The sequence below is a fragment of the Iodidimonas gelatinilytica genome (genome assembly GCF_008579125.1).
Lineage (GTDB): Bacteria > Pseudomonadota > Alphaproteobacteria > Sphingomonadales > Rhodothalassiaceae > Iodidimonas > Iodidimonas muriae.
This window is the reverse complement of record NZ_BKCL01000004.1, coordinates 1-226203: the sequence shown is the minus strand read 5'-3', so window position 1 is coordinate 226203 and position 226203 is coordinate 1. Positions and strand designations below refer to the sequence as shown.

The window sequence follows — 226203 nt, the reverse complement described above, 5'->3', positions numbered from 1 at the left end:
ATTCTTCACACAATGTGGCGGATGCGGTGTCGGCCACGGTGGAAGCATCGGATACGGTGCAAACGCTTGAGACATCGGTGCGCCAGATCGGGGAAATCGTGACCTTGATCAATGATATTGCCGACCAGACCAATCTTTTGGCCCTGAATGCCACCATCGAAGCCGCACGGGCCGGAGATGCCGGAAAAGGCTTTGCCGTGGTGGCCAGCGAGGTGAAATCTTTGGCCGCGCAAACAGCAAAGGCCACCAATGATATCGGTGACCGGATCGGTCAGGTGCAATCTTTGACGGGATCTGTGGTGTCGCGTATGGCGGCAACCAAAGACATGATCGGCAAGGCGGAAGAAAGCGCAACAGCCATCGCATCGGCGGTGGAAGAGCAAGCGGCCGCAACGCAGGAAATCGTCCGCACGGTGGAGCTGACCTCGCAAGAAACCGATCTGTTCGCTGAACGGGTCGAGCGGATGAATGCCGGGGCCGAGGAAAATGGCGAGGCTTCCCAATCCCTGTTGGATGTGATCACCGGCTTGGGGGATGGCTTCCAGACGCTGGGTAGCGCCGCAGATGATTTCGTGCGCCAGATCAGGGCCTGAAACCCCTGAAATATAGCGCCAATGAAAACAGGCCGCGTCGGAGACTGATCTCCGGCGCGGTTTTCTGTTACGTTTGGTTTAAGGGGGGGCGCCAACCCACCACTTCAGATGCTTGCCCACAAGGCGCGGCTCTTCTAAATAAAAGATCGTGTTTTTTTAAGGCTCGGATCGGGTCCGTGCCGCCAGATGTTTGGGAGACGGAGAAATGGCCATTCGCTTCGATGGACGGGTCGCAATTGTGACAGGAGCCGGAGGCGGCCTTGGCCGGAGCCATGCTTTGGAATTTGCACGGCGCGGCGCAAAAGTGGTGGTGAATGATCTGGGGGGCTCGGTGGACGGGTCTGGCGGCTCATCGGATGCCGCCAATGCCGTTGTGGAAGAAATCAAGGCGGCAGGCGGTGAAGCCATTGCCAACGGGTCGTCCGTTACCGATCGGGACGGGGTGGCGCGGTTGGTCGCCGAAGCCATGGATGCCTTTGGCCGTATCGATATTTTGGTGAACAATGCCGGAATCCTGCGGGACAAATCCTTTGCTAAAATGAGCATGGATGATTTCCAACTGGTGGTGGATGTGCATCTGATGGGCGCCGCCAATTGTGCCCATGCGGTTTGGCCGGTGATGAAGCAGCAAAAATATGGCCGCATCGTTATGACCGCCTCATCAAGCGGGCTTTACGGGAATTTCGGGCAAACCAATTATGGCGCGGCCAAGCTGGGGCAGGCGGGTTTGATGAACACGCTGAAGCTGGAAGGTGCGAAAGATAATATCCATACCAATGCCATTGTGCCTATCGCTGCCACACGCATGACCGAAGATCTGTTCCCGCCGCAACTGTTGGAACTGTTCCGGCCCGAACTTGTCAGCCCTGCGGTGATGTTGCTGGCCGGGGAAGATGCCCCCAATGGCGAAATCATCTGTGCCGGGGCCGGACATTTCGCAAAAGCGCAAATTGTGGAAAGCGAAGGCGCGTATCTGGGTGCGGAGGCCACAGCGGAAACTCTGGCCGCTCGCTGGGATGATATTGTGGATATGCGCGGCCAGCAGCCTTTTGAGATGGGGGCAAAACAGACCGAGAAATTCGCCATGAAAGCAATGGCCGCGCTGAAAAAGGGATAAGGGGCAAGGGCTTTTCAGTGGCGTGCGGGCGCGACCCTGTGCCGCATGCTTAAGGCCCGTTCAAAGGTACAAAGGCAGGGCTTTTATAGAGGCAGCCCTTGCTTTTTTGTGCCCAAGCGGCTATGCCCGCGCCGAAGCATTTAACCGGGGCATCCCTGGAGGCCCGGCATGTTTCGTTTGTTTAATGAATGGAGAATATGACGATGGCTCAGGCTTTGACCCTGAATGTGCTGCCTCGCGATAAGGCCGGAAAGGGATCCGCCCGCGCAGCGCGCCGTGACGGCCTTGTACCGGCTGTTATCTATGGTGCGAAGAAACCCCCGGTTATGGTGACGATCAAGCTCAATGAATTGATCGCCCTTTTGAACCGTGGCGGCTTTTTATCGCATCAGTATGAACTGTCGGTTGATGGCAAAAAAGAACGCGTTCTGCCGCGTGATATCCAGCTTCATCCGGTCACCGATACGCCGCTTCATGTGGATTTTCTGCGCCTTGCAAAAGGCTCGAAAGTCACCGTGGAAGTGCCTGTGCATTTCTTCAATGAAGAAAAATGTGCCGGCCTGAAACGTGGCGGCGTTCTGAATATCGTGCGGCATGAAGTGGAACTGAATGTTCCTGCCACGGATATTCCAGAATCGATCGATATTGATCTTGCCTCTTTCGATGTGGGCGATAGCATCAAGATTTCGACGGTGTCTTTGCCTGAAGGCTGTGAGCCAACCATTACCGATCGTGATTTCACAATTGCCACGATTGCAGCGCCGTCTTCCATGCGGTCCGAGGAGAGCGAAGAATCCGAGGAAGCTGAGACGGAAGAAAGCTCCGAGGACTGAGAGCCAGCCACATGCTGCTTTTTGCCGGTTTGGGCAATCCCGGAAATCGATATGCCGACAATCGGCATAATATCGGCTTTATGGCGGTGGATGAAATACTCCGCCGCCATTCCTTTGGGCCGGAGCGCACCCGCTTTTCCGCTTTATGCAGTGAAGGGATGATCGCCGGTGAAAAGGTGATCATTCTAAAGCCGCAGACCTATATGAACGAAAGTGGTCGTGCGGTTGGTGAAGCCATGCGCTTTTATAAGCTGACGGCGGCTGATCTTGTGGTCTTTCATGATGAGCTGGATCTGACACCGGGCAAGCTGCGGGTGAAAGTCGGCGGCGGTCATGCGGGCCATAATGGCTTGCGTTCGATCATGGCCCATTGCGGGGCCGATTTTGTCCGTGTGCGCATGGGCATCGGGCATCCCGGTGATCGGGATCTTGTCAGCCCTTATGTACTGTCTGATTTTTCCAAGGCGGACTGGCCTTGGGTTGATGGCTTATGCGATGCCATTGCGGGGAGCGCCCAATGGCTCGTCAAGCGCGATTGGCCGCGCTTTATGACCGATGTGGCGCAGTCCGTGTCGCACTCTCGCTAAAAACAATGGGCGCTTCAAGGGCGCCGCGATAAGGATCGGAAAATGGGTTTCAAATGCGGTATCGTCGGCTTGCCTAATGTTGGCAAGTCCACCTTGTTCAATGCGCTGACCAACACGGCCGCCGCCCAAGCGGCGAACTATCCTTTTTGCACCATTGATCCCAATGTGGGCGATGTCTCTGTGCCTGATCCGCGTCTTTCTGAAATAGCCAGCCTTGCCAAATCTCAGCAGACGATCCCCACCCGGTTATCTTTCGTGGATATTGCCGGATTGGTGCGCGGCGCCTCCAAGGGCGAAGGGCTTGGCAATCAGTTCCTTGCCAATATCCGCGAGGTTGATGCCATCGTGCATGTGTTGCGGTGCTTTGAAGATGACGACATCACCCATGTGGACGGCAAAGTGGACCCTGTGGCGGATGCGGAAACGGTGGAAACCGAGCTGATGCTGGCAGACCTTGAGTCGCTGACCAAGCGTATTCCCAATCTGGAGCGGCGCATCCGTGGTCAGGAAAAAGAAGCAAAAACCATTCTGGAATTGGTGAAGCGCTGCATTTCAGTGCTGGAAGATGGACGGCCAGCCCGCACGGTGGAGCGTGCCGATCCGGAAGAAGAACGCCTGTTTGAAGGGCTGCAATTGCTGACCGGGAAGCCGATTCTCTATGTTTGCAATGTGGATGAGGCAGCGGCCGCATCCGGCAATGCGTTTTCGGCAAAGGTGGAAGAAAAAGCCACGGCCGAAGGGGCGGCTTGCGTGATTATTTCTGCCGCCATTGAAGCGGAAATCGCGCAGATGGACAGCGACGAGGAAAAAGCGGAATTTCTGGCGGATATCGGGCTTTCGGAAACCGGGCTCGCCCGCATCATCCGCGCGGGCTATGATTTGCTGGGGTTGATTACCTATTTCACCGTTGGCCCCAAAGAGGCACGCGCCTGGACCATCACCCAAGGCACCAAAGCCCCGCAAGCGGCTGGCGTTATCCATACGGACTTTGAAAAGGGCTTCATTCGGGCCGAAACCACAGCATTTGATGATTATGTGCCTGTGGCGGCGAGCATGGCGCGAAGGACGCCGGGAAAATGCGTCTGGAAGGCAAGGAATATCTGGTCCAAGATGGGGACATTATGATGTTCCGCTTTGCCAATTAAAGCCTGCCGGATTGCTCTTCCGGGTTCGTGTGGCGCGATGGGATATCTCTGGACAGGTGAATAGCAAGGAGGTTTCCAAGGTGCAAAAACAGGCCATGTTTTTTGAAGATTTCCATGTGGGAGACGAGGCATCTTTCGGCCGTTACGAGGTGACAGAAGCCGAGGTTCTTGAATTCGCAAGGAAATATGACCCGCAAGCTTTCCATGTGGATAAGGAAGCAGCAAAAAAATCACTGTTCGGAGCTTTGTGCGCTTCGGGCTGGCACACATGCGCCATGACCATGCGCATGATGGTCGATCATATGGAAGAAACCGGCACAGCCACCCTTGGGTCGCCCGGTGTGGACGAGATCCGCTGGGTGAAACCCGTTTATCCGGGGGACGTGTTAAGCGTGCATATGAAAGTTACAGACACGCGTCGCTTGAAATCCAAGCCGGGAATAGGCAATATCAAGAGCGATTACACGGTGCTCAATCAGAAGGGTGATGTTGTCATGACCTTCAAGAGCAACGGGTTTTTCAAGGCTTGTGGGGAGGGCGATTGATCACCCGCTCCACAGTCATTGCATGTGTTTGTCGATCAGAAAACTCTTTTTAAGGGAAACCAATATGATCCGTTCTTCTCTTCTCGCGCTCGTTGTGTCGGGTTTTTGTTTTGGCGGTGTTGCGTCTGCACAGGTGCTGAGTGTGACGGAAGCTGAAGGCCGGATTACCGAGGCATGTAAAGCGGAGCCGGGAGCCGATCCAGAGGCTTGCGAATGTTATATCGTGGAGCTGAAAAAGGCGCTGCCCACGGATTCTTATGAAATCATGACCGTTCTTGCTGCGATTGCCGTTAGCGGTGATGACGAAGGCATGAAGGCCTTCGCGGAAGAAGAAGATCTGGCTTATGATGAAGTGAATGAACTTCTTGTGGAAACGCGTTTGACCTTGAACAAGGTGGAAGAGATTTGCGGCTATTGATTTCTGCTTGATGCCGTAACCGTCAAGAGCACGCAGGATAAGCCGTCGGTTCCAGCTTTTGTCTGGGACTGGCGGTTTTTTGTTTCCCGGCTGCGTTCGGCCTGTCCGCGTCAATCTGTTGATGCTGTCCATATGCCGCCTATCCGACGGCTATATAACCCCGGAGAACGCTATAGATGGGTCTGGAGCGCGCATATGGCGCGGGAGGCTGTTTGGGCCCAAGGAGAAGGGCGAAGTGGCATATGGGCTGCGCTATGGCGGTAATATGGGGGAGACTTAAAAGGGCGCTTGGCCCCGGTCCTGCGACGGGCATTTCGGATCGGCCCGGAGGAAAAGCACTTCCGCAGCCCGGTTCGACTGCGGAAGGCAAAGAAATTGGATCAGGCGTCCAGACCTTTGATGGTCGTGGCGATCAGGTCGGAGCCTTTTTTGCCCGATAATTTATCGGCGATCACCGTGCGAGCGGCTTTTACAGCGATATCGGTGGCTTCCGCACGAAGATTGCGCAGGGCATCTTGTTCTGCCTGCTTGATTTTCTGGCGGGCCACTTCTTCGCGGCGGGTGCTGACACGATTGATCTCGGCCATTGCTTCGCTGGTCATCAAGCGGGCATCGTCTTCGGCCTGAGCAATGATGGCGTCTGCTTCGCTGGCGGCTTCCCGCTGGCGACGTTGCCTTTGTGCCAGATCGGCCTGTGCTTCTTCCCGAAGCTGACGGGCTTCATCGATCTGTCCGGCGATTTTGGCAGAGCGGTCATCAAGTGCTTTGGCAATCATTTTGTGAATGCCAAAATACAGCAACAAAGCAACGAAGATTACGAATCCAAGGGCAACATAGAATTCTGCCGATTGGAATAGCCCTTCTTCACCGTGATGGGCATCTACTTCCACCAGTTCCTGATGGCCGTTATTTTGAGATGTCTGGGCCATTATGCCGCCTCCGACCGAATGGTGGTCACAGCCGCTTCAATCTCGGCGCTTTCCACCTCTTCACCTGTCAGGCGTGCGATCAGGGACGCAGCCACATCCGTGGCCATTTTATCCATCTCGCCCATAGCGGCCTTCACTTCCTGATCGATACCCTGTTGGGCCTTGGCAATTTCTGCATCGATTTTTGCTTGCGTCTCGCTCAGAAGCTTTTCGGAGCGTTCGCGGATGTCGGCCTTGGTGCGTTCGGAAATGGCCCCTGCTTTGGCCCGTGCCTGAGCCAGAGCCGCTTCATACTCTTCTGTGAGTTCGTCGGCCTTGGCTTTCATGGTGCGGGCGGCATCCAGATCGGCTTCGATCTGTTCAGAACGCTCGACCATGGCCCGCTCCACACGCGGAAGTCCCACGCGTGCCATAAGCAGCCAAAGTACGCCAAAGGCGATGATCAGCCAAATGATCTGTGGTGCAAAAAGCGCCGGATCAAACTGAGGCATTGTGCTTCCTCTTGCTCGGGTCGCGTGTCAGGTCGTTTTCAGCCTATCAATCCCATTATGGGACTGATCCGGCTGAAAATCCACCGCCGGACCCGATGAACGGACGATCCGGCGGCAGGCATTGATTGCTTGTGGCCGCCTATTAGGCGACGAACAGCAAGATCAGGGCAACCAGGAACGAGAAAATGCCCAGGGCTTCTGTCACGGCAAAGCCGAAAATCAGGGTCGGGCGCAGCTTGTCAGCGGCAGCCGGATTGCGAAGTGCGGCCTGAAGGAAATAGCCAAAGATCAAGCCAAGGCCGATACCGGCCCCACCCATGCCGAGTGTGGCGATCCCTGCACCGATGAGCTTTGCGGCTTCTGCGTCCATTAGTCAGTCCTTTCGTATAAGGTCAGATGGTCAAATGAGTTGTGGATGTGGCTTGGCCGATCAATGTTCAAGATTGACGGCGTCGTTCAGATAAACACAGGTCAAAAGCGCGAACACATAGGCCTGCACAACGGCGACCAGAAGTTCAAGCGCATTCAGAATGACAATCATCAAGGCCGGCAGCACCGAAATCCCTGACAATACACCGCCCGCCAATAACAGGCTGACAATGAAACCGGCAAACACCTTCAACAGGATATGCCCGGCGGTCATGTTGGCAAACAGACGCACCGAATGGGTGATCGGACGCGAGAGGAAGGAAATAACCTCGATCACGATGATCAACGGCATCAAAAGGATCGGCGTGTCCTTGGGGACGAACATCCCGAGGAAATGTGCGCCATGATTGATGAAGCCAATGACAATGGTTGCCAGAAAAATCAGTCCGGCAAAGGCGAATGTAACCGCCAGATGGCTGGTCACCGTAAAGGAATAGGGCAGCAAACCAATCAGGTTTCCGGCAAGAATGAACATGAACAGGGTAAAGACGAACGGCACATAGGCGCGTCCTTTCTGTCCGATATTCTCTTTCACCATACCGGCAATGAATTCATAGCAAAGTTCAACCATGGACTGCCAGCGGCCGGGCACCACATTGCTACGGCGCACGCCCATCAGCACGAACACAGCAACGCTGAGACTGCTGATCAGCATGAAAATGCCAGCATTGGTCAGGGATGCATCGACGCCCGCAATGGAAAGCGGGGCTGCGGGATGAATTTCGAATTGCTCGAGCGGGTTAGCCACGCCTTAAAGCTCCGCGATGAGAGTTGCCTATTCGTTTTCGCCAGTCTTGTCGTCAAGTCCGTCGCCAGTTTTGCCGCCAGCCTTGCCGTCAGTCTCGTCATTGGTGCTTTCAAGAAGCCGCATCAAATTGCGGAACCCTGTCAGCGTTCCGATTAGAAACATCCCGATCAAGAAAATCGGAGATGTTCCAAACCAGCGATCAAGCCAGTAGCCTATGAAAGCGCCGACTGCAACCGCCGACACGAACTCGAGCCCCATTCGATAGCCATGTGACAGGCTTTGGCCGTCGTCCGCATCTTTATTTTGCTGTCCATCGGCATCATCATGCTTCCCGATTTTTGCACGCGCTTCAGCCAACCTCTTGTCGAAGCTGCTTTTTTTATTTTCGCGTGTCTCAGGATCCACGATCACCTGCCATGATTGACAGCGCGCTTGTGAAAAATGCCGGATACACCCCTCTGCAAACGCGCGCGCACTATAGAGGCGGCCCCATATGCTGTCAAGAACGACAAATCTTGGCTTAAGATATTGAAAAATATAAGAAAAGTGTGATTCGCAAGGCTTATTGTGCGGCCGTTAGTGATTCGGCGCGTTCCAGATCCACAGAGACCAACTGCGAGATTCCGCGTTCGGCCATGGTTACGCCGAACAAACGGTGCATACGGGCCATGGTCACTTCATTATGGGTGACGATAAGAAACCGCGTGTCGGTGCGGGCATTCATACCGTCCAGCAAATCGCACAGCCGCTCCACATTGGCTTCATCCAACGGGGCATCCACTTCGTCCAGCACGCAGATAGGGGCGGGGTTGGTGATGAACACCGCAAAGATCAGGGATAGCGCGGTTAAGGCTTGTTCGCCCCCCGATAAAAGTGACAGGATCTGCAGCTTTTTACCCGGCGGGCTGGCCATGATCTCGATGCCCGCATCCAAAGGGTCATCCGATTCGACCAGTTCCAGACGCGCATATCCTCCGCCGAACAGGGTTTGAAACAGGTCGGAGAAATGGCGGCTTACCTCTTGAAAGGCGCTCAATAACCGTTCGCGGCCTTCGCGGTTGAGGCTGCCAATCGCCTGACGCAAACGCCCGATGGCCTGTTCCAGATCGTTGCGTTCTTCCAGCAGATGGGAAAGCTGGGTTTCAACCTCGCGCAATTCTTCGTCGGCTCTCAGATTCACAGCCCCTAAACGCTCCCGCTGGGCTTTGTGACGCGTCGATTGCTCCTCGAATGTTTCCATATCCGGCAGTTGGGCCGGATCGCCCAGATCCAGTTTCTTTAAAATATCAGGGGGCGGGCATTGAAACCGCTCGCCAGACATGCGGGCAATTTCTTGCCGCTGTGCTGTCATGGCGTCCAATGCTGCGGCGGTTCGCGCGCGGGATTCGCGGATATCGGCAAGCTGTTCTTGCACGGCCTTCAAGGCGCGATCTTTTTCCGCCAGCGCAGTTTCTGCGCTTGCCAATTGATCGGCTGCTTGCCGCCTTGTGGCCTCGGCTTGTTCAATCTGGTCGGCAAGGGATTGACGTTTTTGGGCAAATTCGTCGGGCGGGATTTTAATTTTTACCTGCTCGGCCTGTGCTGTTTGGCGGCGTTTATCCAGCTGCTCCAATTGATCGGCAGCCCGCTTGAGCCGTTGTTCCCAAGCGCGATGTTCCGTTTCGATGGCGGACAGGCGATCCCGGCGGCTCTGCGCCTCGCGGCTTAATGTGTCGTGGTTGGTGCGGGCCTGGGCCAGTGCATGGCGCGCGGTTTCAACCGCTTCCCGCGCGGTTCTGGATCGGGTTTCCAGATCGGTGGCAAGGGGGAGTTCGGCCAAAGCGGCTTGATGGTTTTGCAGCGGGCCTGTGCATCGTTCATTTCTTGTGTGAGACGGGCCAGCGTTTCGGTCAGCCCCGCAAGGCGCGAGGCGCGGCGATTGGCTTCCGCTTCTGCCTCGGCCAGCTTTTGCTTTGCAGCACGCACGGCGCTTTCCGCTTCATCAAGATGCGTGCGTTGCAATGCCTGTGCCTTTGTAGCGTTTTGAACCGCGCTTTGTGCCTGTTCATGGGCTGTGGCGGCGACGGCGACTTTGGCTTCCAGTTCAACGCTTTCTGCTTTTAAAACAGCCAAGCGGTTTTTCTGTTGCAGGCGAATGGTTGCGGCGCTTGGCGCATCGGCAGCCATGCGGTAACCATCCCAGCGCACAAGGCCGCCGCTTTTGGTCACCAGCCTTTGGCCGGGCAGCAAGGCGGGGACCAGATGCTGTAATTGGGCATCCGTTTCCACCACACCGATTTGCGATAGGCGGCGGGTCAGGGTGGCTGGCCCCTCCACATGATTGGATAAGGGGATCGCCGTATCGGGAAGCTGCGGCACTTGGGAAAGGGGCGGAAGGCTATGCCAAACGGTTGGCGCGTCGGCAGCATCAAGGGGGGCATTGAGATCTTCCCCCAGCGCGGCGCCCAAGGCTTGTTCAAAGCCGGCATGCACGGACAGTTGGTCGGCAATAGAGGCTTGCCCGTTCACATTGCGCGCCTGCAGCCGCTTTTCCAATGCGGCACGGTCTGCTTGATTGCTGGCCAGATTGCTGCGGCTTTGCGACAGGGCTGCGCGTTTTTGATCCGCTTCTTCGCGGGCTTGCGCGGTTTTTGCGGCAGCCTCTTCCAGTTTGAGGGCACGGTCCTCGATTTGTTTTTCTAAGGCGGCGACAGCGATTTCTGCGGTTTTTACCGCCTGCGCATCGGGATCGGCCTCTTCCATGGCGTGAATGGCGGCTTGTGTTTCCTGATGATCGCGGGCCATGCGGTCGCGCCGACGCTCAAGGGCGGTCAGGTCGCTGGAGAGGCTGGCGCGGCGGCCTCGCGCTTCGGCAAGGCGCTGGCCAATGGCATCATAGGCGGCTTCTGCCTCCTCCGCTTTGCGGGCGCAGGTATCAAGATGATCGCGGGCCGCCTGTTCCGCCGCAAGCTGGCCTTCTTGGGCCTGCTTATGGCGGGCCTGTTCCGCATCCAGCCGCGACAGGGCGGCTTTGGCATCCGCATGGGTTTCTTTTTCGCGCAGTTCATCCGCTTGAATCTGCTGGATCTGACGCTCCAGCGATGCCAGCATGTCGGCGCGCTGGCGCTCATCCGCTTCAAGCTGGCTGGCGGTCATTTGCAGCCGTTGCACGTGGGCTGCGGCATTTGTTTCGGCTTTGCGCAGATCGGGAAGCTGGGCCGCGAGTTGGGTTTGTTCCGCACTGAGCTTCGTTGCCGTGGCTGTCAGGGTGCCGACGTGCTGTTCGATCTCGTGTTGATTGCGTTCCAAGGCGCGCGCCTGATCCAAGGCATTGCGCCATTTGTGGTATAAAATGCCCGCATCTGCCTTGCGGATGTCGTTGGAAAGGGTGCGGTAGCGCTCTGCTTGTCGGGCTTGCCGCTTCAAAGCAGCGCTTTGTGTTTCCAATTGGGTCAGAACATCTTGCAGGCGCACAAGATTGTTTTCCGCCGCTTTCAGGCGTTGTTCCGCTTCCCGGCGGCGGCTGTGCAGGCCGGAAATGCCCGCGGCTTCTTCCAATATGGCGCGGCGATCTTTTGGCTTTGCCGCAATTAAAGCGCCGACGCGGCCTTGGCTGACCATGGCCGGGGAGTGGGCGCCGGTGGCTGCATCGGCAAATAAAAGCTGCACATCCTTGGCCCGAACATCGCGCCCATTGATGCGGTATGCGGAGCCGGATTCCCGTTCGATCCGGCGGACGATTTCAAGCTGGTCTTCTTCATTGAAAGCGGCAGGGGCGCGGCGGCGGCTGTTATCGATGGTCAGCGATACTTCTGCAAGATTGCGCGCCGGACGGCGGCTGGTTCCTGCGAAAATCACATCGTCCATGCCCGACCCACGCATGGATCGGGCAGAGTTTTCTCCCATCACCCAGCGCAGCGCCTCTACCAGATTGGATTTTCCGCAGCCATTGGGCCCGACGATTCCCGTGAGCCCAGCTTCGATCCGAAGCTCGGTCGGATCGACGAAGGACTTAAAGCCGGAAAGTCTGAGCTTTGAGAACTGCAAAGGCTGGCCTGTTCAGATTAAAGTTCGTCCTCGATGATCTCAGACAGGGTGTCGAATCTCTGGCTTCGGCGCCACGCTTTTTCCCGTTGATGATGATGGTGGGCGTTCCTGCGATTTGCCAGCGCTTCTGGCCTTCGCTGGTCATTTCCACCAGATGCTGCTGCAGATCACGTTCCGACAGACATTGATCGAAGCGAGTGCGGCTGACACCTGCCTTGCGCACCACATTGGCCATGTCATCAATCACCACTTTTGCATCTTGCTGGCTGGCATTGGCAAGCCATGTGGCCTGGGTGGAGAAAAACAGCTCGGCGATGGGGAAGAACCGGTCTGGTCCCATGCAACGGGCCACGGCAGAGGCGGCCAGATCATAGCGGTTCATCACATAATTATGGAATTCGTAACGCACCTTGCCGGTTTTGATATAGGTTTCTTTCAGATCGGGAAGCACATCGCGGTCAAAGGCGGCGCAGTGCGAACAGGTGAGCGAGGCATATTCGATGATGGTCACCGGTGCATCGGGATTGCCCATGCTGACCCCGCCCAGCGCAAAGCCTTTTTCCGATGCTGTTTCGGTGGTGATGACCTTGCTGTAATCGGTGGCACTTTCAGCGCTTGCGCTTTCCGCAGGGGCGCTGCTTTTGTCCATTGTTCCGCTACTGTCGTCATTGCCGCAAGCGGCCAACCCCAATGCCAGAAACGCAATGAGGGACGGGGTTGCCAACTGCTTTAATTTGTGTGTCATAAGCCTTGTACCTACCAGATATAGAAATTTTAATCGGCATGAAGCCGGATGGCCAGTGTCAAATGCCTGCATGAGCCTTTATGGACGCCCTTCATGCTCAGGAGCGTTTTTTTTGTAAAATAGCGGCTCCCCAGCGTTCCAGCAACTCGCGGAGTTTATCGTCTTTAATGGGTTTTACCAGCTTTCCCGATTGCGCCACCGCTTGGGGATCGGGTGGTGACGGCGGGGCAGGCGGTTTTGGTGGGGCTTGGCGCTGCACCGGGCCTTGTTGCAGCTTGATACGCGCCACCGCTCCATAGCCGAAAAAGCGGTTCACCCGTTCGATGATCCGTGGTTCGCTATGCTGGAGCATCGGTGCAAAAGCAGGGGTGACGCGAATCTCCAATGTGCCGCCCATGCGTTCGCCGCGCGGGAAGGAAAGCCGCAAAGGCACGGCGTTGCCAGCAATATCCTCGCCAACGATTTCAACCCAACGGGCGACGATTTCCTGATTGATAAAGCCACGCTACGCCAAGCCGTTCGGGCAATATCCGGCATCAGCCGGGCAAGCGGAACGGTTTTTCCGCGCCTTGAGAGGCGGACCTGATTGCTCCTGCTTGACTTGCCAGCATTCATCTTGCCTGCCACTGTCCTTTCACCGCGCCATGATGGTCATGATAAGCCAAAACCGTTTCCTATAAGAAAGCCGAACCTCTTGATGAGTAGCACCCTTCGTCCCGAAACGCAGCCCCGGATGGGAACCATATCCAAGAATCGGCCGGATGAATTGAGCGGGGCTTTGCTGGCATGGTATGACCGGCATCAACGGGTGTTGCCTTGGCGGGCACGGGGAGGGAAAGCGCCTGATCCCTATCATGTGTGGCTGTCGGAAATCATGTTACAACAGACAACGGTTCAGGCGGTAAAGCCGTATTTCGAAGGGTTTGTGGCGTGCTGGCCAACCGTTAAGGATTTGGCCAATGCCCCGTTGGAAGCCGTGCTCGATCGTTGGGCAGGGCTTGGCTATTATGCCCGGGCTCGCAATCTTCATGCCTGTGCTTGCAAGATCGTGGCGGATTTTGGCGGCTGTTTTCCACCAGATGAAAAAACGCTGAAAACCCTGCCCGGGATTGGCGATTATACCGCAGGGGCCATTGCCGCCATTGCGTTTGGCAAAGTCGCCGCCGCTGTGGACGGCAATGTGGAGCGGGTGATCTCTCGCTTGCGGTTCATCGACGAGCCCTTGCCCAAAGCCAAAAAAGCGATCCGGGCGGAAACGCTGGTCTTGGTGCCGGATCGGCGTGCGGGTGATTTTGCCCAAAGCCTGATGGATCTGGGGGCGACCATCTGCACAGTGCGTGCGCCCAAATGCGGGATTTGCCCGTGGGAAGGCGCTTGTATTGCCCATGCCAAGGGCCGGATGGAAGAACTGCCCATCAAGCCCGCCAAGAAAATCAAACCGGTGCGGCATGCTTTGGCCTTTTGGCTGGAAAGCGATGGGGATGTGTTGTTGCGCCGTCGTCCGGCCAAGGGGCTTCTGGGCGGGATGCTGGAAGTGCCGTCTTCACCGTGGGGGGATGTGCCCCTTGATGACGATGCGGCACTGGCCCATGCCCCGAATGCTGCGGACTGGACCATATTGGAAGGCGTGGTGCGCCATACCTTCACCCATTTTCATTTTCACATGAAGGTGGCGCGCGCCCATATCAGGGCCGATGCCCGCCCCGATGGCCTGTGGGTGCCTATGCACGATCTTGATGGGTTGCCAACGGTGATGCGCAAAGTGGCGCATATGGTGCAAAAGCAGAAAACCTAATGGCGTGTTGCGGTGTTGGAATTTTCTATCAGACGAACATAAAAGCGGATCATCTCCAGATAGTTTTCGGTGGACACACGTTCATTGGTGCCATGCAGGCGCTTTAGATCTTCGGAATTAAGGCGCATGGGGGCAAAGCGGTACACATCATCGGCTACTGCCGTGAAATGGCGGCTATCGGTTGCCGCCACCATCAGCCCCGGTGCGATCAGGGCCTTTGGGAAGGTTTCGGCAATGCTTTTTTCGATGACGTGGAAGGCGGCGCTATCGGTTGAAGATACTTTTGTGGCTTCCCGCGCCTGATCAGCCGTGCCGATGATGGTGATGGCCGGATCGTCGATGGTTGTGCGCACATGGTCGATCACGGTTTGGCCGGTATCATTGGGGCGAATACGAAAATTGATGGTGGCTTCGGCACTTTGGGCCAGCACATTGGATTTGAACCCGGCCTGAAGCATGGTGATGGCCGTGGTGGTGCGGATCATGGCATTGGTGGAGGGGGTTTTGGAAAACTGGTTCAAAACCACAGGGCCAGTGAGCCATAAATTGCCTGAAATCACATTCAACGGAAAGGCCATATGCGGGGCAAGACGGGTCAGCATTTTGCTGGGCACCCCTTCAAGGCTTGCGGGCATTTGGGTGCTTTCCAGACGAGCCAGGGCGCGGCTCAATCGGCCCGGTGCCGAAACCATCGGCGGCATGGAGCTGTGCCCGCCTTCGCTTTCGGCCCGCAAGCGAAGGGTGATCGAGCCTTTTTCCGCCAGCCCGACCATGGCCACCGGTTCAGCAATGCCCGGTGTGATGCCTTGCAAAACGGCCAGACCTTCATCCAGAACGAAGGCGATCTGTTCATTCTGGTTCGCAAGCCATTGGGCGATCAGCGCCGCCCCTTTGTCGCCGCCCAATTCTTCATCGGCCCCGAAAGCCAGCCACAAGCTGCGCTTGGGGGTAAAGCCCTGGGCAAGCAGATGCTCAAGGGCTTCCATGATGGCCATCAGGCTGCCTTTGTCGTCCAGCGTGCCGCGCCCCCAGATATAGCCATCGGCCACCACGCCGCCAAAGGGGGGATGGATCCAGTTGCCTTTGGTTCCCGGTTCCACGGGCACCACATCCTGATGGGCCATCAACACAATGGCCGGTGTCTCTACATCGCTGCCCCTGAGCCCGAACAAAAGGGCATCACGGCCAATTTCATGGCGTTCGGCTCGTTGGTGGATCAAGGGGAACTGGTCTTTCAAAAAGGCATGAAAGTCCGCAAAGGGAGCCGCATCATAATCGGCCGCATTTTCTGTGGAAACGGTTTCAAAGCGAATGGCTTGTGCCAACCGGTCAATGGCGGCTTTGCCATCAAGCTGATGGTCGGGCTGTCCACTTTATCGGGGCGTGCATCCGGCAGGAAAACCACACGCAGCCATAAGCCAATAAAGGCCAGCACCAGCAAAACGCCCAGTGCCGCCACGCCGCGCATTATGATCCGCATCATTTTCCCAAAGCCCTCGCAGGTTTTTCATCATGGCCATAACCGCCGATGATACTGTAACGCTGCTTTGAAACCGTGGGAACCTCTCTCGTTCGACAGGCGAAGCTGTGGTTCTAGGCGTGGGAAATGGCGCGGATTTCTTCACGCAGGCGGTCCAAAGGTACCAGATCGCCGCGATTTTCCACATGCCAGAAGGTCCAGCCATTGCAGGCGGGGGCCCCTTGCACATGGGCGCCGATTTGATGGATCGAGCCTGTCATGTCGCGGCTGACCAAGGTGCCGTCAGACCGCACCCGTGCCGTATGGCGGCGACGGCTGTCATAAAGGGTGGCCCCGGTTTTGATCAGCCCCGCTTCCACAAGCTGGCCAAAAGGAACGCGCGGAGCCTGACGTTTGGAAATGGTATAGCCCAGCGCTTCTTCATCCAGCTTTTCCGTGGCGGCAATGCGTTCGCGGGCAACGGCGATATAGCCTTCGTCCCGTTCGATCCCCACGAAATGGCGCCCCAGTTTCTTCGAGACAGCACCCGTGGTGCCAGATCCGAAAAAGGGGTCTAGGATCACATCCCCCGGTTTCGATGCGGCCATCAAGATGCGGTATAAAAGCGCTTCGGGCTTTTGCGTGGCATGGGCTTTTTTCCCGTTTTTCTTCAGGCGTTCTTTGCCGGAACAAATGGGGATCAGCCAATCGGAACGCATCTGAAGATCGTCGTTCATGGCCTTTAGCGCATTGTAATTGAATGTGTATTTGCGTTGATCGGCGCTTTTTGCAGCCCAGATAAGGGTTTCATGGGCATTGGTAAAACGGGTGCCGCGAAAATTGGGCATGGGATTGGTTTTGCGCCATATAATGTCGTTCAAAAGCCAAAAGCCATGATCCTGCATGGCGGCGCCAACGCGGAAAATATTGTGATAGGTGCCGATCACCCACAGCGTTCCGGTATTTTTCAAGATCCGCTGCGCCTGAGCCAGCCATTCGCGGGTGAAGCTGTCATAGCTGGCGAAATTGTCGAATTTATCCCAGGCATCATCAACGCCATCCACCTGCGAATTATCGGGACGTTGAAGCTGGTCCTTCAATTGCAGATTATAAGGCGGGTCCGCAAAAATCATGTCCACAGACGCATCGGGAAGGCCGCGCATTACTTCGATGCACTCGCCTTGCAAGATGGTATCCAGCGGCAAATTTGCAGAGCGTTGCGGCGTTGCTTTGGTGCTGGCTGTTCCGGCTTCTTTTTGGGTATTCGACATCGTTTTTTCCTCTCTGGACGGCCCTAGTGTGGAAAAAACGGCGACTCGGGTCAATCAGATTCTTCTATCTGAATCAATTATTTGCCTTATGAGTCTGGAGTAGAATCTTACGAACCGGGGCAAAGCTTTTGCGGTGATATGCGGTGGCACCCACAAGCTTTAGCGCCTCGAGGTGCTTGGGCACGCCATATCCTGCGTTTTGCTCCCATCCATAAGCGGGATGTTTTCGGGCCAGATCGGCATGATTTGATCGCGTTTTACTTTGGCCAAAATGCTGGCTGCGGCGATGGATGCGGACAATTGATCGCCCTTTACCACGCATTGGGCCGGACATTTGGTGCCGGGATGCTGATTGCCATCCACAAGGCAGGCATGGGGCGCGGGATCAAGGGCCTCGACCGCACGGCGCATGGCCAACAGGCTGGCCTGCAAGATATTGAGGCGATCGATTTCCTCTACACTGGCCTGCGTGATCGCCACAGCAATGGCCTGTTCATGGATATGGTCAAACAATCTTTGGCGCTTGGTTTTGCTCAGGCGCTTGCTGTCATCCAGGCCAAGGGGGATATGGTCCGGGTCCAGAATAACGGCGGCGGCGACCACGGGGCCTGCAAGGGGGCCGCGTCCGGCTTCATCCACGCCGGCCACCAGCCCGCCCATATGGAGTTCCATAGAAAAATCAGGCACCGCGCCCCCCCTTTGTTCTTGTGGCTTAGCGATAGTCGAATAACGCCACACCCTCTTTGGGATCAAGGAACCTTTCCCATGGCTTGTCTGATAAAGCGCGGTTTGCCGTTGCAAAGCCTGCCTCCATGCGCTCTTGCAGGCTGGCGGCGGTGAAGTCCGCATCGGCGAGCGGGTCTTCATAGCTATGGCGGGGAATGACCAGGCGGATGACGCGCATATCGGTTTGGCATCCCCAAGCGGCCAGTTCGGCGATTTCCAGCTTTTTCCGCTCTTCCTGGGGGATTTTCTCTGCCAAACCATTGATGATATGACGCAGATGGTGAAGCTGTGCCTGCCGCTTGATATGGCTATCGATGCGGCTGGCATACTGGATTTCTTTTTGCCGCGCCGATACTTCCCACAGGCTATTGGGATGCGGTCCTTCGCTGTTCCAAAGCTGCACGGAAAACACCACCGAATTGCGCCGAGGGGCATCGTCGAACACCGCTTCGATGGGGGAATTTGAATAAATCCCGCCATCCCAATAATGATCCCCGTCGATTTCAATGGCGGGGAAGGCGGGCGGCAAAGCCCCCGATGCCATGATATGATCGGCGGTCAGTTTTGTATCACGGCTGTCGAAATAGCGCATTTCGCCTTTGGTGATAGACACCGCCCCGACAGTTAAGCGCGTGGCACCCGCATTGAGCTGCTTGAAATCCACATGGGCTTCAAGCGTATCGCGCAAAGCATCGGTATCGTACCAGGAGGCATGATCCAGCCCTTGTGGCCACAATCCGCCTGTCATCATCGAAAGGGAAGGGCGGAAAAAACCGGGGATGCCACGCAGAAAAATATCCGCCATCGCCCCCATATGCGCCAGGGAGGACGGCATCATGGACGGGCTGTCGCGCTGGACGATACGCCAGAAACTTTCCAGCTTTTCCAGCCGCTTGTTTTGTTCGTTTCCTGCGATAATGGCAGCATTGATGGCACCGATGGAGGTGCCGATCACCCAATCGGGCTCCATCTTCGATTTGTTCAGTGCTTGATAAACGCCGGCTTGATAGGCCCCCAATGCACCGCCGCCCTGAAGCACCAGAACGCATTGTCCCGGCAGGTCTGCACCACAGACTTTATGGGTCATTGTGCTGTCCAGCCGCCCTCAATGGGAAGAGATGCGCCATTGAAAGATTCAGAATGGGGGCCGCATAGAAAGACGGCCAAGGCACCCAGATCTTCCACGTTTACGAATTTCTTGGTGGGCTGGGCCGCCAAAAGTACATCGCGCTTTACTTCATCTTCCGTCATGCCGCGGGCTTTTGCGGTGTCGGGGATCTGTTTTTCCACCAGGGGGGTAAGCACATAGCCGGGGCAGATGGCATTGGCGGTGATATTATGTTCGGCTACTTCCAGAGCCACGGTTTTGGTCAGCCCCAAAATACCGTGCTTGGCGGCCACATAAGCGGATTTGAACGGAGAGGCCACAAGGCCGTGGGCCGATGCCAGATTGATGACCCGGCCCCATCCGGCTGTCTTCATATGCGGAATGGCATGGTGGATCATGTGGAAGGCGGAAGAGAGATTGATGGCGATGATGGCATCCCATTTTTCGGGCGGGAAATCTTCAATGGGGGCCACATGCTGGATACCGGCATTGTTGACGATGATATCAACGCTGCCCAATTCTTTGGCGGTCTTTGCAACCAGATCGGCTATCTGGTCCGGCTTTGTCATGTCGGCACCATTATAAAGCACGGTCTGGCCTGTTTCGCTTTGTAGCGCGGCACGGGTTTTCTCGATCTCGGCCGCATCGCCAAATCCATTGAGAACGACCTGCGCGCCCGCATGGGCGAGCGCTTTTGCAATACCCAGTCCGATACCACTGGTGGACCCGGTAATGATCGCTGTTTTGCCGTGCAACATGGAAAGGCTCCTTAAATAATAAAATCGAATGTTTAGCCTATATGGGATATTGATCTTGCCATACAATTCACATGTTGCGGCGCAAAATAAAAAGGCATCAACCGGCGTGGAAATGGTCGTAGATCTGGCGCGCCATAGCCTTTGAAATGCCGTCCACCAATTCCAGATCCTTCAAGGCGGCATCGGCCACGCCGGAAGCCGATCCGAAATGATGCAACAAGGCGCGTTTGCGTTTGGGGCCGATACCGGCAAGTTCGTCCAGCGGGCTTTTGACAATGGCTTTGGACCGCTTGGCCCGATGACCGCCAATGGCAAAGCGATGGGCTTCATCGCGCAGGCGCTGCAGATAATAAAGGGCCGGATGGCCGGGGCGGATCATGAAGGCCTCATGGCCTGCCTTATGGAATTGTTCGCGGCCTGCATGGCGGTCGGGGCCTTTGGAAATCGCGACAATGTCAACATCTTCCGTTACCCCATAGTCTTGCGCCACTTCCAGAACGGCGGAAAGCTGCCCCTTGCCGCCATCGATCAGCATCAGGTCGGGCCACAAGCCGCGGCTGCGGTCCGGGTCTTCTTTCAGCAACCGGGAAAAGCGCCGGGTCATTACTTCGCGCATCATGGCAAAATCATCGCCGGGGGTCAGGCTGGTGCTTTTGATATTAAAGCGCCGATATTGGCTTTTATCGAAGCCTTCTGCGCCGGAGACAATCATCGCGCCTAAGGCGTGGCTGCCCTGAATATGGCTGTTGTCATACACCTCGATACGGTTCGGCACGCTGTCCAGATGTAAAATGTCCGCCAGTTCGGCAAGCAATTGGCTTTCATTGGCGGCGTCTGCCAATTTGCGGTCAAGCGCCAGAATGGCATTGCGTTCGGCTTCTATGACCAGATCGCGTTTTGCGCCCCGTTGCGGCAAATGAAGCGAGATCGTGCGCCCTGCTGCCACGCTCAGGGCTTGGGCCAGCAAGGGCATATTGGCCGGAGTTTCATTCAGCAGAATTTGGCGGGGCGGCGGTTTGTTGTCGTAAAACTGGGCCAGAAAGGCGCTCAGCACATCATCCAGTTGGTCGTCTTTGGCGTGGCGGGGGAAGAAGGCGCGATTGCCCCGGTTTTGCCCGGCCCGAAAGAAAAACACCTGAATACAGACCTGGCCGCCTTTCATCACCGCCGCGATCACATCCGCATCATCAAGGCGGCTGGTGGCGGTGCCTTGATGGCTTTGCACATGGGCAAGGGCCTTCAGGCGGTCGCGCAAAATGGCGGCGGTTTCAAAATCCAGTGCGTCCGATGCTTCCATCATATCGGCGGCCAAACGCTTTTGAATACCGGTGTCGCGGCCTTCCAGAAAGGCAAGGGCATCAGCCACCAACTGATCGTAATCGGCTTTTGAAATGCGGCCCACACATGGGGCAGAGCACCGCTTGATCTGGTAAAGCAGGCATGGCCGCGACCGGTTTTCCAAAACCGCATCCGAACAGGTGCGCAGCAAAAAAATGCGCTGCAAGGTGTTGAGCGTGCGATTGACCGATGACGCCGATGCAAAAGGCCCGAAATAAAGGCCGTCTTTTCCCCGCGCCCCCCGGTGCTTGGCAATTTGCGGCCAATGATGGGTGTTTTTCAAGACGATATAGGGAAAGGATTTATCGTCGCGCAAAAGCACATTGAACGGCGGTTTCAGCCGCTTGATCAGATTGGCTTCCAGCAATAAGGCATCGGCTTCTGTGTGGGTGGTCACAAACTCCATGGAGCGGGTTTGGCTGACCATGCGTCCGATGCGATTCCCAAGGCCATTGGGTCGGGTATAGTTGGACACCCGGCTGCGGATGTTTTTCGCCTTGCCAACATAAAGCACGTCCCCTTGCGCATTCATCATACGGTAAACGCCGGGGGCACGCGGAGCGGTTTTCAAAGCGTGGCGAATGGCATCGGCCCCGATGGGGGCATGATCCGCGCTTTTTTCGGGTGCGACCGCCTCTTTTGGCAGGCTGACAGTTTCGGGCGTGCCGGTTTTACGGTCGGTCATTTTTTTACGGTCGGTCATGGCGTCTATCAGCCGGAAATTTACATTATTTTCGATCAATTCTGTAATTTTTTGCCAAAAAGACCAAAAAATACCAATGACTCAAGGGGCTGCAGGATCGGCATCAGAGTCGGCGAAAACTTGTCCACGGCTCCTGTGGATAACCTTGTGGGAAAGCATTGTCATAATCACGTAACGTGGCTGTAACCTTTGGTTCATAGGTCTTTGCACAAAAAATAGGCAATTTTCCTAACTCGTTGAAATTACAGATAAAATACTAAGTCAACGAGGAAAAGAAGATTTATTGAAGGGATCGGGAAATTCTATTGAACTGACCTCTTGACCTTCATTACCCCTGTGTACAAGCCGTTTGCGATTCGCAAGCCAAAGGAGGCGCGTCGTGTTACGGAAAGCCTTTGAAACGCTCGATTTCGACGCCGACACTGGCTGCGGCAGCCACCACATCGAGTTTTTCCACCCGAACCCTGACAGACCGGACGCGGCTGTCTTTCAAGGACATGGCGGCGATGAGATCGGCCAGCGTTTCGGCCAGGTGAATATGGCCCTGGGCGAGGATGGCGTGGATGCCTTCAATAATCTCGTTGTAGCACACCACATTTTCCAGCTTGTCCAGATGGCCGGGATGGTCATCGACGGCTAAATCCACATTGATTCGCACCCGCTGGCCGCCGCCTTTTTCATGTTCCCACACCCCGATATGGGCATCCACCACAAGATCGCGGATAAACACATGCCGGATCCGCCGATAGCCATCGGCAATATGAGAGGGGCCTTGGGTGCGGTGAGTCTCGCTGCCATCCATGGCGTTATCCTTTGCTTGCATCCACATCCGCTGTACGCCATGCCAGATGCTGGCCGCCGTCTAAAGCGATCATTTGACCGGTGATCGAGGACGCATCCAAAAGAAATTGAACCGCTTTTACGAATTCATCAAGGGATGGACCATGCCCCAGAGGCACGCTGGCGGCTTCTTTTGCGAAATCTTCAGCGCTTTGGTGGGTGCTGGGCAGCACCGGTCCGGGGCCGACGGCATTGACCCGAATGCGTGGGGCCAAAGCCTGTGCGGCGGTTTGCGTGAATGTCCACAAAGCGGCTTTGGAAAGCGTATAGGTGGAAAATAACGGATTGAGCTTCCACACCCGATGATCGATCACATTGAGCACGGAGCCGGCCATAGCAGGCGGCAATTGGGCTGCAAATTTTTGCGTTAGCACGAAGGGTGCGCGTAAATTGACCTGCATATGCTGGTCCCAGCTTTCCCGGTTCGCCGACAACAGATCGTCATTCAAAAAGGTGGAGGCATTGTTGATCAGGCACGAAATCGGTCCGGCTTGCACTGCCGCATCGTCGATCAGGCGGTCGAGGGCTGTTTCGTCATAAAGATCGGCGCCAATGGCATGGGCCGTGCCGCCATGTGCACGGATTTCTTTCACAAGATGGTCCGCATCTGCCGCGGACCGGTGATAATGGACCACGATTTTGTGCCCGGCTTTGGCAAGGCCCAGAGCCATGGCGCGTCCGATACGCTTGCCCGCGCCGGTGATCAAAATGGTTTCTATCATAATCCCACCGCCGCCATACGCGCGATACTTATGCCATCATAAGCCAGCCAGCCGATATAGGCGGCATAGGCAAGCACAAGCCCAAGACCGGCAATTCGCCCCAAAGGCCGATGTTTTAATGTGAAAGGCAAAATGGCAAGGGAGGCTCCCAACATGACCCAAAGATCCACTTGGAAAAAGCTATCGGGGACCGGCACATTTCCCACCATGGCGGTGACGCCCATAATGCCCAGCAGATTGAAGATATTGCTGCCGATCACATTGCCCAGCGCCACATCGCATTGGCAGCGCAAGGCGGCGGCGATGGAAGTGGCCAGTTCGGGCAAGGACGTGCCAAGGGCAACGAGGGTGAGGCCGATTACCGCTTCGGGCACACCCAGCGTTGTGGCGATGAACACCGATCCATCCACCAAAAGATTGGCCCCGAGCACCAACCCCGCGCATCCACCAAGCACCATGATGCCTGAAAGCCATGGGCGGCGTTTTTCGGAAAGGTCTTCTTCAAATTCAAGGAATTCTTCTGCCACTTTTGGGTCGGCTTTGGCGCGTATACCGGAATAAACCAGAAAGGCAATCAGCCCGATGAACAGAACCATGCCTTCAAAAAAGCCGATCTGGCCGCCCATGGCGAGGGCGATGAACAACACCGTTGCTGCCAGCATCACCGCCATATTCCGGTTCAATTTTGGCGCGGAGCAGGTCAGGGGGGCCAATAAGGCCGGCAGACCGAGAACCAATAGGGCATTGGCTATATTGCTGCCCACCACATTGCCAAGGGCCAAGGTGGGTGCGCCGCGCAAGACAGCGTCCACGCCAACGAACAATTCAGGGGCCGACGTCCCGAACGCGACGATGGTCAGGCCGATCAACAAAGGCGGCAGGCCGAAATTTTCGGCCAAAGCCGCGGCACCGCGAACGAGAATGTCACCGGCTATGACAAGGAGCCCCAGACCGGCGATAGCTTGCAAGAGAGCGAGAAACATATGTTGGACTTTGCGTCCCTCATGCCGTGTGTAAAAAAAATATCGGCAATTAATCCAGCCGATGCACTTGCCCATATAAGGGCTCCCGCTTAGGAATAAAAGAACCTCTCTATTGTCAAAGGTATATCAGAACACATCATGACATCCGAAAGCACCCAGATCGCCTTTAGCGCAGAGGGCAGCGCCTTGATGGATGCGTTGGTGTTTTTATTGGCGGCTATTCTGGCGGCGCTCGGGGTTGCACGTCTGCGCTGGAGCCCGGTGGTCGGCTATATGGTTGCCGGTGCGGTGATCGGTCCTTTTGTGTTGGGGCTGGTGGACGACAGTCCGCAAATTCATATGCTGGCGGAATTCGGCGTGGTGTTCTTGATGTTTACCATCGGGCTTGAATTGTCGCCGCAACGGCTACGCGCCATGCGCGGGATGATTTTTGGTCTGGGCGGTCTTCAGGTTGTTCTCAGTGCCGCAGCCATTGGCCTTGCGGCATCGCTTTTTGGTTTGACGATGGAAGCGGCGGTGGTTGTGGGGCTGGCACTGGGCCTGTCGTCCACGGCTGTGGTAATGCGGTTGCTGTTGGATCAGGATGCCTTGGCCACAAAGGTGGGGCGGCGCACTTTTTCCGTGCTGTTGTTCCAAGATATTGCGGTTGTACCGATCTTGTTGTTGGTCAGCGCCCTTGCAGATGGTGCCCCGGCTTTTTCTTTGGTGGCCTTGAAAGCCATCGGGGAAGCGGTTGTCGCCCTTGTTGTTGTGTGGGCACTTGGGCGTTTTGCCGCCCAGCCTTTTTTCCGTCTTGTGGCGCGTACCAAAAACTCTGAATTGTTCGCCGCCACCACTTTGCTGGTGGTTCTGGGGGCTGCCTGGGCCATGGAACGGGTGGGCTTGTCTTTGGAACTGGGGGCATTTCTGGCAGGTTTGCTGCTGGCGGAAACCGAATACCGAACGCAGGTGGAACTGGATATCGAGCCTTATCGCAGTCTGCTTTTAGGGCTGTTTTTCCTGACTATCGGTATGGCCCTTGATCCCATGCTGATACTGGATGAAATCGGCTGGATTCTGGCATTGTTGGCAGCCATGCTGGCAATAAAGGCCATTGTTGCCTATGGCCTTGGCTGGATATTCGATCTGGAAAAAGGGGCGCGGGAACGCTTTGGACTTTTGGTGTCACAAGCCGGGGAATTTGCCTTCATTGTGTTTGCCGCCGCCTTGGCTCTTGGCCTTTTGGATAGCCGCGAGGTTCAAATTCTTAGCGTTGTGGTGGTGTTGTCCATCGCCTTGACACCGGCTTTGGATGCTTTGGGACGCTGGCTGGAACGCCGTGTGGCAATTGTTGATACGCCGGGAAATCAAACAAAGCTGGAGGACACCGGCGGGCATCTGGAAGGGCATGTGGTGATCGCCGGATTTGGCCGTGTCGGGCAAACGCTGGCGAAAATTCTGTGCAGTCAACGGATTGATTATGTGGCGCTGGATTTGAATGGCGATACCATCTTGCGCGCCACCCGGCGCGGCTGGTCGGTATTTTATGGCAATGCCGCATCCGCCGAGACGTTAAAGGCCGCAGGACTTTATAAAGCGTCAAGTCTTGTGGTGACATTGGACAATCCGGCGTCTGCGGCGCGCGCTGTGAAGGCGGCCCGGCGCATCAATCCCGATATTCCGATCATTGTGCGCTCTCGCGATCATGCCCATGGTGTGGAGCTTGAAACCCTGGGGGCATCGGCGTTTGTGCCGGAAACGCTGGAGGCCAGCTTGCAGCTTGGCGGGCAGGTTTTGCGGACTTTGGGCCTGCCACATAGTACGGCTGACCATATCATCGATGGCTTGCGCAGTGAGGATTATGCCAATATCCGGGATCTGGGGGGATGAGCGCCGTTCCTATCTGGCTTAATCATCTGATTTTTGCTTTCTTTCCCCTATAACGGCTAATGCGTGCAGCGCGAAGGAGACTTATGTTCGCTTTTCCCGTTCCAGAAATGGTTGAAACCAACGGCATTCGACTTGCCGTGCACCGCGCCGGGCCATCACCGGATCGGGCAAAGGCTGTGGTCTTGTTGCTGCATGGCTTCCCCGATCTTGCCTTTACATGGCGGCATCAGGTTCCTGTTCTTGCCGGGGCGGGCTATTGCGTTCTCGCGCCGGATTTGCGCGGCTTTGGGCGCTCGGATAAGCCACAAGACCGATCCGCTTACGGAATGGAGATTTTGGCCCGTGATCTGACAGGCTTGCTTGACCATTATCAGGTGCCTCGGGCTTTTGTGATCGGCCATGATTGGGGGGCGCTGATCAATTGGTCCTTGCCATTTTACTGTCCGGACCGCCTGCACGGCATTGCCAATCTCAATATTCCCTTCCTTCCGCGCGGCTCTATTGCGCCGATCGCGCTTTTTGAAGCGGCTTTCGGCAAGCAGATGTATATCGTGCGTTTTCAAGAGGAAGGACCATGCGAAGCGATTTTCGAGCAAGATATGGCTCGCACCATGGCGTTCTTCTTTCGCAAGCCCAAAATCCATGACGGCGCAGGAGACGGTGGTGGCGCGTTTTCGGTGCCGGATTTGGATCTGGTGTCCTGGCTGCAAGGGCCTTCTGACAAATGGCCGGGGGATGATTTTTTACCGGAGCGGGAACTGGCGGTCTATGTGGAGGCCTTCCGGGAAGGCGGCATGACGGCTCCTTTGCATTATTACCGCAATATGGATGCCAATTGGCGTGATATGGAGCGCTTTCAGCCCAAAGGGAAGACAGTGCTTGTTGATATTCCGGTGCTGATGATTACCGCTGATAAGGACGGGGTTTGCCCGCCGCATCTGGCGGATGGCAAGGATGTTTTTTTCACAGATTATCGCCGGGTCGACATCAAGGATTGCGGACATTGGACACAGCAGGAAAAACCCGACGAGGTGAACGCCATTTTGCTGGAATGGCTGGGGTAATCTCTGCCAAAGATTAAAAAATAACGCTGACATCGAGAGGATCGGGATGAAATGATGAAACTTTATGGTCGGCGGTTATCGCCATATTTTGAGCGTGTGGTTTTGGTTTTAAGCCTTAAGAACGCGCTGGACGATGTGGCCTTGACCCCGGTGCCGGGCGGGCTTGGGTCCGAAGACTATAAAGCGATCACCCCTATCGGAAAGATCCCGACGCTTGAAGTGCGCGAAGGATTTGTGATCCCGGAAGGTCAGGTGATCTGCACCTATCTGGAACGGCTTTATCCAAGCCCGGCGCTGATCCCCGACGCGGCGGCAGATGCGGCGCAGGTGGAGCTGTTGTGCCGGCTTGTGGATATTTATGTGTCGGCGGCTTTGGGGCCGGTATTCCGCGCGGTCCGGGAAGGTGAAGCTCAAAGCGATGCGGCAAAAGAGGCGGTGGTGAATTTGCAAAAGGCGCTGTCTTATCTTGAATATTATATCACGCCGGGCCAGCGGGCTGTTGGGGATCATTGGAGCCTTGCGGATTGTGCCATGATTCCGGTGTTCTTTTTTGTGCGTACATTGGCGCCGATTTTGGGTTTTGATCCCTTTGAAGAGACACCAAAGCTTAAACAATGGCATGATGTGGTGGCGCAAACGGATCTATGTAAGCAATCCAATGAAGAACAGGGGAAATCTCTGGCGGACTTTATGGCCCAATCCAAAAATTGAAGCCGATTGCGATAAGCTGACTGTATCCTGCTCCCCTATGGAGATCCGAGAATGGCCCTATCCATAAATCTGACTGTCAATGGCAAAGCCGTTACAAAAACCGTTGAGCCAACCTGTCTGCTGGTGGATTTCCTGCGGGATGATCTGCAATTAACGGGAACCCATGTGGGCTGTGACACCAGCCAGTGCGGTGCCTGCACCATTCATCTCGATGGCCAGCCGGTGAAAGCCTGCACCATCTTGGCCGTGCAGGCGGATGGGGCCGAAATTCTGACCATTGAAGGCTTGGCGCCGGAGGGGGAATTGCATCCCATGCAGGCGGCTTTTGCTCAGCATCACGGCCTGCAATGCGGCTTTTGTACGCCGGGGATGGTGATGACGGGCATTGGCATTGCACGGCAGCATCCCGATGCGGATGAAGCAACTATCCGACGCGAACTGGAAGGCAATCTGTGCCGTTGCACCGGCTATCAGAATATCATGAAAGCGGTTGTTGCCGGTACACGTCTTATGGCTGAAAGCGAAGGCTGAAGGGGGATCTCATATGTTTCGGTTCGATTATCATAGAGCAACCAGCCTTGAAGATGCCCGCGCCACTTTTGATGCGGCAGAAGACGGGGTGTTTCTTGCCGGGGGCATGACCTTGATCCCCACGCTGAAACAGCGTCTTGCCATGCCGTCGGACCTTGTGGATCTGGCGGGAGTAGAGGCTTTGCGCGGCATCACGCTGGAGGCCGATCATGTGGAGATCGGGGCGATGGTCCCGCATGGAGACGTGGCAAAGTCACAAGCCGTGCGTGATGCGATCCCGGCACTGGCCATTCTTGCTGGCGATATTGGCGATCCAATGGTGCGGGCACGGGGAACTTTGGGTGGCTCGGTGGCCAATAACGATCCGGCGGCGGATTATCCCGGTGCTGTGCTGGGCCTCGGGGCAACCATCCAGACAGATCGGCGCGAGATTTTGGCGGATGATTTCTTTACCGCCATGTTTGAAACGGCGCTGGAAGACGGGGAATTGATTACCTCTATCCGCTTTCCGCGCCCCGAACGGGCCGCTTATGTGAAATTTCACAATCCTGCCTCGCGCTATGCCATAGCCGGGGTATTCGTAGCGCAACTGGGCGAAAAGGTACGTGTTGCGGTAACCGGGGCCGGTCCCACGGTGTTTCGTCATCGGGAAATGGAGCAGGCGCTGGAACGCAGATTCGCACCCGATGCCTTGGAAGGCATTGCTGTGGATGCCGGGCCACTGAACTCCGATATGCACGCCAGTGCCGATTTTCGAGCCCATCTGGTGAAGGTGATGGCCGTAAGGGCGGTGGTGCAAGCGTTGAAGTAAAGCCTGCAGGCTGGCCCGCATTGGTTACCAAGGAGCCAGCATCCCCCGCTTGATGGCTTCCACCACGGTTTGGGTTTTGGTGTGGGTATTCAGCTTTTTGGCCACGCCGCTTAAATGGGCTTTGACCGTACTGTCGGAAATCGACAGAATGATGCCGATTTCTTCATTGGTTTTGCCGCGTGCCGCCCATAGCAGGCATTCCCGCTCCCGTTCGGTCAGGGGCGGCGGCGCGATTTTCCGTGTGTTTTCAGAATGCTGTTTTATAGCCTGATGAAATTGATGCCCAAGGCTTTCCAGAATTTCACGCTTTGATTGCAGGATTGCGTCGAATTGTGGTCCAGCTTTTCCAAGTATTCCGAAAACAGCAAAATCCAATGCACTTAGTGGAATGGGAATACAGAATCCGGCGGTGATCCCGAAATCTTTAGTATGTTGGAACAATTCCTGTTGACGGCGGGTCAATTTTATTCCCGCAATCGCTTCCGCCCATGTGAAAGGCTCTGTGCTTGTAAAACAGCGCAATGCGACGGGGTCGCATAATAAATAATCATTCTTTCTATAAATATTTATCCATCTTCGTGTCCGGCTGTCCACATGGCGGTAAGTTTTACCAGATGATATATTGTAGTAATAATAATCGGAAAATCCATAAGACGTTATGGTTTCATAAGTTTCATTTATTATTGGAAATAATTTATCTTTATCTATTCCAGAGTAACTAAATTCTTTTATCATAATTTATATAGGCCAATATGAAAATAATATTTCATAATTATGAGTCTGTGAAATAGGGCTGTCAATCGGGAATGGCATGGGAATTTGACGGTTTTGTCACGCATGCCCGTTTTGAAAGGCCGTTGTTATTGCAGCGCAAAATCATTTTCCAAGAAGGCTATGAAAAAATGATGGGTTTGAATTTCTCTAAAATCTTAATGCTTTTATTTGTTAACATATTGGTAACCATAAAAATGATAAATAGAGAGGCATTGTTATATTCTTTCGCATAATTTAATGTTGCATATGCGAAGGTGCCGTGCGGATATTTTTTGCACTGCGGCAGAATAGGTAACAAGGAGTGTCTCAAGCCTATGCTTTATTCCCTATATGAACTCCAGCACACCGCTGTTGCTCCTTTGCGATTTGCCGCCGACCATGGTCAGATTTTTTTCCGCAATCCTTATAATCCACTGAGCTACACCCCGGCGGGCCGCGTGACCTCTGCTGCGCTGGATTTGTTCGAGCATACAACGCGCCGTTATGGCAAACCGCGTTTCGATCTGGATTGGACCGAGATTGACGGCCGGAAGGTCAAGATATCGGAAGAAACCATGTTTCGCCGCCCGTTCGGGCAGCTGAGACGCTTCACCCGCGATGCGCGCCGCCCCGATGATCCGAAATTATTGCTTGTGGCCCCCATGTCCGGGCATTTTGCAACGCTGCTGCGGGGCACCGTGGAGGCGTTGTTGCCCGATCATGATGTGTATATCACCGATTGGCGCGATGCCCGGGATATTCCGGTGTTCGAGGGCCGGTTCGATCTGGATGATTATATTGATTATGTCATTGGCTGGCTGGAGGATCTTGGCTCGAACTGTCATGTGATGGCAGTCTGTCAGCCTGCGGTGCCGGTTTATGCGGCCATTGCGCGGATGGAAGCGGAAGGAAACCGCGCCGCGCCTTTGTCCATGACCTTGATGGGTGGCCCCATCGATACCCGCGCCAACCCGACGGCTGTGAATGATTTGGCCACCACCCGTCCTTTGAGCTGGTTTGAACGCAATGTGATCACCCATGTGCCGCCGCCCAATGCAGGCATGTGGCGCAAGGTTTATCCGGGATTTTTGCAGCTTGCCGGATTCATGAGCATGAATCTGGGCGACCATGTGATGAAGCACCATGAATTCTTCAATCATCTGGTGGAAGGCGACGGGGAAAGTGCTGAAGCAACCCGCGCGTTCTATGAGGAATACCGCTCGGTGATGGACATGACGGCGGAATTCTATCTCCAAACTATTGAAACCGTGTTTCAAACCCATGCGTTGCCCAAGGGTGCAATGATGCACCGGGACCAGCCGGTGGACCCGTCTGCCATCAAGAAAACCGCGATTTTGTGCGTGGAAGGCGAGCGTGACGATATTTCCGGCATCGGCCAGACCAAAGCCGCGCTCACCCTTGCCACCAATCTGGACCCGGCCAAGAAATCCTATTTCATGGCCCCCAAGGTTGGCCATTACGGTATTTTCAATGGCCGCCGCTGGCGTGAGGTAATCGCGCCCAAGGTGAGAGACTTCATCCGCCTGCATGATCGCTCGACCCGCTAAAAGCTGAAACACCCGCTTGCACCTGCCATGCTCTCGCCGCACTCTTGCCTATTCTGAGCGAAAAGAAGGCAGAGGATCATAAGATGCGGCAGTTTCTTGGTTTATTGGTTTGTCTGGTGGCTTTTGCTCCAGCTTTGCAGGCGGCAGAGCTGAAAGGCCGGTTGGCGCAAGGTGGGTTGGTCTTCGGTCTGGCTGCGCCGGGGTCTAGTGTGCGCCTGAATGATAAACCGGTGATGGTGGCCGCCGATGGCCGGTTCGTCATTGGATTTGGCCGGGATGCCCCCTTGGAGCAAAGGCTGGAAACCATCGCTCCTGATGGGACACCGCAGGTGCAAATGCTGCAGCTGGAAGACCGGACGTTCAAAATTGAACGGGTCGATGGCCTGCCGCCAAAAACCGTTACGCCGCCGCCTGAATATTATGACCGTCGCAAGCGCGAAACCGCCATGGTGCGCAAAGCCCGGGGCGAGATCAGCGAACAGTTGTTCTGGGAAGATGGCTTCCGGCTTCCCGCTGAGGGGCGTATTTCCGGCGTTTATGGATCGCAACGCATTTTGAACGGCAAGCCCCGCTCGCCCCATTACGGGCTGGATGTGGCCGCCCCCAAAGGGACGCCGGTTCTGGCTCCGGCTTCAGGCATTGTGCGCTTGGCAGAGCCGGATTTTTTATTGGAGGGCGGCATTTTGATCATCGATCATGGGTTCGGTGTCAGTTCGACCCTGATGCATCTGCAAAGCCTTGATGTGGCGGTGGGCGATCATGTGGAGCAGGGGCAGAAAGTGGCCAGCCTTGGCGCAACGGGGCGGGCCAGCGGCCCCCATGTGGATTGGCGCATCAATTGGTTCGATGTGCGTGTGGACCCCGCCTTGGTGTTGGAAGAGGCCGCTGATGTCGCAGGTGCGCCATGACCATGAAAGGCGCATGTTTCGGCGTTCTTCTGGGCTTTGTCCTTGCTCCGGTGGCCATGGCGCAGCAGATGCCGTCGGGATTGTCGGGCACTCTGGCAGGGATGAGCGATCTTGTGGATCGGGGCTTGTCTTTGTCGGATGAGGACCCAAGCGCTTCGGCGGCGCTGTTTCTGGATTTTGGCGAGAAATTCTATGCGGGAGCCAATGTGGCTCATGTGGATGCGTTTGGTGCGGATGTGCGTGCTGGCGGAATTCTGGGTATGGTCATGCCGCTGGATGCCTATGAGCTTGACCTTTCGGTTTCTGTTGACGGGTTTCTGGGCGGGGACGACTTTGTCTATCCGGAAATGCGGGCCCGGCTGTCGCGGGATTTGGGGCTGTTCTATGCCGCAGCGGGCCTGAGCTATGCCCCTGATGGCCGGTGGGCTGTGCGCAATGAACAAACGCTTTATGGCTATGTGGAAACCGAAGTGCCGATCCCTGGCCTGCCTTGGCTGACGGGCACGGCGCATGTGGCTATGAAGCCATTGATAATGCCAAAAACAAAACCGATTGGGGAATGGGTTTTGCAGCGGGGTATAAGGTCTTTGAACTGTCTATGGGCTATGAAGACAGTGATTCGGATGCCGATATCGGCAGCGCCCGGTTTGTGGGGGCGCTGCGGATTTATTTCTGACCCATGGATTTCAGAGAATTTCTGCCGTTATGTGCCGGCTACTGTCATCTGGTCGATCAGAAGGGTTGGGGCATTGATGGCATAGCGGAATGAAAGATCGTCTGCCGGTATGGCCCGCGCCAGCATATCGACCAGATTGCCCGCAATGGTCATTTCATTGACAGGATGGGTCAGGACACCATTTTCAATCAGGAAACCGGCAGCGCCCCGGCTGTAATCGCCGGTGACGGGATTGACCCCCATGCCGATCAGTTCCGTGACATAAAAGCCGCGCGAAACCGAACCGATCAGATCGGCCACCGGGGTGGTTCCCGCCGTCATATACAGATTGCTGGTGCCGGGCGAAGGGGCGCTGGAAAGCCCCCGCATGGCACTGCCGGTGGTTTGCAGGCCCAATTTGCGCGCCGTTGCGCAATCCAGCACCCAGCTTTGCAAGATGCCATCTTCAATCAGGGGCAGGTCGCGGACCATAACGCCTTCGGCATCGAAGGGCCGGGATCGCAGGCCGCGTTTGCGCGTGGGGGCGTCAATCACGGATATGCCGGGTGCAAATACCTGTTCTCCCATTTTATCACGCAAAAAGCTGCTTCCCCGCGCAATGGACGCGCCATTGACCCCTTGTGCAAAATGTCCAAGCAGGCTGTTGGAAACGCGTGGATCGAAGATCACCGGCAGCTTTGCCGTTGGCAGGCGTTCTGCCCCCAGCCTGCGCACGGCCCGTTCTCCGGCCCGTTTGCCAATGGTTTCAGCCGGGTCCAGATCCGCGAAATGGCGCGCGGCACTATAGTCGTAATCCCGTTCCATTTGGGTTCCGGTGCCCGCCAGAACAGAGGCCGATATGGAATAGCTGCTGCCTTCATAACCGCCGGAAAATCCGTTGCTGGTCATCAAATCCATACGCATATGGGCCGCATTGGCTCCGGCTCCGCCGCTATTGGTGACACCATCAACGGCGCGGGCGGCTTCTTCGGCTGTGCGGGCAAGATCGGTCAGTTCCGCTTCATCGAATACATGTCCGTCAAACAGATCCATGCCCCGTGCATCGCGGTTGGTGGCAAACAAAGAAGGGTCCGCAAGGCCGATAAAGGGGTCTTGAGGCGTTACCTTGGCCATGGCAATGGCACGCTCTACAAGGGTTTGCCGTGCATCTTTTCCCGGATCGGATGTGGAAACGGTGGCGCTGCTCTGGCCGATCATCACTCGCAGGCCATAAGCCATACTTTCCGATCGTTCCGCATCTTCCAACGTGCCCATGCGGTAGCTGATGGCGACAGATTTGCTGGAAAGCGCGAGAGCGTCCGCGGCATCGGCCCCCAAGGCTTTGGCACGGTGGATCAGGTCGGCAATAATATCGGCGGTCGGGGGTGTTTGGGCGGATATGGTGGTCATGACGTCTCGCTATGTTCCAGAAGGGATCAACTATATGACCTCCGACGGGGGCGATGACAAGCATAGCCATGTAGGAAAGGGCAGGAAAAGGAAAACCCCCGCAGAGGGTGCTGCGGGGGTGATCTTAGGGATCGCGAAGCCCAAGGCAAGTGGGTCGGAACAGGGGGAACGTCGTGCGCTCCGCGACCGCGTTGAACAAACATTACGCGTTCATTGCTCGCAAATAATACCAAATTTTTCATATATGTCTTGTCACAGCATGCTCGCTGCTGTTCACAAGAGCGTGAAATATATAGAAACAATGCTTAATGTAACGGCGAATTTTCTGTGTTGCTTTCAGCGGGGCTGTGCAAATGGTTTATTCTGTGGTTTTTTGAGTGCCACAAAGTTCTTTTGGATGATCCAGAAGATCATAATGACAAGGTTGCAGCACCCCAAAGCGCAGGCGTTTTGGGAAGTGGAGAATTGATACATGGCTGACAACAGACATGCGGCGCTTGCCGCAGGGGGATCTCAAGGGGAGTTCCTCGGTCATCCCAAGGGGCTTTACGTCCTGTTCATGACCGAAATGTGGGAGCGCTTTTCCTATTACGGGATGCGGGCGCTTTTGATTTTCTATCTGACCCAGCATTGGCTTTTTTCCGATGGCAAGGCGTCTATCATTTATGGGGCCTATACATCCCTTGTTTATATCACGCCGGTTTTGGGCGGGTATCTGGCCGATAAATATCTAGGCCAGCGAAAAGCGGTTTTGTTCGGCGCGATCCTATTGACATGCGGTCATGTTCTGATGGCCTTTGAAGGAACCGGCGGCCAAGGCGATCCGACCATCAATATCTTCTGGTTGGCTTTGTCCTTCATCATTGTTGGATCGGGCTTTTTGAAAGCCAATATTTCGGTGATCGTGGGGCAGCTTTATTCCCTTACCGATGTACGCCGCGACGGGGCCTATACGATCTTTTATATGGGCATCAATGTGGGCGCGGCCATCGGCACACTCGTCGCCGGTTATCTGGGCCAGACCTATGGCTGGAAATACGGCTTTGGTGCCGCCGGATTTGGCATGTTCCTTGGTTTGTTGGTGTTTATCTGGAAAACACCTTTGCTTATGGGTCGTGGCGAATCGCCCAATCCCGAAAAACTTGCGCAACGGATTGGCGGCGTGCTGAAGCTGGAATGGCTTCTTTATTTGCTTTCTGTGGCGTCTGTCGGCCTGATTTGGACCCTGATCCAATATCAAGCGTGGTCGGTTGGCTGTTGATGGGATCCGGCGTTGTATTGCTGGGCTATGTGCTTGTTGTGGCCATCACGAAATTGACACCGCAAGAACGCGATCGAATCTTTGCCGTGGTGTTCCTGATTGCTTTGCAGCCCTTGTTCTGGGGGTTGTTTGAACAGGCGGGATCGTCGCTCAATCTGTTTACAGATCGTTATGTGGACCGCGCCGGCGTGCCTGCTTCGATTTTCCAATCGCTCAACCCCATTTATATCGTGCTGTTTGGTCCGGTGTTCGCATGGCTTTGGGTGTTCCTTGGCAAGCGTGGGCTGGAGCCTTCCACACCAGCCAAATTCGGCCTTGGGATCGTGCAGCTTGGCCTGGGCTTTCTGGTTCTGGTGGGTGGCGCGCATATGGTGGGCCTCAATATGGCAACGCCGGTTGTGTTCATCTTCCTGATCTATCTGTTGCACACCACGGGCGAGTTGTGCCTGTCCCCGGTGGGACTTTCGGCGATGAACCGTTTGGCACCAAAGCATATGGCCAGCCTGATCATGGGCGCGTGGTTTTTTGCTACGGCGGGCGGTAATTTTGTTGGCGGTCTTATTGCGCAGGCCACCGGTGGCGGCCATGCGGGCGGCACGGATCTGGCCAAGGAAAGCGTTTTGCAGGTTTATACGACCATCGGGCTTGTGGCCATCGGGGTCGGGGTGGCTGTGATGGTTGTCGCGCCGCTTGTGAAACGCCTGATGCATCTTGATACGCTGAAAGATGATAGCGAACTGGCTGGCTATGAAGAAGTAGGAGAGGCGCAAAGCCCGGGGATGCACCCCGAGCTTGAAACAAAGCCTCGGCCATCGCAGGCATAAGATTTCGTTATAAGTAGAAGAAAAGAGCATCGTCCTGAGTGGGCGGTGCTCTTTTTTTTAAGGAAAAATGGGGGGCTATGTGGAGGAAGGGTACCATTGTTCTCTTCAAGGCATGACAAATGCGCCCATTGCCTGCTAGCGTTGCCACCATCGGGACAACAAGAATGCTCAAGGAGGCATCATGCTCATAATAAACAGGCCGTTTTTGCGGCGACAGCGGCGGCAGCCCTGTTCCTTGCCGGTTGCGCCAGTGCGGATGGGGCGGACCCCAAACGCGCCATAGCCAATGGGGACGCAGCAAGTGGGGTGGCGAAGGCCGAATCATCAAAATCCGGCCCTTATCCTTCGACCTATCATGCGTTACCGTCGCGCCCCACGCTGATCCGCAATGCGGTGGTGCTGGATGGCGCAGGAAAGCGCATTGATGATGGCGCGGTTCTTATGCAGGGCGGAAAAGTGGTCGCCATTGGCCGCAATTTGGACGCACCGGCAGATGCCGTGGTGATCGACGCCAAAGGCAAATGGGTGACACCGGGTATCATTGATGTGCACAGCCATTTGGGCGTCTATCCTTCTCCGGGCGTTCGGGCCCATTCCGATGGCAATGAAATCACGGCTCCGGTGACGGCAGAAGTGTGGGCGGAGCATTCCGTTTGGCCGCAAGACCCCGGCTTTGTACGCGCCCTTGCGGGCGGTGTTACGGCGCTTCAGGTGTTGCCCGGTTCTGCCAATCTTATTGGTGGCCGCGGTGTAACCTTGAAAAACGTGCCGTCGCGTACCGTGCAGGGCATGAAATTCCCCGACGCACCCTATGGCCTGAAAATGGCCTGTGGTGAAAATCCAAAGCGGGTTTATGGCGGAAAGGGCCGTGCGCCTTCCACACGGATGGGCAATTTTGCAGGCTATCGCGCCAGTTGGATCAAAGCGGCGGCCTATAAAGAAAAATGGGACGACTACGAATCGAAAAAAGCGTCTGGAAAAGAGGCAAAGGCCCCCAGCCGCGATCTTGAAATGGATACGCTAAAAGGTGTTCTGGATGGCGATATCCTTGTGCATATGCATTGCTACCGGGCCGATGAAATGGCTCAGGTCATTGATATGTCAAAGGAATTTGGTTATAAAGTGACAGCTTTTCATCATGCGGTGGAGGCTTATAAAATCGGTGATCTGCTGGCAGACAATGAAACCTGCGCTGCCATGTGGGCCGATTGGTGGGGCTTTAAAATGGAAGCCTATGACGGCATCCGCGAAAATATCCCCTTCGTTCACAAAGCCGGAGCCTGCGCCATCGTTCATTCCGATTCGGAGGTGGGTATTCAAAGGCTGAATCAGGAAGCGGCGAAATCCTTGGCCGATGCCAAAAAAGCCGGTGTCGATATCCCCAAGGAAGTGGCCTGGACATGGCTAAGCCTTAATCCGGCGCGTTCATTGGGCATTGCCGATCAGACCGGCAGCCTGGAAGCGGGCAAGAATGCCGATGTGGTTTTATGGTCGGGCGATCCCTTCTCCAGCTATAGCAAGGCAGAGAAAGTGTATGTGGATGGGGCGCTTGTCTGGGATATGACAGATCCGGCCCATCAGCCGGTGATGGATTTTGAACTGGGCCAACCCGGTGAAGGAGATGCGAAATGAAGGCTCTTGCAACCTCTTTCATCGCAGGCATGGCGATGCTCACAGGCTCGGCTTTGGCGCAAACGGTCGCCATCACCGGCGGAACCGTTCACAGCATGGGGCCTGCCGGCACCCTTGAAAATGCCACGGTTTTGATCCGCGACGGCAAAGTGGAAGCGGTGGGGCGCGGGCTTGATATCCCGTCCGGTTACCGCGAAATCGATGCCTCTGATAAGGTGGTCACGCCGGGTATCTTCGCCGCTTTCACCCAGCTTGGTGCTGTAGAAGTGAACGCCGTTGGTGGTACCCGCGATGGCTCCATTTCCGGGGATAGCCCGTTTCATGCGGCTTTCGATATCAGCTATGCCATCAACCCGCTGGCCACTACTATTCCTGTCAGCCGCATTGAAGGGATTACCCGCGCCGCTGTGACAGCATCGGGTGGCGACAGCATTTTTGCAGGGCAAGGGGCGTTGATCCATCTGGGTGAAGGCTTTGATCTGGTGACAACCCCGCGTGCTTTCATGACGGCCTCTTTGGGCGAGGCGGGAAGCAGCGATGCGGGCGGCTCGCGCGCGGGCGCTGTGATTACGCTGATCAATGCCTTAAAGGATGCGCAGCGTTATGCCAAATCTCCCAATCCGTCTGATTGGGATGGGGTGGTCAGCGCCATGGACGCCGAAGCGCTGGAACAGGTGGTGACCGGCAAGCAAAAATTGCTGGTCCATGCCCAACGGGCCAGCGACCTGTTACAGATCATCCGCTTGAAACAGGATATGCCAAAGCTGGATCTGGCCATTGTGGGCGCTGCTGAAGGCTGGATGGTGGCGGATAAATTGGCCGCCGCCAAGATTCCGGTGATTGTGCAGCCTTTCGATAATCTGCCCGGCGATTTCTCGATGCTGGCAGCCACACAACAGAATGCGGCCCGTTTGGCGGATGCCGGGGTTCTGGTGGTGATCGGCGATACGGGCGGTGATAGCCACAATGCGCGGCTGGTCTTGCAATATGCGGGCAATGCGGTGGCCAATGGCATGGCATGGGACAAGGCGCTGGCTGCCATCACCCTGAACCCGGCAAAGCTTTATGGCGTGGCCGGTGATCTTGGGTCTTTGGAGGCCGGAAAAGCCGCCGATCTGGTGGTTTGGGACGGCGATCCTTTGGAAGTGATGTCCAGCCCCGATGCTGTCTTTATCGCTGGTCAGGAAATGGAACTGGTTTCACGCCAGACCGAATTGCGTGACCGCTATCTGGATCTGGGCGGCGACCAACCCTTTGCCTATCGCCATTAAGGCCTAGATTTGCTTTGAAAATCAAAGGCCGGGGCGCTTGCGTCCCGACCTTTTTTATGGATGGTGTCGATCATGGACGCTCTTTATGACCAGATCGGGTCGGGCTATGATGCAACGCGTAAGCCAGACCCCTATATCCGCGACAAATTAAAGGCGCTTTTGCGCCCGGTTGAAGGGGAGCGCTATGTGGATGTGGCCTGCGGCACGGGCAATTATACTCTCAGCCTTGCTAAAGCTGGCGTGCGTATTGTGGGCTTTGATGCCTCTGCCCGAATGATCGCCACGGCTCGGAAAAAAGGCCGCCCTTCCTCGCATGAGGGGTTCGTGTTGGCGGATGTGGGGCAAACGCCGTTCAAAAGTGCCGCTTTCGATGGGGCTGTTTGTACACTTGCCATTCATCATTTCCCAGATCTGATGGCCGCGTTTTGTGAAATCGGTCGCCTTGTCCATCCTGTAAGCGGGCGGTTGGTGCTCCTTACCGCTTTGCCTTTGCAAATGAAACGCTATTGGCTTTGCCGCTATTTTCCAACCATGTTGCGTCGATCATGGGAACAGATGCCAGATATGGAAAAACTTGTCAAAGCCCTCTATGTGGCGGGCTTTCCGCATATTGATACCGAGCCCTATGAGGTGACCGAAACGCTTGAGGATCTGTTTTTATATAGCGGTAAACATCGTCCGCAGCTTTATCTGGATGCAGGGTTTCGCGCAGGCATTTCAAGCTTTGCCAATCTCGCCGATGCAGGAGAGGTGGCGCACGGACTTGACCAACTTGCCAAGGACATCAAGAGCGGTGCTATTTGTGACATCATCCGATCATACAGCCACAAGGGCGGTGATTATTTGTTCATCCGCGCTGATCGCTGATCGCTGATGTTACCCCGCTCCAGAGGATGAGCGTGAATAGAAGTCATTGTTTCCTTTTTTTGTGCCAGCTTTTGAGCATGTCTGCCAACAGCATATAGTCCGATTGTCTGGCTGAGTTTTTGCGCCAGACAAGGCCGATGGTGCGGGCAGGTGCATCGCCGGAAAGCGGGACGGTGCGCACATGGGTGCCATTCAGGATGCCGCCGTCCAGCGCCATTTGGGGGATCAGGGTCATGCCCATGCCGCTTTCCACCATTTGCACCAAGGTGTGCAGGCTGGTTCCCAATATGGAGCGCGAAGGATCAACCCCCGGCAAAGAACAGGCGGCGAGAGCGTGATCGCGCAGGCAATGGCCCTCTTCCAGTAATAACAGGGTTTCACCATCCAGATCCTCGGTGCTTACCATATCGGGCAAGGGCGCATGATCGGGGGGATAGGCGGCTAGAAAAGGGTCTTGGAACAATGGTTCTTCATGCACATCGCCGCACCGATAAGGCAACGCATAAAGGATGATATCCAGTTCGCCAGACAATAATTCATGGCACAAAATATCGGATAATTGTTCACGGAATTGCAGCTTTAGCTTGGGATAGGCGATGCGCAATTGCGGCATGGCCTGCGGCAAAAGAAAAGGCGCGATGGTGGGGATGATGCCAATGCGGATGGTGCCGCTCAGTGGCTCGGACGCCGCCTGGGTCAGATCCACCAGCTCGTCCACCTCTCGCAGAATCTTGCGGGCTTTTTTCACCACATTTTCCCCCAAGGGGGTGAACCACAAGGCCCGGCGGGTGCGCTCCACCAAATCCGCATCCAAAAGCGTTTCCAGTTCGGCAATGCCTGAAGACAGGGTGGATTGGGTCACATGGCAGCTTTCTGCGGCGCGACCAAAATGCATTTGATCGTGGAGAGCCACCAGATAACGAAGCTGTTTCAATGTGGGGGTGATCATGATCGCCTCTATCGATTAATGATATTTAAAATATCTGTTTGATCAATAAAAGCAACAATGTCACATAAGAGGCGTTCAAACAGTTTCCCCTAACCAAAAAGCGAGGACATCCTATGCTGACCATTGGTGATAAATTTCCTGCCTTCAATCTGAAGGCTGTGTCCAACACCGACCTGCCCGATGGCGATTTCGAGCGCCTGACCGACCAGAGCTTTTCCGGCAAATGGAAGCTGGTGTTCTTCTGGCCGAAAGATTTTACCTTCATCTGCCCCACGGAAATTCTGGCTTTCGATGCTTTGGCCGATGAATTTGCAGACCGCGATTGCGTTGTGCTCGGGGCCAGCACCGATACGGATTTCGTGCATTTCGCATGGCGCAACAGCCGTGAAGATCTGGGCGCGGTGAAATTCCCGTGGCTTGCCGATAACAAGAAAGAGCTGTCCAGCGCTTTGGGCATTCTGGAAAAAGACGAAGCCGTGGCCTTGCGGGCCAGCTTCCTTGTGGACCCGGACGGGGTCATCCGCATGGTGCAGGCAAACGATCTGAGCGTTGGCCGCAACCCTGAAGAGGTGCTGCGTATTCTTGATGCGCTGCAAACCGATGAACTGTGCCCGTGCAACTGGCATAGCGGCGAAGAAACCATCGACGTGGCCAAAGAAGTCGCCTAACGCTTCTTTGCGTTGAAAACAGGGGCTCGGCCATGGGGGTATCCTTTGGCCGGGCTTTTTTTTGCCACAACTTTTCCCTTTGTTCTAAACGGAGTGAACCAAGATGGCGCTTGAAGAGTTAAAGGGGCTGATCCCTGATTATGCCAAAGACCTGAAGCTGAATTTGTCCAGTCTTGCGCGCGAGACGCTTCTTAATGAACAGCAGCTTTATGGAACCATGCTGGCTTGCGCTTTGGCATCTTCCAACAAGACGGTGATTCGTCATGTACAGCAAGAAGTGGCCGGGAAACTAAGCGACGAGGCCCAGAATGCGGCGAAAGCGGCGGCCTCACTCATGGCCATGAACAATATCTATTACCGGTTCGTGCATCTGGCCTCCCATGCCGATTACAAAACCATGCCCGCCAAATTGCGGATGAATGTGATCAACAATCCGGGGATCGACAAGCTGGATTTCGAGCTGTTTTCTTTGGCTGTTTCAGCGATCAATGGCTGCGGCATGTGCATCGACAGCCATGACAAGGTGCTGCGTAAGGGGGGATTGAGCGCGGAAGCGGTGCAGGCGGCTGTGCGCATTGCTTCGGTCTTGCATGCGGTGGCGCGGACATTGGATGGAGAAGAAGCGCTGGCTTAAGGTAAGGGCAGCCCCCGCAACGCTTTTGCAATAAGGTTGGCGCTGCAATCTTGGGCCAGCAAACCATAAAAAGGCTGAATTGCCTTTTTTCTGACCATTTGTGGCCTTAAATTTCAGTGTTCCGGCCAAAGTCGTTTCGGGCATGCTTGATATGCGTGCGCTGGCGAAAAAAGAGGCCGGGTTCCAATGGTACCCGGCCCGAGTCACGACAGCGAGGATATGCGGCTATAAAATAGCCACACATGAACACCGGCACGCGCCAAAAGGCTTGGCCAAGTGTTCCCGACCATTCTTCCCCAAACGACCTTCAATATCAAGAGAAACGCAGGATCTATAATAATCTGCTTCTTAAAGTGCGGCATTTATGCACTTTTTGGGGACGGAGAGATCGTGGGGCTTCCCATTGCCATGGGCAGACATTCCAAGGAGGATGCCTTGTCGGCCGAGTCGCAAATAGACAGACAAGTGACCGAATTAGCCCTTTATGGATTGCCCGATGCCCTTAGCGGTTGATCAGTTCGTCGCTGATCTGGCACGCCGCCGGACCAAGCAGCACCACAAACAAAGTGGGCAGAATGAACAGAATCAGGGGCACCGTCATGGTGGCGGGTAGGCGGGCGGCTTTTTCTTCCGCTTTCATCATGCGCTCATTGCGAAATTCCGCCGATAAAACCCGCAAGGACATGGCAAGAGGCGTGCCGTATCGTTCGGTTTGCACCAATGTGGTCACAACGCCTCGCACCGAGGGCAAAGGCACGCGTTCCGCCAGATTGGCCAGCGCCTGACGGCGGTCGGGCAGAAAGCCAAGCTCAATGGAGGCAAGGCCGAATTCGTCGGCCAGTTCCGGGGCGCTTTTGCCCATTTCCTGTGTGACGCGGTTCAGCGCCGTATCAAGGGTTAGCCCCGCTTCTGCGCAAATAACCATAAGATCCAGCGCATCGGGCAAGCCTTTTCTGATGGCATCCATGCGCTTTTGAGTTTGGTTTTTCACCACCAGATCGGGGGCCATGAATGCCAGGAGAATGGCTCCGGGTGGCACCAGCATTTCCATCATGGGTTTGCCATTCAAAACCCCCAGGCCATAGACGAAAACAACCGCCGTCACGGCGATCAGAATGGGCAAGACCATCTTGAAAAACAGATAGATGACCACCGCATCCTTTTGCCGCCAACCGGCCTGCATCATTTTTTTCGAAACTTTTTGCGTGGTTTCATTTTGCGCCAGCTTCAGCTTTTTGACCACCTCGCGCATGACATTCACGCCTTGAGGCTGCTTTATGGGGCTGGCGCGGCGCTTTGGTTCGGTGATCAGTCCGGCACGCAGGGCCTGACGGCGGTCTTGCAAGGATTTGATCCGCCCTTTCATGGGATCGCGCGCCACAATGCCTGATTGCCACACGGCAATCACGACAATAAAGGCCGTCGCCCCCACAAGCAGGGTGATGAGATCAATCAGGCCAGGCCAAAGGGGAGAAAATTGCTCATATTTCAAAACTGATCATTTTGGAGATAATGAACCCGCCAAGGCCCATCCAGATCAAGGCCCCGAAAAGCACGATCATGGCCCGCGGGTCGGTAAAGAAGGTGGAGGCATATTCCGCATTCATAGCGTAGATGATGGCAAACATGATGAAAGGCAGGCAGCCGATGATCATGGCGCTGGCACGCCCTTCGGAGGACAGGGCTTTGATCTTGAGCTTCATTTGGTGGCGCGAGCGCAGGATATTGGATAAATTCCCCAAAGTTTCTGCCAGATTGCCACCGGTCTCGCGCTGAATGGCAAGGCTGATGACGAAGAATTTGAAATCGGGGAAATCCAGCCGATCGGCGGCTTGCCACATGGCATCTTCCAGCGTTTTCCCAAAGCGTACCTGATCGGCGATCTTGCGAAACTCCGTGCCCACAGGGTCTTCTACTTCCGAGCCGACAATGGTGATGGTTTCATTGATGGGCAGGCCCGATTTCAGACCGCGCACGATCAATTCAATGGCTTCAGGGAACAGGGCGAGAAATTGTTTTTCCCGTTTGGCGATCATGCGCGACACAATAAAATGCGGCAGGCCGATTCCTATCACCACCCCCAGCAGCAAAGACAAGGCAAAGGGCAAAGAGAAAAACAGCATCATCAAAAGGGATGAGACCAATAAGACCACTGCGCAAATAATCGCATAACGTCCAACGGGAACGTCTTTTCCTGTTTTTTGCAGGCGCTTGCGGAAGCTCTCGGGGCGTGGCACGAAACGCGCCAACATGGCTTCGAACGGGGAGGAGTTGTCCTGATCGGCAAGGATGGATCGGGCCCGGGCAACTCCGCCAGAGGGGCCGTATTTGGCGCGATAGCGGGTCAGACGCGCCCGCACCCGCTTATCCGATGTGCCGGAAAACAAGAAGGCCGCCGCCAATGTACCAAAAATCAGCAGGCTGGCTCCGAAGATAAGGGCGATAAGAAGCGTATCGTTTCCACTTGCCATAATTTTTACCCCATCGCCTGCATCAAGGCCCGACCCAGTCCGAAATATTCGGCGCGCGCCATGAAATGCGGGCGCACCCCGGAGGACACCCAGTCGCCAATAAGCTTGCCGCTTTCATCCTGTCCCTTCCATTCAAAGCGGAACAGGTCTTGCGTTGTTATCACATCGCCTTCCATGCCCACTACTTCGGTGACATAGACGGTGCGGCGCCCGCCATCGCGCATGCGGCTGACCTGAATGATCAGGTCAAGGGCTGCGGCGATCTGTTCGCGGATGGCTTTTGTTGGCAAGTTCAAGCCCGCCATATTCACCATATTTTCAAGCGGGTGAGCGCTTCACGTGGCCGGTTGGCGTGGATGGTTCCCATAGAACCATCATGGCCGGTGTTCATGGCTTGCAGCATGTCAATGGCCTCTCCGCCGCGGATTTCTCCCAGAATGATACGGTCGGGGCGCATACGCAGGGCATTTTTTACCAGATCGCGCATGGTGATTTCGCCCTTGCCTTCCAGATTGGCGGGGCGGGTTTCCAGGCGCACCACATGGGGTTGCTGCATCTGCAATTCGGCCGCATCTTCAATGGTGACCACCCGTTCGCCGCGATCAATCAAGCGGGACACGGCATTCAGCATGGTGGTTTTCCCCGACCCCGTCCCGCCGGAAATCAAGATATTCAGCCGACAGGCCCCGGCGATTTTCAGCACTTGCGCCACATTGGGCGACATGGAGCCGAAATCCAGCATTTTTTCCAGCGTGATCTTTTGCTTGGCGAATTTGCGGATGGAAATGGAGGCCCCATCAATGGCCAGCGGCGGGATGATCACATTGACGCGGCTGCCATCGGCCAAGCGCGCATCGCAAATGGGCGATGTTTCATCGACCCGGCGGCCCACGGCGGTCACGATCCGTTGGGCGATATTCAGAAGATGGCGATTGTCGCGGAAGGTGACATCGGTCAGGTCCAGCTTGCCGCCCCGTTCCACATAAACCTGATTGGGGCCATTGACCATAATATCGCTGATGGCATCATCGGCCAGCAATGGCTCCAAAGGCCCAAGGCCCAGCATGTCATTGAGCAGCAGCGTCACCAGATCGCGTTGTTCTTTCAGGTTCAGGTTGATCTTTTCCTGAACCAGCAATTCGCCCACCACATCGCCCACCTGTTCGGCCAGTTCCGACCGGGGCAGTTCGCTGGCGGCTTGTGGGTCGATATGCTCCATCAATAGCGGTTGCACCACTTCCTTGGCGTGCAAAACCGTATCGGTGCTGGCGGATTTGGGGGGTGTCAGGCTTGATAATGGGTCTTCAATGCCGCCTGCCCGTTCGATCAGATCGTTTAGAAGATAGGTGGCAAGGTCACGCACTTCCGCATCCGTGATCTCGATCCCGGTTTCGCCCGCGATTTGGCGCACATAATCTTCCACCGCCAAAGCCAGATCGGCGCGCGACGACATGCGCACCTCTTCCGGGGTGATATGTTTGCCGATTTTCGATTCGATCAGATCGCTGAGATCGTCGATATTTTGTGGGGAATTTGGCACCGCGTCTGCGGGCTTTGGCTCCGGTGCAGGGCCGGACGGTGCCATTGGTTTTTGAACCTCCAACACGTCATTGCCTGTAGAGGCACCAAGTGTTGCCCCATTGGCAGCCTCGCCGTTTGCACGGCCAAATCCTGCCAGGCTGCGACGCGCGGACGTGGATCGGCGGGAAAAGGGCGTGCTTTGCTTCATGACGGTTTACGCACCAGTTTGGACCAGAAGGACGATTTGGACGGCTTGGCATTGTCGCCAGCAAGGCGCTGCGCCAAGGCACGGATTTGCGCCACTGGCTTTGATGCGGGCAGGGCTTGCGGCAAGGGCTTGCCCTGTTTTGCAGCCAAAACGACGCTTTTCGGATCGGCAGGGATCAAAAAATCCACCGCGCGTTCGATGGATGCCTCAAAATCCTTTTGCGACACTTCCTGTTGGATAACCGGGGGGACTTTATTGGCCACCAGATGCACCGTAGCGGTGGGGGCATTGGCTTGATAAGGCTCAAAAGCCGGATGGTATCGCGGGTGGCAGCAAGAGACAGATCCGTCACCAGCACCACATCGGAGGCATTGGCAAGGGTCAAAGGATAATTGCTGGCCATGGAGCGCGGCAGATCTACCAGCACCACATCGAAATTCTCGGCCAGCTCTTCTTGTAAATTTTGCAAGGCCGCCGGATCTGGCGTCATGGGATCACCCAATGGCGCTTCAGAGCCAAGGATAGACAATTTGTCGGAGATCTTGAGCATGGCCCGTTCGATAAACAGCGAATCGACGCGATTGGGATTTTCCAAAGCATCGCTCAAGCCCCGGCCCGGCTCCAGATCAAAGGTCATGGCATCGGTGCCGAAATTCAGATCCAGATCCAGCAATCCCACATGGGTGTCGAACTCATCGGCCAAAATCCACGCAAGCCCGGAAGAAAGCCCGCTGGCGCCCACGCCACCGCGCGCCCCGATCACCGTAACCATGCGCTTGGTTGTTTCTTTTTTCGGGGTCTGGATCTCTGGCTCGACCATGGCAGAGAGGGCCAAAGCCACGGATTCGCGCAGATCGCCAAAATCCACGGGCTTCAAAAGATAATCATGGATGCCCGAAGCCAAAAGATCACGATAGAGATGCACATCGTTCATTATACCAATGGCCAGCACCAGCGTTCCCGGTTCACACACATCGGCCAAAGCGCCAATATCGGCGCGGGGATCGCCCGATTCCGATAAATCAACGATCAGAAATTCCGGCGAGCGCATCACCGATAAAGAGCGCACTGCATTGGCCACACCGCCTTTGTGGATGCGCTCGGGAAGCCAGCCATGCTCTTCGGCCAGCGGAGCCAGCAAAGCCACGGTTTCTTCGTCACAAATATAGCACCGAAGGCTTCGCGTTCTTCATTTGCCCGATCATGCATTGCAGCTGTAGACGCCATTCAACTTCTCCTAGAATCCACCACTGCCACCAAAGCCGCTAGCCCCGTTATCGGCCCCTTGCGGCACCAGAATAATCGGCACTTCTTCTCGCCATGCACGCAAGGATTGCACCGCTTTTCCGGTAGAGGTGCGGCCATTGCCATTGCCTGTCAGCAAATCGCGCGGATTGGCCACCATTTGGCCCAGATTGATCACATTGGCGCAGCCGAATTGCGGGGAGCTTGCATTGGTGTAATTCTTCGACATCTGCAGCACCGAATTGGGGCATTGCGGTGAGGTGACGATATAGCGATCCACAACCAATATGGCCCCATTGCTGTCGGGTTCTTCGCCAATGCTGGCGGCATCGGCCCCCAAGGCCAGCCCATGCGCCCTGATGATCCGGCCCAGATCGGCGAAAGCGGGTTCGGGGAACCGAGTGCCGGATACCAGCGTTACGCTATCGCCATAGCCCGCATCCAGTTCGGCCAGAAAGCGGATGATGTTTGTTTTCTGGCGATCGGCCAGCCCGTCATCGGCTGCCGCATCGATTTTATGGGCAAGGCGCACCATATGCACCTCATTGCGGGCCTCTTGCTCAATGCCGTCATAATGGGCCGGTAAAGAAGACTGACAGGCACCAAGAAGAGCAAGAGCGATGCTTGCCACCGAAACCCGTGCCAATTTCCGAACAGACTGTCTCATGCCTTAAGTCCTTCGTGTTATTTCAGCCGAAAACCGGCACGGCCAACAAGGCTGGGGCCAGAGCGACCCGCGCCCGGCGCATCAAGGGTGCGTGGGGCATAGCTGATCATTTCATTGTGCAGATAACGTTCCACATCATTGGGAATTTTCTCCCCATCCATGGGAAGCGCCAGATTGCGGGCATCGGTGGGCTTCACCAGATAAGGGGTAACAATCACCACCAGTTCCGTTTCGCGCTGCCGGAAGGCATCGGAGCGGAACAGTGCCCCAAGGATGGGGATATCGCCCAAGCCGGGGAATTTCCGCACATCTTGGTTGAGATTGCTTTGCATCAGGCCCGCCACGGCAAAACTTTGCCCCGATCCCAGCTCCACAGTGGTTTCTACCCGGCGCGTCGATAGGGCGGGGACGGCAATGCCGCTGATATTGATGGCTCCGGTATTGGTCAGTTCGCTTACTTCGGGAGCAACGCGTAATGTGATGCGGTCGCTGGATTCCACAAAAGGCGTAAAGGCAAGGCGCACCCCGAATTCGCGGAATTCAATGGCAATGCCATCTTCATCGGGAATGGGGACGGGGAATTCGCCTCCTGCAAGGAAGGTGGCCGTTTGCCCGGTGACGGCGGTGAGATTGGGTTCCGCCAACACAGAAATCAGCCTTCGGTTTCCAAGGCATCCAGCACTGCGTTCAGTTGTATATTGCCAGTGCTGACACTGCCCAGAATACTGTCGGCAGTGTCGTCGCCCAAAAAGACATTGGTGGGAAGCCCCGTGATTGGATCGGCAATGGTTTCCACAACATTACGACCGGTCAGCAGACCAATGGTGCCATCGCCGATATCGAACAGCGATTCCCAGTTGACCCCAAGCTGCTTCAAGGTGGACCGGCCCACTTCAGCGAATTTCACCCGCAGATTGACCTGTGTGGGCTGCACAACGTTGATATGATTGACCACATCCATTTTCAAAAAGGTGCGGGCATAGCGTTCCGCCGCTTCTGCCGAGGCCGCTGTGGGGGCAACGCCTTCCAGCAAGCCCGTGCCATTCACCATGCGTATCTGCACCGACGAATCGGGCAAAAGCTGTTCATAAAGCTCATCAAGGCGGGTGAGATTGGTGGTGACTTGCAAACTGGCGGAATAGATCGGCTGCTCATCGGCTCCCAGCGCATATAAAGTGGTTTCCCCCGGTGCCACCCCGAAGACATAGATCAGCCGGGGCGATTTTACCTGCACATCGGCAATTTCGGGATTGGCGATAAAGATATCGCTGGCCGGGCGATCAAGGCGCAACAACACGCCTTTATTGGTTTCAAGCGCCAGAATTTCGCCATTGGTATCAAGGCGTTGTGCATCATTTTGTGCATGGCTGGCGTCGAAGGGGACCGCAAGGCTTGCCGCAACAAGCGCGGATGCGATGGCAATGGACCGCAGACCGATCATTGGCCAGACTCCTTGGGAAAGGCGAGGACCGAGATCTCTTCGCCACGGCTGAGATGGACCATATTTTTGTCTTTGTTGGGATCAACGGTGGGTAGCAGATGGCTGACATCCGCATCCCATGTATGGGATTTCACCGCATCATTGGGCGCAAAAGAGGCCAAGGTGCCATCTTCCGAATCGCCAGCAAGACTGCGTAGGCTCAGGGTCAGGCTGCCAATGCTGGTGACGACGGTGATTTTTTCGGCGATTTTGGGCGTTACTTCCAAGGTGGCCGTGCTGCCCACTTGCGGGCTTGGGGCGGTGCCATCTTCGGAAGGGGCGTTGTTCGTGCGGGTATCAATGGCCAGAATACGCAGATTTTCCATCACCGTTTCGCTGGCCGTGCGGTTGTTGCCTTCCGAATCGGTGATTTCATGGTTCATGATCAAATCCACCCGATCACCGGGGAAGATAAAGCCCGCAACACCGCTGATATTATTGATGGGAACGGTGACAGCCCGCATACCCGGCGTTAACGCTGCGGCCAAAAATCCTTGCGCACCGGGGGCAACAAGCTGGGCGCGGGTGATCGGTTCACCGGCCCGCACAGCCGTGCGCACCACATGGCCGACAAATTCTTCCGCATTCACAAGGCCGTTCACCAAATAACTGTCGTGCAGCCGTTCATCGGGCCAGGATTGCCACTGGAAATCGTCGCGGGCGATGATCTTGCCGATGCCAAGCTGTGTGGCGGCCACCAGAACTTTTGTGGTTTCAACTGGTTTTTCGGTGGCGGTTTGTTGCTCGGTCCCATTGGAACTCAGCAAGCTGCGGGCCAGAAGCGCTGTGGCCCCGGCCAGAACAATCGCCACAATAACAAGAATGATGGATCGCATGGGCATTGGCTACACTCCGTTCCCGATGACTGGCCATAAGACTGCGCCAAAAGCGTTAAGAACTGGTTGGATAAGGAAAACGCCACCGCCAATGGCAATGGCCACGGCATAAGGCACGCTGGGCGTATATGCTGCGGCAGAGCCATCTTGAGCGGCGGCTGGGCTTTGGTTCTCGGAGGGACTAATGGAAGTATTTCGGGGTTTCTTGCGCAAGACCAGCAGGATTGCGGCAATCAGGCCGCCCGCCAATGTCATCGCCAGAAGAAAAAGGACCAGATGCTGTGGTCCGGCCCAAAGCGCGATCGCCGGGATCAGCTTGGCATCACCGCCGCCCATCCAGCCAAGGGCAAAGGCTGTGGCCGTGATGGCAAAGACACTGCCGAATACCAGCAGATGCGTGGGCCATTGGGCACATAACCCAAAAACGTTGCGGGCAGAAACAATAAGACAATCAGCGCAGGGATGCGATTGGGAATCAACCGCGTGCGCAGATCATGGACAGCAGCCCAGATCAGTAAAACGACTAAAATTATATTAAAGATAACCAACATTTTGCCTGACGTTTGTTTTCTTTATTCAATCCAGTCATAGAAAAAAGAAGTTAATGTTTTGTGAGTCTGTTGGTCTATTCAACACAGGGCATTTTCCCTTGGCTGGTCAAAGGTCCTGAATCATCCTTTTGCACGCGGCATTTTGAGCGTCTTTAATAAGTTTTGTCAGGGGGGCAGTCGCCCTTGCTGTCAGGCCAAGTAGGTTCAAACACAGCATATCCCGCCACCCCAAGCCGGATTTGGGGTTGATTGAAAGGTCTGGCTGGTCAGGAAAGGCTTTGGTGGTGATTGGCGCAGGCGCTTTATATTTGCGGAGCGCCACTATGTGCTGTCAGATATATGGGATAGCGGCGCTCCTTTATATCGGGAGGGCTACTTCTGTTCCACGCTGCGGAGTCGTTCAAGAATTTGCGCATGAAGGGTGCTATCGCCAGCCGCAATCACGCGCCCGCCTTGCTGGGCATCGCCACCACGCCATGTGGTGATATGCCCGCCTGCTCCTTCAATCAATGGAATCAGCGCTTGTATGTCATAAGGCTCCAGCCCGGCTTCTACCACCAGATCAATAGTGCCCGTGGCCAGAATCGCATAGGCATAGCAATCAAACCCATAGCGGGTGATGGGGGCTTCTTTTTCCAGCGCTAAAAATGCCTCTCGCTCGGGGTCGGTGAAAAAATTCAATCCGGTGGTGGACAGGGTGGCCCGGCCAAGCGCCGCACAGGGGCGGGTTTTGATGATCTGGCCATTCAGGCTGGAACGGCAAATCCCCGATCCATTTATGCCAAGGAACACTTCGCCAATATAGGGTTGCGCCACCACGCCGATAACGGGCCGCGTCCCGTCATTGAAAGCAATCAAGGTGCCCCAACTTGGCAAACCCGCCACAAAGGCCCGGGTGCCGTCGATAGGGTCCAGCACCCAATAAGGGCCGGAGCGGCTGGGCTTGGTGCCGAATTCCTCGCCAATGATGCCGTGATCCGGATAGTGTTCTTCAATCAGCGTCCGCATGGCTTGTTCCGCATTGCGGTCAGCGATTGTCACCGGATCGAAGCCGGCTTTTCCTTCTTTGTCCTCCACAGCCATGGGCTGGCGGAAATATGGTAAAGTGGCTTTGGCTGCCGCTTGCGCCAGTGTTTGGGCGAATTCAGCCAGCTCTTCCAGCCTATCGGCGGGCAGGGGGGGCGATGTATGCGGTGAGGTCATGGCTGATCCTTTGATTGTTTTTCTTGTGCCGAGCCGATGTTTTGACCACATTGCAGCGCATTATGCCAAGTCTTCATCCTGATTATCAATGCGATATCCTTGTGATCGGTGCCGGTATCGGCGGCGCTTCGGCGGCGGCGCAATTGGTGGACACCGCTGATATTCTGGTGATTGAAGCCGAAGAGATGCCCGGTTATCATACCACGGGCCGATCGGCGGCCTTTTATGCGCAAAGCTATGGCGGGCCCGCGATTTTGCCACTGACCAATGCGTCTCAGGCTTTCTATCTCCAGCCGCCGAAAGTCTTTTCCGATGCCCCGTTGATGACCGGTCGTGGCTGCTTGCATATCTATGGGGCCCATAACCGTGACAGGGCCCTGCGCCGCGCAGAGGAATTGGCAAAGACGGTGCCGTCTATCGGTCTGGTTTCCGCCGATGAGGCGCTTGCCCGCGTGCCGGTTCTAAGGCCGGAGGGTATAAGCGGGGCGATGGACGATCCGGATTGTTGTGATCTGGATGTGGGGGCAATCCATCAAGGATATCTGAAGCAACTGCGTCGCGGGGGCGGACGGTTGCTATGTGATGCCAGACTGCAAAAGCTGGAGCAGATATCTTCGGGTTTTATGGCCTATAGCTCAAAAGGAACCATCAAAGCGGCGATGGTGGTGAATGCGGCAGGTGCCTGGGCGGATGATGTGGCGCGGATGGCGGGGGTGGCTCCTGTCGGGCTGCAGCCCATGCGCCGTACGGCCATGGTATTCAAGCCGAAAACCGTTGCGATTTCACCGGATTGGCCTTTGGTGATCGATATTGATGAAACCCTTTATTTTAAGCCGGAAGCCGGACAGATGCTGGCGTCTCCCGCTGACGAAACACCCATGAATCCCTGCGATGTGCAGCCTGAAGATCTGGACATTGCCAAAACCATTGATCGGATCGAGCGGATCAGCACGTTGGATGTGCCTTCTGTGGGGCGTAAATGGGCGGGCTTGCGCAGCTTTGCGCCGGACCGTGTTCCGGTGGTGGGGCGCGATCCGGATTGTGCGGGGTTCATATGGTGTGCCGGGCAGGGGGGCTACGGTATTCAGACGGCTCCTGCTATGGCGGCGCTGACAAAAGCGGTGACCTTAAGCGAGGATTTGCCCGATTGGCTCGCAGCCCATGCCGTTGCGCCGGAGCGATATGCCCCGGCGCGGTTTAGATTGTGACGTTGAAACGTGCTTTTACTTTTTGGCTTTCGCGGCAATCCACAGCAAGATAATTGCCCCAAGAGTGGCCGTTACCAGATTGCCGATCAGGCCATAAGCATGCAGCCCCAGAAGGCCGAATAAAAACCCGCCAATCAGCGCACCGACGATGCCCACCAAAAGATTGCCTAAAAGGCCAAAGCCTGCACCACGCATCACCTTGCCGGCGATAAACCCTGCCGCAAGGCCGATAAGGAGGAAATAAAGTAGACTCATGCTAGGGGATCCTTATGCACTTTTGGTTTCTTTTTTCTGTTTTTGGTCAACAGAGACAACACCGCCTGCCACATGAAGCATGCGTTGGGGAAAGGGGATGTCGATCCCGGCCTTGTCAAAGGCTTGCTTGATGGCCTTTGTGCTGTCCCATTTCATCTGCCAGTAATCCGGCGCATTGCACCAGAAACGCGCCACCAGATTGACCGAATTGTCGCCAAGGCTATCCACAAAAACAGTCGGTGCCGGATCCCCCAGAACACGGCTGTCGGCCATGACAGTGCTTTTCATGATCTCCATCGCCTTATCCACATCATCGGAATAAGAGATGCCGCATGGCACATCCAGCCGCCGCGTTGCATGATGGCTGAAATTGCGGATGGACTGGCCCCAAATCTGCCCGTTTGGCACGGTGATACGCACATTATCCGGCGTATCCATTTCCGTTGAAAACAGGCTGATGCCCTGTACGGTGCCGGCAATGCCGCCCGCATCTACATATTGCCCCACCCGAAAAGGCCGGAACAGCAGCAGCATCACACCAGCGGCGAAATTGGCCAATGTGCCTTGCAAGGCCAGGCCAACGGCAAGACCCAAGGCACCAACGACCGCCACGAGACTGGTGGTTTGCACGCCGAATTTCTGCAGCACCGCGATGATGGTGAAAAGGATGATGGCATATTTTACCAAGCTGGCAAAAAAACCGGTCAATGTGGGATCGATCTTTTTCGATCGCCCCATCATCCGGGTTACCGCGCGGCTGGCAATGCCTGCTACCCACAAACCGATAACAAGAATGACAATGGCGCCGATAACCGAGATGCCATATGTGGTTATCAGCCCCAAAGCCGTTTCCCAAAGATGTTTGATTTGTTCCTGATCCACGAATTCGCTCCGTTCCTTGTCGTTAAAACCCAAACAAGGTTTATGGCATGTTGGTGTGTAAATTACGATAAATAATGTGAATATGACGTATCGAAGTTGTGGCCTTTAAGGACGGTGCCTTTTCTTCCCCTTTTCACTCAGGTGAGACCTCATGCCTTTCCTGATGGTGCGCAGCGGTAACGCCGGTGTGGACTCCCGGATCAAGTCCGGGAGTGACGAAAAGGGGTGTCCGGGAGAGACGGAAAAGAATATCCGGGATGACGAAAGAAGGAGGCGACGGATCTGGCGACCGGGTGGGCGCTGATGCAATAGAAAACGGGCACGGAAATTGATCCCGCGCCCGGTTTATTTATCGCTGCATTAGTTTGTTCAGCCGACGGCTTCGGCCTTGCGGGATTCGCGTTTGCGCTCATGGGGATCCAGGAAGCGCTTGCGCAAGCGAATGGCTTTGGGCGTGACTTCAACCAATTCATCATCACCGATATAAGCCAGCGCTTCTTCAAGGCTGAGACGGCGCGGTGTGGTCAGAACCACGGCTTCATCCTTGCCCGCTGCGCGGATATTGGTAAGCTTTTTGGCTTTCAGCGGGTTCACTTCCAAATCCTGACCGCGGCTGTGTTCGCCGATGATCATGCCCACATAGACCGGGTCGCCACCATCGATCATGATCACGCCGCGTTCTTCCAGATTCCACAGCGCATAGGTGACCGCTTTGCCGGTTTCCATGGAAATCAGCACGCCATTGCGGCGTCCGGCGATGGCTCCTTTATAGGGACCATAGCTGTCAAACAGCCGGTTCATGATGCCGGTGCCGCGGGTATCGGTAAGAAATTCGCCGTGATAGCCGATCAGCCCACGGGCCGGAGCCGTGAATGTCAGGCGAACCTTGCCGCCGCCCGAAGGCCGCATGTCAGTCAATTCCGCTTTGCGCAGGCTCATTTTCTCAACGACGGTGCCTGATAGGCTTCATCCACATCCACCATCACGGTTTCCATGGGTTCAAGGCGTTTGCCATTTTCATCGGTTTTATAAAGAACGCGGGGGCGCGAAACGGACAGTTCATAGCCTTCGCGGCGCATGGTTTCAATCAGCACGCCAAGCTGCAATTCGCCGCGACCGGCCACTTCAAAGGCATCGCGGTCGGCGCTTTGGGAAATGCGAATGGCCACATTGCCTTCCGCTTCCCGCATCAGGCGTTCTCCGATCACCCGGCTGGTCACCTTGTCGCCTTCACGGCCTGCAAGCGGGCTGTCATTGACCGAGAAGGTCATGGCAAGGGTGGGGGGATCAATGGGCAAGGATGGCAATGCGTCTTCTACGGTCGGATCGGCCAGCGTGTCGGACACGGTGGCGGTTTCCAGACCGGCAATGGCAACAATGTCACCCGCATGGGCTTCTGTTACCGCCACTCGCTCCAAACCCTGAAAGCTGAATACCTTGCTGATGCGGCCTTGCTCGACGAGCTTGCCATCACGGTTCATTGCTTTCACCGTTGTGCCTGCACGCACCGTGCCTTGCTCGATTCGGCCTGTCAGGATACGGCCCAGAAACTGATCGCGTTCCATCAGGCTTGCCAGCATGGCAAAGGGTTTGTCGGCGGTGTTGTCCCGCACGGGGGCTGGCGTGGGAATATGGCGCACGATCAGATCGAAGAGGGGGGACAGATCCTTGCGCTCGTCCTCCAGCGATTCAACGGCCCATCCGTCGCGGCCTGACGCATAAAGAGTGGGAAAGTCCAGTTGCTCGTCATTGGCATCAAGGGCGGCAAACAGATCGAACACCTCTTCATGGGCCCCATCGGGGCGGCCATCGGGTTTGTCCACTTTGTTCACCACAACAATGGGACGCAGGCCAAGGGCCAGTGCCTTTTGGGTAACGAATTTGGTTTGTGGCATCGGCCCTTCGGCCGCATCCACCAGCAGCACTACGCCATCCACCATCGACAGGATACGCTCCACCTCGCCGCCGAAATCGGCATGGCCCGGGGTGTCCACGATGTTGATGCGCGTGTCCTTCCAGACAACGGACGTGCATTTGGCAAGGATGGTGATCCCGCGTTCCCGTTCCAGAGCATTGGAATCCATGGCGCGCTCGGCAACACGTTGATTGTCGCGCACGGCGCCGGATTGACGGAACATCTGGTCAACGAGCGTGGTCTTGCCATGATCGACATGGGCGATGATGGCGATATTTCGCAGGGTCATGAACTTTCGACTCTCTTAAAGAACGGGCGCGCGGACTATAAGGAGAAAGCGCGCAATTACAAGCATTGCGGACGGCAATGGTGGGATCTTGCGCAAAAAATGTGAAATGCGCCGCATCTGGTATGTGGGATATCTATATTGCATTGCAATATTTTTGGGGAAGTTTCTGCATGTGGTTATGAGTCTTCTTGTTCTTGCGCCGTCTTGCCCTTGCGCCTAGCCTTGGCGGCGATGCATCGGTGCCACCCCGAATTTGATAAAGGATATAGCCAATGAAGGCGATCAGAGTTCATGAGCCGGGCGAACTGGACATGCTGAAGGTGGAAGAGGTGGCCAGCCCACAGATGAAATCGGGGCATATCCGCATCGGGGTGCGGGCCTGCGGGATCAATTTTGCCGATATTCTGATTGTTAAAGGGCTGTATCAGGAAAAACCGCCCTTGCCGTTCACGCCGGGCGGCGAAGTGGCGGGCGAGGTGCTGGAGGTTGCCCCGGATGTGAAAGGCATCAAGCCCGGCGATCGGGTGATGTCGATGATCGGCACCGGCGGCTTGGCGGAAGAAGCGCTGGTTGCGGCGGATATGGCGCTGCCCATTCCCAAATCCGTGTCTTTCGAAGCGGCGGCGGCTTTTTCCGTGGCTTATGGCACCAGCCATGTGGCTTTGGCCCATCGTGCGGGCCTGAAATCGGGAGAAACGCTTTTGGTGCATGGGGCTGCCGGTGGTGTGGGGCTGACCGCGGTGGAAATCGGCAAGCTGATGGGAGCGACGGTGATTGCTGTGGCATCCACTCGCGAAAAACTGGACGTGGCCAAAAGCAAAGGTGCAGATCATCTGATCAATTCAAAAACCGAGAATCTGCGCGAACGGGTGAAGGAAATCACCAATGGGCGCGGGGCCGATGTGATTTATGATCCGGTGGGCGGTGCCAGTTTTGACCAGTCTTTGCGCTGCATCGCGTTTGAAGGCCGGATTATTGTGATCGGGTTTGCATCGGGAACCATTCCGCAAATACCGGCCAATCTTTTATTGGTGAAAAATATATCGGTGGTGGGGCTTTATTGGGGATCCTATGCCAAAAAGCGGCCCGAGATTCTGATGGGCTCCATGCATCAATTGATGACATGGCTGGGCGAGGGCAAAATCACGCCCCATATTTCGCATGCAGAACCGCTTTCAAATGCGGTTGAAGCCTTGCGGGCCTTGGAAGAGCGCCGGTCCACCGGCAAGGTGGTTGTGACAATGGGTGCCGATTGAGCGCTTCGATAAAATCGCGGCGTCAAGGGGCGTAAAGATAGCTCAAGCCTGCAGCCAGCACGATGAGACTGCCCGCTGCCAATTCGAGCATCGACCGGTGGTTCTTGTGCTTCATGCCCAGGAACGGCCCCATGCCGGGGATGAAAAAGGCAAAGAAACTGATGGCCACAGGCAGAGCCAGCAAATCCCGCGACAGGATCAAGGTGGCGGCGATGGTGAAATAAAAGCTGCCGGCCGCAAAGCTGGCGGATAGCGGCCATTTCAGGCCCAGGCGGGGCAGCACCAGAAGGGCGCTTAGAATGACGGCGGCCAGACCCAGAGCATGAAGCTGATGCGTGACCCATAAAGCCATGCCACAACGCCCAGCGCCAAGCTGGCAAAAAACAGCGCCCGCCCGGCAGCCGGGCGCGATCCGGTGCCGATCAGGCGGCCAAAAACAATCATCCCGGCGATGATCAAAAGCGGATAGATCAGCCAGATAGTACCGCGAAGTCTTCCGCCATATTCCTGCGATCCCACAAGAATCGTGGCGAGAGCGGGAAGGCACAGCACGAACAACGCACAGGCGAAAAGGCGATAGCGTGGCCGGTCGGCGGCTAATCCAAAGCCCAGCCCCAAAAGGCCCAAAAAGGGTAGATAACCAATGCCCCCCACCGGTGGCCAGACGGGCAGGGGGCGCACCATCAAAAGCCCCATCAAAAAGGCAAGGCTAATGGCAAGCCCCGTTGGATGCGGCTTTTCGCGGGTAGGGGCAAAGGCAATGAATGCGGCGCAAATGGCTGCAGGCAAGTAAAGGGAATCAAGTGCCGTTCGGGAAAGCAGGAATTCGATCACTGTGGGGCTTTTCAGACTAATGGATCAAGAGAGTGTATGCCCGTTTTCTTTATGGTAGTTGATGGGCTTTGGCAAATTGTACATGCCCGCTTTTGAAACCATTTTTATTCGGCGCGCAAAAATATTTCTGGGAGTGCGGTAATGCTGCTTCGATTATTGGTGGTTCTGGCTCCAGCTTATATTCTGTCGCAGTTTTTGCGCAATTCCGTTGCCGTTCTGGCCCCTAATCTCTCGCAGGATCTGGGCATAGGATCGGCGGGGCTTGGCACATTGACGGGGGCCTTTTTTCTCAGCTTTGCCTTCATGCAATTGCCGGTGGGCATGGCCTTGGATCGCTTTGGCCCAAGGCGGGTGATGGCCAGTCTGTTGGCCGTGGTGGGGGCGGGCTGTGTGGTCTTTGCTTTTGCCGATAGTGCGCCTGTTTTGCTTTTGGGGCGGATTTTGATGGGAATGGGATGCGCCCCTTTATTGATGGGGGCGATGGTGGTGTTTGCGCGGGCCTTTGCACCAGAACGCTTTGCATCATTGACCGCCATGCATCTGGCCATCGGCAATACCGGGATTTTGCTGGCCACCAGCCCATTGGCCATGATGGCGGACCTGATCGATTGGCGGGGAACCTTTTTTGGAGCAGGACTGCTTGCGGGCCTTTTTGCGGTGCTGATGGTGGTGACTTTGCCTGAACAGATCAGGGGCAAGCCTTTGTCTTCGGGGCGCTCTGAAGGGATTACCCAAAGCCTTATGGGGGTGGGTCGTGTGATTGCCGACCGTCGCTTATGGCCCTTGATGCCCATGTTGTTCACGGGCTATGGCTCTGTTGCCGCCATGACGGCATTATGGGGCGGGCCGTATCTGGCCGATATCTACGGACTGAACCCCATTGATCGCGGCAATGTGCTGTTGCTGATGGCTGTTGGTTCTATCCTTGGTCCAATATGTTATGCGCCTTTGGATCGGCGGTTCAACACGCGGAAATGGGTTGTGGTGCCGGGCTGTGCATTGGTGATGGGCATCTTTGGCTTGCTGGCCATATGGGGGCGTCCGCCCTTTTGGCTGCTGCCGATCCTGTTGTTCCTGATCAGTGCAGGGAATGGCTATTTCAGTGTTTCCATGGCACATGCGCGATCGCTTTATCCAGACCATGCACTGGGGCGCGGGATGACGGTCAGCAATATGCTGGTGATGGGCGGCGTGGGGCTTTTGCAGCCCATGAGCGGGCTGGTGGCGGGTCTTTTTACCGATGGCGCAACCGGAGCGATGGGAGAGCCATCCTATCGGGCTGTGTTTGCGTTTTTAGGAGTGTCTCTTGGGCTTTCCTTGGCCTTTTATTTGAAAGCGCCCGATTGCCCGCCTTACAAGAAATCCCCGTCCGATAAGATAAAAGGCTTATAAGAATAGGCTCTAAAGGGGCCTGTGCTTGCAACTTTGTGTTCGCGTTATAAGAGCGAAAAAGCCAGTGGTTTCAGCATTTTTTCCAGATATGCGGGCAAGAAGCGGTCCAAATTGTCACAGGCGTTTAACTAGAAAGTGACGTCGCTATGCTTGAATTCTGGGAAATTGTGCTTAATTCTCAGGGTGTGGAATTGGTTTCCCCCCTTTCCACCGCCCCTCGTGGGCGTTTCCTCCCTGAACTTGGGCCGTGGCAGTTGTCATGGCCCTTTTTTTTGCCCGTGGCAAAATGATGGATACAGCCTGTCATTGGCTGCGCGTGCCACATCCAAAGGATGATTGGCGCAAATCTTTCCGGTTTTGATGTTATTCGGGCCTTTTATTTAAAAAAGGGGATTTGGCCTGCCAAATCCGGCCTTTTGATGGAGTTTTTATCTGTATTGAAAATTTGGGTTTGTATCCCACAAAAAATACTTAATAAGTTATTATCGTGAATATAAATGATCTATTCAAATATTTTTACTAGGAAAATAAATATCACTTAAATAATTATATAATATAAAAAAATACGTGCAATTACCCGATCATGTCGTTATATGTGCCATCAATAATTGAAAACCGGGGAAATTGCCGATGAGTCTTCGAGCCAGCAAATTGAATGTGGCGCTTCTGTCAACATTGACTGCAACTTTCGGAAGCCTGCATGCTTATGCGCAGACCGAAGAACGCGCTTATGCGCAGATCGAAGAAATCGTCGTTACTGCAACGAAACGAGCCCAGAGCAGCCAAGACATTCCGGTGGCTGTCAGTGCTTTGACCGGTGGTGAGCTGGACCGCTTGAATGTGGATGTGTTCACCGATTATCTGCAGGAACTGCCGGGTGTCACGGCGGGCGGCAGCGGGCCGGGGCAAAACACCATTTATATTCGTGGCCTTGCATCCACAACGCCGAACCTGACCACCGCAGGTGTTGCGGGGCTTGCCCCCAATGTAGCCTTTTATCTGGATGAACAGCCCTTGGCGCAGCCGGGCCGTAATCTGGATGTCTATGCAGTGGATCTGGAGCGGGTGGAAGTGCTGCCCGGGCCGCAAGGCACTCTGTTTGGTGCCAGTTCACAGGCCGGTACGGTGCGGATGATCACCAACAAGCCGGTTTTGAATGAGTTCGAGGCTTCGGCCAATATGGGCGTGTCTTTCACCAAAGGCGGTGAAATGAGCAACAAGGCGGAAGGGGTGATCAACATTCCGCTGATCGATGACACATTGGCCGTACGTGCGGTGTTTTATAACGACAATCGCGGCGGCTATATCGACAATGTTCTGGGTACGCGCGATGCTTCGGAATCGGCGCGGTTCCGCCCGGAAGGGACCGTGCGTGCCAATGGTGTGCCGGTATCGGCCAACCGTGCCGGATTCCAGTCGCAAGCGGATTTGTCAGGTGTGACTTTCCTTGAAGCCGATAATTCCGGCCTTGTGGAAGAAGATTTCAACGATACCTCTTATACCGGTTTCCGCACCAGCGCTTATTGGGCGATCAATGAAGACTGGTCTTTGACCGTGGCCCATGCTCGCCAAAGTCTTGAAAGCGATGGGGTGTTCTTTACCGATCCCGAATTGGGCGACATGGAAATCCAGCGCTTTGAAGAAGATGAGTTGGAAGACGATTTCCACAACACCTCTTGGACGATTGAAGGCCGCCTGGCCATGCTGGATGTGGTCTATACCGGGGCCTATACGGACCGCGATACTGAACAGCGCGTCGATTATTCCGACTATCTGTTCGCCGGCCAGTATCTGCCTTATTATATTTGCGATTCTTCCGTAACCTATCCGGGCAGTGCCGCACCGTCGGGAACCTGTCAGCCGCCCAATCTGTTTGTGGATTCCGAAACCGATACCACGGTTCAAACCCATGAACTGCGCTTCACCACCCCCGCAGACAAACGCATTTATGCCACGGTGGGTGGCTTCTACAGCGATCTGAGTTTGAAAGAACGCAATGATTTCACCTATGTGAATTCGGTAAACGCCGATATTTTCGGGTCGCCGGGCTTTTTCCCCAATTTCCCGTTCACCACGGGCTTTACCTCTGATCCCGGCCCATTCCCCGATGGGGTGATCTTCCGCAATGATGTGAAGCGCACCGATGAGCAATACGGGTTCTTTGGTGAAGCCACGTTCGTTGCCATTCCCGATACGCTGTCTGTTGTTTTGGGGGCGCGTTATTACGATATCGAAGTGGATCTGGAAGGCGGGGCCAATGGCTCGTTCTGTAACAGCTTCCAGCCCGATATCAACGCCTTTGGCACTGATATCAGCGATCAATTCAATGGTGATGGTCAGTTCACTTTTCGCGGCAGTTGCGACACAAGCCTGCATCAAACCTTCACCCAAGGCCAAACGCTGGATGAGATCATGGCGGCGGGTCTGAGCGAAGCACAAGCACAGCAGGTGTTGAATGCTTTGGGTGCGCCCGATAAAGCGGCCACAGATGGGGTGATCTTCAAGGCCACCCTGAATTGGACACCCACAGAGAACCTGTTGTTTTACGCCACCTATTCCGAAGGCTTCCGGCCGGGGCTTTTGAACCGACCCGGTGGGGCTGTCGGGCCGAACAATTTCACCGTGCCTTTTGCGCTGGATACCGATGATGTGGAGAATTACGAACTGGGTTGGAAAATGGACCTGTTCGATCGTTCTGTGCGGTTCAATGGCAACGCCTTCTATGTGAAGGTGGATCGTCTGCAAACCACCATTTTTGATCCCAGCATCACCAATCTGTTCTTCTCCGATAATGCCGCAAATGCCGAGATTTTCGGGGTTGAGGGCGATGTGACATGGTTCCCGGCAGCCATTCCGGGGCTGTCGCTCTATGGCGGCTTCTCGGTTCTGGATACGGAAATCACCGATGTTCTTACCCCCACCAATGATGTGGTGGAAGGGTCGGAACTGGCCTTTGCTCCCGGTTTCCAGGGGAATCTCCGGGCGCGTTATGAATGGACGGTGATGGACGATTACACCGCCCATGTGATGCCGAAACTGGTTTATTCTGGCGCATCATGGAGCGATATCATCGAGATCAACAAAGCCCGCATTGACAGCTATACCACGCTTGGTCTGTCGGCAGGGATTACGGCAGCCAACTGGTCTGTCGAGATTTACGGCGAAAATCTCAATGATACGGTCGGGCAATTGTCGAATAATTTTGTATTCGATCGGGAGCGCATTACACCCATTCGCCCGCGCACCATCGGCCTTCGGGTTGGCTTCCAGATCTGACGCTTTTTGACGGAGAGCCAAAACCAAGGATAAGCTGCCGCTCCCTTTTCGAAGGGGGCGGCCGTTTTATTGGACATATGATGCAGCAAGACCACGATCAGAAAACCGATGTGCAAGCGGCTCTGAAACAGGCGCGTGCCCAGATGATGAAGGGTGCCTTCGAGGATGCCTTATCGACATTGGGGGCGCTTTGGGAAGACGGGGGCACAACGCCGGAGCTTATCGACAAGCTGTATATGCGCGCCGTATGTTGCCGCTATCTGAAACGATATGACGAGGCGCAGGCCCATTTACGCGCCCTGAACGAGAGTGCGCCGGATTTTGGCCGGGGCTTTCAAGAAGAAGGGCATTTGCTGCGGGCCATGGGGCAAGTGGATGCGGCCCTTCATGCTTATGGGCGGGCGTGCCGGTTCAACCCCGCCTTATCCGCCAGCTGGACGGCACAGGCCGAGATACTGGCGGCAAAAGGCGATCTGGCGGCGGCCAAACATGCGCAGGCGCAGGCGGCATATCTGGCCAAGCTCCCGCCTGAGCTGTTGAGCGTTTCACATCTGATCTATGAAGGGAAAATACGAAAGGCGGAAACGCTGTGCCGCCATTTCTTGCAAAACAATCCCCATCATATCGAAGGAATGCGGTTGCTGGCCGAGGTCGGTGTGCGCATGGGCGTTCTGGAAGATGCGGATTTTTTGCTGGAAAGCGCCTTGGCACTGGACCCGGATAACAAGCAGGTGCGGCTGGATTATATTCAGGTGTTGCGCAAGCGGCAAAAATTCGCCGCGGCCCTTGCACAGGCCAAACAGCTTTATGAAGAAGACCCCGAAAATCCGGTGTTCTTGTCGAACTATGCCATCGAATCCTTGCAGGTGGGGGATTATGAACGGGCCTTGGCCCTATTCGATCAGGTGCTGGAGATTTTGCCCCATGATCCCGCAACCCTGACATCGCGCGGCCATGCGCTGAAAACCTATGGTCGTCAGGATGAAGCGGTGGCGTCATATCGCGCCGCTCTTGCGGCAAAGCCCGATCATGCCGATGCCTGGTATGCGCTGGCCAATCTTAAGACCTATGGGTTTAAGGACGACGATCTTGCGAAGATGGAGCGCCTCGAACAGTCGCCGTCCATGGGGCTTTATGAACGGGTGCATTTTTGTTTTTCCTTGGGCAAAGCCTATGAGGACCGCGAGGCCTATGATGCGGCCTTTGGATATTATGAACGGGGCAATGCACTAAAGCGCCGCCAAAGCACCTATCGGACGGATCAAATGCTGGAAGAGCTGCGCGCTCAGGCCGAAATTTGTTCCAAAGAGCTGTTTGAAAAACAGGGGGGCAAGGGCTGTCCGGCTCCCGATCCGATTTTCATTGTTGGGCTTCCGCGTGCCGGCTCCACATTATTAGAGCAGATTCTTGCGTCCCACAGCCAAGTGGACGGCACGTTGGAACTGCCCAATATTCTGGCTTTGTCGCATCGGCTGCGGGGGCGCAAACGTATCGGGAAATCTTCAGCCTATCCTTTGAATCTGCATGATTTGAGTGCCGAAAAGCTGAAAGAACTGGGGCAAACCTATCTGGATGATACCCGCATCCACCGGCAGGGTGCCCCGTTTTTCACCGATAAAATGCCCAATAATTTCCGCCATATCGGGCTGATTGCACTGATCTTGCCCAATGCCAGAATTATCGATGCGCGACGCCATCCCATGGCCTGCTGCTTTTCCGGCTTCAAGCAGTTGTTTGCGGAAGGTCAGGAATTCACCTATGGCCTGGAGGAAATCGGCCATTATTACCGCGGTTATGTGGATCTGATGGATCATTGGGACCGGGTATTGCCCGGCAAGATCTTGCGGGTGCAGCATGAAGATGTGGTGGAGGATCTGGACGGGCAAGTGCGCCGGATACTGGATTTTTGCGGATTGGATTTTGAGCCGGCCTGTGTGGAATTCCACAAGACCAACCGTTCCGTACGCACCGCCAGTTCCGAGCAGGTGCGCCGCCCCATCAGCACAAAAGGGCTAGAGCAATGGCGGCATTTTGAACCGCATCTGGGTGCTTTGAAAAAGGCATTGGGGCCGGTTCTGGAGCGTTATCCCATCGACTGAGATCAGCCCATCCACAATTTCAGGATCAGCATGTTGTTTTTGGTTGCCAGCGCCTTACGGGCTTTGCGTGCCACGGGAACGCCAATGGCTTTGGCATGTCGGATAAGGGCCGCCGTTACTTCCAGTGCGGAAAAGCGGTCTTCTTCTTGATCGCCAAAGCGAATGGCCACCACCAGTTCATCCTTGCCATTGATGCGGATGGAACTTGGGGGATCAAGGGTCAGTTCCGGGTTTTGGGTTGTGGCATGGCTATGGAGCGCTTTTGCCAATTCCGACATGGAAAAGCCGATTTCACGATATTCTGTTGGCATGGACCCCATCCTGCTATTTTGTTCCCTTCTTTGTCTTAGGTCCAAATATATTAAGGGGCGCTTACCGTTCGTTGATATTGTTCGATCATCGGGGGCTTTTCCCCCAGGCAAACACGGTTTTGATGACAGGCACCACATCGACTCACGCTTTTAAAGGAAAACACGATGATCCACAGAATTTGGCTTTTTACGATTTTTGCTTGATGATGGCTGCCGCACCTGCCTTTTCTCAACAGGGGACCAAAGGGGAGATCAAGGCGGAGATGATCGCCGAAGTGGCGCGCAGTGCCGAGGCTTGGAACAAGGGCGATATTCGCGGCTTCATGCACAGCTATTGGAACAACGATCGCTTGCGATTTGCTTCGGGAAATACGGTCACCCGCGGGTGGGACAGCACCTTGCAGCGGTATCTTGCCGCCTATGGTGAGACAAAAGACAGCATGGGAGTGCTGCGCTTCACCGATCTGGAAGCGACGGTATTATCCGACGAGGCAGGTATCGTGTTCGGGCGTTTTCATCTGGAGCGAAAGGGCGGCCGTTCTGAAGGGTTGTTCACCCTGACCATGAAGCGTTTTGGCAAGGATTGGCGTATTTTATCCGATCATACATCCGCCGCCCCTTAAGTCAGGGCTGCTGATCTCGTTCAATCGTCGAGAACGAAGCTCACCATCATATGCACTTTATATTCCGAGATTTTATCATTCTCGATGGTGGCAATCTGGTCCTTGATCCATGCGCTTTTCACATTGCGTAAAGAATTTACAGCGCGCGCAATCCCTTTCTGCGTGGCGTCCTCGAAGCTTTTTGGCGAGGTTGCTGAAATCTCGGTGATACGGGCTATAGACATGATGGCTATCCTTTCCTGAGCTTCATGATTTGGCGTTTTCCTGTGATGTTTCGTTCGGAGAGGGGGGCTTTCTTATGAAGAAACGCCCCCCTGATACGGATATCTACGCCTGAGAAGCCTTGTTGTTTTGCCAGGATGAAAATTTCACGCGCTCGTGTTGGTATTTTGATGGCATCCCTAGTGACGGGGCGATCATAATGCGGCATTATGACGCAGAGTGAGATGGTGATCTTTTGCAATCAGCGAAGGAGATAGAGATGGTTCACGCACAGACACAGCCAATTTTCCATGAAGGGAACGCAACGTCTGAAGGGAGGCAAATCAAAAAAATATCTGTCGGGGATGTAAAAGCCGCCTTGCAAGCCGGATATGATGATTTCAGCCAGCGCCCATCCCATGCGGTGTTTCTGGGGCTGCTTTATCCTTTGCTGTGCTTCATTTTGCTGGCGGCGGTCACCGGGCGGGATTTATTGCCGCTTATTTATCCCTTGATTGCAGGCTTTAGTCTTGTGGGGCCATTTGCAGCATTGGGGCTTTATGAAATGAGCCGCAAGCGCGAGGAAACGGGGGAAATGCATTGGCGTGATGCCTTCGGGGTGTTTCGCGCTGCAGCCTTCAGCCAAATTCTTGTTCTGGGCATGTTGCTGCTGCTTTTGTTCTCGCTTTGGATTTTGACGGCTTTGCTGCTTTACACCTACACATTGGGGACGATTGCCACCCCCGAAGCGCCGCTTGCGGCTTGTTCACAACGCCGGAAGGCTGGACAATGATTATGGCGGGAAATGCCTTGGGGGCCGTGTTCTCGGTTCTGGTGTTTGCCATTAGCGCCGTGTCTTTTCCCATGCTTTTGGATCGGCATGTGGATGCGCCAACGGCGGTGGCTCTTTCTTTGAAAGTGGTGGCGGCGAATCCGCGCGCCATGGCTTATTGGGGCTTTGTGATTACCGCCGGGCTGTTTTTGGGATTCTTGCCGCTGGCTGTGGGCTTGGCGGTGATCTTCCCCATTCTTGGTCATGCCACATGGCATATCTATCGCGCCACAGTGAAATAGGGTCAGCGCTCTGTTGCATCATTGAAGCACAGGGCAAAAAGCTGCGCCTGAGAGGAAATGCCCAAACGCTTATAAGCCCGCTTTTTATAGGTCCGAACGCTATTTTCGGTGATGGATAGCTCCAGACTGATGGCCTCGACCGATTGCCCCAGAAGGGTTGCGGTGCACACAGCGGTTTCACGGGGGGTCAGATTTCTGTCTTCGCGGGTCAGGCTGTCGGAAATCATGGTCCGGGCATTTTGTTTCAGCACCGCGCGGCGGCTGCGTTTGCGCAATTCCCCGTGTCGGATCATGGCCGACATCATCAGCCTCCCCATTGCGTCCAGCGCTTCTTGCTGCACGGGGGCAATGGGGTCCGCCGCATAAAAGCGCAGGATATAAAGCCCGCCATCCAGACGGCGGTAAAATGAAATCTGCACCCCCGCATCCAGAAAATCCAGAATACGCGGTCCCATGGGGTCGTGGGCCATGCTGGCGCGTGTGACAATCTGCAAGCGCGTTTGGCTTTCGGGTAAAAGCCGCAGGCCGCTTTGCAGGTAAGCATCTTCGTGCCAAAGCCGGGTGCCATAGCGCAAGGCCGCCAATGTGGCTGTTTCCTCGCAGCCCTGCCCACCTTTGGCGACAAGGGACACCACAGTTTTATGAAGGCGCAGAAAGCCAAGGACCACATGGCTTCCTGAAAGGGCGGCGGCACAGGCCAGCAAAGCCGTATCGAAACGCGGCAGGCCAATGGCTTCGATCAGGGATTCCATATGCATGTTTTGGGAATCGTCTGCCTGCTTTTTTGACATGCGCCTCCCCTGCAAAAAATGTGTGTCCCGGCAATTTTTGCGTCGCAACAAAACACCGGATTCCGGCCGCATCTGAAATTCACCATGAAAAACAGTTCTTTAGAAGATCTGCGGTTTGTCACCCGTTTGGGGACTATAAACCATAATTTTGCAGCGCACAATAATCAGATAATTCGTCCGGCCTTAACGACATAAAGACATGCAAAGGATGCGCCGATGAAAATGATTGTTGCTGTGCTGCGGCCCTCGCGCCTAGAGGCGGTCAAGGATGCCCTTTCCGCCATCGGGGTAGAGGGAATGACCGTCAGCGAAGTGCAGGGCTATGGCCGCCAGAAAGGCCATACAGAGATCTATCGCGGGGCGGAATATGCCATCAGCTTCGTGCCCAAGATCAAGATCGAAACCGTCGTTGCCTCGGATCAATGTGAGGCGGCGATCGAGGAAATCAAAAAAGCCGCGCAGACCGGAAGAATGGGAGACGGAAAGATTTTCGTCCTGCCCGTTGAATTTGCCCTGCGCATCAGAACAGAGGAAGCCGACGATGCCGCTTTATAAGTCCTTTTTTGGAAGAAAAACGCTACACCGGGCTGGCGGAGTGGCTTTGGCCGGTGCCGTGCTTATGGCTCCGGTGCCTGCCTTTGCCGCCGTAAGTGAAGAAACAGCCTTTGTTTTCAATACATTGCTGTTCCTGATCGGTGGATTTCTGGTGATGTGGATGGCCGCCGGCTTTTGTATGCTGGAAGCGGGCTTGGTGCGGTCGAAAAATGTGGCGGATATTTGCCTTAAGAATATCTCGCTCTATTCCGTTGCCGGGATCATGTATTTCCTCATCGGTTATCGTCTGATGTATGACGGTGTGGATGGCGGATTGCTGGGCAGCTTTGGTCTTTGGTCGCCTGATGATGGTGCAGCCTTGGCAGAGGACGGCGATTTTTCTGCCGGTTATGCAGCGGCATCGGACTGGTTTTTCCAGATGGTCTTTGTGGCAACCGCCGCCTCTATCGTGTCGGGAACAGTGGCCGAACGGGTGAAACTGGTGCCGTTTTTGGTGTTCACCGCCCTTTTGACCGGATTGGTCTATCCCATTCAGGGCTCGTGGCATTGGGGGGGCGGCTGGCTGGCCGAACGGGGCTTTGCCGATTTTGCAGGCTCTACCCTTGTGCATTCGACCGGCGGTTGGGCTGCGCTTACCGGGGCCATCATCTTGGGGCCGCGCCTTGGGAAATATGATGCGCAGGGCCGTCCGCGTGCCATTCCAGGCTCCAGCCTGCCTTTGGCAACCCTTGGCACATTCGTTTTGTGGTTCGGATGGTTCGGATTCAATGGTGCTTCGCAGCTTGCCTTGGGCTCGGCCGCGGATTCCATCGCCATCAGCCAGATTTTTGCCAATACCAATATGGCAGCCGCAGGCGGCGTGGTGACGGCGGTAACTTTGACCCGCTGGATATATGGCAAGGTGGATTTGACCATGAGCCTGAATGGCGCATTGGCCGGATTGGTGGCTATCACCGCCGAACCATTAACACCCACGGTGGGGCAGGCCATTCTGATCGGGGCGGTTGGGTCTGCGCTTGTGGTATTTGCCGTGCCGTTTATTGACCGGATGAAGATCGATGATGTGGTGGGGGCCATCTCCGTTCATCTGGTGGGCGGCATCTGGGGAACCTTGGCGGTGCCATTGACCAATGGGGACGCCAGCTTCATCACACAGATTGTGGGCGTGGTTTCCATCGGGGCTTTTGTCATCATAACCAGCACGGCTCTATGGTTTGCGCTGAAATACAGCATGGGCATCCGGCTGGATGCTGAATCCGAAACCATGGGGTCCGACATCGCAGAGCTTGGGCTTGAAGCTTATCCCGAGTTCGGAGGCGGTTCACAAAAGCTGCGCGGCGGCTGAACCGGCTTTGGGGGTGGGAACGGGGTTTTGAGCAGCCTTGACGTTCCCGCCCCACCGCTCCCCAGACGGGGCGGAATATCTGTCGGCCATAACAAAGACGCCGACATCCAGACTTGAACATTTCCCAACGATCTTAACCGTCCATGGAGAGCCTTATGGAACGCACAGCCCCCCTTTGCCTGAAGCCCGGCCTTCTGAACGATCATATCCTGCGCCGGTCCTGCCTTGCTTTTATCCCCATATCCTTTTTGTTTTCAGCACCGGCCAGTCTGGCGCAAAGCGAAGATGAAACGCCCTTTTTCATCTTTAGCGGCAATGCGGCACTGGTTTCGGATTACCGCTTCCGGGGCGTTTCTTTAAGCGATGAGGATATCGCCATTCAGGGCGGCTTCACCGTCGATACAGAGCCGGGATTTTATCTTGGCGTGTGGGGATCAAGCATCGAGAGCTTCAATGGCTCGGAAACCGAAGTGGATGTGAATTTCGGCTATGGAACCACATGGAAAGGCTTTGATCTTAGCGCCGGTGTGACCGCCTATCTGTTTCCCGGCGGAACGGATACCGATTATGTGGAGCTTATATCTCGGTGGGGCGCACTTTCGGCGCTTTCAGCACCAGTTTCGGAGCAGCCTATGCCCCCGATCAGGGCAATATCGGCAGCACCGACAATATCTATCTCTATAATTCCAGTGCTTTGGCCATTGGCGACACGCCTTTTTCCCTGATCGGTTCCATCGGGTGGGAGGACGGGGCTTTCGGCGATGATAAAGTGGACTGGAGCTTAGGGCTTAGCGCATCTTGGAAAAGCCTGGATTTCTCCGCAAGTTATATCGACACCAGCAAAACCGGCGATCTTCTGGATGCCACGGTGGTGTTTTCCGTTGGTGTGTCTTTCTAGGAAGGCGCGGACGGATGCTTAAAACAAAAGAGGCACCGCCTGTTTGCGGTGCCCCTTTTTTAGGCCATCTCTATATGGTGATGTTTCAGCCCTTGGCGCCCATGGGCATGGGCTGCGTTTGGGCTTTCAAAGCCACATCCCGCACGGTTTCCACCATAATCTGGCGGGCGCGGTCCAGAATGTCGTTCATTGATGGTGTGTGAACAAACATGGCGCTGGCCCGGCTGCGCAAGTCTACCCCCGTGGGCAAGGCAGGCAGATTGAAGATGGGTGCGATGCACCAGATCATCCAGTTCCTGCCGGGCATGTTCCATCTTGTAATCAAGCTGCTGATGCCAACGGTCGAGCAGAGCATTCATCTCGTGCTGCCAGTTTTCCACCTTATGGGAAAAATCTTCCATAGAGGCATCGAAGCTGGCCCGCTTATCCATGAATGCCTGACGCAATTCCTGAGCGATGCGATCCACCTGAAAGCTTTCCGCCAGTTCGGTAGCGGCTTTTTCCACCACGGCGCGGCCAAGGCGCTGTTCATTATGCACAACGGCTTTGGGGGGCGTTTTCAGTTCACGGACGATGCCGAAAGCCGCCAGGCCTTTCAGGATATAAAAGCTGATATCAATCTCGTACCAGCGAAAGCCCTGACAGGCGGCGCTTTGATAATGATGGTGATTATTGTGCCAGCCTTCGCCAAAGGTCAGCAGGGCCAGCCACCAGTTGTTGCGCGATTGATCGCCGGTCAGATAGCGGCGGCTGCCATGCACATGGGCGAGGGAATTGATGGAGAAGGTGGCGTGCCAAAGAGCAACGGTGCTCCAGAAAAACCCGACCACAAGGCCGGACCAGCCGGCAAGGAGCCACACAGCCACCCCAAGAGTGATGGGCGGCAGATAGCGGAAACGATCCAGCCATACCAATTCGGGGAATTTTGCCAGATCCGGCACGGCGGCAAGATCCGTATCGCGGTGTTTGCGGTCGAAAATCCAGCCCATATGGGAATAGAGAAAGCTGCGGCGCACCGGTGAATGTACATCGTTTTCGGTATCGGAAAAGCGATGATGGTGGCGGTGCGTTCCGGCCCACCACAAAGCGCCGCGTTGCGCCGAGCTTTGGGCGATGAAGGCCAGAATGAACTGGAACACCCGCCCTGTTTTATAGGTACGGTGTGAAAAATAGCGGTGATAGCCGCCGGTTACACCGAACATACGCACGGCATAAAGGCTGATGGCGATCAGAATATCGCCCAGATGAACGCCGGTCCAGATGGCGGCGAAACACGCAAGATGTGCCAGAATGAAAGGAACGGTTGACGCCCATTCAATTTCGGCCTGAGGCTTTTTAATGGAGCGCTCCGGTGCACCGGGATACTGGGAAACTGTCATTGATTATCGATACTCTCTCGAAGGGGCGGGCATCGGTTGCCACACCTTTTAGCGGCCCGAAGGAGAGTGATCATAAAACAGCCTCCGCACGGTTCATCTACTTTATATAAGATATGGTGGTAAAAAGACAGAGAGCAACCGCAAGGGCGCGACAATCCATCACGGCTGCCGCCATTATATAGCCATTGCCTTGGTCTTTGATCTATGGGGCGGGCAATTGGATTGGCCGGTGGACGAATTGGGCGTGTTGCGGTAAAGATTCTCAACTATGGAAATATGCTCTGCCTTTTTTATCCGGGCGTAAGAGACCTTTGTAAAAGTGGACGTGATGATGCGGTATGTGATGATGTTCGTGATGCTGGTTGCCATTGGTACAGGTGGCTGGGGACACACGGCCCGGGCGCAGGATTTGAACACAGATATGGTAGAGCGCTTTATTGAAAGCCTGCCCGGTATCATTGCCTTGGGGCAAAATCTGCAAGAGTCCGGTCAGGCAGCTGGCTTTCAGGATGCCTTGCGGCCCACACCGGAAAGCGGCTTTACCCCTTATAGTCGCGGGGCGGCGTGGCTGGAAAACAACAGCCCTGAAAATTTCAACGCCATGATGGATCTGGTGAAAACGAACGGCTTTTCCGATGTGCAAAGCTGGGCGCGGACCGGCGATCAGGTGATGGCGGCGTTCATGGCAACGGAAATTGAAACCATGTCCCCCGAAAGCCGCCGCATGGCCGAGCAGGTCTCGCCAGAGATGCTGGCGCAAATGCCCCATGGTGTGCGCGAGCAGATTGAAGGCATGCGGGTGGTGTTGGAAGCGGTCAAACAAGTGCCGCAAGCGCATATCGACATTGTTCGACCGCTGGTTCCCCTGTTGAAAGAGAAAATAGGGAACTGATTCTTGCTTTAGGGTATCAGTGGCCGGAAATGCTGTCCCTGACCACCCCATAACTGCCGCCCCAGCTATCGGTCATTTCATTGCGGATTTGCCATAGCTCGGGGAAAAAGCGGGTGCGTAATCCGTCTTTGAGCAGTTCCACCGATCGCCCTTTCAAGGATTTGGCATCCATACCGATGGACCGGTGGATCAATTGGATATGGTGATAGCGGAATTTCTGGAACAATTCGTCGAATTCGGTGAAGGCTTCCGCCACCATATAGGCATCCCCATGGTCGTAGCCGCTGTTATAAATGGCTTCCACGCTTAGACCTTTTTTATCCAGATAGGCGCTTTTGAAGCTGTTCCATAAATGCCGGGGCATTTTCAAAAGCATGCGGAAGCCCGGGGACTCCTGACCGGACCCATTGCCCAATTGCAGGCGGATTTCCTGATATTCCTTGGGCGACATGGTTTCCAAAAGCGTTAATTGATCGGTCATCATTTGCATCAACAGATGCACCCTGCGAAACAATGTAAGCACACGGTTGGTGTTGCATTCGGCCAGATAGTCATCAATGTCCAAAAGCGTGTAGGCCATCAGTTTCATCCACAGTTCTTCCACCTGATGAACGATCTGGAACTGCAATTCATCTTTGTTGCAAAAGTCGTTGAAGGGTTTTTGCGCCGTTAAAATGGTGGGGGTGTTGAGATATAATTCATAATCCAACGTTCCTGTTCCAGCCATTTGGTCATAGAATTCTTGCCGGTCCATGTTATCTGCTCCTTTTTCGCGCTGATGGCTCGGCTTGGAAAACGGGCTTTCCAGCGGGCCTGCGCGACAATACACCGCCTTAATACCGTGCGGTTTCCATGCCATGACCTTGCCTCTATGGCGCCTTAAGGACAAGGTGTGTCAGAACGCGTCAGGACGAAACGTCAAAGGAGAAGAACTCGTGTTTGAATGGAAGCGGACTGCAGCTCTGGCACCGATTGCTTTGTCTCTTGGGTTTTTAGGGGCTTTGCCCGGATCGGCTTTGGCCGATGGGGATGCTGATATTGGTGCCAAGATTTTTCGCCGCTGTCAGGCCTGTCATACGGTGAATGAAGGCCAGCATCGGGTTGGGCCATCGCTTTTTGGCGTGATCGGGCGCAAGGCAGGCAGTGTGGAAGGCTTTACGCGTTATTCCGATGCCATGACCTCATCGGGGATCACCTGGACGGAAGATACCCTGTCTGCTTATCTGGAAAATCCCAGAGAATATATTCCGGGAAACAAGATGGCCTTCCCCGGTTTGCGCAAGGAAGAAGACCGCGACAATGTGATCGCCTTTATCGAGCGCGCCTCGGATAAAGACGACGATTGAGAAGGCTTAACCGAAAAAGCGCGCCTGCATGATGGGGCGCGCTTTTGCGTGTTTATGGACCATAGCCATTTTTAAAAGCCCGTGAAAGGGCAAGGGGCCTGAAATTCGGGCGGCCTTATTGGAGGCTGTCTTTGCTGTGCTCGGGATCGGCCGAAGTGCTCTCACTGCCCTCGACAGATGCAAAAGAGGTCATGTCGCCTTTGGGGCGTGTGTCCTCCAAAGCTTTTCCTTCCACCGCGAAATAAATCACTTCTGCAATATTGGTGGCCTGATCGCCAATGCGTTCGATATTTTTGGCGATAAACAGCAGATGTGTGCTTTGGGTGATGGAGGATGGCGACTCCATCATATAGGTCAGCAGTTCGCGGAACAGGCTGTTATAAAGCGCATCCACCCGATCATCGGAGCGCCATACCTTCACGGCCTTTGCGGTGTCTTTTTCCACATAGGCTTCCAAAACCTCGCGCACCATGGTCTGGGCTTCTTGCGCCATGCGCGGGATTGTCAGGGCAGGCTTTACCGGCGCGGCTTCCGAAATCACCGTGACGCGTTTGGCGATGTTTTTGGCAAAATCGCCGATTCGTTCCAGCATGCTGGCAATTTTAAGCGCCGAGACAATATCGCGCAGATCATCGGCAACCGGGCTGCGTCGTGCGATCATTTGAATCACATGGTCATCGGCTTCCAGTTCCAAAGCATCAAGCTTTTTATCCATCGCGATCACCAGGGCCGCGGCCTCCGGGTCGCGGGCAGACAGGGCTTCGATGGCTTTGGCCAACTCCTGTTCGGCCAGCCCGCCCATCTGGGTGAGAATCGCCTGCAAATGATTGAGTTCCTGATCATATGCCTGAACGGTGTGCCGCATAGAATTTCCCTAGCCTTTCATAAAATGATCCGGTGAGCGACAGCGCATATGTCATCGCTATGGTCACGCTAAGTCACGAATATCAGTCTATCTTTACGCTATTGGGGCATGAAGTCCAATCGCACTGTCACAAATCTGAAATATAATCGTAAAGTTCATGACATATGCGACCGGCAACGTTCTTCCGATACGGAAAGGGATAGCGACATGCGGAAAATTGTCAGCGATTCCTGATCATATAAGGATTATGGCTATGAAATATGGTGCAATCGCTTTGGGTGCGGCTGTTCTTGCCACCATGTCCGGGGGCGCTTCGGCCCAGGATCTGGTAAAGGTGGACGGCTCCAGCACGGTCTTTCCCATCACGGAAGCGATGGCCGAAGAATTTCAGATCGAATATCGCGGCAAATACCGCGTGACGGTAGGGGTTTCGGGCAGCGGCGGGGGCTTCAAGAAATTTTGCCGCGGAGAAGTGGATGTAACCAATGCCTCGCGCCCTATCCGGCCATCTGAAGTCGAGCAATGCCGCGAAAACGGTATCGAATTCATGGAACTGCCGGTGGCGCTGGACGCTCTTGCCGTGGTGATCAACCCCAAAAACGATTGGGTGGATTATCTGACGGTGGATGAACTGAAAAAGATGTGGGAACCCGACGCACAGCGGAAAATCAATAATTGGTCGCAGATCCGCGAAGGCTTCCCCGATAAATCTTTGGATTTGTTCGGCGCCGGGGCCGATTCGGGCACCTATGATTATTTTACGCAGGCCATTGTCGGTAAAGAACATGCGAGCCGGGGCGATTATACCGCCAGCGAGGATGACAATGTTCTGGTGATGGGCGTTGCCAATACGCTTGGCGGCCTGGGTTTTTTCGGCTTCGCTTATCTGAGCGAGAATACCGACAAGCTGAAGCCCGTTCCCATCAAATATAAAGATGCCGATCCGGTTCTGCCGTCTATCGAGACGGCGAAAAATTCCACCTATCAGCCGTTGTCCCGCCCGCTTTTTGTCTATGTGAGCAAGGCAGCTGCGGATAACCGCGAAGTGGTGCAAAACTTCGTGGATTATTTCCTTGATCCTGAACTGGCTGCCGAGCTTGTGTCTGAAGTTGGCTATGTTCCGTTGCCCGCCGAAGCCTATGATCTGGCGCGAAAAGCCTTTGATGATCGTGTTACCGGAACAGTTTTCAAGAATGGATCGCAAATCGGTATTTCCATCGAAGACTTGCTTCAAAGCGAACGATCTCGCTAAGACAGTCTGCAATGAGAGTGTGAAGGGTGGAGGCGCCGAGCCTCGCCCTTTATCTGTTTGGTATGAGTGGGGGCAGGATCTTTTCAATGGCTGATCAAACTGTGGCGACAAACGGAGCGCTGGATGCGGGGGGCGTGCGCATCGACCCCGGCTTTTTGATGCGCCGCCGCGTCAAGGATTTGCTGGCGCGGTTCATTCTGTTTCTTTCCGCCAGTGTGTCGGTGTTCGTAAGTGCGGCGATCGTTTATATCCTGATCTCCGAATCTCTGAGCTTTTTTGAAGTCGTATCTCTCTGGGATTTTCTGACCGATACCCAATGGACGCCTTTGTTCACCGATGCCCATTACGGTATTTTGCCCTTGCTGTCGGCGACCCTGATCGTTTCGGGCATCGCATTGTTGGTGGCGGTGCCTGCGGGAACCGTTCTGGCGGTATATCTAAGTGAATATGCCCCCCCGAAATTGCGTGAAGGTCTGAAGCCGGTTCTGGAGCTTCTGGGTGGTGTCCCCACGGTGATTTACGGGTATTTCGCGCTGCTGTTCGTAACCCCCATGCTGCAAACATTCATGCCGGGACTGAACGGCTTCAATATGCTGGCGCCGGGGCTGGTGATGGGGGTGATGATCCTGCCCTATGTGGTGTCGGTGAGCGAAGATGCCATGCGTGCCGTGCCCGATACCTTGCGGGAAGGGGCTTATGCCTTGGGATTTTCCCGTTTTCATACGGCCATAAGGGTGGTAATCCCCGGGGCACTTTCCGGGATTACGGCGGCTTATATTCTGGGCATGTCGCGGGCCGTTGGGGAAACCATGGTGGTGGCCATTGCGGCCGGGCAGAACCCGAATTTCACCCTTGATCCCACCGAAGGGGCCGCCACCATGACCGCTTATATCGTGCAGGTAAGTTTGGGGGATTTGCCCCATGGTTCCATCGGCTATCAGACCATTTTTGCCGTTGGGCTGACCTTGTTCCTGATCACCTTGCTGTTCAATATCGCCGGTTTCTGGCTTCGTCGCCGCTTCCGTGAGGTTTACTGATCCATGCGGGTTCACCAAGAGATCGCCAGAGGATAATGGCCATGAAAAGCTATTCGCAGATTGTACAGGGCAACAAACGGACGGATGCGACCTTTGTGGCCGCTGGTCTGGTTCTGCTGTTGATTGCCATGCTGACGCTGTTGGCGCTGATTTTTGATCTGGCATCCCAAGGGATCCCCCGTCTTAGCTGGGATTTTATGACGAATTTCCCATCCCGCAGGGCCGCCCGGGCCGGTATCTTATCAGCATGGGTGGGCACCAGTTTGGTGATGATCGTGACCGCCGCCCTGGCCATTCCCCTCGGTGTGGCCGCCGGTGTGTATCTGGAAGAATATGCGCCCAAAAACTGGGTGACGGATGTCATCGAAATCAATGTCACCAATTTGGCCGGGGTGCCCTCGATCATCTATGGGCTTTTGGCGCTGGGGCTGTTTGTCTATGGTCTGAATATGGGGCAAACCATTCTGGTGGCAGGCATGGTATTGGCCTTGCTTATTCTGCCCATCGTGATTGTGGCCACCCGTGAAGGGATTCGCAGCCTGCCCCAATCCATGCGGGAAGGCTCTTATGCTTTGGGTGCGGATCAGTGGCAAACGGTGTCGCGCCATATTTTGCCAAGCGCCCGTCCGGCCATCCTGACAGGGGCCATTGTGGGCCTGTCGCGTGCCATCGGGGAAACGGCGCCGGTGATCACAATCGGGGCCTTGACCTTCATCGCCTTCTTGCCCCCTTCGCCGGTGCAAGACACGATCCCGTTCATCAATTTCGATTGGCTGGAAAGCCCGTTCTCCTTGTTGCCCATTCAGATGTTCAACTGGATTTCCCGGCCTCAGGCATCGTTCCATGTGAATGCGGCGGCGGCGGGTCTTGTGCTGCTGAGCATGACGTTGTTGATGAATTCCGTCGCCATTTATATCCGCTATCGCTTGCGTAAGGTGCTGTGATGACCGTAGATCCCAAGAGCCCCACAATGTCCGAAAGCCAGAGAGGCAGCATGAACGATTTGAATCTGAGCCAGCTTGTGGAAGGCCGTGGTGATGCGCAGGCCGAAACAGGAAACGCCTTGCGCGCCGATGTGCAGAATCTGAATTTCTGGTACGGCGATTTTCAGGCGTTGAAAGGCATCAATCTGCCGGTGCATGACAAAAAGGTCACCGCCCTGATTGGGGCGTCGGGCTGTGGCAAAAGCACGCTCTTGCGCTGCTTTAACCGGATGCACGATCTGTATCGCAACAACCGCTATGACGGGGCCATCAATCTGTATCCGGAAGGCGATAATATCGTTGGCCCGAAAACCGATCCCATGCTGATTCGCCTGCGGGTGGGGATGGTGTTCCAAAAGCCCAATCCTTTCCCCAAGTCCATTTACGAAAATGTTGCTGCCGGCTTGCGTATTCGCGGCATCAACAAGCGGTCTGTGCTGGATGACAAGGTGGAGGCTGCTCTTACCGGCGCGGCCTTGTGGACGGAAGTGAAAGACCGCTTGGGGGAAAGCGCCTATGGCTTGTCGGGTGGGCAGCAACAGCGTTTGTGCATCGCCCGCGCCCTGGCTCCTGAACCTGAATTGTTGCTTTTGGATGAGCCCACATCGGCGCTTGATCCCATCGCCACCGCCAAGGTGGAAGATCTGATCGAAAAACTGGCGGATAATATCACCATTTTGATCGTTACCCATAATATGCAGCAGGCAGCCCGGATTTCCGATCATGTGGGCTATATGCATCTGGGCGAAATGGTGGAATTCGATCTGGCCAGCCGTATTTTTGTGAAACCACAAAAAGAACAGACCCGGGCCTATGTCACCGGTCGATTTGGCTAGGAAATCGCGTTTTTTCCCGACAATTTCTGCATTGCGGCAATTTTCTTTGTCGAAGGTGGGGACAGAGCGCCTTGAACGCGCTATGGAAGTCTCAGCCCTGTGACAAATGCAGGGGGAAGTTTCGGTGCAGAACGGGAACGCGATTGCCATGACACAATGGGTTTATTCATTCGGGGATGGCGCGGCTGAAGGCACGCGCGATATGAAAAATCTTCTGGGGGGCAAGGGGGCCAATCTGGCCGAAATGTCATCCATAGGGTTGCCGGTACCGCCGGGATTTACCATCACCACCGAGATGTGTGGTTGGTATTATGACCATGGCGGGCGTATCCCGATACGCTTGACGAACAGATTTCAACGGCTCTTTCCCTGATTGAAAACAGCGTTGGCGCACGCTTTGGCGATGCGGAAAATCCTTTGCTGGTGTCGGTCCGGTCCGGTGCCCGGGTGTCTATGCCCGGCATGATGGATACGGTGCTCAATCTGGGCCTTAATGATAAAACGGTGGAGGGCTTGGCCAATCGCTCTGGCGATCCGCGCTTTGCGTGGGATAGCTATCGCCGCTTCATCCAGATGTATGGCGATGTGGTGCTGGGGGTGGCGCATCACCTGTTCGAAGAAGCCCTTGAAAATCTGAAGCTCGATAAAGGCGTGGATCTGGATACCGATCTGGATGCGGATGATTGGCGCGATCTGGTAGAGATTTACAAACAGGAAGTGAAAACCCATCTGGGCAGGCCCTTCCCGCAAGACCCGCAAGAGCAGCTTTGGGGCGCCATTTCCGCTGTATTCGGGTCGTGGAAAATCGACCGCGCCAAAGTATATCGCCGTTTGCACAATATCCCCGAAGATTGGGGCACCGCGGTGAATGTGCAGGCCATGGTGTTTGGCAATATGGGGGAAACATCGGCCACGGGTGTTGCTTTTACCCGCAATCCTTCCACCGGCGAGCAGATGATTTATGGCGAATTCCTGATCAATGCGCAGGGCGAAGATGTGGTGGCGGGTATCCGTACCCCGCAATATCTGACCCGCGAAGCCCGGAAAAACGGCAATAGCGCCAAACCCTCTATGGAAGAGGCCATGCCAGAGGTGTTTGCGCAATTGAAGGGCGTGTTTCAAACGCTGGAAACCCATTATCGGGATATGCAGGACATCGAATTTACCGTCCAGAACGGCAAATTGTGGATGCTGCAAACCCGGTCGGGCAAACGCACGGCCAATGCCGCTTTGAAAATCGCCGTGGATATGGTGGCGGAAGGGCTGATTACCGAAGAAGAAGCGGTGATGCGCGTTGATCCGGCGGCCCTCGATCAATTGTTGCACCCCACCTTGGACCCTAATGCCCAGCGCGATGTGATTGCCATTGGCTTGCCGGCGTCCCCGGGGGCGGCATCGGGCACGGTGGCTTTCACCGCCGATGAAGCGGAAGCCCGCGCCAAAGAAGGCGAGGCGGTGATTTTGGTGCGCGTGGAAACCAGCCCGGAAGATATTCATGGCATGCACGCCGCGCGCGGTATTCTGACCTCACGCGGGGGGATGACCAGTCATGCGGCCGTGGTGGCGCGTGGCATGGGGCGTCCCTGCGTTTCGGGTGCCGGTTCTTTGCGGATCGATGTGAAAGCCGGTGAAATGACCGTGGGTGGACGCACCATTTATCGCGGCGATACCATTACCATCGATGGTGGTACAGGCGAGGTGATGGCCGGGCATGTGCCCACCTTGAAGGCGGAACTGACCGGCGATTTCGCGTCTCTGATGGAATGGGCCGACCGCTATCGCACCATGGCGGTGCGCACCAATGCGGACACCCCCCATGATACGGAAACGGCGCGTAATTTCGGTGCGGAAGGCATTGGCCTGTGCCGGACCGAGCATATGTTCTTTGAAGGGGACCGCATCATTGCCGTGCGCCAGATGATTCTGGCCGAGGATGAAGAGGGTCGTCGCCGGGCGCTGGATAAATTGCTGCCCTATCAGCGGCAGGATTTCAGCGAGATTTTCCGCATCATGCGCGGCCTGCCGGTCACCATCCGCTTGCTGGACCCGCCCTTGCATGAATTCTTGCCGCGAGAGGAAAAAGAATTTTCCGAAGTGGCCATGGCCATGCATGTGAATGCGGAGCATCTGCGTCGCCGCGCGCTGGATCTGACGGAAGCCAATCCGATGCTGGGCCATCGCGGTTGCCGTTTGGGCATTGCCTATCCGGAAATCTATGAAATGCAGGCGCGGGCGATTTTCGAGGCGGCACTGGCCGTGGGCGAGGAATTCGGAGCACCATTACACCGGAAATCATGGTGCCGCTGGTGGCCACGGAATCCGAACTGGCTTTCCTGCGCGAGCGTATCGAAGCCGTTGCGGAAACCGTGTTTGAAGAAAAAGGCCAGCGCCTCACATATTTGGTGGGAAGCATGATCGAATTGCCGCGTGCGGCCCTGACCGCCAATGAAATTGCCCGCAAGGCAGATTTCTTCAGCTTTGGCACCAATGATCTGACCCAGACCACCTTTGGCATCAGCCGCGATGATGCGGGCGGATTCCTGCCGCTTTATGTGGAGCATGGGATCATCACCCGCGATCCGTTTGTATCCATCGACCAAAAAGGCGTTGGCGAATTGGTGCGGATCGGGGCCGAGCGCGGGCGTGAAACCACGCCGGACCTGAAATTGGGCATTTGCGGTGAACATGGTGGCGATCCCGATTCCATCACTTTTTGCCAAAGTGCAGGACTGGACTATGTATCCTGTTCGCCGTTCCGCGTGCCCATCGCCCGTTTGGCGGCAGCGCAGGCGGCCTTGAAGGCAGGGCGCTGATCCATGGCCGGGGCGGCGTCTCTTGATGCCGTGCGCCGGGGGGGTAAGGTGGCCTTGGCGCAGGCGCTTTCCGATTTGGAAAGGGCCCCGGATGCCCGTGCCACCTTATCGCTTTTGGATGCGGCCTATCATGCGCCGAAGGGCCATGTCATCGGGCTGACCGGCCCACCCGGTGTTGGAAAATCCACCTTGGCCGCAGCCCTTGTGCGCCATTGGCGTTCTATGGGCGAAAGCGTGGGGGTTGTCGCGGTTGATCCATCGTCGAAAATTGGTGGTGGATCGCTGTTGGGCGACCGGATGCGCATGGCCGCAGACCCCGAAGATCAAAATCTTTTCATCCGGTCCATGGCTGCCGGTGGGCAGTTGGGCGGATTATCGGAAAGTGCGTTTCCTGCCATTATCCTGATGCGCGCCTTGTTTGATCGGGTGCTGGTGGAAACGGTGGGGGTCGGGCAATCGGAAACCGATATATCCGGCGTGGCGGATAGCGTGGTGTTCTGCGTTCAGCGGTTCGGGGGATAGCCTGCAATTCATGAAATCCGGCATTATGGAGGTGCCGGATATGTTTGTGGTTACCAAGGCGGATTTGGGGGACATGGCGGCCAAGGCGGTGGCGGATCTGGAAGGGGCTTTATCCTTGCGGCTGCATCCCGGCGATTGGGATGCAAGGGTGTTGCAAGTCTCGACCCTTGATCCGCGTCTGGGTATTGGCCCCTTGATCGCCGCGCTTGATGCCCATGAACATTGGCTAAAGACGCAAGGGCTGCGTGATCTTAATCGCCGCGATCAAATGAAAAGCTGGGGCCGTACCAATTTGCTTTTGCATATTGGGCGCGATGGTCTGGCTGCTCTTTCGGAAAAATCGCTCCGGCATCTGGACAGCGAAACGCCGTTCCAAAGCTTTATCAATTGCGGGCTTCGGTGCAGTTTCAAAGCCGTGAAACGCCTTCTTCCCCAGATTAGGGGCTGGCCTTATGGCTGATTCACAGGCGGTGGCAAGCGGTCGCGGATTTCCGACAGCCGATCATGGATGCTGAAGAATACAATATAGATTTCCATGATAATGCGCCAAAAGAGCACCCCAAGAACAAAGCCGATCACGCTTAACAGCATTTGTCCAAAGCCGGCGCCCACATTGTGGCCCATGACCACAAAGCTGGTAAGGAAGGTGATCAGGGAGCCAAGGCTGATGAACGCCAGCCCGATCCAGTAAACCACCTTGATAACCGTTGGCGCGATCATCTGATCGAAAGACAGAAATGTTTTCAGATCGATATCATGAGACATGACCCACCTCTTTTCCCCATAAAGGCGAAGTGGATCATATTTTTATTTGAACGTCAATTTTACGTATAATGAAGGGTGTTCTTTTTGAGGCCGGTCAATCCATCAGCACATAAATGCTCAAGATTACCAGCACAGCAATGGCTGCCATGATAAGCAGCCGTTTATCGCCTTTTCGCATGGCGTCTTTGCGGGCTTTTTTGTTTGTCATGATGCCTCCCCAAAACAGATGCCAATTATAGAGCGAAGTTTAAGCGGTGTTTCAAAGCCCGTCCAGCCATGATGGGTGCCGCACCGTTACCGCCTTGCCATCGGCCATCAATGCGGGGCCTTCAAGCGCCTCCATGCGCAAGAGGGCAATGGCTGCATTTTTATGGCTGGACCGGATTTCTCCCACGGTTTTGCCATCCTGTTCGATGGCCGTGCCGCTTTGTGGTGCCGTGCCATCCACTTCGATGGGCACAAGGCGTTTGCGCACCTTGCCGCGGTGTTTGGTGCGGGCCGTCAGTTCTTGCCCCACATAACAGCCTTTGGAAAAATCAACGCCATTGAACACATCCAGATTGGCTTCCAAGGCCAGTGTTTTTTCCGGTACAAAGTCGCGGCTGCCATCGGTCATGCCCCGGCTCAGGCGCAGGCTTTCATATGGCTCCATGCTTGATCGGTGAAGATCGTTGCCTTTTGGGGAAGAATGGCGCGCCAGCCCATTTCCTGATCGCGCGGATCGCAATAAACAACCCCGCCTTCAAAGGCTTTCGCAGCGCCTGCCTTTGCCAAATCGCCAAAAACGGGATCGTTGTGCTCTGTGCGGGGGATGGCCCATAGGGAAAAATCGTCGGACCGGTCGGTGATTTCGGCTTTTGCCCGCAGCCGGTACATCATCAACCGCCTGATCAGGTTGGTTTTGCGGCTCGATTCACAATCGAACAACAGGGCCTCTTCATGGGCTGTGATGAAAAAATCGAACAGCATTTTGCCTTGCGGCGTTAAAAGAGCTGCATAAAGGGCGCGATCCGGCCCTGCGGCAATGATCGTATTGGTTAAAATGCCTTGCAGAAAATCCCGGCTATCGGGGCCTGTGATGCTCAAAACAGCGCGATTGTGCAATTTACAAGCGGCAATGGGCGTGGGCATAGGGGCTTCCTTGGGGTTTTTAGTTGCGGCTCACAGTTAAGCCTTCGTCGGGGCGATGTGAAGGGGCGAAAATATCCTTGCTTGAGGCAAAAGGGCGATCAGGCTAGACCCAAGGACAACCGCGTCGGAGATTAAGGGGACAGCCCATGAGCCAGACCGTCGATTTATGTATCCGCAATGCAACGCTTGTATCGCATAACGGGATCGGGAAGGCGGATGTGGCGGTGCGCGATGGCCGTATCGTCGCCATTGGTGACCTGAAGGGCACTTTGGCCGCGCAGGATATGGATGCAACCGGGCTTCATCTTCTGCCCGGTGTGATCGATACTCAGGTGCATTTCCGTGAACCGGGCAATGAACATAAAGAAGATCTGGAAAGTGGCAGCATCGCCGCGTGATGGGCGGGGTGACGGCAGTGTTTGAAATGCCCAATACCAAGCCGTCCACCTCTACGGCAGAGGCCTTGGCGGATAAGGTATCGCGCGCCCGTGACCGCATGTTTTGCGATTTCGCCTTTTATGTTGGGGCAACCGGCGACAATGCAGCGGCACTGGCCGCTTTGGAACAAGAAGAAGGCTGCTGCGGCGTCAAGGTGTTCATGGGCTCGTCCACCGGCGATCTTCTGGTCAGCGACGATGCGGCTTTGTTGCGGGTCCTGCAATCGGGGTGCCGGCGGGTGGCCATCCATGCAGAAGATGAAGAGCGGCTGAATGTGCGGAAATCCGTGTGTCGGGCCGGTGATCCTTCCAGCCATCCGGATTGGCGCGATGTGCAAACGGCACTCTTGGCGACAAAGCGTATTGTGGGCTTGGCGCGCCGGGCCGGGCGGCGCATCCATGTGCTGCATGTGACCACGGCAGAAGAAATGGCGTTTCTTGCTGAAAACAAGGACATCGCCAGCATCGAAGCCACGCCCCAGCATCTCACTTTGGCAGGGGAAGACTGTTATAAGCAGCTTGGGACCTATGCCCAGATGAACCCGCCCATTCGTGAGGCACGGCACCGCGATGCTTTATGGGCGGCTGTGGCCGATGGTCGGGTGGATGTGATCGGCTCGGACCACGCGCCTCATACGCGGGAAGAAAAGGCCAAAGCCTATCCGGCATCACCATCGGGCATGCCTGGCGTGCAAACGCTTTTGCCCTTGCTTCTGACCCATGCGGCGCAAGGCCGGTTAAGTTTGGAGCGGCTGGTGGATCTGACCAGCCACGGGGCCAACCGGTTGTTCAATCTGCGCGATAAAGGCCGCTTGGCAGTCGGTTTTGACGGAGATTTCACGCTGGTGGATCTCAAGAAAAGCTGGACGGTGGAAGAAACCTGGCTCGCCGCTCGGTGCGGGTGGAGCCCTTTCACCGGCATGCAGATGACCGGCAAGCCCAAGGCCACCATTGTGCGTGGCCGGATCGTGATGCGTGAAGACGAGCTTGTGGGGACAGCGGGCGGTCGTCCTGTCCGCTTTCAGGAAACGATCCGCCCGCAAGATGATGAAGCGCTTATGAAACGGGCTTGAAGCCTATAGGGCTTCGGGCCGGGTGTTTTTATCGCCCCAGGCCAGGAAGAAACCGTTTTTGAAGCCGGGCTTGTAATAGCCGAAATCGGCACCTTGTTCATCAACCATACGGCCACCTGCCGCCAAAAGCACGGCATGGCCCGCGGCGGTATCCCATTCCATGGTGGGGCCAAGGCGCGGATAAATATCCGCTTCTCCGGTGGCCACCAGACAGAATTTCAAGGAACTGCCGATGGAAACCAGCTCCGCATCGGGATATTTGGCCAGATAGGCATCGGTTTCGGCATTGCGGTGGGACTTGCTGGCGACGATTTTCGGTTGCGAAGGGCAGGGGCGGGTGCTGATGGCGCGTTTTTCGGTGATCCGGTCATCGCCGGATATGACCGCCTGCCATGCGCCTTTGTCTTGCTCGCCCACAAACAGCCGTCCATTGGCCGGGCAATAAACGATGCCAAAGGTGGGGGCGCCATTTTCAATCAGGGCGATATTGACCGTGAAATCCTGCCCGCCCTTCAAAAATTCTTTGGTGCCATCCAGCGGGTCCACCAGCCAGAAGGGGCCATCCACCTGATCGGGAAGCCCCCCAGCTGCGGCTTGTTCTTCGGCGACGATCATCACATCGGGTGTCAGCTCTTTAAGCACAGCCAGAATCACCCGTTCGGCGCGTTCATCCGCCAAGGTTACCGGAGATTTATCGTCTTTGGTGCGTACGGTGATCCCGGCACGGGCCACGGCCATGATTTCATGCCCGGCTTTGATGCACACATCAATGAGGGGATTTGTCAGGGCTGTTTTTTGCATGGCAAAGTCCTTGAAGGCTGTCGAATGATTGAAATTGGCTATGAAAGTGGATGGAGTGTTGTAGAATCTTGTTCCAAGATGCAACAACCAGATAATTTTACGCGATGCGTGCCAGTTTTTTCGGAGGAGAGTAGAATGTCGTCGGTCAGTTTTGCGGCATTGTTATGTTCACGTTTGTGCCATGATCTTGTCAGCCCTGTGGGGGCTTTGTCCAATGGTCTCGAGATTTTAGCCGACGAGCATGATGATACGATGCGTGATCAGGTGCTATCGCTTTTGGATCAGAGCGCCCGCCAAACGGCCAACCGACTGCAATTTTTCCGCCTTGCCTTTGGTGCAGGCGGCGGATTTGGCCAGACTGTGGACCCCAAAGAAGGGGAAAAGGCGTTGAATGCCTTTTTGCAGGATTCCAAAATCACATTGGAATGGAATCTCGGCCTTCAGACTATGCCGAAAAATGCGTTGAAGCTTCTTCTCAATTTGGCCCTTCTGGCCGGGGAAGGGCTTATTCGCGGCGGGGCGGTCCGGGTGGAAAGTTCGCCGCATGAAAACGGACAGTTGCTGGAAATTACCGCGTCTGGCCCACGTCTCATATTTTCCGATGCCTGTCGTGCCGCCTTGGAAGGGCGTCTTGATGAAGACGCGTTGGAGCCACGCACGGCACCGGCCTATTTGGCGGGAATTGTGGCAAAAGAGCTTTCTACAAAATTGGATGTTGAGATGCCCACATCGGAAAAGATCATTTTTCGCGCTTTTCTCACCTAAGAGACAAATTTCAAGGCTGTTTTTTTGTAAAACCAAGCAAGGCGCAAAGCAGGTGCTCCGGCTTGATGTGTCAGACGTCGTGTTTTCACGGATTCGTGATTTTTATCCGGTTTATGTCTAATATTTTACAGCTTTTTAATTGTTTGCGGCGATTTTGAAGAGCGCTGAAAATCGCTCCTTTCACCGTCATGGTTGGGGGAGCATCAAAGATCGCTCGTCTTCTCGTCGCAAGGATATGCCGTATGGATGATCTTCTTAATGAGTTCCTGACCGAAACCGCAGAAAGCATTGATGTTGTTGATGTGGAATTGGTGAAATTGGAGCAGGATCCAAATAACAAGGAGGTCTTGGATAATATCTTCCGTCTTGTGCACACCATCAAGGGGACCTGCGGTTTCCTGGGGTTGCCACGGCTTGAATCTGTTGCCCATGCATCGGAAAATGTTCTTGGGAAGTTCCGCGATGGCGAGCTGAGCGTTACCCCGTCTGCGGTGACGGTGGTTTTGGAAAGTCTGGACCGGATCAAGGAAATCCTCAGCGGGCTTGAAGCCACAGAGCAAGAACCGGAAGGCGATGATGGGCCGCTGATTGGCAAGCTGGATCAAATTGCCGAAGGGGGAGAGCCGGAAGCAGCGGCAAAGCCGGCACCCGAACCGGATCTGGAAGTCGTGCCAACCCTTGGTCGGGCCTTGAAACCGGGCGAAGTGGCGCTGGATGAATTGGAACGCGCCTTCATGGAGGCACCCGGCCCCGATGATGATGTGGCGGCCAATGATGACGGGCAGGCGGTTTCTGCGGGCAATGAAAGCGCTGGCGGTCGTCTTTATGAACGGGCAGGGGGCGATGATACCATTGCCGTTATGGCGCATCTTTTGGCCAAGCGCTTACCCCGCCATGCAAAGCTGGGCAGCTTTTTCGACGGCATCGATGACAATTTGCGCCAAGCGAAATTTTCCGGTCTTTTGACCTCTTTGTTCAAAGACGATGAAAGCGCGGCCAACAATGTGATGGCTTCGATCATATCGGTGCCGGGCTTCGGGCATGAAGAATTTGATCTGTTCGCTGCAGAGGCCAAGGCCGTTTTTGAAGAAGTGCGGCTGGCCGATGATGTGCGCGACGATGCAGCCATGTGTCTGGAATTGATCCGCGATGCCGCCCTTGAAGGGTCGCGTAAGAATGCGCCGCCCCAAAAAGAGACCAAGGCCGGTGCAGGGGCCGCGAATGAAGATGCGGCCCGTAGTGGTTCTGTGGAAAAACGCACGTCCCAATCTATTCGTGTGTCGGTGGATCTTTTGGAAGATCTGATGAATATGGTCAGCGAACTGGTGCTGACCCGCAATCAGCTTTTGCAGATGGTGCGCGAAAAGGAAGACAACGAATTTACCGTCCCCATTCAGCGTCTGTCGCAAACCACCACCGAATTGCAAGAAGGGGTGATGAAAACCCGCATGCAGCCCATTGGCAATGCCTGGGCAAAGCTGCCGCGTATCGTGCGCGATCTGGCGGTTGAACTGGACAAAAAGATCGAGCTGGATATGCGCGGTGCGGAAACCGAGCTTGACCGGCAAGTGCTGGAACTGATCAAGGATCCGCTTACCCATATGGTGCGCAATTCCGCCGATCATGGCATCGAAACCCCTGCCGAGCGCGTGGCGATGGGCAAGCCGGATCATGGCACCATTATTCTCAATGCATTCCATGAAGGCGGGCATATTATCATCGAAATTCGTGATGATGGCCGTGGCATTGCCGCCGACAAAATTCGCAAGAAAGCGTTGGAAAAAGGGCTGGCGACGGAAGCCGAGCTGGACGATATGTCCGAAGCGCAGATCCAGAAATTCGTGTTCCATGCGGGCTTTTCCACCGCTGCGGCTGTTACCAGTGTGTCGGGGCGTGGCGTTGGCATGGATGTGGTGCGAACCAATATCGAAAAAATTGGCGGCACCATTGATATGACCTCGGTAGAGGGCAAAGGAACCACGTTCCAGATCAAGATCCCGTTGACTTTGGCCATTGTGTCGGCCCTGATTGTTGAAGCCTCCAGCGAGCGTTTTGCCATTCCGCAAATCAGCGTTCTGGAGCTTGTGCGGGCCGCGGATGGCAGCGACCACAAGATCGAGCGGATCAAGGATACGCCGGTTCTGCGCTTGCGTAACCGGCTGTTGCCACTGGTCTATCTCAACAAAATCCTCGGCTTCGATTCATCGGAAGGGAAAGGCGAAGACGCCGCGTCCGATGATTTCATCATTGTCTCTCAGGTTGGCGCTTTCACCTTCGGGATCGTTGTCGATCAGGTGTTTGATACCGAAGAAATCGTGGTGAAGCCTGTTGCGCCCATCTTGAAGGATCTGTCGATCTATTCAGGGAATACCATTCTGGGCGATGGCTCTGTGATCATGATCCTGGATCCCAATGGTATTGCCGAAAACGCCAGCTCCAGTGTGGCTGGCGAAAACAATGCGGTCGAAGAAAAAACGATGGTGGAAAATCTGACCATCAACGACGAATCGGAATCCTTGCTGTTGTTCCGGGCTGGCGAAAATAGCCGCAAGGCTGTTCCTTTGCCGCTGGTGGCGCGCTTGGAAGACATCGAAGTGGACAAGATCGAAATGTCCGATGGCCGCCATGTGGTGCAATATCGCGGGGCCTTGATGCCGATCATTTTGGCCGATGGTTTGACCGGGCTTCGCACGGAAGGCCGTCAGGCGGTTCTGGTCTTTACCGATGGCGATTATACCATGGGTCTGGCGGTGGACGAGATCCTCGACATCGTGGAAGACCATGCGGAAATCAAAATCGTTTCGGGCAAGCCGGGCATGATCGGATCGGCGATCATTGGCGAAAAGGCCACAGAAGTGATCGATGTGGCCTATTATTTGGCGCAAGCTTTTGATGATTGGCTGAAATCGCGGGATCAGAATACCGATGTGGCCCCCACGCGCGGCACCCGTGTCTTGCTGATCGACGACAGCGCCTTCTTTAGAAATATGCTGAAGCCCTTGCTGAAGGTGGCGGGCTATAGCCTCGTTTGTGTGGATCATGCGCAAGCGGCTCTGGATTTGCGGGAAGAGGGCGAAACATTCGATCTGATCATTTCCGATATCGATATGCCGGGCATGGACGGGTTTGAACTGGCGCATATTTTGAAAAAGGATGGCCGTTGGGCCGATACCCCGTTGGTTGCCTTGTCCAGCTTCTCAAGCCCCAAACATCTGGAGCGCGGGCGAGCGGCGGGCTTCAACGATTATATTGCGAAATTCGACCGTAAGGCGCTTTTGGAAAGCCTGTCTCAGCAGATCAAGCTGCATGACGATGCGGCTTGAATTCAATTAGATTACAAGGAGGACTGAGAATGGCTTCTTCCCTTGGGCATGAATTTGTCACGATGCGCCTTGAAGGCCAGCTTTTGGGGATTCCCGTATTGGCTGTTCAGGATGTGTTGAGCGCGCAAAAGATTACGAGCATTCCTTTGGCTCCGGGCTGGGTGGCCGGTGTTTTGAACCTGCGCGGACGTATCGTCACGGCCATCAATATGCGGGAACGCATGGGCTTTGGGCCGCGTGCCAATGGTGGTAAGGATATGAGCATTGTTGTGGAATTCCACGGCGAGCCATATAGCTTGCAGATCGACAGAGTCGGTGATGTGCTGAATCTGGAAAATGAAACGATGGAAAAAAACCCGGTAACCATGGACCAGCGGTGGAGAGAGGTCAGCCGGGGAATTTATCGTCTTGATGGGGAATTGCTCGCAATCCTTGACGTTGAAAGGGTTTTGGGCAGCGCAGAAGGCGCGGTGGCGGCATGATTATGTCGGCATTTTATGGAAACGGAGCTGGTCTATGAAATCCTGCCTCGTGGTTGATGACTCGAAAGTCATTCGTCGAGTCGCACGGCGTATTCTTGAAGAACTGGATTTTTCCATTGAAGAGGCCGTGGATGGCAAGGATGCTTTGGGGGCCTGCGAACGGATGTCGCCCGATGTGGTTTTGCTGGATTGGAATATGCCGGTCATGGATGGCTTGGAATTCCTGAAGCAAATTCGGGGGCGGTCGGATCTTCGTCAGCCTGTGATTGTGTTTTGCACCACTGAAAACGATATGAACCATATTCGCCTAGCGATGGAAGCCGGGGCTGATGAATACATCATGAAGCCTTTCGATCGTGAAATTATCGAAGCCAAATTTGCTCAAGTCGGATTGATGTGAGCCAGCCGGATGTCTGCCTGTGTCAGTATCGTTGAATAGTTCTGTTCGTTCTTCGAAAGCCGGTGAAACGGCTGCGCCCTTTCGTGTTATGGTGGTGGACGACAGTGCCGTTATCCGCGGTTTTTTAACGCGGTATCTGGAAGAAGACGGCACGATTAAAGTGGTTGCAACCGCATCGAACGGTTTGATGGCGCTGCGCTCTTTGGAAACGGCGAAACCGGAAGTGGTCGTCCTTGATATTGAAATGCCGGTGATGGACGGCATGACGGCCTTGCCCAAAATTCTGGAAGCCGACCCACAAGTGAAAGTGGTGATGGCTTCCACGCTGACCCGCAAGAATGCGGAAGTGTCCCTGCGTGCCTTGCAGATGGGGGCCGCCGATTATGTGCCCAAGCCGGAAACCACACGGGCGGTGAATGCCAATATCGATTTCCGTCAGGAACTGGTGGAAAAAGTAAAGGTTTATGCGGCGGCACGGCGGCGGACGCGGCGCGAGGATATGCCCGGCGGCAAAGTTCCCGGCGGTGTTCCGTCTTTGCGGGAAGGGGCGACGAAAGCACCTGCACCGCGGGCGCGAGCCAATTATACGGTGGTTGCACGGCGCAGCGAGGAGGCCGCCCCAAAGCCCGTGCGGATGGCTGCCCCGAATGGGGAGCGGCAAATCGTTTTGCGGCCACCTTCCAAATCCAAACCCGATATTCTGGTGATCGGGTCGTCTACCGGTGGTCCGCAGGCCTTGATCAAGCTGATCGGCGGCATCAAGGATTCGGTCAAGCACACCCCGATTTTGGTGGTGCAGCATATGCCCGCCACCTTCACATCCATTCTGGCGGATCATTTAGGGCGGGCATCGAGCCTTCCATCCTCGGAGGCGCAAGATGGCGAACCTTTATTGCCGGGACATATTTATGTGGCGCCGGGCGATTATCATATGACAGTGCGGCGTGAGGGAGCGCGGACGGTTCTGGCGCTTGATCAAAACCCGCAAGAGAATTTCTGTCGGCCGGCAGTGGACCCCATGTTCCGCAGCGTGGCCGGTATATATGGGGCACGGGCATTGGCGGTGGTTCTGACAGGTATGGGGCATGACGGCTTGCGCGGAGCGCGTGATCTCGTTGGGTCTGGTGCCACGCTGGTCGCACAAGATGAGGCATCGAGTGTCGTATGGGGAATGCCGGGAGCCGTGGCAACGGCAGGATTGTGCAGCGCAGTGGTGCCGCTATCGGACATGGCGGGGGTCATCGTCAAAAGCCTCGGAGGCGGCCTATGAAACCGCAAGATTTCGATTTCCTGAGTAGTTTGTTGCGGCGGCGGTCCGGCCTGACCTTAAACCCGGACAAGGTGTATCTGCTGGAATCCCGTTTGACGCCTTTGGCGCGTCGTTCAGGCATGGAAAGCCTTGATGGTTTGATCGCAGAGCTGCGAAAATCTGCATCCGAACAGCTCATGCGCGATGTGACCGAAGCGATGACCACCAATGAGTCCTTCTTTTTTCGGGATCGCACGCCGTTTGATCTGTTTCGTGATCAGGTGCTTCCCATGTTGCGCCAGCGCCGTGCGGCAACAAAAAAGGTGCGGATCTGGTGTGCTGCTTGTTCAACGGGCCAGGAGCCTTATTCCCTTGCCTTTGTGTTGAAGCAGCAAGAGGCACAATGGCGCGATTGGAAATTCGAGATTATCGGCACCGATATCGCGCGTCCGGTTCTGCAAAAAGCCAAAGAGGGCATCTATTCCCAATTCGAGGTGCAAAGAGGGCTGCCGATCCAGCTTTTGATGAAGCATTTCAAGCAGGAAGGGGATGTGTGGCGCTTGTCGGAAGATATTCGCAAAATGGTCACCTTCCGCGAATTCAATCTTCTGGACAATTTCGCGCCCCTTGGGAAATTCGATGTGATCTATTGCCGGAATGTGCTGATTTATTTCGATCAGTCCACCAAATCCAATGTGCTGGAACGGATGCGGAAAATCCTGCCCGATGACGGGGCCTTGTTCCTTGGCGCTGCGGAAACGGTTTTGGGGATTACCGATAAATTCCGTCCGGTACGGGGGCAGCGCGGCATGTATCTGCCATCTGATGCCGACCAGAATCTGATGGCACCGGCCAGTTGAGGCCGTTGCTTCAAGCGGAACAGGCCGTACTTTGCGGCTTATTGTTTCCCTGTGGGAAATTGTTTGTGCGGATATTGGCTCTCCTAAGCCCTGATTGAACCGATTATATTATCTCTTGCTGTAAATGAAGCCCCGGCCGGAGATTGAAACATGGCTTACCGCACCGTTTTCAAACATATTCGCCCAAGACCTGTGAGCGATGGCGCAGGGGTGCGCATCAAACGCCTGATCGGTACGCCGGATCTGGATCATGTGGATCCGTTTTTGCTGGTGGATGAATTCGGGTCGGAAGACGGGGCCGATTATATCAAGGGCTTCCCCTCACACCCCCATCGCGGCATTGAAACCGTTACCTATATGCTGGCGGGCCATATGCAGCATCAAGACAATCAGGGCCGCTCTGGCGATTTGGGGCCGGGCGATGTGCAATGGATGACAGCCGGGCGGGGCATTATCCATTCGGAAATGCCGCAACAGGAAAATGGCCTGATGCGCGGCTTTCAGATTTGGGTCAATCTACCCGCCAAGGATAAAATGTGCGCGCCGCGCTATCAGGATATCAAAAGCGACGACATTCCGGTGACAGAGCCGGTGCCGGGCATAAAGGCGCAGGTGATTGCCGGGCAATTCAATGGCATTGTCGGTGCGGTTACGGGCATTGTCGCCAAACCTTTGTATCTGGATATATCCTGGGAGGCGAAAGGCGCATTGGAGATAGCTTTGCCCCATGATCACAGCGCCTTGTGCATTGTTTGTGAAGGCAGCCTGCTGGTGGCGGGCGATAGGGTGCCCAAGGGCGATCTTGCGGTTCTAAGCGTGGGCGACGGGGTGCATCTTGAGGCAGAGGCCGGAACGCAAGCCCTGCTTTTGGCCGCGCAGCCTTGGCATGAACCCATCGCACGGCATGGCCCCTTTGTGATGAACAGCCGCGCTGAATTGGTGCAGGCTGTGCAGGATTATCAGGCAGGCCGGTTCTAGGGCGTAAACCCATAATGGCGGCCATTATGGGTTTGCAGCCTCGCGCTTTGGAAAAACAATCGTACAACCACTCTCTTTATCTGTAGATTCGGGGTTGGCGATGATCTGAAGCAGGGGGGGGGCTTATGAAACTGACATTTCTTGGGGCGGTTGGTACGGTTACCGGGTCCAAATATCTTTTGGAGGCCGGTGGCAAGCGCATCCTGATCGATTGCGGGTTGTTCCAAGGCTATAAACAATTGCGCTTGCGTAACTGGGCCCGTTTGCCAGTGTCGCCCAAAAGCATTGATCTGGTGATCCTGACCCATGCCCATATCGATCATTCCGGCTATTTGCCCTTGCTGGTCAAAAACGGCTTCAAGGGGCGGGTTTATGCAACGCCGGGAACATGCGATCTGTGCAAGATATTGCTTCCGGATAGCGGGTTCTTGCAGGAAAAAGATGCGGAATTTGCTGCCCGTCATGGCTATTCAAAACACAAATCCGTCAAGCCTTTATATACCCAGATGGATGCGAGAAAGGCGCTCGATCATTTGCATCCGATCGCTTTTCATATGCCGCAATCGGTGGAAGACGATATATCCGTGGTGTTTTATCCTGCGGGGCATATTTTGGGCGCCGCCATTGTCGAACTGACCATAGCCGGTCGTGTTTTGGTATTTTCCGGAGATTTGGGGCGGCAGGAAAGCCCGACCATGCTTCCTCCCACCCCTATAAGCCGTGCGGATTATGTGTTGGTGGAATCCACCTATGGCGATCGCTTGCATGATGGCGGTGATGCGGAACAGAGCTTGGCCGATGTGATCGCACGCACTGCGGCCCGCGGCGGAACGGTTCTGGTGCCGTCATTCGCTGTGGGGCGGGCGCAGACATTGCTTTTTTATCTGGCGCGGCTCAAGAAACAAAAGCGTATTCCCGATTTGCCCATTTATCTTGATAGCCCCATGGCCATCAATGCCACAGAGCTGTTCTGTCGCCATATCGGGGATCACACATTGTCGGCCCAAGATTGCCAACGCATTTTTTCCAAAGCCCATTATGTGCGGGAAGCGGAGGAGTCGAAATCTTTAAACAAGGATAGCATGCCCAAGGTCATTTTGTCTGCCAGTGGCATGGCAACGGGTGGGCGGGTCTTGCACCATTTGAAGCATTATTTGCCCGATCCACGGAACAGCGTTTTGTTCACGGGCTTTCAGGCCGGGGGAACCCGGGGGGATTCCTTGATCTCCGGCGCGCGAAGCATCAAGATTCACGGGTCTTATATTCCGGTTAAAGCTGAAGTGGATGTTTTGTCCATGTTATCGGCCCATGCGGATGTCGATGAATTGATGGCATGGCTTGGGCATTTCAAAGCGCCGCCGCAATGTACGTTCATCACCCATGGAGAGCCGGCGGCGGCGGATGCCTTGCGTCACCGGATTGAAGAAACGCTGGGTTGGAAAACCCATGTTCCGATTATCGGGAAACGGTGGCCCTGCGCTAAAACGGCAAGGCCACCGGATGTTTTAAAAGGCGTTCAGCGGGCCGAGGCGGTTCTGCGCGGTGCACTGCGCCGATTGGCTGAACCGCCGGGTTTCGCACGGTTTTGCGAAGGGCCGGTATTGGGGCGCCAACCGGTTTTCTTGCGGCCGCCACCACCACGGGCTGATTTGGCTTTGCGCGGGATATCCGCCAAAGCGGGAGGCGTGCCACCGGCCAGTGTCAGCGGACGTTTGGTCAGATGCTCGATATCCTTGAGCAAGGGATATTCCGACGCATCGCAAAAACTGATGGCAATGCCTTGGGTTCCGGCGCGGGCCGTGCGCCCAATACGATGCACATAGCTTTCCGGTTCATGGGGCAGATCGAAATTTACCACATGGGTGATGTTGTCCACATCAATGCCGCGGGCGGCAATATCGGTGGCCACCAGAATACGGGCGCGACCATTGCGGAAGCTGGATAAAGCCCGTTGGCGTGCGCCTTGGGATTTATTGCCATGAATGGATTCAGCGGAAATGCCAGCGCGTTCAAGCTGTGTAGCGATTCTGTCGGCACCATGTTTGGTGCGGCTAAAGACGATCACCCGTTGCATGTCCGGATCTGCCAGCATCTTGGTGAGATAGGAGCGCTTTTCTTTCTGCGCCACATGATGGACCTGCTGATCGATGCGGTCCACCGTCACCGTTTCCGGGGTCACTTCCACGCGCGCCGGGTTTTTCAGGATTTCATCGGCAAAGCGCTGGATGGTGGTGGGCATGGTGGCGGAAAACAGCAAGGATTGCCGTTGCTTGGGCAAGAGGGCGACAATTTTGCGAATGTCGTTGATGAAGCCCATATCCAGCATGCGGTCCGCTTCATCCAGAACAAGGAAGTTGCACACATCAAGGCGCACATGCTTTTGATTGATCAGGTCAAGCAAGCGGCCCGGCGTTGCAATCAAAATATCCAGCCCGCGCGATACATCGCGCACCTGACGGCCAATGGGGACACCGCCCACCACTACGGCTTGGGAAATCCGACGGCCTTTGGAGAATTGCCGAATGGCTTCGGAAATCTGCTGGGCCAACTCGCGGGTCGGGGCCAGAACGAGCGCCCGTGTGCGGCCCGGTTTCAAGGCGGCGGGCTCTTCGGTCAGTAAATGCACAAGAGGCAGGGAAAAGGCGGCGGTTTTGCCGGTGCCTGTCTGGGCAATTCCCAAAACATCGCGCCGCTCCAGAAGCGGAGGAATGGCCTGGGCCTGAATGGGAGTGGGGGAGGTGATGTTAAGTTTTTCAAGATTGGTCGCGATACCTTTGGCAATGCCAAGGTCGAAAAAAGTCGTGTTCGTCACGTAGATATACTTTCTACACCAAACGCCCCGCCATCAATGGCGGACGTACGGCGCTCTGCCGTAGCCCACACGCATCCGGGCTATGGAAATTATTATGAAAAAATCTCGGGATGAATGGTCGCAAAACAAAGGCGACGGTTCGCGTGATCGCGAGAAATACGACCCCTATATGCAGGGCGGAGCCCCGAATGTCAATGCTCATGACAGTCGAGGCTCCGATTGTCCTTTTAAAAAGACGAGCGCGTGGGTGCGCTTAGGCCGCGCTTTTATTGCTATTCAGCGTATTGAGATAGCTTTCCACTTCGCCGCGCAAGCCCGAAGCAATAGAAATAAGCGCTTGCGACAGTTCCGATACATGCGAGGCACTGCTGCCCGATTGCTGGATTTCGCGCACCACACTGACGATCATTTCGGAAATGCCCGATGTACTGTCGGCGGCTTCCGCAATGGAGCGGCTGATTTCATCGGTAGAGGCTTGTTGCTCTTCGATGGCGGCGGCCACGGCCGTAGACACTTCGTCGATCCGCCCGATAGAGGATCCGATTTCATCCACCGCAGAGGCGGTTTCCCGGCTGGCGGAATGGATCTCGTCAATCTGGCGGGAGATGCTTTCCGTGGCTTTTTGCGTTTCACCGGCCAAAGTCCGCACTTCTGCCGCCACAACGGAGAAGCCGCGCCCTGCTTCGCCGGCACGGGCCGCTTCAATGGTGGCATTGAGCGCCAAAAGATTGGTCATATCGGCAATTTCGTCGATCAGACCCACAACGCGGGTCACTTCGCCAACCAGATCCACCATCCGCACAGCGGTCTGTTTGACGCGGCCTTGTTGGGCCACGGCTTCGCTGGTGACACGGGTTGCCGCAGCGATCTGGGAGGCGATTTCCTGAACCGAGGCCGCCATTTGCGCTGCAGCCGATGCAACGCTTTGGGCGTGGGACGAGGCGGTTTCCGAAGAGCTGGACACATCGGAAGCCGTGTTTTGCGACGTGGTGACCGCATTGTTCATGGTGGTGGAGGCATCTTCCAATTCATGGGCAGAGGCCACAACCTGATCCAAAGAGGAGAACACCCGGCCTTGCAACAGATCGATCACCGCTTCGGCCATTTGGCGTTGCTGTTCTGCCTGTTGGGCCAACTCGGCTTGTTGGCGTTCTTCTGCGGCCCGGCGTTCCGCTTCTGCCCGCCGACGTTCGGCTTCGCGGGCTTCGCGTTGGGCTTCACGCTCGGTGTTCATCTGCTCGATCTTGATGGCATTTTCTTTGAAAATCATCACGGTGCGGGCCATATCGCCCAGTTCGCCGGGATTGTTCCGATAAGGAACGTCACTGTCGTTATTGCCCTGGGCCAAGGCCATCATCGCTGTGGTGATGTTCCGGATGGGCGTAACGATCGCTTTCAAGGTGGTAACCAAAATCAGCCCGGCGCAGGACAAAACCACCGCCAAGGTGATCAAGCTCAGAACAGATGCCAGACGGCTATCCGCATCAACCTTCAAAGCGGCTTCGGCAGCAAAGGCCCGGCTGCTTTCCAGCACATCGCGGATGATTTGGTCATTTTCCGAAATCAGCGTGCGGGCCTGTGCCATCAAGCATCACCGGCCGCACGTTCTTCCGTCATATATTCCATCAAAGCATCAAGAGAGAGCTTTTCGATCTGCATGGCATTGGCGATCAGGGTGTCTCTGTCGTCGCCTTTCAAAGCATCGAGCGTTTGCACCCCCTCGCGGAAGGCTGCCAGACTGGTGCTGGCATTTTCTTCCGCTTCACTGGATAAGCTATTGGCCAGATCTGCGAACCAGTATTTCATGTCGCTGAAGGCTGATGCACGCGGTTTGTGCGATCCAGAATATCCAGATAGGACATTTGTTCGGTAATGGCTGTGCGGCTTGATGCAATTTGGAATTGCACCACCAACAAGCCGCCTGTGGACAATGCTGCCAAGACACCGACAAGGAGAAGGGTCTTCCCTTTGATGGAAAGGGAGAAAAAAGCACGAGATAGTTTGGTGAACATCTCAAATCTCCAAATCGGATTAGTCGCTGAAGGTCAGCAAAACTTTTACAGTATCAGGTGCCGAGGCCGCTTCTTCCGCGCTAACGACGGCAAAGCCCCCTTCGAATTTGCCGATCAGGCGAAACAGGATGCGTTCCGAGCCCACTTCCCGGGGCGGTGTTTCCCCTTTGGTTTGCTTGACACGGGTCCAATGGTCGGTCACCGCCGTCGGGCTCATTTTCAGAACGTTGTTTATAAAGGCCGTTTGCGCAGGCGATCCCCCTTCGCGGGCGAAGGGGTCCGCATGCAGCCCGTTGGGCCAGTTCGACAGCTCTTTCAGATAAAGCTGGCGAATGGTGTCCACCGCTGCATCACCGCTCAATTCCGTGGGGTTGGCCTTATTGATCAACACCACATAATCGGCCGCCCATCCCTTTGTTGCCATGGTGCCACCAAGGCCCAATGCGGCAACAAGGCTCAAAGAGCGAAGGATTTGAGAAGAAAGTCGTTTCATATCCTTGCCCCCTTAAAATGAGAATGTCGCGGAAAGCTGATAGTTTTCAGCATTGGCCTGTTCAAACCCTCCGCCGGCGTCAAAGCGATTGAGGCGAGCAATGGCGCGCAGATGCACTTGTGGAACGGGCTTGAAGGTAAGTCCCACGGCATGTTCTTTGCGATCCCCTTCATCGGTGCCATCATCCAGGAAATCAAAGCGATAAAACGCTGTCCAGCCTTCGGCGAAACGCCATGCGGGCTGGGAATAGAAAGCCAGTCGATCGCCGCCCAAATCTTCATCGGTGATGAAAAGCTCGTTTTTCCACTGGAAGGCCCCTTTGTCATAGAGCAGGTCGGCGCCATAGAGCACATAATCACTATCGGCCCCATCCCGGCGTCCGCCACCCAGATTGGCCCCTATGGTGACACCTGTGTCGCCGAAGCTCCAGAAGGCGCGGCCACCATAATTCACGCTATCGCTGTTTTCTGTGTAGGTGCCGGCATATACGGAATATCCCAATGTGCCGTTAATGCCGTTGGGCTTATACACTTGCCCGCTGACCTTTGCACCATTGATGAAATTGGAAAAAATCGTCTGGCCGCTGAAGGGGCGCAGGAATTGTGGCTGTTCAGGGTCCAGCAAAATAGCCGGGAAATGCTCGATATTGATAATGCCATGAGGTGTCAGGAAACGCCCGACATCCACAGTCAAGGCATCGCTATGTTCATAGGTGGCATAGGCCAGCATCAAAGGTGTTTTGTTGACGATGCTGAAATTCGGGTCCAGCCGGTTGCCGGGATCACCATAATTGACATCAGAGTCGCGCATGAAGGCCTGGCCTACGAACAAAGACCATTTGTCACTAAGCTGGGCGCTGGCCAGCAAACCGAAAAACAGCCGGTTCACGGCGAATTCGTCATTTTCCTGACCGTCTACAAAGGTAGCCGCCGTATGGATGAAGCCACCCAGATCGAAGCTTTTGGCATCGAAGGCGCGCACAAGGGCGCGGCTGCCCACACGCTCGTCAATATCGAAGGCAATATCTTCCACATCATCGATGCGGGTATTGGCTTCTTCGACAGATGCCGCAACGGCATCAAGGCGTTCTGACAAGTCGATGGGTGTTAATCCATCCGCCGTGGCAGGGCTGGGAGCCGGGGCGACAGCCTGAGTGCTGTTTTTCAATGATTTGATCTCGGCGCTCAGATCTTGTACCACGCCGAGAACGCGTTCGAGCTGTTGCTCCAAGGCATCGATTCGCGCTTGTGCATCATCGGGGCTCTCTTGTGCCCAAGCTGGCATCGCGTGAGTACAATGGATAATAAAGCGCTGGTTGTCAGTAGATGTCGTTTAAAGTAATCATTCTCTCCTTTAAATAAAGAGAATATGCCTGTTTTTGTCGTCACGTGGAGCCCCTCCAGTTGTCGTATTTATGTGCTCATAAAGGGCCCGTAAACGTTTAAAAAAAATTTAAATTAATTCGATAAAATTACAGATCACTAAAGTGTGACGGAACCTCACGAAAAGGATATTTGTAATAAAAGTACAACTTGAAATTGATATTTCAAACTTTTTGAATTTGAAATAAAAATATTATCCATATGAAAAATATGATATTTTTTAAAAAATTATTTCCAAAAAAAGTATGAAACGAAGCGGTTTGCGCAATTCTTGATGAGGAACGGATGTGTCGGGGAATTCGCCTATAAATATAGATGCTGACAGATTGTATCGCCTGAATAAGACATGTTCGAAAATCTCGCCGCTTATCAAAATCGCGCTGAGGGCGGTGCTCCTTACATTTTTTATTGCGATGTCCTGTGTTTCGGGGCGAGCGGGTGCCCAAGAGGCCCCGATTGAGCGCGAACAAGCGCGTTCGGTGATTTCCTTTCAAAGTGAAAACGACCTTTATGGTGACGGTGAAGACCGTTGGTATACCAACGGTTTCAGGCTGGCGGTGGCGCTGGCCCCGCAAGACCGCCCCAAATCCTTTTCTTTTGTATCCGGTCTTTTGCCTTCCGGGGCGAAAAGCGAGGATACGGACCTGTTCATGGCTGTGGGGCAAAGCATGTTTGCGCCTGCGGATATCACCATTAAGGAAAGAATTTTGGATGATCGGCCTTATGCGGGCTGGCTGTATTTCGAAGCCGGTGCGTCAGGACAGGTAGGCAATATGCAAGAAACCCTCACATTGTCCGTTGGGGTGACGGGGCCACCTGCTTTGGCGGAGCGCAGCCAGAAATTCGTGCATACGCTTACCGGCTCGCCTGAGCCTCAAGGCTGGGAGTTTCAGATTGATACGGAACCAACCTTGCAAATTTTCTATGAGCGGGCGTGGTTTTATGACGTGGCAAATCTGTTCGGCCCGGTTTCTATGGATGTTTCGCCGCGTTTTGGGGCCAATCTGGGATCGGTGTTTATTGATGCCAATGCGGGTGTTATCGGCAGGATTGGCAATTTTCTTCCCCATGCTTTTCCGCCGCGCATCAATCCCAGTGCCACCGGCACCGGTAAAATTCTAAGGGCCAAAAAAACAGGCGTTGGCTGGTATATTTTCGGCGGTTTTGAAACACGGGCGGTGGCCCGCAATATGTTTCTGGATGGTGGTATTTTCGATAATGGCCATACGGTTGCCAAAAGACAGTTCGTGAACGAGATCAGCGCCGGTATCGCGCTGAGTTATGACCGCTTTGCCCTGTCATACAGCTATGTGCACCGGTCCCGCGAATTCGAGCTTCAAAGCGAGGCCCAGGCCTTTGGATCGATCAATCTCTCTATTGCCTTTTAGGCGCTGTGGAATAGGCTGGCAATCAGGCGAGGTTTTTGCGGCAATGCCTTGCCATAAGCCCAAAAGAAATACCTGATGAAAGATCTGAAGAAAGCCCAGAAAAAGCAATGGCACAATCGGCACGAAAACGCATCTATCGGGCAGCCTTATGGGCGGTTGCTTGCTTGTGTCTGTTTTTGGTGGCGGGTTTTCTGGCCAGCTCTTTTTTGCTGCGCATGGGGCTGACACAGGCATTGCTGCGCGCAGGGTTTGAACAGGTTGATATCCAGCGGGTGCAGATCCAGTGGGGCGAAGGCGTGCGGATTGGCCGGATTGCTTTAGGCCGTGCGGATGAAGCGCTGCTTTTCGATAGTACGGCACGATTTGATCTGTCCGATATATTGGAGGGGCGCGTGCAATCCCTTGATATTAGGCGGATTCAGGCGGATGTGGCGGCCGATGCGGAAGGATCGCTCAATGTGGCGGGCTATCACCTTGCTATGCAGGGTCAATCGGACCAACCGTTTTTCTTGCCGCTGGATCGTCTGACCATCGGGACGGCGCATATTGCGTTGTCTCTCACCGGAACGGGGCCGGTGGAGGTGACGGTAGATGATGCGGCGCTGGAACAAACGGTCAAAGGAACGCATCTGACCGCCGCGATCCATGCCAAGCATGATTTGGCCGTGATAGAGGGCGGCCTTTTGGCGAACTTGTCGCCAACAGGGGCACTTCAAACCTTGCGCTTTGATCTGGCGCAAGGGGCAATGCAGGCGCAAGACGGCGTGGAAGGGCGTGTCGAGGGCTGGGCCATGCTGGATGTGCCGCACTCACGAATTGAGGCGGATCTTCGTCTTGATGCGCCATCGGCTCATGCCACGCTGCGGGTGTCCAATAAGGTGGGGGAACAGAAAGCCACCGGCCGATTGGAGGCCACCAGCACAGATCTGGCCCTTTTGTCACCGATGCTGGCGGGGGCCGGCGAGATGGCGGGGGAGTTCGTGCTGGATTGGGCGGAAGGGCCCCCGACAGCCAGCATGGACACGCTCTCTGCCCAATTACGTGATCTCGGCTTTGAAGGCATGCATATCCCGTTTTTATCCTATGAAGGCCGTATGGTGGGCAGCCAACAGGATCTGCGCCTTGACGGGGCGCTTATGCTGGACGCCGAAGCTGTATTACCGGATCTGCGCCTTGATGGCCTGCATCTGGATGCCCCGGCCATTGCCATAGAGGCAAACCGCCACTCCCTGCGTCTGTGGCATGAAGGATGTATGGTGGGCCGCATCACGCAGATGGATGTAAGCGGCTATAAAGCCGGCCCCTTGCAGGATATGTGTTTCAAAACACAGGGAAGCGACCCCCTATTGGTTTGGGATCTGGACGACCAGAGCGGCAGGCTGGACATGATCGTGCCGAGCCATGCGTTTGCACTGGATGTGCAGAATAAAGCGGGGAAAAGCCAGAGCTTGGAAGGCACGTTGCCGCAGATCATTGTCGCCGCCAATGGGAGCGTGAAAAACGGGCTGACGGCCTCTATCGATCTTTTTGATGGGCAGGTGATTTCCGATGATGTGGCGCTGGTGGCCAGCGGGTTATCGGGTCAGGTCGTGGTGACGGACAAGGGCCTGCAAAGTGCGGCTTTGACTTTGGAAAAACTGGCCAGCCTTGATCCCATGCCGGTCTGGGCACCGGTATCGCTGGAGGTCAAGGCAGAGAGCAAAGAGCCAGACGAATTTCTTGTGTTCGAAGCTTGGATCTCGGACATTTTGGGCTTGTTCGTTTTGGAAGCGAAGGGGCAAAGCGGTTCGGAAGGCGGGGCGGCCCACTTAACATTGTATCCTGTGAAGTTTCTGCCCGATGTGGCGGAAATTGGCGATATCGCTCCTGCCTATGCAGATGTTTTAACCAATGTCTCCGGTCAGTTTGAATTTGCAGGCGATGTGGTTTGGGGGAGAAAAGAAGCAGGGGGCGTGCGGTCGAATGGGCATGTCTCCTTGACGGATGTGGCTTTTGAAACATCGGGCATGGCGGTTTCGGGCCTGAATGGCGAGATCGCGCTCCGGTCTTTATGGCCGCTGGATACGGCACCGGATCAACGATTGACCATCGACCAATTGATGGCGGGTGTGCTGTTGCAAAAAGGGGAAGCGGTCTTTCAGTTAACGGATAATACGCAGCTTTCCATCTCTGATCTGCATTTTTCATTGGCCGGAGGGCGGCTCTATACGGACTCGTTCATCATGGATTTATCCCGGCCGGGTGATCTTGTGGTGGTCTTGAACGCCGAAGGGGTGCGGGTGACAGAGGTGATGATGATGGGTGGTGTGGATGGTTTGACAGGGGATGGTTTGCTCAATGGGCGCGTGCCGGTTACCCTTGCTGCGGGCGGGCTGAAGGTAGAAGATGCGCGGCTTGAAGCCACAGATAATGGCGTTTTGCGGTATAATCCCGGTGACGTTCCCGGCTTTTTACAAGGGGAGGATATGCGCTCTCAAATGTTGCGCCAGGCCTTGCAGAACTTTCACTATAATGTGCTGAGCTTAAGCTTTGCCGGGGATTTTGCAGGCAGCCAAAGCATGCAACTGGCGGCGCGCGGAGCCAATCCGGATTTTCTCGATGGCCATCCCATCGAATTGAACTTTAATTTACAAGGGGCGTTGGTGGGAGCTGTGGAAAGCGCCATGGGGGCAGGCCGTTCGCAAAGCCTTGAAAGCCTTTTCAAGCGTGCGCAAAAAGACAAACCTGCCGATAGTCCCCAATGAAGGGCCCTGAACATGAAGCCGTGGAGATGATGCCATGAGATCCAGATCGCGCAAATTTACTGCGTTGCCGCTTATTTGTGGGGCGGTGGCTTTGGCCGGGGCCTGTTCACCCACGGTGAAGCTGGAAGCCCCGGATGAACCGATCCGCTTTGATGTGAATATCAATATCACGGAACAAAAGCGGCTCGAAATTGACCGGGAATTGCTGGATCTGATCCGGCGTAATCCTGAATTATTCGGGGTGAAGGCGGAAGATCTGCCTGCCATACAGCCCCAAGAGCCACAAGGGAGTGATATGCAATGACCCTATTGAAAAAAGCCATTTTGGTTCTGGCCCTTGTGCTGATGGCCCCTCTGGCCCAAGCGCAACAGGGGTTGAGCCAGGCCAAGGCCAATGGATTGCTTGGCGAACGGCCTGACGGGTTGGTGGAAGCGGTGGCGGCCCCCGATGCGGCTTTGTCTGCTTGGTGCGAACGGTGAATGAGCAGCGCATGGCAGAATACCGCAAGATCGCGGCCGATACATCGGCACCCCTTGCTGCTGTGCAGGCCCGCGCCGGCCGGCAGATTATCCAGTCTTTGCCCAAAGGCCAGTATTTCAAGGATGCGGCAGGGCGCTGGCGAAAGAAATAATCAGACGCCTGTTTTTATAAGTCTTCTTGAAAGCGTCCGGTTTGCTCCGGGCGCTTTTTTGATTTGTATCAAAGATTGACCCCCTCTTGTCTTTATGTATGACTTTTAAATCAATGAGGGATGGAAACGTGCAGCCAAATGGTGTGCTCATCACGGCCCGACAACGCGGCGAAACATTGGCACTGCTTGTGGGTGGCCTGTTTTTGCTGGCAAGCCTTGCCGAAATCCTTGCACCCATTTCCCAATATACGGCCGATCTGATTTGTCGTGGTGTGACCGATGATGCACCGGTCAGCGGCTTTGCCCCATGCCATGCGGGGATCACCCGCGAGCAGGCATTTTCTTTGGCAGCCCCCGATCTGCGCGGCGAATTCGCGCCCGGATCTGTATCTGCATTTGCATGTGTGTCTGCGATCGGTGGGGTGGTGGGCTCTTTATGGCGCAAGGCTGCCACAGGCTTCGTCAAGGCTTGGGCTCCGCCATGAAAGAAGCAGAAACGGATCATGCGACAATCAGCATATCCAGCAATTTGATCTGGATCAAATTCGTGGGGCCCAAGGGGTGCCAGAAGAGCCTGAAGCGCCTGAAGCGCAAGGACCAAGGGAGAGACGACCATGGCCGGACATCAAACAGAGGCACAAACAAAGATGCCATTGAGCGCTTGGGGCATGATCGTAGCCCTTGGCGCAGGCAGCCTTTATTGGATTATCATCGCCATTTATGCGCTGGATACACCCATGCGCTTTCACGCCTTGTTGTTCGCCGCAGCCTTTATTGCGGGGATCGCTGTTTTAGGGGACACCGCATCCAACGGCAAAGCGGATAAACGCGGTTATAATAATCGCATCGTGAAATATGGCGTCGTGGCCTCGGTATTCTGGGGTGTTGTCGGGTTTCTTGTCGGCGTGGTGATTGCCTTCCAGCTTGCCTTCCCGCAACTGAATTTCGACACCAGCTTCCTCAATTTTGGCCGAATGCGGCCCTTGCACACATCGGCGGTGATTTTTGCCTTTGGCGGCAATGTGTTGATCGCCACCAGCTTTTGGGTGGTGCAACGCACCAGCCGGGCGCGTCTTGCGGGCGATATTGCCCCATGGTTCGTGTTCTGGGGCTATCAGCTGTTCATTGTCATTGCCGCCACCGGCTATCTGATGGGGGTGACGCAATCACGCGAATATGCCGAGCCGGAATGGTATGCGGATATTTGGCTGACCATTGTGTGGGTGACCTATCTTCTGGTGTTTCTTGGCACGCTGGCCAAGCGCCGCGAGCCGCATATCTATGTGGCCAACTGGTTCTATCTGGCCTTTATCGTGACCATCGCCATGCTGCATCTGGGCAATAATATGTCGGTGCCGGTGTCGATATTCTCGTCGAAATCCGTGGCGCTGTTTTCCGGTACGCAAGATGCCCTGATCCAATGGTGGTATGGCCATAATGCGGTGGGCTTTTTCCTGACCGCCGGCTTCCTTGGGATCATGTATTATTTCGTTCCCAAACGCGCCGAGCGGCCGGTTTATTCCTATCGCCTGTCGATCATCCATTTCTGGGCGCTGATCTTCCTTTATATCTGGGCCGGACCGCATCATCTCCACTATACGGCGCTGCCTTATGGGCGCAGACTTTGGGGGCCACCTTCTCCCTGATGCTGTGGATGCCAAGCTGGGGCGGCATGTTGAACGGCTTGCTGACCCTGAAAGGCGCATGGGACAAACTGCGCACCGATCCGGTGATTCGCATGCTGGTGGTGTCGGTGGCCTTCTATGGCATGAGCACCTTTGAAGGTCCGGTGATGTCGATGCACTGGGTGAATGGCTTGTCCCATTATACCGACTGGACCATCGGCCATGTGCATTCCGGGGCGCTGGGCTGGGTAGGCTTTGTGTCTTTTGGCGCGATCTATTGCATGGCACCGGCGGTCTTCAATGTGAAACGGCTGTATTCACTGGTTCTGGTGGAGTGGCATTTCTGGGTCGCCACCTTCGGCATCCTTTTGTACATCACCGCCATGTGGGTTTCGGGGATCATGCAAGGGCTGATGTGGCGGGCTTATGATGCCTTGGGCTTTCTGGAGTTTTCCTTCGCGGAAACGGTGGAAGCCATGCACCTTATTATGTGATCCGGGGCTTGGGCGGGGTGCTGTTCCTCGCGGGGGCTCTGATCATGGCCTATAATGTTTATATGACCGCCAAGGGTCGGGTGCGTGGGTCGGAGGATGTTCCTCTCGATACTCTTGCCCAACCGGCTGAGTGAGGGGGAGCGATCTGATGGCGAAATTTTCCCATAAAACCATCGAGAAGAACTCGATCCTTTTGTTGGTGTTGACCTTGATTGTGGTCTCTATCGGCGGGCTGGTAGAAATCGTGCCGCTGTTCTGGATCAAGAGCACCATCGAAGAGGTGGACGGCGTGCGTCCTTACACGCCTTTGGAACTGGCGGGCCGTAATATTTATGTGCGGGAAGGCTGTTATAATTGCCACAGCCAGATGGTTCGGTCCTTGCGGTCCGAAGTGGACCGCTATGGCCATTATTCACTGGCAGCGGAAAGCATGTACGACCATCCGTTCCAGTGGGGCTCCAAACGCACCGGCCCGGATCTTGCCCGGCTTGGCAATAAATATTCCGATGAATGGCACCGGCTGCATATGGCAGCTCCCCGGTCCGTGGTGCCGGAATCGGTTATGCCCGGCTATCCGTTCCTTGCAAAAACACCCTTGGACATGCGCACCATCAAAGAGGTGATCGCCGCCAATGCCACGGTGGGTGTGCCCTATGACGAGGCAATGATCGAAAATGCCGCGGCCGATCTTTTGGCGCAGCTTGATCCTTATGGCGATATCGACGGCTTGATGGAACGCTATGGCGACAATGTTGCCATCCGCGATTTCGATGGCAATCCGCGCATGGTATCGGAGCTGGATGCCCTGATTGCTTATTTGCAGGTGCTCGGCACGTTCGTGGATTTCAATGCCTATAACGAACAGGCCGCGGGCAATGAAAGATAAGCGCCATGTATGAAGCCATTTCAAAAATCGCCGGAACTTGGGGGCTTTTGTTCCTCTTGGTGCTGTTTGTGGCGGCTGTGGCCTATGCCTTGTGGCCGTCCAATAAAAAGACATTCGATCATGCGCGTAATTTACCGCTTGAGGATGACGGCCCGCTTGAGGACAGCCTTCACGAAAACAGCCCAGAGGATGAAAAAGGGGAGGGGCGGCCATGAGTGACGCACCAAAACACGATGAATTGACCGGGGTGGAAACCACGGGCCATGATTGGGACGGCATCACCGAGCTTGATAACCCCCTGCCCAAATGGTGGCTCTATATCTTTTATGCCTGCATCGGTTTGTCGGTTCTCGCTGGATCTGGTACCCAAGCTGGCCGGTATGGATGGGGGAATGGACCTATTTGAAGGGTGTGGCCGGATTCTCCAAACGCGCCGAAGTAAGCCGGGAACTGGCAGAGATCGAAGCCGGGCGCGAGGTGTATTTCAAGCAGATCCGCGCGCAAAGTCTGGAAGATATCCGCACCGATCCCGAACTTTTGCAGGTCAGTCTTGCAGGCGGTGCTGCAGCCTTTGGCGATAATTGTGCCCCGTGTCACGGCTCTGGCGCACAGGGCTTTGCGGGCTTTCCCAATCTGAATGACGATGCCTGGCTTTGGGGCGGTACATTGGATGATATCCACACCACCTTGCGCCACGGTATTCGCTGGGAAGCGGATATGGATACCCGCCTGTCCATGATGCAGGGCTATTTGAAGGACGGCATTTTGTCACGCGATGAAGTGAGCGATGTGGTGCAATATGTGCTGAGTTTTTCAGGACGCGAAGATGATAACGAGGCCGCCCGGCGTGGGGCCACCACCTTTGCGGAGATTTGCTCTGCCTGCCATATGGAAGACGGTACGGGCATGCATGAATTGGGTGCCCCCGATCTGACCGATGCCATTTGGCTTTATGGCGGCGACAAAGACACCATTTATGAAACCGTCGCCAATGGTCGGGGCGGTGTGATGCCCGCATGGGCGGGTCGGTTGGATGATGCCACCATCAAGCAGCTTGCCCTTTATGTGCACAGCCTTGGTGGCGGGGAAGAACTGCAGCCTTAAGCGGGCATATGCCCGAATGATGTGCGAGAAAAGCAGGATCTATGACAGCGTCAATCGCAAGCGGACATAATAAAGCCAAAGCCCCCGAGCCACCGCAACCCGGTGGCGAGAGGGGCCGCTTTATCAATCGCGCGTGAAAATTTATCCCAAGCGCGTTTCAGGCACCTTTCGTAATCTGAAATGGCTGGTGATGATCGTGACGCTGGGGGTGTATTATGTGACCCCGTGGCTGCGTTGGGATCGCGGGGCAACCGCCCCGGACCAAGCGGTGTTGCTGGATCTGCCCCATCGGCGGTTTTATTTCTTCTTTATCGAGATCTGGCCGCAAGAGGTTTATTATCTCACGGGCCTGTTGATCCTTGCCGCTTTGCTGTTGTTTTTGTTCACATCCCTTTTCGGGCGCGTCTGGTGCGGCTATGCCTGTCCGCAAACGGTATGGACAGACCTGTTCATCTGGGTTGAACGCCTTGTGCAGGGGGACCGCAACAAGCGCATGAAGCTGGATAAATCCCCTTGGACGGCGACGAAAATTGCCAAGAAGTCGCTGACCCATTTTATCTGGCTGGTGCTTTCTGTGGCCACAGGCGGCGCGTGGGTGTTTTATTTTGCCGATGCGCCAAGCCTGATGACCGGGCTTTTGACCGGCGAAGCTCCCTTGGCGGCCTATTTGGCAATCGCCGGATTGACCTTTACCACCTATAGCCTTGGCGGGCTGATGCGCGAACAGGTGTGCACCTATATGTGTCCATGGCCACGTATTCAGGGGGCCATGTTCGATGCGGATACGTTTCTGGTGTCTTATAAGCCTGATCGGGGCGAACCGCGCGGGCCGCACAAAAAAGGGGAAAGCTGGGTCGGGCGGGGCGATTGCATCGATTGTCAGGCCTGTGTTGCGGTATGTCCGGTGGGGATCGATATCCGCAATGGCCCGCAGCTTGAATGTATTCAGTGCGCTTTGTGCATCGATGCCTGCAATGAGATCATGGACAAGATCGACCGCCCGCGTGGATTGATCGATTATGAAACGCTGGCCATGCCGGATGCGCGCGCAAAGGGTGAAAAGCCCAAAATAAGATTGGTGCGCGGGCGCACCATTATCTACAGCCTGTCGATTCTGTTGACGGCGGCGGTGATGGGCTATGGCTTGTTGACGCGCGGCGATCTGGAGATGAGCGTGCTGCGGGATCGCAACCCGCTGTTCGTGCCTTTGTCCGATGGCTCGGTACGCAATGGCTATACGATAAAGATCCTTAATAAAGCCCATGAAACCCGCAATTTTTCCATCGAGCTTTCGGGGATAGAAGGATTGGCATTAAGCCGCCCCAATGCGGTGGATCGCCCGGATCGGGTGATGGTTGGCCCCGATGATGTGCAATCGGTCCGGCTTTATGTGACCGCCCCGGCCGATATCGTGCGGTCGCCGGTTTTGGCCAATGGGGAAAAGGCCATAAACATTGCCATCCGCGATATGGAAAGCGGGGCCGTTGCCTCTCGCAATACGGTGTTTCGCGGCCCCCAGAGTCGTTCGCAGGGCCGCCGCTGATGAATAAGGAAGTGCGGGCATGGCAAAAGAACTGACAGGGCGCAAAGTGGCCGCCATCTTTTTCGGGTTTTTCGGCCTGGTTTTCGGCGCAAATCTGATCATGATGACCTTCGCCGCCAAAACATATGACGGGGTGCAAGAAGAAGACGCCTATCGGAAAGGCCGCGATTATAATGATATTCTGGCACAGGCCCGGCAGCAGCATGATCTGGGCTGGCAGGTGGCGTTTGACCATGAACAGCTTGGATCGGCCCTTGAGCAGAAAGTCACGGCCCGCTTTGCGGATAAACAGGGAAATCCGCTGGATGGCTTGACGGTTTCGGCGCTGTTTTTCTCGCAGGTGGAAGCGGACCATGACGAGCGCATCGGGCTGGCCGGATTGGGCGACGGGCGCTATGAAGCGTGGCGCGATTGCCCCGTGCCGGACGGTGGGAATTGCGCTTGTTTGCCGATGGCGCCGGGGCCGAGAATTATTTCCTGCGCAAAAACATCTTCATCAAGCCATGACAAGCATGGCGTCTCATAGCCCCGCCCTTGATGCGTGGAGCGGTCAGGTCCGCAGCCTTGAGAACGGCTTGTCTGAAATGGATTTTCTGGTGCCGGGCATGCATTGCGCTGGCTGTATGCGCAAGATCGAGGGGGGCTTGTCGGCGCTTGATGCTGTAACCGATGCCCGGGCCAATCTGTCCACCCGTCGGGTGCGGGTGCGCTGGCAGACAGGCGCAAAAAATGTGGAAAATATCCGCGCCGCCATTGAATCCCTGGGTTTTGATGCTGCCCCTTTCGATGCCCGTTTGGCCGATCAGGGGGATAATGCCCGCTCCCGCAGCCTGTTGCGCGGCATTGCCATATCGGGCTTTGCTGCTGCCAATGTGATGCTGTTGTCCGTTTCGGTGTGGGCTGGCCTGTTTTCCGATATGGATGGGGTTACCCGCCAGTTATTCCATTGGATTTCCGCGCTGATTGCCTTGCCTGCCGTGGCTTATGCAGGCCAGCCGTTTTTTCGTTCCGCCGCCTCTGCCTTGAAGGTTGGGCAGATGAATATGGATGTGCCGATTTCGCTGGGGGTGATTTTGGCTTCGGGGGCAAGCCTTCTGGAAACCATGCGCGGGGCCGAGCATGTCTATTTCGATGCGGCCATCAGCCTGGTGTTTTTTCTTCTGATCGGCCGCTATCTGGAAAGTGCCATGCGTAGCCGCGCCGGAGAAGCGGCGCGGAATTTGCTGGCCATTCGTTCTGTTGCGGCAATCCGCATCGATGAAGACGGGGAACGGCGGTCCGTTCCCGTTGAAGCCTTGATGCCGGGGGATCGGGTGTTTGTGGCTCCGGGGATGCGGGTGCCTGCCGACGGGGCTGTGGCCGACGGGGCATCGGATGTGGATATGAGCCTGCTCAGCGGCGAAAGTGTGCCGGAACGGGCTTTGGCGGGCGATAATGTCTATGCCGGAACTCTCAATCTTTCCGGTCCTTTGCTGGTGGATATCAAGGCCGCCAGCGAGGATACCCTATTGGCGCAAATTGCCCGCCTGATGGAAGCCGCCGAGCAAGGCCGCGCCGGATTCGTGCGCCTGGCCGACCGCATTGCGCGGTTTTATGCACCAATGGTGCATCTTTTGGCCGCAGGCACATTTGTGGGCTGGATGTTGATCGGGGCGGGCTGGCATCCGGCTTTGATGACGGCGGTTTCGGTACTGATTATCACCTGCCCCTGTGCCTTGGCCTTGCTGTGCCGGTGGTGCAAGTGGTGGCATCGGGGGTGTTGTTGCGTCTTGGGGTTCTGGTGAAATCCGCCGATGGGCTGGAACGCTTGGGACAGATCGACGAGGTGGTGTTCGATAAAACGGGCACGCTTACATTGGGTGTGCCTGATCTTGTGAATGGTGATGCCATCCCGACTGTTGATCTGGCATTGGCGGCGGCGCTTGCCAGTCAATCGCGCCATCCCTTGTCGCAGGCGGTTGCGGCAGTGGGGGCAGGGCTGCCCATGCCGAAACTCGAGCAGATCCATGAGGTGCCGGGTTATGGGGTGGAAGGAATACTGGAAGGCCGTAAAGTGCGCCTTGGCCGTCGGGATTGGGTTGTGCAGGATCAATCGACAGCGGCGCAGGAGGATGACAACCATTCCGGTCCGGATTTGTGGCTTTCGGGCCTTGATGGCTCGGCTTGGCGCTTTTTGTTCCATGACCGGCTGCGCCCTGATGCGCAAGATGTGGTGGCAGCGCTTTTGGCATCAGGAAAAACCGTGCGGCTTTTATCCGGAGACCGTGAGGCGGTGGTGGCGCAAACCGCAGCACAGCTTGGCATAACGCATTGGCAAGCCCGATGCAGCCCGGCGGATAAAATTGCGGCGCTGAATGCCTTGTCCGAAAGCGGAAAGCGGGTGCTGATGGTGGGCGATGGCTTGAATGATGCCCCGGCCTTGCGCGCGGCCCATGTGTCCATGTCGCCGGCCAGTGCCGCAGATATTTCCCAAACGGCGGCAGATTTCGTGTTCCAAAGCGAAAGCCTGCGTCCGGTTTTGCATAGCATCACCATCGCCCATAAGGCGCGAAACAGGGTTCTGGAAAATTTCGGCCTGGCTTTTAGTTATAATCTTGTGGCGGTGCCTTTGGCAGTCTTGGGGTTTGTGACACCTTTGATCGCGGCGGTGGCCATGTCGTCTTCCTCTATCCTTGTGACGCTGAATGCCTTGCGGTTGCGCACAGGGTCCGGGGGGCGGCCATGACGGTGCTGCTGTTTTTGATCCCCATTGCATTGTTTTTGGGCGGGCTTGGCCTTTTGGCGTTTTTATGGGCGCTGAAAAGCGGGCAATATGACGATCTGGACGGGGCCGCCGAGCGCATCTTGCTCGATGATGATGGAGATGACGAAAACCAGAATGATGAAGGCGATGCCCCGCCTTCTGCGTGATGCGGACGATGATGCTTGCGCCTTTCCTCTCTCCTCTTTATGCTGCGCTGCGGTGGTGCCCGTGAGTGATCGCGGGCCAAAAGGGAACACGGTAAAAGCCGTGGCTGTGCCCGCAACTGTAAGCGGATAGGTTCGCGCAAAATATGCCACTGAAGCAGGTTTGTTTCGGGAAGGCTGCGCAAAGAACCGATCACCCGCAAGCCAGGAGACCTGCCACCCCGTCGTCTTCCTCCGGCCGGGATTAGCCATGAGGAGCGGACAACCGCCGCGGCGACATCATGGGTGACTGGCCGTGCGGGGAATGTTCACATAATCCATGCGCCGATCGCCCGTTTTGCAATGCCAAACGGGGAGCATGTCCGTGGCTGAAACTATCCTTGGCGTGAAAGCGCTTTTGGGCTGTGTATGTGGCTCGATCCTTTGTGCGGTGGCGGCAAGCGCCCAAAGCGCTCGCGAGGATCTTGAAGAAATGATCATCACCGGGGCGCGCGAGCCTTTGTCGGCCACGCAATTGGGGGCATCGGTATCGGTGATTGACCAAGCGCGGATCGAGGCCCGCCAAAGCCCGATTTTATCCGATTTGCTCCGCGATGTTGCGGGTTTGTCCGTTAGCCCCACGGGGCCTTTGGGCAATCAGGTCCAGATCCGTATTCGCGGTGCCGAAGGCAACCAGACGCTGGTGCTGATCGATGGCATTGAAGCCACCGATCCGGTGGGCAATTTCGAATTGAATTTCGCCGATGTTTTGAGCACCGGGATAGAGCGGGTCGAGGTGATCAAGGGAGCGCAAAGCGCGCTTTATGGATCGGAAGCCATTGGTGGCGTGATCAGTATTCTGACCCGTGATCCGGTAGAGGGTTTTGAATGGGAAGCCTTGGGCGAAGGCGGATCGTTCGAAACGGCCCGTTTTGGCACCACCGTTTCGGGCGGCACAAAGCGCATGGGCGGGACATTTTCTGCGGGCTATCTTGAAAGCGATGGTATTTCAGCAAGCCCGTCAGGTGATGAAAAAGACGGCTATGAAAATCTCACCTTGTCGGGAAAGCTGCGGGCCAATCCGTTCGATGCTTTGCGCTTGGGCGTAACGGCGCGTTATGTGTCGGCCACCAGTGAATTCGATGCGCAGGATTTTTTCACCGGACAAGTGGTGGATGCGGATCTGGAGCGCGAATTTGCGGCTTTTTATGGCCGGGCAGATGCGGCTTTAACTTTGTTTGATGATGATTGGCGGCAGCAAGTATGGGTCACGCTGACCGATACCGACAGCGATAATTTCGGTGCAGGTGGCAGCTTTACCAATTCCTTTGAAGGCGAGCGGCTGAAATTTGGCTATCAAAGCACCGTTCATTATGCCGCCAGTGATTTTACTTTGGCTGTCGAGCATGAAGAACTGGATTTCAAAGCCATCAATGCCGATGCACAAGACCCTTCCAATCAAAAGGCCAATGACGATCAAACCTCGTTCATCGGGGAAGTACGCAGCGATTTTGCACCGGGCTGGTTTCTGACTTTGGGCGTGCGCCATGATATGAATGACCGCTTCGACGATGCCACCACATGGCGCGCCACAGGGTCTATCATTCTATCGCAGGCGACACGGTTGCATGGCAGCTACGGCACCGGCGTTTCCGACCCCACATTCTTTGACCGGTTCGGGTTTTTCCCGGGCCAATTCATCGGCAATGACACACTGACCCCGGAAAAAGCGCGGGGCTGGGATTTGGGCGTTGAATATGCCTTCTGGATGGGGCGCTTGTGCTGGATGCCACATGGTTTTCGTCGCATCTGCGCGATGAAATTGTCGGCACCTTTGATGCCACCACTTTTTTGTCGTCGGTGGAAAATCAACTGGGGAAAAGCGACCGCAAAGGAGTGGAGCTGAGCCTTGATTACCGGCTGTCATCGGTGCTGGAATTGTTTGCATCCTATACATGGCTGGATGCGGATGAACCGGATGGCAGCACGGAAATCCGCCGCGCCCGCCATCAGGCCAGCCTGTCTGGCACATGGCACATGGCGCAAGATCGTGCGGATCTGACCTTTGCCGTGCAGTATAATGGCGATCAGGACGATCAGGATTTTTCCAGCTTCCCCGCCACCCGCGTAACCCTTCAATCCTATGTTCTGGTGTCGCTGGCCGGACGGGTGACCTTGTTTGAAGGGCTGGATGCGGTGGCACGGGTGGAAAATCTGCTGGATGACACATATCAAGCGGTTTTAGGGTTCAACACGCCGGGTATCGGGGCCTATGCGGGCCTAAGGGCACGGTTTTGATGCGGCCGCGCATGCATATAAGATCATGGGCATTGGGGGTCTGTGCGCTGTTTCTTGGGGGTGCCATACCGGCGGCTGCGGATCCGAACCGCATTGTCAGTCTTGATTATTGTGCCGATGCTTATGTTCTGGCTCTGGCTGAACGGGATCATATCCTTGCCTTATCCGCCGATGCCGCCCGCCCCTATGCTTGGGGGCGGGACCGGATGGCGGGGATCGCCCAGCATGATGGCAGTGCCGAAGCGATCCTTGATCTGAAACCGGATCTGGTGATCCATTCGGGGCTTGAGCATCTTAAATCTGTTCATATGCTGGATCGTTTCGGGATCGAAATTATTGATATCGGCTATTCCCAAAGTCTCGATCATGGCCGGAAAGCGCTTTTGAAAGTGGGCGCGGCCTTGGGGGAAGACAAAAAGGCCCGCCATATGCTGGCGTCCATCGATGGGCGTTTGATGGCGGCCCAAAAACAGGTGGCAATGCTGGAGAAAACCCATAAGCGGCCCAGCGCGCTTTATCTGACCCCATCGGGCATCACCACCGGCCGCGGCACCTATATTGATGAAGTGATGGCGTTGGCGGGGATCGACAATCAACTGGCAGAGAACGGGGTTGATGGCTGGTCTTCGGTGGGGCTGGAAGCCTTGGCCGCAAAACCGCCTGCATGGTGATTACCAGCTTTTTTCAGGGCCGTTCGGGCTGGAACAATACCTGGCGCTTTTCCCATCATCCGCTGGCGAAACGCATCATGGACCGGGCACACCGTGTTGAAGTGCCGGCAAATCAATGGGGCTGTGGCGGCTTTTTTCTGGTAGAGGCCGTGGAAACCCTGATCGCTGCCCGCATCCGCGATGAAGGACCGCGATTGGCCGAAACCGCTTTTATAAAAGGGGCCGGGAAATGACCGGATATGCCCGCTTGCTTTGGGTGTTGCTGGTGCTGGTTCTTGTGCTGTCTGGCGTCTCCTTGTCGCTTGGTCCGGCGAAGATCGGCTTTGCCGAGGCGTTTCATGCCTTGGGGGCCGGAGAGGGCAGCATGGAGGCGGCGATCCTGTGGCAGATCCGCCTGCCGCGCCTGTTATTGGGATTGCTTGTGGGGGGATCGCTGGGTTTGTCCGGTGCAGCGCTTCAAGGGCTGTTGCGCAATCCTTTGGCGGAGCCGGGGATCATTGGCGTATCGGCAAGTGCCGGATTTGGCGCGGTATTGGCGCTTTATTTTTCCGCTGCAGGCATGACCCTTTCGGTGCCGTTTTCCGCCATGGCCGGGGCGGGCGTGGCAACGGCCTTGCTGATCTTGTTGGCGAGCGCGATGCCAGTGTGCTGACATTGATTTTGGCAGGGGTGGCCATCAATTCCTTGGCCGGAGCCCTGACGGCTTTGGCGCTTAATCTGTCGCCCAATCCTTTTGCCTTGGCGGATATGGTGCATTGGCTGATGGGCAGCTTTGCCGATCGCAGCCTTGAGGATGTGGCTTTGGCGGCTCCTTTCGTTCTGTTGGGTATGGCTTTGCTGCTGGTTTCGGGGCCGGGGCTGCGGGCTTTGGTTTTGGGCGAGGAAACCGCCGCCTCTTTGGGCATCGGGCTGTTAAAACTGCGCTTGTTGGTAACAATCGGTGCGGCTTTGTGCGTGGGGGCAGGCGTTGCGGTTTCGGGGGCTATCGGTTTTGTGGGGCTGGTGGTGCCGCATTTATTGCGCCCGCTGGTGGGGTATGATCCGGCACGCCTGTTGCTGCCCAGCGCCTTGGCCGGAGCCGTTTTGCTTGTTGCCGCCGATAGCCTTGTAAGGATTTTGCCCGGTGTCACCGAACTGAAGCTGGGCGTGGTGACAGCCTTGATCGGTGCCCCGGCCTTTTTGCACTTGGTATGGACAACGCGGAGACAGATGCGATGACCCTGCGTGCCGACCATATAGACATTTCCTTGGGCGGGCGAAAAGTGGTGCATCAGGCATCCTTGCATGTGGCCCCCGGCGAACTGGTGGCGCTCATTGGTCCCAATGGGGCAGGGAAATCCACCCTATTGAAAGCCTTGGCCGGATTATTGCCGGTCGATGAAGGGCGTATCTTGCCGGATGTCTCTGTCAAGGAACGGGCGCGTTTGCGGGCATGGCTGGGGCAGGATGCGGCCATTCACTGGCCGGTGACGGTGGCGCGGCTGGTGTCTTTGGGGCGTTTGCCGCATCTGGATGCTTTCCACCGTGCCGCCCCCAGCGATAGAGAGGCCATCCAAAAAGCCATGGCCGCTACCGACTGTTTGGCCTTTGCCCGGCGCCCCGCAACGCATCTTTCGGCGGGGGAACGGGCGCGGGCGTTGCTGGCGCGGGCCTTTGCCACCCAGGCGCCGTTTATTCTGGCCGATGAACCGGCGGCAGCCCTTGATCCCTATCATGCCTTCCAGATGATGGAATTATTGCGCCATGAAGCACAGGCCGGTCGCGGCGTTCTGGTGGTGTTGCATGATCTTAATCTGGCTGCGCGCTTTGCCCATCGGGTGGTGCTGATGGCCGAAGGCGCGATCTTGGCCGATGGGGCTGCGCAAACGGTGTTGAGCGACGACCTGCTGGGGCGTGCCTATGGTATTCGGGTGGCCCGTGGCGATGGGTGGCTGGTGCCGATCAGTCGCTTGCAATCGCCGGATTGAAGCCGGATCATTTGCGTGGCACTGTGCCCTTCATGACAACAGACACACCCTTTCATCTGGCTTTTCCGGTGCATGATCTGGCAAAGGCCGAACAGTTTTATGGCCAGCTTTTGGGCTGTGCCATTGGGCGGCGCTCTCTGCGATGGATCGATTTTGATTTCTTCGGCCACCAGATCACCGCCCATTTACGCCCTGAAGACTGTCAAGCGGCTACCAGCAACAAGGTGGATGGTGATGCGGTGCCGGTCCGTCATTTCGGGGCGATCTTGCCTTGGGATCATTGGCAGGCTCTGGCTGATCGGCTTCAGGCCGAAGAGATAGACTTTTTGCTGGCCCCCAAGATCCGGTTCAAAGGCAAATCCGGAGAGCAGGGGACATTTTTTATCCGCGATCCATCGGGCAATGCGCTTGAGTTCAAAACCTTCAAAAACAAGGCGCAGATATTTGCGCGCGGGGGCGATGATGATCACATTTGAAGGCAAAAATTTTCTGGTTACCGGCGCATCAAAAGGCATCGGGGCCGCCACCGTCCATGTGCTTTTAAAGGCCGGTGCCAATGTGGCATTGCATTGGCACAATGATGAGGCGCAAGCCGCAATTCTGGCAGAGACATTCGGGCCGGACCGTACGCATTTATTCCGCGCCGATCTGGGGGATCAGCAGGCCGTGCGGGGGCTGTTTGTCGATGCGGTCAAATGGGCGCAATCGCTTCATGGGGCAGGCCGTCTGGATGGAATTGTCAATAATGCCGCCACCATGCCTTATAGCGGGCCGGAAGATGCGCGCGCCGACTGGGATGCGGATTGGGATCAGGTGTGGCGGGTGAATGTGCGCGCCGTGGCCGATTTGTGCCGTGAAGCCGTTTTGCATTTCAGGGAAAGCGGCCCGGATGGAAACCGTCCGGCGGGCGGCATGATCGTTAATATTGCCAGCCGGGCCGCCTTTCGGGGCGATATGCCCGATGCCATGCATTATGCCGCATCAAAAGGCGCGGTGGTGGCGCTTACACGGTCTTTGGCCAAGGGCTATGCGCAAGACGGTATCCGCGCTTATTGCGTGGCACCGGGCTGGGTGCGCACGGATCGGGTGGCCAACCGTATCGATGAAAGCCCCACGGCCTTGGCGGAAATCCCCATGGGTGCCGCCGCGCCGCCAGAGGAAGTGGGCAATCTGGTGGCATTTTTGCTGTCAGGTCTGGCCCATCATGCCACCGGGGCCACCATCGATATCAATGGCGCCAGCTATTTTCATTGAGCGGTGATAAAGGTGCTTTTCTTATAGCCCTGGGCGAATAAAAGGGCGGTGAGATCGGTATAGGAGACCACCATATCCGCCGCCAAAGCCGCTTTGGGCTTGGCGTGATAGGCAACGCCTAAGCCGCTGCCTTGAGCATCAATATATCATTGGCGCCATCCCCCACCGCCATGCTGTCGGCGCGTGCAATATCTTTGTCGCGCAGTAGGTCTTCCAATGTTTCGCGCTTGGTGGTGGCGTCAACGATGGGGCTTTCCACATCGCCGGTGAGCACGCCATTGATCATGGACAGGCGGTTGGCACGTTGTCCTTCAAAGCCCAGACGCTTGGCCACCCGCTGGGTGAAAAAGGTAAAACCGCCAGAGACAAGCATGGTAAATGCTCCAAAGGCTCCCATGGTGCGGATCAGGGTTTCCGCCCCTGCCATGGGGATGACCCGGTCTTGATAGCAGCGCAACAGCGTTGCCTCATCCAGCCCCTTCAAAAGCAAGACTCGTTCGCGCAAGGCGCGTTCAAAATCCAGTTCTCCGCGCATGGCCGCTTCGGTGATGGCCGCCACTTTGTCTTTCAGCCCGGCAAAGTCCGCCAGTTCATCCACACATTCTGCGGTGATCATGGTGGAATCCATATCCGCCACCAGCAGGCGTTTCTTGCGGTTTTTCGTGGGTTGCACCACAAAATCCGCTGCCATATCCGCCAAAGCCGTTTTCAGGGCATGCCGCGCTTTTGGAAGGAAGGAATTGAGGTCGGGTGCCGAGAAATAAAGGTCCATCGCCTCATTGGCGGCCAGCACCGTTTCCTTGATGATGGGGCAAAGAGGCGCCATAGCCTGTCGCGCCTGGTGCGAAACCCGGCCAAGATCCGTGTCCTGCGGCTTGACGATCAGGGTTGCAACGCTATTGATGGGGGCATCGCACATCGGTGTGGCCGAATGATTGGGCATGGCAAAAGGAATCCATCAGTGAGCACATCTGCGGTCCTTATTGCAGGGCCGACCGCCAGCGGCAAGTCATCACTGGCGGTGGCCATCGCACAGCGCCATAAGGGCGTGGTGATCAATGCGGATTCCATGCAGGTTTATAAGGACTTGCATTTGCTGAGTGCGCGCCCAAGCGAATCCGATCAAGGTGGCGTTCCCCACAAGCTGTTCGGGGTGCTGGATGGGGCAGAGCTTTGCTCTGCGGCCCGCTGGCATGATTTGGCCATGGCCGAAGTGTCCCGTGCATGGGAACAGGGATGCTTGCCCATTCTTGTTGGCGGCACCGGGCTTTATATCCGCACATTGCTGGAAGGCTTGGCCCCTGTGCCGGATATTCCCGATGCGGTGCGGGATGCCGTGCGGTCAGATATGGCCGCACGTGGGCCACAGGCCTTGCACGAAGATCTGGCCTCCCTTGATCCGGCGATGGCGCAAAAGCTGGAACCCGGCGATAGCCAAAGAATCGCCCGCGCTTTGGAGGTGGTCAGGGCCACCGGACAATCCCTTTCGGATTTTCAGAAAACCCGTATTCCCGGCGGCTTGAGCGAGGCGGATAAAGCCGGCCATGTCCTGAAGCTGGCTTTGATGCCGGAACGGGCGATGCTTTATGCCCGCACGGACCAACGGTTTATCGAGATGATGGCGCAAGGGGCTTTGGAGGAAGTGCGCCAGTTGGCGCAACGTGGGCTGGATCCGGCGCTTCCGGTGATGAAGGCGCTAGGGGTTCCGGCTCTGGTGGATTATCTTGCCGGAAGCATCGACAAAGCCACGGCCATTGATCTGGCGCAGCGGCAAACCCGCAATTACGCCAAACGGCAAATGACATGGCTACGCACCCAATGCGCCGGCTGGCAGCGCTTTGACGGGCAAGATCGGACGCATAGTCTGGCAACTGTGGATCACTGGATCGAACAAAGGGAAAAGGCCCGTGGCTCTGATAATTTACACCGATAAAGATGTGGATATGGGCGTTTTGAAGGAACGTCGGGTGGCTATTTTGGGCTATGGCAATCAGGGCCACGCCCATGCGCTTAATCTGCGGGACAGCGGGGTCGATGTGATCATCGGCGCACGGGACCAGATGTCTCCCAGCGGGGCGCGGGCCAAACAGGCGGGGTTTAAGGTACTGTCTTATGCCGAGGCCACGATGGCAGCGGATGTGGTGATGATGACCTTGCCCGATGAACATATCCCTTCGGTTTATGAAGATCATGTGGCGCCCCATTTGAAGCGCGGGGCAGCCCTTGGTTTTGCGCATGGTTTGGCGGTGCATTTCGGGCATATCACCCCGTCCGATGATGTGGATCTGTTCCTGATCGGACCAAAGGGGGCAGGGCGCTGGTTGCGCACGGAATATGAAGCCGGGCGCGGTCTTGCCTGCCTTGTGGCGGTGGAAAATGATGCCACGGGGCACGCCAAATCCATCGCCCTTGCTTATGCGTCCGGCCTTGGATGCGGACGTGCGGGGATGGTGGAAACCAGCTTCAGGGAAGAATGTGAAACCGATCTGTTTGGTGAACAGGCAGTGTTGTGCGGCGGTATTCCCGATTTGATCGAAGCGGGTTACGACACCTTGGTGGAGGCAGGATATACCCCTGAAGTGGCCTATTTCGAATGTTTGCATGAAGCCAAGCTGATTGTGGACCTGATGTTTGAAGCAGGGCCGAAAGCCATGCGAAAAGCCATCTCCAACACAGCGGAATATGGCGGTTATCTGGCCGGGGAAACATTGGTCACCAAAGATACCCGCGCCCGGATGAAGGATATTCTGGCCGATATTCAATCGGGAGCCTTTGCCCAAAAATTGATGGACGATACCGCCCGCAAAAGCCCGCATCTTGATCAATTGCGTGAGCGCCACCACAAGCCGGATCTGGAAGCTGTGGGGGCGCGGGTGCGCGGTTTGATGCCATGGCTTTCCCCCAAAAGATAAACAAGATGATCTTTTTTGGCGGGAAACCTGATAAATGCCAGCAAAATATTAAGGATTAACAGTCAGTTTTACTTGAGTTGAATGCGTGGGCCATTGGGGCCTTGCGGCCTTGCGTTAACTGTGCTCAAACGCTTGAGAGCGGTGCGCTTCAGGGTAGGGCCGCGCTATTAAAGCAGAGCCATCTATGGGCGAATAATCGAAAAGGTTCGGGCAGGAATGTTCTCAAAAATTCTCGGCATGTTTTCTTCGGATATGGCCATCGATCTGGGGACGGCCAACACCCTTGTTTATGTGAAGGGGCGTGGCATCGTTCTTAATGAACCCTCGGTGGTTGCGATGAAATCATCGTCTGGTCGTCGACAGGTTTTGGCTGTCGGGAATGAAGCCAAGATGATGTTGGGCCGCACGCCGGGGAATATTGAAGCCATTCGCCCTTTGCGTGACGGGGTGATCGCCGATTTTGAAATCGCCCAGCATATGATCCGGCATTTCATCAAAAAGGTGCATAACCGGTCTTTTGCCAGCCCGCAGGTGGTGATCTGCGTGCCTTCCGGCTCTACAGCGGTGGAACGTCGCGCCATTCGTGAAGCGGCGGAAGAAGCCGGGGCTTCGAAAGTGTATCTGATCGAAGAGCCGATGGCCGCAGCGATCGGCGCGGGCCTTCCCGTTACCGAACCGCAAGGCTCGATGGTGGTGGATATTGGCGGCGGTACAACGGAAGTGGCGGTGCTTTCGCTTGGCGGTATTGTGTTTTCCACCAGCGTGCGTGTGGGCGGCGATAAAATGGACGAGGCCATTATCGGTTATATCCGCCGCAACCATAATCTGTTGATCGGGGAAAGCACTGCAGAGCGCATCAAGAAAGAAATCGGTACGGCTCATGAACCACAAGACGGGGTTGGCCTGTCTTTGGAAATCAAGGGCCGCGATCTGATGAATGGGGTGCCCAAGGAAATCACCATCAACCAGCTTCAGATCGCCGAAGCACTGACAGAACCGGTTGGCGCCATTATCGAAGGAGTGAAGGTGGCCTTGGAACAAACCGCACCGGAACTGGCCGCCGATATTGTGGATCAGGGCATTGTGCTTACCGGCGGCGGGGCTTTGCTGGCGGATCTGGAAAAGGTTTTGCGGGAAGCCACAGGATTGCCTGTATCCGTTGCCGATGAGCCGCTAACCTGTGTTGCCTTGGGAACAGGCCGTTCTTTGGAAGAAGAAGTGCTCAAGCATGTTCTTTTGTCCGATGATTGATTGCCCCATTTTTTGATTTTGAAGTCCAGAGAGGCCCATCGCTTTGAAAGCTCCGATCGCCAAAACGTCAAAAGGGCTGTTGGCGAGCCGCGCAGGGCGGTGGGTTTTTGCGGGGCTGTTGTTTTTCGCGTTTATTCTCCTTGTTTTGGGGCGGGTAAACCATCCCGCCATTGATAAAATGCGGGCGGTTGCCAGCGATTTTTCCAGCCCTATTCTTGGCTTTTTATCCCGGCCTGTGGACCGCATGGATGCGGCCTTTGAATGGGCCGGATCGCTGACGTCTTTAGTGGCGGAAAACACCCGCCTGCGCGCGGAAAACGAACGCCTTTTGCAATGGCAGTCGGCGGCCCTTGCCTTGGAGAGGGAAAATCTGCGCCTGCGAGCCTTGCTGAATGCGCCGGAACTGACAAGCAAACGGGTGGCAACGCCGCGCGTGGTGGGGGTTTCGGGCGGGCCTTTCGTGCGCAGCGTGATGATCAATGCAGGGCGCGTGAATGGTGTGGCCCGCGATCAGGTGGTTGTGGATGAACTGGGGCTTGTGGGCCGGGTATTTGCGGCGGGGCGGGTGGCTGCCCGTGTGCTGCTTGTTACGGACCTTAATAGCCGTGTGCCGGTGCGGTTGCAAAGAACGGGCGATCCGGCGATTGCCCGTGGGCGCAATGACACAAGTCTGGAATTGGTGTTCTTGCCCCCCGGCGCGGAGCCGCGCTTGAATGATGCGGTGGTGACAACTGGCGAAGGCGGTATTTTTCCTCCCGATATTTTATTGGGCCATGTGGATCGGGTGGATGGACAAGGGGTTGGCGTACGCCCCATTGCCTTGCTGGACCGGCTGGAATTTGTGCAAGTGATCGAGCCGGTATCGTCTTTGTTGAAAATCCGGCCAGAGGAACAAGACGGCAATGCCCCTGCGGCTAACACGGACCCGCAGGCCAAAGATGCTGAGCCAGAAGACCCCGAGGCCGTACCGCAAAGCGGACCCCAGAGTGGTGCGCTATGAGCGAACGCAGCAGTCTGGTGATTACGCTGCTGAAAGGCTTTTGCCGTTTCTTCTGGCTTTGTTTTTGACGATGATGATGCAATTGCCCATTGGCGATGGCACAGGCAATGTGCCGGTGCCGCATCTGACCTTGATGCTGGTTTATTACTGGTCGATCCACCGGCCGGAACTGCTGCCCGTGCCCGCGGTGGCGGTGATCGGCTTGTTTCAGGATTTATTGTGGGGCGGTCCGCCGGGACTGAATATGATCGTGTTGCTGGTGGCGCGTGTTATTTTATCCAATCAGCAAGCCTTGTTCGTGCGCCAGTCCTTTGGCGTGGGCTGGGCGGGTTTTGTCCCGGTGGTGTTTCTGGCCATGGGGCTGACATGGCTGATTGTCTGCCTGTATTATGGGATGCTGGTGTCCATGTTGCCTTTGGTGGGGCATGGGCTTGTTACCTTGGCGGCCTATCCATTGCTGGGCTGGCTGTTCGGTCGTTTTGACCGGTTTTTGAAACCCGATTGATCGGAGCATATCATGGCATCCGACATGTCGCGCTTTAAGGTTTTTTCCCGCCGTGCCGCGCTTTTGGCTGGTGCGCAGGGATTGCTGTCGATGGCCTTGGCCGGACGGCTTTATTATCTTGGCGTGATTGAAGCCGATCAATATGAAATGCTGGCGGAAGACAACCGCATTTCGATCCGTTTGCTGGCGCCGCAACGGGGCGAGATCGTGGATCGCTTTGGCGAACAGATGGCCAGCAACCGGCAGGATTATCGGGTGTTCCTGATCCCCGAACAGGCCGAAGATATTCGCGCGACACTGACCCGGTTGGGCCGGATCATTTCATTGAACGAACGGGATCATCAACGGATCGAACGCCAGATTTCCCGCCAACGCAAATTCCTGCCGGTCACGGTGGCGCAAGGCCTGGCTTGGGAAGATTTTGCAAAGATCAATGTATCGGCATCGGATTTGGCGGGCATCCAGCCCGATAGCGGCCTGACCCGCTGGTATCCCGATGGCCCTGTGGCAAGCCAGGTGGTGGGCTATGTGGCACGGCCAATGAAGATGAACTGGATGGCGATCCGCTTTTGTCCTTGCCCGGTTTTAAATTGGGCAAGCGCGGGATCGAGCGCAGTTACGACCGGACATTGCGGGGGCGGGCCGGGTCCAGCCGGGTGGAAGTGAATGCCTATGGGCGCACCATCCGTGAACTGGCTCGCACCGAAGGGCAATCGGGGGACCGTATCGCCCTGACACTGGATATGGGCTTGCAACGGGCCATTTATCAAAGATTGGGAGAAGAAGCGGCCGGTGTTGTGGTGATGGATGTGGAGATGGGCGACATCTATGCCTATGTGTCCACGCCGGCCTATGATCCCAACAGCTTTAATTTGGGGATCAGCCGGGAAAACTGGCAGGCATTGCTGCATGACCCCCGCAAGCCGCTGGTGGATAAATGCACATCGGGACAATATCCGCCGGGATCGGTGTTCAAGATGGTGGTGGCGCTGGCGGCGCTTCATCATGGCATCATCACACCGGAGAAAACCATTTATTGTAACGGGCGCCATCGCTTGGGTGACAATGTGTGGCATTGCTGGCGGCGCGGCGGCCATGGGGCCATGAATATGGAAGATGCTCTGGCCCGGTCATGCGATGTGTATTTCTATCAGGTGGCTTATGAATTGGGGATCGAACGCATTGCCCAATGGGCCAAGAGCTTTGGATTGGGGCAAGTCTTCGATCTGGAAATAGGCGGTGAATCCAAAGGACTGGTGCCAACGCCGGGCTGGAAAATGGCCATGACAGGCAAGCCCTGGGTGGGCGGCGAAACCCTGAATGTGGGGATCGGCCAAGGGGCTTTGCTGGCCACGCCTTTGCAATTGGCGGTGATGACATCCCGCCTTGCCAATGGGGGCCATATGGTGCGGCCAAGGCTGGTGCGGACCGTGGGCGAAGGCGTGCGGGCACAGGCCACGGCTCCAGAAAATGGCTGGCCGCGTCTGGATTTCAGTGCCGACCATCTGGCGGTCATCAAGCGCGGCATGGAAAAAGTATTGGAATATCGCGGCACGGCTTATCTATCGCGCCTGGACCTTGATGGCGTAAAAATGGCCGGAAAAACCGGAACGGCACAGGTGCGCCGGATCACCCAGGAACAGCGCGATAATGAAACCAAGCAGGATGAGTTGCCGTGGCAGGCCCGCCATCATGCATGGTTCGTGGCTTATGCCCCTTTGGAAAAGCCCCGCTATGCCGCTTGCGTTTTGATTGAACATGGCGGTGGAGGGTCCAGCGCTGCGGCCCCCGTGGCGCGGGATGTGATGGCACAAACTGAAACGGGACCCGGCCAATCGCCCGGCGCTGGATCAGCTTATGGCGGCCAGTGATGGCTCGATTCACAATGGCGGGGGCGGATCATGAACGACACCAGCCTGTTTGCCCCGCGCCGTGTGAAAAAAACGCTGCCGCAAAAATTGATGGAATTGAACTGGCTGTTCGTTTTGTTGCTTGTGGCCATCGCCTGTGTGGGATTTGCCATGCTGTATTCGGTGGGCGGCGGCAGCTTTGATCCTTGGGCACGGCAACAGGCCATTCGGTTCGGGGCGATTTTCATCCTGATGCTGGTCATTGCGCTGGTGGATTTGCGCATCTGGTTCCAGCTTGCCTATCCGGCCTATATCGGCGCGCTGATCTTGCTTTTGGCCGTTGAATTCATTGGTGTTGTGGGCATGGGGGGGCAGCGCTGGCTTGATATCGGCTTCATGCGCTTGCAGCCTTCGGAGCTGATGAAAATTGCGTTGGTGATGGCCGTTGCCCGCTATTATCACGGGCTGAATGTGACGCAATCAAGCCAGATATTGCGTTTGATCCCCCCCTTCCTGATGGTTGCCATTCCGATGATCCTGATCATGCGGCAACCGGATTTGGGAACCTCTTTGCTTTTGGCGGCGGGCGGTGTGTCGGTGATCTTTCTCGCCGGAGCATCCAAATGGCTGTTTATTGGCGGGGCTGCGGCCACCGCCGGGGCCATCCCGCTGGCTTGGGGATTTTTACACGATTATCAAAAGCAGCGGGTGCTGACATTTTTCAATCCGGAAAGCGATCCTTTGGGGGCCGGTTACCAGATCATGCAGTCTAAAATTGCGTTGGGATCGGGCGGGATGACGGGCAAAGGCTTTTTGCTGGGAACCCAAAGCCATCTGAATTTTTTACCAGAGATGAAAACCGATTTTATCTTCACCGTTTTGGCGGAAGAATTTGGCCTTGTGGGGGGGCTGTCTGTGATCGGCCTTTATTTGCTGGTTTTATCTTATGGAATGTATGTTGCAGCCACCTGCCGCAATCAGTTCGGGCGGTTGTTGGCGGCGGGCCTGACCTTTAGCCTGTTTCTTTATGTGTTTATCAATGTGGGCATGGTGATGGGTCTGCTTCCCGTTGTGGGGGTGCCTTTGCCGATGATTTCTTATGGTGGGTCGGCCATGCTGACCATGCTTGTAGCCTTTGGGTTGATTTTCGCTGTATCTCTCAACCGGAAACTGGCAATTCCCCGTGGGATATAAATGAATATGGTGCTGAAAAACAACGTTTTTATCAACAATTCGTGAGCTGACGCCTCAAGGCCTTTATTGCCAAATTACGGTCTTAATTCATATCTATCGAGAAATTATGTGTGTCGTGCCGTTGGGTGCGTCGCACCCCTGTGAGATATGTGTGCGTAAAACAAGGCCCTCTTTCGATGAAGATAATGGCGCAAAAAATTGCTGCGATGGTGGGCCTGCTTGGCTTGGTGGCTCCTTTATTCGCTTCTCCGGTATTGGCTGGACCGGTCTTGGTGGGGCCTTCATTGGCCGGACCTATTCAGGGAATGGATTTGCAGTCCGATTTTGTGCCTGATCCTGTGAAGATCATGGGGGTCTGGAAAACCAAGGGCGGCAAATCCCATGTACTGATCCACCCTTGTGTGGATGAAACGCGCCTGTGCGGCAGCCTTGTCTGGACCGATAGTGGCAAGCGCTTGGGGGAAACCATTCTCCGCGATTTTGCATTCGATGGCGCGCGCTTGATGGCGGGCGTATCCGCGATCCGCGCTCCGGTAAGGAATATCGCGCCGAACTGGAATTGATAAGTTCCGACCAATTGCGTGTGAAGGGCTGCTGGCTTATTTTCTGCGGCGACCAAAGCTGGAGCCGCGCCTCGTCGCATTTGGTGGATGTGGCACCGAATCTGGAACAAGGCGAAGACAGCTAAAGGGTCGGGGCATATCCCCGACCCGGCTTGATTGCCCGAGTATCAGCCTAGCTGATCAACCGGAACAGATCCGTATTGCCGCCAATGGCGGCCGTGTTCACGGTGCGCACCCGTTCAATGGAAAAACGTAACAGATAGTGCGGGCCACCGGCCTTGAAGCCGGTGCCGGATAGGCCGCGCCCACCGAAAGGTTGCACGCCCACTACGGCGCCCACCATATTGCGGTTCACATACACATTTCCGGCCATGGATTTTTCAAACAAGCTGTTCCAGCGGCCTTCAAGGCGGGAATGAATACCGCAGGTCAGGCCATATCCGGTGGCGGCTAATTGATCCATCAAGCTGTCCAGCGCTTCGGCCTTATAACGCAGGATATGCAGAACCGGCCCGAAGATCTCGCGGTCAAGCTGGCTTATGCTGTTAATTTCATAAATACATGGCGCGAAATAGGTACCGTTTTGAAGATCAGATGGCAGATTGGCGCGGGCGATGAACCGGGCTTCCTTGTCCATGCGTGCTATATGTTTTTCCAATCCCGCGCGGGCCTGTTCATCAATGATGGGGCCAATATCGGTAACAGGATCGCCGGGATGGCCCACGGTGCGTTGGGCCAATGCCCCCTTCACCATATGGATCACATCATCGGCGACATCATCCTGAATACAAAGGATACGCAAGGCCGAACAGCGCTGTCCGGCGGAGCCGAAGGCGCTATCCATCACAGCATCGGTGACCTGTTCGGTAAGGGCGGTGGTATCGACGATCATGGCATTTTGCCCGCCGGTTTCGGCAATCAGCGGCACAATGGCTCCGTCGCGGGCGGCCAGACTGCGATTGATTATCTTGGCGGTTTCTGTCGAGCCGGTGAACACCACTCCGGCGATGCGTTCATCTTCTACCAGCGGGGCAGCCACCTCTGGTCCGGTGCCGACCAACAAATGCAGCACATCGCCGGGAACACCGGCCTGATGGAACAGCTCGGTGGCATAAGCGGCGATAAGAGAGGTTTGCTCTGCGGGTTTGGCGATCACCGCATTGCCAGCGGCAAGGGCGGCGGCCAATTGTCCGGTGAAGATCGCCAGCGGGAAATTCCACGGCGAGATGGAAAGAAAGACCCCGCGGCCTTCGAGCATCAGTTCATTGCGTTCGCCGGTGGGGCCGGGAAGCGGCGTGGGATCGGCAAATTGTGCGTCTGCCTGCATGGCGTAATAACGGCAGAAATCCACGGCTTCGCGGACTTCGGCGATGCCATCGGACAAGGTTTTCCCCGCTTCTCGCACCATCAGCCCGATCAGCACCTCCATTTTGTTTTCCAGCGCGGCCCCCATTTTGCGCAAAATATCGGCGCGCGCCTTGCCGCCAAGGCGGTTCCAGCTCTGCTGCGCTTTTAAAGCGGCCTTTAAGGCTGTTTCCCGGTCTGTCACAAGGGCCGGACGGATGGTGCCCACTGTTTCAGTGTGGTCTGTCGGTGATTTTACAGCCATAGGGTCGCCGCCAGTGCGGGCGCCACTGACAAGACAGGCGAGATCCCATATTTTGCTTTGTTGTTGCGCAAGGGCTTGGGTCAGTGCGTCCAGTTGTGGCCGGTCATCCAGATTGATCCCCTTGGAATTGGCCCGTGCCGTTCCATAAAGATCATGGGGAAGCGGGATATCCGGATGCCGTCCGTGAGAGTCTTCTTCCATGGCGCTGATGGGGTCGTGGGCCACATCCTCTACCGGTACTTTATTATCCATAAAACGATTGACGAAGCTGGAATTGGCACCGTTTTCCAGCAAACGTCGTACCAGATATGGCAGCAGATCCCGATGGGCACCAACGGGGGCATAGGTGCGGGCTTTGACCGGACGGCCGATCACCTGTCGCACAGCGCGATAAAGAAGGTCGCCCATGCCATGCAGGCGCTGGAATTCATAATCCGCATCCTGTCCCATTTCTTCGATAGCGGCGATGGTATGGGCGTTGTGGGTGGCGAACATGGGGTAAAAGGCATCGCCCCCTTCGATCAGCTTGCGCGCGCACAGCAGATAAGACATGTCGGTGGCCATTTTGCGGGTCCACACAGCATAATCGGGCATCCCCAGCTCCTGGGCATGCTTGATTTCCGTGTCCCAATAAGCCCCTTTTACCAATCGGACCGGAATCCGGCGGTGGGTTTCGCGGGCCAGAATTTCCAGCCAATCCACCACATAGCGGGCGCGTTTTTGATAAGCCTGAAGGGCAAGACCAAGGCCGGGCCAACCCAAAAGCTCTGGCGAACGGGCCAAGGCTTCGAACAGATCAAGAGACAGATCGAGCCTGTCGGCTTCCTCTGCATCAATGGTGAGCTGGATATCGAATTCTTTCGCCAAAAGCGCCAGATCATGCAGACGCGGCAGAATATCGCCGATCACGGCCTTGGCATTGGTTTGCTCATAGCGCGGATGCAGCGCCGAAATCTTGATGGACACCGATGATCGCGTATTGGGGCCGCCAAGCTTGGTACTTTCCTGCGTGCCCACAGCGGTGATGGCATCTTTATAAAGCTGGAAATAGCGATCCGCCGTTTCCGAGGTGCGGGCACCTTCGCCCAGCATGTCAAAGCTCATCAACTGCTTTTGCTCTGGCATTCTGGCCATGCGTTTGAGCGCTTCCTTGATGGAGCGCCCGAACACGAATTGCCGCCCCATGATTCGCATGGCCTGATTCACGGCTTGCCTGATAACCGGCTCCCCGGCGCGTTTCACCAGCTTATCGATAAAATCGCCCGGATCTTTGCGGATGACAGGGTCCACCTTGATCACCCGCCCGGTCAGCATCAAAGCCCAAACGCTGGCATTCACAAACGGGCTATTGGACTTTCCCAAATGGCTGGACCAATCGCCCGTGCGGATCTTTTCCGCGATCAGGGCATCTTGTGTATCCGGATCGGGGATGCGCAACAGCGCTTCCGCCAAACACATCAAGGCCACACCTTCCTGATTGGAAAGGCCAAATTCCTGCATGAAGGCATCAAGGGTGCCTTGTTCGGAGCTGAGATCGCGGGAGCGTTCGATCATTGCTTTTGCCCGTTCAAACACCCGCTTTCGTTCGTCATGGTTCAGCGGTGTGGCGGCCAAAAGAGCGCGGTTTTCTTCCACTTCGCTGGCATAGCCAGCCATACGCAGGGCAAGCCGCGCATCATGCAATGTGCGGGGAGCAGAATGTGTCGAACGAACGGCGTCGGTCATGCGGTCATCCTTTAGGCAGGAATGGTCTTGTTCCTTCCCGCATGTAGTCTCTTGTGACGCAGATGAAAAGCAAAGTGCGCATTGCGCAACACTTATGCGAATTTTTCTAAAAATATGCGTTTATAATCGCGTTATTTCACTGAAAGTATTAAGGTTATTGCGCGCTGTTGCGCGGGGAAAATTTTAAGAAATCTGGCGTGACAGGAAAAGAAAATAATCGGAGGAGCGAAAAGTGAAAAACATGCAACAGAAGAAGTTGCTATCTACTGCGGCTTTGGCCCCGTTTATCGCCCTGATGGCGAGCACTGCGGTGGCCCAAACCGATGATAGCACAGAGGCCGTTTCCGAACATATCGAGGAAATCGTAACACTGGGAACCCGTGTGAAAGGGCGCTCGGCGACCGATACGGCGGTTCCTGTGGATGTGATCAATGTGGAAAGCATCCGACAAAACGGCTTCACCGAATTCGGACCGATGCTGCAAGCCCTTGCCCCCTCGTTCAATTTTTCACGGACGCAGATTTCCGATGGCAGCGATCTGTTCCGTCCTGCCACCTTGCGCGGGCTTGGCCCCGATCAGGTGCTGGTTTTGGTGAATGGCAAGCGCCGTCATCAGCGGTCGCTTCTGGGCCTGTCGGGCACCGTGGGAGAGGGAGCCACCGGCACCGATTTTAATGCCATTCCCACGGCCGGTATCAAGCGTGTCGAAATTCTGCGCGATGGCGCGGCGGCGCAATATGGCTCTGATGCCATTGCCGGTGTGATCAATGTGGAATTGCAAGACAGTGTTGACGAATTTTTCCTGTCGGCGCAGGTGGGCCAAACCTATGCAGGTGACGGGGAAAGCTATCAATTCCAGGGCAATGGCGGCTTTTCTTTGGGCGATAGCGGTTTCATCAACTTCACGGCGGAATACCGCAATGGAGAGCCCACCAACCGTGCCGATATCAGCCCATTCTTCGGGGATCGCCGTTTCCAGATGGGGGAATCGGATACCGAAGGCTATATGCTGTGGTACAATATGGCAGCCCCCATCTCGGATAGTGTCGAGATTTATAGCTTTGGCGGCTATTCTTATAATGAAGCCTTGGGCGCAGGCTTTTATCGTTTCACCAACAATCCGGCGCGGGCCATTCCGCAAGCTTCCCTGAAGGATTTTTGCCGCGTGATTTGAACGAATCCGAAGATCTTTCAGCGGCAGGCGGCTTCAGGGGCGAACTGGCCGGTGGATGGTCGTGGGATGTGTCGGCCGTTTATGGCAAGAACAGTTATGATTTGCGGGTGGAAGATGCCCCCAATGTGTCTATCGCCGCAGACTTTTTTAATAACAATCCCGGCGCCACCGATGCGGAAATCATTGCCAATGTCGGCCCCACTTCGGGCTTTTCCGGTGGATTGGAGTTTGAGCAAGCCACCTTCAATGCGGATATTGCCGGTGAAATCAACGATTTGCTGCCCGATACGCTTTATGTGGCGGTTGGTGCGGAATATCGTGATGAAACCTTCCGTATCACAGAAGGGGAGCTGGATAGCTTTTCTTGCGGGCTTAGCCCGGAAAACCGCTTCATTCCCTCGATTGTTGATCCCAACACGGCGGCAACCTGCGGCTTCCAGGCCTTTCCCGGTTTCCGGCCCGAAACGGCAGGAACTTCCGGGCGAGACAATTATGCCATCTATGTTGATCTTGAAACGACCTTCGGTGATATCTGGACACTGGGGGCTGCCGCGCGGTTCGAGGATTATGGGGATGTGGGTGACAAGCTGACATGGAAGGTCAGTTCCCGCGTTGAAATCTCTGAAGACTTCGCTGTACGTGGCGCCATTGCCACCGGCTTCAGGGCACCCTCCTTGCAGCAAATTGGCTTTACGCAGGTGGCCACCAATGCCAGCGCTGCCGGTCTTACGGAAACCTTGCTGGCCGCTGTGGGAACGGATTTTCCGGGATTTTTCGGGATCGACAATCTGGGACTTGAAGAATCCGACAGCTATAGCGCCGGGTTCGTGTGGGAGCCCATGGATGATCTGACAGTGACCGTGGATGCTTTCCTGATCCAGATTGACGACCGGATCGTTTTGGGGAATCCTTTGCGTCCGGCCGATCTGGATGCGGTGCCTGATGCCCAGCAATTCTTGCTTGATCGCGGTATCGGACAGGCCAATTTCTTCTCTAATGCCATCGATACGGAAACCAAGGGCATTGATGTGGTGCTGAACCATACGGCGCAAATTGCCGGTGGATCTCTCGCTTCGACCTTTGCCTTTAACTATAATAAAACCACCGTGGAAAAGGTAACGGCTCCAACCGGTGTGGATCCGGCCTTCTTGTTGCCTGATCCTTCCGAAGTGTTCATCGAACGCGGGCAGCCCCGTGTGCGCGCCAACGCCAATTTCAACTATGAAAAAGATCGTTGGGGTGGTGTTTTGCGGTTCAACTATTTCGGTAGCACGGAAACCAGCTTCTTCACGGCAGCAGGATTGGGCTTCCCACCTGCGGCCATTGATGCGCTGGGACTTGCCGATGAAGATCGCTTGCGGCCCGGTTCTGCGGTGCTGGTTGATCTGGAACTGCGCTACAAGCTGACGGATTGGGCACAATTTGCTTTGGGTGCCAATAATCTGTTGGATGAAAAACCCAACAAGCTGGCGGATAATTCTCCCTTGCGGTTTATTGTCGGCGATCCAAGTGGTGAATTTGGCAATATCAAATTTCCGCTGCGTGGGCTGGCCTATGGCCTGAATGGTGGTTTTTATTATGCCCGTTTCGAATTCAATTTCTAAAATCGGGTATTAAACAATATGCAGAGCCGGGTTTGCGCCCGGCTTTGCTTTTTTTTGGGCGCGCCGGTTCTAGGCGGAGAGGCCAAACGGCTTTGGACAATCGTTTCAGGCGCTGATGCTATCACTGCTGTGATGTTGCAGATCGGAATCCGTGGCGATTTCAACTCGATTGCGGCCATCGCGCTTGGCGCGGTACAGGGCTTCATCGGCCCGTTGAACAAAATCTTCCAGAGATTCCCCAAGGGAGAAAACCGCGACACCAAAGGACGCGGTGATTTTCCCGTAATGTTCGCCAGTGATCCGGTTTTTAAGGTTGCTTCCCGACAGGGCCGTGCGGATATGCTCCGCCACGGTTCGGGCATCTTCCAAAGGGGTTTCAGGCAGAACGGCGATGAATTCCTCGCCGCCATAGCGCACGGGCAGGTCCTTGCCCTTTAAAACCAGCTTAAGCTTGGATGCGACGATTTTCAGTGCTTCATCACCAATGCGGTGGCCATATTGATCGTTGAAGTGTTTGAAATGGTCGATATCAAACATAATCAGCGACATGGGTGCACCGGTTTCGCCGGAAATCACTGCCGATGTTTTCAGGAAATTGTTGAATTCGCGTCGATTGGCAAGGCCGGTCAGTGGATCGGTGGTGGCCTCTTTCCGCATTCTGGTCAAAGAGCGCCGCAGAGCCGTGATCTCCCCCCCGGTGGTATTGAGGTTTTTTTCGATCGTGGCGCTCATTTCGGTGATGACATGCGCTTCTTTTATCAACCCCAATGCCAAGCGTTCGATCTCTTCGGTGGTTGATACATTCTTTGCATCCGATGAAATCGTGGCCACCTGCTTGCCAAAATGTGAGCTGCCTTTTTTCGCAGTGCTCACATGCTTGATGATGGTATTGGCTAGGTCGTGCAAGCGTTCCGTTGCTTCATGGACTTCTTTGCTGCCCCGGCCAATGCCAAAGAATTGTTCGGCAATTTCAGCGCAACGGGTTTCGGTAAAGTCCCGCTTGTTGCTGATGAGGATATTGATGGCGGAATTTAATTCCGGGTCGCGGCCGGCAGCATAGCTATACCAGATCTGATAATTTTGGGGCGTTGGCGGAATGTGGAAACGCTCCATGAGCTGAAGCGCACTTTGTGCGAATTCTCGTGCTGGATCCAGGCCGTCCGCAGTCATAAGGGGTCCTCGAAGCATTTCCTCTATATCTTTGTGACAGAGCAGGGTTAAAAAAAGATTGGCAGTATGACTTTTTACATTTCAATTTATGGCAATTTTTATCAAATTATAGCAAGTTATCATTTGTGGGTGCAGGTTTTCGCAATATTCCATCTGCCCTCTTGCATCATTGCCTAATTTTATGTCCATTATGCTGCCCATATTCTCATTGTATTCGAGCATTCATGGCTGTTTTCACCAAAGTTTCAGATCAGGACCTCACACAATTTCTCGCAGATTATGATCTGGGCGAGGCTGTGCACCTGTCTCCCATCGCTGAAGGTGTGGAAAATACCAATTACAAATTGGAAACCACGCAGGGGCTGTTTGTTTTGACATTGTTCGAGCGGCGCACCCCCGCTGATGCCTTGCCTTATGTGGTGGGCCTGATGCGACAGCTTGATGCGCGGGGTGTTGCTGTGCCCAGCCCTATCGCAGATTGCACGGGCGCATATTTGAAAGGTTTGTGCGACCGACCGGCATTGATTGTAAGCTTTTTGAAAGGGCGCTCTTTGACAGATCCCGGCGTGGATGCGTGCCGGGAAGCGGGAAAGGGGCTGGCCGGACTGCACAAGGGGGCGCAAGGCTATGGTGGCTTTCGGCCCAATCCTTATGGCTTGTCCAATTGGGGAAGTTTGGCGGAAAGCTGCGAACAGGCGGCGGATCAAGCGGCCCGAAAGCGCTTGGCGGATATTTTGCGCGCCCTTGATTGGTTGACCGAGTTCTGGCCTTATCATTTGCCCAAAGGCTCGTGCCACACCGATCTGTTCCCGGACAATGTGTTTTTTCATGAAGGAAAGCTCAGCGGGCTTATTGATTTCTATTTTTCCTGCGATGAACTGCGTGCCTATGATCTGGCGGTGTGCCTGACGTCTTGGTGTTTTGATCGGCAAAACCGCTTCATCCCCAAGCGCGCAGAGGCGATGATTGCCGGATATAGTGCCGTGCATCCGCTATCTGCCGATGAGCGGGCGGCTTTACCGCTTTTGTGTCTTGGCGCGTCTGTGCGCTTTACCCTGACCCGCCTTTATGACCGCCTTTACCCGCAGGAGGGGGCGATGGTGCTTGAGAAAGACCCGGAGGAATTCGCCTCCCGCATGGACCTGTTTTTTGAGATGACAACCGCTGGAAAAGGGATTTTCTGATGCGCTATACCAGCACCCGTGCCGATCTGGATTGTGGCTTTTCACAGGTGGTGGCCAGCGGGCTTGCCCCTGAAGGCGGGCTTTATCTGCCAAAAGAATGGCCGCGGCTTTCTTCCGCTGATCTGGCGGCGCTCGCTTCAGGCAGCTATGGCGACACGCTGCAGCATGTGGGCACACTTTTCGCCGATGGCGAGGTGAGCGCCGACAGTTGGGGCCGCATTGCCGAAAAGGCACTGGCGGGGTTTCGCCATCCGGCCATTGCCCCCCTTAATCAATTGGGGCCAAAGCAGTGGCTTTTAGAGCTGTATCACGGGCCAACGCTTTCTTTTAAAGATTATGGCCTGCAGCCTTATCGCAGCTTTTGGCAGAGTTATCGGCCCATAGCGGGAAAAAATTGTTCATTCTGGGGGCAACATCGGGCGATACCGGTTCCGCTGCCATTGCCGCTTTTAGTGGCAAGCCCAATACAAGAATTGTGATCTTGCATCCTGATGGCCGGGTGTCTCCTGTGCAACGCAGGCAGATGACTACAATCGACGATGAGGGGGTGCAAAATATCGCCTTGAAAGGCAGTTTTGACGATTGCCAACGGATCGCCAAGGCGCTTTTGGCAGAGCGATCGGCATGCAAGGATCAATCGGTCTTGTCGGTGAACTCCATCAATTGGGGGCGTTTGCTGTTTCAAACCGCTTATTATGTGCATATGGGGGCCAGAATGGGCCGCCCATTCGCGGTTTCTGTGCCCAGCGGCAATTTCGGGAATGCCCTGTCAGCGATTATTGCCGCCAAGATGGGGGTGCCGATCAAGCATTTGATTGTCGCCACCAATGCCAATGATGCCCTGAGCCGGATTTTCTCGACGGGTGAAACGGATCGCGGCGATGTGCGCCACACCTTGAGCCCGGCCATGGATATCCAGATTCCCAGCAATCTGGAGCGTTTGCTCTATCTGTTGAATGGGTGCGATGCTGCGCGAACAGCGCAACAAATGGAGGGTGTCGCGAAAAACGGGCATCTATCCTTGCCTGAAAAATGGCGGGAGGCTTTGCCTTTGACCTTGGAAGCCATGTCGGTGGATGACGAGACGATCCTGTCTACCATTGCCGAAACCTATGCCAAGACCGATCGTATCATTGATCCCCATACGGCGGTGGCGGTTCATGCCGCACAATATGCCAAACACGCAGGGGAGCTTGAGATTATATCCATCTCAACGGCGCATCCGGCGAAATTCCCCGAAGCGGTCGAGCGTGCTCTTGGCTTTGCGCCGCCTGTTCCTGCTTCCTTGCGGGATCTGTTTCAGCGTGAAGAGCGCTTTGACGTGGTTGATCCCACGCTGGATGCGGTGCGGACCGCCATCGGCTAAAGGCCTGAAAATTCTTTCAAACAGCAAAAAAGGGGCCAAAGCGGCCCCTTTTTCTATGACTCGTTACGCCGCTGGTGTTTACCAGATTCCGACGCGCTCTTCCGGTGGAAGATACAGATCGCCGATATTCTCGCCCATGGTCAAGGATCCATTGACGAACTGGCCTTCCAAAGGCTCATAGGAATCATATTGGCCGCCAAGCGATTTGGTGCGGGCATCGAAATTGGCGCGGTCTTCATCGGTCCACCAATTGCGTTGAACCCCTTTGGCATCGGATTTCGATCCCTGATCGTCAAAGCCATGGCCCATTTCATGGCCGATCACACCGCCAATGCCGCCATAATTCACCGCCAGATCCGCATTGGGATCAAAGAACGGAGGTTGCAAAATGGCTGCCGGGAACACGATCTCGTTCCAGGACGGATTATAATAGGCGTTGACCGTTTGCGGAGTCATGAACCAACGATCCTTGTCGGTGGGATCATTGAGACGGGCAATCTGGTCATCATAGAAGAAGTCGGAGACGGCTTTGGCGTTTTTGAACAGTTCGCCCGGGACAATATTGACATCCGAGAAATCGCGCCATTTGTCGGGATAACCGATTTTGGGATTGAAAGAGGCTAGCTTGTCAAAGGCTTCTTTCTTGGTGTCTTCGCCCATCCAGTCGATCTTTTCGATGCGGCGACGATAGGCTTCACGCAGATTTTCCACCAATTGGACCATTTGGGTCTTGGAATCTTCGGGGAAATAACGCTCCACATAAACTTGGCCGATGGCTTCGCCCAGACCTTGTCCGCCACCAACGAGATTGACGCCACGGCTCCAGCGCGGACGCTGTTCGGGTTGCCCGGAGAGCACTTTGCCGAAGAAGGCAAAATCGGCTTCGTCGATTTCTTTGGACAACAAATGAGCATGGCCGGTAACGGCTTTATAGGTGAGCCATGCTTTCCATGTGTCGATGGGGGTGTTGTCGATCACGTCAATCAGCGGTTGGATAGCGCTGGGGGTGGTAACATTCAGTTCTTCAAGGTCGGTGATACCGCCCGCTTCAAAAAAGGCTTTCCAATCCATGCCGGGATAGTCTTCATCCAGCTTGGCCAGCGTATAAACATTGTATGTCTTATCGCGGTTGCGCAATTCGGCGCGGGGCCAATGATGGGTGGCGATTTCGGTTTCCATTGCCAGAATGTTTTTGGCTTTTTCCTCTGTATCGTCTGTTCCTGTGAAGGCCAGCATCTCGGCGATATGGCTTTCATAGGCTGCACGAATGGTCTGGAAGCGCTCGTCATCGGCCAGATAATAATCACGATCAGGCAAGGTCAGGCCGCTTTGGCCGATATTGACCATATAGCGATCCGGGTTCACCCGGTCGATGCCGATCCCGCCATCAATGGGGGCGGCAAGGCCTTCACGGCCAGCGCGGCCGAACATCTTGATCAGATCGTCTTTGGTTTCGATGGCGGCAATCTCGTCCAGCAATGGCTGCAAGGGAGAGATGCCTTTGGCGTTCACCGTATCCTGATCCATGAAGCTGGCATAATAATCGGCAATTTTCTGCTCGATGGTGCCTTGTTCGAAGGTTTCCGATGCCAGCTTCTCGATAATGGTTTTGACACGCTCTTCAGAACGGTCGCGCAGGACGGTAAAGGCGCCATAGCTGGTTTTGTCAGCCGGAATTTCGAAATTATCGAGCCAGGTGCCATTGGCATAATGGAAGAAATCATCACCGGGATCGATCTCGGTGTTGCGGGCTTCCAGATCGACGCCCCATGTGCCCAGCTCTGCCGATGCGGTCGTGTGTTCAACGGCTGTGGTTTCCGTGTTCTCGCTGGCGGGCTTGTTATCGCAGGCGGCCAATGTTCCCAGACAGACCCCGGCGAGCAAGAGTGCTCTTATTGTCATTGCTTTATCCTCAGATTGCTATTTGCAGCTGCATCGTGGCGCAGATTTTAAAACACTACTGCCCCTGTGGCAATTTGCAAGCCATCCCGGTGCATGAGACCCGGCGAAGCGCTTTGTTTTTTTATAAGGCGCGAATTTTTATCTGATCCGGCCAAATTTAAGATTGACACTCACTCTTAGAAGGCATAGTTCTGCCTGCAGTTAATAATTATTCGCAAACAGGAGTCTTCCTTAATGCCTGTATATCGTCGTCTTGGGGGCGCCAGCCTTGCCGTGCTCATCTGTGCAAGCACAGCTTTGGCTGAAGAGGCCGAAACCAAAATCGAAGAGATTGTCGTCAATGGAAAATATCTCTCTTTGGACAAGCTCGATTCCGTCAAGACGCCGACCCCGATCATCGACATCCCCCAAAGTCTGTCGATCATTTCCGCCGATCAGATAGAGAAGCAGTCTTTCACCAATCTGGGCGATGTGCTGCGCTATACGCCGGGGTTGTCCATCAGCCAAGGCGAAGGGCATCGGGATGCGATCATTATTCGCGGTATTGAAACAACGGCGGACTTTTTCATCGACGGCTTGCGCGATGATGTCCAGTATTTCCGTCCGCTTTACAATCTGGAGCGTGTGGAGATCCTGCGGGGGTCCAATGCGCTTCTTTTCGGGCGCGGCGGCGGTGGCGGGGTGGTTAACCGTGTCACCAAAAGCCCGGAATTCGACGATCAGTTCGCCGGATTTTCCTCCAGCATCGACACTTTCGGGTCTTATAATATTTCCGGCGATGTTAATATGGCGGTCAGCGAAACCGCTGCCTTGCGCCTGAATGGCTTCTATGAAGAACTGGACAATCACCGGGATTTCTTTGGCGGCGAGCGCTTTGCCATCAATCCGACTTTCGCCTTCAAGGCTTCGTCTGACACCAATGTTTTGCTGTCTTATGAATATGTGGATGATGATCGGGTCGTTGATCGCGGTGTTCCGTCCCAAGTGGTGGAGAACGGTCCGAATGTGCCTTTGAAAGGCTTCAAGAAGACCTTTTTTGGGTCGCCGGACGGGAATCGTACAACGCTTCAGGCCCATATTGCGAAGGCACGGGTCGATCATACATTCACCGATTCCCTGCGCGGGAATCTGACCGTGCAATATGCCGATTATGACAAGCTCTATCAGAATCTGTTCGCCAATAGCGCCGTGTCGATCGGTACCGGTTTGCCGCTACAGGTTCAACTGGATGGCTATCAGGATTTCACCGACCGCCAGAATCTCATAATCCAGACGAACTTGGTCAGCGAATTCAAGACCGGACCATTCGGTCATACGGTTCTGTTCGGTGGGGAATTCGGTGATCAGGATACGGACAATGCGCGGAACGACAATGTGTTTGCCGCCAATGGCGATGACCAGATCACCATCGCTTTCACAGATCCGCTCGATATTCCGGAATTCTCTTTCTCCAATCTTGTACGGGATCGGGAATCGCAGGTTCAGTTCGCATCGGTTTATCTACAAGACCAGATCGATGTGACCGACTGGCTGATGCTGGTGGGCGGCGTTCGTTATGACCGTTTCGACATCGATGTGCTTGATATTATCGAGCAAAATGACGGTGATGGGGTGAATGGCGATTTTTCACGGGTGGACGAGAAATTCACGCCGCGCTTGGGGGCGATCTTGAAGCCTGCCGAAAATATCTCGGCCTATGCCAGTTATAGCGAAACATTTTTGCCGCGCTCGGGCGATCAATTCCTGACTCTTGATCTGGATACGGAAAGCACGCGTCCGCAATCCTTCAAGAACACGGAACTGGGCTTGAAGTGGGATATCCGGCCCGATCTGAGCATCACGGCGGCGCTGTTCGACCTTGACCGTTCCAGCTTTACCTCGGTCGATCCCGATGATCCGGGGCAGATTATCGTGGTCGAAGGATCCCAGACACAGGGCTTTGAATTTCAGCTCAACGGCAAACTTGCTGACTGGTGGACGATTGCGGCGGGCTATAGCTATCTTGATGGCAAGGTGCAGCAGGCAGATGGCGGGGGCAATGATGGCAACAAAACCCGGCAGACACCTGAAAACATGATTTCACTTTGGAATAATGTCTCTATCACGGACAAATTTGGCATTGGTTTTGGTGCAACCTATCAAGACAGCTATTTCGTGCGGGAGGACAATGCGGTGAAAGTGCCGGATTTCATCCGCGTTGATGCCGCTCTCTATTATGAATTGAGTGACAATCTTCGTCTTCAGGTGAATGTAGAGAACCTTCTGGACGAGACTTATTATCCGGACGCCCATAGCAACACCAATATTTCGACCGGCGAGCTATCAACGCACGCTTCACGATCGTTGGCCGCTTTTAAAGGCTGGGTACAGGCGCAGGATTCCCATGTTGGTGGCGATGTCTCTTGATCGCGCTGCCGGCATGGGATACTGACCGGCCATGACAAACGATACAGTATCCCCCCCTGCGATCCTGTTGCTTTCGGGCGGCCTGGATTCTGCAACCGTTGGTGCCATGGCGCGCGCCGATGGTTTTGCGCTTCATGCGCTGTCCTTCGATTATGGACAACGCCACAAAGCCGAGTTGCAAGCCGCTGACCGGGTGGCGAAAAGCCTTGATGTGGTGGAACATAAAGTCGCGCATATTGATCTGGCGCTGTTTGGCGGCAGTGCGCTGACAGCGGATATCGATGTTCCCAAAGGGCGCTCTACCAAGGAAATGGATACAGGCATCCCCATTACCTATGTGCCTGCCCGCAATACGATCTTCTTGTCTTATGCCCTTGCTTTTGCAGAGGTGCGCAAGGCCCGGCATATTTTCATCGGTGTGAATGCGGTGGATTTTTCCGGCTATCCCGATTGTCGGCCCGATTATATCAAGGCCTTTCAAGAGATGGCCAATCTGGCCACATCGCTTGGACGGTCCGGTGAGGGACGCATTGAAATCCGGACGCCGCTTCTTCATATGTCGAAAGCCGAGATTGTGTTGGCAGGCACAAGGCTGGATGTGGATTATGCACAAACCACAAGCTGCTATGATCCCGATGATCAAGGGCGGGCCTGTGGCGGCTGCGATGCGTGCCTGTTGCGGCGCGAAGGCTTCAAAGCCGCGGGGATCAGCGACCCCACACGCTACAGGGACATATGACCTACAGCGTCAAGGAAATTTTCTATACCTTGCAAGGCGAGGGGGCAAACTCTGGCCGCGCGGCAGTGTTCTGCCGTTTTTCCGGCTGCAATCTGTGGACCGGACGGGAAAAGGATCGCACAAACGCCATCTGCCAATTTTGCGATACGGATTTTGTAGGAACCGATGGTTCGGGAGGCGGCAAATTTAAAACGGCGCAAGATCTGGCGGATGCGGTTGCCAAAACATGGCCCCACCAAGAACAGCCCAATGCGCGGCCCTTGGTTGTTTGTACCGGTGGCGAGCCTTTGTTGCAGCTTGATGCGTCCCTGATCGACGCGCTGCACCAAGCCGGGTTCGAGATTGCGGTGGAAACCAATGGCACCCAAGCAGCACCCGAGGGGCTGGACTGGATCTGTGTCAGCCCCAAAGCAGGGGCAGAGCTGGTGCTGACAACCGGCGACGAATTAAAGCTGGTCTACCCGCAATCGGGTGCAGAACCGGAACGCTATGCAGGGCTTTCTTTTCAGCACTTCTTCCTGCAACCCATGGACAATCCGCAGCGTGAAGCCAATACAAGCGCAGCGGTGGATTATTGCATGCGCCATCCCCAATGGCGGCTATGTCTGCAAACCCATAAATATGTGGGCATTGACTGACCAATCCACATGGTCCGTTTCTGGTGTTTTATAGTGCAAAAGACACTGTCATTATGCTTGGATCGGAGATATTCCACCAATCTTGGCGATCTGCTCTAAAATCTCTGCAACGCCGTCGCCGGAGCGCAACGAACAGAAAACAAAAGGCTTTTCGCCGCGCATTTTCAGGCAATCGCGGCGCATGATTTCAAGCGATGCCCCCACATGCGGCGCAAGATCCGTTTTATTGATGACCAACAGGTCGGATTTTGTGATGGCCGGTCCACCCTTGCGCGGAATATCTTCGCCTGCCGCCACATCGATCACATAGAGGGTCACATCTGCCAATTCCGGGCTGAATGTAGCGGATAGATTGTCGCCACCGCTTTCGATCAGCACCAGATCCACATCGGGATGGCGGGCACGCATTTCAGCAATGGCGGCAAGATTGATCGAGGCATCCTCGCGGATTGCCGTATGGGGGCAACCGCCGGTTTCCACACCGATAATGCGATCTTGTGGCAAAATCTGCAACCGCATCAGCGCTTCAGCATCTTCTTGTGTGTAGATGTCATTGGTAATGACGCCCAGTGACAGGGCAGGGTGCAGGGCTTTTGCGATGGCGGCGGTCAAGGAGGTTTTTCCTGCGCCAACGGGGCCGCCAATCCCTAGGCGCAAAGGGCCATTCAATGCAGTCATGAGCGGAAAATCCTATGGGGCAGCGTTTCATGTGTCATCGCCGCAATGTCGGAAAGAAATGCCATGCTGTGCATGTCGTCTTGTGTTTTGCCTTCGGTTTGTGCGGCAATATCGCGGCATAAGGGGGTCAGGGCGGCCAGAATGGCCTGTCCATCGGTCTGGCCCAGGGGCACGAGGCGAATGGCGGCGGAAACGAGATTGCCGATAACGGCTTGCAGATAGAGCGCCGCCGTCAAGGACAGGTCGAGGCCCATGCGCCGCGCCGCATAGCCAATGGCGACGGGATAGCACAGATCGGGTTGTTCGCCCGGCCAGACCGCCCGCACGGTTTCGCTAAAGGCCGTTCCCTGTAAATGCGTTTCGCGCAGACGTTCGGCGCTGGGTGCAAAGGCCCGTGCGGTGGCATCCACATGCTCCAGATCCGCCGGATGGTCGCAGGCATAGGCCATGCGCAAAAGGATGCAGTCATTGCGTCCGCTGCCCTGAAGCAAAATATCCACAAGCCAGTCCTCAAGATCTTTGGGCGTGCGGATACGTTTATCCTGTATGGCCGTTTCCAGACCATGGGAATAAGCGAATGCGCCAACAGGAAAGCTGGGTGAAAACCACTGTGCCAATGTCAGGGCATCACAGATCATGGGCGGTGGCCCCATGGCTGTGGGAATGGGTGCGGCCATGTCCATAGGCGCCGCCTTCGGGGGTGAAGGGGGCAGTGACATGGCTGATCTCTGCGCCGAGATGTGTCAGCATATGGCCGATAACGGGATCATTCTGGATCAGCAGGTGGTCGTTATTGATCTGGCAGGGCGTATGGCGGTTGCCGATATGCCATGCAAGGCGCGGCAGATCTGGGCCGCGAACCTGTAACAAATCCTCCTGTGCGGCAATGATCTCGACAAGACGGCCATCTTCAAGCTCCAGCGCATCGCCATGATTGAGCGAGCTAGTGTGTGTCAGATCAATCAGAAACGACTGACCCTCTGTGGTGACCAGTTGTTTGCGCCGCACAAAACGGGCGGCATAATCCAGTTCGCACCGCGCCGCAGCGCCGGACCATTGGCCCGCACGGTGCAGCTTCTGGGCGAGTGCTCTCTTTGTCATTGGGGCCTCAAAACAGGAAATAACGTTGCGCCATGGGCAGGGTGTCAGCGGGTTGGCAGGTCAGCAATTCCCCATCGGCGCGCACCTCATAGGTTTCGGGGTGCACCTCTATATGCGGGGTGGCATCATTAAGGAGCATATCCTTTTTACCGATTGTGCGCGTGTTCATAACAGCGACGGTTTGCTTGGTTAATCCAAGGCGCTCACGAACGCCGCTTGCCTGCGCCGCTTCCGATACAAAGCTGATGCTGGATTGCTCCAAAGACCGTCCATAAGCCCCGAACATCGGCCGTGAATAAACCGGTTGCGGCGTTGGGATCGAAGCATTGGGATCGCCCATTTGCGCCACGGCAATCGTGCCTGCCAGCAAAACCATCTCCGGTTTTACACCGAAAAAGGCCGGGGACCATAAAGCCAGATCGGCGCGTTTGCCCACGGCAATACTGCCAAGCACATGTCCCACACCTTGGGCAATGGCGGGATTGATGGTGTATTTCGCAATATAGCGCCGGACGCGGAGATTGTCATTGTCACCGGTTTCGTCCGGCAAACGCCCACGCTGCTTTTTCATTTTGTCTGCCGTTTGCCATGTGCGGATCAGGACTTCCCCCACACGTCCCATGGCCTGACTGTCGGACGCGATGATCGAAAAGGCCCCCATATCATGCAAGATATCTTCGGCGGCGATGGTTTCGCGGCGAATGCGGCTTTCGGCGAAGGCCACATCTTCGGGGATCGATTTATCCAGATGATGGCACACCATCAGCATATCCAGATGTTCTTCCAGCGTGTTTACCGTGAAAGGACGGGTCGGATTGGTCGAGGATGGCAAGACATAGTCTTCACCGCAAATCTTGATGATGTCGGGCGCATGACCGCCGCCCGCCCCTTCGGTGTGGAAGGCATGGATTGTCCGCCCTTTCATGGCGGCGACAGTCTCTTCAACAAAGCCGCTTTCATTCAGCGTGTCCGTATGGATCATCACCTGCACATCCATTTGATCGGCCACAGACAGGCAACAATCGATGGCTTTGGGTGTGGTGCCCCAGTCTTCGTGCAGTTTCAATGCGCAGGCCCCGCCTTCTACCATTTCAACCAGCGCGGCGGGCTGGCTTGCATTGCCTTTGCCGGCCAGACCGACATTCATTGGAATGCCGTCCAACGCCTGCAACATCCGCCCGATATGCCATGGGCCGGGGGTGCAGGTGGTGGCCAGCGTGCCATGGGCCGGGCCGGTCCCGCCGCCGAAACAGGTGGTCACACCGGAATGCAGCGACTCTTCCATCTGTTGTGGGCAAATGAAATGGATATGGCTATCGATCCCGCCGGCGGTCACTATCCGGCCTTCTCCGGCAATGATCTCGGTGCCCGGGCCGATGATGATATCCACAGCCGATTGGGTGTCGGGATTGCCCGCCTTGCCGATGGCGTGGATCAGCCCGTCTTTCAGGGCAATATCGGCTTTGTAAATCCCCGAATGATCGACAATCAGCGCATTGGTGATGACCGTATCCACCGCACCATCGGCACGGCTGATCTGGGATTGCCCCATACCATCGCGGATCACCTTGCCGCCGCCGAATTTCACTTCTTCGCCATAAAGGGTCAGATCGCGTTCCACCTCGATGATCAGGTCGGTATCGGCAAGACGGACGCGGTCGCCGGTGGTGGGGCCATAAATGGCCGCATATTGCGCGCGTGGAATGGCCGTCGGCATCACAGATCTCCCATGATTTGACCATTGAAACCGAAAACCCGGCGCTTCCCGCCATAGGGGATCAGCTGCACCTCGCGGCGCTGCCCCGGTTCAAAGCGGATGGCGGTCCCCGCTGCAATATCAAGGCGCATGCCTTTGGCGGCAGACCGGTCGAAATCCAATGCCGGGTTTGTTTCGCTAAAATGATAATGGCTACCCACCTGAATGGGGCGGTCCCCTTTATTGGCGACCATCAAGGTGATGGCCGGGCGATCGGTATTCAGGATAATCTCTCCCGGGGCAGGAAAGATTTCACCGGGGATCATTTGCGCATCCTTTTATAGCCTGCTGCGGCAAGGAATGCACAGATCCCCGCACCCACCAGAATCCACAGCAGATCGATCCCGTGGGGGTGCATATGCGCACCATCATGGGCAAAGGCCGTGGATCCCCAAGCGATAAAAGGAAGAACGGCGCATGGATATATCAATCGGTGCTTCATCGAGAATCTCCTTTAATCAACTCAACGGATCGGATTGTGCACGGTGACCAGCTTGGTGCCATCGGGAAAAGTGGCTTCCACCTGCACATCCGGGATCATCTCGGCGACACCCTCCATGCATTGATCGCGGCGGACCACCTGCCCACCCGCTTCCATCATATCGGCAACAGAGCGCCCGTCGCGCGCCCCTTCCACAACGGCATCGGTGATCAGGGCAATGGCTTCGGGGTGGTTCAGTTTTACACCGCGAGCCAGACGTTTGCGGGCGACTTCTGCGGCCATGGCAATCAGCAATTTGTCTTTTTCACGGGGGGTCAATTGCATGTCTCATAGTCTCCATGACAAGGGCAGGGCGGATTGGGACAGATAGTCAAGGACCGGTATCAAAGATCTTCGCATTTCATAGCTGTCTGTCGCAAGCAGGCGCATCACCAAAATATCTTCGGCAATCATGCTGGCCCCTGCGGAATTGGGCAGCATTGCGCGTATCTGGCCCAGTTTAGCCGAAGCCTCGGGCGCAACAAACAACAGGCTGGCCATCGCCCCGGCCCCATTTGCCGTAGCCGGACGCGCAAGGCAGGCAGCGGCGTCACCGGAAAGATCCATCCCATCGAGATAGATCGGCCGATGATCGCGGGTAACGGTAATTCTGTCCCGGAAAATACAATCGGTCAATCGCTCCCCCATGGCCGTCCGTCCGAATACCAATGGTTCAACCATCAGCAACCGCGCCGATTGCGTCATGTTGATCATAAGCCGTCGGTGCAAGGCGCAATGATTGAACAGGATCATCTCTTGCGGTAGCCAGTTCAATCGGGCGTCTTTTTCTATGGTCAATGTCGTGGTGAGTTGGGCGATCTCGCCGATTTGGGCGCGATAGGCTTTTTCCGAAGCCTGCGTCGTCAGTGTCAGGCGTGCCCCCGCATCGGCCTGAGCGCTGATGTCGAACCGGTCTCCCCCGGTGATGCCGCCTGCCGTATTGATCAAAACAGCATCCATATGGCGGCGATGGGTGTTGGGAAAAACCATTTTCAATGACCCCGACTGGTGCAAGGTCATCAACCGCGTACGACCTTTGTCATCTGCCTTTACACGAACAACCCCCGTACCGATTGCGCGGGGCTGCGATGCATCCGGCGTGGCTTGCCCTCGCGTTGAATGGGGATGAACGGCGCTCATCTGTACGGTCTTTATTTTAGATAATTATAGGACGGAGCCAGATTGGTGCGCTATTGGGTTTAATGCAAGCTTTGAAGCGTAACCTCGTGGGCGTGTCGGCTTGGGGCATGCTCCATATGGATGCCCGGAGGCTGGGGCTGCTCCATGTTTAAGGGCGCGGGAGTGAGGGTCAGTTGAACCCGCGTTTGCTTTCCTTCCTGGCTGAATATCACAAGAGTGCCGCCCATATCGTTGGCGAGGCGTTTGCAAATGGCAAGGCCAAGGCCCAAACCGTTTTCATTGGCATGGTGGCTGTTTTTTTCAAGCCGTTGAAAGGGGCGGCCAAGCAGGGCAATTTTATGTTCCGGAATGCCGCAGCCCTGATCTTCCACACTGAGCGTGATGTGATTGGCGTCTTCGCGTTTGGCGCTCACCAGAATACGCTTGCCTTTGGCCGAGAATTTGATGGCATTGGACAACAGATTCAGCAAAATCTGGTGAATGGCACGGCGATTGCCCTGTATCGGTGCAAGGTCCCGGTCGATCTTGACCCGCAAGCGCAATTTTTTCTGGATGGCCAAGGGGCGCATCTGGATAAGCGCTTTGGCAATGGCGGGGCGCAGATCGACCGGCTCCATGGTCAGAGAGTCTTCTCCATGTTCGAGCCGGGACAGATCCAGAACATCATTGATCAAGGACAGCAGATGCTGGCCGCTTTTGTGGATGTCGCCTACATAGCCTTTGTATTTTTCGTGACCAACGGGGCCGAAGACCTCTTCTTCGATCATCTGTGAAAAGCCGATAATGGCATTCAAGGGTGTACGCAATTCATGGCTCATGGTGGCGAGAAATTGGGATTTCGCTTCATTGGCCTCTTCGGCTGCACGGGTTTGTTTTTGCAGGTCGCGCGAGAGTTCCAAAAGGCGGCTGTTCATTCTTTCGATTTCATAAACATCACGGATGATGGCCATAACAACCGGCCCGGTATCCAGAATGACCCGCGACAAGCTGATGCGGACTTTGAAAAGATGGCCATCCCGGTGGCGGGCTTCCACCGTGCGGTCCAGAACGAAACGATGGGTGCCGGTGTGGGTGTGCATGAAATTGCGCGCCACATCATCATGGTTGTCTTTGCTGTTGATTGGCAGCAGATCTTTCAAACGTAGGTCCAGAATTTCGCTGGCTTTCCAGCCAAACATCTCTTCGGCCGTCTTGTTGAATTCGATGATTTTCAACTGGCTGTCCACCGTGATGATGGCATCGGGCGCGGTGTCGTAAAGGGCCCGAAGGCGCGCCCCTAAAAGCCTGTTTTCTTCCCGCGCTTTTCTTTTTTGCTGCATTGCAAAGGCGCGAAAACGCATCATGGCAAACAGCAAAAGAGCAATCATCCCGATGACCATATAGCCGCTTGGCAATTTGAGAGCCGCAGCCTGCAGATAGGACTGTTCGGATAAATGCAGTTCGATGCTGAAATCCGTATAGAGAATGGGGATGTGCTGGCTGTCGAGATTATGTGGAAGATCCGCCAGACGCGCGATCCGATAAAAAAGCCCCTTTTGACGGGGCTGTACTTCTCTTCGAGAGTCAAAGCTGTAAAGGGTGCGTCCGTCCCGATACAAAATGCGGGCCTGATACAGTTTCCCTTGGCCGAATTGCCCGTGCCATTGCGAGAAGAAATGATCGTCGATGCTTGCGGCTATGACGGCCACCAAACGGCCATCGGCGGTGCGAGCCGCACGGGAAATGGTGATTTGTGTGAGACCATCCAGACGGCTGCGAATGGGGGGAGAGTAGAAATACGGGCCGTCAAACCCATTGAGATGCGCCTGAACATAATCGCGGTCCAGAACCATCATGCCCTTGGCGGGCTGGCCGGGCCTGAGATCTGTGTCGATCACCCCATCGGGACGGATGATGGCGATGGTGCGCATTTGCGGTAAACGCGCCACAACGGCTTGAAGATAGGGTTGCCGGTCCTGCGTTCTGCCCGAGGCTGCCACATGCTCGGCCACCGTGCTTATCACAAGTTCAAGAGCACGCAATCCATGGGTGATAGAGGATGCGGTTGCCGCCATATCATAGCGCATCCGGACATGCGCATCGCGGTAGGTGCTATGCACCGTCCAGACGGTAAAAATAACGGCACTTAGAACCACAAAGACAACAATCAGGCCATAGCGGAGATATGATATCCGCGTGTTCATCTGGCCGGAATGCAGTGCTTTTCCCATGCGACAGGCCGCCTTTTGTGGGGTGGTTCAACCTGCAGTATCCTCCCGACAAGAGATTAATAAAAAAATAACGCGCGAATATTTCTAAAATAAAACCCCAAAAGATTGTATTATCTGTCATTCTATATCGGAATAATTTGGCTTATTGCAAAGAGCCTGCCCATAGGCATGTCCTTCATAGGGAGAGCCGTGCTCCCCCCCATGAAAGGCCGTGCAGACTTTGGTTGTTCCGGCGTTGCCTTGGCGTTTAAAGCCGTGGGCCTTGATTGCGAAGAGCGTCTAGCGCGCCTTGCAAGATATAGGCGGCGGCCAGCTTATCCACCAGTTCGGCGCGGCGTTTGCGGCTTCTGTCCGCGTCGATCAGCATGCGTTCCACAGCCACAGTTGACAGGCGTTCGTCCCAAAAGGCCGCGGGGAGGGGGAGTTTTTCATCGAGATTCTTGGCAAATTGCCGCACCCCTTGGCAGCGTGGGCCTTCCGTCCCGTCCATATTCACCGGTAGGCCGATGATATAGCCGGCGATCTTGTGCTCGGCGATGATGGCGCGTAACCGTTCTACATCGGCGCTGAATTTGGTGCGCCGAATGGTTTCCAAAGGGCTGGCGATGGTCAGCGACCGGTCGGACAAGGCAAGGCCAATGGTTTTGGTGCCCACATCAAAGCCCAAAACCCGCTGCCCATGAGAGAGTGCCGCGGAAAGTTGGTGCAGTTCCCCGATCATCGAGCGGCATCCAGAGCGGCGCTTGGGTGGCTTTCATACCATGCGGCGATGCGGTCGCGCACATTGGCCCGCACATTCATGGAAAACAGGTGAATGTCGTATACATGATAATTCTGCCCCGGCAGCAAAAATCGCGTGAAAGGCTCGCCCGGTGCAGGGGTGATATAAAGGAACCCATCGTCGCCGCAGCGGCTTGCCAGCCCCGGATTTATCGGCGCGGGCAAGGCGGCGTCGGGCGTTGGGGCGGGGGGAACAGCCCCCATATGTTGAGAAGCCGGGGCCGCCCCATCCCGTTCCCAAGTGACGGGATTTTGGCATAGCATGGGCGTTCCGGCTTTCATCAAGCCGCTCAAACCGAATTGTTGGTTATAGGCATCAACCAGATAAGAGGGGTCGCCCTCTTCGCCAAAGGTCTGCCAGCTGATCATGCAACCTGTATCCAAGGCGGTTTCGCAGGCACCAATATCGGGGAGTGCACCCAGATCCTGCACGGAAGAAAATGTCCAGCCGGGCAAATAGGCGGCCACCATTCGGTCCGCCAGATCCGTCCCATTGATGCGGTTTTTGAGCAAAAAACTCCCCAAAAGGGCGCCTTGGCTGTGGCCGGCCAGAATGAAAGGCCGCCCTTTATTGTCTTCGCGCAGATAGTGGTCGAACGCGGCTTCCACATCGGAATAAGCCAGCATCAAAGCGGCAACCGTATCGCTATTGGCGGCCAGAAATGCTCCGAAAGAGGCTTGGCGGTAGCGCGGGGCAAAAATACGGGCCGATGCGGCAAAGGGGCTGGCTTGCGCCTTTAAAATCGACGGCAGACTGGCCGTGGCCTGCGGTTCGTCGATGGGAGCATTCCAATAGCTGGTGCCCAGATAGCTGGTGGGATGAATGAAAAACACATCCGCTTCCATAAGCGACAGCGGCTCTACGCCTTGTGGGGTAACGCGGGCATTGTCATCGGCACCGGGCCGCGCCGCCCAGCTTTCGGCCTTCGCATAATCGGGGGCGGGGGCTTTGGGGGCGTCTGCCAGCGATGTTTCCGGCTTCATTTGTGCCAAGGCCACCATTTGCGCCTCGTCCCAAAATACATAAAGCAGCGCTCCGCCTAGAATGGCGAGCCCCACAAGACCTGAAACGATATATAGAAATAGCCGCGCCATGAGTTTGCCTTTCTGATTCACCAGCCTGTTCGGTCGCTTGCCGCCCGCTTGTCCGGCGTTTTTGACGATTGTCTTATAGACGCCTGAGCCGTCGATACACGCATCTTCTTCTTTGTTGCGCTATCGCCACAATGACGCAAGCAGCAAAAGCCGTTCAGCTTGCCTTGCGTGGGGGGCTGTCAGCGTGTAGTTTTCGCCGCAATTGCGTGGGGCTGCCACGCGGTCATGAAAAAATGGGAAGACGATGTCGGTTGACAAAGCGACGGTAAAGCGGATCGCCAAACTTGCGCGCATTCGCATCGATGAAGACAGACTGGACCCAATGGCGGGCGAGTTGAACAATATTCTTGATTGGGTTGAACAATTGTCTGCGGTGGATACCGACGGCGTGAAACCCATGACCAGTGTGGTGGATCATTGTCTGCATTGGCGGGCCGATGAGGTGACCGATGGCAATAAGCGCGACGATGTGCTGTCCAATGCGCCCGATGCCGAATTCGGCTTTTTTGCAGTTCCAAAAGTGATTGAATAATATGTCCGATCTCAATGAATTGAGCATCGCAGAGGCCCGCGACCGGCTGGCGGCCCGCGATCTATCCGCCCGCGAGCTTGTGCAGGCTTCCATCGCAGCAATGGAAGCGGCAAAGCCGTTGAATGTTTTTGTCACCGAAACCCCTGAGCGGGCGTTGGAAATGGCCGATGCGGCCGATGCACGCCTCAAGGCCGGTGACGCAAAGCCCATGACCGGTATCCCCGTGGCGGTGAAAGACCTGTTTTGCACCAAGGATGTGCGCACCACCGCCGGTAGCCATATGCTCGAGCCGTTCACGCCGCCTTATGAAAGCACTGTGACCGCGAATTTGTGGGACAATGGCGCCGTGATGCTGGGCAAGGTGAATATGGATGAATTCGCCATGGGATCGTCCAATGAAACCAGTGCTTATGGTCCGGTGAAAAATCCGTGGCGGCTTGGGGAAACGGATACGGTTCCCGGTGGATCTTCAGGCGGGTCCGTGGCCGCTGTTGCGGGCCGCATCGCCCCTTGTGCCACCGGCAGTGATACCGGCGGCTCGATTCGTCAGCCGGCGGCCTTTACCGGCACGGTGGGTTTGAAGCCTACCTATGGGCGTTGTTCGCGCTATGGCATGGTGGCCTTTGCATCGTCTTTGGATCAAGCGGGGCCGATCACCCGATCGGTGCGCGATGCGGCGATTATGCTGGGGGCTATGGCCGGGCATGATGTGAAAGACAGCACATGCGTCGATGTGCCGGTGCCCGATTATGAAGCAGCCCTTACGGGGGATATTCGCGGCCTGAAAATCGGTATTCCCAAAGAGTATCATTCCGCAGATATGCCCCGCGAAATCGAAGATATGTGGCAGCAGGGCATGGCGTGGTTGCGCGATAGGGGGGCGCAGATCGTCGATATTTCCTTGCCGCACACCAAATATGCCTTGCCTACCTATTATATCGTGGCCCCGGCGGAAGCGTCGTCCAATCTGGCCCGCTATGATGGTGTGCGCTATGGCCATCGGGCGCCGCTCAAGTCCGGCGATGGCCTGACCGAGATGTATGGAGAAACCCGTGCCGAAGGTTTTGGTGACGAGGTGAAACGCCGTATCCTGATCGGCACCTATGTGCTGTCGGCGGGATATTATGATGCCTATTATCTGAAGGCGCAGAAAATCCGCACGCTGATCGCCGATGATTTCCGTCGCGCTTATGAAAAGGTAGATGCGATCCTCACCCCCACGGCCCCCAGTGCGGCTTTTGGCTTTGGGGCAAAGCAGGATCCTTTGGCCATGTATATGAACGATGTGTTCACGGTGCCCGCGTCCCTTGCAGGGCTGCCGGGTATTTCGATCCCGGCGGCTTTGTCGGCGGAAGGTTTGCCTTTGGGCTTGCAAATCCTTGGGCGAGCCTTTGATGAAGAGACGGTTCTGAAGGTGGCTGGCGTGATGGAAGATGCCGCTGCCTTTACGGCCAAGCCCAAGACATGGTGGAGCTGACCGCAATGAGCAAAGACGCAAAAAACTATATCGTGCAGGGGGCTACCGGCGATTGGGAAATCGTTGTCGGGCTTGAGGTTCATGCACAGGTGACCTCTCAGGCCAAGCTGTTCTCCGGGGCATCGACCCAGTTCGGATCGGAACCCAATAGCAATGTCAGCCTTGTGGATGCTGCCTTCCCCGGTATGTTGCCGGTGATCAATGGGGAATGTGTGCGTCAGGCCGTGCGCACCGGGTTGGCTCTGGACGCGCAGATCAACAAATTCTCGCGCTTTGATCGTAAAAACTATTTCTATGCCGATTTGCCGCAAGGCTATCAGATCAGCCAGTTCGCGCACCCCATTGTGGGCGAAGGCGAAATGCTGGTGGAACTTGAGGACGGAGCGACCAAAAGCATCGGTATCGAACGGCTGCATCTGGAACAGGATGCGGGGAAATCCATCCATGATCAGCATCCGCGCTATACGCTGGTCGATCTCAACCGCTCTGGCGTGGCTTTGATGGAGATCGTCTCGAAACCGGATATGCGGTCGCCGGAAGAGGCCGGGGCTTATGTGCGGAAATTGCGTACCATGCTGCGCTATATTGGCTCGTGCGATGGCAATATGGAACAGGGCTCCATGCGTGCCGATGTGAATGTGTCGGTGCGTCGCCCCGGTGAGCCTTTTGGCACGCGTTGCGAGATCAAGAATGTCAATTCCGTGCGCTTTGTGATGCAGGCCATCGAATATGAAGCCCGCCGTCAGGTGGATATTCTGGAAGCTGGCGGCAGCATCGATCAGGAAACCCGTCTGTTCGATCCCAATAAGGGGGAAACGCGGTCCATGCGCTCGAAGGAAGAAGCGCATGATTATCGCTATTTTCCTGATCCTGATTTGCTGCCGCTTGAATTCGACGATGCGTATATCGAAGAAGCCCGTGCCAGCTTGCCAGAACTGCCGGACGCCAAAAAGGCGCGCTTCGTCAAGGATTGGGGGCTGCCCGATTATAATGCCGCCACCCTTGTGGGGGAAAAGGAAAGCGCCGACTGGTTTGAAACCTTGCTGGATGCCCTGAGAAAAGGCGTGGATAGCCCGGTGGAAAAATTGGCGCCCAAGGCTTCCAACTGGATGTTGTCGGACCTTTATGGCCAGTTGAACAAGGCTGGAAAATCCTTGTCCGATTGCCCTATCACCCCCACTCAAGGGGCCGAGCTTTTGACGCTGGTTTTTGATGGCACCATTTCCGGATCGGCCTCGAAAGAGGTTTTGGAAGAGATGCTGCAAAGTGGCCGTAATCCGGCGGAAATCGTCGAGGAAAAAGGGCTCAAGCAGGTATCGGATACCGGTGCCCTGGAAGCCATGGTGGACAAGATTCTGGCTGCCAATCCGGCTCAGGTCGAGCAATTTAAAGCCGGGAAAACCAAGGTCGTGGGCTTTTTCGTCGGGCAAGTGATGAAGGAAAGCCGCGGACAGGCCAATCCTGCAGTGGTCAATGAAATTTTGATGCGCAAATTGACTGAGTGATTGGCGCTCTAACCGGTGATCACTGCATGGATCGCATATGAGATATTGATGTGACCGCGCCGGACTCATAATGTCAGGGTGCGGTCATTTCTTATGAGGTCCTTTTTTCTTAAGAAGGAGCAGAGAAAAATGGACGGGATTGAGGCATTGGCAACATCTGCGCCAACCGTGCAAGCGGATGTGGTGTGCGCCGACGTCTATGAAATATTTTCGTCCAATCCGGCTTTATTGGCCATTGCCGTGGTGGAAGATCATATCCCCATAGGCTTGGTGAACCGCCATACCCTGATCCTGAAACTGGCGGACCGTTTTGGCCGTCCCTTATTTGAAAACAAGCCTATCTCGCATTTGATGGACCTTGATCCGTTGATCGTCGAGGCGCGGGAAGACATAGAAGACTTTAGCGAATTTATCCTTACGCATCATCCTTCTGCCATGACAGACGGGTTTATTCTTGTCAAAGAAGGGCGCTATCTGGGCATTGGAACGCCGCTTTCCATGCTGAAAGTCGGCCTGGACCGGGCAAAGAAACGCACGGAAGAATTGGAGCGCGCACGGGCCATCGCAGAAAATGCCAATCAGGCAAAATCCATGTTTCTGGCCAATATGAGCCATGAATTGCGTACGCCCTTGAATGCTATCATTGGCTTTACCGATTTCATTCAGTCGGAAACGCTGGGCCGTATCGAACCGAAACAATATGCCGATTACATCAATGATGTGAACGAGAGCGGCAAGCATTTGCTGAATGTGATCAATGCCATTCTCGATATGTCGAAGGTGGAGGCAAAGCAGCTGGACCTCAAGGAAGATACGGTGGACCCTGAAGAGGTGGTGGCTGTGGTGGCGCGGATGATGGAGGACGCGGCCAAGCGATATGGCGTGTCTCTTGTGATCGAAGCCAAAGGGCATATCCCCGATATCTATGCCGATGGGCAGCTTTTGCGCCAGATTTTGCTTAATCTGGTGTCCAATGCCCTGAAATTTTCAGGCGGCTCGACCAAAGTTTATGTGCGTCTGGGTGTAAGCAGGATGGCCGCTTCTTCTTTGCGGTGGAAGATTTCGGTGTCGGGATTGCCCGGGCCGATTTGAACCGGGTGATGGAACCGTTCGGGCAGGTTGAGGGCTATCTCTCGCGGAAGGTTGAGGGCACAGGGCTTGGCCTTCCCCTGTGCAAAGCCCTGACCGAAGCCCATGGGGGCGAGTTCCGACTCAAAAGCACATTGGGGCAGGGCACCTGTGTCGAGGTGTTTTTGCCTGCCGAACGGGTGGTTGCTTTGGATGCCGCGGCGGTAAAGGGCTTTGACTGAGCCGAATCTTGTTAAGTGCTTTTTTTGTAAAGTGGGTCGCTCTTTTTGATGCCGGTGCACGGCCCGTCCTATACCGCAAAAATAGAGTGTGGTATGGATGGTGTTAACCATTTTTCAAGCCATTGGGGGAGACCCTTGTTTCACGGACGCGCGGACCATCCGGCACCGCGGACTATCCGATAGGGAGAGGATCAATGGGTGAGCTTGACAAAGATCGTTCAAAAGCCCTGAAAAGATATTTGGCGCGGGCGAAAACCGGGGATGCGCAGGCGCTTTATGCCTTGGGCCTTTCTTATGCCACCGGAGCCAGCGGGGCGCCGGATTATGTGGCGGCGCATAAATGGTTCAATCTGGCGGCGATGAACGGCGTTGGCCGGGCTGCAGATGACCGCGCTGAATTGGCCCGCGAGATGAGCGCGGCCCAGATTGCCGCCGCCCAAAAGGCCGCGCGGGAGTGGTTGGCCCACCATTAAGGGCCCGTTTCAATGGGCTGTTTTGGCAAAATTCACAGAAGTTTTGTTTAGGGCGTTGACAGAAATGGTCATGGCGATTAGACCCAGCGGCGGAGAGGTGGCCGAGTGGTCGAAGGCGCTCCCCTGCTAAGGGAGTATGGGTCAAAAGCTCATCGAGGGTTCGAATCCCTTCCTCTCCGCCAGTTACCCAATAAAATCAATAAATTATGGGTTGTGCGGCATAGTCCCGCGGCAATTTTTCCTATCTATGTGCTTTGCTTCACGCCAGCAAAGCTCATATGTCGGCTTTTGCAAGACGTTTTCTTGTTGCGGCGGCATAAAAATATGCCAAGGGCCTTGGGCAGCCCTTGGACGGACCCCGCTAATCCAAGGCTGATCAATATTCAGAATTTATATTTGGCGGATACCTGAATCTTTTGCAGATTGTCGGCCGCGCCATTTTCCAGTTCACGATTGGCGTACATATATTCTATTCCCAGATCCAGCGGCGGGACAGGCGAATAGATTATATTTCCAAAGATATTCCAGCTTTCATCCGTCACGCTTCCGGTCGTGAGTGTTACGGGGTTATCGGCTTTGAAATAGCTGCCGGAAAGTGTGGACCGTACAGTGTCTGTCCACATATGGCGATAGGCAAGGAAGCCGGAGTAGGTGGCGATCGGATCAAGCTGCCATCGGCGCGCAAAGCGGCATCATTGACGATATTGAGGCCGATATAGCGCCCCAATCCCTGACCGGCTGTTGCCATGAAGCGGATGTCATCACGGGCACCCAGATTCAACTTGCCCGACAGGCTAAGGCCATAGCCAATGGCATCATCGGAAATCCGGCCAAAATCATCGGGCTTCACGCGAAGCACCCGACCGATGGCGGCGGCTGTCAGATGACCCATATCGCTTTTAAGATTGTAGCGCAAAACCACATCCGGCAGGCTGTCATCCCCTGCCACAACGCGGCCACCCGTGGGGCTGGTAACGGTCGTTTCGGGCTGTTCAACAGCGATCTGAAGGCCGCCATAAGTGTACCGGATCATTGGTTGGCGGTTGAAAATGGTGCCGGGTGTCGGCCCAATAAAGTCGAGCGCTTCGGGCAATGCCCCTACATCTTGAAAGGTGGACCATGCCTGACCGAATAACCAATTGTCGAAGGTGATATAGGCTTGCCGCAAACGCGGTGTATAGCTATTGGAAACCCGCTCATCACCGCCGCTGGTAACCATGAAATCCATCTCGATTTTCGAGCCCAGCTTATGTCCGCTACCGACATTGGTTTTGGTTTCAAGAATGATACGGCTTTGGCGCGCACTGAAATCCGTATCGAACCCAGACGATGTTCCGCCAACAGGGATGGCACCGGGAATTAAAAAATCCCGCACGATGCTCCCCGTTTCAACCTGACCGCCGCTGCTTCGTTGTGAGATGGCATCTATTTTGACATAACCGCCGTAAGTCACACGCGTTTTTCCAACAGCGAAGCTATTATCATCAGCGGATTGTTCGGCCACTTTGGTTTCTACCGCTGCGGTTCTTTCGGCGAGGGCGCGTGTCTCTGAAATGGCTTGTTGGGCCTGTTGTGCAACGGCGATATCGCTTGCTGCTGGCGCCCCTTCTTTTGCATCCATGCGATTGATCAAACTGGTCACCAAAGCTTCCAACCGGTCCAGCCGGGCATCGACATCGCTATCTTGGGCCAGTGCTTGTGATGTGCTCAGCATCGTCGCGGATAGTAGAAATCCCTTGATTAGAAGTCTTGCTGCCTTGGCCATGCCTCATCCTCCCCTTCGCTTATATCCAGCAAGGGTGACAGGCGATCTGGCGCGGGGAAATTAGCCAATGGTCTATACGACCAATGTCGCATTCAAAGCGCATGGGCCTTTTGGATAGACTGGTTTTGAGCTTGAAAGAGATGGGGCGGCGATTCAGAGTCGGGTGAACGTACACTGATCTATAGTGAGCTTCTCGCTGAAGTTATCAAAATGGCTGGTACTCTTAAAAACTGGGTGCCGAAAAGGGTGACCGGTCCCGGTGTGGTTGATAGTCTGATCGAAGGAAGGTTGAGCAGGTAGCTATGGCCCGTATCATCATCGCTGATGACCATCCGCTCTTCAGGGGTGCATTATGTCAGGCGGTGCAGAAAGTCTGGCCGCAAGCTGATATTGTGGAGGCCGAGACTGTGGCGGAGGCGACGATCGCCGCCATAGCCGGCCCTGCCGATCTTTTGCTCCTTGATCTGCATATGAAGGACAGCGATGGGCTTACTGCGCTGCTTGATTTGCGCCATGAATTTCCCGCGCTTCCTGTTGTGGTTGTTTCTGCCAGTGAAGAAGGCCGGGTCGTGCGCGCATGTCAAAGCCTTGGCGCATCGGGTTTCATTCCAAAATCGGTCAATCTGGATGTGATGCGCGAAGCCCTTACCCAAATTCGTGATGGCGATCTATGGTTTGATACAGATGTTACCGAAAGTGAAGATGATACGGCATTGTTCGACAAGCTGGCCAGTTTGACACCGGCTCAACGGCGCATATTGAATCTGGTCAGCCAAGGGATGCTCAACAAACAGATTGCCTATCAAATGGAGATTAGCGAGGCGACCGTCAAAGCCCATATCACCGCTATTTTCCGCAAATTGGATGTCATCAGCCGCACGCAAGCGGTTTTAGTCGCAAAACAGCTGGATGTTGATATGCCAGAGGTTAAATCGGTCTGAGGTCAGGCTTTTCTGAATGTTTGGCTCACCAATGCACGAAGGGCTGCAGGCGGCACGGGCTTGAGCAAACGCTCCACGGATAACCGGATCGCCGCATCTTTTGTCCGGCCTGTATCCTCTGCGGTTACCAATATACCGGCCGGGTGCCGGCCCCAGTTTTTACAAAGTTTTTCAAAAAGCTGATCGCCGGTCCAGCCATCATCCAGTTGATAATCGAAAATCACCAATTCAGGTGGTGTTGGAAAAGCGCTGAAGGCTTGCTCGGGCGATAAGGCTGTCCGGATATCGCAGCCCCAGCCTTCCAAGAGCGCGGAAAGGCTATCCAAAGCACTTTGATCGTTATCGATATAGAGCACGGTTTTATCCACCAGATCGGACGTGCGTGATTGGCGTGTTTTGGGGGCTTCTCTGTTGTCTATTTTTGGTTGTCCCTGTTTGAGGGAGAGTGAGAAACGGCTCCCTTCCCCAAGTGCGGAAACCACCGTAATCTCGGTTTCGAGCAAGCGTGCAATCCGCTGGGATATGGACAAACCCAATCCCGCGCCTTCCCTTTTGGTCTGGGCGCCGACTTGCTGGAATTCTTCAAAAATACGGCGATGGTGCTTGGGATCGATGCCGGGCCCCGTGTCGTCGATCCGAATATGCGCTTTGCCGGACTCGTTTTCCACCCCAAGTGAAACCGATCCCGCTTCGGTATATCGCACGGCATTGGAAACCAGATTCTGGAGAACGCTAAGAAGCAGATTACGGTCCGTTTCAACCCAGATATCCGTTATTTGCACATTCAGAATGAGCCCCTTTTTCTGGGCGGCACGGCTAAATTCCGAACGCAGATCATCGAATATGGGGGCTAATGGGAATGTGGTAATTTCGGGCTGCAGACCGCCTCCATCCAGCTTGGATATGTCAAGCAAGGCGCGCAACAGGCGATCCGCCATTTCAATGGACCGGTCAATATCGTTCGCCAGCTTTTTCGCCTTGGGCAGTTTGTTCCCGATTTCTTCATGGAGAGCCGATGTGAAGAGTCTTGCGGCGTTCAGTGGTTGGACAAGATCATGGCTGGCGGCTGCCAGAAAACGGGTTTTCGAGCGCGTTGCCTTTTCCAGCGCACTATTCACTTCGGTCAGCTGTCGGGTACGTTCGGCAACCTTTGCCTCCAATGCCCGCCCGGAGCGCCGGTCTGCGGTGATATCGGTATAGCTGGTCACATAACCGCCGGTCGCGGTCGGGTTGCCCAATATGCGCAATATCCGGCCATCTGCCTGCTCGCGTTCCTGGCCATGTTTCCGGCCAGCCCGCATATGATTGAGCCGTTTCGAGACTTCCGCTTCTATTTGATTTTCGTCCAAACCGTTGCGGCGTAAATTATGGCCGATCAGATCGGCAATGGGGCGCCCGACAACGATCAGATTATCGCGCAGATCAAACATCTCCACATAGCGGCTGTTCCAAGCCACCAGTCGCATATCATTGTCGACAACGGCAACGCCCTGATCGATATTCTCGATCGCCGTTTGCAACAATTCTCCACTGAATTGCAAACGCTGCGACGTTTCATCAAACATTGCAACAACTTGTTCCAATGGTATGGGGTCACCCTCCATGGTGGACCCGATAATCGCTCTCGCCGACGATGCACCAAGCACGCCGGAAAGCTGCCGTTCAACCATTTCGATCAGGGCATCATCTGCAACATCCAAATCGGTGTAGGTGCGGCCATTAAGCTGCGTGCCAAGCTGCTTCATCGCGGCGCGACTGCGCTCGTCCCCTACAAATTGCCGCAACAGCAGACGATAATCCGCCACGCGCATTTTTTTCAGCGCCCGGTCGCCGCCAATCGTGCGATATTCCATGCTAACAAAGGCAGCCGACTGTGCCTTGTCGATGATATTTGCCTGTGTGTTTATGGAGACAATGATATATGCGGCGATATTGAGGAAAAGGCTGATAATCACAGCCGATACCAGCATATCATCGGCAATCTGGAAAACCGGATTTGTGTCCAGATAGGTTGGTATGATCAATAGGGACAACCAGGCAGCAAACCCCAATAAAAGCCCCGCATTGACCCCCTTTCGATTGCCCGTTTTCCAAAACAGTCCGCCGATAAGTGCTGGTGCGAATTGCGACACGGCAGCAAAAGAGATGATGCCCACGCCTGCCAGTGTTGTGGTGCTGTCGATCGTGCGGGAATAAAGATAGGCGAAGAAAAGCACACCGATGATGGTCAGACGCCGGATCCATAGCAGCGACTGGCTTAATATGGCGTGATTGATCCTGCGACGATAGAAGAGCGGGATAATCAGGTCATTGGCAATCATGCCGGAAAGCGCCACGGTGGTCACAATCACCATGCCGGTGGCCGCCGAAAATCCGCCAATGAAGACCAGTATGGCCAGCCAATCGGCTCCTGTGCTTAGCGGAAGGGCAAGCATCAGCATATCGGGGCTTGTCTGGCCCGCCGATAATATCGCTGTCCCGCCAATGGTTATCGGAAAAACAACAAGGGCAATGACAACAAGATAGGCTGGAAAGACAAAGCGCATCAGCCGATCAGGGTGATCTTTTTGTGCCTCGACGATTGTCATATGAAATTGTCGCGGCAAACATAAGGCCGCACAGGCAGATATGAACGTCAATACGACAAAGCGGGCATCAAACTGCTCCACTTTGAAAATCTCGCCAAAGCTGCGTGTATTATTGATTTGTGTGACATCTGTTCCCGCGAGCATAAGAACCGCGAACAAGGTGATGGCGAGCAGGGCGAACATTTTCACAATGGCCTCGACCGCAATGGTAAGCACCAATCCCCTGTTATGTTGGGTCAGATCAACCTGCCGGGCACCGAATAATATGGCGAACATGGCCATGACGACGGCCACGCCCAACACCACACCTTCGGAATTAATCACGCCGCCAATATTTGGTGAGAGCGCCGACAAGGTCTGACCGACGGATTTTAATTGCAGGGCGACATAGGGCAAAATTCCGATAGTGGCGATGATCGTAATCAGAGCGGCCACAGACCCGCTCTTGCCGTATCGGGTTGATAGAAAATCGGCGATCGAGGTGGTGTGTTGCGCTTTGCCCAACTGCAAGATGCGTGAAACCAGACCATAGCCGATGGTGAACAATAAGATCGGCCCCAGATAGATTGGCAGAAAATGCCAACCATTGGACACGGCCGTCCCCACGGCGCTGTAGAATGTCCAACTGGTGCAATAAACACCGAGAGAAAGCCCGTAAATGCACGATTGTGCACGCGGACCCAAAGGAAAGCGCCCACTATCTCCCTTTAGCGCGAGCCAGAAGAGGCCGGCAGCATAGAGCACCGAAGTGGTTAGCGCGATCCACAAGATCATTTTATTCTCCCCACTTCTTTTTAAGCAAAAAAAAAGGGCAACGCCAAGCGCTGCCCTTTTTCCCGAGATGTTAGAGCTCTAGTGCACAGACGCATCTCCGGCACCGCGTGGTACGCGGATCGAGTCGATCATCTTGAGCACTTCCAGTGGCGGTGAGGCTGTCATTTTCGATACACCAATTGCGACAGCGAAATTGATGATCATCCCAATGACCCCAATGCCCTCCGGAGAGATACCAAACAGCCAATTGGCGGCAATATTGGTTTCCGGAGAGATCAGCTTGAAATAGGCGATGTAGGAGAAGCTAAACACCAGCCCGCTGATCATGCCGGCAATCGCGCCTTCCTTGTTCATGGATTTCCAAAAGATCCCCATGAAGATGGCCGGGAAGAGCGATGCAGCCGCCAGACCAAAGGCAAAGGCCACCACCTGAGCCACCCAGCCCGGAGGATAGATGCCGAGATACCCCGCCACGACGATTGCTGCCGTTGCCGCAATACGCGCTGCCATCAACTCGCCTTTTTCCGTAATTTTCGGACGGAAGGTTTGCTTGAGCAAATCATGGCTGATCGAGGATGAAATCACCAACAACAAACCTGCTGCTGTCGATAGCGCTGCGGCCAGGCCACCGGCTGCCACCAAAGCGATCACCCAACCGGAAGATTCGCAATTTCCGGATTGGCGAGCACCATGATGTCCTTATCGACATAGACCTCATTCTCGCTTGCTGCATTGATCTCGTTGGCAATCAAGCGTTCTCCGCTTTTGCCGGTTTCACCGGTAAAGTCGGGGCTGCCGGTAAAGGCATCACCGGAACGATATTTCATCTTGCCATCGTCATTTTTATCGACCCAGGCAATCAGGTCATTGGTTTCCCAGTTTTTGAACCATTCCGGCGCTTCTGCATAATCGGTCTGATCAACCGTTTCGATGAAATTGATCCGCGCAAATGCGCCAATCGCAGGGGCCGTGGTATAAAGCAGCGCAATGAAGATCAGGGCCCAACCTGCCGATTTGCGGGCATCGGATGCCTTGGGCACAGTGAAAAACCGTACGATCACATGCGGCAATCCAGCGGTGCCGACCATCAACGCGGCGGTGATACAGAACACGTCGATCATTGATTTGGAGCCGTCGGTATAGGCGCCAAAGCCCATATCCTGGAGCACCAGATCAAGTTTTTGCAGCACGTATAATCCCGAGCCGTCATTGACCGTCGATCCCAGCCCCAATTGGGGGATCGGATTGCCGGTAATCAGAAAGCTGATGAAAAATGCGGGCACCATATAGGCAAAGATAAGCACGCAATATTGTGCAACCTGCGTATAGGTGACGCCCTTCATCCCGCCGAGCACAGCGTAAAAGAAGACAATACCCATTCCGATAATCACGCCAAGGGTAATCGGTACATCGAGAAAGCGGGAAAAGACGATCCCGACGCCGCGCATCTGCCCTGCGATATAGGTGAAACTGATAAAGATCAGGCAGATAACCGCAACCACACGTGCTGTTTTTGAATAATAGCGTGTGCCGATAAAATCGGGCACCGTAAATTGCCCGAATTTGCGCAGATAGGGCGCAAGCAAGAGCGCCAACACCACATAGCCACCGGTCCAGCCCATCAAATAGACCGAGCCATCAAAACCGGCGAAGGCGATGATCCCCGCCATCGAGATAAAGCTGGCCGCCGACATCCAGTCAGCCGCCGTTGCCATACCATTAAAGATCGGGTGCACCCCGCCGCCAGCAATATAAAATTCTTTGGTTGATCCGGCCCGCGTCCATATCGCAATGCCGATATAGAGGGAGAAAGAGAGGCCGACGAAAAGATAGATTAATGTTTGTGTGCTCATGTCAGCGTCCCTCAATCATCGAGATCATATTTGCGTTCGATCCTCTTCATTTTCCAAGTGTAGTAGAAAATGAGAAGGACGAAGACGTAGATGGATCCCTGTTGGGCAAACCAGAAGCCCAGAGGGTAACCGCCAAGCGAGAACTGATCGAGAAAGCTGCGGAACAAGATTCCAGCACCGAATGACACGACGAACCAGACCGCCATGAGTGTCCACAGCAGCCTGATATTTTCCGACCAATAGGCCTTTTCATTTGCATTGGTTTCATTGCCCGAGTCCGAATGACCATTCGGCTCCGGCATGGGTGTGTCATTGTCCGTCATGCTATCCTCCCCTATCTTGCTTCACATCATGGCCGGGTTCTGGCCAGTCTCCTATGAGGCTAAAGAGGATAGAGAAATTTCATAGAGCGACTTTCGTCTAATATGCGCGTGAAGAAGGCTTTAGCCCTTCATAAGAACGTCTTTGAGCAACAGATTTTCAACTTTGCGGCGCGCGCATTGGGCAAGAAACAATTCACCACAAGCAATGGCATCGGTCAGACCATCATGGGCGCGGTATGAAGGGAGGCCATATTGCGCGCGCAATTTGCCCAGACGCAGACCATCGGCTGTCCGCTGTTTCGGGACCCACCGTTTCTCAAGGTGCATGGTGCAAATAAACCGCCCGACAAAGGGAACGCCAAAATTGCGCAAACAGGCGGTATTTAAAAATGCATGCTCGACCGCCGCCCCATGAGCAACGATCGCAGATCCTTTTAGCGTTTCCAGCAGCAAGGCCAGAACATCTGCTTCCTGTTGTCCTTCTGCTGCGGCATCGTCGGTAATGCGGTGAATGATGACAGCGGCTTCCTGTAGCCGGCTTCCTGCCTGAATGCGAAGCTGTTGCGCCGTTTTCAGCTTTACCGCCCGATCAATGATGCGTACCCAGCCAGCCTCCAGCAACTGGGCGTCTTTTTTCAGCCCGTCACTTTCAAAATCAAGCGCCACCAGTGGCGTGTCATCAAGCAACATGTCCTCTGGCAACAGGGCATCATAATAATGTTCCATGGGCGTGGATTTTGCCGCCTTTTTTGCGCGCTCCCAATGCTGCGCAAAACGCTTTTTATAAAACCAGTTCTGCCAATCCAGCTTCACTGGATTCCACCCGCATAAGTGCGACTGATTCTGTCCATATGATTACGGATTATGTGGAATGCATCTTTCAGATGCTCCCGCTCGAACCGGGACAGTGACGTGGGGGAAAGGTTGTTTGTGAGGGGCTCGCCGCGTTTGATCTGATTGGATTGGTGCCGGAAGCGGACGCTGTGGATGAATTCAAAGCAATCAATGAGATTGGAGGCTTCTTCCTGACCCAGACTTCCCCGCTCGACCGCCATTTTCAGACGTTCTTTGCTGTTCACATTTGCCAGTCCAAGCGCGAGCGCATAAACGCGGGCAATGTCCACCACCGGTGCGATGGCCTGATGCTTCAGGTCAAGTACATGGCCTTCTTTTTCATCATGTTGCAAAAGGAAATTGCGGAAGAATCCCAAGGGAACTTTTGTGTTCGATGCGGCCCGCGCGATGAAAGACAGAAAAATCCTGTTTGCGCGGCTCCATTCAAAAATCCGGGCACGGAGGGTATCCACAAGCCCTTCTTCACCGGCCACACAGCGCATATCGAAGAAAATCGTGGTGTTGAGGACATTTTCGGGATCGGGTTTTTCGATCCAGTTGCGATAACGGTCTTTCCAGACGGCCAGCGGTTGCCGCCATTTCTCGTTGGTCGCCATAATATCGCCGGGGCAATAGATATAGCCCGCACTGTTCAGGCCATCGCACAAGAGGGTCGCAAGCTGCTCGAAATAGGGCGCGTGCTTGGCGGGGTTATAGCGGTCATCAAGAACAAAGCCGTTGTCCTGATCTGATCCGCCCGCTTGTTCTTGGCGGGCAAGCGATCCGAAAACAACAAGAGCATAAGGAACCGGCGGCGGCCCCAATTGTTCTTCCGCCAATATGAGTAATTGGCGATGGGTTGTCTCTCCGATATTGGAAACAAACCGCGCGATATGATCGGCATCAACGCCGGATTCGATCAAATTGGCCAAAACCGCCCCTACACGCTGCGCCGCCATGGCGACCGTGGCGGCATCGGGGGCTGCCTTGATCTCTGCCACCACCTGCAGGGCATTCATGCCAAAGCGATTGAGCAAATCGCTGGAACTGACGACGCCGACAATCTGGTTTGTACTGTCGACAATAGGAAAATGGTGGATATTTTTCTGGGACATAACGAGCATCGCAGACAGCAAGTCATCGTCCAATGTCATCGTGATCGGATCGGGTGTCATCACGCTGGACACCGGCTCGTCCAGAGGAATTTCCTGACCCAAGACCCGACGGCGCAGATCCTTGTCTGTCATTATCCCCACCAGCTTGCCCTGATGGGTTATCGGCAAAGTGGAAACATCCGCTTGCGCCATCCGCTTTGCCGCATCACGGATGGTGTCGTTCGGGCTTGCGGTCACCACGTCCTTGCGGCGCAGCAGGGTTTCAAGCTTCACCGAAATCATCCCCGCATCGCCATAGCCATTTTCAGTCCGGCGCAGACCTTCCACCGCCCGGTGCAGCCGTTCGGCTTCATTCTTGGCAAAAAATACCTTCAATGCCTCATGATGTTTCAGCCATTTCAGGAAATCTTCTTTGGGAAGCTGATAGATCAGGCAATCTTCCAGCGCGACCACCTTATTGCGGGTGAGTTCATGGTGCAGCAGCGATGGATACCCAAAGATGCCGCCTTCACCCAGCCGGTGATTGAGTTCCGTCCCACCCAATCGCAGCTCGACCGCGCCAGACCGCACGATACTCAATGCCCGGTTTTCTTTTCCGGCATCAATAATCACCGTTCCGCGCGGGAAATAGCGCACCTCGATTTTGCGGGCGAGGGAGGCAATTCTATCCGCCGACTGGGCATCAAATGGTGCATGTCGTTTTAGAAAAGAAATGACTTCATCAATTTCCACGGAAGCCTCCCTGGGGCGACAGTGTATAGTAAAGAGAAGCCCTTGGCCAAAGCTATGGCCAAACATCAAAAAAAATCAAAAGCCCATGCGCGTTTGTGCCCCGAACAGACATCACGCTATTCTGGTGGACCTGCTTTGAGGGGACCCCATATTTATAACGGGAGTATGCGGGGCAGCTTTGGCCTTGAGAAAAAACGATTTTATCGTCAGTCTGTGGGGCTGTTGGGGGCAAGAGGACATGGCCATCCCAGAAAACAACCGGAAGGGGTGAATGGATGAAACCGGCGGGCGCGATGGGCGGGGGCGTGGATCGCTTTAAACTGTTTCTGCCCGGTTTGGCTCTGTGTTTCACCATTGCGGCGGCGGCGACCTTTTTATCCGAGCATTATGGCGCGCCGGTGATGCTGTTTGCCTTGTTGTTGGGCATGGCCTTCCACTTTCTGGCAGAAGATGGAAAATGCGTTGCCGGAATTGATTTTACGGCCAAACGGCTGTTGCGTATCGGTGTGGCGCTTTTGGGCGCACGGGTAACGGCGGGGCAGATCACCAGCCTTGGCATTGCTCCGGTGATCACCGTGCCGGTTCTGGTGCTTGGCACCATTCTTTTTGGCCTGGTGTTTTCACGGCTGATGGGGCGCAGCCTGCGCTTGGGTATTCTCACCGGTGGGGCGGTGGCGATTTGCGGGGCGTCTGCAGCCTTGGCCATTGCCGCCGTGTTGCCCCCAAAAGACAGCGAGCAAGACACACTGTTTACAGTGATTGCAGTGACCACGCTCTCGACCACGGCGATGATCGTTTATCCGATCCTGTTTGCAGCATTGGGGCTGTCGGATACCGATATGGGGATTTTGCTGGGGGCGACCATCCATGATGTGGCCCAAGTGGTGGGGGCGGGCTATGCGGTTTCCGAAGAAGCCGGCGATGTGGCAACCTATGTGAAGATGTTGCGTGTCAGTCTGTTGCCGATTGTGGTTCTGGCCATTGCCTTTGCCTATCGCAATCAAGGTACCGGCCGCAGGGGACGCATGGCTATCCCGGGGTTCGCCATTGCCTTTGGCGTGATCTTAGCCTTGAACAGCCTTGGATTCGTGCCCGTTGTTCTGGCCGAAACCATGACAGAAGCATCGCGTTGGCTGCTTGTGGCCGCTATCGCAGCACTTGGGGTGAAAACCTCGATCAAGGCCATGACAGCATTGGGCGCGCGCCATCTTGCGTTGGTGGTGGGGGAAACGGTGTTCCTTATGGGATGTGCCATCGGAGCCGTTATCTGGATCTAGAATTGTTTCCAAGCGGCTGAATGAAGGGCGGAGAAGGATGAACAAATCCATGGAGACTGTTGACCTTCTTGTGGTGGGGGGCGGTGTCAATGGCGCGGGCATCGCTGCCGATGCTGCCCGGCGGGGGCTGTCGGTGCTGTTGTGCGAGCAAGACGACCTGGCCAGTGCCACATCATCTTCCAGTTCCAAGATGATCCATGGCGGCATCCGCTATCTGGAGCACTATGATTTCGGGCTTGTGGCCAAATCCCTGCGCGAGCGCGAAGTGCTTTTGAAGGCTGCCCCGCATATCATCTGGCCCATGCGCTTTCGCTTGCCACATCTGCCGTCTTTGCGTCCGGCATGGATGATCCGTATCGGCTTGTTTCTTTATGACCATCTGGCGCGGCGGGCGACACTTCCCGGTTCGAAAGGGCTGCGCTTCGGGCCTGATAGCCCCTTGAAGCCAGAGATCAAAAAGGGCTTTGAATATTCTGATTGCTGGGTGGATGATGCACGGCTTGTGGTGCTGAATGCGATGGCGGCCCGTGAACACGGGGCCACCATCCTGACCCGGACCCGTTGTGTGCGGGCCGTGCGGCAAGGCGATCTGTGGCAAGCGGTGCTGCATGATCAGGCGCATGACACCAAAACCGAGATTCAGGCACGGGCTATGGTCAATGCCGCCGGTCCTTGGGTGCAAAGTTTTATCGAAGACAGTTTGCACCAAACACCGCCCAAACATATCCGTCTGGTGAAGGGCAGCCATATTGTGGTGCCGCGCCTGTTTGAGGGGACGCAATGCTATATCCTGCAAAATGATGATGGACGGGTGATCTTCGCCATCCCCTATGAAGGGATGTTCACCTTGATTGGAACCACCGATCAGGAAATCTTTTGCTGCCCGGAAGACGCCGCCATCGACGATACGGAACGGAGCTATCTGATCGGGGTGGTCAACCGCTATTTTAAAAAGCAAGTGGCGGTTTCCGATATCGTGTGGAGCTATAGCGGCGTGCGGCCCTTGCTGGATGATGAGAGCGACAATCCATCGGCGGTGACGCGGGAATATTATCTGGCTTTTGAACATGACGATGGGGCGCCGGCCTTATTGTCGGTGTTTGGCGGCAAGATCACCACCTACCGCGAATTATCCAGAACGGCAGTGGATATGCTGGAGGCGCTGTTTCCCGATTTGCCAGAGTCTTCCACCGCTACTGCTTTGCTACCCGGTGGGGATTTTGAAACACAGGCCATATTGCGTGCCGAGATCGAAGAGCGCTGTCCGTGGCTGCCTTCGGATGTCGCGCAGCGCTATGTGCGCAGTTATGGCACTCTTGTCTGGCGGTTTCTGGGCGATAAATCTGCCTTGTCTGACATGGGCCGCGATTTTGGTGCCGGACTTTATGAGGCGGAAGTCGCTTATCTGCGATCAGAGGAATGGGCCGTTACGGCAGAAGACATCTTATGGCGCAGAACCAAGCGGGGCCTGTTTATGAGTGATGCGGAAAAAGCAGGGCTTGCGCAATGGCTGGCCAGCCAAGCGGCCATGTGACGCGGTCTTGGGGGGCGGTCCTTGGTAGATGAGAAATTCGCCCTTGCGTTTTTGCCCACAAGCGCCTAGGGAAGCGGGCTGCACGGGTTATGTTGCAGTGCAATATCTTTAACATGCCGCCCATATGACGCACCCCTTTCGGGGTGCTTTTTTCATAAAGCGCGCATGAACAGATCATCAGATGGAATAAGAGACGCTTATGCTGGATCGCCTGAAGGCAGATTGGTTCGATAATATTCGCGCAGATAGTCTTGCCGGGCTGGTGGTGGCTTTGGCCCTGATTCCTGAAGCCATTGCCTTTTCCATCATTGCCGGTGTGGATCCGAAGGTGGGGCTTTATGCCTCTTTCTGTATCGCCGTTGTGATCGCCTTTGCCGGCGGGCGTCCGGGGATGATCTCTGCCGCCACCGGGGCCATGGCTTTGGTGATGGTGGATCTGGTGGCGGATCACGGGCTGCAATATCTGCTGGCGGCAACGATTCTGACGGGCGTTATCCAGATTGTTTTCGGTGCCTTGAAGCTGGGCGGTTATATGAAATTCGTCTCCCGTTCGGTGATGACGGGCTTTGTGAATGCGCTGGCCATTCTGATTTTCATGGCGCAATTGCCCGAGCTGATCGACGTGCCGCCCATGACCTATATTTTATTGGCTGCCGGCTTGGGCATTATCTATCTGTTTCCTTATCTGACGCGGGCCGTGCCATCGCCCTTGGTGTGTATCATCGTCATCACCGGTTTTGTGGCGGTGATGGGCCTTGATGTGCGCACAGTGGGCGATATGGGGGAATTGCCCGATAGCTTGCCGGTCTTTTTGCTGCCCGATATTCCGCTTAATTGGGAAACCCTGCAGATCATTTTTCCCGTATCGCTGACATTGGCGGTGGTGGGCTTGCTGGAATCCTTGATGACCGCCAGCATTGTGGATGAATTCACCGACACCGGCAGCGATAAAAACCGTGAAGCGGCGGGGCAGGGCATTGCCAATATCGTTTCCGGATTTTTTGGCGGCATGGCAGGCTGTGCGATGATCGGCCAATCGGTGATCAATGTGAAATCCGGTGGGCGCGGGCGTCTTTCTACGCTTGTGGCCGGCGTGTTCTTGCTGATTTTGATCCTGCTTTTGGGGGATTGGGTACGCCGTATTCCCATGGCGGCCTTGGTTGCGGTGATGATCATGGTTTCTATCGGCACCTTTTCCTGGTCGTCATTCCGGAATTTGCGGGTGCATCCCAAAAGCTCCAGCCTTGTGATGTTGACAACGGTTGCGGTTGTGGTGGCGACCCATGATCTGGCAAAGGGTGTTTTGGCCGGGGTCTTGATGTCGGCGCTGTTTTTCGCCCGCAAGGTGTCGCGCCTGTTTCATGTCACTTCAACATTGGATACCGGTGGCCGCCATCGCCACTATAAGGTGACAGGGCAGGTGTTTTTCGCTTCTGCCCACAGCTTTCAGGCCGCTTTCGATTTTACCGAAGTGCTGGAACGGGTGACCATTGATCTGACCGGTGCCCATATGTGGGATTTGAGCGGCGTCGCCGCGCTTGATAAGGTGGTCTTGAAATTCCGCCGTGAAGGCACCGATGTGTCGGTTGTCGGACTGAATGAGGCCAGCACAACGCTGGTGGATAGTTTGGCGCTGCATGATAAGCCCGGTGCCGCCGACGACCTTTCTGCCCATTGAAGCCCATAAGCCGGTGAGATCCATCCTATGACAACCCAGACCCCTCATATCATCGCCTGCACCGACGGATCAGGCTATGCCACCAGCGTTTATGATCATGCCGCATGGGCATCAAGGCGGATCGAGGCGGGTGTCGAGGCGCTCCATGTTCTGGATCAAAAGCGTCCGGCATCGGGCAGCGTGGATTTCAGTGGTGCCATGCGGGTGGACGAGCGTGAAGACCTGCTCACCCATCTGGCGGATCTGGATGCGGCACAGGCAAAAGTGGCGCAAATTCAGGGCCGGGCCATTCTCGATCATGCGGTTCAGTACTTGCGTGACAAGGGTGTGGCGGATGTTCAAAGAACCCTGCGCCATGGCACCTTGGTGGAAGCCCTGCACGATCTGGAGGCGCATACGCGGTTGATTGTGATCGGCAAGCGCGGCCATTCTGCCGATTTCGATCATCTTCATCTGGGAGGGAAGCTGGAACGGGTCATTCGCGCCAGCGCCCGTCCGGTTCTGGTGGCCTCGCGCGCTTTCAAGCCCATCAAGCGGGCGCTGATTGCCTATGATGCAGCCCCAGCGCCGAAAAAGCCATCAGCCATGCCATTGAAAAACCCTTGCTGAAGGGATTGTCTGTGCATCTTTTGATGGTGGGCGCCAATACGGATGCGCACCGGTCTTCTTTGCACGCCGCACAGGAAAAGCTGAAGGCCGCCGAAGTGAATGTGACGGCCAGTCTTGAACCGGGTGATGCGGAAACGGTGATTTCCAGAACTGTGGCTCAGGATGGCATCGATCTTCTGGTGGTGGGGGCTTATGGCCACTCCCGCGTGCGTCAATTGATCGTCGGCTCGACCACCACAGCATTGATCCGCACCTGCCTGGTACCGCTTTTGATGTTCCGCTAAGGGAACGCGCCCTTCGATTGTCCCCTAAAAACAAGACGATCTTCTTATATTTCCAAAAGAGACGCATCGGGTCATCTTTGCGAAAAAAGCAAAGGCGCGATTATTTTTTGGCAGCCACCGGAACTTATCCTTCACGAAAACGTTAGTCGAGATATCCGCGTTCTCAGCAATGGAGGCTGTTATGGAAAAGAATATCTTTGAAGGAAAATGGAAACAGATCAAAGGTGATGTGCAGGCCAAATGGGGCCAGATCACCGACGATGAATTGGACCAGATTGAAGGCAATCGCCAAAAATTGGCCGGGAAAATTCAGGAAAAATATGGGCGTTCCAAACAACAGGCCGAGCATGAACTTGAAGAGTTCGAGCGGAAATACAAAGACCGCCACCGTTAAGAGTTGACCACAATCCCCTTACTTTGACCGCCCATGGGATGGGCGGTTTTTTTTAGGTCTTGGTTGTCTCACCGGGCCGGGCGGTATTTTCCAGAGAACCGCATAAGGGGCTGATATAGTGCCGTACTGTGCTTTCTTTTGCTGGCTTTGGGAGGGAGCAAAACCGGGACAAAAGAAAAGGCTCAGCCATATTTGGCTGAGCCTTTTCTTGTTTGGTCGGGGAGAGAGGATTCGAACCTCCGGCCCCTGCGTCCCGAACACAGTGCTCTACCAGGCTGAGCTACTCCCCGACAGAAACGCAGGATCGGCTATATAGCGGGGCTTTAAGGCCGATGCAAGCCCTCGCGTTTATTTGTTTTCAACCCGCGGTTCAAGCACTGGAGCTTAATAGGCACGCTCGACACAGAAGCGCACAATATCATTCAACAATTGCCGGGTTTTGCTATCCTGGAAAATGGCCAGAGCATCACGGGCAATGGCCCCATAATGCCGGGCACGCTCGATGGTGTCGGTGATGGCCCCGTGCTTGTCCATCAAGGCCAAGGCATGGCCCAGATCACCGTCTTTTTGATCCATATCCTCGATGGTGCGTTTCCAAAAGTCCCGTTCGTCTTCCGATCCCCGACGATATGCCAGAATCACCGGCAAGGTAATCTTTCCTTCTCGGAAATCGTCGCCCACAGATTTGCCAAGGGTTGCCTGATGGGCGGAATAATCAAGGGCGTCATCCACAAGCTGAAAGGCGATGCCGAAATTGCGGCCAAAGCTTGCCAGCGCCACTTCTTCATTTTCCGGGCGTTCCCCCACCACGGCGGCGATTTGGGTTGCCGCTTCAAACAGCGCTGCGGTTTTGGCTTCGATCACCTGAAGATAGGATTCTTCCGGTGTTTCCAAATCATTCGAGATGGACAATTGCAGCACTTCGCCTTCGGCAATCACCGAAGAGGCATGGCTAAGCAGGCGCAAGACCTTCAAGGAGCCATCTTCCACCATCAGTTCAAACGCGCGGGAGAACAAAAAGTCCCCCACCAAAACGCTGGGCTTGTTACCCCACAGCACATTGGCCGAATCCTTGCCGCGCCGCAGATCGCTGTCATCCACCACATCATCATGCAGCAAGGTGGCGGTATGAATGAACTCCACACAGGCGGCGAGTTTGGTGTGGCGAGTGCCTTCATAGCCAATAAGCCGTGCGCCTGCGAGGGTGAGCATGGGGCGCAGGCGTTTGCCGCCCGAAGCGATCAGATGTCCGGCCAATTGCGGGATCAGGGCAACGGGGCTGTGCATCCGTGCGAGGATGGTTTCATTGACCCGCGCCATATCTTCGGTGACCAGCGCTTGCAAGCTGTCGAGCGCCTCATCGACAGATGTGGCACCATGACCTTTTCTGTGCTTATCGATTGACGCAATATGAGCACGGTGTCTCCTTGGGCTGATCCGCTGATATTTTGGTGATGCTGGTTGCATCTTATGACAGTATGTGCAGGAAAGTCATAGCACGTGCAGGCAAAATAGGGGGGGGTGGCCGTGCAAAACAAGTGCTTTCCATTTCAATTTAGATCACAGCTTTGCCGGGGGCGGCGAATCTGGCTATAATGGAGGCTGTTCAAGCCCTTGTTTTTTGAACGAAACCGGCGGGCTATTCGTTTTTAATGCTTGTCTTTTGCCCATCAGGAGGTTCTGTGCGCACCTTGTTGACGACGACAAACCCCGTTCTTCTCTCTTATGCTCAATCTTTGTTGAAGGATGCCAAAATCGATTGTGATCTGTTCGATCGCAATGTCAGCATCATTGAAGGCAGTATCGGGGCGATTCCGCGTCGGCTGATGGTGATGGACGGGGATTACAAAAAAGCGCGCGCCTTGTTGGTGGATGCCGGTCTGGAAAAGGACTTGGCGAAGGATGGGGCATAAGATGTCTGGCATCCTGGCACCATGGATGATGCGGAGAACCCGGATCAAAGGGGGCAAACGGACCATATATGGCGCTCCATAAGGTCAATGCCGAAGGGCTGACGGAAGATCTTTTGCTTGGTGGGCGCGTGCGTCTGTTGCAGCCTCATCGCGGCGTTCGGGTTAGTATCGATACGGTTTTGCTGGCGTCCGTGATGGCCCCCCGGCCCGGGGAGCGGGTGATCGAAGCCGGGGCGGGAAGCGGCGGCGCGGCCCTTTGCGTGGCGGCACGCTGCCCCGATGTGGCGCTTACCGGCATAGACATCGATCCGGATATGGTGAATTTGGCAAAGCGCAATGCGGCGTTGAATGGCTTTGAAGATCGGGTGGCCTTTCTAAACGCCAATGTGACCGACCGGCCAGCCGTTCTTGGACGGGGACAATTCCACCATGCCATGGCCAATCCCCCGTATTTTGAAGAACGCACGTGTTTTGCGCCGCCCACAAAAACCCGCGCCCGCGCTTTTATCGACCAAGATGCGGTCTTGGGTGATTGGGTGCGCTTTTGCCTTGATATGGTGTGCGATAAAGGCACCGTCAGCTTTATTCATCGGGCGGATCGGCTGGATGAACTGATTGCGCTGCTTTATGGGCGGGCGGGGGAAATGGCTGTTTTCCCCTTATGGCCGAAAGCTGGATTGCCCGCCAAACGGGTGATTGTACAGGCCAGAAAAGCATGAAAGGCACGGCGATGCACATGCCGGGTCTGGTGTTGCATGATCCCGGCGGGGCGTTTTCAGAGCAGACAGAAGCAGTGTTGCGCGATGCCCGGAATATTGATTTGAGCCGGGCCGGTTGGTCGCGGTTGATGCACCCCCAGCGCTAGGACGCTCTCAATCCCTGCCGGATATATGCGATGCCCCTTTATTTGCATGTCCCGAACGGGCTATGACTGCCTTTGGGCACTGTTTTGGCCAATAGGGAGTGTAAAGGTGAGCTTTTTCGGCAGATTGATCGGGCGCGGGCGGCCCGTTGTCAGCGTTTTGCGCTTCACGGGGCCGATCGGCATGAGCAGCCGCTTCAAGCCCGGCGTTACATTTTCTTCTGCCGCTCCGCAGATTGACCAGGCCTTTTCCCAAAGCGGATTGAAAGCGGTGGCGTTGGTGATCAATTCGCCGGGCGGATCGCCGGTGCAATCGGCCCAGATTCTGCAACGAATCCGTGATCTGGCGCGGGAAAAAGATGTGCCCGTATTGGCCTTTACCGAAGATGTGGCGGCGTCGGGCGGGTATATGCTGGCCCTCGCCGGAGACGAGATTTTCGTAAATGAGGCATCCATCATCGGCTCGATCGGCGTGGTGGCTGCCGGGTTCGGCTTTACCGGCCTGATGGAAAAAGTGGGCATTGACCGGCGGCTTTATACTGCAGGGGAAAACAAGGCGCGGCTTGATTCCTTTTCTCCACAAAAGCCCGAAGATGTGACGTGGATCGAAAATCTGCAGGCGCAAATCCATGATTATTTCAAAGAGATCGTTATTGACAGGCGAGGGCGTCGCTTGAAAGCGGATGCGCCGGGGCTGTTTAGCGGCGATGTCTGGCTGGGCCGTCAGGCGGTGGCATTGGGGCTTGTGGATGCGGTGGCAGATATGCGCACATTATTGCGCCAGCGCTTTGGAAAGAAAGTGAAATTTCGTACCATCACGGCGCGTAAAGGCTTGTTGTCCGGGGTCTTTGGCGGTGGCGGAAGCCAGGCATCGGATGCGGATGCCGGAGGCTATGCCAATGATCTTTTAGCCGCCATCGAAGCGCGTTTGATGTGGAACCGCTTCGGCCTATAGACTGGCATGTTCGCGTTGACTTGACCCAAAGCGCAGCGCTGCCTACTGTCCGCGCGCCTTTAGACTATATCCGAGAACCATTTCATGACCTTAGATCCCACCGATCCGAAACGCAGCTTTCAGGGCCTTATCTTGACCTTGCACCGTTATTGGGCAGAGCATGGCTGTGTGATTTTGCAGCCTTATGATCTGGAAGTGGGGGCAGGCACCTTTCATCCGGCAACCACCTTGCGCAGCCTTGGCCCCAAGGCTTGGCGCGCCGCTTATGTGCAGCCGTGCCGCCGCCCGACCGATGGGCGCTATGGGGAAAACCCCAACCGACTACAGCATTATTATCAGTATCAGGTGATCTTGAAGCCCAATCCCGCAGATATGCAGGATCTTTATCTGGGGTCTTTGGCCGCCATCGGCATTGATATGGACCGCCATGATATCCGCTTTGTGGAAGATGATTGGGAAAGCCCGACATTGGGGGCATGGGGCCTGGGCTGGGAAGTGTGGTGCGATGGCATGGAAGTGACACAATACACCTATTTCCAGCAGGTAGGCGGGATCGATTGTCGCCCGGTTTCTGGCGAACTGACCTACGGGCTGGAGCGTTTGGCCATGTATGTGCAAGGCGTGGACAATGTCTATGACCTTGATTTCAACGGGCATGGCGTCAGCTATGGCGAGGTGTTCCTGGAAAACGAAAAGCAGTTTTCTGCTTATAATTTCGAGCATGCGTCCACCGATATTTTGTTGCAGCATTTCCGCGATGCAGAAGCGGAATGTGCGGCACTGGTTGCGCAGAATTTGGTGTTGCCTGCTTATGACCAGTGCATCAAGGCCAGCCACAGCTTCAATCTTCTCGATGCACGCGGGGTCATTTCGGTAACGGAACGACAGGCCTATATCGGGCGTGTGCGCGCATTGGCAAAAATGTGCGCCGAAGGCTGGGCCGCGCATGAGGAGGCCGCTCATGTCTGAGTTTTTGCTGGAACTGTTCTCGGAAGAAATTCCCGCGCGGATGCAGGCGCGGGCTGCCGGTGATCTTGAACGCTTGATGGCCGATGCCTTGAAGGCGGCGAATGTGCAGATTGTGGCGATGCACAGCCATGTGACGCCGCGCCGGTTGGTGCTGGTGGTGGATGGATTGCCCGAAACGCAGCCCGATATGCTTGAAGAGCGCCGCGGCCCTCGGGTCGATGCGCCGGAACGGGCCATTGCCGGATTCAAGGGCTCCTTGCCCGAAGGGGCGGTGATCGAAGAACGTGTCGAGAAAAAAGGCACATTCTTGTTCGCTAAAATCGAACAGAAAGGCCGGAAGACGGCGGATGTATTGGCCGATATTGTGCCCGATATCATTCGCAATTTCCCGTGGCCCAAATCCATGCGTGCCGGAACATCCGAGCTACGTTGGGTGCGCCCGCTTTTGTCCATATTGGCATTGCTGGACGGGCAGGTGGTGCCTGTGACCATGGAAAATATCAAAAGCGGTAAAGAAACCCGTGGCCATCGCTTCTTGTCCCAAGGCACTATTTCCGTTGAAAATTTTGCCGATTACCAAAGCAAATTGAAAGCCGCCCATGTGCTTTTGGATACGGCGGATCGCAGGAAGGTCATTCATGACCGGGCGCAGGCGCTGGCTTCACAATACGGGCTGGAACTGGTGGAAGATGCGGCGCTTCTGGATGAAAATGCAGGCTTGACCGAATGGCCGGTCCCTTATTTGGGGCGCTTTGATGCGGCCTTTTTATCTGTACCTGCCGAGGTGCTGATTACCTCTATGAAGGTGCATCAGAAGTTCTTTTCCTTGCGCGATCCGAAAAGCGGAAAACTGGCCCCTAATTTCATTTGTGTGGCCAATACCGAAGCCAGCGATGATGGCGCGATGATTGTGGCGGGCAATGAACGGGTTTTATCGGCCCGTTTGTCGGACGCGCGGTTTTTCTGGGAACAGGACCTGAAACGGCCACTGGAAGACCGTGTTGATGCCTTGTCCGACATTATTTTCCATGAAAAGCTGGGCACGCTGGCCGAACGGGTTGGGCGTATCGAGCTTTGGCCGTACGCTTGGCACAAAAGGCGGTGAAAGCCCCGGACGATCAGGTACGCCGCGCGGCTGTTCTTGCGAAAGCCGATCTCACCACGGGCATGGTGGGGGAATTCCCTGAATTGCAGGGCCTTGTGGGCCGCAGAATTGCCGAAGCGCAGGGGGAACATGCCGATGTCGCCTGCGCCATTGAAGAACATTATGCGCCCAGAGGGCCAGAGGACCGCTGCCCGCAGGATCCGGTTTCCATCTGCGTGGCACTGGCGGAAAAGCTCGACACCCTGACCGGGTTCTTCGCCATTGATGAAAAACCCACGGGGTCCAAAGACCCGTTTGCATTAAGACGGGCGGCCCTTGGTGTGATCCGCCTGATCGTGGAAAACGGGCTACGGTTGAAGCTGGGTGATTATCTGGATGCCTCGAACGGCTTGCTTGAATTTTTCGCGGATCGTTTGAAAGTGCAGCAGCGCGAAAAAGGCATGCGGCACGATTTGATCGATGCGGTGTTCTCGTTGGGCGGGGAAGATGATCTGGTGCGGCTTTTGGCGCGGGTTTCGGCGCTGGATGCGTTCTTGAAATCCGATGACGGAGCCAATTTGCTGGCCGGATATAAACGCGCCGCCAATATCCTTAAAATCGAAGGCAAGAAAGACAAAACCGCCGATTGGGGCACGGTAGACCCGGCATTGTTTGACGGCTTGGATGAAAAGACATTGTTCGAGAAACTGGGTGCTGCCGGCAAGGAAGCCGCCAAAGCGCTGGAATTGGAAGATTTCGCCGCAGCCATGCGGGCTTTGGCGTCTTTGCGCGCGCCCATTGATGCGTTTTTCGATCATGTAACGGTGAATGCCGACGATCCCGAGCTGCGTCGAAATCGCCTGGCTTTGCTGGCGCAAATCCGCACAGCGGTGGATCAGGTGGCGGACTTTTCGAAGATCGAGGGCTAAGGGACGCGGCCTGGGCACCGATCCCGCTTTTTATGCGCCATCCCCCGGACAAGATCCGAGGGATGGCCGCTTCTTTTTTAGTTCTGCCAATAAAACGGCTTTGTGTCATGGTCGCCGGTGATGGTTTCATCCAGCGTTTCGGCATCATAAAGCCGGCCATTGAGCATGATCATATTCAGATCGTCGGTGGCTTCGATGTCCTCTAAGGGGTTGTTGTCCAAAATAATCAGGTCCGCCAGCTTGTTGCTTTCCAGCGAACCGATATCCCCATCCATGCCCATATAACGCGCCGGGTTGATGGTTGCGGCCTTCAGCGCGTCCATATTGGTCATGCCGCCCTTCACGAAGGTCCAGATCTCCCAATGGGTGCCCATGCCTTCCCGTTGACCATGGGCGCCGGAATGGATGGAGACACCGCGATCCATCAGGCGTTTGGCATTGGCGACACTATCAAACAACGTTTGATAATCGCGCATGGGCGCTTTGGTGCGGCGAATGCTGCGCGGCTCCAAGATATGGGGCGGCACATATTTACTCAATAACGGGTGCGTCCATACATCGTCGCGCTGGTAGAACAGGGTTTCCGCCGATAAGCCACCATAGGTGACCACTAATGTGGGCGTGTTGCCCACTTCTGTCTGGCTCCAGAATTGCAAGACATCTTCATAAAAGCGCTCGCCGGGCACATTATGCTCAATGCCTGTATTGCCATCGGCAACCATGGACAGATCCATATGGTAAAGCGAGCCGCCTTCAGCGACCACCATCAGCCCTTCTTGACGGGCGGCATCCACCACCATCTGGCGTTGTTCACGGCGCGGCTGGTTATAGTTTTTAACGGAAATCGCCCCTTGCGCTTTCAGGCGCTTCACCGCATTGCGGGCATCTTCGGCGCTTTTGATGTCCACAAGATATTCGCTTTTGGCGCCATAAAGGATTTCCCCCGTTGAAAAGGTGCGGGGGCTAAGGATCAGGCCAGCCCTTTGATATTCGCTGGCTGCAAACACATGTTGGGCTGTGTTGGAGGGGTCGTGCACCGTGGTCACACCCAGGCCCAGATGGGCAAGCTGATCCCAATTCTGCTGCGGGATGATGCCATCCATGCCTTGGGAGCCATGGGCATGGATATCCACAAAACCGGGCAGAATGGTTTTGCCTGAAACATCGACGCGTTTGGCATCTGCGGGAATGTCTATATCGTCGTTCGGGCCAATGGCTTTGATGCGGTTTTCTTCAATCAGGATCGTGCCATTTTCGATCACCGCATCGTCCCCGTTCATGGTGATGATGCGCGCGCCGGTTAAGGCCACCATGCCTTGCGGCTTATCGGCAGGCTTTGTGATGCTGAGAGTTATCCCGTCGTCCGATGGTACAAAATCATCGGCAAACACATCGGTCATGGCAACAGATTGGAACTTTGGCCCGATGCTCCAGCCCAATTGATTGCCGGCCGACCATGTCATGAACGCCCCACCGGATTTGGTGACGCGGGTCATGGGGACCGCTTTTGCTTTCGGCGAAAGCGTCAATTTCCCCGAAGGCGGGAAGGGCATGGCATAAATCTGGTAGCCTTCGCTATAGGCCAGCCATTGGCCATCGGGCGATACTGCAAAGCCGGTTCCATATTTGGCGCTGGCATGGACGCGTTTGTCACGGCCATCCAATGTGGTGCTGACCAGTTCATGGTCTTTGCCGTCTGTGGTGAAGAACAAACGGTCGCCACTTTTTCCGAAATGGGCGTTGCGGCCTTTATCGGTGATTTTCACCATTTCGCCGCCCTTGATGGACAGGCGGTAAAGCCCCGGTTCCATCGACCATGTATCGGCGGTCAGATAACCGCCTTTGCCGCGTTCCACCACCAGCATGGACCCATCGGGTGAAAATACCGGACGGCGATAATGGCCCGGCTGGTCATTCAGGACTTTCGATTTTCCGCCCGATGCCTTCACCATGCGCACCCGGCCCAGTTCCGTATCATCCCATGTGACGAAGGCGATGTTTTTGCCATCGCGGGAAAAGGCGGGGAACAGCTCGAACTGCGCACCTTCATCGCGGGTCAGTCTTTGGGGTGGATTATCGCCGTTCTTGATCCACAGCTTGCCAAAGGCTTCATACACAACCTGCTTGCCATCTGGGGATTGGGCGGCAAACCGGACCATTTTTGCGGCCACCTGATCGGGGGCTACCTCGACCTTGAAGCGTGGCGGGGCGATCACCGACCGGCTGTCCGCCACATGGAAGGGAATCTGCGAAACAGTGCGGCTTCCCACATCGATGCGGTTGATCTTGCCACCGGCCCAAAACAGCAAGGACTGGCTGTCCGGCATCCAGTCCATATTGGGATAAACGCCTTGGGTGGCCCAGGTTTCCTGCATATCCTGATCCAGATCATCATGGATCGGATATTCTGCCCCGGATTGCAGATCCTTTAAGAACAAGGCCGAGCGTGTCCGGATGCGGCGCACAAAGGCCAGATATTTCCCATCCGGTGAAGGCGTGGGCCGCACAGCCCCGCCGGGGCCAGAAACGATGGTGTCCACCTCGCCGCTTTCCATATCATAGCGGCGGATTTCGAAAATGGCCGTGTTGCTGTCCTGGGCATAGATGAAGCGGTTGCCCGGCGACGCATTGCGGGTGAAATAAATATACCGGCCATCAGGCGAGAAAATCGGCTCGCCCTGTTCCTTTTGGAACTGATCATTGGGACGCTTCACCAGCTTGAGGCCCGTGCCGCCTGTCACATGATAAAGCCACACCTCGCCGGTGCCCAAGGACCGGCGTGTGGTGAAGTGCTTGCGGGCGGTGATATATTGGCCGTCCGGGCTCCAGGATGGATTGTTTAAAAGGTGGAAGCTTTCTTTGGTGAGTTGCCGGGGATTTTCGCCATCAATATCCATGATCCACACATTTTCACCGCCGGCGCGATCAGAAATGAAGGCGATCTTGCTGCCATCGGGAGAGAAGCGCGGCTGTATTTCCCACGCCAGACCCGAAGCAATGGCGGTGGCTTCGCCGCCGGTACTGGGCATGGTGTAGATATCGCCCAAAAGATCGAAAGCGATGGTTTTTCCATCGGGGCTGACATCCAGACTCATCCATGTGCCTTCCTGCACATCGATTTGCACGTCCTTATGGGTGCCGGGCGGGTTCTGCACATCCCACTTTTCGGATGCTTTATCTGTGTCTTTTTCCTGAGCAACGGCGCTTAAAGGGAGTGCCAAAAGGGCAATCAGGCTAACCAGTCTGCGCATGATACGGTCCTCTATTCTTATTGCGGTCTTTTTTGATTATGGCGGTGGGTTATTGCGGGCTATCCGGTTCTTTCACCAGATCCTTGTAGGCGTGCCATGTGGCAAGACCCACCAGCGGAAAGGTAAGGATCAGGCCAATGAAGCCGGTGGCCACGCCAAAGGCAATCAGCAACAAGATCAACCAGGCCCATAGCAGCATTGCCGCGAAATTTTCACGTACGGCTTCGATGCTGGCCAGAACGGCGGTGATCGCATCCAGATCGCGCTCCAGCAAAAGGGGGATGGAAATGGCGCTCATGGCAAAGATGATAAAGGCGATGATCCCGCCTGCGATGGTGCCGCTGGCCAAAAGCGCAATGCCATCAAAGGTGAAAAACAGATTGGAAATGAACACGTCAAGGGGTGGAAATTCGCCGCCAATGCCAGAGAAAAAGGCAAAGAGCAGCATGGCGATGCGGACCCACGCAAAATAGGCCAGAAGCAATAAAACGCCGATGAAGGCAAGTTGCGAGGGGGCAGCGGTTTTTACAAACAAAGCTTGCTTGAATGTAATAGGTTTGCCCGCCGATAATCGCCGCGCGGTTTCATAAAGGCCCACAGCCAGCATCGGCCCCAACAATAAAAACCCACCCACCAAAGGCAGGATCAAGACACCCAGATCCGCCAGCACAAGCAAGGCCGCCAAACCCATGGAAATAAGGGCAAAGCCCAATCCATAAGCAAGTGTGATGCCGGGGGCCTGCCGTATCTGTGTCCATGCCTTGGTTAGCCATGTCCACGGGGCTTCAGAGCTGATTTTAACAATCACGGGCCGTGGCGGACCGGATGAGGACTGTGCGCCAATCGCATTCATGACAAACCTCCCAAAAGATTCACGTCAAAAAGGGGGGCTTTGTCTTCATTTTATCCCGTCCCCCTGCTGTAAACAGTGTCCCTTAAAATGAGGCGCTTGCCAAGGTTTGTGCCACAAGCAGATCATCAGGCCTTCTGGAGCAGGGTACAGGCTGCTTTTTCGATGTCGCGAGAAGAGGGCAGCCATGCATCTTCCAGTTCCGGTGCAAAGGGGATAGGGGTTTGTGGCGGTGTCAGCATCTGCACCGGAGCCTTGAGACTATGAAAGCCTTTGCTGGCGGCAAGGCTTGCGATATCGGCAGCCATGCCGCAGCGGGCCGAGCCTTCATCCACCACAAGCAAATGCCCGGTTTTCTGCAAAGAGCCAAGGATCGCCGCTTCATCCAAAGGCTGGGTGGTGCGGGGGTCGATCAGATCGGCTGATATGCCTTTTTGCGCAAGCGCGTCGCAGGCTGTGCGTGCAAAGCCGACCATGCGTGAGAGCGCCACAATGGTCAGATCATCACCTTCGCGCAAAAGATGGGCCTTGCCGAAAGGAAGTGCGATGGCCGGATCAGAGACAGACATTTGGCTGTCATAGAGCATTTTGTTTTCAAAAAAGATCACGGGATCGGGGTCGCGGATGGCGGTGAGCAACAGTCCGGCGGCATCTTCTGCGGTGGCAGGCACCACGGTTTTCAAGCCGGGGATCGCGGTGAACAAATGGTGCAGGGATTGGCTATGTTGGGCGGCGGCGCGTTCGCCTGCGCCCATGGTGGTGCGGATTACCAAAGGCAGACTAATCTGCCCACCGGTCATATAGCGCAATTTTGCCGCCTGATTGAGAATTTGGTCGAAGCAAACGCCAGCGAAATCGCAAAACATCAATTCCACCACCGGGCGCAAGCCGGTCATGGCGGCCCCGATGGCGGCCCCGATGAAGGCGGTTTCGGAAATCGGCGTATCGATCACACGGGTGGGGCCATATGTATCATAAAGCCCTTGTGTCACGCCCATCACGCCGGGGCGCACATCTTCGCCCATAATGATCACGCGAGGATCGCGCGCCATTTCCTGATCCAAAGCATCGCGCAGGGCTTCGCTATAAGACTTGATCCGCATGTCACAAAGCTTTCGCATAAATATCGGTCAACAAGGTGGCTGGCGCGGGCGGGGCATCAGCACGGGCTTGTTGGGCGGCGTGTTCCATATCCGCATGGGCCGCATGAACGATCGCATCCAGATCACGCGCTTCCAACAGGCCCGCTTCCAGAATGCGGTTGCGATAAAGGGCCAGACAATCTTGTTGGTCGCGGGCTTTCTGCATGTCGGATACCGAGCGATATGCCTGATTGTCGCCTTCATAATGGCCGCCGAATCGCGGGGCTGTCGCCACCAAGGTGGTAGGGCCAAGGCCGGTGCGGGCATGATGGATGGCGCTTTGTGCGGCATCATAAACGGCAAATATATCGGTGCCATCGATCTTTTGGGCGGGCATCCCGAAGCTGGCGGCGCGTGCGGCCAGATCGGCCGTGCCGGTGACCGCATCGGTGCGGGTATATTCCCCATATCCATTCTGTTCGATCACGAACAGGACAGGCAGCGCCATGGCGGCGGCCATATTCATGGATTCAAACACGGCCCCTTGATTGGATGCGCCATCACCGATGAACGCCACGGATACCCCGTGGGTGCCAAGGGTTTTGGCGCTTAAGGCCGCCCCCAAGGCGAGGGGCGCATTGGCTCCCACAATGCCATTGGCTCCCAAATGGCCGCGTTTTGGATCGGCGATATGCATGGAGCCGCCTTTGCCTGCACAACTGCCCGTGGCGCGGCCAAAGATTTCCGCCATCATGCCGTTGGCATCGCATCCTTTGGCCAAGGCATGGCCGTGGCCGCGATGGGTGGAGGTGATGGCATCCTCATCGGTCAAATGCGCACAGACGCCGGTGGCGATGGCCTCTTGTCCGATATAGAGATGCAAATGCCCGGCAATGCCTCCTTTGCGGTTTTCAAGGATCAAGCGCTCTTCAAAGGCGCGGATACGCACCATGGTGCGCCATAAGCGAAGCAGGGTATCGCGGGGCAGTTGCATCTTAGAATTGAACCCTTTTGGTAAAGCCGCCATCCACGATCAGATTGGTGCCGGTGATCATGGCAGCCATGGGGCTTGCAAGAAAGGCCACGGCGCGGGCAACATCAACGGGCGATGCCATGCGGCCAAGCACACAATTGGCTTCCATTTGTTTGAAGAAATCAGGCATCTCGGTTTTGACGCGGTCCCAATCGCCGCCTTCAAAATAAACCGGGCCGGGCGAGACGGTGTTGATGCGCACCCCATGCGGGGCGACCGCTTGCCCAAGCTGCTTGGCATAGGTCATCAGCGCCGCCTTGATGGCCCCATAGGAGCTAGGTGCGACAAAGGTTTCTACGGCGGCAATGGTGCCCATCATCACGATGGCGGGGCTTTCGGATTTTACCAGATGCGGCATCAAAGCCTCACAGCCGCGCACCGTATGCATCAGATCCGCTTCGAAATTGGCGACCCAAGGCGCATCTCCGGTACCGCCAGCACCGCCAGCGGATACATTGGGGACGAAAATATCCAGCCCGCCCAAATCATTGACCGCTTCAGCCAGCCAGGCGCGATAGTGCGCGACATTGGAAATATCGACAGCCGTGCCATAAGCCCGCACGCCGTGGCTTTGAAGGGCCGAAACGGCTTCAGTCACCGCCTTCTGACTACGGGCGCAAAAGGCGATATGGCAGCCTTCCTGTGCCAAAAGCTCTGCCGTTGCCCGGCCAATGCCGCGCGTGGCTCCGGTGATCAGCGCGCGCTTGCCTTTCAAATGAAGATCCATGGATGCTGCCTTTTCTTTTCTGCCCCAATCTCTTAATTGGGCGATGAGTGCCCCTAGATAAACCGGAGACGCGTGTTTGTCAGCCTTCCCCTTCGATTTGGCGTCGCAGTTCAAGGGCCCCTAGCAGATCGCGCAGGGTGATGATTCCGGCCAACCGATCCCCGTCGAGGACGATCATTTGACCGCTATTGTGGCGTTGCATGGCTTGCAACACCTGTTCCGCATCACTTTCAAGCGGGGTGCTGTTCTTTTCCGTCAAGGGAAGCATGATGTCGGATAGCGGGGATGTGGCCCATTCGTCGCGGTGGATGGTTTGCACATCTCTGGTGCGGACGCAGCCCACGAGTTTGCCGTTTTTCATCACCGGATAAAGGCTGAAATGGTGGTGGTAGGCATAGTCTTTGACGAAATGGTCAATGGACAGGTCCGCCTCGACACAGACCGGAGCTTTGACCACAAATCCCTCCAACGGGACATGGTGAAACAAGGAGCGGGCCAATAATTGGTCATAAGACGCTTTGGCGGCGCTCATGATGAAAAAGCCGATCAGAATCCACCACATGCCGCCCAGCGCCCCCACGCTTAAAAAGCTCCAGATGCCCAGCAGGATCAAAAACAAACCAAAGCCCTTGCCAAAGCGGGAGGCGGTGCGGGTGGCGGAAAGCCGGTCACCGCGCCGGTGCCACAGCCAGGCGCGCAACAGTCTGCCGCCATCCAGAGGATAACCCGGCACCAGATTAAACACCGCCAAAACGATATTGATGGTTCCAAGATATCCCAAAAGCCCTGCCCAATAATCGGGGGCGCCCAGCCTGCCGCCATCAAAGACAAAAGGCCAAATATAAGGGCCAGAAACACGCTGGCGATCGGTCCTGCCGCCGCCACTTCAAATTCGATGCGCGGCGTGGGGGGCTCGTCGGTCAGTTCGGCCACACCGCCAAATAAGAACAGGGTGATGCCCCCGATTTTCATGCCCCGTCTGCGGGCCACAAGGGAATGGGAGAATTCATGGAACAGCAATGAAAAGAACAATCCGATCATTCCGACAACACCCAAAGACCAATGCAAAGTTGCGGGAAGGTCCGGAAATTGTTGTGGAAACAATCCTTCAGCCAAAGACCAGGTGATAAGGGCTGCCAATAAAAGCCAACTGGGATTGGCGCGCACGCGAAAGCCGAACAAGGTGAATAATGTGAGATTATGATCGATCATGCTGTGGTGCCTTTCCATTGATGGTCATGCACAGCTTTTTATATCATGTGCCGCTATGTATGCTTTGTCTCAACTTACTGTAACCCCGAATGTATTTTTGGCAAAGCCGGGGAAACGTTCCGGGCGTGTGGCGCGCATTTGTCCAACAGACAGGATTTGCGCACCATCGATGTCGGAACTCCATGTGCCGGTCATGGAACCATCGCGGCGGACATTCAAAAACAGCCGCCCATATCGGTCGCGCTTTGCGGCTTCGATGAAGCGCGCATGATATAAAAGATGGATGCGCTGCCCGTTGGTGTTGAGTTCTGCGGCCAAACTGATGGCATCGCCGATGGCATCTTCGCCGCCTTTGTCGCGGTACACATAATCGCACAGGGATTGAAAGCTGTTGAACAGATCGACGCAATAACGGATCTGGCCCGTTTCATCGGTGCTAAAACGCATATAGCCAAAACCGAGACTGTCCGGATCGATATTGGCTTTGGCCGGATCGCAATCTTCGCCTTCATCGGTGCGGTGGGGATAGGTGACATACATCCAGTCCCCCAAAATATGCTTCAAGGCCAGCTTCAATAACAGCCGCCGCACCAGTGCAAACACTGCATAAAACGAAATCAGCGACACAAGGCTTGCAAGAATTTTTCCCGTAACGCCGAGCGTTTCAAGGAGCGGGGCCACAAACATCAGCGTAACAGTGGCAACAAGCGACATGGCAAAGGCAGCAAATGTATCCACATGTTTCACTGCGATGGTCATGGCCCTTATCCCCGGATAGTCCCCAAGACACCAATGAACCAGCCATCGTTGCCATAATCAAGGGCGCTGGCACGGTCCGTGTTGATCGGGGCCATAAGATCCCATTCGCAGAAATAGGCATATCCCCCCAAACTATTTTCGGTTTTGATGGGCGTGCATTGAAAATTGCGCAGTGTCAGCCCGGCACGCATCAGCATTTGGGATTGGGAAACGGGATCAAGGCACAGGTGCATAAGCGCGTGCCGGAGAGGGGCGCGGAGGCGGCTGCCAAAGCCAAAAACCGTGTGCGATTGGCGGTTTTCCCTTCCAGATGTGCTTCAACTTCTTCCAGAGAAAACATCTCGCCCACATCCGGGGGGCCAAGTGCATAAAGTCCCGGTTCTCCTTTCGCTGCAATTTCAAGGCCCCGTGCGCTGGAACTGGCCTCCCGCGTCGGGACGGCCTTCGCCTCGATCCAGTGCGATACCTGCCGCAGGGCCATGGGATGGCCGGCGAGGCGGGTCATCTGGGTGTGATCCCCGATTTTGCGATAAAGCGAAAAGGTGACCGGGATCGACACATGATCCACCGCAAATATTTTCCCGCGCAAGCGCCATAATTGTGCAACCGAAGGCGGCACATAGCCCTCGGCACTGTTTTCGATGGGGGCAACAGCGCGGTCCACATGGCCGTTCATAACCGCATCATAAACCTTGTCGATGGGATCGAAGGGCAGCAAGTCGTCATCGGGATTGGCGCATAAAAGGGCGGCCTGGTGGGTAAAGGTGCCTGCAGGGCCAAAGAAACCGAGACGATTGGGGGCGCTGTTCATAAAATCCTCAAGGCTGGGGCAGGGTGCGCTTCGTGGGGCTGCTTGAGCAAAGATCGCTTTGCAATGATTGTTTATCGGGGTGCCAATTGGGGGCGAAAAAGTCAATCCATCAAGGTCAGATGATAAATAATTACCTTATGTTGATGCACAGCGCTATTGTGATCTTGTCAGCATATGACACACAGATTAGGTTGCCTGCGTCATTTATCGTGCCGGGTCGGCCCGGCTTAACCCCTCGAAATTACGAGCCAGTCATGGACTTACTTTCACGCGCCCTTCGTTCCGTCAAGCCGTCTCCCACTCTTGCGATTATTGCCAAAGCCGCCGAACTGCGGGCCGCAGGCCGCGATGTGATCGGTCTGGGGGCGGGCGAACCGGATTTCGATACGCCCGATCATATCAAGGAAGCGGCGATCGCCGCCATAAGACGCGGTGATACCAAATATACAAAGGCCGATGGCACGCCGGAACTGAAAGCGGCGGTGATCGAGAAGTTCAAACGTGAAAACGGGTTGGACTATACCCCGGATCAGGTGATCATTTCCAATGGCGGCAAGCATGTGATCATCAATGCCCTGATGTCCACCATCAATCCCGGCGACGAGGTTTTGATCCCGCGGCCTTATTGGGTGTCTTATCCCGATATGGTGATCATTGCTGGCGGTGTGCCGCGCTTTATCGACAGCACGCTGGAAAGCGGCCTGAAGGTAACGCCGCAGGCATTGGAAGCGGCGATCACGCCAAAAACCAAATGGCTGATCTTCAACAGCCCCTCCAATCCTTCGGGAGCCGCTTATAGCCGGGATGAAATCCGCGCTTTGGCCGATGTTCTGGTGCGCCATCCCCATGTTTATGTGATGTCCGATGATATGTATGAGCATATCACCTATGGTGGTTTTGAATTTACCACTTTGGCGCAGGTGGCACCCGAACTTTATGATCGGGTGCTGACTATGAACGGTGTGTCGAAAGCCTATGCCATGACCGGATGGCGCATCGGATATGCTGGTGGTCCCAAAACCATCGTGCGCACCATGGCCAAGCTGCAAAGCCAGACCACCTCCAACCCGTGTTCCATTAGTCAGGCGGCGGCTTTGGAAGCCCTGTCCGGCCCGCAGGATTTTATCGCCGAACGCGCCCGCGCCTTTGAAGAGCGCCGCGATCTGGTTGTGGGGATGCTCAATGAGGCGGATGGCATTACCTGTCCAATGCCTGACGGGGCGTTCTATGTTTATCCGTCCATTGCCGGCGTGATCGGAAAACGCACCCCTGAAGGGAAAGTGATCGAAAGCGATCTGGATTTTTCCACCTTCCTTCTGGAGCATCAATCGGTGGCCGCGGTGCATGGAGAAGCCTTTGGATTGTCGCCGCATTTTCGGGTGTCCTATGCCACCAGTGTGGCGATTTTGACCGAGGCTTGCACACGGATCCAAAAGGCCTGCGCTGCTCTTTCATAAAGGGGCCGGGCTTTGGTCGTACATAAAAAGGGTGATAGCCTCCGCAGGGTGGCGCGATCAGATGGGGCAAGGCGATGGATTGGGACAGATTGCGAATCTTTCATATCGTTGCCGAAGCAGGCAGTTTCACAACGGCAGCCAAAAAGCTCCATGTGAGCCAGTCTGCCGCCAGCCGGCAGGTGAGGGCGCTGGAAGAATCGCTGAATGTTGTTCTGTTCAATCGCCATGCGCGGGGCCTTGTGCTTACACAGGAAGGCGAGCAGCTTTTCCGCACCGCGCGGGAAGTGATGCAAAAGCTGGAAACAGCAGAGCAAAGTTTGCTGGAAGCCAAAGGCGCGCCGCGCGGCACATTGGTGGTCACCACAATGATCAGCTTTGGCGCCGTGTGGCTAACCCCGCATTTGACGGAATTCGTGCGGCGCTATCCTGAAATTGATCTGCAGCTTAATCTTGCCGATGAAGATCTGGATCTGGCCAAGCGCGATGCCGATGTGGCGATCCGCTTTCACGCCCCGCATCAGGCAGACCTGATCCAGCGTCCTTTTGTGAAGATCAATCATCATATTTATGCGTCTACCGACTATCTGAAGCGCAAAGGTGTGCCCAAAACGCCGGAAGATCTGGATCACCATGATATCATCACTTATGGCCCGACGCCGCCCGAAGCCATCAAGGATATCAACTGGACCTTGACCTTGGGCGCCCATGGGAGACAGCGCCGTCCGGTTTTGCAGGTGAACAACACCTATGCGGTGTTGCAAGCCATTGAGGCGGGCATTGGTATGGCGGCCATTCCCGATTATCTGGTCAGCCACAGAAAGGGTCTGGTGCGGCTGCTCCCCGATATCGATGGTCCTGCTTTTGAAACCTATTTCGTTTATCCTCAGGAACTAAGGGGATCGAAACGGGTGGGGCTGTTTCGGGATTTTATTTTCGAGCAGGTGCGCAAGGCCGGTAATATCATGTGAACCGGGCGCATGGGGATAGCTATGCGTTTTGTGCATAACTCCATTGCTGACTCTCTGTCTCGACGCGATGCCGGATATTTCCTAGTTTCCTCTCGAACGCTGCAGTGCAGCGCTTGACTGGCAACGGCGCTTTTTAGGGCCGTTGGTTCGGAATGTGTGTCCTCCCCTAGTCACCATTCTAAGATCTGTGCCTTTATTGTTGGCATTTGATACCTCCCTATAGCGACTTTAGCGGGCCCTTTCGGGTCCGCTTTTTTTTGTCTCTGCCCATCACAAGCCCTTTGGAACATGGTATGCGAAGAACGGAGGTATTTTATGGATTTATCGAAAACATTCGACCCTCAACACCCCCTTGTCCTTGTGGGCTGTGGCCGCATGGGTGGGGCAATGGCGCGAGGCTGGCTGGAACGCGGGCTTGCCCCAGAGGCATTTGTGGCTATTGATCCGGCGGGAGAGCCTGATTTTGCACCAGATGCGCGGCATTTTTCGTCCATAGATGAAATGCCGCGTGATCTTGCCCCGGCAGCGGTCATCTTGGCGGTCAAGCCTTATATGGTGGGGCAGGCGGTTGAGCAGCTTGCCCATCTGGCGGAAAAAGATCCGTTGGTCATTTCCGTGGCAGCGGGCATTCAACTGGCTTCTTTGGCGGCGGTCTTTGAAAGCAGCGTGCGGGTGATGCCCAATACCCCTGCTGCCATTGGCAAGGGCATGATGGTGGCGGTGGCGGCCAATGCTGTGAGCCAAGCCAAAAAGGCTTTGGCATCGGATTTGATGGCGGCGGCAGGCGATGTCTTGTGGGTGGATGATGAAAGCATGATGGATGCGGTGACCGGTGTTTCCGGTAGCGGCCCGGCTTATATTTTTGCCCTGACCGAAGCCATGGCAGCGGCAGGGGTGGTTCATGGCCTGCCCCATGATGTGGCATCGCAATTGGCGCGGCAAACGATCATTGGGGCGGCTCATTTGATGGAACAATCCCCCCATATGACCGCGTCTGAATTGCGCGAGCAGGTCACGAGTCCCGGCGGCACCACCGCTGCAGCTTTGGATATTTTGCGCGGAGAAGAAGGGTTTGGACCTTTGCTTGAAAAGGCAATCGGGGCTGCAACGCGCAGATCGCAGGATTTGGCAAAATAAAGCCGTATAATGGTGGTAGGATAAAACAGACAGGGCCAGACCTTTTCAAATTGTGAAAAGGATGGCCCATTTTCAGTGTTGTAAAATATGGGGTGAGGATATGGCAAAGCGCAGTTCATCCGGGAAGAAGAGCACGATTCGTGATCGTGTGATCGAATCCACCTTGTCCTTGATTGCCGAAAAAGGCTTTCGCGCCACCTCTGTAAAAGACGTGATCAAAGCCTGCGGCGTGACAGAGGCCGAGTTTTATCATGAATTCGATGGGTTGCTGTCTGTTCTGGTGGCGGCATCGCGGCATTTGAATGCCGCCATGATGGATGCCATTGCCGATTTTGAAGAGGATGACAGCACGCGCGAAAGGCTGTTTGCCTTGGTGATGGCCCGCTTTGATGCGGCCACACCGTGGCGCGCTGCCATTCGTGAACTGGCGCGCTCGGCCCCCACCAATCCTGTTCTGGCGGCAACGGCAGGGCAGGCTTTGATGACCATGTCGGCGCGGGCTTTGCGCCTTGCGGGGGTGCGTGTCTCCGGGCCTTTCGGCTTTGCGCGGGTCAATGGCTTCATGCTGACCGTGGTTTTGCCCACGGCACGCATTTGGCTTCAAGATGAAAGTGCCGATCTTTCCAAGACCATGGCGGCACTTAATGAGTCGCTTGATCGCGCTGAGCGGCTTATGGACTATTCGCGGCCGTTTTGTGGTCCCTTCGGGGGATCGGCGCCATCTGCAGAATCCGTACCTCCTGCCCCGTCAGACACAACTAATGGGAGTGGGAAGAGCCCAACTCTCAGCCAATAATGTCATAAAATAACCATGCGATGCCAGAGGCAGGGAGCATTTCTGCTCTCTGTTATGAGTGCACGTATTATATGTATTTTCAATCTGTGTATATTAATTACTACTTAATAATATCTCATTACCCTCCTTATGGTTGTAGAATATCTGGATGGGGAAACAGGTGCGACAAAGCGCGCTCTTTTTGTTTTGTGTTGGTGCATTTTTCGCACTGACCCTTTTCCCTGTTTTCGGGAAAGCTGAGGAGCCGTTGGCACCCGTTATCATTGGTTTTGATCGCAATTATGCACCTTTTGAATGGCAAGATGATAATGGGCAGCCGCAGGGGTTCTTTGTCGATTTAGGTCGGGCCGTGGTGAAAAATAGTGGGCGGGAAGCGCATTATGTCACCGATACATGGCCTGGATTGGTGGGCAGGCTCGAACGGGGAGATATTGATATTCTCCCCATGTTGGTATCGAAATACCGGACTGAAAGATTTCAATTTTCGCGCCCCTTCTACTATCTGACACATAGTCTTTTTGCCGCACCGGGCCAGCAGGGCTTAACGGGTATTCACGACATTGCGGGTCATGTGGTCGCTGTTGAAAAGCGCTCTTATGCCCATGATTTGCTGCTTGAGTCTGATTTCTCCATTACGATTTTTGAAACGGAAGGAACATTGGAAGCCTTGCAAGCAGTGTCGGATGGGCATGCTGATTTGGCTATGGTGACATCGGCCGTGGGCATGTTTTTACTGGCTAAATATGAGCTTGATTTGAAAAGCTATGGAACACCTTTCTGGCCTGTGGATTATGCCTTTGCCATGCGGAAGGATCGGGACGATCTGGCCCAATGGTTCAACTTGTCCTTTGCCGAAACCTTATCCGAAGGGCACTATAACGAGATTTATCTGAACTGGGGCACCTATCTCGATCCTTCCACAGCCTGGAGCAGCGGGAACCGTATTAGCGATCAAATGGCTTTCGCGGCGTTCTTAATCGGCGCAGCTTTGGCCTTTGCTATCGGGGCTTTTTTCTGGCGACATCAACGCAATTTCTTTTGGCAGACCGCGAATTTTGTTGCGTCGCAGAGGAGGGGAAAAATTGATGGAACCGACAAAATTGTCGACGCTGGGGAGACGACCGCCAAGCCCCAACCTGGGGACCTGATGGGGCGAAATTTACTTCCAGCTTCCCGCTACGGCCTGAATTCCTGATCAAGGCTGAACGTGCGTTGGCTGGTCGCGACCATTCTGAAGACTGTTGGGAATTCGCCCTTTTGAAGCTGGTTGACTATGAAGATGTGTCCCGACTTCATGGTGGCAAGATGGCAGAACGTCTGGTGCATAAATTGGCCAATCGGCTGCTTGCCGGATCATTTAAGGCCTATGGCTATTATGGGAGGGGGATTTTTTCCGTGCTGTCCGATCGACCGATCCTCCGCCTTGGGCGTCAGGCCCTTTTGGACCCTGTGGACCTTGATGAACATGATGTCGGGTCTTCAATTCAGTGCGGCCTTAGTATTGTTCCGGCGGCCTCTGTTAATCTGGACGGGATTGCCCAACAGGCGGAAACGGCTTTGGCCCAATGTCTGACGCGCCGCAGAACCTGGTTGATGTACCATGCCGACATGGTGCCAGATCCCATGGATGCGAAAATCGTGCGGGCCTTTCGCCGTGATGAGATTGAAGGTTTAAGGGCCGTTTATCAGCCGCAGATTGACCTGAAATCCGGATGTATTATAGGACTGGAAGAGTTGGCCCGCTGGGAACATCCCGAATTTGGTCAGGTGCCGCCAGCCAAATTTATCCCTCTATTGGAGCAAGCGGGCCTTAGCGACCGGGTGGCCGATAAAATGCTTGCCGAAATATGCGCAATGGTGGCGTCCTTGCCACCGCCTTGGGCGCATCTGACCGTTAGCATCAATTTTTCTGTTCAGGATTTGTCCGATCCTGATATGCCGTCAAAGTTCAGCCGATATTTTGCCCGTTATGGTGTAAAGCCGACACAAATCATTGCTGAACTGACGGAAACCGCTTTTGCCACTGATCCTGAGACATTGAAGACGGCGCTTACGCTTTTGCAGAAAAAAGGTATGCAGATTTCCATTGATGATTTTGGCACCGGCTTTTCCTCTCTGTCCTATCTCAGCAGCTTTCCTGCCGATGAAGTGAAGATCGACCGGCATTTTGTTTCACGTATGCTGGATAGTCAGAAAGATCGGGCAATCATTCGTTCTACGGTAAAGTTGGCCCATGATCTGGGGCTTTTTGTGGTGGCGGAGGGGGCAGAAGACGAAGCCACATTGGCGGCCTTGATTGAAGAAGGCTGTGATCGGGTGCAAGGTTATGTGATTGCAAAACCAATGAACCGACAGGACTTGGGCGTGTTTTTGTCTGATTACCAGCCAGCGGCTGTTCATCAGCCTTCATGATCATTGGGGTCTTCGCCGGCCAAAGCGGTTAAAACGTCCCAAAATCCACCAACCGCTTGCGGACCCGCATGGCGATAGGCATTGGCCATACGGTCGCGGATCGTTGCAAAGACCAGTTGTTCCAGATCGCGGCCCTTTTCGGTCAGGGTGGCAAGGCGCATGCGCCGGTCACGGCTGGCCGGACGCAGATCCAGCAATCCTTTTGCCACCAGATGGTCCGTTATCGGGGCAAGACTTTGTTTCCGCACCCTTAGCAAATGCTGTAAATCGGTTAGTGACAGGCCGGGATTGCGGGCAATCATGATCAAGCGCGGTGATGGGCCTTTCCCAATTCGTGCTGCGCCAAAAGATCGTTGGCGGCATCGCCCAATGCCGCTTGGGCACGCAAGATCAGCTCCACGCCGCGTTTTAGGGCATCCTCGCGCAGAAACAGGCTGGGGCTGGGCATGCCGGATGGTGAATGGGGGGGAGGTATAGGCATGGCCTAATGACCGTTCGGTTTTACGGTTGGGGCGGTCCATTTCTGGGCAGCAAGATCGTCACTTTCTTGCGCGGCGACCCATTGCGATCCATTGCTGCTTTCTTCTTTTTTCCAGAAAGGCGCTTTGGTTTTCAGCCAGTCCATCAAAAATTCCGCGCCCTCAAAGGCCGCTTTGCGGTGGCGGGCGGCGGTGATAACCAAAACGATTGGATCGCCGGGATGGAGGGGGCCAAAACGGTGTATCACCTGGCAGTGCACCAAAGAAAAGCGTGTCTCTGCCTCGGCCGCGATGGCGTGAAGCTGGCGCTCGGTCATGGCGGGATAATGCTCAAGTGTCAGCTTGGTGATGCGCCGATCATTATCAAATTCCCGCACCAGCCCGGTGAAGCTGACAAGAGCGCCGATATCTGCGCCCTTTTTTTGAAGGGCAGCCAGTTCCTGTGCCACATCGAACGGGGCTTTTTGTACGCGGATATGGGCCATTTCATCCACCGGTTACAGGTGGGAAAATCGCCACTTCATCGCCCTTTTTTATGGGGCTATCCATCGTGGCATAGTCTTGATTGATGGCAAAACGCAGGACTGTACGGTCTGACAAGGCATGGGCATGGGCGGCGCTTTTCCGGCTCAACCAATCCAGAAACTGATGCAAATTTCCAACATCTGAAGGGAGGCTGAGCGTTTCTTCATCGCAGCCGATACGCTCACGCACCCAGGCAAAATAAAGGCATGTGATCATTGCTCATGCTCCATCCGCGCCCGCATTGTCTTTGCGGATATGGGCAAGGCCGGCACGCAAATAATCATAACCTGTTATCATGGTCAGAATGGCGGCGATCCACAGACCCACCAAGCCCACTTCTTGTGCGGGCAGGCCAATTTCCGCGCCTCCGCTTGTCCAGGTTAAAGATCCCAATGCCACCATTTGAACGGTGGTTTTCCATTTCGCCAATTTGGTAACCGGCATGGAGACGCTGAGTTCGGCCAGATATTCACGCAGGCCGGAGACAAGAATTTCCCGCAGCAAAATAATCACGGCGGCAATCACATGTATGCCGTCCACCCATTGGATGGCCACCAGCATTACGATTGCGGCGCCGATCATTAGCTTATCGGCGATGGGGTCAAGGAAACGGCCAATGGGGCTGACCACATTCAGTTTGCGCGCCAGCATGCCATCGAAATAATCGGTGATGCCCGCAAGCGTGAAGACGATAAAGGCAACCCAACTTCCCAATGGCTGGTCCAGATAAAAAGCGGCCACGAGTATAGGGATGGCAACGATGCGCGACAGGGTTAAAAGATTGGGGATTTGAGACATCATGGCTTGGACTTGCGGCCTTTTTGGGAGGTGGACTAAGAGTCAAAGTGCAGATTTTAACAAGGGCGGTCAAGAAGAGCGGTTCTTGCCGTTCAGCGTTTTTGGCTTAGGCGTCTATAAAGTCGCCACAGCAAAAGTGCCGCTATAATGGCAGCATAGATCTTGGGTTCAAGTTGGTTTCCTTTTACCAGAAAAAGGAAGTGCAAGGCGGCTAGGAGTCCCGCCACATAAACCAGGCGGTGCAATGCCTTCCAGCCTGTGGCCCCCAAGCGTTTGATCCAGCCTTTTGTAGAGGTAACGGCAAGGGGAAGAAGGCACAAAAACGCGCCCACACCAAACAGGATATACACCCGTTCCACAATGTCGCGCCACAGGGCCGAAAAATCCAGTGCAAGATCAAGCCCTAAATAGCTGCCTAGATGCACGGTTACATAAAAAAAGGCGAAGAGCCCCACCATACGTCGAAACATCAAAGGCCACGGCTTGTTGATGAGGGCCGCAAACGGGCTGACCGCCAAAGCGAGAATCAGCATGCGCAAGGTCCAGCGCCCGCTGAAGCGGTTGGAGACTTCTTGCGGGTTGATGCCCAAGCCATTGGGTTCGCCAGAAAAATAAAGCGCCCATTGCACAGCCAGCCACAGGGCGGGAAGGCTTAACATGAAAAAGAGGATCGGCTTTCCAAAGATGCGGATCTGTGCCGTGGTCATGAACGAAAGGGCCTTGGAAAAAGGGCTCAAAAATATGTGCGCAGATCCATGCCGGAATAAAGCCCGGCCACCTCTTCGGCATATCCGTTGAACATCAAGCTATCGCGGCGGCGAAAGTCGCCGATGCGGCGTTCTGTGGCTTGGCTCCAGCGGGGGTGGCGCACCTTGGGGTTCACATTGGCATAAAAGCCATATTCCGAAGGCGCGGATTGGTTCCACGAGGTTATGGGCTGCTTTTCCGTAAAGCGGATGGCGACAATGGATTTGATGGACTTGAACCCATATTTCCACGGTATCACAAGGCGCAAGGGGGCGCCGTTCTGATTGGGAAGCGGGGCATCATACAGTCCTGTTGCCAGCAAGGTCAGCGGGTGCAAGGCTTCGTCCATCCGCAGCCCTTCTTTATAGGGCCAATCCAGAACCGGAAAACGCAGACCGCGCATCATTTTACGGTCGGCCAAGGTTTCAAACTGCACATAGCGTGCCTTTGATGTGGGCTGCAGGCGGCGGATGATCTTGTGCAGGGGAATACCGATCCAGGGCACCACCATGGACCATCCTTCCACACAGCGCAGTCTGTAGATACGGCTTTCCAGATCGCTTGGGGTAATCAAATCGTCAAAGCTGTAGGTGCCGGCCTTTTCCACCGCACCAGAGACTTTTACCGACCAGGGTTCTGTTTTCATGGCGCTGGCATAGCGCTTTGGATCGGACTTGTCGGTGCCGAATTCGTAGAAATTATTATAGGATGTGAGGGCCTTATAGTCTGTCAGGGATTCTTCGGTGGACAGGGCCTTGTTCAAGGGGGCCTGTGCATAGGGCGTGGCCACCGCTATTTGCGCTTTTGCGGGGGTGATGCTTGAGCGTGCCGCGCCGATACCGACAATTCCGGCCGCTGCCATGGTTTTCATGATGTGGCGTCGGCTGTAATACAGGGCTTTTGGCGTTACCCCGGACTCGGGGATGTGCCAGCTCTTGCGTATATTGATCAGCATGTGCCGCGCCTTTCCGTCCCAGATTAAGAGCGTCGCCATATTTTATCATAACAAAGTCGGTGCGGTCTTCCACCGACTGTTTTTCCGCATTTTCCTTCTGATCTGTTTTGTTGCACGAGAAAACAGCGGGTTGCCCTTGCCCACCAAGCCAAAAGCGCCCAAACTAGGCGGTAAACAGATCATGGATTGCCCGACGATCATGCCAGCCCGTTCGGCCATCTATCACTTCATATGACAAAGGATCTTTAGCGGTGTCGAGACAAAGCGGATATCTGGAAGGGCAATTGCTGCTTGCTATGCCGGGCATGTCGGACGCACGGTTCGATCGATCCGTTATATATTTGTGCTCCCATTCCGAAGAAGGGGCCATGGGGCTGGTACTTAATGAATATCTTACGGCCCTGACATTTTCCGAATTGCTGGATCAGCTTGATATTGAAACCGAAGGCACCGTTCAGGATGTGCCCATTTTCGCAGGGGGGCCGGTGGAAACGGGGCGGGGCTTTGTGCTGCACACCAATGATTTCATTCAGGACAGCACCCTTGTTGTCAGCGAAACCATCGCCCTGACGGCGACCGTGGATATTTTGAAGGCTATGGCCGAAGGGACGGGGCCGCGCCAACATATTCTGGCGTTGGGCTATGCGGCTGGTCGCCGGGCCAGTTGGAACAAGAGATCCAGTCCAATGGATGGCTGACATGTCCTGCGGATGAAGAACTGGTTTTTTGCACCGCTCCCGATGATATGTGGCCGCGCGCCATGGCCATGATGGGCGTCGATATATCCATGTTGTCATCGCTTTCAGGGCATGCCTGATCGGCTTTTCCCGCTGGCTTGCCGTTGCAATTTCTTTTGAATGACGTAGGAAAGGGGCTGGTGTGGCACGCTGGCCTTGGCGTGGCTATATATGCAGCTTCATGAAATGTCTGGCCGATGGTGGATCTTGCTCTTTTTCAACCGGATATTCCTCAAAATACCGGAACTATTTTGCGCATGGGTGCCTGTCTTGGCGCGGCGGTTCATGTGATCGAGCCTGCGGGCTTTCCCTTTTCAGAAAAGGCGCTGCGGCGGGCGGGCATGGATTATATCGACCATGTGCGCATTTTTCGTCATCTGGATTGGTGTGCTTTTGAAGCGTGGCGCAAGGAGGCCGGGCGGCGGGCCGTTTTGTTGACGACAAAAGCCGCTCGGCCTTATACGGATTTGACCTATCTCAAAGATGATGTCCTGATTTTGGGGCAGGAAAGTCAGGGCGTGCCGCAAAGGGTTCATGATGCGGCCGATGAACGGGTGACCATCCCCATGCATTTGGGCATGCGATCACTGAATATTGCAATGGCTGCGGCGATGGTGTTGGGCGAATCCTTGCGCCAGACCGGAGCTTCCCTGTGATCGAGCAGGCTGAGTGAAGGGGTGTCGATGATGGCGACGATTATGACCAATAATGAAGACCAAGGGGCGGTAATGGAAGACAGAAAAGCCCGCGCGGCCACATGGTTTGAAAGTTTGCGTGATCAGATATGCGGGGCTTTTGAAAAGCTGGAATCCGATTATCGCGGGCCGTTATCCGATCGCCCTGCCGGACGGTTCGAGCGCAAACGCTGGAAGCGTGATGCGGCAGCCCATGAAACGGGGGATACCGGCGGCGGTGAAATGTCGATCATGCGGGGGCGGGTGTTTGAAAAGGTCGGGGTGAATATCTCCACCGTCTATGGACAATTCGCAGAACCTTTCAACAAGCAGATCCCCGGTGCGGAAGAAGACCCACGCTTTTGGGCTTCGGGCATTTCTCTGGTGGCGCATATGCAATCGCCTTTGGTGCCTGCGGTGCATATGAACACCCGCATGATTGTCACCAGCAAATCATGGTTCGGGGGCGGCGCCGACCTTACTCCCACATTCCCCGATGAGGCAGATACCAAAACATTTCACAGCGCTTTGAAAGCCGCCTGTGATGCCCATGACGACAGCTATTATCCGCGCTTTAAAGAATGGTGCGACACATATTTTTTCTTGCCGCATCGCAATGAAATGCGCGGGGTTGGCGGTATTTTTTACGATCAGCTCAATAGCGGCGATTGGGAGGAAGATTTTTCCTTTACCCGCGATGTGGGACGGGCCTTCAATGATGTGTATCCCGCACTGGTGCGCAACCATATGGATAAAGAATGGACCGATGCGGAACGCGAAGCGCTTTTGGTGAAACGCGGACGCTATGCGGAATTCAATCTGGTCTATGATCGGGGCACCAAATTCGGCCTGCAAACCGGCGGCAATATCGACGCGATCTTGATGTCTTTGCCACCTGAAGCCAAATGGCCCTGAGTGGGGTTGGGGCTTAGCCCCGCTGCTTTTATCCTTGTTCTTCAAATAGATATCGGCTCCTCGGACATGGTCCGGGGGCCATATAGGCTTTCGTTTTCAACAAGAGACACCGCCTTGCATAAAGGCAGGCCATGGGCCTTGGTCGGCATTTTTCTTGACAACAATTAGACAATTAACTAATTGTCTATTCATGAGCACAGTTTTTAAAGCCTTATCCGACCCGACGCGCCGCCGCGTTCTGGAACTTTTGCGGGAAGGTCCGCAATCGGCAGGAGCACTTGCGGCGCATTTCAATGTCTCCAAACCCACCATGTCGGCGCATTTTTCGGTGTTGAAAGAAGCCGATCTGGTGGAAGCGGTCAGGCAAGGAAAAACCATCCTCTATCATTTGAAGCTATCGGTTCTGGAAGATGCGCTTTTGGGCTTTGCCCGTGTGTTCGGGCTGGGCGAAACGGCCCCGCCGCCAGCGATAAAAAAGAGCAGCGAAAACAAAAAAGAGGACCCCGTGTCATGACAGCACACACATATCTGAAAACAGCCGCATCGATTATCGTTCTTGCGGTGGCAGGGCTGGCCATTTGGCAAGGGATGCTTGATCCTTCCCGCATCCTGCCCATGGCAGTTGCCGCTCTCTTTCTGCCCATAGCCGGGGGCGGGGCTTTGTCGCTCGTCCATTTGAAATGCGTGGATGCAACACGCCGGTCGGCGGCTTTGGCCAGTCTTTATAAAGGCATTATTTTTGGTGGCATCATCCTTGCCGCGTCTTTGGCGGCGACTTTGGGCGGCCTTTTAGGTGTTTTTGACGGGACAGCCAATATTTCAAAGCGGATATCCGGGATCATCATCGGGGCGGTTTTCCTTTATTACGCCAATAGCCTCCCCAAACGGATCGCCTCGGCGAAAATGCAGAAAATCCTGCGTGGCAATGGCTGGATTTTTGTGATTGCGGGCCTGGGCTATTTTCTGAGTTGGCTGGCTTTGCCGATCCAGATGGCAGGCACCGTGGCCATCGGCATCATGGCTGTGGGCGTGGCGGTGGTTATCATCAGGACATTGGGATATCGCCGCGCCTGTCAGCCCTCGAACGAGGGGCCGTGAAATACGCTTTTGTTGCAAAGGGTGTGTAAAAATATAGGCTCCAATGATAGCTCTTATGACCAAATTCGAAGACTGGCAGGGAAAATTTTTATGAGCAGGATGATTATTTTATTGGCGCCTTTTATTCTTGCGGCTTGTTCCGCCGGTGGCTTTGGTAAGGTGAAGCACAGTGCGATGCGCAATGCGGTTTATGAAGCGGCGGCTAAGTGTGAACAGACAATGGCAGCTTTGCCGTCCAATGCTGACTCGGTGGAATTTGATATTGTCCTTTTGTGTGTCGAACGGATATTGTCGCGCGGGGACCTGCGTGTTTACGAGCGGGCGGTGGTGCAGAAACTTCGGGCATCGGCGCTTGGTCGGGCTGGAAAAGACAAACAAGCACAACGCATATTCGCACAATTGATGGAAACAAAGGGCTTGCCGTCTGGTTTCTATTCGCGTGCGCTCCAGGCGCAGGCGGCGGTTGGTAATGCAGAGGCGCAACGGATGTTGATGGCGAGCGAGGAATGGGCTGGTTCGCCGTTGAAATATGTTGCCCCCCGCTATCCCAAGGCTGCCGTTGATGAGGGCATCGAAGGATGTGTCATGGTCGAATTTACGGTGGAAGAAACAGGGCGGACGAGCAATGTGGATGTTGTCCGGTCCGAGCCGCCGCATGTGTTTGATCAAGAAGCCATAAGCGCGGCACAGCGCATCCGTTATGAGCCTCCGACCTATAAGGGGGAGCCGGTCAAGCAGTTCGGCGTTGCTTATCTATTCACATTCCAGATGGCGGAAGATATCAATCCACAGGATATGTCGCGGCAGTGCATTTGAGGGATCTGCGACCATGAAGACGGGGCGCTGATCCTAGGTCAAAGTGCGTGCTTCCCGGGCTGGCCACTAATCGTGCTTTTTCTGTGAAGTGATACCGTGACACAGGGCACGGGGCAGGGCACTATGAGGGAAATATCTTCAAGGAGACTGCCCGATATGGCTATGCCCGTTGCTTTGAAAGACCGCTTGCGGCTTCCCGCTATTGCCGCCCCGATGTTTTTGGTTTCCGGCCCCAAGCTTGTCGCGGCTTGCTGTAATGCCGGGGTGATCGGGACGTTCCCCAGCCTGAATGCCCGTCCGGTCGAGCAATTCGATGCGTGGCTTGATGATCTGGAGGCGGGGCTTGAGGCCAATGCCGCACCTTTTGGCGTGAATTTGATCGTGCATCGTTCCAACAGCAGGCTGGAAGAAGATACGGCGCTGGTGGTGAAGCACAAAGTACCGCTTGTTATCACATCGGTGGGGCATCCGGGCGATATTGTCGCTCAGGTTCATGCCTATGGTGGGCTGGTGTTTCACGATGTGATCAATATGCGCCATGCTGAAAAGGCCATCGAGGCGGGCGTGGATGGCATTATCGCCGTTTGTGCCGGAGCCGGTGGCCATGCGGGCACGCTGAACCCCTTTGCCTTTATTCCCAAGCTGCGCGAGCGTTTCGATGGCGCCATCATATTGGCCGGATCGTTGTCTGATGGCCGGTCTATCCGGGCGGCACAGGTTTTGGGTGCTGATTTTGCCTATATGGGCACACGCTTTATTGCCACCAAGGAAAGCGTGGCGGATCAGGCCTATAAAGACATGATCGTCCAGTCTGAAATGCACGATATTGTCTATACGGATCAGGTGTCGGGGATCTTGGGGAATTTCCTTGCCTCCAGCCTGAAGGCGGCAGGTATCGACCCAACGCCGGGAGCGGTTATGAAAGCCGTGAATATGGATCTATCCATGCGCGAAACGGGCGATAAGAAAAAAGGCAAGGCATGGAAAAGCATCTGGAGCGCCGGGCAAGGCGTGAGTGCGATTCATGAGGTGCCAAGCGTTGCGGATTTGGTGGCGCAATTAGAGGCGGATTATAAAGCCAGCGCCCGGATGGATTGATTTCTGCGGCGAGACAAGACACTTTGTTCTTGATTTGTTCTTGTAGGCGCGTAAACTGTGCCCATGAGAACACGTCCGGAAATCACAGAATCACCCACGGAAGAAACGGCCTTCGTTCGCGCTGAAAACAGGCGTGGGCGAGGGGCGCGCTCCAATGCTTCGGGGCGGCATGAAGCCTATGCGCGGGTGTCTTTCGATGATGGTTGGCACGATGGGGCGGCGGTTGAAGGAGCCGGGGGCGCGCAGACCGGGCACCATGAGGCGGATGAGGACGATATCCCGCCGCTAAGAACCACGGTCACGGACGAACATGCGAAAACCATCATCACCCGCAATATATCGCCCGATATTCCCTTTGATCGCTCGATCAATCCCTATCGTGGCTGTGAACATGGCTGCATTTACTGCTATGCGCGGCCCAGCCATGCCAATATGGGGCTATCGCCTGGTTTGGATTTTGAAACGCGGCTGTTTGCAAAGCCCAATGCTGCCGATTTGTTGCGTAAGGAACTGGCGCGCCCGCGGTATCGTTGTCGGCCCATTGCCATCGGTACCAATACGGACCCTTATCAACCGGTCGAGAAGGATCGGCAGATTATGCGCCGTCTTCTTGAGGTGCTTGATGAAGCGTCCCATCCTGTGACCATTATAACCAAGTCCGCTTTGATAGGGCGTGATCTGGATATTTTATCCGCTATGGCGCAGCGGAATTTGGTGAAGGTGGCGCTGTCTGTCACCACATTGGATCACCGCCTTTCCCGCCGTATGGAACCACGGGCCAGCACACCGGGGCGGCGCTTGCAGGCGATTTCGGAGCTGGCAAAGGCCGGCATAAGAACAGGGGTGATGGTGGCTCCGGTGATCCCGTCCTTGAACGACCATGAAATCGAAGGAATTTTGGCAAAAGCCTATGAAGCGGGGGCGCGGGAAGCGGGGTGGGTGATGTTGCGCCTGCCGCTTGAAATCAAGGATTTATTCGCCGAATGGCTGGCGGAAGAAGCCCCGGAGCGGGCGGATCGGGTGATGGGCTTGGTGAAAAATATGCGCAATGGCCGCCTTTATGACACGCGGTTCATGCACCGTATGCGCGGGCAGGGGGCTTATGCGGATATGATTTCCAAGCGCTTTCGTTTGGCGGTGAAAAAGCTGGGCTTCAATATGGGTGTTGAGCCTTTGGACTGCATGCGATTTGTTGCACCCCGGCAAGATAGCCAGCAGATGAGCCTGTTTTTATGAGTACCGGGCGGCAGGCTGTGCCCGCGCACCCGATAAAAACTGACTAGGTTGAGTGGGGCTTTGGTTCAAGCCTCGCCCATGGTTTCCAGCATGGCGGCATCCAATGCGTCTTTCGGGGTTTTTCCCGCCCAGACCACGAATTGGAACACCGGATAAAAGCGTTCACATTCGCTCAATGCGGTTTCCACCATGATCGCCAGATGGTTGCCGGAAAGACCGGTGCCTTCTTCATCGGCGATGGTGGCGTGGCGGTACATCAGCAAGCCTTCATCGCACCACATTTCAAAATGCCCAAGCCACAACCGTTCATTGATCAGGCCCAGCGTTTCATAAACATTTGCCCGCTTGGATTCGGGAACACGGCCATCGAACACGCTGGCAATTTGCAAAACGCGTTCTTCTTCGCGCCAGAAAAAGCGGAGTTGGTATTCGCAATATCCGCCGGTAACAGCAGCGGTGAGTTCATCTTCCTGACGGTCGAAGACCCAGTCATTGGCGTTGGCAAGCTCCTCAACCAGATCGAGGGGGTTGGAAACCGGAGCGGTGTCGTCGTCGGCGATGAGCGTGGTCATGCTCTGTCACTCCTTTGGCTGCTCCCCGGCCATGATCGCCGGGGATCTTCGCAGATCCGGGCGTTTTATGCGCAAGGTCTTGGGCAACACGCCAAGATACAAGCCTCCCATGGTTTTAAACCAACAGGGAAAGCCTGCCATTCAAGCCGTGTCTGCGCAAGAAATCTGTGGGGATCAGCCTCAATATCTTGTGGATAACTTCCCGCATTGCCCCACAATATGTGTCAGGCAGGATGCGGGGCGGGGGTCAGCTTTTATCCGGCGCGGCTTTTTTGGCCTTTGCCGAAGCGTCCGGGGAGGCCTTTTTTGCCGCTTTGGCCGGTGCCTTTGGCGCGGGCTTCTGGCCTGCTTCCAAGGCCTCGAGCCGGGCTTTCAGGCGTTCATTTTCCTCGCGGGCTTTTGCGGCCATGGCCTTTACCGCATCAAATTCATCGCGGGTTACCAGATCCAGTTCACCAAGGCGGCGATCCAGCCAGGCCCGCGCCGCCCCTTCTGCTTCAGAGCGCACAGAAGTCAGGGCACCGGCCGCGCCTGTGGCCAGTTTCGCCAGATCATCGAGGAATCGATTGTCTGTCTGCATGGGAGTTTCGTCTTTCCAGCAATCTCAATTACGGGCTGAATATGGGGCGAGGACGGGTGCATTGCAAAGATTGTTTTACGCTTCATCTGCAAGTCGCCAAAATTCAAGGCGGGGAACCACCTTGACAGGGCGTGTTTGTGCATGATGATGGCGGGCACAAATCGCATGTTTCCCGCCAATGAAAGGCACGAATTGATGCACGGAATATCCTTTCTGGGCGTATTGGCCTATCCGCAGATCGACCCGGTTCTGGTGACCATTTTCGGCCTGCCGATCCGTTGGTATTCATTGGCTTATCTTACAGGATTGATGGGCGGTTGGTGGTGGGTGCGGAAAGTGGCCCCCAAGCTTGGGGTTCCCATTACCCGCCAGCAGATCGACGATTTTCTGATGTGGGCCACCCTTGGGGTGATCTTGGGCGGCCGCCTTGGCTATGTGCTGTTTTATAAGCCCGCCGCCTATCTGGAAGATCCCGCGGCCATCTTGCGTTTGTGGGATGGCGGCATGTCTTTTCATGGTGGCCTGGTCGGGGTAACGCTGGCGATTATTCTTTATTCCCGGTCAAAGCAGATCCCGCTTTTGCGATTTTCCGATATGATCGCTGCGGCTGTCCCTATTGGCCTGTTTTTCGGGCGATTGGCCAATTTCATCAATGGGGAATTATGGGGCCGCTCCGCCAATGTCCCTTGGGCGATGGTGTTTCCAAGCGATCCCAGCCAATTGCCGCGCCACCCAAGCCAGCTTTACGAATCAGCACTTGAAGGGCTGGTTCTGTTTCTTGCCATCAATTGGCTGGTTTTTCGGTCGCAAACGGTCCGGCGCAAGCCCGGCCTCTTGGTGGGGCTGTTTTTCTTCGGCTATGGCCTGTCGCGCTATGTGGTGGAATTCGCCCGCGAGCCTGATGCCCATTTGGGGCTGTTGGCGGGGATCATATCCATGGGGCAGCTTCTCAGCCTGCCGATGATCCTGTTCGGGGGCTGGCTGATGTGGAGCGCCCAGACCGACCGGATGCCGCGTTTGCTGAAAGATGTGGGAGAGCGCAAACCCGCAAAAAGCGGAGGCAAAGGGTGACAACACCGCTGTCCAAACATCTGCACGCCCTGATCAATGCCACCGGGCCGATCAGCGTGCATCGCTATATGTCGGAAGCGTTGATGCACCCCGATCATGGCTATTACCGAAAGCGCGATCCTTTGGGCGCGAAAGGCGATTTTATCACCGCGCCGGAGATTTCGCAGATTTTTGGCGAATTATTGGGACTTTGGCTGGCGGATCGTTGGGAAGCCATGGGGCGGCCCGATCCGGTGCGGTTGGTGGAATTGGGGCCGGGGCGCGGCACGTTGATGGCCGATGCCGTGCGGGCCATGGCTGTGGTTCCCGGCTTGGCACAGGCCCTTGATATTCATCTGGTGGAATCCAACGAAGCATTGCGAAAGGCGCAAGGCAAGAAGGTAAAGGCCCAGTGGCATGACCGCTTTGCCGATGTGCCCGAAGGCCCGACGCTTTTGGTGGCCAATGAATTTTTCGATGCCTTGCCGATTTATCAGTTTGTCCGCACAGCATCAGGCTGGGCAGAACGCCATGTAACCAGCGATGGGAAGGGCTTTGACTGGTGCCTTGGCCCGGCTTCGGCACAGGCGGCTTTGATCCCCGAAACGTTGCAAACGGTGGAAGAAGGGGCGCTGGTGGAATTATGTCCGGCTGCGCTTTCCATCACCGATGAAATCGCCAAGCGTATCAACAGCCATGGCGGGGCAGCACTGATCATCGATTATGGATATGACCAGAGCGCGGCAGGGGAAACACTGCAAGCCATTCGCCGCCATCAGCGTGTTGATGTGTTCCATAAGCCCGGCGAAAGCGATCTGACCGCCCATGTGAATTTCGATCATTTGTCCCAAGTGGCACAGCAGGCCGGTGCGCAGGTGGAAGGGCCGGTGACCCAAGGTGATTTCCTGCGGGATCTGGGCATTGAAATCCGTGCGGCCTTGCTGTGCCGGCGTGCAACGGAAAAGCAGGCCTGCGATATCAAGGCCGCCGTGCGCCGCTTAACGGCACCGGACATGATGGGAATCTTGTTCAAGGCCATGGCCATCCAACCCGGCGATGGGCCAACGGTGGAGGCAGAGGCAGAAACATCTGGGGCAGAGCCCGTACAAGCAGACGCCAGCGAGTCGCCAGATGTCTGAACGTCGCCCCCCTTGCGCCATATCCTCTTTGCTTTCCGCCTGTGACGGGCTGGAGCATGGGTTTTTTGGCCGACGAGGCGGGGTTTCCCATGGTCCTTATGAAAGCCTGAATGCCGGGCGCGGCTCAGATGATGACGGGGCGGCGGTTTTGGAAAATCGTCGCCGGATTTGCGCGGCTGTGGGGGGCGGGGCGTTGGCCACGCCTTATCAGATCCACAGCGCCACCGCCTATTATGCAGGGGCGGATTTCGATTCGGCCAATCCGCCGCGCTGCGATGCTTTGGTAACCGATCAACCGGGCTTGGTTGTGGGGATCGTCACGGCGGATTGTGCGCCGGTTTTGTTGGTTGATCCAATGGCGGGCATTGTGGCTGCGTGCCATGCGGGTTGGCGCGGCGCGGTTTCGGGCATTGTTGCGGCCACCGTTTTGGAAATGGAAAAACGTGGTGCCCGTTCCGACCGGATAATCGCAGCCATCGGCCCCGCCATTGCCCAAGCCTCTTATGAGGTGGGGGACGAGGTGCGGCAGGCGTTTCAGGCGGTGGACCCGTTTTTTGCCAATTTCTTTGCCAAAGGCGTGCGTGCGGGGGCTTTCCAATTCGATCTGGAAGGGGCTGTGGCCGGGCAATTGGCACGTGCCGGGGTGTCGCAGGTGGAGCCATTGGGAGTAGACACCTATTGCGATAGAGATGCCTATTTTAGCTATCGTCGTTCAACCCATGAAGGTGCAACAGATTATGGCCGCCAGCTTTCGGTGATTACTCTCGCGCAGACTTGAGAGCAATTAGCAAAGCGGAGTGGTTTACAAGGGGGGGCACCGCTTGCTAAGAGCACGCCAACCCGGCGGAGAGGTCAGCCCCCTTGGGGCTTGGCCTGAAGGAACGTTCCGGCCGCTGTCATTGCAGGCACAAAAACGCTCAGACGGAGCCCAGAATGAAAATTCTTACTGGAAATTCCAACCCGCCCTTAGCTGAAGCCATCGCCACTTATCTCAACATCCCTTTGACGAAAGCCAGCGTGAAACGCTTTTCCGATCAGGAAATTTTCGTCGAAATTCACGAAAATGTACGCGGCGAGGATGTGTTCGTCGCCCAATCCACCAGCTACCCCGCCAATGACCATCTGATGGAACTACTGGTGTGCATCGATGCCCTGAAACGAGCCTCGGCGCGTCGAATCACCGCCGTTCTTCCTTATTTCGGCTATGCCCGACAAGATCGAAAACCGGGGCCGCGCACGCCCATTTCTGCGAAATTGGTGGCCAATTTGATCACCACCGCAGGGGCCGACCGGGTGCTGACCATGGATCTTCACGCCGGACAGATTCAGGGCTTTTTCGATATCCCCACCGATAATCTTTATGCGCTGCCGGTTCTGGGCCGCGATCTGAAAGAAAATTATCCCCCCGAAGATTTGATGATCGTATCGCCCGATGTGGGCGGTGTGGTACGGGCGCGCGCCTATGCCAAGCGGGTCGGAGCACCTTTGGCCATTGTGGATAAGCGCCGCGAACAGGCCGGTGTATCGGAAGTGATGAACATCATCGGCGATGTGGAAGGCCGGGTCTGTGTGTTGGTGGATGATATCGTCGACTCGGCAGGCACATTGTGTAATGCCGCCGATGCCTTGATGCAGGCGGGGGCGAAATCCGTATCGGCCTATGTGAGCCACGGGGTTCTGTCTGGCGGGGCTGTGGCCCGTATCGGTGCCTCTTCGCTGAAGGAATTGGTGATTACTGATTCGATTTTGGCAACGGAAGCGGTGCGCGTTTCAAAGAAAGTGCGGCGCATCACCATCGCGCCGCTGATTGCCGAAGCCATGAACCGCATCAGCCACGAAACGTCGGTGTCCAGCCTGTTTGATTGATCGTTTTGATCAAAGCCGGCGGTTTTTGGCCGCCGGTTCTTGATTTTTGCTGCGGTTGGACGGGTTTTATCCCTTTGCTTTCACCCCAAGCCGGGGAATTTCCTTTGCCGGACAGCGATCCATCACGACCATAAGGCCAGCCTTTTCGGCGCGCTGTGCCGCCGCTTCATCCCACACGCCTTCTTGCAGCCAGACGGCCTTTGCGCCAATACGGATGGCCTCATCCACCACGCTGCCCGCATCGGCTGACCGGCGAAAAATATCCACCATATCCACCGGTTGGTCAATGGCGTCCAGACTGTCCAGCACAGGCACGCCGGGGGCAAAATCCTGTCCTTCATAGGCGGGATTGACCGGAATGATCCGATAACCTTGATCCATCAGAAAACGGGCGACACCTCGGCTGGGGCGGCCATCCTTGAGACTGGCTCCTACAACGGCGATGGTTTTCACGCGCTCCAAAAGCGCATGAATGTGGTCGTCGGATGGATTTTTGAACATGGACGCCCTTTCTGGTTTTCAATCAATGCGGATGGTGGGGCCTTTTTTGTCGGCCTGCTGCAATCGCGCGGCGATGGCTTTGGCAATGTCCAGATAGGCTTGCGCCTGTGGGCTTTCGGGGGCGCTGGCGCTGATGGGGGTGCCTTGATCCGATGTTTCGCGGATGCGCATATGCAGTGGCACCTCGCCCAGGAAATCCGCCCCGAGATTGGCGGCCGTTTCCCGCGCTCCGCCATGGCCGAAAATGTCCGAACGCTCGCCGCAAGAAGGACATAGGAAATAGCTCATATTTTCGATGATGCCGAACACGGGCACATCCACCTTTTCAAACATGGCCAAACCCTTGCGGGCGTCGATCAGCGCAATGTCTTGTGGCGTTGAAACGATCACCGCGCCCTTCAAAGGAACCCGTTGCGACAAGGTGAGCTGTGCATCGCCGGTGCCGGGGGGCATGTCCACCACCAGTACATCCAAGGCACCCCAATTCACATCGCCCAAAAGCTGGGTGACAGCCGAGGCAACCATGGGGCCACGCCAGATCATGGCTTTTTCTTCTTCCACCAGATAGCCGATAGACATGGTTTTGATGCCAAAGGCTTCCATTGGTTCGATGGTTTTGCCCGACACATGCGGCCGTCCCGATAAACCCACAAGGCGCGGGATGGAGGGGCCGTAAATATCCGCATCCATCAGGCCCACGCTCAATCCCGTGCGGGCAAGGGAAATGGCCAGATTGACGGCGGTGGTGGATTTTCCAACGCCTCCCTTGCCGCTGGCCACAGCGATGATGGCTTTTACCTGTTTGATGCCTTCCAGAGCGGGTGGGCCAGCTTTGGCCGCGCCGTGCATGGATGGGGGCGTGGCGGGGCGTGGGCCGCTGGATTGCGGCGGGCGTTCGGCTGTAAGCGCCACCGTCGCCGATAAAACGCCGGGAAGGGCGCTGACCACCTTTTGGGCAGCCGCACGCACCGGCTCCATCTTTTGCGCCTTGTCCACCGTTCCCACATCCAGGGCGAAGCCGATATTCCCCTGTTTGATAACCAAGCCGCTGATATATCCAAGGCTGACGATATCTTTTCCCTGTTCGGGGTCGATGACGGTTTCAAGGGCGGTTAAAATCTGGTCTTTTGTTGGGGTCATTCATGGCCTGCAGTTTGACAAAAGGGGAAAAAGTGCCACCCAATTGTCGCAGTTTAATAAAAGGTGACATTGCGACACGGGGCTTGCTCCCATATATAGCGAGACAGAGTTTTTATGCAAAAGCGCATTATGGATGATCCTGTGATCTGTGCTTTGTGGGATATACGAAGGGGAGAGAGCGTTTATGCCGTGGCAAAATACCGGCGGTGGTGGGGGTAAAGGCCCGTGGGGGAATGGCCCCAGCGGCCCGCAAGGGCCACGCGGTCCTTATGGCCCCAAGGGTCCGCAAGGACCGCAACCCAATCTTGATGATCTGATGCGCAAAGGTCAGGAACGCTTGCAAAAAGCCTTGCCCGGTGGGGCGGGTGGAAAAAGCGGCATCGTGCTTTTGATCGTGATCGCTTTATTATTGTGGGCGGCCACCGGCGTGTATCGGGTTAATACCGATGAGCAGGGCATTGTTTTGCGCTTTGGTGAAGCCGCTGAACAACCTACCTTGCCGGGCCTTCATTGGCATTTGCCCTGGCCCATTGAAACCGTGATGACCCCGGCGGTGACGGTTGTGAACCGTGTGGATGTGGGGTTTCGCCAAGGCATGGCGCAACGCAGTCGTCCCACCAGCTTGCTGGATGAAAGCCTGATGCTTACCGGCGATGAAAATATCGTCGATGTGGCTTTTACGGTGTTTTGGCAGATCAGCAATGCCCGCGATTATCTGTTCAATATTCAAACGCCGCAGGAAGACACCGTGAAAGCGGTGGCGGAAAGCGTCATGCGTGAGATTGTCGGGCGGACCCAGATCCAGCGTGTTTTGACCGAAGGCCGTGGGGCCATCGAAGAAGAAGCTGGCCGGGAAATCCAAAGGGCGCTGGATGAATATGGCGCAGGTATTTTGATTGGCGAAGTGAAGCTGGAAAAAGTGGATCCGCCCTTAGAGGTGATCGACGCGTTCCGCGATGTGCAGGCCGCTGAGGCCGACCGCGAGCGTTATCGCAATGAAGCGGATCGTTATGCCAATCAGATTATTCCCGAAGCCCGTGGACGGGCCAATCAGCTTTTGCAAGAAGCCGAAGCCTATAAAGAGCAGGTGATTGCCCAAGCCCAAGGGGATGCTGCCCGATTCTTGTCGGTTTATGAAGAATATGTGCAGGCCAAGGATGTGACGAAGAAGCGCATTTATCTTGAAACGATGGAAAATATCTTTGCCGATATGGAAAAAGTGATCATGGACGACAAGTCCGGGACTGGAGTGGTTCCTTATATGGCCCTTCCCGAGATCAAGCGGCGCAGCAACACATCCTCGAATGGAGGCGGACAATGAGCGCACGCAGTATTATCCTCCTCGTTTTGGCCGCTGTGCTCATTCTTGTGGCCAGCACCGGTCTGTTTACGGTTCGGGAAACCCAGCAGGTTATCGTCATGCAGTTTGGCGATCCGCGCCGTGTTGTGAAAGAGCCGGGTTTGCATTGGAAAATTCCGTTCCTGCAGCAGGCAAATTATTTCGATTCCCGTATTCTGAATCTGGATATTCCTGCGCAGGAAGTGATTGCGTCTGACCAGAAGCGTTTGGAAGTGGATGCCTTTGCCCGTTTCCGCATTACCGATCCCTTGCTCACCTATCAAACGGTGCGCAATGAACTGGGGGCGAAAAGCCGGATCCAGACCATCATGGCGTCGAATTTGCGTCAGGTGTTGGCGTCCGAGCCTTTGCGGACCATCGTGTCCGGTGAGCGCAGCCGGTTGATGACCACCATCCGCGACAGTGTGAATGCCAATGCTAAGCGCTTTGGTATCGATGTGGTGGATATGCGCTTGCGTCGGGTGGATCTGCCGGAAGCCAATTCGAAAACCATCTTTGAACGGATGCGTACCGAGCGGGAACGGGAAGCGGAAGAAGCCCGCGCCGAAGGCCGTGAATTGGCGGCACGTATTCGCGCACAGGCGGATCGTGAACGCACGGTTTTGTTGGCGGAAGCCAGCCGTGATGCCCAGAAGCTGCGCGGTGAAGGCGATGGGTCTGCGGTGAAGATTTTTGCCGATGCTTTTGGCAAGGATGTGGATTTCTTTGAATTCTATCGCACCATGGAAGCCTATCGGAAGTCTCTGAAGGGCAACAGCACCACGGTGATCTTGTCACCGGATAGCGAATATCTGGGCTATCTGCGCGGGTCGGAGAAGAAGAACTGAGCCGAGGTTTAGCCCATGGGATTTGATTGGGGCGATTTTGGCGTGGCAGTGGGACTGGCGCTTGTTTTTGAAGGTTTGGGCTATGCCCTTGCACCGGATTTCATGCGCCGTCTTTATGCCATGATGTTGCTCGAACCTGTGCAACGTTTACGCCTGATGGGCGCCGTGGCTGTCTGTCTCGGCTTTGTCGCCATCTGGGCGATCCGGGGATGATCCCTTGCCGTTGTTTGTGCATATGCTCTGATATGCTCTGATATGCTCAGGCGGCGGCAGAAAATCAAATGATGCGACGCGTTATAAGAAATGAAGACCTGCGAAAGGAGTGGCCATGCGCCCAATAACAGCGACAGCAAAAGCACAAAGACCGTCTCAGGCCGGTAAGACGCAGACATTTCTCGCATTCAGCCTCGTGCTGATGTCTGCCCTTGTGATCTCAATGCTTTTGGCTTTCTCGGCGCACGCGCGTCAAATGCCTGAAAGTTTCGCTGATCTGGTGGAAAAATTGTCCCCGGCGGTGGTGAATATTTCCAGCGTGCAAACGGTTGAGGCCCGGTCCAGCCGGTCGCCTTTTCCTCCGGGCTCGCCCTTTGAAGACTTTTTCGAAGAGTTCTTGAACCGCGGTCAGCCCAATGGCAGCGATGAACCGCAAACCCGCAAGCTGCAAAGTCTTGGCTCTGGTTTTATCATTGATGCCAAAGGGCTGGTGGTTACCAATAATCATGTGATCGAGTCTGCTGATGAAGTGACAGTGCGCACGGTTGACGGTGAAGAATATGAAGCCGAAGTGATCGGCCGCGATGCAGAAGGCGATCTGGCCTTGTTGCGTATTCAATCGGACGAAGATTTCCCGTTTGTGCAATGGGGCAGTTCCAGTAAGGCCCGTGTCGGGGATTGGGTGCTGAGCATCGGCAATCCCTTTGGCCTTGGTGGCTCGGTAACGGCGGGGATCATATCGGCGCATCATCGCCAGATCAGCGGTGGTCCGTTCGATGACTTCATCCAGACGGATGCCTCGATCAACCGGGGGAATTCCGGCGGCCCGCTCTTTGATCTGGACGGTAATGTGATCGGCATTAACACGGCGATTTTCAGCCCCACCGGCGGCAATGTGGGGATCGCTTTTGCCATCCCGTCGGACCAGGCTCGCAAGGTGATCGCGCAGATTGAAGAATTTGGCTATGCCCGGCGCGGTTATCTGGGTGTCCAGATCCAGCCCGTGGACCGGATGACCGCCGATGCTTTGGGTCTTGATGATGCCAAGGGCGCTTTGGTGAATTCCGTAACCCCGGATAGCCCTGCGGAAAAAGCCGGTGTGGAAGATGGCGATATCATCATCGAATTCAATGGGGAAAAGGTAGAAGACAGCGCCGCTTTGGTAAAAGTGGTCAGTTCCCTTGGTGTTGAAGAAAAGGCCACATTGACCATTCTGCGCGGCGGGGATCGCAAAACCCTGTCCGTGGTCACAGGTGAGCGTCCGCGCCCTGAAGACAGTGAAGACCCGGCCCAACCGTCTGTGACGGAAGAATTGGGGATGGAACTGTCCGACCTTAATGGCGTGCTGCGCCAGCAGTTCAATGTTCCGGATGATGTCAATGGCGCCCTTGTGTTGCAAGTGGCTCCGGATCTGCGTCAACGGGTGGCGCGCGGTGATGTGATCGTCGAAGTAAACCGCAAGCCGGTGGAAACATCCGGCGATGTGAGTGCGGCGATTGCCGATATTCGCGCTGAAGGCCGGTCCGCGGCTTTGTTGCGGCTTTATCGTAATGGCGATTTCTACTTCATCCCGATCCCGCTTGGCGGCGATGAATAAGCGTCAAGCGTTTTAAGGATAAGCATCAAGAGAAAGGGCTGGATTTTCCGGCCCTTTCTTATGGGTCAAGAACCAGTTCCGCTTCGATTTGCAAGCGGACGGTTTTCCCCACCGCTGGCACCCATTTCCCCAGGCCCCAATCTGAACGATCAAGCTCTCCATGCGCGGAAAATCCCATGGTTGGCACGCCGGTCAATGGATTTTTGGCATAGCCGTTGAACACCACCTCTAAAAGGAGGGGGTGCGTTCGGCCATTCATTTCCAGCATCCCTTCGATTTGGCCGGTTTGGGCATCAAGAAGGGTGGTGGTGTTTGCAGTAAAGCGAATGGATGGATGGGCCTTTAAATCGAAGAATTCGGTCTTCAGCATGCCGTCGATAGCTGCGCTGCCGCTATTGAGAGACGCGACAGGGATGTCCACATCCAACTGGCTTTGAGTGGGGGCGGAAGGGTCGAAATGCAGCGCGATGGCAACATCGTCGAAACGTCCGGTGAATTGGCTATAATCCAGATGCCACAGGGAAAAATGCACAAAAACATGGTCGGGATCGCTATGATAAACACCTGCCGGTATCGGTGCGATGCGGGTGGATACATCATGGCTCAGCACGGCAAGGCCCTGTTCAATTTTGGTGCAAGCCGAAAGGGATACCACGGCCAGAAAGGCCACTATCAAAGCGAAGCGGGGCAGGCTTATTCCAGAAACTGGTGCACAGGGCGCAGACAAGTGGCTTTGCATAAGAAAATACTCTTTGGAGTACGGTAAAAACCCGGCACTCAGGCCATGACGGTTATATATTCAGACTTGGTTCAGCTTGGCTCTGGCATGCTTGTCTGTCAAAATCATGGGCATAGGAGATGCATATGCCGGAGTTTTCATTGAGGCGTTTGACGCTGGCTCTGTCTTTTGGGGCTGGCGCCATGGTGTTTGCCATAACCGCTGTGGCGCAAGATAAAGTGCCAGAGAGCTCTGGCGTGCAGGTCGAAGCCACCTTTTCCAAAGGCTTGGCGCGGCGGATGGACAGCATCAATTCTATCGAACAATCTCTGGAAGATCGTTTCCGGCGCACCGGTTCGGATGATCGTAGCGCGATTAGATCCTCCATACAGCGCTTTGCAAAAATACGCACCTATGGCACGGAATGGGCGGGGGAACGGCTGATCCCCGATGTGGAAGACTATACTGTCGCCAATCTGTTAGAAGCCTTGACGATGGATAATCTTCAGCGTGCTGCGCCTCAGTTCAAAGGCACGATCCATTATACCATCAAGACCATGCGTGTGTCATCGCATCCTGTCGCGTTTCTCACCGGAGCGAATTCCTATATCAGTGGCAAGGTGGAAATGCTGGCCCCTGATGGGCGCGTTTTGAAGAAGGAAAAACTGACCGCCAATCTGGTGGTGGATCCGTCTGTGGACCGGTCTTATGATGGCGATAAATATGCTTTCGTCGAAAATGATGAAGCCAATCGTGTGGGACCGACCCTTGCCTATTTTGTTGAACAGGCCCTTGAGGATTTGTGGCCCAACAAGAAAAAAGAGATTGAAGGGCCGATCATTATTCGCCTCAGTGGGCCTAATGAACAGATAAGGTTCAATCGCTGATCCCTATAAGGACGACTATATGCATCGCGCCACGTTGGTGATTTTGGCTCTTGTTATTGGTGCCTGTGGAGCTGTGGGGGCCGGGCGCTCCTATGCACAAAACACGTCAACAGAGGCCACTGCTCCTGCCTATAAGCTGGATATCGAATTTTCCGGTAAATTGCTCAAAAGGATGAAGGTGATCAACCGTGTGGAACGCATCCGCGAGGAACGCTTTCGCAAAAGCCTTGTGGATGAGCCGGGGATGCGTTCAAGCCTGCAAAGCCAGGGTGTGTCCTTGTTTCGGGATGTGGAATGGGCGGGCGAGCGGCTGATCCCCGATCTGCACGGCTATACGGTGGAAGCCCTTGTCCGGGGCATGATGGCCAGAAATCTGGCCCGTGCTGTGCCGGATTTCGCGGGAGAGATTCGTCTCAAGCTGGACCGGATCAAGGTAGATAACCATCCGGTGGCCTATCTGCGTGCGTCCCATAGCTATGTTGTGGGAAAACTGGAGGTGCGCGATGCCGATGGACACAAGATCTTTGAAGATAAAATGACCTTTCCGCTGGTGGCCGATTTTTCCCTCGATTCAAATTATGATGGCCCACGCTTTGCCTTTGCCCAAACGGATGAAAGCAACCGTGTGGGCCCCGTTCTGGCTCATTTCGTGGAAAAGGCGCTGGAGCGCGTTTGGCCGGATCAGGAAGAGGCCATTGTGGGGCCTGTAATCATCCGGTTGGCCGGCCCGGACGTTTCCACTATTCGCTAGCCTTGGCCGTGAAACGGTCGGAGAGGCATGGTGAAGGCGAGGGTGTGTTCAGTAAAGCAGGACGCGCTTTGCCTCGGCATAATCAAGACTGAAGCTGTCACAGCCCTGCTCAGGGCCTTCCGAACGGCCATAGGCGGCATGGGCATTGAATTCTACCCGGCTTCCCGCCAGCAGCACCTTGTCTTCGGATTCCTTGGCCAACCGCGCCATGGATTTGGCAATAAACTCTTCCACATTGTCAGGGTCGTACCCGCAAAATTCCGCATTTCCTGCGGTACGGCCCAAACGTTCAGCCAAAATCATCAAAGTGGTTTTCCCCGGATTGCGGGAAGGGCCTTGCATCTGGGCAAGAGCCGCCGTCGTGAGCGAACTGCCCAAAATCAGGGATATGACAAACAGACGGAGCATCATGCGGCTTTCCTTAACGCTTTCCCCCATATCTAAAGACTCACAGGGAGAGGGGCAAGATACGGATTAGGGAAAGTCCACAATTTTGTGCGTCTCCCCTTCGGAGAAGCGGGCTGCTCCGGTTTTTTCGCCGATAGTGGCCACCAGCGTGTTTATCTGTCCGGGGAGTTCATCAATGAAAATGCGGTTGGTGATGGCGATCTTTTGGGGCGCTGCTTTTAAGGGCCCTTCAAAATAGCCAATCAAATCTTCGCCGGAAAATTCAAGGCCGATGAATTGAAGCGGTATGGCCTTCCCATCTATATCCAATGTGAAATGGCGGATAAGATAATCGCCGGCCAATCCTTCAAGCTGCGCATCCTTTTCAAAGCTCATCACCTGCTTTTCCTGAAAGGATAAAACCGCTTCCATATCATGGGCGGCCAGGCGGTGGATGACCTCGATGGTCTGGGCTTCAGAATTGTAATTGAGCCGCGTCAATGCGGTGTAAAAGCTGTGTGCCATGGCCGGAATGGCCAGCATCAGGCACAACAGGCCGATAAGGGGCAGGGCAGATGCCCGACCCCAAACTGTTTTAATCCTGCTTGTCATCATCGCTCATCTTTTGCATCAGATTGGGCGTTGTTTTGCGCCGTTGCAATTCGATGCGCACATCATCGACTTTGCCGGGCCAATAGTTGTTGGACGTATCGGCGTCAGCGGTTTCCAAATGGGGATCAAGCACGATCTTCTTGATCACTTTATCGGTAACGATCAGCTTGGTCACACGGGATTGGTTGCGTTGCCATATCTGGGCAGGAATACGCTGCTCTTCATA

At 55.3% G+C, this 226203-nt stretch carries 223 protein-coding genes, 2 tRNA genes, 17 pseudogenes and 1 riboswitch (1 of these 243 only partly in view); of the genes and pseudogenes, 140 read left to right on the top strand and 102 right to left on the bottom strand.

What is annotated here, in order from left to right:
- From JCM17844_RS15950 to JCM17844_RS07500, 7 genes are all read left to right on the top strand, one after another.
- A protein-coding gene (locus JCM17844_RS15950; RefSeq protein WP_150000379.1) for a methyl-accepting chemotaxis protein crosses the window boundary here: on the top strand, window positions 1-593 show its end. It extends 706 nt beyond the left edge of the window; 593 of the gene's 1299 nt are visible here — the last part of the coding sequence; its start codon lies beyond the left edge, outside the window; its stop codon occupies window positions 591-593.
- 205 nt (window positions 594-798) lie between these two features.
- The gene (locus tag JCM17844_RS07525) at window positions 799-1710 is read left to right on the top strand and encodes an SDR family oxidoreductase (protein WP_150000378.1); all 912 of its coding nucleotides are present in this window, start codon (window positions 799-801) and stop codon (window positions 1708-1710) included.
- Between the two features lie 197 nt (window positions 1711-1907).
- Window positions 1908-2543, top strand: coding sequence for a 50S ribosomal protein L25/general stress protein Ctc (locus tag JCM17844_RS07520; protein ID WP_210431586.1), 636 nt, complete (start codon window positions 1908-1910; stop codon window positions 2541-2543).
- A gap of 11 nt (window positions 2544-2554) precedes the next feature.
- Window positions 2555-3130 carry an aminoacyl-tRNA hydrolase gene (pth, locus tag JCM17844_RS07515; protein ID WP_150000377.1) on the top strand — a complete coding sequence of 192 codons (576 nt, stop codon included), beginning with the start codon at window positions 2555-2557 and terminating at the stop codon, window positions 3128-3130.
- A 42-nt stretch (window positions 3131-3172) separates the two neighbouring features.
- A complete protein-coding gene (gene ychF, locus JCM17844_RS07510; protein WP_371864745.1) occupies window positions 3173-4255 on the top strand; it encodes a redox-regulated ATPase YchF in 1083 nt (360 codons plus the stop codon).
- A 100-nt stretch (window positions 4256-4355) separates the two neighbouring features.
- A complete protein-coding gene (locus JCM17844_RS07505) occupies window positions 4356-4820 on the top strand; it encodes a MaoC family dehydratase (protein WP_210431585.1) in 465 nt (154 codons plus the stop codon).
- Window positions 4821-4884: 64 nt separating this feature from the next.
- Window positions 4885-5238, top strand: a complete 354-nt coding sequence (locus tag JCM17844_RS07500; protein WP_150000376.1) for a hypothetical protein — start codon at window positions 4885-4887, stop codon at window positions 5236-5238.
- Window positions 5239-5618: 380 nt separating this feature from the next.
- Here the strand turns inward: JCM17844_RS07500 and atpF are convergent, their stop codons facing one another.
- The 9 genes and pseudogenes from atpF to JCM17844_RS07460 form a co-directional block, all read right to left on the bottom strand.
- Complete coding sequence (gene atpF, locus JCM17844_RS07495) at window positions 5619-6167, bottom strand: F0F1 ATP synthase subunit B (protein ID WP_150000375.1); 549 nt, start codon at window positions 6165-6167, stop codon at window positions 5619-5621.
- Window positions 6167-6658 (bottom strand): F0F1 ATP synthase subunit B family protein, encoded by a 492-nt coding sequence (locus JCM17844_RS07490; RefSeq protein ID WP_150000374.1) that lies wholly within the window; start codon window positions 6656-6658, stop codon window positions 6167-6169. Before JCM17844_RS07490 ends, atpF begins: the two co-directional genes overlap by 1 nt.
- Window positions 6659-6800: 142 nt before the next feature.
- Complete coding sequence (locus JCM17844_RS07485; RefSeq protein WP_042085892.1) at window positions 6801-7028, bottom strand: F0F1 ATP synthase subunit C; 228 nt, start codon at window positions 7026-7028, stop codon at window positions 6801-6803.
- A gap of 60 nt (window positions 7029-7088) precedes the next feature.
- Window positions 7089-7835, bottom strand: a complete 747-nt coding sequence (locus tag JCM17844_RS07480; RefSeq protein ID WP_150000373.1) for a F0F1 ATP synthase subunit A — start codon at window positions 7833-7835, stop codon at window positions 7089-7091.
- A 27-nt stretch (window positions 7836-7862) separates the two neighbouring features.
- Entirely contained in the window at window positions 7863-8246 is a 384-nt protein-coding gene (locus JCM17844_RS07475; RefSeq protein WP_210431584.1) for an AtpZ/AtpI family protein, read from the bottom strand.
- Between the two features lie 151 nt (window positions 8247-8397).
- On the bottom strand, window positions 8398-9447 hold the full coding sequence (locus JCM17844_RS14770) for a coiled-coil domain-containing protein (RefSeq protein WP_443093535.1): 1050 nt from the start codon (window positions 9445-9447) through the stop codon (window positions 8398-8400).
- Window positions 9448-11132: 1685 nt separating this feature from the next.
- Window positions 11133-11861 (bottom strand): annotated as a pseudogene (locus tag JCM17844_RS17465) (AAA family ATPase); the annotation flags it as partial.
- Window positions 11827-12606: a DsbA family protein gene (locus tag JCM17844_RS07465; RefSeq protein ID WP_210431581.1), complete on the bottom strand. Its 780-nt coding sequence runs from the start codon at window positions 12604-12606 to the stop codon at window positions 11827-11829. The pseudogene JCM17844_RS17465 and the gene JCM17844_RS07465, both read right to left, overlap by 35 nt.
- Window positions 12607-12703: 97 nt before the next feature.
- Complete coding sequence (locus JCM17844_RS07460) at window positions 12704-13102, bottom strand: DUF721 domain-containing protein (RefSeq protein WP_150000370.1); 399 nt, start codon at window positions 13100-13102, stop codon at window positions 12704-12706.
- Between the two features lie 201 nt (window positions 13103-13303).
- On the opposite strand from JCM17844_RS07460, the gene mutY reads away from it, so the two are divergent.
- Window positions 13304-14401, top strand: a complete 1098-nt coding sequence (gene mutY, locus JCM17844_RS07455) for an A/G-specific adenine glycosylase (RefSeq protein ID WP_210431580.1) — start codon at window positions 13304-13306, stop codon at window positions 14399-14401.
- Here mutY and JCM17844_RS07450 read toward each other — a convergent pair.
- Window positions 14398-15726 (bottom strand): M20 family peptidase, encoded by a 1329-nt coding sequence (locus JCM17844_RS07450; protein ID WP_210431579.1) that lies wholly within the window; start codon window positions 15724-15726, stop codon window positions 14398-14400. The genes mutY and JCM17844_RS07450 overlap by 4 nt on opposite strands.
- On the opposite strand from JCM17844_RS07450, the gene JCM17844_RS07445 reads away from it, so the two are divergent.
- Window positions 15718-15933 (top strand): hypothetical protein, encoded by a 216-nt coding sequence (locus JCM17844_RS07445; protein WP_150000368.1) that lies wholly within the window; start codon window positions 15718-15720, stop codon window positions 15931-15933. The genes JCM17844_RS07450 and JCM17844_RS07445 overlap by 9 nt on opposite strands.
- A gap of 61 nt (window positions 15934-15994) precedes the next feature.
- Here JCM17844_RS07445 and JCM17844_RS07440 read toward each other — a convergent pair whose 3' ends face one another.
- The 8 genes and pseudogenes from JCM17844_RS07440 to JCM17844_RS07405 form a co-directional block, all read right to left on the bottom strand.
- Window positions 15995-17131: a site-specific DNA-methyltransferase gene (locus JCM17844_RS07440; protein ID WP_150000367.1), complete on the bottom strand. Its 1137-nt coding sequence runs from the start codon at window positions 17129-17131 to the stop codon at window positions 15995-15997.
- 73 nt (window positions 17132-17204) lie between these two features.
- Window positions 17205-17818 (bottom strand): annotated as a pseudogene (gene rnhB / locus JCM17844_RS07435) (ribonuclease HII).
- Window positions 17819-17843: 25 nt separating this feature from the next.
- The gene (locus tag JCM17844_RS07430; protein WP_150000366.1) at window positions 17844-18944 is read right to left on the bottom strand and encodes a patatin-like phospholipase family protein; all 1101 of its coding nucleotides are present in this window, start codon (window positions 18942-18944) and stop codon (window positions 17844-17846) included.
- Window positions 18941-19723, bottom strand: a complete 783-nt coding sequence (locus JCM17844_RS07425; RefSeq protein ID WP_150000365.1) for a 3-hydroxybutyrate dehydrogenase — start codon at window positions 19721-19723, stop codon at window positions 18941-18943. Before JCM17844_RS07425 ends, JCM17844_RS07430 begins: the two co-directional genes overlap by 4 nt.
- Window positions 19724-19820: 97 nt before the next feature.
- Complete coding sequence (gene uvrC, locus JCM17844_RS07420; protein ID WP_150000452.1) at window positions 19821-21746, bottom strand: excinuclease ABC subunit UvrC; 1926 nt, start codon at window positions 21744-21746, stop codon at window positions 19821-19823.
- Window positions 21747-22146: 400 nt separating this feature from the next.
- Window positions 22147-22566 carry a dihydroneopterin aldolase gene (gene folB, locus JCM17844_RS07415; RefSeq protein ID WP_150000364.1) on the bottom strand — a complete coding sequence of 140 codons (420 nt, stop codon included), beginning with the start codon at window positions 22564-22566 and terminating at the stop codon, window positions 22147-22149.
- Window positions 22567-22570: 4 nt separating this feature from the next.
- Window positions 22571-23326 carry an SDR family oxidoreductase gene (locus JCM17844_RS07410; protein WP_150000363.1) on the bottom strand — a complete coding sequence of 252 codons (756 nt, stop codon included), beginning with the start codon at window positions 23324-23326 and terminating at the stop codon, window positions 22571-22573.
- On the bottom strand, window positions 23323-24309 hold the full coding sequence (locus tag JCM17844_RS07405; protein WP_150000362.1) for a calcium/sodium antiporter: 987 nt from the start codon (window positions 24307-24309) through the stop codon (window positions 23323-23325). Before JCM17844_RS07405 ends, JCM17844_RS07410 begins: the two co-directional genes overlap by 4 nt.
- 138 nt (window positions 24310-24447) lie before the next feature.
- Here JCM17844_RS07405 and JCM17844_RS07400 point away from each other — a divergent pair, with 138 nt between their 5' ends.
- From JCM17844_RS07400 to JCM17844_RS07380, 5 genes are all read left to right on the top strand, one after another.
- Window positions 24448-26178 (top strand): monovalent cation:proton antiporter-2 (CPA2) family protein, encoded by a 1731-nt coding sequence (locus JCM17844_RS07400; RefSeq protein ID WP_150000361.1) that lies wholly within the window; start codon window positions 24448-24450, stop codon window positions 26176-26178.
- An 83-nt stretch (window positions 26179-26261) separates the two neighbouring features.
- The gene (locus JCM17844_RS07395; protein ID WP_210431576.1) at window positions 26262-27242 is read left to right on the top strand and encodes an alpha/beta fold hydrolase; all 981 of its coding nucleotides are present in this window, start codon (window positions 26262-26264) and stop codon (window positions 27240-27242) included.
- A gap of 51 nt (window positions 27243-27293) precedes the next feature.
- The gene (locus JCM17844_RS07390; protein WP_150000359.1) at window positions 27294-27953 is read left to right on the top strand and encodes a glutathione S-transferase family protein; all 660 of its coding nucleotides are present in this window, start codon (window positions 27294-27296) and stop codon (window positions 27951-27953) included.
- A gap of 51 nt (window positions 27954-28004) precedes the next feature.
- Window positions 28005-28484 carry a (2Fe-2S)-binding protein gene (locus JCM17844_RS07385; protein ID WP_150000358.1) on the top strand — a complete coding sequence of 160 codons (480 nt, stop codon included), beginning with the start codon at window positions 28005-28007 and terminating at the stop codon, window positions 28482-28484.
- Window positions 28485-28497: 13 nt separating this feature from the next.
- Window positions 28498-29295: an FAD binding domain-containing protein gene (locus JCM17844_RS07380; protein WP_150000357.1), complete on the top strand. Its 798-nt coding sequence runs from the start codon at window positions 28498-28500 to the stop codon at window positions 29293-29295.
- Window positions 29296-29319: 24 nt separating this feature from the next.
- Here the strand turns inward: JCM17844_RS07380 and JCM17844_RS15945 are convergent, their stop codons facing one another.
- Window positions 29320-30030, bottom strand: coding sequence for a helix-turn-helix transcriptional regulator (locus JCM17844_RS15945; RefSeq protein WP_150000356.1), 711 nt, complete (start codon window positions 30028-30030; stop codon window positions 29320-29322).
- Window positions 30031-30383: 353 nt separating this feature from the next.
- Here JCM17844_RS15945 and JCM17844_RS07370 point away from each other — a divergent pair, with 353 nt between their 5' ends.
- The 3 genes from JCM17844_RS07370 (at window position 30384) to JCM17844_RS07360 (ending at window position 33285) form a co-directional block, all read left to right on the top strand.
- On the top strand, window positions 30384-31616 hold the full coding sequence (locus JCM17844_RS07370) for a polyhydroxyalkanoate depolymerase (RefSeq protein WP_150000355.1): 1233 nt from the start codon (window positions 30384-30386) through the stop codon (window positions 31614-31616).
- 83 nt (window positions 31617-31699) lie between these two features.
- Window positions 31700-32524 (top strand): M23 family metallopeptidase, encoded by an 825-nt coding sequence (locus JCM17844_RS07365; RefSeq protein WP_150000354.1) that lies wholly within the window; start codon window positions 31700-31702, stop codon window positions 32522-32524.
- Window positions 32521-33285, top strand: coding sequence for a TorF family putative porin (locus JCM17844_RS07360; RefSeq protein WP_150000353.1), 765 nt, complete (start codon window positions 32521-32523; stop codon window positions 33283-33285). The genes JCM17844_RS07365 and JCM17844_RS07360 overlap by 4 nt, the downstream gene beginning before the upstream one ends.
- On the opposite strand, the gene JCM17844_RS07355 is transcribed toward JCM17844_RS07360, so the two are convergent.
- Window positions 33228-34589: a TldD/PmbA family protein gene (locus JCM17844_RS07355; RefSeq protein ID WP_150000352.1), complete on the bottom strand. Its 1362-nt coding sequence runs from the start codon at window positions 34587-34589 to the stop codon at window positions 33228-33230. The genes JCM17844_RS07360 and JCM17844_RS07355 overlap by 58 nt on opposite strands.
- Window positions 34590-34623: 34 nt before the next feature.
- Between JCM17844_RS07355 and JCM17844_RS07350 the strand changes: the two genes are divergently transcribed.
- The 5 genes and pseudogenes from JCM17844_RS07350 to JCM17844_RS07330 all read left to right on the top strand — a co-directional run bounded on the left by JCM17844_RS07350 (window position 34624) and on the right by JCM17844_RS07330 (window position 40444).
- Window positions 34624-35058 (top strand): hypothetical protein, encoded by a 435-nt coding sequence (locus JCM17844_RS07350; protein WP_150000351.1) that lies wholly within the window; start codon window positions 34624-34626, stop codon window positions 35056-35058.
- Window positions 35059-35061: 3 nt separating this feature from the next.
- Window positions 35062-36674, top strand: a pseudogene (locus tag JCM17844_RS17225) (peptide MFS transporter).
- A 228-nt stretch (window positions 36675-36902) separates the two neighbouring features.
- Window positions 36903-38306 (top strand): amidohydrolase, encoded by a 1404-nt coding sequence (locus JCM17844_RS07340; protein WP_150000451.1) that lies wholly within the window; start codon window positions 36903-36905, stop codon window positions 38304-38306.
- Complete coding sequence (locus tag JCM17844_RS07335) at window positions 38303-39577, top strand: amidohydrolase family protein (RefSeq protein WP_150000350.1); 1275 nt, start codon at window positions 38303-38305, stop codon at window positions 39575-39577. Before JCM17844_RS07340 ends, JCM17844_RS07335 begins: the two co-directional genes overlap by 4 nt.
- A gap of 72 nt (window positions 39578-39649) precedes the next feature.
- Window positions 39650-40444 carry a class I SAM-dependent methyltransferase gene (locus JCM17844_RS07330; RefSeq protein ID WP_210431572.1) on the top strand — a complete coding sequence of 265 codons (795 nt, stop codon included), beginning with the start codon at window positions 39650-39652 and terminating at the stop codon, window positions 40442-40444.
- Between the two features lie 43 nt (window positions 40445-40487).
- Here JCM17844_RS07330 and JCM17844_RS07325 read toward each other — a convergent pair whose 3' ends face one another.
- Window positions 40488-41393, bottom strand: a complete 906-nt coding sequence (locus JCM17844_RS07325) for a hydrogen peroxide-inducible genes activator (RefSeq protein ID WP_150000348.1) — start codon at window positions 41391-41393, stop codon at window positions 40488-40490.
- A gap of 113 nt (window positions 41394-41506) precedes the next feature.
- Between JCM17844_RS07325 and JCM17844_RS07320 the strand changes: the two genes are divergently transcribed.
- The 3 genes from JCM17844_RS07320 to JCM17844_RS16525 all read left to right on the top strand — a co-directional run bounded on the left by JCM17844_RS07320 (window position 41507) and on the right by JCM17844_RS16525 (window position 43208).
- Complete coding sequence (locus JCM17844_RS07320; RefSeq protein WP_150000347.1) at window positions 41507-42061, top strand: peroxiredoxin; 555 nt, start codon at window positions 41507-41509, stop codon at window positions 42059-42061.
- 103 nt (window positions 42062-42164) lie between these two features.
- Window positions 42165-42695 (top strand): alkylhydroperoxidase, AhpD family, encoded by a 531-nt coding sequence (gene ahpD, locus JCM17844_RS07315; protein ID WP_150000346.1) that lies wholly within the window; start codon window positions 42165-42167, stop codon window positions 42693-42695.
- 390 nt (window positions 42696-43085) lie between these two features.
- A complete protein-coding gene (locus tag JCM17844_RS16525) occupies window positions 43086-43208 on the top strand; it encodes a hypothetical protein (protein ID WP_268885091.1) in 123 nt (40 codons plus the stop codon).
- Here JCM17844_RS16525 and JCM17844_RS07310 read toward each other — a convergent pair.
- The 11 genes and pseudogenes from JCM17844_RS07310 to hisN form a co-directional block, all read right to left on the bottom strand.
- On the bottom strand, window positions 43198-44187 hold the full coding sequence (locus tag JCM17844_RS07310) for a type II secretion system F family protein (RefSeq protein ID WP_150000345.1): 990 nt from the start codon (window positions 44185-44187) through the stop codon (window positions 43198-43200). The genes JCM17844_RS16525 and JCM17844_RS07310 overlap by 11 nt on opposite strands.
- Complete coding sequence (locus JCM17844_RS07305; protein ID WP_150000344.1) at window positions 44177-45166, bottom strand: type II secretion system F family protein; 990 nt, start codon at window positions 45164-45166, stop codon at window positions 44177-44179. The genes JCM17844_RS07310 and JCM17844_RS07305 overlap by 11 nt, the downstream gene beginning before the upstream one ends.
- A 5-nt stretch (window positions 45167-45171) precedes the next feature.
- Window positions 45172-46895, bottom strand: a pseudogene (locus JCM17844_RS07300) (TadA family conjugal transfer-associated ATPase).
- The gene (locus JCM17844_RS07295; protein ID WP_150000343.1) at window positions 46892-47083 is read right to left on the bottom strand and encodes a hypothetical protein; all 192 of its coding nucleotides are present in this window, start codon (window positions 47081-47083) and stop codon (window positions 46892-46894) included. The pseudogene JCM17844_RS07300 and the gene JCM17844_RS07295 overlap by 4 nt, the downstream one beginning before the upstream one ends.
- The gene (locus JCM17844_RS07290) at window positions 47071-48042 is read right to left on the bottom strand and encodes a CpaE/TadZ family protein (RefSeq protein ID WP_150000342.1); all 972 of its coding nucleotides are present in this window, start codon (window positions 48040-48042) and stop codon (window positions 47071-47073) included. The genes JCM17844_RS07295 and JCM17844_RS07290 overlap by 13 nt, the downstream gene beginning before the upstream one ends.
- Before the next feature lie 90 nt (window positions 48043-48132).
- The gene (locus tag JCM17844_RS07285; protein ID WP_150000341.1) at window positions 48133-48807 is read right to left on the bottom strand and encodes a CpaD family pilus assembly lipoprotein; all 675 of its coding nucleotides are present in this window, start codon (window positions 48805-48807) and stop codon (window positions 48133-48135) included.
- Window positions 48808-48824: 17 nt separating this feature from the next.
- Window positions 48825-49454, bottom strand: a complete 630-nt coding sequence (locus JCM17844_RS07280) for a type II and III secretion system protein family protein (RefSeq protein ID WP_210431569.1) — start codon at window positions 49452-49454, stop codon at window positions 48825-48827.
- A gap of 5 nt (window positions 49455-49459) precedes the next feature.
- Window positions 49460-50248 carry a pilus assembly protein N-terminal domain-containing protein gene (locus JCM17844_RS07275; RefSeq protein WP_150000339.1) on the bottom strand — a complete coding sequence of 263 codons (789 nt, stop codon included), beginning with the start codon at window positions 50246-50248 and terminating at the stop codon, window positions 49460-49462.
- The gene (cpaB, locus tag JCM17844_RS07270; RefSeq protein ID WP_150000338.1) at window positions 50245-51129 is read right to left on the bottom strand and encodes a Flp pilus assembly protein CpaB; all 885 of its coding nucleotides are present in this window, start codon (window positions 51127-51129) and stop codon (window positions 50245-50247) included. Before cpaB ends, JCM17844_RS07275 begins: the two co-directional genes overlap by 4 nt.
- Before the next feature lie 3 nt (window positions 51130-51132).
- A pseudogene (locus JCM17844_RS17220) lies at window positions 51133-51674 on the bottom strand (A24 family peptidase).
- A 372-nt stretch (window positions 51675-52046) separates the two neighbouring features.
- Window positions 52047-52877, bottom strand: a complete 831-nt coding sequence (gene hisN / locus JCM17844_RS07255; protein ID WP_150000335.1) for a histidinol-phosphatase — start codon at window positions 52875-52877, stop codon at window positions 52047-52049.
- Window positions 52878-52939: 62 nt separating this feature from the next.
- Here hisN and JCM17844_RS07250 point away from each other — a divergent pair, with 62 nt between their 5' ends.
- Complete coding sequence (locus JCM17844_RS07250; protein ID WP_150000334.1) at window positions 52940-54085, top strand: NAD(P)/FAD-dependent oxidoreductase; 1146 nt, start codon at window positions 52940-52942, stop codon at window positions 54083-54085.
- Window positions 54086-54100: 15 nt separating this feature from the next.
- Here JCM17844_RS07250 and JCM17844_RS07245 read toward each other — a convergent pair whose 3' ends face one another.
- From JCM17844_RS07245 to typA, 3 genes and pseudogenes are all read right to left on the bottom strand, one after another.
- Window positions 54101-54340, bottom strand: a complete 240-nt coding sequence (locus JCM17844_RS07245) for a GlsB/YeaQ/YmgE family stress response membrane protein (protein WP_150000333.1) — start codon at window positions 54338-54340, stop codon at window positions 54101-54103.
- Between the two features lie 12 nt (window positions 54341-54352).
- Window positions 54353-55222 (bottom strand): mechanosensitive ion channel family protein, encoded by an 870-nt coding sequence (locus JCM17844_RS07240; RefSeq protein ID WP_210431568.1) that lies wholly within the window; start codon window positions 55220-55222, stop codon window positions 54353-54355.
- 369 nt (window positions 55223-55591) lie between these two features.
- Window positions 55592-57426: pseudogene (gene typA / locus JCM17844_RS07235) on the bottom strand (translational GTPase TypA).
- A 272-nt stretch (window positions 57427-57698) separates the two neighbouring features.
- Here typA and JCM17844_RS07230 point away from each other — a divergent pair.
- A complete protein-coding gene (locus JCM17844_RS07230; RefSeq protein WP_150000332.1) occupies window positions 57699-58682 on the top strand; it encodes an NADPH:quinone oxidoreductase family protein in 984 nt (327 codons plus the stop codon).
- Between the two features lie 22 nt (window positions 58683-58704).
- Here JCM17844_RS07230 and JCM17844_RS07225 read toward each other — a convergent pair whose 3' ends face one another.
- Together JCM17844_RS07225 and JCM17844_RS07220 are read right to left on the bottom strand one after the other, a co-directional pair.
- Window positions 58705-59034 (bottom strand): hypothetical protein, encoded by a 330-nt coding sequence (locus tag JCM17844_RS07225; protein ID WP_150000331.1) that lies wholly within the window; start codon window positions 59032-59034, stop codon window positions 58705-58707.
- Complete coding sequence (locus JCM17844_RS07220) at window positions 58977-59516, bottom strand: hypothetical protein (protein WP_150000330.1); 540 nt, start codon at window positions 59514-59516, stop codon at window positions 58977-58979. The genes JCM17844_RS07225 and JCM17844_RS07220 overlap by 58 nt, the downstream gene beginning before the upstream one ends.
- Window positions 59517-59657: 141 nt before the next feature.
- Here JCM17844_RS07220 and JCM17844_RS07215 point away from each other — a divergent pair, with 141 nt between their 5' ends.
- The 3 genes from JCM17844_RS07215 (at window position 59658) to JCM17844_RS07205 (ending at window position 66283) form a co-directional block, all read left to right on the top strand.
- Window positions 59658-60908: an MFS transporter gene (locus tag JCM17844_RS07215; protein WP_150000329.1), complete on the top strand. Its 1251-nt coding sequence runs from the start codon at window positions 59658-59660 to the stop codon at window positions 60906-60908.
- 630 nt (window positions 60909-61538) lie between these two features.
- Complete coding sequence (locus tag JCM17844_RS07210; protein ID WP_150000328.1) at window positions 61539-64184, top strand: TonB-dependent receptor; 2646 nt, start codon at window positions 61539-61541, stop codon at window positions 64182-64184.
- A gap of 77 nt (window positions 64185-64261) precedes the next feature.
- Window positions 64262-66283 carry a tetratricopeptide repeat-containing sulfotransferase family protein gene (locus tag JCM17844_RS07205; RefSeq protein ID WP_210431567.1) on the top strand — a complete coding sequence of 674 codons (2022 nt, stop codon included), beginning with the start codon at window positions 64262-64264 and terminating at the stop codon, window positions 66281-66283.
- A 2-nt stretch (window positions 66284-66285) separates the two neighbouring features.
- On the opposite strand, the gene JCM17844_RS07200 is transcribed toward JCM17844_RS07205, so the two are convergent.
- Entirely contained in the window at window positions 66286-66594 is a 309-nt protein-coding gene (locus tag JCM17844_RS07200) for a hypothetical protein (protein ID WP_150000327.1), read from the bottom strand.
- 203 nt (window positions 66595-66797) lie between these two features.
- Here JCM17844_RS07200 and JCM17844_RS07195 point away from each other — a divergent pair, with 203 nt between their 5' ends.
- Window positions 66798-67217 carry a YybH family protein gene (locus JCM17844_RS07195; RefSeq protein WP_210431566.1) on the top strand — a complete coding sequence of 140 codons (420 nt, stop codon included), beginning with the start codon at window positions 66798-66800 and terminating at the stop codon, window positions 67215-67217.
- A 20-nt stretch (window positions 67218-67237) separates the two neighbouring features.
- On the opposite strand, the gene JCM17844_RS07190 is transcribed toward JCM17844_RS07195, so the two are convergent.
- Entirely contained in the window at window positions 67238-67441 is a 204-nt protein-coding gene (locus tag JCM17844_RS07190; protein ID WP_150000325.1) for a dodecin family protein, read from the bottom strand.
- A gap of 257 nt (window positions 67442-67698) precedes the next feature.
- On the opposite strand from JCM17844_RS07190, the gene JCM17844_RS16520 reads away from it, so the two are divergent.
- Together JCM17844_RS16520 and JCM17844_RS16515 are read left to right on the top strand one after the other, a co-directional pair.
- Window positions 67699-68211: a DUF2189 domain-containing protein gene (locus JCM17844_RS16520; RefSeq protein ID WP_150000324.1), complete on the top strand. Its 513-nt coding sequence runs from the start codon at window positions 67699-67701 to the stop codon at window positions 68209-68211.
- Window positions 68208-68492 (top strand): DUF2189 domain-containing protein, encoded by a 285-nt coding sequence (locus tag JCM17844_RS16515; protein ID WP_150000323.1) that lies wholly within the window; start codon window positions 68208-68210, stop codon window positions 68490-68492. The genes JCM17844_RS16520 and JCM17844_RS16515 overlap by 4 nt, the downstream gene beginning before the upstream one ends.
- Before the next feature lie 2 nt (window positions 68493-68494).
- On the opposite strand, the gene JCM17844_RS14740 is transcribed toward JCM17844_RS16515, so the two are convergent.
- Entirely contained in the window at window positions 68495-69283 is a 789-nt protein-coding gene (locus tag JCM17844_RS14740) for a helix-turn-helix transcriptional regulator (protein ID WP_210431565.1), read from the bottom strand.
- A gap of 216 nt (window positions 69284-69499) precedes the next feature.
- Here JCM17844_RS14740 and JCM17844_RS07170 point away from each other — a divergent pair, with 216 nt between their 5' ends.
- The 4 genes from JCM17844_RS07170 to JCM17844_RS16505 all read left to right on the top strand — a co-directional run bounded on the left by JCM17844_RS07170 (window position 69500) and on the right by JCM17844_RS16505 (window position 72081).
- The gene (locus JCM17844_RS07170) at window positions 69500-69838 is read left to right on the top strand and encodes a P-II family nitrogen regulator (RefSeq protein WP_150000322.1); all 339 of its coding nucleotides are present in this window, start codon (window positions 69500-69502) and stop codon (window positions 69836-69838) included.
- On the top strand, window positions 69825-71183 hold the full coding sequence (locus JCM17844_RS07165; protein ID WP_150000321.1) for an ammonium transporter AmtB: 1359 nt from the start codon (window positions 69825-69827) through the stop codon (window positions 71181-71183). Before JCM17844_RS07170 ends, JCM17844_RS07165 begins: the two co-directional genes overlap by 14 nt.
- Before the next feature lie 155 nt (window positions 71184-71338).
- Window positions 71339-71908 (top strand): TorF family putative porin, encoded by a 570-nt coding sequence (locus tag JCM17844_RS16510; protein WP_210431564.1) that lies wholly within the window; start codon window positions 71339-71341, stop codon window positions 71906-71908.
- Window positions 71878-72081: a TorF family putative porin gene (locus tag JCM17844_RS16505; protein ID WP_210431622.1), complete on the top strand. Its 204-nt coding sequence runs from the start codon at window positions 71878-71880 to the stop codon at window positions 72079-72081. The genes JCM17844_RS16510 and JCM17844_RS16505 overlap by 31 nt, the downstream gene beginning before the upstream one ends.
- A gap of 59 nt (window positions 72082-72140) precedes the next feature.
- Here the strand turns inward: JCM17844_RS16505 and JCM17844_RS07150 are convergent, their stop codons facing one another.
- Window positions 72141-73460 carry an acyl-CoA desaturase gene (locus JCM17844_RS07150; protein ID WP_150000318.1) on the bottom strand — a complete coding sequence of 440 codons (1320 nt, stop codon included), beginning with the start codon at window positions 73458-73460 and terminating at the stop codon, window positions 72141-72143.
- 328 nt (window positions 73461-73788) lie between these two features.
- Here JCM17844_RS07150 and JCM17844_RS07145 point away from each other — a divergent pair, with 328 nt between their 5' ends.
- The gene (locus JCM17844_RS07145) at window positions 73789-74352 is read left to right on the top strand and encodes a hypothetical protein (protein WP_150000317.1); all 564 of its coding nucleotides are present in this window, start codon (window positions 73789-73791) and stop codon (window positions 74350-74352) included.
- A gap of 16 nt (window positions 74353-74368) precedes the next feature.
- Here JCM17844_RS07145 and JCM17844_RS07140 read toward each other — a convergent pair whose 3' ends face one another.
- Entirely contained in the window at window positions 74369-75106 is a 738-nt protein-coding gene (locus JCM17844_RS07140; RefSeq protein WP_150000316.1) for a tryptophan 2,3-dioxygenase family protein, read from the bottom strand.
- Between the two features lie 181 nt (window positions 75107-75287).
- Between JCM17844_RS07140 and JCM17844_RS07135 the strand changes: the two genes are divergently transcribed.
- The gene (locus JCM17844_RS07135; protein ID WP_210431563.1) at window positions 75288-75698 is read left to right on the top strand and encodes a c-type cytochrome; all 411 of its coding nucleotides are present in this window, start codon (window positions 75288-75290) and stop codon (window positions 75696-75698) included.
- Window positions 75699-75813: 115 nt separating this feature from the next.
- On the opposite strand, the gene phoU is transcribed toward JCM17844_RS07135, so the two are convergent.
- Window positions 75814-76563 (bottom strand): phosphate signaling complex protein PhoU, encoded by a 750-nt coding sequence (phoU, locus tag JCM17844_RS07130; protein ID WP_150000314.1) that lies wholly within the window; start codon window positions 76561-76563, stop codon window positions 75814-75816.
- A 253-nt stretch (window positions 76564-76816) separates the two neighbouring features.
- Between phoU and JCM17844_RS07125 the strand changes: the two genes are divergently transcribed.
- From JCM17844_RS07125 to JCM17844_RS16490, 7 genes and pseudogenes are all read left to right on the top strand, one after another.
- Entirely contained in the window at window positions 76817-77815 is a 999-nt protein-coding gene (locus tag JCM17844_RS07125; protein WP_150000313.1) for a PstS family phosphate ABC transporter substrate-binding protein, read from the top strand.
- A gap of 158 nt (window positions 77816-77973) precedes the next feature.
- The gene (gene pstC / locus JCM17844_RS07120) at window positions 77974-78852 is read left to right on the top strand and encodes a phosphate ABC transporter permease subunit PstC (protein WP_371864750.1); all 879 of its coding nucleotides are present in this window, start codon (window positions 77974-77976) and stop codon (window positions 78850-78852) included.
- A gap of 41 nt (window positions 78853-78893) precedes the next feature.
- Window positions 78894-79796 carry a phosphate ABC transporter permease PstA gene (gene pstA / locus JCM17844_RS07115; RefSeq protein WP_210431562.1) on the top strand — a complete coding sequence of 301 codons (903 nt, stop codon included), beginning with the start codon at window positions 78894-78896 and terminating at the stop codon, window positions 79794-79796.
- A 50-nt stretch (window positions 79797-79846) separates the two neighbouring features.
- The gene (gene pstB, locus JCM17844_RS07110) at window positions 79847-80671 is read left to right on the top strand and encodes a phosphate ABC transporter ATP-binding protein PstB (RefSeq protein WP_150000310.1); all 825 of its coding nucleotides are present in this window, start codon (window positions 79847-79849) and stop codon (window positions 80669-80671) included.
- 148 nt (window positions 80672-80819) lie between these two features.
- Window positions 80820-83484: pseudogene (gene ppdK, locus JCM17844_RS07105) on the top strand (pyruvate, phosphate dikinase).
- A gap of 3 nt (window positions 83485-83487) precedes the next feature.
- Window positions 83488-84006 (top strand): ATP/GTP-binding protein, encoded by a 519-nt coding sequence (locus JCM17844_RS16495; protein WP_210431561.1) that lies wholly within the window; start codon window positions 83488-83490, stop codon window positions 84004-84006.
- A gap of 10 nt (window positions 84007-84016) precedes the next feature.
- Window positions 84017-84466 carry a P-loop NTPase family protein gene (locus JCM17844_RS16490; RefSeq protein WP_210431560.1) on the top strand — a complete coding sequence of 150 codons (450 nt, stop codon included), beginning with the start codon at window positions 84017-84019 and terminating at the stop codon, window positions 84464-84466.
- Here the strand turns inward: JCM17844_RS16490 and JCM17844_RS07095 are convergent.
- The 3 genes from JCM17844_RS07095 to JCM17844_RS07085 form a co-directional block, all read right to left on the bottom strand.
- Window positions 84457-84771, bottom strand: coding sequence for a DUF4282 domain-containing protein (locus JCM17844_RS07095; RefSeq protein WP_150000309.1), 315 nt, complete (start codon window positions 84769-84771; stop codon window positions 84457-84459). The genes JCM17844_RS16490 and JCM17844_RS07095 overlap by 10 nt on opposite strands.
- Window positions 84772-85030: 259 nt before the next feature.
- A complete protein-coding gene (ygfZ, locus tag JCM17844_RS07090) occupies window positions 85031-85423 on the bottom strand; it encodes a CAF17-like 4Fe-4S cluster assembly/insertion protein YgfZ (protein WP_150000308.1) in 393 nt (130 codons plus the stop codon).
- Window positions 85396-85902: a YgfZ/GcvT domain-containing protein gene (locus JCM17844_RS07085; RefSeq protein ID WP_150000307.1), complete on the bottom strand. Its 507-nt coding sequence runs from the start codon at window positions 85900-85902 to the stop codon at window positions 85396-85398. Before JCM17844_RS07085 ends, ygfZ begins: the two co-directional genes overlap by 28 nt.
- A gap of 146 nt (window positions 85903-86048) precedes the next feature.
- Between JCM17844_RS07085 and JCM17844_RS07080 the strand changes: the two are divergent.
- Window positions 86049-87412: pseudogene (locus JCM17844_RS07080) on the top strand (dihydroorotase).
- Between the two features lie 3 nt (window positions 87413-87415).
- Here the strand turns inward: JCM17844_RS07080 and cysQ are convergent.
- A complete protein-coding gene (gene cysQ / locus JCM17844_RS07075; RefSeq protein WP_150000306.1) occupies window positions 87416-88213 on the bottom strand; it encodes a 3'(2'),5'-bisphosphate nucleotidase CysQ in 798 nt (265 codons plus the stop codon).
- 135 nt (window positions 88214-88348) lie between these two features.
- On the opposite strand from cysQ, the gene JCM17844_RS07070 reads away from it, so the two are divergent.
- From JCM17844_RS07070 to JCM17844_RS15920, 8 genes and pseudogenes are all read left to right on the top strand, one after another.
- A complete protein-coding gene (locus JCM17844_RS07070; protein ID WP_210431557.1) occupies window positions 88349-88978 on the top strand; it encodes a histidine phosphotransferase family protein in 630 nt (209 codons plus the stop codon).
- 242 nt (window positions 88979-89220) lie between these two features.
- Window positions 89221-92301, top strand: coding sequence for a chemotaxis protein CheW (locus JCM17844_RS07065; protein WP_210431556.1), 3081 nt, complete (start codon window positions 89221-89223; stop codon window positions 92299-92301).
- Between the two features lie 29 nt (window positions 92302-92330).
- Window positions 92331-92783, top strand: a complete 453-nt coding sequence (locus JCM17844_RS07060; RefSeq protein ID WP_150000304.1) for a chemotaxis protein CheW — start codon at window positions 92331-92333, stop codon at window positions 92781-92783.
- A 34-nt stretch (window positions 92784-92817) separates the two neighbouring features.
- Window positions 92818-93183 carry a response regulator gene (locus JCM17844_RS07055; protein WP_150000303.1) on the top strand — a complete coding sequence of 122 codons (366 nt, stop codon included), beginning with the start codon at window positions 92818-92820 and terminating at the stop codon, window positions 93181-93183.
- Between the two features lie 88 nt (window positions 93184-93271).
- The gene (locus tag JCM17844_RS07050; RefSeq protein WP_150000447.1) at window positions 93272-94453 is read left to right on the top strand and encodes a protein-glutamate methylesterase/protein-glutamine glutaminase; all 1182 of its coding nucleotides are present in this window, start codon (window positions 93272-93274) and stop codon (window positions 94451-94453) included.
- Window positions 94450-95292, top strand: coding sequence for a CheR family methyltransferase (locus JCM17844_RS07045; protein ID WP_150000302.1), 843 nt, complete (start codon window positions 94450-94452; stop codon window positions 95290-95292). The genes JCM17844_RS07050 and JCM17844_RS07045 overlap by 4 nt, the downstream gene beginning before the upstream one ends.
- A 150-nt stretch (window positions 95293-95442) precedes the next feature.
- Window positions 95443-96270, top strand: a complete 828-nt coding sequence (locus tag JCM17844_RS07040; RefSeq protein WP_150000301.1) for a pirin family protein — start codon at window positions 95443-95445, stop codon at window positions 96268-96270.
- Window positions 96271-96395: 125 nt separating this feature from the next.
- Window positions 96396-97664: pseudogene (locus tag JCM17844_RS15920) on the top strand (MBL fold metallo-hydrolase); the annotation flags it as partial.
- A 122-nt stretch (window positions 97665-97786) separates the two neighbouring features.
- Here JCM17844_RS15920 and JCM17844_RS07030 read toward each other — a convergent pair.
- The 6 genes from JCM17844_RS07030 to JCM17844_RS07005 form a co-directional block, all read right to left on the bottom strand.
- A complete protein-coding gene (locus JCM17844_RS07030; protein ID WP_150000300.1) occupies window positions 97787-99082 on the bottom strand; it encodes a DEAD/DEAH box helicase in 1296 nt (431 codons plus the stop codon).
- 253 nt (window positions 99083-99335) lie between these two features.
- Window positions 99336-100667: a methyl-accepting chemotaxis protein gene (locus tag JCM17844_RS07025; protein ID WP_150000299.1), complete on the bottom strand. Its 1332-nt coding sequence runs from the start codon at window positions 100665-100667 to the stop codon at window positions 99336-99338.
- Window positions 100667-100888 (bottom strand): hypothetical protein, encoded by a 222-nt coding sequence (locus JCM17844_RS07020; protein WP_150000298.1) that lies wholly within the window; start codon window positions 100886-100888, stop codon window positions 100667-100669. Before JCM17844_RS07020 ends, JCM17844_RS07025 begins: the two co-directional genes overlap by 1 nt.
- Window positions 100885-101094 carry a hypothetical protein gene (locus JCM17844_RS07015; RefSeq protein ID WP_150000297.1) on the bottom strand — a complete coding sequence of 70 codons (210 nt, stop codon included), beginning with the start codon at window positions 101092-101094 and terminating at the stop codon, window positions 100885-100887. Before JCM17844_RS07015 ends, JCM17844_RS07020 begins: the two co-directional genes overlap by 4 nt.
- 19 nt (window positions 101095-101113) lie before the next feature.
- On the bottom strand, window positions 101114-101587 hold the full coding sequence (locus tag JCM17844_RS07010; protein ID WP_150000296.1) for a hypothetical protein: 474 nt from the start codon (window positions 101585-101587) through the stop codon (window positions 101114-101116).
- A 12-nt stretch (window positions 101588-101599) separates the two neighbouring features.
- Window positions 101600-102871: a hypothetical protein gene (locus JCM17844_RS07005; RefSeq protein ID WP_150000295.1), complete on the bottom strand. Its 1272-nt coding sequence runs from the start codon at window positions 102869-102871 to the stop codon at window positions 101600-101602.
- 511 nt (window positions 102872-103382) lie between these two features.
- Here JCM17844_RS07005 and JCM17844_RS07000 point away from each other — a divergent pair.
- The 23 genes and pseudogenes from JCM17844_RS07000 to JCM17844_RS06890 all read left to right on the top strand — a co-directional run bounded on the left by JCM17844_RS07000 (window position 103383) and on the right by JCM17844_RS06890 (window position 122461).
- A complete protein-coding gene (locus JCM17844_RS07000; protein ID WP_371864749.1) occupies window positions 103383-104357 on the top strand; it encodes a lipid A deacylase LpxR family protein in 975 nt (324 codons plus the stop codon).
- 107 nt (window positions 104358-104464) lie between these two features.
- Window positions 104465-107101, top strand: coding sequence for an intermembrane phospholipid transport protein YdbH family protein (locus JCM17844_RS06995; protein ID WP_150000293.1), 2637 nt, complete (start codon window positions 104465-104467; stop codon window positions 107099-107101).
- A gap of 34 nt (window positions 107102-107135) precedes the next feature.
- The gene (locus tag JCM17844_RS06990) at window positions 107136-107405 is read left to right on the top strand and encodes a YnbE family lipoprotein (protein ID WP_150000292.1); all 270 of its coding nucleotides are present in this window, start codon (window positions 107136-107138) and stop codon (window positions 107403-107405) included.
- Window positions 107402-107581: a YdbL family probable chaperone protein gene (locus JCM17844_RS16485; protein ID WP_150000291.1), complete on the top strand. Its 180-nt coding sequence runs from the start codon at window positions 107402-107404 to the stop codon at window positions 107579-107581. Before JCM17844_RS06990 ends, JCM17844_RS16485 begins: the two co-directional genes overlap by 4 nt.
- Window positions 107582-107592: 11 nt before the next feature.
- Window positions 107593-107733, top strand: a complete 141-nt coding sequence (locus tag JCM17844_RS16480; RefSeq protein ID WP_150000290.1) for a DUF1318 domain-containing protein — start codon at window positions 107593-107595, stop codon at window positions 107731-107733.
- Window positions 107734-107861: 128 nt separating this feature from the next.
- The gene (locus JCM17844_RS06975; RefSeq protein WP_150000289.1) at window positions 107862-108218 is read left to right on the top strand and encodes a hypothetical protein; all 357 of its coding nucleotides are present in this window, start codon (window positions 107862-107864) and stop codon (window positions 108216-108218) included.
- A gap of 162 nt (window positions 108219-108380) precedes the next feature.
- Window positions 108381-109986 (top strand): annotated as a pseudogene (ccoN, locus tag JCM17844_RS17215) (cytochrome-c oxidase, cbb3-type subunit I).
- A 14-nt stretch (window positions 109987-110000) separates the two neighbouring features.
- The gene (ccoO, locus tag JCM17844_RS06965; RefSeq protein WP_150000288.1) at window positions 110001-110738 is read left to right on the top strand and encodes a cytochrome-c oxidase, cbb3-type subunit II; all 738 of its coding nucleotides are present in this window, start codon (window positions 110001-110003) and stop codon (window positions 110736-110738) included.
- A gap of 5 nt (window positions 110739-110743) precedes the next feature.
- Window positions 110744-110953, top strand: coding sequence for a cbb3-type cytochrome c oxidase subunit 3 (locus JCM17844_RS06960; protein WP_150000287.1), 210 nt, complete (start codon window positions 110744-110746; stop codon window positions 110951-110953).
- Window positions 110950-111842 (top strand): annotated as a pseudogene (gene ccoP, locus JCM17844_RS06955) (cytochrome-c oxidase, cbb3-type subunit III). The gene JCM17844_RS06960 and the pseudogene ccoP overlap by 4 nt, the downstream one beginning before the upstream one ends.
- Before the next feature lie 133 nt (window positions 111843-111975).
- The gene (gene ccoG / locus JCM17844_RS06950) at window positions 111976-113385 is read left to right on the top strand and encodes a cytochrome c oxidase accessory protein CcoG (protein ID WP_210431548.1); all 1410 of its coding nucleotides are present in this window, start codon (window positions 111976-111978) and stop codon (window positions 113383-113385) included.
- 19 nt (window positions 113386-113404) lie between these two features.
- A complete protein-coding gene (locus tag JCM17844_RS06945; RefSeq protein WP_150000286.1) occupies window positions 113405-113911 on the top strand; it encodes a FixH family protein in 507 nt (168 codons plus the stop codon).
- Entirely contained in the window at window positions 113898-115169 is a 1272-nt protein-coding gene (locus JCM17844_RS06940) for a heavy metal translocating P-type ATPase (RefSeq protein ID WP_210431547.1), read from the top strand. The genes JCM17844_RS06945 and JCM17844_RS06940 overlap by 14 nt, the downstream gene beginning before the upstream one ends.
- Window positions 115112-116110, top strand: coding sequence for an HAD-IC family P-type ATPase (locus tag JCM17844_RS06935; protein ID WP_210431546.1), 999 nt, complete (start codon window positions 115112-115114; stop codon window positions 116108-116110). Before JCM17844_RS06940 ends, JCM17844_RS06935 begins: the two co-directional genes overlap by 58 nt.
- Entirely contained in the window at window positions 116107-116295 is a 189-nt protein-coding gene (gene ccoS, locus JCM17844_RS06930) for a cbb3-type cytochrome oxidase assembly protein CcoS (RefSeq protein ID WP_150000283.1), read from the top strand. Before JCM17844_RS06935 ends, ccoS begins: the two co-directional genes overlap by 4 nt.
- Window positions 116296-116331: 36 nt before the next feature.
- Window positions 116332-116527, top strand: a riboswitch (cobalamin riboswitch).
- A 129-nt stretch (window positions 116528-116656) separates the two neighbouring features.
- On the top strand, window positions 116657-118177 hold the full coding sequence (locus JCM17844_RS06925; protein WP_210431545.1) for a TonB-dependent receptor plug domain-containing protein: 1521 nt from the start codon (window positions 116657-116659) through the stop codon (window positions 118175-118177).
- Entirely contained in the window at window positions 118081-118569 is a 489-nt protein-coding gene (locus JCM17844_RS06920) for a TonB-dependent receptor domain-containing protein (RefSeq protein ID WP_235898949.1), read from the top strand. Before JCM17844_RS06925 ends, JCM17844_RS06920 begins: the two co-directional genes overlap by 97 nt.
- A complete protein-coding gene (locus tag JCM17844_RS06915) occupies window positions 118569-119240 on the top strand; it encodes an ABC transporter substrate-binding protein (protein WP_210431544.1) in 672 nt (223 codons plus the stop codon). Before JCM17844_RS06920 ends, JCM17844_RS06915 begins: the two co-directional genes overlap by 1 nt.
- Window positions 119234-119473: a hypothetical protein gene (locus JCM17844_RS06910; protein ID WP_150000279.1), complete on the top strand. Its 240-nt coding sequence runs from the start codon at window positions 119234-119236 to the stop codon at window positions 119471-119473. The genes JCM17844_RS06915 and JCM17844_RS06910 overlap by 7 nt, the downstream gene beginning before the upstream one ends.
- Window positions 119470-120458 (top strand): annotated as a pseudogene (locus JCM17844_RS15910) (FecCD family ABC transporter permease). Before JCM17844_RS06910 ends, JCM17844_RS15910 begins: the two are co-directional and overlap by 4 nt.
- On the top strand, window positions 120455-121207 hold the full coding sequence (locus JCM17844_RS06900; RefSeq protein WP_210431541.1) for an ABC transporter ATP-binding protein: 753 nt from the start codon (window positions 120455-120457) through the stop codon (window positions 121205-121207). The pseudogene JCM17844_RS15910 and the gene JCM17844_RS06900 overlap by 4 nt, the downstream one beginning before the upstream one ends.
- Before the next feature lie 32 nt (window positions 121208-121239).
- Window positions 121240-121683, top strand: a complete 444-nt coding sequence (locus JCM17844_RS06895) for a VOC family protein (protein WP_150000445.1) — start codon at window positions 121240-121242, stop codon at window positions 121681-121683.
- Window positions 121667-122461, top strand: coding sequence for an SDR family NAD(P)-dependent oxidoreductase (locus tag JCM17844_RS06890; RefSeq protein ID WP_210431539.1), 795 nt, complete (start codon window positions 121667-121669; stop codon window positions 122459-122461). Before JCM17844_RS06895 ends, JCM17844_RS06890 begins: the two co-directional genes overlap by 17 nt.
- Before the next feature lie 118 nt (window positions 122462-122579).
- Here JCM17844_RS06890 and serB read toward each other — a convergent pair whose 3' ends face one another.
- Window positions 122580-123404 carry a phosphoserine phosphatase SerB gene (gene serB, locus JCM17844_RS06885; RefSeq protein WP_150000276.1) on the bottom strand — a complete coding sequence of 275 codons (825 nt, stop codon included), beginning with the start codon at window positions 123402-123404 and terminating at the stop codon, window positions 122580-122582.
- 18 nt (window positions 123405-123422) lie between these two features.
- Between serB and miaA the strand changes: the two genes are divergently transcribed.
- The 10 genes from miaA (at window position 123423) to JCM17844_RS15905 (ending at window position 131861) form a co-directional block, all read left to right on the top strand.
- Window positions 123423-124394, top strand: coding sequence for a tRNA (adenosine(37)-N6)-dimethylallyltransferase MiaA (gene miaA, locus JCM17844_RS06880; protein WP_210431538.1), 972 nt, complete (start codon window positions 123423-123425; stop codon window positions 124392-124394).
- Window positions 124375-125373 carry a ketol-acid reductoisomerase gene (ilvC, locus tag JCM17844_RS06875; protein WP_371864748.1) on the top strand — a complete coding sequence of 333 codons (999 nt, stop codon included), beginning with the start codon at window positions 124375-124377 and terminating at the stop codon, window positions 125371-125373. Before miaA ends, ilvC begins: the two co-directional genes overlap by 20 nt.
- A gap of 216 nt (window positions 125374-125589) precedes the next feature.
- Window positions 125590-126624 (top strand): rod shape-determining protein, encoded by a 1035-nt coding sequence (locus tag JCM17844_RS06870; protein ID WP_150000273.1) that lies wholly within the window; start codon window positions 125590-125592, stop codon window positions 126622-126624.
- Between the two features lie 43 nt (window positions 126625-126667).
- Window positions 126668-127624 (top strand): rod shape-determining protein MreC, encoded by a 957-nt coding sequence (mreC, locus tag JCM17844_RS06865; protein WP_210431537.1) that lies wholly within the window; start codon window positions 126668-126670, stop codon window positions 127622-127624.
- Window positions 127611-128129 carry a rod shape-determining protein MreD gene (gene mreD / locus JCM17844_RS06860; RefSeq protein WP_210431536.1) on the top strand — a complete coding sequence of 173 codons (519 nt, stop codon included), beginning with the start codon at window positions 127611-127613 and terminating at the stop codon, window positions 128127-128129. The genes mreC and mreD overlap by 14 nt, the downstream gene beginning before the upstream one ends.
- A gap of 12 nt (window positions 128130-128141) precedes the next feature.
- Window positions 128142-128795 carry a penicillin-binding protein 2 gene (locus JCM17844_RS17510; RefSeq protein WP_210431535.1) on the top strand — a complete coding sequence of 218 codons (654 nt, stop codon included), beginning with the start codon at window positions 128142-128144 and terminating at the stop codon, window positions 128793-128795.
- The gene (mrdA, locus tag JCM17844_RS06855; RefSeq protein ID WP_210431534.1) at window positions 128699-130000 is read left to right on the top strand and encodes a penicillin-binding protein 2; all 1302 of its coding nucleotides are present in this window, start codon (window positions 128699-128701) and stop codon (window positions 129998-130000) included. The genes JCM17844_RS17510 and mrdA overlap by 97 nt, the downstream gene beginning before the upstream one ends.
- A 30-nt stretch (window positions 130001-130030) precedes the next feature.
- Window positions 130031-131173, top strand: coding sequence for a rod shape-determining protein RodA (gene rodA, locus JCM17844_RS06850; RefSeq protein ID WP_150000270.1), 1143 nt, complete (start codon window positions 130031-130033; stop codon window positions 131171-131173).
- 185 nt (window positions 131174-131358) lie between these two features.
- Complete coding sequence (locus JCM17844_RS06845) at window positions 131359-131736, top strand: DUF2147 domain-containing protein (RefSeq protein ID WP_210431533.1); 378 nt, start codon at window positions 131359-131361, stop codon at window positions 131734-131736.
- Window positions 131733-131861, top strand: coding sequence for a DUF2147 domain-containing protein (locus tag JCM17844_RS15905; protein ID WP_235898940.1), 129 nt, complete (start codon window positions 131733-131735; stop codon window positions 131859-131861). Before JCM17844_RS06845 ends, JCM17844_RS15905 begins: the two co-directional genes overlap by 4 nt.
- A gap of 47 nt (window positions 131862-131908) precedes the next feature.
- On the opposite strand, the gene putA is transcribed toward JCM17844_RS15905, so the two are convergent.
- A complete protein-coding gene (gene putA, locus JCM17844_RS06835; RefSeq protein ID WP_150000267.1) occupies window positions 131909-135070 on the bottom strand; it encodes a bifunctional proline dehydrogenase/L-glutamate gamma-semialdehyde dehydrogenase PutA in 3162 nt (1053 codons plus the stop codon).
- Window positions 135071-135311: 241 nt separating this feature from the next.
- Between putA and JCM17844_RS06830 the strand changes: the two genes are divergently transcribed.
- Window positions 135312-136244: a TonB-dependent receptor plug domain-containing protein gene (locus JCM17844_RS06830; protein ID WP_235898948.1), complete on the top strand. Its 933-nt coding sequence runs from the start codon at window positions 135312-135314 to the stop codon at window positions 136242-136244.
- Window positions 136241-137848, top strand: a complete 1608-nt coding sequence (locus JCM17844_RS06825; RefSeq protein WP_210431532.1) for a TonB-dependent receptor domain-containing protein — start codon at window positions 136241-136243, stop codon at window positions 137846-137848. The genes JCM17844_RS06830 and JCM17844_RS06825 overlap by 4 nt, the downstream gene beginning before the upstream one ends.
- 105 nt (window positions 137849-137953) lie before the next feature.
- Here the strand turns inward: JCM17844_RS06825 and JCM17844_RS06820 are convergent, their stop codons facing one another.
- Complete coding sequence (locus JCM17844_RS06820; protein WP_210431531.1) at window positions 137954-139018, bottom strand: GGDEF domain-containing protein; 1065 nt, start codon at window positions 139016-139018, stop codon at window positions 137954-137956.
- Between the two features lie 224 nt (window positions 139019-139242).
- On the opposite strand from JCM17844_RS06820, the gene JCM17844_RS06815 reads away from it, so the two are divergent.
- The 3 genes from JCM17844_RS06815 to thrC are packed head-to-tail and all read left to right on the top strand — an operon-like array spanning window position 139243 to window position 141568.
- The gene (locus JCM17844_RS06815) at window positions 139243-140202 is read left to right on the top strand and encodes a homoserine kinase (protein ID WP_150000263.1); all 960 of its coding nucleotides are present in this window, start codon (window positions 139243-139245) and stop codon (window positions 140200-140202) included.
- Window positions 140202-140681 carry a PALP domain-containing protein gene (locus JCM17844_RS06810; protein WP_150000262.1) on the top strand — a complete coding sequence of 160 codons (480 nt, stop codon included), beginning with the start codon at window positions 140202-140204 and terminating at the stop codon, window positions 140679-140681. The genes JCM17844_RS06815 and JCM17844_RS06810 overlap by 1 nt, the downstream gene beginning before the upstream one ends.
- The gene (gene thrC, locus JCM17844_RS06805) at window positions 140564-141568 is read left to right on the top strand and encodes a threonine synthase (protein WP_150000261.1); all 1005 of its coding nucleotides are present in this window, start codon (window positions 140564-140566) and stop codon (window positions 141566-141568) included. Before JCM17844_RS06810 ends, thrC begins: the two co-directional genes overlap by 118 nt.
- 78 nt (window positions 141569-141646) lie before the next feature.
- Here thrC and JCM17844_RS06800 read toward each other — a convergent pair whose 3' ends face one another.
- Window positions 141647-143470, bottom strand: coding sequence for a M13 family metallopeptidase (locus JCM17844_RS06800; protein ID WP_150000260.1), 1824 nt, complete (start codon window positions 143468-143470; stop codon window positions 141647-141649).
- 234 nt (window positions 143471-143704) lie between these two features.
- Here JCM17844_RS06800 and JCM17844_RS06795 point away from each other — a divergent pair, with 234 nt between their 5' ends.
- Genes JCM17844_RS06795 through queE form a run of 3 tightly spaced genes read left to right on the top strand, consistent with a single transcriptional unit; the run spans window position 143705 to window position 147253 of the window.
- Window positions 143705-145876 carry a TonB-dependent receptor gene (locus JCM17844_RS06795; protein ID WP_210431530.1) on the top strand — a complete coding sequence of 724 codons (2172 nt, stop codon included), beginning with the start codon at window positions 143705-143707 and terminating at the stop codon, window positions 145874-145876.
- Window positions 145877-145907: 31 nt separating this feature from the next.
- Entirely contained in the window at window positions 145908-146615 is a 708-nt protein-coding gene (gene queC / locus JCM17844_RS06790; RefSeq protein WP_150000259.1) for a 7-cyano-7-deazaguanine synthase QueC, read from the top strand.
- A complete protein-coding gene (gene queE, locus JCM17844_RS06785; RefSeq protein ID WP_150000258.1) occupies window positions 146612-147253 on the top strand; it encodes a 7-carboxy-7-deazaguanine synthase in 642 nt (213 codons plus the stop codon). The genes queC and queE overlap by 4 nt, the downstream gene beginning before the upstream one ends.
- Window positions 147254-147304: 51 nt before the next feature.
- Here the strand turns inward: queE and ureG are convergent, their stop codons facing one another.
- The 11 genes from ureG to JCM17844_RS06730 all read right to left on the bottom strand — a co-directional run bounded on the left by ureG (window position 147305) and on the right by JCM17844_RS06730 (window position 156494).
- Window positions 147305-147931, bottom strand: a complete 627-nt coding sequence (gene ureG / locus JCM17844_RS06780; protein ID WP_150000257.1) for an urease accessory protein UreG — start codon at window positions 147929-147931, stop codon at window positions 147305-147307.
- Entirely contained in the window at window positions 147928-148614 is a 687-nt protein-coding gene (locus JCM17844_RS06775) for an urease accessory protein UreF (protein ID WP_210431529.1), read from the bottom strand. Before JCM17844_RS06775 ends, ureG begins: the two co-directional genes overlap by 4 nt.
- Window positions 148559-149032, bottom strand: coding sequence for an urease accessory protein UreE (locus tag JCM17844_RS06770; RefSeq protein WP_150000256.1), 474 nt, complete (start codon window positions 149030-149032; stop codon window positions 148559-148561). The genes JCM17844_RS06775 and JCM17844_RS06770 overlap by 56 nt, the downstream gene beginning before the upstream one ends.
- A gap of 7 nt (window positions 149033-149039) precedes the next feature.
- Window positions 149040-150749: an urease subunit alpha gene (ureC, locus tag JCM17844_RS06765; RefSeq protein WP_150000255.1), complete on the bottom strand. Its 1710-nt coding sequence runs from the start codon at window positions 150747-150749 to the stop codon at window positions 149040-149042.
- Window positions 150749-151054 (bottom strand): urease subunit beta, encoded by a 306-nt coding sequence (locus JCM17844_RS06760; protein WP_150000254.1) that lies wholly within the window; start codon window positions 151052-151054, stop codon window positions 150749-150751. The genes ureC and JCM17844_RS06760 overlap by 1 nt, the downstream gene beginning before the upstream one ends.
- Window positions 151051-151230, bottom strand: coding sequence for a hypothetical protein (locus JCM17844_RS06755; RefSeq protein ID WP_210431528.1), 180 nt, complete (start codon window positions 151228-151230; stop codon window positions 151051-151053). Before JCM17844_RS06755 ends, JCM17844_RS06760 begins: the two co-directional genes overlap by 4 nt.
- A 21-nt stretch (window positions 151231-151251) precedes the next feature.
- The gene (locus JCM17844_RS06750; RefSeq protein ID WP_150000253.1) at window positions 151252-151554 is read right to left on the bottom strand and encodes an urease subunit gamma; all 303 of its coding nucleotides are present in this window, start codon (window positions 151552-151554) and stop codon (window positions 151252-151254) included.
- A gap of 3 nt (window positions 151555-151557) precedes the next feature.
- Window positions 151558-152409, bottom strand: a complete 852-nt coding sequence (locus tag JCM17844_RS06745) for an urease accessory protein UreD (RefSeq protein WP_210431527.1) — start codon at window positions 152407-152409, stop codon at window positions 151558-151560.
- Window positions 152410-152468: 59 nt separating this feature from the next.
- Window positions 152469-154619 (bottom strand): ATP-binding protein, encoded by a 2151-nt coding sequence (locus JCM17844_RS06740; protein ID WP_150000252.1) that lies wholly within the window; start codon window positions 154617-154619, stop codon window positions 152469-152471.
- Window positions 154620-154866: 247 nt separating this feature from the next.
- A complete protein-coding gene (gene ruvX, locus JCM17844_RS06735) occupies window positions 154867-155340 on the bottom strand; it encodes a Holliday junction resolvase RuvX (protein WP_150000251.1) in 474 nt (157 codons plus the stop codon).
- Window positions 155337-156494, bottom strand: a complete 1158-nt coding sequence (locus tag JCM17844_RS06730; protein WP_150000250.1) for a DUF3089 domain-containing protein — start codon at window positions 156492-156494, stop codon at window positions 155337-155339. The genes ruvX and JCM17844_RS06730 overlap by 4 nt, the downstream gene beginning before the upstream one ends.
- Window positions 156495-156738: 244 nt before the next feature.
- Here JCM17844_RS06730 and gatC point away from each other — a divergent pair, with 244 nt between their 5' ends.
- The 7 genes from gatC to JCM17844_RS06695 all read left to right on the top strand — a co-directional run bounded on the left by gatC (window position 156739) and on the right by JCM17844_RS06695 (window position 161973).
- Window positions 156739-157026 (top strand): Asp-tRNA(Asn)/Glu-tRNA(Gln) amidotransferase subunit GatC, encoded by a 288-nt coding sequence (gatC, locus tag JCM17844_RS06725; RefSeq protein ID WP_150000249.1) that lies wholly within the window; start codon window positions 156739-156741, stop codon window positions 157024-157026.
- Window position 157027: 1 nt separating this feature from the next.
- Complete coding sequence (gene gatA / locus JCM17844_RS06720) at window positions 157028-158503, top strand: Asp-tRNA(Asn)/Glu-tRNA(Gln) amidotransferase subunit GatA (RefSeq protein ID WP_150000248.1); 1476 nt, start codon at window positions 157028-157030, stop codon at window positions 158501-158503.
- A 5-nt stretch (window positions 158504-158508) separates the two neighbouring features.
- Window positions 158509-160008, top strand: a complete 1500-nt coding sequence (gene gatB / locus JCM17844_RS06715) for an Asp-tRNA(Asn)/Glu-tRNA(Gln) amidotransferase subunit GatB (protein WP_150000247.1) — start codon at window positions 158509-158511, stop codon at window positions 160006-160008.
- A gap of 129 nt (window positions 160009-160137) precedes the next feature.
- Complete coding sequence (locus JCM17844_RS06710; RefSeq protein WP_210431526.1) at window positions 160138-161100, top strand: histidine kinase dimerization/phospho-acceptor domain-containing protein; 963 nt, start codon at window positions 160138-160140, stop codon at window positions 161098-161100.
- Window positions 161061-161318 (top strand): ATP-binding protein, encoded by a 258-nt coding sequence (locus JCM17844_RS06705; protein ID WP_371864744.1) that lies wholly within the window; start codon window positions 161061-161063, stop codon window positions 161316-161318. Before JCM17844_RS06710 ends, JCM17844_RS06705 begins: the two co-directional genes overlap by 40 nt.
- A 194-nt stretch (window positions 161319-161512) precedes the next feature.
- A complete protein-coding gene (locus tag JCM17844_RS06700; protein WP_210431525.1) occupies window positions 161513-161791 on the top strand; it encodes an SEL1-like repeat protein in 279 nt (92 codons plus the stop codon).
- A 91-nt stretch (window positions 161792-161882) separates the two neighbouring features.
- Window positions 161883-161973: transfer RNA gene (locus JCM17844_RS06695), tRNA-Ser, on the top strand.
- Between the two features lie 201 nt (window positions 161974-162174).
- Here JCM17844_RS06695 and JCM17844_RS14685 read toward each other — a convergent pair.
- A complete protein-coding gene (locus JCM17844_RS14685; RefSeq protein ID WP_210431524.1) occupies window positions 162175-162333 on the bottom strand; it encodes a hypothetical protein in 159 nt (52 codons plus the stop codon).
- A 17-nt stretch (window positions 162334-162350) separates the two neighbouring features.
- Window positions 162351-163556 carry a DcaP family trimeric outer membrane transporter gene (locus JCM17844_RS06690; protein ID WP_210431523.1) on the bottom strand — a complete coding sequence of 402 codons (1206 nt, stop codon included), beginning with the start codon at window positions 163554-163556 and terminating at the stop codon, window positions 162351-162353.
- Between the two features lie 302 nt (window positions 163557-163858).
- Between JCM17844_RS06690 and JCM17844_RS06685 the strand changes: the two genes are divergently transcribed.
- Window positions 163859-164497, top strand: a complete 639-nt coding sequence (locus tag JCM17844_RS06685; RefSeq protein ID WP_150000244.1) for a LuxR C-terminal-related transcriptional regulator — start codon at window positions 163859-163861, stop codon at window positions 164495-164497.
- Window positions 164498-164499: 2 nt separating this feature from the next.
- Here the strand turns inward: JCM17844_RS06685 and JCM17844_RS06680 are convergent, their stop codons facing one another.
- The 5 genes and pseudogenes from JCM17844_RS06680 to JCM17844_RS06660 all read right to left on the bottom strand — a co-directional run bounded on the left by JCM17844_RS06680 (window position 164500) and on the right by JCM17844_RS06660 (window position 172716).
- On the bottom strand, window positions 164500-167859 hold the full coding sequence (locus JCM17844_RS06680) for a PAS domain-containing hybrid sensor histidine kinase/response regulator (protein ID WP_150000243.1): 3360 nt from the start codon (window positions 167857-167859) through the stop codon (window positions 164500-164502).
- Window positions 167860-167937: 78 nt separating this feature from the next.
- Window positions 167938-169712 (bottom strand): annotated as a pseudogene (locus JCM17844_RS06675) (sodium:solute symporter family protein).
- Window positions 169713-169723: 11 nt separating this feature from the next.
- Window positions 169724-170035 carry a DUF4212 domain-containing protein gene (locus tag JCM17844_RS06670; protein WP_210431520.1) on the bottom strand — a complete coding sequence of 104 codons (312 nt, stop codon included), beginning with the start codon at window positions 170033-170035 and terminating at the stop codon, window positions 169724-169726.
- 120 nt (window positions 170036-170155) lie between these two features.
- A complete protein-coding gene (locus tag JCM17844_RS06665; protein ID WP_150000242.1) occupies window positions 170156-170848 on the bottom strand; it encodes an exonuclease domain-containing protein in 693 nt (230 codons plus the stop codon).
- Window positions 170845-172716 (bottom strand): DUF294 nucleotidyltransferase-like domain-containing protein, encoded by a 1872-nt coding sequence (locus JCM17844_RS06660; protein ID WP_210431519.1) that lies wholly within the window; start codon window positions 172714-172716, stop codon window positions 170845-170847. The genes JCM17844_RS06665 and JCM17844_RS06660 overlap by 4 nt, the downstream gene beginning before the upstream one ends.
- A gap of 275 nt (window positions 172717-172991) precedes the next feature.
- Here JCM17844_RS06660 and JCM17844_RS06655 point away from each other — a divergent pair, with 275 nt between their 5' ends.
- The 6 genes from JCM17844_RS06655 (at window position 172992) to JCM17844_RS06635 (ending at window position 178492) form a co-directional block, all read left to right on the top strand.
- Window positions 172992-173993, top strand: a complete 1002-nt coding sequence (locus JCM17844_RS06655) for a YeiH family protein (protein WP_210431518.1) — start codon at window positions 172992-172994, stop codon at window positions 173991-173993.
- 37 nt (window positions 173994-174030) lie between these two features.
- Window positions 174031-175527, top strand: a complete 1497-nt coding sequence (gene glpD, locus JCM17844_RS06650; protein WP_150000240.1) for a glycerol-3-phosphate dehydrogenase — start codon at window positions 174031-174033, stop codon at window positions 175525-175527.
- Window positions 175528-175726: 199 nt separating this feature from the next.
- Complete coding sequence (locus JCM17844_RS06645) at window positions 175727-177205, top strand: SulP family inorganic anion transporter (RefSeq protein ID WP_150000239.1); 1479 nt, start codon at window positions 175727-175729, stop codon at window positions 177203-177205.
- A gap of 27 nt (window positions 177206-177232) precedes the next feature.
- Entirely contained in the window at window positions 177233-177814 is a 582-nt protein-coding gene (locus tag JCM17844_RS06640; RefSeq protein ID WP_210431517.1) for a universal stress protein, read from the top strand.
- Window positions 177808-178098, top strand: coding sequence for a universal stress protein (locus tag JCM17844_RS14675; RefSeq protein ID WP_210431516.1), 291 nt, complete (start codon window positions 177808-177810; stop codon window positions 178096-178098). Before JCM17844_RS06640 ends, JCM17844_RS14675 begins: the two co-directional genes overlap by 7 nt.
- Window positions 178099-178279: 181 nt before the next feature.
- Entirely contained in the window at window positions 178280-178492 is a 213-nt protein-coding gene (locus JCM17844_RS06635; RefSeq protein WP_150000238.1) for a CsbD family protein, read from the top strand.
- A gap of 213 nt (window positions 178493-178705) precedes the next feature.
- On the opposite strand, the gene JCM17844_RS06630 is transcribed toward JCM17844_RS06635, so the two are convergent.
- A tRNA-Pro gene (locus JCM17844_RS06630) sits at window positions 178706-178782 on the bottom strand.
- Window positions 178783-178876: 94 nt separating this feature from the next.
- Window positions 178877-179812 (bottom strand): polyprenyl synthetase family protein, encoded by a 936-nt coding sequence (locus JCM17844_RS06625; protein ID WP_371863789.1) that lies wholly within the window; start codon window positions 179810-179812, stop codon window positions 178877-178879.
- Between the two features lie 362 nt (window positions 179813-180174).
- Between JCM17844_RS06625 and JCM17844_RS06620 the strand changes: the two genes are divergently transcribed.
- The 6 genes and pseudogenes from JCM17844_RS06620 (at window position 180175) to glyS (ending at window position 185204) form a co-directional block, all read left to right on the top strand.
- The gene (locus tag JCM17844_RS06620; protein WP_210431514.1) at window positions 180175-180405 is read left to right on the top strand and encodes a putative signal transducing protein; all 231 of its coding nucleotides are present in this window, start codon (window positions 180175-180177) and stop codon (window positions 180403-180405) included.
- Window positions 180406-180473: 68 nt separating this feature from the next.
- Window positions 180474-181124, top strand: coding sequence for a tRNA1(Val) (adenine(37)-N6)-methyltransferase (locus JCM17844_RS06615; RefSeq protein WP_150000235.1), 651 nt, complete (start codon window positions 180474-180476; stop codon window positions 181122-181124).
- Window positions 181121-181270 (top strand): hypothetical protein, encoded by a 150-nt coding sequence (locus tag JCM17844_RS14670; RefSeq protein ID WP_210431513.1) that lies wholly within the window; start codon window positions 181121-181123, stop codon window positions 181268-181270. Before JCM17844_RS06615 ends, JCM17844_RS14670 begins: the two co-directional genes overlap by 4 nt.
- Window positions 181271-181376: 106 nt before the next feature.
- On the top strand, window positions 181377-182222 hold the full coding sequence (locus JCM17844_RS06610; RefSeq protein ID WP_210431512.1) for a S49 family peptidase: 846 nt from the start codon (window positions 181377-181379) through the stop codon (window positions 182220-182222).
- Between the two features lie 84 nt (window positions 182223-182306).
- Complete coding sequence (locus JCM17844_RS06605) at window positions 182307-183191, top strand: glycine--tRNA ligase subunit alpha (protein ID WP_150000233.1); 885 nt, start codon at window positions 182307-182309, stop codon at window positions 183189-183191.
- Window positions 183184-185204 (top strand): annotated as a pseudogene (glyS, locus tag JCM17844_RS17210) (glycine--tRNA ligase subunit beta). The gene JCM17844_RS06605 and the pseudogene glyS overlap by 8 nt, the downstream one beginning before the upstream one ends.
- Window positions 185205-185281: 77 nt before the next feature.
- On the opposite strand, the gene JCM17844_RS06595 reads toward glyS, so the two are convergent.
- From JCM17844_RS06595 to JCM17844_RS06560, 10 genes and pseudogenes are all read right to left on the bottom strand, one after another.
- A complete protein-coding gene (locus JCM17844_RS06595) occupies window positions 185282-188455 on the bottom strand; it encodes an amidohydrolase family protein (protein ID WP_150000232.1) in 3174 nt (1057 codons plus the stop codon).
- A 49-nt stretch (window positions 188456-188504) separates the two neighbouring features.
- Window positions 188505-189308: a DUF2189 domain-containing protein gene (locus JCM17844_RS06590; RefSeq protein WP_150000231.1), complete on the bottom strand. Its 804-nt coding sequence runs from the start codon at window positions 189306-189308 to the stop codon at window positions 188505-188507.
- A 125-nt stretch (window positions 189309-189433) separates the two neighbouring features.
- A complete protein-coding gene (locus JCM17844_RS06585) occupies window positions 189434-190408 on the bottom strand; it encodes an alpha-ketoacid dehydrogenase subunit beta (protein ID WP_150000230.1) in 975 nt (324 codons plus the stop codon).
- A gap of 1 nt (window position 190409) precedes the next feature.
- Window positions 190410-191381, bottom strand: coding sequence for a thiamine pyrophosphate-dependent dehydrogenase E1 component subunit alpha (locus tag JCM17844_RS06580; protein WP_210431509.1), 972 nt, complete (start codon window positions 191379-191381; stop codon window positions 190410-190412).
- 1 nt (window position 191382) lies between these two features.
- Window positions 191383-192147, bottom strand: a complete 765-nt coding sequence (locus JCM17844_RS06575; protein ID WP_150000229.1) for an SDR family NAD(P)-dependent oxidoreductase — start codon at window positions 192145-192147, stop codon at window positions 191383-191385.
- Between the two features lie 79 nt (window positions 192148-192226).
- Window positions 192227-192847 carry a CBS domain-containing protein gene (locus JCM17844_RS14655; RefSeq protein ID WP_235898938.1) on the bottom strand — a complete coding sequence of 207 codons (621 nt, stop codon included), beginning with the start codon at window positions 192845-192847 and terminating at the stop codon, window positions 192227-192229.
- Between the two features lie 170 nt (window positions 192848-193017).
- A pseudogene (locus tag JCM17844_RS17205) lies at window positions 193018-193188 on the bottom strand (site-2 protease family protein); the annotation flags it as partial.
- Between the two features lie 240 nt (window positions 193189-193428).
- On the bottom strand, window positions 193429-194118 hold the full coding sequence (locus tag JCM17844_RS06565; RefSeq protein ID WP_150000228.1) for a hypothetical protein: 690 nt from the start codon (window positions 194116-194118) through the stop codon (window positions 193429-193431).
- 5 nt (window positions 194119-194123) lie between these two features.
- Window positions 194124-194309 (bottom strand): hypothetical protein, encoded by a 186-nt coding sequence (locus JCM17844_RS14650; protein WP_210431507.1) that lies wholly within the window; start codon window positions 194307-194309, stop codon window positions 194124-194126.
- Window positions 194309-194929 carry a prephenate dehydratase domain-containing protein gene (locus tag JCM17844_RS06560; protein WP_150000227.1) on the bottom strand — a complete coding sequence of 207 codons (621 nt, stop codon included), beginning with the start codon at window positions 194927-194929 and terminating at the stop codon, window positions 194309-194311. Before JCM17844_RS06560 ends, JCM17844_RS14650 begins: the two co-directional genes overlap by 1 nt.
- Before the next feature lie 254 nt (window positions 194930-195183).
- On the opposite strand from JCM17844_RS06560, the gene JCM17844_RS06555 reads away from it, so the two are divergent.
- The 6 genes from JCM17844_RS06555 to JCM17844_RS06530 all read left to right on the top strand — a co-directional run bounded on the left by JCM17844_RS06555 (window position 195184) and on the right by JCM17844_RS06530 (window position 201699).
- On the top strand, window positions 195184-196386 hold the full coding sequence (locus JCM17844_RS06555; protein WP_150000226.1) for a pyridoxal phosphate-dependent aminotransferase: 1203 nt from the start codon (window positions 195184-195186) through the stop codon (window positions 196384-196386).
- 74 nt (window positions 196387-196460) lie between these two features.
- A complete protein-coding gene (locus JCM17844_RS06550) occupies window positions 196461-197354 on the top strand; it encodes a LysR family transcriptional regulator (RefSeq protein ID WP_150000225.1) in 894 nt (297 codons plus the stop codon).
- Between the two features lie 315 nt (window positions 197355-197669).
- On the top strand, window positions 197670-198491 hold the full coding sequence (gene proC / locus JCM17844_RS06545; RefSeq protein ID WP_150000224.1) for a pyrroline-5-carboxylate reductase: 822 nt from the start codon (window positions 197670-197672) through the stop codon (window positions 198489-198491).
- 100 nt (window positions 198492-198591) lie between these two features.
- Entirely contained in the window at window positions 198592-199287 is a 696-nt protein-coding gene (locus tag JCM17844_RS06540) for a TetR/AcrR family transcriptional regulator (protein WP_210431506.1), read from the top strand.
- A 148-nt stretch (window positions 199288-199435) separates the two neighbouring features.
- A complete protein-coding gene (locus JCM17844_RS06535) occupies window positions 199436-200482 on the top strand; it encodes a transporter substrate-binding domain-containing protein (RefSeq protein ID WP_150000222.1) in 1047 nt (348 codons plus the stop codon).
- Between the two features lie 17 nt (window positions 200483-200499).
- On the top strand, window positions 200500-201699 hold the full coding sequence (locus JCM17844_RS06530; protein WP_150000221.1) for an EAL domain-containing protein: 1200 nt from the start codon (window positions 200500-200502) through the stop codon (window positions 201697-201699).
- Here the strand turns inward: JCM17844_RS06530 and JCM17844_RS06525 are convergent.
- The 7 genes from JCM17844_RS06525 to msrP form a co-directional block, all read right to left on the bottom strand.
- A complete protein-coding gene (locus JCM17844_RS06525) occupies window positions 201687-202001 on the bottom strand; it encodes a MarR family winged helix-turn-helix transcriptional regulator (protein ID WP_235898946.1) in 315 nt (104 codons plus the stop codon). The genes JCM17844_RS06530 and JCM17844_RS06525 overlap by 13 nt on opposite strands.
- A gap of 2 nt (window positions 202002-202003) precedes the next feature.
- Window positions 202004-202180: a hypothetical protein gene (locus JCM17844_RS14645; RefSeq protein WP_210431505.1), complete on the bottom strand. Its 177-nt coding sequence runs from the start codon at window positions 202178-202180 to the stop codon at window positions 202004-202006.
- A gap of 3 nt (window positions 202181-202183) precedes the next feature.
- A complete protein-coding gene (locus tag JCM17844_RS06520; protein ID WP_150000219.1) occupies window positions 202184-202663 on the bottom strand; it encodes a molybdenum cofactor biosynthesis protein MoaE in 480 nt (159 codons plus the stop codon).
- Window position 202664: 1 nt separating this feature from the next.
- Window positions 202665-202919 (bottom strand): molybdopterin converting factor subunit 1, encoded by a 255-nt coding sequence (gene moaD / locus JCM17844_RS06515; protein ID WP_210431504.1) that lies wholly within the window; start codon window positions 202917-202919, stop codon window positions 202665-202667.
- A 3-nt stretch (window positions 202920-202922) separates the two neighbouring features.
- Window positions 202923-203504 carry a CDP-diacylglycerol--glycerol-3-phosphate 3-phosphatidyltransferase gene (gene pgsA, locus JCM17844_RS06510; protein WP_150000218.1) on the bottom strand — a complete coding sequence of 194 codons (582 nt, stop codon included), beginning with the start codon at window positions 203502-203504 and terminating at the stop codon, window positions 202923-202925.
- A gap of 89 nt (window positions 203505-203593) precedes the next feature.
- Window positions 203594-204208, bottom strand: a complete 615-nt coding sequence (msrQ, locus tag JCM17844_RS06505) for a protein-methionine-sulfoxide reductase heme-binding subunit MsrQ (RefSeq protein WP_150000217.1) — start codon at window positions 204206-204208, stop codon at window positions 203594-203596.
- Between the two features lie 26 nt (window positions 204209-204234).
- Window positions 204235-205197, bottom strand: a complete 963-nt coding sequence (msrP, locus tag JCM17844_RS06500; protein ID WP_150000436.1) for a protein-methionine-sulfoxide reductase catalytic subunit MsrP — start codon at window positions 205195-205197, stop codon at window positions 204235-204237.
- A gap of 302 nt (window positions 205198-205499) precedes the next feature.
- Here msrP and JCM17844_RS06495 point away from each other — a divergent pair.
- The 8 genes and pseudogenes from JCM17844_RS06495 (at window position 205500) to JCM17844_RS06460 (ending at window position 211777) form a co-directional block, all read left to right on the top strand.
- A pseudogene (locus tag JCM17844_RS06495) lies at window positions 205500-206020 on the top strand (YqgE/AlgH family protein).
- Between the two features lie 117 nt (window positions 206021-206137).
- Window positions 206138-206596, top strand: a complete 459-nt coding sequence (locus tag JCM17844_RS06490; protein WP_150000216.1) for a tRNA (cytidine(34)-2'-O)-methyltransferase — start codon at window positions 206138-206140, stop codon at window positions 206594-206596.
- Window positions 206597-206623: 27 nt separating this feature from the next.
- The gene (gene hemF / locus JCM17844_RS06485; protein WP_210431500.1) at window positions 206624-207529 is read left to right on the top strand and encodes an oxygen-dependent coproporphyrinogen oxidase; all 906 of its coding nucleotides are present in this window, start codon (window positions 206624-206626) and stop codon (window positions 207527-207529) included.
- Window positions 207530-207719: 190 nt separating this feature from the next.
- Window positions 207720-208043: an autorepressor SdpR family transcription factor gene (locus JCM17844_RS06480; RefSeq protein ID WP_150000215.1), complete on the top strand. Its 324-nt coding sequence runs from the start codon at window positions 207720-207722 to the stop codon at window positions 208041-208043.
- Window positions 208040-208627, top strand: a complete 588-nt coding sequence (locus JCM17844_RS06475; protein WP_150000214.1) for a hypothetical protein — start codon at window positions 208040-208042, stop codon at window positions 208625-208627. The genes JCM17844_RS06480 and JCM17844_RS06475 overlap by 4 nt, the downstream gene beginning before the upstream one ends.
- Window positions 208628-208717: 90 nt before the next feature.
- On the top strand, window positions 208718-209443 hold the full coding sequence (locus tag JCM17844_RS06470; RefSeq protein ID WP_150000213.1) for an energy transducer TonB: 726 nt from the start codon (window positions 208718-208720) through the stop codon (window positions 209441-209443).
- 156 nt (window positions 209444-209599) lie between these two features.
- Window positions 209600-210541 carry an NAD(P)H-dependent flavin oxidoreductase gene (locus JCM17844_RS06465; protein WP_150000212.1) on the top strand — a complete coding sequence of 314 codons (942 nt, stop codon included), beginning with the start codon at window positions 209600-209602 and terminating at the stop codon, window positions 210539-210541.
- 63 nt (window positions 210542-210604) lie between these two features.
- Complete coding sequence (locus JCM17844_RS06460; RefSeq protein WP_150000434.1) at window positions 210605-211777, top strand: PA0069 family radical SAM protein; 1173 nt, start codon at window positions 210605-210607, stop codon at window positions 211775-211777.
- Between the two features lie 65 nt (window positions 211778-211842).
- Here the strand turns inward: JCM17844_RS06460 and JCM17844_RS06455 are convergent, their stop codons facing one another.
- Together JCM17844_RS06455 and JCM17844_RS06450 are read right to left on the bottom strand one after the other, a co-directional pair.
- Entirely contained in the window at window positions 211843-212349 is a 507-nt protein-coding gene (locus JCM17844_RS06455) for a type III secretion system chaperone family protein (RefSeq protein WP_150000211.1), read from the bottom strand.
- Window positions 212350-212596: 247 nt separating this feature from the next.
- Window positions 212597-212929, bottom strand: coding sequence for an accessory factor UbiK family protein (locus JCM17844_RS06450; RefSeq protein ID WP_150000210.1), 333 nt, complete (start codon window positions 212927-212929; stop codon window positions 212597-212599).
- A 195-nt stretch (window positions 212930-213124) separates the two neighbouring features.
- On the opposite strand from JCM17844_RS06450, the gene lgt reads away from it, so the two are divergent.
- From lgt to JCM17844_RS06430, 4 genes are all read left to right on the top strand, one after another.
- On the top strand, window positions 213125-214000 hold the full coding sequence (lgt, locus tag JCM17844_RS06445) for a prolipoprotein diacylglyceryl transferase (protein ID WP_150000433.1): 876 nt from the start codon (window positions 213125-213127) through the stop codon (window positions 213998-214000).
- Window positions 213997-215118, top strand: coding sequence for a class I SAM-dependent methyltransferase (locus tag JCM17844_RS06440; protein ID WP_210431497.1), 1122 nt, complete (start codon window positions 213997-213999; stop codon window positions 215116-215118). Before lgt ends, JCM17844_RS06440 begins: the two co-directional genes overlap by 4 nt.
- Window positions 215111-215896 carry a peptidoglycan editing factor PgeF gene (pgeF, locus tag JCM17844_RS06435; RefSeq protein WP_150000209.1) on the top strand — a complete coding sequence of 262 codons (786 nt, stop codon included), beginning with the start codon at window positions 215111-215113 and terminating at the stop codon, window positions 215894-215896. The genes JCM17844_RS06440 and pgeF overlap by 8 nt, the downstream gene beginning before the upstream one ends.
- Window positions 215897-216051: 155 nt before the next feature.
- The gene (locus tag JCM17844_RS06430; protein ID WP_150000208.1) at window positions 216052-216984 is read left to right on the top strand and encodes a ribose-phosphate pyrophosphokinase; all 933 of its coding nucleotides are present in this window, start codon (window positions 216052-216054) and stop codon (window positions 216982-216984) included.
- Window positions 216985-217050: 66 nt separating this feature from the next.
- On the opposite strand, the gene JCM17844_RS06425 is transcribed toward JCM17844_RS06430, so the two are convergent.
- Window positions 217051-217485 (bottom strand): CoA-binding protein, encoded by a 435-nt coding sequence (locus JCM17844_RS06425; RefSeq protein WP_150000207.1) that lies wholly within the window; start codon window positions 217483-217485, stop codon window positions 217051-217053.
- 18 nt (window positions 217486-217503) lie between these two features.
- On the bottom strand, window positions 217504-218625 hold the full coding sequence (gene apbC, locus JCM17844_RS06420; protein WP_150000206.1) for an iron-sulfur cluster carrier protein ApbC: 1122 nt from the start codon (window positions 218623-218625) through the stop codon (window positions 217504-217506).
- Between the two features lie 184 nt (window positions 218626-218809).
- Here apbC and hflK point away from each other — a divergent pair, with 184 nt between their 5' ends.
- The 4 genes from hflK to JCM17844_RS06400 all read left to right on the top strand — a co-directional run bounded on the left by hflK (window position 218810) and on the right by JCM17844_RS06400 (window position 222622).
- A complete protein-coding gene (gene hflK, locus JCM17844_RS06415) occupies window positions 218810-219946 on the top strand; it encodes an FtsH protease activity modulator HflK (protein ID WP_150000205.1) in 1137 nt (378 codons plus the stop codon).
- On the top strand, window positions 219943-220812 hold the full coding sequence (gene hflC / locus JCM17844_RS06410) for a protease modulator HflC (RefSeq protein WP_150000204.1): 870 nt from the start codon (window positions 219943-219945) through the stop codon (window positions 220810-220812). Before hflK ends, hflC begins: the two co-directional genes overlap by 4 nt.
- Window positions 220813-220827: 15 nt before the next feature.
- Complete coding sequence (locus JCM17844_RS06405) at window positions 220828-221025, top strand: DUF2065 domain-containing protein (protein ID WP_150000203.1); 198 nt, start codon at window positions 220828-220830, stop codon at window positions 221023-221025.
- Window positions 221026-221140: 115 nt separating this feature from the next.
- Window positions 221141-222622 (top strand): DegQ family serine endoprotease, encoded by a 1482-nt coding sequence (locus tag JCM17844_RS06400; protein ID WP_150000202.1) that lies wholly within the window; start codon window positions 221141-221143, stop codon window positions 222620-222622.
- Window positions 222623-222680: 58 nt separating this feature from the next.
- Here JCM17844_RS06400 and JCM17844_RS06395 read toward each other — a convergent pair whose 3' ends face one another.
- Window positions 222681-223361: a YceI family protein gene (locus JCM17844_RS06395; RefSeq protein WP_150000201.1), complete on the bottom strand. Its 681-nt coding sequence runs from the start codon at window positions 223359-223361 to the stop codon at window positions 222681-222683.
- 125 nt (window positions 223362-223486) lie between these two features.
- Between JCM17844_RS06395 and JCM17844_RS06390 the strand changes: the two genes are divergently transcribed.
- Window positions 223487-224227, top strand: a complete 741-nt coding sequence (locus JCM17844_RS06390) for a hypothetical protein (RefSeq protein WP_150000200.1) — start codon at window positions 223487-223489, stop codon at window positions 224225-224227.
- 19 nt (window positions 224228-224246) lie between these two features.
- Window positions 224247-224978, top strand: a complete 732-nt coding sequence (locus tag JCM17844_RS06385) for a hypothetical protein (RefSeq protein ID WP_150000199.1) — start codon at window positions 224247-224249, stop codon at window positions 224976-224978.
- Between the two features lie 48 nt (window positions 224979-225026).
- Here the strand turns inward: JCM17844_RS06385 and JCM17844_RS06380 are convergent, their stop codons facing one another.
- From JCM17844_RS06380 to JCM17844_RS14635, 3 genes and pseudogenes are all read right to left on the bottom strand, one after another.
- Entirely contained in the window at window positions 225027-225389 is a 363-nt protein-coding gene (locus JCM17844_RS06380) for a hypothetical protein (RefSeq protein ID WP_150000198.1), read from the bottom strand.
- A 63-nt stretch (window positions 225390-225452) separates the two neighbouring features.
- Window positions 225453-225977 carry a DUF6702 family protein gene (locus tag JCM17844_RS06375; RefSeq protein WP_150000197.1) on the bottom strand — a complete coding sequence of 175 codons (525 nt, stop codon included), beginning with the start codon at window positions 225975-225977 and terminating at the stop codon, window positions 225453-225455.
- A pseudogene (locus tag JCM17844_RS14635) lies at window positions 225961-226203 on the bottom strand (aminopeptidase); the annotation flags it as partial. The pseudogene JCM17844_RS14635 and the gene JCM17844_RS06375, both read right to left, overlap by 17 nt.

What these genes read in the sequence shown, in the direction of transcription:
- JCM17844_RS07170 (WP_150000322.1), top strand. Translation starts at nt 69,500, where the DNA reads ATGAAAATGATTGTTGCTGTGCTGCGGCCCTCGCGCCTAGAGGCGGTC.
- JCM17844_RS07385 (WP_150000358.1), top strand. Translation starts at nt 28,005, where the DNA reads ATGGCCCTATCCATAAATCTGACTGTCAATGGCAAAGCCGTTACAAAA.
- JCM17844_RS14645 (WP_210431505.1), bottom strand. Translation starts at nt 202,180, where the DNA reads ATGCCTATACCTCCCCCCCATTCACCATCCGGCATGCCCAGCCCCAGC.
- JCM17844_RS16480 (WP_150000290.1), top strand. Translation starts at nt 107,593, where the DNA reads ATGGCAGAATACCGCAAGATCGCGGCCGATACATCGGCACCCCTTGCT.
- ahpD (WP_150000346.1), top strand. Translation starts at nt 42,165, where the DNA reads ATGGCGCTTGAAGAGTTAAAGGGGCTGATCCCTGATTATGCCAAAGAC.
- JCM17844_RS07395 (WP_210431576.1), top strand. Translation starts at nt 26,262, where the DNA reads ATGTTCGCTTTTCCCGTTCCAGAAATGGTTGAAACCAACGGCATTCGA.
- JCM17844_RS07205 (WP_210431567.1), top strand. Translation starts at nt 64,262, where the DNA reads ATGATGCAGCAAGACCACGATCAGAAAACCGATGTGCAAGCGGCTCTG.
- pstC (WP_371864750.1), top strand. Translation starts at nt 77,974, where the DNA reads ATGCGCCGCCGCGTCAAGGATTTGCTGGCGCGGTTCATTCTGTTTCTT.
- JCM17844_RS07085 (WP_150000307.1), bottom strand. Translation starts at nt 85,902, where the DNA reads ATGCCCACGCCCATTGCCGCTTGTAAATTGCACAATCGCGCTGTTTTG.
- JCM17844_RS06815 (WP_150000263.1), top strand. Translation starts at nt 139,243, where the DNA reads ATGGCTGTTTTCACCAAAGTTTCAGATCAGGACCTCACACAATTTCTC.
- JCM17844_RS07485 (WP_042085892.1), bottom strand. Translation starts at nt 7,028, where the DNA reads ATGGACGCAGAAGCCGCAAAGCTCATCGGTGCAGGGATCGCCACACTC.
- JCM17844_RS07070 (WP_210431557.1), top strand. Translation starts at nt 88,349, where the DNA reads ATGTCGTCGGTCAGTTTTGCGGCATTGTTATGTTCACGTTTGTGCCAT.
- JCM17844_RS07020 (WP_150000298.1), bottom strand. Translation starts at nt 100,888, where the DNA reads ATGAAATACTGGTTCGCAGATCTGGCCAATAGCTTATCCAGTGAAGCG.
- JCM17844_RS07410 (WP_150000363.1), bottom strand. Translation starts at nt 23,326, where the DNA reads ATGATAGAAACCATTTTGATCACCGGCGCGGGCAAGCGTATCGGACGC.
- JCM17844_RS07245 (WP_150000333.1), bottom strand. Translation starts at nt 54,340, where the DNA reads ATGAGTCTACTTTATTTCCTCCTTATCGGCCTTGCGGCAGGGTTTATC.
- JCM17844_RS07250 (WP_150000334.1), top strand. Translation starts at nt 52,940, where the DNA reads ATGCCAAGTCTTCATCCTGATTATCAATGCGATATCCTTGTGATCGGT.
- JCM17844_RS06890 (WP_210431539.1), top strand. Translation starts at nt 121,667, where the DNA reads ATGATGATCACATTTGAAGGCAAAAATTTTCTGGTTACCGGCGCATCA.
- JCM17844_RS07370 (WP_150000355.1), top strand. Translation starts at nt 30,384, where the DNA reads ATGCTTTATTCCCTATATGAACTCCAGCACACCGCTGTTGCTCCTTTG.
- hemF (WP_210431500.1), top strand. Translation starts at nt 206,624, where the DNA reads ATGATGGCGACGATTATGACCAATAATGAAGACCAAGGGGCGGTAATG.
- cysQ (WP_150000306.1), bottom strand. Translation starts at nt 88,213, where the DNA reads ATGCAAAAAACAGCCCTGACAAATCCCCTCATTGATGTGTGCATCAAA.
- JCM17844_RS07200 (WP_150000327.1), bottom strand. Translation starts at nt 66,594, where the DNA reads ATGCCAACAGAATATCGTGAAATCGGCTTTTCCATGTCGGAATTGGCA.
- JCM17844_RS06490 (WP_150000216.1), top strand. Translation starts at nt 206,138, where the DNA reads ATGGTGGATCTTGCTCTTTTTCAACCGGATATTCCTCAAAATACCGGA.
- JCM17844_RS06405 (WP_150000203.1), top strand. Translation starts at nt 220,828, where the DNA reads ATGGGATTTGATTGGGGCGATTTTGGCGTGGCAGTGGGACTGGCGCTT.
- JCM17844_RS06430 (WP_150000208.1), top strand. Translation starts at nt 216,052, where the DNA reads ATGAAAATTCTTACTGGAAATTCCAACCCGCCCTTAGCTGAAGCCATC.
- JCM17844_RS07430 (WP_150000366.1), bottom strand. Translation starts at nt 18,944, where the DNA reads ATGACCCATAAAGTCTGTGGTGCAGACCTGCCGGGACAATGCGTTCTG.
- JCM17844_RS06740 (WP_150000252.1), bottom strand. Translation starts at nt 154,619, where the DNA reads ATGGGAAAAGCACTGCATTCCGGCCAGATGAACACGCGGATATCATAT.
- JCM17844_RS07390 (WP_150000359.1), top strand. Translation starts at nt 27,294, where the DNA reads ATGATGAAACTTTATGGTCGGCGGTTATCGCCATATTTTGAGCGTGTG.
- JCM17844_RS07125 (WP_150000313.1), top strand. Translation starts at nt 76,817, where the DNA reads ATGAAATATGGTGCAATCGCTTTGGGTGCGGCTGTTCTTGCCACCATG.
- JCM17844_RS06760 (WP_150000254.1), bottom strand. Translation starts at nt 151,054, where the DNA reads ATGATCCCCGGTGAAATCTTTCCTGCCCCGGGAGAGATTATCCTGAAT.
- JCM17844_RS06645 (WP_150000239.1), top strand. Translation starts at nt 175,727, where the DNA reads ATGCTGGATCGCCTGAAGGCAGATTGGTTCGATAATATTCGCGCAGAT.
- JCM17844_RS06385 (WP_150000199.1), top strand. Translation starts at nt 224,247, where the DNA reads ATGCATCGCGCCACGTTGGTGATTTTGGCTCTTGTTATTGGTGCCTGT.
- JCM17844_RS06575 (WP_150000229.1), bottom strand. Translation starts at nt 192,147, where the DNA reads ATGGATCTTCATTTGAAAGGCAAGCGCGCGCTGATCACCGGAGCCACG.
- JCM17844_RS06730 (WP_150000250.1), bottom strand. Translation starts at nt 156,494, where the DNA reads ATGGCGCGGCTATTTCTATATATCGTTTCAGGTCTTGTGGGGCTCGCC.
- JCM17844_RS06820 (WP_210431531.1), bottom strand. Translation starts at nt 139,018, where the DNA reads ATGACTGCGGACGGCCTGGATCCAGCACGAGAATTCGCACAAAGTGCG.
- JCM17844_RS06775 (WP_210431529.1), bottom strand. Translation starts at nt 148,614, where the DNA reads ATGGACATGGCCGCACCCATTCCCACAGCCATGGGGCCACCGCCCATG.
- JCM17844_RS07520 (WP_210431586.1), top strand. Translation starts at nt 1,908, where the DNA reads ATGACGATGGCTCAGGCTTTGACCCTGAATGTGCTGCCTCGCGATAAG.
- JCM17844_RS07050 (WP_150000447.1), top strand. Translation starts at nt 93,272, where the DNA reads ATGGTGGTGGACGACAGTGCCGTTATCCGCGGTTTTTTAACGCGGTAT.
- ccoO (WP_150000288.1), top strand. Translation starts at nt 110,001, where the DNA reads ATGGCGAAATTTTCCCATAAAACCATCGAGAAGAACTCGATCCTTTTG.
- JCM17844_RS06425 (WP_150000207.1), bottom strand. Translation starts at nt 217,485, where the DNA reads ATGTTCAAAAATCCATCCGACGACCACATTCATGCGCTTTTGGAGCGC.
- JCM17844_RS06895 (WP_150000445.1), top strand. Translation starts at nt 121,240, where the DNA reads ATGACAACAGACACACCCTTTCATCTGGCTTTTCCGGTGCATGATCTG.
- JCM17844_RS06845 (WP_210431533.1), top strand. Translation starts at nt 131,359, where the DNA reads ATGGCGCAAAAAATTGCTGCGATGGTGGGCCTGCTTGGCTTGGTGGCT.
- JCM17844_RS06615 (WP_150000235.1), top strand. Translation starts at nt 180,474, where the DNA reads ATGGCGCTCCATAAGGTCAATGCCGAAGGGCTGACGGAAGATCTTTTG.
- JCM17844_RS06795 (WP_210431530.1), top strand. Translation starts at nt 143,705, where the DNA reads ATGCCTGTATATCGTCGTCTTGGGGGCGCCAGCCTTGCCGTGCTCATC.
- pgeF (WP_150000209.1), top strand. Translation starts at nt 215,111, where the DNA reads ATGTCTGAACGTCGCCCCCCTTGCGCCATATCCTCTTTGCTTTCCGCC.
- JCM17844_RS06640 (WP_210431517.1), top strand. Translation starts at nt 177,233, where the DNA reads ATGACAACCCAGACCCCTCATATCATCGCCTGCACCGACGGATCAGGC.
- JCM17844_RS07225 (WP_150000331.1), bottom strand. Translation starts at nt 59,034, where the DNA reads ATGGCTTTATGGGTCACGCATCAGCTTCATGCTCTGGGTCTGGCCGCC.
- JCM17844_RS06945 (WP_150000286.1), top strand. Translation starts at nt 113,405, where the DNA reads ATGGCAAAAGAACTGACAGGGCGCAAAGTGGCCGCCATCTTTTTCGGG.
- JCM17844_RS16490 (WP_210431560.1), top strand. Translation starts at nt 84,017, where the DNA reads ATGAAATCCGGCATTATGGAGGTGCCGGATATGTTTGTGGTTACCAAG.
- serB (WP_150000276.1), bottom strand. Translation starts at nt 123,404, where the DNA reads ATGCCCAATCATTCGGCCACACCGATGTGCGATGCCCCCATCAATAGC.
- glpD (WP_150000240.1), top strand. Translation starts at nt 174,031, where the DNA reads ATGAACAAATCCATGGAGACTGTTGACCTTCTTGTGGTGGGGGGCGGT.
- JCM17844_RS06535 (WP_150000222.1), top strand. Translation starts at nt 199,436, where the DNA reads ATGGGGAAACAGGTGCGACAAAGCGCGCTCTTTTTGTTTTGTGTTGGT.
- JCM17844_RS06755 (WP_210431528.1), bottom strand. Translation starts at nt 151,230, where the DNA reads ATGAAGCACCGATTGATATATCCATGCGCCGTTCTTCCTTTTATCGCT.
- JCM17844_RS07400 (WP_150000361.1), top strand. Translation starts at nt 24,448, where the DNA reads ATGACATCCGAAAGCACCCAGATCGCCTTTAGCGCAGAGGGCAGCGCC.
- JCM17844_RS06560 (WP_150000227.1), bottom strand. Translation starts at nt 194,929, where the DNA reads ATGAACAGCGCCCCCAATCGTCTCGGTTTCTTTGGCCCTGCAGGCACC.
- ychF (WP_371864745.1), top strand. Translation starts at nt 3,173, where the DNA reads ATGGGTTTCAAATGCGGTATCGTCGGCTTGCCTAATGTTGGCAAGTCC.
- JCM17844_RS06900 (WP_210431541.1), top strand. Translation starts at nt 120,455, where the DNA reads ATGACCCTGCGTGCCGACCATATAGACATTTCCTTGGGCGGGCGAAAA.
- JCM17844_RS06590 (WP_150000231.1), bottom strand. Translation starts at nt 189,308, where the DNA reads ATGAATGCGATTGGCGCACAGTCCTCATCCGGTCCGCCACGGCCCGTG.
- JCM17844_RS06450 (WP_150000210.1), bottom strand. Translation starts at nt 212,929, where the DNA reads ATGCAGACAGACAATCGATTCCTCGATGATCTGGCGAAACTGGCCACA.
- rodA (WP_150000270.1), top strand. Translation starts at nt 130,031, where the DNA reads ATGAACGACACCAGCCTGTTTGCCCCGCGCCGTGTGAAAAAAACGCTG.
- JCM17844_RS07500 (WP_150000376.1), top strand. Translation starts at nt 4,885, where the DNA reads ATGATCCGTTCTTCTCTTCTCGCGCTCGTTGTGTCGGGTTTTTGTTTT.
- mutY (WP_210431580.1), top strand. Translation starts at nt 13,304, where the DNA reads ATGAGTAGCACCCTTCGTCCCGAAACGCAGCCCCGGATGGGAACCATA.
- JCM17844_RS06710 (WP_210431526.1), top strand. Translation starts at nt 160,138, where the DNA reads ATGGACGGGATTGAGGCATTGGCAACATCTGCGCCAACCGTGCAAGCG.
- JCM17844_RS07305 (WP_150000344.1), bottom strand. Translation starts at nt 45,166, where the DNA reads ATGGCAAGTGGAAACGATACGCTTCTTATCGCCCTTATCTTCGGAGCC.
- JCM17844_RS06520 (WP_150000219.1), bottom strand. Translation starts at nt 202,663, where the DNA reads ATGGCCCATATCCGCGTACAAAAAGCCCCGTTCGATGTGGCACAGGAA.
- JCM17844_RS07425 (WP_150000365.1), bottom strand. Translation starts at nt 19,723, where the DNA reads ATGTTGCACGGCAAAACAGCGATCATTACCGGGTCCACCAGTGGTATC.
- uvrC (WP_150000452.1), bottom strand. Translation starts at nt 21,746, where the DNA reads ATGACCGACCGTAAAACCGGCACGCCCGAAACTGTCAGCCTGCCAAAA.
- JCM17844_RS06810 (WP_150000262.1), top strand. Translation starts at nt 140,202, where the DNA reads ATGCGCTATACCAGCACCCGTGCCGATCTGGATTGTGGCTTTTCACAG.
- JCM17844_RS07230 (WP_150000332.1), top strand. Translation starts at nt 57,699, where the DNA reads ATGAAGGCGATCAGAGTTCATGAGCCGGGCGAACTGGACATGCTGAAG.
- JCM17844_RS07145 (WP_150000317.1), top strand. Translation starts at nt 73,789, where the DNA reads ATGATGCGGTATGTGATGATGTTCGTGATGCTGGTTGCCATTGGTACA.
- JCM17844_RS06870 (WP_150000273.1), top strand. Translation starts at nt 125,590, where the DNA reads ATGTTCTCAAAAATTCTCGGCATGTTTTCTTCGGATATGGCCATCGAT.
- JCM17844_RS06465 (WP_150000212.1), top strand. Translation starts at nt 209,600, where the DNA reads ATGGCTATGCCCGTTGCTTTGAAAGACCGCTTGCGGCTTCCCGCTATT.
- JCM17844_RS06480 (WP_150000215.1), top strand. Translation starts at nt 207,720, where the DNA reads ATGAGCACAGTTTTTAAAGCCTTATCCGACCCGACGCGCCGCCGCGTT.
- JCM17844_RS07065 (WP_210431556.1), top strand. Translation starts at nt 89,221, where the DNA reads ATGGATGATCTTCTTAATGAGTTCCTGACCGAAACCGCAGAAAGCATT.
- JCM17844_RS06565 (WP_150000228.1), bottom strand. Translation starts at nt 194,118, where the DNA reads ATGACCATCGCAGTGAAACATGTGGATACATTTGCTGCCTTTGCCATG.
- JCM17844_RS06700 (WP_210431525.1), top strand. Translation starts at nt 161,513, where the DNA reads ATGGGTGAGCTTGACAAAGATCGTTCAAAAGCCCTGAAAAGATATTTG.
- hflC (WP_150000204.1), top strand. Translation starts at nt 219,943, where the DNA reads ATGAGCGCACGCAGTATTATCCTCCTCGTTTTGGCCGCTGTGCTCATT.
- folB (WP_150000364.1), bottom strand. Translation starts at nt 22,566, where the DNA reads ATGGATGGCAGCGAGACTCACCGCACCCAAGGCCCCTCTCATATTGCC.
- JCM17844_RS06635 (WP_150000238.1), top strand. Translation starts at nt 178,280, where the DNA reads ATGGAAAAGAATATCTTTGAAGGAAAATGGAAACAGATCAAAGGTGAT.
- JCM17844_RS07025 (WP_150000299.1), bottom strand. Translation starts at nt 100,667, where the DNA reads ATGGCACAGGCCCGCACGCTGATTTCGGAAAATGACCAAATCATCCGC.
- JCM17844_RS06770 (WP_150000256.1), bottom strand. Translation starts at nt 149,032, where the DNA reads ATGACAAAGAGAGCACTCGCCCAGAAGCTGCACCGTGCGGGCCAATGG.
- pth (WP_150000377.1), top strand. Translation starts at nt 2,555, where the DNA reads ATGCTGCTTTTTGCCGGTTTGGGCAATCCCGGAAATCGATATGCCGAC.
- JCM17844_RS06390 (WP_150000200.1), top strand. Translation starts at nt 223,487, where the DNA reads ATGCCGGAGTTTTCATTGAGGCGTTTGACGCTGGCTCTGTCTTTTGGG.
- pstA (WP_210431562.1), top strand. Translation starts at nt 78,894, where the DNA reads ATGAAAAGCTATTCGCAGATTGTACAGGGCAACAAACGGACGGATGCG.
- ruvX (WP_150000251.1), bottom strand. Translation starts at nt 155,340, where the DNA reads ATGATCGGGGAACTGCACCAACTTTCCGCGGCACTCTCTCATGGGCAG.
- JCM17844_RS07210 (WP_150000328.1), top strand. Translation starts at nt 61,539, where the DNA reads ATGAGTCTTCGAGCCAGCAAATTGAATGTGGCGCTTCTGTCAACATTG.
- gatC (WP_150000249.1), top strand. Translation starts at nt 156,739, where the DNA reads ATGTCGGTTGACAAAGCGACGGTAAAGCGGATCGCCAAACTTGCGCGC.
- JCM17844_RS07060 (WP_150000304.1), top strand. Translation starts at nt 92,331, where the DNA reads ATGGCTTCTTCCCTTGGGCATGAATTTGTCACGATGCGCCTTGAAGGC.
- JCM17844_RS16485 (WP_150000291.1), top strand. Translation starts at nt 107,402, where the DNA reads ATGACCCTATTGAAAAAAGCCATTTTGGTTCTGGCCCTTGTGCTGATG.
- JCM17844_RS07325 (WP_150000348.1), bottom strand. Translation starts at nt 41,393, where the DNA reads ATGATCACCCCCACATTGAAACAGCTTCGTTATCTGGTGGCTCTCCAC.
- JCM17844_RS07165 (WP_150000321.1), top strand. Translation starts at nt 69,825, where the DNA reads ATGCCGCTTTATAAGTCCTTTTTTGGAAGAAAAACGCTACACCGGGCT.
- moaD (WP_210431504.1), bottom strand. Translation starts at nt 202,919, where the DNA reads ATGATCACATGCCTTTATTTTGCCTGGGTGCGTGAGCGTATCGGCTGC.
- JCM17844_RS06990 (WP_150000292.1), top strand. Translation starts at nt 107,136, where the DNA reads ATGAGATCCAGATCGCGCAAATTTACTGCGTTGCCGCTTATTTGTGGG.
- JCM17844_RS06580 (WP_210431509.1), bottom strand. Translation starts at nt 191,381, where the DNA reads ATGCAACTGCCCCGCGATACCCTGCTTCGCTTATGGCGCACCATGGTG.
- queE (WP_150000258.1), top strand. Translation starts at nt 146,612, where the DNA reads ATGACCTACAGCGTCAAGGAAATTTTCTATACCTTGCAAGGCGAGGGG.
- msrQ (WP_150000217.1), bottom strand. Translation starts at nt 204,208, where the DNA reads ATGACCACGGCACAGATCCGCATCTTTGGAAAGCCGATCCTCTTTTTC.
- JCM17844_RS06555 (WP_150000226.1), top strand. Translation starts at nt 195,184, where the DNA reads ATGGACTTACTTTCACGCGCCCTTCGTTCCGTCAAGCCGTCTCCCACT.
- JCM17844_RS07350 (WP_150000351.1), top strand. Translation starts at nt 34,624, where the DNA reads ATGACCTCCGACGGGGGCGATGACAAGCATAGCCATGTAGGAAAGGGC.
- JCM17844_RS06625 (WP_371863789.1), bottom strand. Translation starts at nt 179,812, where the DNA reads ATGGCGCGGGTCAATGAAACCATCCTCGCACGGATGCACAGCCCCGTT.
- JCM17844_RS07055 (WP_150000303.1), top strand. Translation starts at nt 92,818, where the DNA reads ATGAAATCCTGCCTCGTGGTTGATGACTCGAAAGTCATTCGTCGAGTC.
- JCM17844_RS07190 (WP_150000325.1), bottom strand. Translation starts at nt 67,441, where the DNA reads ATGTCTATAGCCCGTATCACCGAGATTTCAGCAACCTCGCCAAAAAGC.
- JCM17844_RS16515 (WP_150000323.1), top strand. Translation starts at nt 68,208, where the DNA reads ATGATTATGGCGGGAAATGCCTTGGGGGCCGTGTTCTCGGTTCTGGTG.
- JCM17844_RS17510 (WP_210431535.1), top strand. Translation starts at nt 128,142, where the DNA reads ATGGCATCCGACATGTCGCGCTTTAAGGTTTTTTCCCGCCGTGCCGCG.
- JCM17844_RS06525 (WP_235898946.1), bottom strand. Translation starts at nt 202,001, where the DNA reads ATGATTGCCCGCAATCCCGGCCTGTCACTAACCGATTTACAGCATTTG.
- hflK (WP_150000205.1), top strand. Translation starts at nt 218,810, where the DNA reads ATGCCGTGGCAAAATACCGGCGGTGGTGGGGGTAAAGGCCCGTGGGGG.
- ureC (WP_150000255.1), bottom strand. Translation starts at nt 150,749, where the DNA reads ATGCCGACGGCCATTCCACGCGCGCAATATGCGGCCATTTATGGCCCC.
- JCM17844_RS06685 (WP_150000244.1), top strand. Translation starts at nt 163,859, where the DNA reads ATGGCCCGTATCATCATCGCTGATGACCATCCGCTCTTCAGGGGTGCA.
- pstB (WP_150000310.1), top strand. Translation starts at nt 79,847, where the DNA reads ATGAACGATTTGAATCTGAGCCAGCTTGTGGAAGGCCGTGGTGATGCG.
- JCM17844_RS06940 (WP_210431547.1), top strand. Translation starts at nt 113,898, where the DNA reads ATGGCGTCTCATAGCCCCGCCCTTGATGCGTGGAGCGGTCAGGTCCGC.
- JCM17844_RS07330 (WP_210431572.1), top strand. Translation starts at nt 39,650, where the DNA reads ATGGACGCTCTTTATGACCAGATCGGGTCGGGCTATGATGCAACGCGT.
- JCM17844_RS06470 (WP_150000213.1), top strand. Translation starts at nt 208,718, where the DNA reads ATGAGCAGGATGATTATTTTATTGGCGCCTTTTATTCTTGCGGCTTGT.
- JCM17844_RS07440 (WP_150000367.1), bottom strand. Translation starts at nt 17,131, where the DNA reads ATGTCGAATACCCAAAAAGAAGCCGGAACAGCCAGCACCAAAGCAACG.
- proC (WP_150000224.1), top strand. Translation starts at nt 197,670, where the DNA reads ATGGATTTATCGAAAACATTCGACCCTCAACACCCCCTTGTCCTTGTG.
- JCM17844_RS07285 (WP_150000341.1), bottom strand. Translation starts at nt 48,807, where the DNA reads ATGAGACAGTCTGTTCGGAAATTGGCACGGGTTTCGGTGGCAAGCATC.
- JCM17844_RS07525 (WP_150000378.1), top strand. Translation starts at nt 799, where the DNA reads ATGGCCATTCGCTTCGATGGACGGGTCGCAATTGTGACAGGAGCCGGA.
- JCM17844_RS06655 (WP_210431518.1), top strand. Translation starts at nt 172,992, where the DNA reads ATGAAACCGGCGGGCGCGATGGGCGGGGGCGTGGATCGCTTTAAACTG.
- JCM17844_RS07140 (WP_150000316.1), bottom strand. Translation starts at nt 75,106, where the DNA reads ATGGACCGGCAAGAATTCTATGACCAAATGGCTGGAACAGGAACGTTG.
- JCM17844_RS07360 (WP_150000353.1), top strand. Translation starts at nt 32,521, where the DNA reads ATGACCATGAAAGGCGCATGTTTCGGCGTTCTTCTGGGCTTTGTCCTT.
- JCM17844_RS06585 (WP_150000230.1), bottom strand. Translation starts at nt 190,408, where the DNA reads ATGCGGATCAAGTCTTATAGCGAAGCCCTGCGCGATGCTTTGGATCAG.
- JCM17844_RS07215 (WP_150000329.1), top strand. Translation starts at nt 59,658, where the DNA reads ATGCTGCTTCGATTATTGGTGGTTCTGGCTCCAGCTTATATTCTGTCG.
- JCM17844_RS07150 (WP_150000318.1), bottom strand. Translation starts at nt 73,460, where the DNA reads ATGACAGTTTCCCAGTATCCCGGTGCACCGGAGCGCTCCATTAAAAAG.
- gatB (WP_150000247.1), top strand. Translation starts at nt 158,509, where the DNA reads ATGAGCAAAGACGCAAAAAACTATATCGTGCAGGGGGCTACCGGCGAT.
- JCM17844_RS06605 (WP_150000233.1), top strand. Translation starts at nt 182,307, where the DNA reads ATGACCTTAGATCCCACCGATCCGAAACGCAGCTTTCAGGGCCTTATC.
- JCM17844_RS06550 (WP_150000225.1), top strand. Translation starts at nt 196,461, where the DNA reads ATGGATTGGGACAGATTGCGAATCTTTCATATCGTTGCCGAAGCAGGC.
- JCM17844_RS06455 (WP_150000211.1), bottom strand. Translation starts at nt 212,349, where the DNA reads ATGACCACGCTCATCGCCGACGACGACACCGCTCCGGTTTCCAACCCC.
- JCM17844_RS07095 (WP_150000309.1), bottom strand. Translation starts at nt 84,771, where the DNA reads ATGTCTCATGATATCGATCTGAAAACATTTCTGTCTTTCGATCAGATG.
- cpaB (WP_150000338.1), bottom strand. Translation starts at nt 51,129, where the DNA reads ATGCCCATGCGATCCATCATTCTTGTTATTGTGGCGATTGTTCTGGCC.
- JCM17844_RS07335 (WP_150000350.1), top strand. Translation starts at nt 38,303, where the DNA reads ATGAAGGCTCTTGCAACCTCTTTCATCGCAGGCATGGCGATGCTCACA.
- JCM17844_RS07465 (WP_210431581.1), bottom strand. Translation starts at nt 12,606, where the DNA reads ATGACACACAAATTAAAGCAGTTGGCAACCCCGTCCCTCATTGCGTTT.
- JCM17844_RS06670 (WP_210431520.1), bottom strand. Translation starts at nt 170,035, where the DNA reads ATGACGGACAATGACACACCCATGCCGGAGCCGAATGGTCATTCGGAC.
- JCM17844_RS07490 (WP_150000374.1), bottom strand. Translation starts at nt 6,658, where the DNA reads ATGCCTCAGTTTGATCCGGCGCTTTTTGCACCACAGATCATTTGGCTG.
- queC (WP_150000259.1), top strand. Translation starts at nt 145,908, where the DNA reads ATGACAAACGATACAGTATCCCCCCCTGCGATCCTGTTGCTTTCGGGC.
- JCM17844_RS15945 (WP_150000356.1), bottom strand. Translation starts at nt 30,030, where the DNA reads ATGATAAAAGAATTTAGTTACTCTGGAATAGATAAAGATAAATTATTT.
- pgsA (WP_150000218.1), bottom strand. Translation starts at nt 203,504, where the DNA reads ATGATGTCTCAAATCCCCAATCTTTTAACCCTGTCGCGCATCGTTGCC.
- JCM17844_RS06690 (WP_210431523.1), bottom strand. Translation starts at nt 163,556, where the DNA reads ATGGCCAAGGCAGCAAGACTTCTAATCAAGGGATTTCTACTATCCGCG.
- JCM17844_RS06380 (WP_150000198.1), bottom strand. Translation starts at nt 225,389, where the DNA reads ATGATGCTCCGTCTGTTTGTCATATCCCTGATTTTGGGCAGTTCGCTC.
- gatA (WP_150000248.1), top strand. Translation starts at nt 157,028, where the DNA reads ATGTCCGATCTCAATGAATTGAGCATCGCAGAGGCCCGCGACCGGCTG.
- JCM17844_RS06395 (WP_150000201.1), bottom strand. Translation starts at nt 223,361, where the DNA reads ATGCAAAGCCACTTGTCTGCGCCCTGTGCACCAGTTTCTGGAATAAGC.
- JCM17844_RS07040 (WP_150000301.1), top strand. Translation starts at nt 95,443, where the DNA reads ATGGCTTACCGCACCGTTTTCAAACATATTCGCCCAAGACCTGTGAGC.
- putA (WP_150000267.1), bottom strand. Translation starts at nt 135,070, where the DNA reads ATGACCGACGCCGTTCGTTCGACACATTCTGCTCCCCGCACATTGCAT.
- JCM17844_RS07365 (WP_150000354.1), top strand. Translation starts at nt 31,700, where the DNA reads ATGCGGCAGTTTCTTGGTTTATTGGTTTGTCTGGTGGCTTTTGCTCCA.
- JCM17844_RS14740 (WP_210431565.1), bottom strand. Translation starts at nt 69,283, where the DNA reads ATGTCAAAAAAGCAGGCAGACGATTCCCAAAACATGCATATGGAATCC.
- JCM17844_RS07015 (WP_150000297.1), bottom strand. Translation starts at nt 101,094, where the DNA reads ATGTTCACCAAACTATCTCGTGCTTTTTTCTCCCTTTCCATCAAAGGG.
- ureG (WP_150000257.1), bottom strand. Translation starts at nt 147,931, where the DNA reads ATGACTGCATTGAATGGCCCTTTGCGCCTAGGGATTGGCGGCCCCGTT.
- JCM17844_RS07045 (WP_150000302.1), top strand. Translation starts at nt 94,450, where the DNA reads ATGAAACCGCAAGATTTCGATTTCCTGAGTAGTTTGTTGCGGCGGCGG.
- JCM17844_RS07195 (WP_210431566.1), top strand. Translation starts at nt 66,798, where the DNA reads ATGATGGCTGCCGCACCTGCCTTTTCTCAACAGGGGACCAAAGGGGAG.
- JCM17844_RS06910 (WP_150000279.1), top strand. Translation starts at nt 119,234, where the DNA reads ATGGTGATTACCAGCTTTTTTCAGGGCCGTTCGGGCTGGAACAATACC.
- JCM17844_RS07275 (WP_150000339.1), bottom strand. Translation starts at nt 50,248, where the DNA reads ATGATCGGTCTGCGGTCCATTGCCATCGCATCCGCGCTTGTTGCGGCA.
- atpF (WP_150000375.1), bottom strand. Translation starts at nt 6,167, where the DNA reads ATGGCCCAGACATCTCAAAATAACGGCCATCAGGAACTGGTGGAAGTA.
- JCM17844_RS07005 (WP_150000295.1), bottom strand. Translation starts at nt 102,871, where the DNA reads ATGCCAGCTTGGGCACAAGAGAGCCCCGATGATGCACAAGCGCGAATC.
- JCM17844_RS06375 (WP_150000197.1), bottom strand. Translation starts at nt 225,977, where the DNA reads ATGACAAGCAGGATTAAAACAGTTTGGGGTCGGGCATCTGCCCTGCCC.
- JCM17844_RS06540 (WP_210431506.1), top strand. Translation starts at nt 198,592, where the DNA reads ATGGCAAAGCGCAGTTCATCCGGGAAGAAGAGCACGATTCGTGATCGT.
- ccoS (WP_150000283.1), top strand. Translation starts at nt 116,107, where the DNA reads ATGACGGTGCTGCTGTTTTTGATCCCCATTGCATTGTTTTTGGGCGGG.
- JCM17844_RS06800 (WP_150000260.1), bottom strand. Translation starts at nt 143,470, where the DNA reads ATGACAATAAGAGCACTCTTGCTCGCCGGGGTCTGTCTGGGAACATTG.
- JCM17844_RS06960 (WP_150000287.1), top strand. Translation starts at nt 110,744, where the DNA reads ATGTATGAAGCCATTTCAAAAATCGCCGGAACTTGGGGGCTTTTGTTC.
- JCM17844_RS07355 (WP_150000352.1), bottom strand. Translation starts at nt 34,589, where the DNA reads ATGACCACCATATCCGCCCAAACACCCCCGACCGCCGATATTATTGCC.
- phoU (WP_150000314.1), bottom strand. Translation starts at nt 76,563, where the DNA reads ATGCGGCACACCGTTCAGGCATATGATCAGGAACTCAATCATTTGCAG.
- JCM17844_RS06460 (WP_150000434.1), top strand. Translation starts at nt 210,605, where the DNA reads ATGAGAACACGTCCGGAAATCACAGAATCACCCACGGAAGAAACGGCC.
- JCM17844_RS06750 (WP_150000253.1), bottom strand. Translation starts at nt 151,554, where the DNA reads ATGCAATTGACCCCCCGTGAAAAAGACAAATTGCTGATTGCCATGGCC.
- JCM17844_RS07405 (WP_150000362.1), bottom strand. Translation starts at nt 24,309, where the DNA reads ATGTTTCTCGCTCTCTTGCAAGCTATCGCCGGTCTGGGGCTCCTTGTC.
- JCM17844_RS07380 (WP_150000357.1), top strand. Translation starts at nt 28,498, where the DNA reads ATGTTTCGGTTCGATTATCATAGAGCAACCAGCCTTGAAGATGCCCGC.
- lgt (WP_150000433.1), top strand. Translation starts at nt 213,125, where the DNA reads ATGCACGGAATATCCTTTCTGGGCGTATTGGCCTATCCGCAGATCGAC.
- JCM17844_RS06680 (WP_150000243.1), bottom strand. Translation starts at nt 167,859, where the DNA reads ATGATCTTGTGGATCGCGCTAACCACTTCGGTGCTCTATGCTGCCGGC.
- JCM17844_RS06745 (WP_210431527.1), bottom strand. Translation starts at nt 152,409, where the DNA reads ATGAGCGCCGTTCATCCCCATTCAACGCGAGGGCAAGCCACGCCGGAT.
- JCM17844_RS06595 (WP_150000232.1), bottom strand. Translation starts at nt 188,455, where the DNA reads ATGCGCAGACTGGTTAGCCTGATTGCCCTTTTGGCACTCCCTTTAAGC.
- JCM17844_RS06995 (WP_150000293.1), top strand. Translation starts at nt 104,465, where the DNA reads ATGGCACAATCGGCACGAAAACGCATCTATCGGGCAGCCTTATGGGCG.
- JCM17844_RS16495 (WP_210431561.1), top strand. Translation starts at nt 83,488, where the DNA reads ATGGCCGGGGCGGCGTCTCTTGATGCCGTGCGCCGGGGGGGTAAGGTG.
- ygfZ (WP_150000308.1), bottom strand. Translation starts at nt 85,423, where the DNA reads ATGGAGCCATATGAAAGCCTGCGCCTGAGCCGGGGCATGACCGATGGC.
- JCM17844_RS14650 (WP_210431507.1), bottom strand. Translation starts at nt 194,309, where the DNA reads ATGCGTGCCGGGCTGACACTGCGCAATTTTCAATGCACGCCCATCAAA.
- JCM17844_RS06400 (WP_150000202.1), top strand. Translation starts at nt 221,141, where the DNA reads ATGCGCCCAATAACAGCGACAGCAAAAGCACAAAGACCGTCTCAGGCC.
- JCM17844_RS06915 (WP_210431544.1), top strand. Translation starts at nt 118,569, where the DNA reads ATGCGGCCGCGCATGCATATAAGATCATGGGCATTGGGGGTCTGTGCG.
- JCM17844_RS14670 (WP_210431513.1), top strand. Translation starts at nt 181,121, where the DNA reads ATGAAAGGCACGGCGATGCACATGCCGGGTCTGGTGTTGCATGATCCC.
- JCM17844_RS06830 (WP_235898948.1), top strand. Translation starts at nt 135,312, where the DNA reads ATGCAACAGAAGAAGTTGCTATCTACTGCGGCTTTGGCCCCGTTTATC.
- apbC (WP_150000206.1), bottom strand. Translation starts at nt 218,625, where the DNA reads ATGACCCCAACAAAAGACCAGATTTTAACCGCCCTTGAAACCGTCATC.
- JCM17844_RS07010 (WP_150000296.1), bottom strand. Translation starts at nt 101,587, where the DNA reads ATGAAACGACTTTCTTCTCAAATCCTTCGCTCTTTGAGCCTTGTTGCC.
- JCM17844_RS07000 (WP_371864749.1), top strand. Translation starts at nt 103,383, where the DNA reads ATGTCCTGTGTTTCGGGGCGAGCGGGTGCCCAAGAGGCCCCGATTGAG.
- JCM17844_RS07320 (WP_150000347.1), top strand. Translation starts at nt 41,507, where the DNA reads ATGCTGACCATTGGTGATAAATTTCCTGCCTTCAATCTGAAGGCTGTG.
- JCM17844_RS06475 (WP_150000214.1), top strand. Translation starts at nt 208,040, where the DNA reads ATGACAGCACACACATATCTGAAAACAGCCGCATCGATTATCGTTCTT.
- hisN (WP_150000335.1), bottom strand. Translation starts at nt 52,877, where the DNA reads ATGACCTCACCGCATACATCGCCCCCCCTGCCCGCCGATAGGCTGGAA.
- JCM17844_RS16520 (WP_150000324.1), top strand. Translation starts at nt 67,699, where the DNA reads ATGGTTCACGCACAGACACAGCCAATTTTCCATGAAGGGAACGCAACG.
- JCM17844_RS16510 (WP_210431564.1), top strand. Translation starts at nt 71,339, where the DNA reads ATGGAACGCACAGCCCCCCTTTGCCTGAAGCCCGGCCTTCTGAACGAT.